We start from the raw sequence: 230686 nt of genomic DNA, 5'->3' as shown, positions 1-230686 counted from the left end.
GCGGTTAACCTTCACAGGAAATACGGCGGAATTGTCCAAGCCGGTCTGTGTAATGCCTGCAGTATTTGCCGGATAATTATTTCGGACCGGTTACTAACTGCAAAGTGTAATGCTTGTCCTGCCAGGCAACAATGGCAAAAGGAACACCGGAATGGCTTGCTCCGGTGTTCCTTTTGAATTCGGGACGGTTAATTTGTAGGTGTTAGGCCCAGAGATGCGCCGGGCGGGACTGCTTATTTGAGTGAGACGGGCTTCAGCGGCACTACCGTGGAGACTGCCGATTTGAAGAGTACGTTCTGTCTGCCGTCACCTTGACCCTGCAAGGTGATAGTATAAGCGTCATAAGAGGTTACGAGTCCCTGCATTTTGACTCCGTTAGTTGTAAAAATGGTCACGGGCACTTTTGTTGAGATACACTGGTTCAACAATCGTTCCTGTAATTTTAGACTTTCCACTTTGGCAGCACTCCATCTTTAGTATGAATTAACTTCTTAGGCAATTATAACACGGGAGAGACTCTTCCAGGAAATCTGTCATCAGGCGCGGAAATAGACAAGGGGGTAGTTATGCTTTATTATCATTACTGGTCCGGCGGATTTCGCCGTTTTATATGGTTTTTGCTGGGATTTATCCTGATCGCTGTATTGGTGAAGCAGGGCGGAGCTGCAGGCTTTGACCGTGCCGTTATACATATCGTGCAATCTGTGGAATCGCCGCCGCTCACTGCGCTGGCCAAAAGCTTATCGCTCGTCGGCTCCTCGAGGCTGGCTATCGGGATTTCGCTGCTGACTATGACTATATTATTCTTCGCCTTGAAGCACCGGATGGAGCTGGCTTTGTTTCTGTGGGTAGGCTTAGGCTCGCAATTGCTGAATACACTGCTGAAGCTGTGGTTCCACCGCGAACGTCCCACTATACACAGACTCATTGAACAGGCCGGGTACAGCTTTCCGAGCGGACATTCTATGGCTGCCTTCTCTTTATACGGAGTGATTGCCTATCTTCTCTGGAGGCATATGCACAACAGACGTGAGCGGTTCATCCTGATTCTGTTCACCGTGCTGATGACCGGCGGGATCGGCTGGAGCCGGATTTATCTGGGCGTGCATTATCCCAGTGATGTGATCGGCGGCTACGCAGCCAGCGGCGCATGGCTCATGCTGTCTGCCGCCTGCTTCGAGGCTTACCGGAACTCCAGGGAGCGCAAAGGGGGAGGCCCGCACGGCAAAAAGGATGCCCGCAAATAATCTGCAGGGCATCCGCATCATTGACTGGTGCTTTAGCGTGTCTTCGGCGCAGCAGGCTGCTGTGAAGGCTTGGCCTGATGAAACTGAGCCGCACGGCTAAGGCTCAGCTTGATCATTACGGGCAGCCCGGCCTTCAGCTTGTCGGCGTCCTCTTTCGTAATCCGGCCGTCCTTGACCGACTCGTCGACCTTGAGGCTGGCTGCTTCACTCAGCTTCTGGATGTACTGATCTTCGCTCCAGCCCTTTTTCTCCTGGGCGAGGGCAGAGAGTGTCTTGCCTGCCTTCAGGCTGTCAATGAGCTCTGAACGGTCCATCTCAAGCAGCTTAGCCGTTTCATTGATGATGAAATGGCCTCCGGCCCGGAAGTTCTTGTTCCCGCCGTGAGGATGCCCATGCTCCCTGCCGGCGTGTATGGAATCCGGTGCGGAAGTGGCTGTGCCGGCAGACGGATTCTCCGCAAAAGCGGCAGCCGGTGCCATAGTGAGCATTACGGCTGCAGTGAATGCAGTAATTCTTTGGATAGGGTTGTTCATGATTCACCTCTTCTGAGTTGTATGTTGGCTGACATGTACCCAGTATTCCCCGAAAGCTGAAAGAATCCTTAAACCCGGCTTAAGCCATACTAAAATTCGCCAGCGTGCTTCATGGGTAATAATGTGTGTGCAATTATTAGAGATTTACCGAATACCTTCAGGATATACATAAATTTTTATTCACAGCATCTATATTGAAATAGATCAAGCTCTTTAGGAGGGATGGATTTGGCTTTTGGTGCCCGCATACTCAAAACAGGAATGGCAGTCACGCTCGCACTTTATCTGTCCGTTCTATTTAATTTCGCCTCCCCTGTCGGTGCGGCTATAGCGGCTATTTTTGCCATGCAGCCATCCATATACAGATCATGGAGGTATTTCCTCGATCAGATTCAGACCAGCACCATGGGAGCTGTGATAGCCCTGCTGGGCGGAATGCTGCTGTCCAATGAACCGATTGCGGTCGGGCTGGTATGTATTCTGGTGATTATGATCAGCATGAAAATGAACCGCGCCGATACGATCGGCCTGACACTGGTTACCGTGATCTCCGTAATGGAGGCTTCCGGGCAGTGGCAATTTGCGCTCACCCGTTTTCTGCTGACGCTGACCGGTATTCTGTCGGCATTCATTATTAATATCGCTGTCTTTCCGCCGAAGCCGCGCAAGCAGTACATCCAGCAGATTGAGAATGTATTCACCAGCCTGTCACTGCTGCTAAGGACTGCGGTATCGCATGAAATGAAGGAAAGTGTATTCCGGGATGAGAAGAACGCTCTGGAAGGTTCCATTAAGGCATTGGCTGACAAGTATGCATTGTTCGAAGAGGAGCAGAAGCAGCTAAGAAGGGCGAAATACAGTCAGACCAGACAAATGGTGGTGTATAAGAATCTGCTCAATTCTCTGCAGAAGGGGTTTCAGGTGCTGGAGGCTATAGACCGGCATTACTTCCAGGCCGAGCGGACAGAACGTACCGATGAGCTGTTTGACCGGCATCTGGAGCAGCTGATTAAATATCATGAGTACATCCTGCTGAAATTCGAGGATAAGCTGAAGCCGGGTGCGAATGATTCTGAACTTCTGGCAGAGGACAACGACCGTTTTCTGGAGGCGGCCATCCACGGATATGATCCTGAGAAATCCGGGCAGCTGCGGTTGTCCGTGGTGGCAGCGGCAATATATGATTACGGCTATCAGCTGGATCGTCTGGATAGGGTGGCTGATCAGATTAACCGGATGAACACGGACGAGAAGGACACTGCCGATATGACGGGAAAAATATAAAGAACAAAAAAATCCGGTCCCAGAGGGACCGGATGAATATATACATCATAGGGTTATGTATTGCGTGAAGCAATTCTTATCTTAGAAATAAATTGTGCCGGAAACTTGTAAAAGCGCTAAAGAGTTGGTAATATAAAAAGATATCAAATAAAGCCTAATTCAAAAAAACATAGTTATTCAATTTAATTATAACATGTAGAATTATGAATGTCAACCTTCTGAAGGGGATGAAATGCATTGGATAAACATGATCACGAGTGGCAAGAGGAGCAGGAGCGGGTAACCGGAATTACCAGGCAGTTATCTACCCACATCCGGCTGCTGTCGGAGGAGCTTGGACTCCACCGTACGGATGTCGTGGATATGCGTAAGGACTTCTGGGAAGAAGTTACCGTGAACTTCAGCAGTCCTGACGATCTGGGCGAGACCTCAACAAGCCTGCGGCAGCAGGCGCAGATCCTGAACGAACGCGAACGCCATCATCTGCAGTCCAGTAAAGCACTCAAAAAATATAAAAAGCTGGTCGTATCCCCCTACTTTGGCCGGATTGATTTCTCGGAATCAGCTGATGCTGCGGCAGATAAAATCTATCTGGGCATCGGTTCACTGATGGAGGATAACGGAACCTTCCTGATCTACGACTGGCGGGCCCCGATATCGAGCCTGTATTATGACGGTGCGCCGGGTCCGGCGTCCTATGACACGCCGGGCGGACTAATTACGGGGAACATGGAGCTCAAACGCCAGTTTGTAATCGATAATGGAGAGATCGAAGTGATGTTCGATACCGGCGTAACGATCGGCGATGAGCTGCTTCAGCAGGTGCTGAGCCACAGCGCCGATGACCGGATGAAGAGCATTGTTGCGACCATCCAGAAGGAGCAGAATGCGGTGATCCGCAACGACAGAAGCCGGATGCTGGTTGTGCAGGGTGCGGCCGGAAGCGGCAAGACCTCAGCGGCGCTGCAGCGGGTAGCTTACCTGCTCTACAAATACCGCGAGGTATTGCAGGCAGACCAGATGCTGCTCTTTTCACCAAACCCGCTGTTTAACAGCTATGTATCCACCGTTCTGCCTGAACTCGGTGAAGAGAATATGCAGCAGACCACCTTCCAGATGTATCTGGAGCACCGGCTCGGACAAGAGTTTCAGCTGGAGGATGTGTTCAATCAGACGGAGAGCCTGCTGAACGCGCCGGATGGGCCGGAAGCCTCCATACGCAGAGCAGGGATCACCTATAAATCCTCCGTATCGTTCCTGGATGTTATCAGGCGCTATGTAAACCTGCTGGAGCACGAAGGCATGATGTTCAAGCCGCTGATGTTCCAGGGGCGTGCGGTTGTCGGCAAGGAAGAGATGGAGCGCCAGTTCTATAGCTATGACCCGGGTATCAAGCTGGCTAACCGGATCGAACTGATGACCGGCTGGCTGCTCAAAAGAATAGCAGCATTTAGCATTGAGGAACGCAGTGCATCATGGGTCGATGACCAGATTGAGCTTATGGACAACAGCGACTATCAGCGTGCTTATAATATGATGCGCCGCAAGGGCGGAGGGCATAATGATAGCTTTGATGATTTTGAAACGGAGAAAATCATGCTCGCCCGTTATATCGTCAGCCAGCGCCTCAAGCCGCTGCGCGGCTGGACCAAACGCGGACGGTTCGTTGATGTGAAGGGGCTGTACAGCCGGCTGTTTACCGACCGGGAGTTAATGGACAGCCTGAACAGCAGCCAGGTTCTGCCTGATGTATGGGATGACATCTGCAGCTTCACGCTGGCTACCATTGCCGGGAACGAACTGGCCTACGAAGACGCGACACCATTTCTGTATTTGAAGGAGCTCAGTCAGGGCTTCCGCACCAATACACTGATCCGTCATGTGATCGTCGATGAAGTGCAGGATTATTCGCCGTTCCAGCTGGAATTCATGCGCCGGCTCTTTCCGCGGGCCAAAATGACTGTGCTGGGCGATCTCAACCAGGCCATCTATGCGCAAGGTGAGGTGCTGGGGGATTTGGCCGGGCTGGTCAGCATCTATGGCGAAGAGAACACGGAAGTGATCTCATTGACCCGCAGCTACCGCTCTACCTATGAGATTGTCGAGTTTACACGGGCGATGATTCCCGGAGGGGAGAAAATCGTACCGTTTAACCGGCGCGGCGAGGAGCCTTTGCTGACAGTCGTGGACAGTGAAGACGACCTGCTGGCCTCGGTGGAGCAGGATGTGCTGAGTCTGCATGCACAGGGCTATCATTATGTAGCTGTTATCTGCAAAACAGCGGAAGAAAGTGCACGGGTGCATAATGAACTGCAGAGCAGGCTGCCGGTTAGGCTGGTTACCAAGGAAACGCCTAATTTTCAAAAGGGCACTCTGGTGCTGCCCGCCTATCTGGCTAAAGGCGTGGAGTTCGATGCCGTAATTATCTACGATGGCTCCGCAGAGAAATATGGCCGTGAGCATGAACGCAAGCTTTTCTATACCGCCTGTACCCGGGCGATGCATCTGCTTCATATCTACAGCCTGGGTCAGCCTAATCCGTTCCTTCCGGCTGCGGTGCGCGAGACTGTATCGGCAGGAGCTTTACAGGACTGAGAGCAATGGATTGTCTGCAGAACCGTCTACGCGTGTAAACGCCGGGCGGTTTTTTTGACGCTGGCGAATATCAGACTCCAGAAAAAACCACAATAAAAGGTGTTGTGAACGATGAGTGCCGCCCTGTACAGCAGCATTGGATTCACCGGAGTGGCACTTGGACCGCCGCTGGTTCGCTGCTGCTGATGTCATGGGGGCATTGGAAGGTATTTGAACTATAGCGTGGGTTACGTGTGGCTGATCACTTCCTGTGCAGGGGAGTGGCGTCTTCTGCTGCGCTGTGATGCATAGACGAAGAGGTAGATTACGAGCAGCAGGACAGGTGCGATTATAGAATATCTGTACATAACCGTATAGCTTGTATATAAGGCAATTGCACCAAGCAGCAAGGTGCCGATGGCGACTCCGAGATCAAGGGAGTTAAAGAACATGCCGTTAGCCAGCCCGCGCTGGCGCGGTTCTACGGATTGGATCATCCAGGTCTGGAGTGCAGGCTGCATCGACCCGAAGCCGAAGCCGTAACATAGGGCGGCTGGGAACAGGGCAGCTGTCGTTGATGCAAAAGAGAGCAGCAGCAAACCGCCGGCGATAAACAGGCTTCCCGGGATAAGCAGTGCTGCCGGGCCAAAGCGGTCATAAATCTTGCCGGACAGCGGACGGATAATCACAATCGACACGGCATTGAACAGGAAGAAGTAGGCTACGTGGGGCAGGCTCTTCTCAGCTCCGAAGAGCGCCAGGAAGCCAATCAGTCCGCCATAGGAGATGGATAACAGGAAGTTAAGCAGGCAGGGAAGAAACAGCCTGCGGTACGCCCCGCCCCCGGAGGCAGCAACGGGTACTCCTGCGGGCTCTTTGTGCTGCGGGGGCAAGGTCTTGGCCAGGCGGTAGCCCAGCGGGAAGATAATGGCCAGCGCAGCTCCTGCGCCGAGGAGCAGGGAGCCAAAGCCGGGTCCCTGCAGCAGGCTGAGCCCGATCAGCGGACCGGCGGACATTGCCAGACTGGTGGACAGCCCGAAATAGCCCATGCCTTCACCCATCCGGCGGACAGGAATTACGTCGGATGCCATAGTCGGAAAGGCAGTGCTGGCCATTCCGAAGCCAACGCCGAATAACATCCGGAGCAGCAGCAGGGCAGCGATACTGCCTGCAAAGTAATAGCCGGCTACGGCCGCGAGTGAAACGGACAGTCCGAGGAAGATCAGCAGATTACGGCCGCCCTTCTCCATGGCTTTGGCCGAGAATAGACGGGAAGCGATAGCGCTGAGTGCGAACAGGCTGGTTACGAGGCTGACCTGCACGGAAGTTGCATGCAGTGTGCCTTCCGCATACGCCGGAAGGGTGGATAAGGTCATCTGCAGGCCGGTGAACAGCAGCAGATTGCATAGGGTGAGAGTAATGAAGGACTTGGTCCATAGACGTTCTGTTGAATTGCTCAAAGGTGTGTGCTCCTATTCTTGATGGTTAGTGTTGTGGTAGATCAGCTCCAGCATGCTGCGGAGCTCTTCAAGCTGCTGCGGATTCAGCCCGGCCACAGCAGTATTAATGGTCTGCTGCTCCAGCCCGAGCGTATTTCCGATTAGCGACTGCCCTTCTTCTGTGGCGTAGAGCTGAAAAGCCCTGCGGTCACCGGGATTCATGGACTTGCTGATGAATCCTTTCTTGAGCAGGAGCTCAACGATCCGTGCAGTGGTCGGCTGGTCCTTGGCGGCAGCAGCGGCTACCTCCTTCTGGCTGATCCCGCTGCGGTCACAGATCATGAGCAGGACCGACCATTGCTCGGGAGTAATATCATAAGGCTTCAGAGCCCTGGCAAAGCCGGTGGTAATCCTGCGGTGGGTGGAGCCCAGCAGGAAACCGAGAAATTGCTGCGGAGAAGAATGCGGCATAAAAAAATGCTCCTTCGAAAAATTAGTTGTTATGACAATTATAATTACAACAAGCAAATTGGTCAAGGCATTTGCGGGACGCCAAATAACAAAAAGCCCCGCTCCGCGTTTCGCGGAAGGGGGCTTAAACTAATAAACCTTTATGATTTTAAACTTGCGGCACTTTCTCCCAATCCTTCAGGAAACGCTCAATACCGCTGTCTGTCAGCGGGTGCTTCCAGAGGGAAGGCAAGAGTGAACCCGGGATGGTAGCAATATGAGCGCCGGCAATAGCTGCTTGCTCTACGTGGGCGATATTGCGGATGCTGGCTGCAATGATTTCGGATTTCAGGCCATAGTTAGTGAGAATGGTCTTCAGATCCTTGATCAGCTTCATGCCGTCAACACCAATATCGTCCAGACGTCCGACGAACGGGCTGATATAAGTAGCTCCCGCTTTGGCTGCCATGAGGCCTTGAGCAGCGGAGAATACGAGCGTAACGTTAGTTTTGATGCCTTTCTTGGTCAGTTCATAACAAGCTTCAAGACCATCTTCAGTCATTGGCAGCTTGATTACGACGTTCGGAGCCCATTCAGCGATTTCGTAAGCTTCCTTAAGCATTTCTTCCGCTGTGAGACCGATAACTTCGGCGCTGACCGGACCGGGTACAATCGCCACGATCTCTTGGATAACATCTTTAAACAATCTGCCTTCCTTGGCGATCAGCGACGGGTTCGTCGTTACGCCATCCACTAATCCGAGGCGGGTAATACGTTTGATTTCCTCAATATTTCCGGTATCCAAGAAAAATTTCATTTCCAGGTATCCTCCCTTGATTTCGTATGGATTGACAAATCAGTTTGCTCCACTTCATTATGAGACATGCCACGGGAAGTTTCAACTGTTAATTTGAATATCTCAAAATAACTTTATAGATGAAACGCTTAAATAAACATTTCTTGCCTCCGGGCCATTCACGGCAGACTTCTCTACATGATAATATAGAAACGGTATTGTCCATTTCATGCGATTGGCGGTGAAGGGAATATTTACTTTGATTGGAAGTGTGGTGCTGTTTCTGCTGTTCGCCGCCGGAATTATTGCCTTTCAGAACAGCAGAATGCTTGCTGAACGGGAGAATGATTCATCCAGAGCCTATACCGGCCATTTGATGTATTCTGTATATCATCAGACTTTCTCTCCGAATGAGGAGTTGCCGGAAGCAGTCCCTTTGTTTCAATTCACGCTGTTTGACGGGGCGGACAGAGAGTCCTTCATCACGCATGCGCTGTGCAGGGTTGCTGCCGGACGGGGCGAGATGGTGTTGTCCGACGCGCAGAATTATATGCTCAGCAATCTCCGCCAGGCCGCGATGCAGGGAGTCCGGTTTGAACATTTATCTTTTCCGGGCAAGGCTGTCCGCAGGGGGGAGAAGGAATTGATTAAAGCGCTGGAGACTGCGGCGAAACAGGAGGCCGAACATGCAAATCACAGTTAACAATGTAGTGATTTCAGTAAGTGAAGGCGATATTACCGCCTGGCAGGGTGAGATGATTGTGAACGCATCCAACTCAGGCCTCTACGGGGGCGGGGGAGTGGACGGTGCGATTCACCGGGCAGGCGGCCCCCGGATTGCGGAAGAATGCGCTGTAATCCGGCAGAAGCAAGGCGGGATACTCCCGGGACAAGCCGCGGTAACCACAGCAGGTCTTCTCCCGTTCCGGGGAGTCATTCATACCGTAGGACCGATTTGGAAAGGGGGCGCTGCAGGCGAGACGGCTATTTTATCCCAATGTTACAGCAGCAGCCTCAGTCTGGCATGCTCTTACGGGGCACGGAGTGTCGCCTTTCCGAACATCAGTACAGGAATCTATAACTTCCCCAAAGAGCTGGCCTGCAAGACGGCGCTGGATTCAGTCGTGACTTATGTGCGTGAACGGACATCAGCGGAGCTCCCGCTGCAGCGGATTGAATTTATCTGCTTTGAACATGACAATGCCATACTATATGAGGCCATGCTCAAAGATTATAGCTGAGCTGAAAGTGTAGGCCTGCCTGCTGATCTGTTCGGGCTTACATATTGTCCTTAACTACCCGTTAGGCGTGATATTTACCGGTGGGTGCGTTCAGTACCCATTCGAGCATCATCATCATATCTTCCAGCCGGGTCAGCTGGGCATTCAGCGCTGCCCGCTGCGGATCTTCGGCAGACAAGGGTGCCAGACGCGACTCCAGAGATCTGCGCTGAAGCGTCAATTCGTTGATTTTGGATTGAATCTGATTTTCGGTTCTCATCCGGAATCCTCCTGGTGTGCATTATTGTACTTGGTTCATTATAACGGATAACATGGGGGTAATAAAATGAGTATCAATGTTAAGCAGCTGGCAGCAGAGAAAGCCGTCGAGTACGTACAGGACGGAATGAAGGTAGGACTGGGTACAGGTTCTACGGCTTACTGGGCCATCCGCAAGCTGGGTGAACGTGTTAGTGAAGGGTTGAAGATCACGGCAGTGGCTACCTCGCAGGCTTCGGAGGATCAGGCCCGTGAGCTGGGAATTCCGCTGGTTGCCTTTGGCGAGGTGGATTCTCTGGATCTGACCATTGACGGTGCGGATGAGCTTGATGGTGCACTGCAGCTGATCAAAGGGGGCGGCGGCGCGCTTCTCCGCGAGAAGATTGTTGCGATGGGCAGCACCCGTATGATTGTGGTCGCAGATGAGAGCAAGGCCGTGACCACACTTGGCAAATTCCCTTTGCCGGTTGAGATCGTGCCGTTTGCCTGGGAGTGGACTGTCGCTGACCTGGCCAAGCTTGGCTGTAAGCCGGAGCTGCGCCGCAGCGGCGGTGAGCTGTATAAGACGGATAACGGCAACTATATTGCCGACTGCCGCTTCGAGGCTATTGACTCGGCTGCTGATCTGGCGCTTGCCCTCCAGCGTATTCCGGGAGTCGTGGAGCACGGGCTGTTCATCGGCATTGCCGATATGGCAGTGATCGGCAAGAATGACGGCACCATTGAAATCATTGAAGGTGAGAGCAATCTCTAACACGCGTAAACACCGCCGGAAAGGAAAACCGGCGGCAAATAGACAGAAGCTGCCCCCGGGGCGGCGGATACTGGCCTGGCTGCTGCTACTCATATACAGTGCAGTGCTGATCTACTGGATGTTTCTCGGCTTTGGACGGACGCTTCAGACAGAGGGGCCGCTGCGCTACAATCTGGAGCCGCTGCGCACCATGCGTCTGTATTTTGATATGAGTAACGGAGTGTCTTACTCGGGGCGGCTGGTTAACCTGCTGGGTAATGTTGCCGTGTTTGTGCCTTTTGGCATCCTGCTGCCTCTGGTTAGCACCGCTTACCGCTCATTGCTGCGGTTAACGCTAGTATCCGTTCTATGTATAATAGTGCTTGAGCTGATGCAAATGCTGCTGCGGGCGGGCAGCCTGGATATTGATGATCTGCTGCTTAACCTGCTGGGGGTATGGGCGGGATATGCACTGCTGCGGCTGGTGCGGGGATAGGCGGAGGCTGCTCTGAACCTTTGGTCTCACCGGCAACAGGAGAACATTCCCCACTTAAGCATGTGCTTTCGAAGCAGGCTTGCAGGAAGCCGCTTAATGGTGGGAAGTGCTAAACAAACTTTTAGGAGGTCAAATAATGTTGATTGATTTGAAGCCGCTTGTCGGAACCCCTGAGGTGAACGAACTGCTGGCTTATGCGGTTATAGATGATCCGGATGCGCTGGAGCGCACTTCGGCAGAATACCGGGAGCAAGCGGCACTGCAGCTATGCGGCTGGGAGGAGGAAGGGCTGCTGCTCGGCCTCACCGGCTTTGAAGAGACTGAGGACGGATCGCTGGATATCCGCCATATTGCAGTGCTGCCGGAGAACCGGGGCAAGGGCTATGCGCGGGGGATGATTCTGGAGCTGGTGACGACCCGTCAGCCGCGTTATCTGGTGGCGGAGACCGAAGATGAGATTGCCGCGGATTTCTACCGCAGCCTTGGATTTATGGTATACAGCCTGGGCGAGAACGCAGCCGGAATCGAAATGTTCCGCTGTGTGTACGAGGTTGAAGAGACCGAGGACGAGGAGTAAAGCGGAAGGCTGGCCTCAACGTAACAGAACATTACTGACAGATTATAGGGGAAGAGATCAGCCATTCAGCACTTTACGGTGCAGGGTGGCTGTTTTTACGCTGGAATGTAAAATTCATGATCAGCGGTTGACTTTTTAAGAATAGGACAATATAGTTTTACTGTGAAACTGTTCTACACGTGAACTATTATTTCGTAAAGGAGGAACCCGCATGAAAAAGGATGCAGAGGAATGGATCAACCGTTACGTGGACGCTTATATGGTTGTGACCAGGCAGATTAATGCCAGACTCAGGGATATTTTTGGCGAAGGGCTGACGAATGACCAGTTCCTGATTCTCCGGCTGATTGCCGGACAGGAGAAGTGTACCTCCACCTATTTGGCTGAGGCAGTGGCGGTGGGCAAGAGCTCAATTACGGCTATTATCAACCGGCTGGACGAAGCGGGAATGATTGAGCGGACCCGTGATGAGAATGACCGCCGGCAGGTGTATCTGACGATGACGGAGCATGGCAAAAGTGTCTACAGCACTTCCGAGAAGCAGATGCAGGAGGTTATCTCCCCCTACTTGTTCCACTTCGAGGATCACGATATCGAGCGGTTCATTACGATGTTTGAGAAGCTGGCATTTCTGATGCAGGAACCAGGAGGTAGAAACAATTGAGAACCATTTTAAAATCAAGATGGGCAATTATCGCTATATGGCTGGCGGTGGCAGTAGTGTTATTCCTGACCGCCCCGGCTATGTCCGATCTGGTACGGGAGAAGGGGCAGATCTCGGTCCCGGCAGGATACACTTCGTCAAAGGCCGCCGAGATCATGAAGGAAGTGGCAGAAGCCAAAGGCGGGGAAACGGTACATCAGGTTGCGCTTGTGTTCAACAAGCCGGAGGGCCTGCAGGCTGCGGACACCGAGAGTATTAAGCAAGGCGCTGAGAAGCTGGCCGCGAATAAGGATTCCCTGAATCTCAGTGCGATTACCGATCCTTTTACACAGCCTGAACTTAAGGATACCCTTATTGCCAAAGACGGCAATACGATCATGGTTGCTTTGTCGGTGCAGGGCGGAGAGGAAGAGGTTAAAGAGCTGCCGGCCAAGGCCGGGGCATTGCTGGGTGACGTCACTGCTGATCATTATATGACCAGTGAAGGGCTGATTACAGAAGATACGATTGCCAGCTCGGAAGCCGGGCTGAAGAAGTCGGAATACATTACAGTTGTCTTTATTCTGCTCATTCTGTTCGTTGTGTTCCGCTCATTCGTAGCGCCGTTTGTGCCGCTGCTTACCGTGGGGCTGAGTTATATTGTGTCACAGTCGGTTGTGGCTTTTCTGGTGGACCGGTTTGATTTTCCCCTGTCCACGTTCACACAGATATTCATGGTCGCAGTTATGTTCGGGATCGGGACGGATTACTGCATCCTGCTGATCAGCCGGTTCAAGGAAGAGCTTGCCCATTCCGAGGATACACAAAGTGCTATTATCTCAACTTACCGTAAAGCGGGCGGTACCGTATTCTATTCAGGGCTGGCGGTGTTCGTCGGATTCCTGGCGATCGGCCTGTCCAAATTCATGCTATACCGTTCAGCCGTCGCGGTGGCTGTCGGGATTGCCGTGATGCTGCTGGCGCTCGTGACGATTGTACCGTTCTTCATGGCGGTGCTGGGCCAAAAGCTGTTCTGGCCGTCACGCGGCAAGCTGGAGCACAGCGAGAGCCGGATTTGGGGGGCGGCAGGCTCCTTCTCCCTGAAGAGACCCTGGGCTGCGCTGCTGATTGTGGCAGTCATCGTTGTACCGTTCCTGCTTACATACAGCGGGAAGCTGAGCTTCAACAGCATGGATGAAATCGGCTCGGATTACGCGTCGGTCAAAGGCTTCAACATTATCTCGGAGAGCTTCGGTCCGGGTGAGTCGATGCCGGGCAAGATTGTCATTAAGAATGATGACCGGATGGATACGGCTGAATATATGGGCCTGGCCGAGAAAATCAGCCGTGAGCTGGAAAAGGTGGACGGAGTCAAGGCTGTGCGCAGCATGTCCCGTCCGACCGGGGAGCAAATTAATGACTTCCTGATCCCTACTCAGGTCGCTACGCTCGCCGACGGGCTGGATCAGAGCAATGAAGGCTTAAGCAAAATTCAGAGCGGGCTTGCAGAAGCAAGCGAGCAGCTGAAAGAGAATGGGCCGAAACTTACAGAGGCCGCATCCGGGAGCGCCAAGCTGACGGAAGGTACAGCTGAGCTCAAGGAAGGCATCGTTGCGCTGGGTGACGGCCTGTCGCGTATTGAGAACGGCATCCGCAGCGGATCAGCCGGAGCCGGAGAGATTAAGGCCGGCCTCTCGCAGGCGGCGGCAAGCGCGAAACAGCTGGCAGCGGCCAATACGGCGCTGCTCGAAGGCTACAAGAAGATCGGCAGCGGCCTGACGGCGCTGGATGGAGGGCTTGCCGGCCTGCAGACACAGCTTCAGGGTGTTGCAGATGCTCTGACAGGTCTGGAAGGCTCCTTCGCAGGACTTGAGACTGCACATCCGGAGCTGCTGCAGGATATCAATTACCAGACGATCAAAGGTACAGTGACGCAGAGCGGCGCTGGAGCTGCAGGGCTGGCCGGAGGGCTGGGCCAGATATCGGCCCAGCTCAAAGGTGCGGCAGCGGGCCTGAGCGAAGCCAATGCCGGTTATGCCAAAGCGGCAGCAGGCCAATCCGCGCTGGCGAAGGGGCTGGATCAGCTGGTGGCCGGTATCGGCCAGCTGCAATCCGGCCTGAATCAGGCGGCAGACGGACAGGGGCAGATTGTCGGCAAGCTTCCGTCCATCACCAGCGGGCTGGATCAGCTGCAGGGCGGACAGCAGCAGCTCGCGGACGGTTTCGGTGAGCTTACAGGCCAGCTCGGCCAGCTGACAGATGGTCTTACACAAAGTGCGGATGGCCTGGGACAAATCACAGGCGGCCTGAGTTCCGCACAGGATTACCTTAAGCAGATTCAGGATGCCAAGGATGACGAGCTGAGCGGGTTCTTCGTACCGGCAGAGGCGCTTGAAGCTGACGGCATTCAGCAGGTATTTGATACCTATCTGTCCGGAGACCGGAAGGTCATGACACTGGATGTTGTATTCGCTGAGAATCCATACAGTGCTGAAGCCATTGACAGTGTCGGGGATATCCAGGCGGCGGTGGACCGCGCCGTGGCCGGTACGAAGCTGGAGAATGCGGAGACAGCCATGAGCGGCGTGACCAGCACCTACAGCGATTTGCAGAAAATCTCTAATGAGGATTACACGCGGACGGTGATTCTGATGCTGGGCGGTATTTTCATCATATTGGTGCTGCTGCTCCGGTCAATCATTATGCCGCTGTATCTGATTATCTCCCTGCTGATTACCTACTTTACAGCACTGGGCGTAACGGAGGCGATCTTCGTCCATCTGCTGAACTATTCCGGGATCACCTGGACGACTCCGTTCTTCAGCTTCGTCATGCTGATTGCCCTCGGGGTAGATTATAGTATCTTCCTGATGGCCCGGTTCAATGAGAATAAAACATGGGATGTGCGTGAAGCCATTCTGCATGCCATGCGGAATATGGGAACGGTAATTCTGTCAGCCGTTGTTATCCTGGGCGGTACATTCGCCTCGATGTATCCTTCAGGGGTGCTGTCGATGATGCAGATTGCCACCGTGGTGCTCTCGGGTCTGGCCCTGTACGCATTGCTGTTCCTTCCGTTCTTCGTGCCGGTAATGGTGCGGCTGTTCGGGCGGGCCAACTGGTGGCCGTTCAGTACGGCAGCTGCAGAGGAAAAGCCGAAAACCCTGAATCTCTAAGGTTCAGTATTATCTGATAGGATACAATAAAGAGCAGGCTTCCAGTTTAATGGAGCCTGTTCTTTGCTGTTTACATAAGAAAAGAAAATAATGTTCGTACTGAGGTAACCTTATGCGCCTGTGCTTCAACTAAACAGATATATACAAACTAACAAGCGGGAAGCAGCAGCATCCCGAAGGAAGGGAGGAGATCTACCCTGGATACCGTACAAGAGGATCTGGTCCGGCGTGCACAGGCAGGCGACAGTGAGGTCTTCATCCAACTGGTGAAGAGTCTGGATAGGCGGATGTACAGTATGGCGAAGTCCATGGTCAGGAATGACGAGGATTGTGCGGACGCCATGCAGGAGACTGTGCTGAAGGCATTTAGAACAATCTCCGGATTGAAAGAGGCGGCCTATTTCAACACTTGGCTGTTTCGTATTCTGATTAATGAATGCAACATGATCCTGCGCAGACGGGACAAGGTGGTAGTTATGTCCGATCCGCCGGAGAGCATAGAGTCCTCTTCTTCATCCGCCGAAGATATAGATCTGCGTCAGGCGATCAGCGGGCTGGAAGAGGTATCGCGGACGATTGTTAAGCCGCATTATTATAGGGATTGAGGCTACAGGAGATTGCAGAGCTGCTTGAGCTGTCAGAGAGCGCAGTCAAAACCAGACTGCACAGGTCCAGAAAAACCTTATATCAAGCTCTCGCGCAACCCGTAGAAAGGAAGGTGAACGAATGAGTCAGCAGCCATTGGAGAGCAGGCTGGAAGGCCTCAAGGAAGAGCGTCTTCCTGAACTGCCGGAAGTTGTGCACACACGTATGGAGAAAACTTACCGGATGATCGTTGAACGGGATGAGGCAAGCTTGGAGGAGACTCCAGACAAGGACATCTCCAAACACAGGAGCAAACGTAGCTGTCTGTCCCGGCTGATGATTAGTGCCGCATCTGCGGCCGCCGGGCTGGTGATCATTGTTAGTCTGGGGTTCATCTCTCCGGCAATGGCAGAGACCCTGAAGCAGCTGCCCTTCATGGAAAGTGTATTCAGACTTGTAGGGGATGCCGGGCTTCAAAAAGCAAATAAAGCAGGTCTAACCACAAATATTCAGCAGAGCGTTACTCAGGACGGGACGACGATCAGTGTGTCGGAACAAATGTATGACGGAAGCCGCTTGTCAGTGGTGCTTACCCGTGCTCAAGCAGACGGTGGTGACAAGGGGAAATGGTTAGATTTGACCCGTATGGGTGAGGAAGCGGGAGGAATCAATAATATTGAGTTTCGGGTGAACGGAAAATCGGTGAATACGGGAAATGCCATGGCTTCGGGAGGGACGGGTGCACCTGACTCTGTCATCGTTACAGCACTGAGTGGAGTTAATCTGCAACTCCCTGAGCAATTTGATCTCACCATGTTGGTCTCTATTAATGGAATTGATCAGCCATTCCGCTTTGAGTTTCCGGTGAGCAAGAATACATTGGGCGATCTTGTGATTGTTCCCGGAGAGGTCAAGGTACATGACCATATTCATTTGCGGGTCACGCGGCTGGAACTAAGCCAAACATCGACCCGGCTGCTAACTGAAGTTACGGGAGACCCCGGAGCGGATATCAAGGCTATAGAGGAAGCCATTCCAGATAAAATACAAGCAACAGGGGAGTTTCATTTTTTGGTTCGAGCTGTGGGATGGGCAAGGGCAAGAGGCCGTTATGGTAGATGGCAGCAGTAGCGGTAACGGGCATACGATATCACAGAGCAGTGTCTTTGAACCTTTTGAGAAGAGGCCGGAGAGTATCATAATCAAACCTTACGTCTGGAAAGACGGGCATAAGCTATATATTCCTGAACTTGAAATAACGGTTCCTGTAAAATAACCCAAACAACCTCCGGGGCACGGTAACGTGCAGCGGCCGGAGGTTGTTTGCGGTAAAGGTCCTGTATCATTAATAATATGCCGCTCAGCGCAGCTTGGCGAAATAACTGCGCAGCGCCCAGCCGCGTTCCTGTCGTTTCTTGTATTTGGGTAATGAACGGTAAATGGCAAGCGATTCGGCAAAAGCACGCTTGGCATCTTCCTCGCGCCCCAAAGCCTTGTACATGGAACCCGCCAGATAATAAGCTTCGCTGGAGGAGGTCTGAATCTCCTGGAATTGGCTCACATAGTAGAGGGCCTTATCGTGGTCCGTATGCCGGAAGGTTTCGGCGAGCCGAAGGTAGGGCTGCCCGTATTGCGCCCTGCGGTTGATCTCCAGTCCCTTGAGCATCTGGGACTCTCCTTCGGGAAGCTGGCCAAGCTTGAGGTTGGCGTACCCCAGTTCTACCCAGTATTCAGCGGAGGTCTCATAACGGTCGGCGATGGCCATCAGCAGTTCCTTGGACTCGCTGTAGCGTTTGCGCTCTGTCAGCAGCCGGGCAAGGTCGAATTTGGCGGTTACATCATTCGGGTTCTGTGCAATGGTCAAGCGCAGTTTGGAAATCTGGCGGCTGCGGCGGAAAGGCTTGGAGAAGCTGGGCAGAATGCCCACATAACGGCGGTCTACGAAATATAGAACGACGAGCAGAATGATCAGAGCCAGAAATGGATTGCCGAGCAGACGGTACAGCAGCAGGAAACCTAGAATTTTAATCATGGATAATGAATTCCCTCCGTTATAGTTGTGTTTATGTAAGCTTCCTGCAAAAATTAGAGCAGTATGGCAGGGCAATTATACCATATCCTCCTTTTTTAAGGCCATGGCCTTATTATGCAGTGTTTAATGGCACTACAATTGACAGCCTGTAGGGTAAGACTTAAGCTTTGTGTACAGTTATATTGTCTCATAGCTATATAAGCTCTTACATATTGTATTCAATTAATTCTCTGAGAGAAGGATGAAATATGGAGACACTCGCAAGCAAGGTCAATTTACGCCCGCTGGGACAGTCAGATTTATCCGTATCGCCGCTTGGACTCGGCTGCTGGCAGTTCAGCCGGGGAAGCGGCATTGTAGGCCGCTACTGGAGCAATCTTACCGATACGGATATTCTAGAGATCGTGAAGATCAGCCTGGAAGGCGGTATGAACTGGGTTGATACAGCAGAAATCTATGGAGGGGGCAAATCGGAAGAGGCGCTGGCTCATGTGCTGGATCAGCTCCGGAAGGAGGGCAGTCCGCATGCCGCACCGCTGATCGCTACCAAGTGGTGGCCGCTGCTGCGGACAGCCGGCTCCATTACCGCAACGATTGACCAGCGTATCGCCTGTCTGGGAGGAAGAGGAATTGATCTGTATCAGATACACCAGCCGTTCTCCTTATCCTCCATTGCCAGCGAGATGAAGGCCATGGCAGGACTTGTGCGGGCAGGCAAAATCCGTTATGTAGGCGTAAGCAACTATTCGGCCAAGCAGATGGTTGAGGCACACCGGCTGTTGAAAACCTACGGGCTTCCGCTTGTTTCCAATCAGGTCAAATACAATCTGCTGCACCGCAATATCGATCAGAACGGGACTCTGGCCGCTGCCAAGGAGCTGGGGATTTCCATTATTGCCTACTCTCCATTGCAGCAGGGCATCCTGACCGGACGCTTCCACAAGGATCCGTCGCAGATTGCTGCAGTCTCCCGGATCCGGCGGATGCAATCGGGTCTGGACGATGCCAGTCTGACCCGCAGTAAGCCGCTGATTGATTCTCTGGGTAAGCTGGCAGAGAAATATGAGGTGACACCGGGCCAGGTTGCCCTTAACTGGCTGATTCACTATCATGGCGACACCGTAGTTGCCATCCCGGGAGCATCCAAAGCCCGCCATGCCCGGGAGAATATCGGAGCCATGGCCTTCCGGCTAAACCCGGAGGAGCTGGAACTGCTGGATGAAGCGTCCTGGGCAGCAGTGAAGAAATAATGCGGAATTAGGGGCGTTTTAGCTGCATTTCGTACAATTAAATCAACTGATTATCGAATGACTGGGGGGTTAACTGTATTTCATACAGCTAAAACCCCTTCTTTCGTTAAATATGGACTTTCGGCCATTTTTAATTGTACAGAATACAGCTAATCCGGCACATTCCGTTTATTGCTACCTTTTAATTGTATGAAATACAATTATCCGCCGTTTGGGACTTCTGAGAGTTCACATACATAATCAGGCAGGTGCGGGTGCTGGCTCTTTCTGCGTAGGACATATTGAGGGCTAATCAGACCGAGGGAGTGAACTGGAATGAATGAGAAATGCTGGGTAGTCGTACAATATCCCTTGAATAGCATTAAGGGGAGCCAGCGCGATGAATGGTTGAGGGATAAAGTAACGGAATATCTGAATAAATACTTGGCTGATGCTGAACTCGGCTATGTGGATGGTTATGAGTTGGGCAAAACGGTGTCAGACCCGCATCAATTTGCGCTTAACATCTTTTGTGTCGTTACAAATGAACAACGGGGTATGGCTCTGATCAAAAAGGTATTAAGAGAGCATAGGCTTGATTATACCCGGATAAAAATGGCCATGATGCCCTTTGAGGGCGGAGGAACCTATACGCTGAAATATGCCTCTAAGAAAGGCGTGACTGATTTTTCGTTATAATGTCTTCACCCTATCATTCAGGGCTTGTGTATCACGTAACGTGATGGAATAAGATTGGTTCATGAGGTGAAGATCATTACAGGTCGTTCGCAGCTCTCCTCCATTAATGATGTTAATACAAAGATAAGCTTCAGCGGCGGACCCGGACTTTATTTTTCAAGTCTGGGTCCGCTATTTCCATTTTTCTGAGATAAAACTGTTTAGGAATTGAAAGAGCAGGTTATATAAGGGATAAGATATTTCGCACTCACGCAAACTAAGGTGAAGATTACAGAAGGAGGTTGAACTTCAATGAGTATGAGCGTACATAATCTTATGGCTTTTAATCATCAGTTTTTTAGACCTCAGCCCGTTCTCAATCCTAAGCCGCAGAGATCAGAAGACAAAGTCCAGAGCTTTCAGGAAGTTCTCAATGAGAAGCTCAGTGCCTATGGCGATAGGAAGAAATGAATCTTTACTAGGAACCACCAGATGCAGAATATATCGCAGCAAACTATAGAACCAGCAGAAGCAGGTGCCTTCCATCATAGGAAGGCACCTGCTTTTTTTGCAATATTTATCTGTTAACTCTTCTTGCTTGTGTTGGTTAAACCTTCAATTTCTATTCTCTTATATTGGCGGCTGACTGCAGACGTGCTGCAATAGCCAGAAATTCCTCTTCGGAGAATCCCGGTGCGAATTCTTCCGGTACTTCAGGTGCATCGGGAACCGGAAATCCCTTAGGCGAGCCTTCGATGACTTCAAGCGGCTGGCCATCCTCCGGATGCGGTCCCTTCCAGATCTGCTTAATCGCCGTGAAATCACCTTCACTGTTCGTGTACAGCTTCGTGTGCAGTCCGCGTGATTCGTATTTGCGTGTCTCGTTGAAGGCTTTGTTGCTGAGGGAAGGGATGGGGACGAGTTTGCTTACATCAACTCCCGTAGCCATCTCCAGCGCTTTGGCATAAGCCACGACATGGACTCCGCCGCGGACGAGCAGATAGCCTACTACTTCACGTGCTGCCGGATGATCCGTTAATTCGTACACCTTCATTTTGTGCGCACGGGCTCCGCATTCCAGGAAGAAGTTGTGCAGCAGATCGAGAATCAGGTTCCCGCTGTTGAACACATATTCCCCGCTCCAGGGACGGCCCATCGAGTCAAAAGGCATAGACGACTGCGCACCGCTGAGCGCAAAATAAGTGTTTCGCGCATCTTTGAAAGGTTCAAGCGGAGTCTGATCCGGGTCCTTGTACGATGTCGATCCGAACAGGCATTTATTGACCGCATGTGACACCAGCTCTACATGCCCCAGCTCTTCGGCAGTGATGCTCGTAACGAGGTCATAGAAGGGCTTGAGCTTTTTTTTGCCGCGGAAATTGAAGGACTGGAACAGATAGTTGTTCAGCGTCGACATCTCGCCGAATTTACCGCCCATCAGCTCTTGAACTGCAGCCGCGGCATTCGGGTCTGGACGCTCTACTTCGGGAATCTCAATGGCAATTTCGTCAAAGCGCTTGAACATAAATGCACCTGCCTAACTATAGATTATGGTTAGCCTGTCGGCCATTCTCCGCTCTATAGTGTCTCTATAACAGGCAATCTATTCATGCCTAATGCGAGGCGGCCTAACGCCCGCCCCGCACATGCTTGGATTTGCGGAGCCTGGGCTCGGAACCTGGCGGCTGCCTGGTAATCCATTTGAGATAAGCGGCAATCTGTGAATCACGCCTCAGGTTGTCCAGCGTGGTCAGGTTAAGAACAACCAGATCGCTGTTGGTATACAGGGCATGAATCTGCCGGTGGCAAGCCTTGCAGAGAAGTGTGGTAGGCAGCAGCGCTCCGCCTTTCTCCCGGGGAGTCAGATGATGGACGGTGGTTGCGAGAGGGGAACGGCCGCATAGCTCACACTTGCCCAAGGCTTGTTCTTTCATGGGCTACGGCCGGACTTCGAAGAATTCGCAGCGGCTGCGCGAATAATAGGTTAAATCGCTGACCCGGGACTGGATAACAACATCCGAGTCAGTGAAACGGACCACCGTCGCACCTGAATTCACCAGATGGTCATCCTGGAATACACGGACGGGCAGCTTGCGGTCAATCGCTTCCTGCAGATCGCTGTCGGTCAGCAAAGGACGGTTGATGGGCATGGGGTAATTCTCCTTTATATCGGGATAACTGCTGTACAGCAAATACAATTAGTATAACTGGGTCCAGGCTTCAAATCCACTTCGGCAGCTTTAGTCACCGGATCTCCACCGCGAACAGCAGATGAGATGAAGAAATCTGGGGGCGGGCAGCGGCCGGAAGTCCAAAGGTTCACCGCAGTGACGATGAAGCTTCAAGTTCAAACTTAAGTGCGTCTTATATGAATCATAAATATTTCCACCATAAACCGGGAGTTTGCCTCCTCAAAAAAAACATCTGCCTACTGTACACTAAATCTTGTAAGAGAAACCTTTGAGAGGGGTACAGAGGAATGAAAAAAGTAAAAAACCTGGCGCTGACGCTGGTTTCCATCATGCTCATGAGTTCGCTTGCGGCATGCGGAGGAAACAACAACGGCGGCAACAAGGCTGCAGAAGGAAATACAGGCGGCAACGCAGCAAGCACTAATGCACCGGCAACTGAAGGGGCTAATACAGAGCCAGCAGAGAAGGTAGAGCTGTCCTTCTGGACACTGGGTAACGTGAACTATGAAGAGCTGGCTACTGAATACACTAAGGAACATCCGAATGTAACCATCAAGGTACAGAACACCGGTGACCAGACGGCCCACCACAACAACCTGACCACAGCGTTGTCGGCCGGTTCGGGCGCACCTGATATTTTCCAGCTTGAAATCGGTTTCATGGAACGCTTCCTGGGCGCACAGGACAAATTCTACAACCTGAACGATCTGGGTGCCAAAGACATCCAAGCCAACTATCTGGACTGGAAATGGAAACAGGCATCTTCTATTGACGGCAGCTTCCAGCTTGGACTTCCGACAGATATCGGACCAACTGTAGTCTATTACCGTACCGATCTGGCTGAAGCAGCCGGCCTGCCAAGCGATCCTGAAGGATTCAGCGCAGCGATCGATACCTGGGATAAATTCGCTACTGTAGCCAAAGCCTTCAAAGATAAAACCGGTAAATACTTCTCCGATCTGACGGATCTTACGTACAACGCGTTGCGTGACCAGTCTGCTGACGAAATCTACTTCAGCAAAGCGGACGGAACCTTCATCGGCGACACCAATCCGCAAGTGAAGAAAGCCTATGATTTTACTGTAAAAGGCATTCAAGAAGGCTGGATCAGCAATGTTATGCTCTGGTCGCCTGAATGGGGCCAAGGCATGAACGACGGTTCGTTCGCAGTGGTAATGGGCCCGGCATGGATGGCTGGTAACATCAAGAGCAACGCACCTGATTCCTCCGGCAAATGGAAAATTGCCCAGCTTCCTGAAGGAGCCGGCAACTGGGGCGGTTCATTCATCACCCTTCCTAAGGAAGGCAAGCATTCGAAAGAGGCATATGATTTCATCCAATGGCTTGTTAACAAAGACAACCAGCTGGAATCCTTCAAGACCAAAGGTCTGATGCCTTCTATCCCTGCACTGTATGAAGATCCTGCATTCGTAGACTTCAAGGATGAGTTCTTCGGCGGTCAGCAGACAGCTGTTGAATTCGGTAAAGCGGCTAACCGCGTTAAACCGGTATACTACGGACCGCTGCATGACCAGACGGATACCTTCTTCAAGAATGCGCTCAAGAACGTACTTGAGAAGAAAGCTGATCCGGCAAAAGAGTGGGAAGATGCTGTAAAGCAGTCGAAAACTCTGGCAGAGCGCGGCTAAATTCCTGGTGACGCTAATCTTAGTCTATTGAGGAAGACGATTCCTCAAATGTCCGGATTCACGGAGAGCTTCATCCTCTGTGAGTCCGGATTTATATTTACGAATTCACTGGAGGTGTGACATGGCTGAGCCCGTATTAGCGAGTCCGCATGCCGAGAGCAAACGTCCTTTTTTGACCGAACAAAGACGGAGCCGCTTCACTGCGTATACATTTATTTCACCGTTCTTTATTCTGTTCTCGATATTCGGACTGTATCCGATCTTCTTCACATTCTATTTATCGTTCTTCAAGTGGGATGCACTGGGTCCCATGAAATACGTGGGCTTCAAAAACTACGATCTGATCACCAGCGATCCGACCTTCTGGATCTCATTCAGCAACACGCTGATCATGGGCCTGATGGGTACTGTGCCGCAGGTGTTCCTGGCGCTGCTTCTGGCTGTGCTGCTCCACTCGGGCATGACCCGGTTCAAAAAGACTTTCCGCATTCTCTATTTCATGCCGAATATCACTTCCATCGTTGCCGTTACGCTCGTATTCAGCACCTTGTTCGGTAACAACGGAATGATCAACTGGCTGCTTAACGGAATCGGTGTAGAGAGCATGGCGTTCAACTCCGGCTGGTGGGGAGTCAAAATCGCCATTTCAACGATGGTGATGTGGCGCTGGACGGGCTATAACGCGATTCTGTTCCTCTCCGGACTGCAGAGTATTCCGATGGATCTGTATGAATCTGCCCGGATCGACGGGGCTAACCGCAGACAGCAGCTGTTCTCCATCACCTTGCCGCTGCTTAAGCCGTTTATTATTTTCGTAACCCTGCAATCGACAATTGGTGCCCTGCAGCTCTTCACAGAGCCGTATGTTTTCCTCGGCCAATCCGGAACCGGATCTACCCGGCAGGAAGGTATCACGATGGTTACCTATTTGTATAGCGAAGCATTCCGCAACGGATTCTTCGGTACTGCGGCGGCTACAGCAGTTCTGCTGTTCCTCGTTACGATACTGTTCTCTGTCCTGAATATGCTGATTTCCAGAAGCGGCAGCAGAGAGACTGGAGGGAAAAAAGCGTGAGCACACTTCGTATGTTCAGAAAAAAACCGGATGATCTCGGCTTTTTCGGCAAGCTGGGCTTCTATTGTCTGCTGATCCTCGGGGCACTGGTCTCTATCTTCCCGTTCTATTGGATGTTCGTCGTTGGTACGAATGACAAGGGAGCCGTGTTCCATGTACCGCCGCTATTGACAGTTGGAGACCAGTTCTTCGACAACTTCAAGCGTGTGCTGGAAAAATCGGACTTCTTCCAGGCGCTCGGCAACTCGCTGTTCGTATCGTCCATGGTGACGATCTCGGTCGTGTTCTTCTGTACACTGGCCGGTTATGCGTTCGCCAAATATGAATTCCCGGGTAAAAATATGCTGTTTGTATTCGTAATCGCTACACTGATTGTTCCGCAGCAGCTCGGGGTATTGCCGACCTATGTTATTATGGCTAAGCTGCACTGGATTGACAGCTTCAAGGCGCTGATTGTGCCGGCGATGGTTAATGCATTTGGGATTTTCTGGATGCGCCAGTACATATCCGCTGCGGTTCCAACCGAGCTGATTGAAGCCGGACGGATCGACGGAGGCGGGCACTTCAGAATTTTCTGGAAGATTGCGGTGCCGGTAATTACACCTGCAATGGCTACACTGGGTATTCTCAACTTCATGACCGTATGGAATGATTTCTTCTGGCCGCTGGTGGTGCTGAAGAACAAGGAGCATTATACAATACAGATTGCTCTGCAGCAGCTGTTCACTACCCGTGACGGTCTGGATTATGGAATGATTATGTCCGCAACCTTCACGGCAACCTTGCCGCTGCTGGTCGTATTCCTGCTGTTCAGCCGCTGGGTTATTGCCGGTCTGACCTCAGGCGCTATCAAGAGCTGATGAACTGTTATTGGCTGTAACAGGAAATATAGAATGCTGTGAAGAATAATAATAAACAGAGTCAGCAGGAGGAAGGGACCATACATGAAGCTCCGCCGCAAGATCTTGTTCGCTATTATTCTTCTCGTATTCATTCCCGTGATCGTTATGGGGATTGTTACGTATGTCAATTTCTCCAATGCCATGGAGAAGAAATCAAGCAATTTCTACTGGATTTCATTGCTGGAGACGGACCGCAAGCTCAAGTTCGCGCTCAGCGAGATTTCATCGATTACCAATTCTGCGATCACGCAGCCGGCGATTCAGCAATCGCTCAAGCAGCAGAACTTTGTGCTTACCTATGACCGCAAGCAGGAGATTAACAATCTGCTGATCAATCATCCGATGGTCACTTCCTTCAGTCTGTACGGTAAAGACCGGCTGCTGTATCAATACAATGCGCCGATGTCTTTTGCCGATATGCACAAACAGGTCTGGTTCGGAGCGATGGAGAGCGCTGAAGGGCGTCCCGTCTGGTCCGGTCCCGGAGAGAACGGCTCGGCAAGCGCGGGCAAACCGGTGCTGGTACAGGCCAGAGTCATTAAAGATTATTATTCACTGGAGGATATCGGCTATCTGGTTGTGTATGTCAAGCCGGATTTGCTCGATCAGATCTTCTGGGAAGCGGCGACCCTGAAAAAAGGGGATATTCTGCTGGTGAACAAGCAGGGCAATATCGTCTTCAACAAGTCCGGAGAGTATATTGGACAAAGGACGGATTTTCCTTTTTTGCAGGAGAATTATACCCAGGAGCAGGACTATTACATTGACAATTATCAAGGAGAGCGGTCTCTGATCACTTTCCTGCCTTCACATAATACAGACTGGTATCTGGCCGCGATTACCCCGATGAATCTGATTTCATCGGAATCGGTGTCCATCCGCAATATCGCCATTATTCTTGGGATGGTATCGCTGCTGTCTGCTTTTCTGTTCGACCATTATTTCATCCGCAGGCTCGTCCGCAGCATTAACAGTGCGGTGAACGGGATGAAGCGGGTCAAGCAGGGGATATTCATGCCGATCACGGTGCCGCTCCGTGCCAATGATGAGAGCGATTCGCTGATCGACGGCTTCAACCGGATGAGCTCGCAGATCAATGAGCTGATCGAGCAGGTACAGACCGAGCAGGGGCGCAAGAAGGAAGCGGAGATGCAGGCGCTGATGGCGCAGATTAACCCGCATTTCATCTATAATTCACTGGAATCCATTAACTCGATGGCGGTGCTGGCCGGCAACAGGGATATCAGCAAAATGGTCATCTCGCTCGGCAGGCTGCTGCGCATCAGCATCAGCCAGAATCAGGAGCTGATTCCGCTGCAAATGGAGTTCGAGCATGTCCGCCACTATCTTGATATTCAGAAGTTCCGTTTCGAAGAGAAATTCTCGTATGAGCTGGACCTGCCCGATTCCCTGAAGATGGTGATGACCCAGAAGCTGATTGTCCAGCCAATCGTAGAAAACGCTTTATATCATGCCATTGAGCAGATGGAGGAGCATGGCACCATTACGGTCAAAGCCCAGGAGAACGGCAAGGATATCATTATAATCGTCAAGGATAACGGGCCGGGCTTTGACCTTGCGGTGCTGATGAGCCAGTGGAACAAGGAACGGGCCAATCTGAGAAAATACAGCGACAGCGGGGTAGGGCTGAAGAATGTACATGAGCGCTTGAACATCCGGTTCGGCAATCCTTATGGCATTCTGGTCTGCTCATCCCCCGGCTTCGGATCAGCGGTTTGTATCCGCATTCCGAAGATTCAGCCATCATGAGAAGGAGAAACGGAATGAAGGACCAGCGGAACGTTGCGAGATGGTTGACCAACTGGGGGTGGATTCTGCTCTACATCGTGCTGATGTCCGGTGCGGTCTGGTTCATTATGCAGGAGGACCGGGAGCCGATTGAAGATAACTCTCCCGAGAAAATCACCTTAACCTTCCGGCACTTCTGGAACAAAGAGCATGACCGGCCGCTGCTGGCCATCTTCGAGGAGGTTGTGCGGAGCTACCAGGAGAGCCATCCGAACGTGAAGGTGAACTTCGAAGGACTGGACCAGAACATTCACCGGGAACAGAAGCTTAAGAGCGAGATGGTGACGGGTACGCCGCCGGATATGTTCGTTTTGTTCGGCGGGGCGGAGATTGAGCCCTATGTCCGCTCGAACCGGCTGATGGATCTGACCGAGTTCACGGACCAGAACGGACTAAGCAATCAGTTTAAGGACCTGCATCTGTGGACCTTTAACAAACATATTTATGGCCTGCCCATTGAAGGCAATGCAGAGCCGCTCTATTACAACAAAACTATTTTTCATAAGCTTGGCCTGGAAATTCCGGAAACAGTGGCGGAACTGGACGAGACGATTGTGAAGCTGAAGCAGGCGGGCTATATCCCGTTCGCCCTGGGGAATGAGGACCGCTGGCCTGCCGGGATATTCGCCCATTACTTAATGGACCGCTATGCCGGGCCGGAGCTGATTCAGGAGCTGGTGACAGGCGAGAGTGAAGCCGGATTTCAGAACAGCGGCTATATGAAGGCCTTCCAGCATCTGAACCGGTGGATCGGCGAGGGCGCTTTTAGCAGCGAATCCAACGATACGTCAACCGAGAATGCAGTGCGTCTGTTCACTGACGGGAAGGCGGCGATGTATCTTAACGGTAACTGGGACATCAACCTTTTCTCAGGCCAGACAGCCCCGGCGGAATTCCAGAATCAGGTGGGTGTGATTCCGTTTCCGGCAATGGTCAAAGGGGCGGAGCCGTCGATTGCCGGCGGCTACACCATGGGGATCGGGCTGTCATCGAGCCTCACCGGTGCGAAACGGGAAGCTGCGCTGGAGCTGATGAAAGGCTTTTATACCAAGGAAATCCAGACGCGTATTGTGTATGAAGGCCTAAGAATACCTTCAATGCGGATTGCCTTCGATCCGGATAAGACCGGACCGGTATTCGCCCAGGTGATGGAGCTGATGGAAGAGAGCCACCAGAGCTTCGTACCCTACGATAATCTGTTGTCTCCTGAAGTGAAGAAGACATTCTTAAGTGTGATTGAAGAGATGATCGGTGGAGGAATGCAGGCCGGTCAGGCTCTGCAGGAGCTGCAAGACGCGTCCAAGCAATACTGGAATCTGATCCGGAGCTCGGACGTTCAATAAAGCCTGGGGGGGTGCAATAAAATGAGTGAGCATCAGGAGAAATATAAAGTATTGCTCGTGGATGATGAGCCGATTATTCTGCGCAGCCTGAAGGTTGCGATTCCTTGGGAAGAGCTGGGTTTGACTATTGCTGGTGAAGCGAAGAACGGGGAGGCCGCTCTGCAGCTGATTCAGGAGACCTCACCGCAGATCATCATCAGTGATATCCGCATGCCGGTCATAGACGGGATTGCTCTGATGAAAGAGGTGCTGCCGCGCAGCTCCAAGCTGATCTTCATCTTCATCAGCGGCTACGGTGAGTTCGAGTATGCCAGGGAAGCCTTAAGGCTTGGCGCGTTTGATTACCTGCTGAAGCCGATTGATCATGAGGAGCTGGCGGTGATGCTCACCCGGGCCAGAGAACGGCTCGACCGCCAGAAGGAGAATGAGCAGCTTATGCTCTCCGTCCAGACCTTGTCGCTGCTTGCCCGCGAGCGGATGCTGGCCGAGTTCACGCTCGGCAATCCGCGCCCGCTGCAGCATCTGAAGTGGCTGGAGAACAGTGAGCTTGAGGAAGAATATTTCATGGCCGTTGTCCGTCTGGACGACTATGCCGGCCTCACGGCCAAGTGGAGTGCAGAAGAAAAGCATCTCTGGCTGTTCGCGGTCCGCAATATCCTGGAGGAATGGTCGCTGGAGAACGGGGCGCTGTCGATCTTCCCGTTCTATAACGGGGAGTGGATTCTGCTCTTCCCTGCCGCCATCAGCACCGGCAAAAGAGCGCTAGGTGAACAGCTGATCAACGGTATCAAGCGTTACTCTAAGCTGAACTGCTCTGTGGGCATCAGCCGCACCACCCGGGGGATAGATCAGTTAAGCACGGTGTATCCCTTGGCCGCACAAGCCTTGTATCAGCGTTTCTATTCCGGCCAGGCGGGCGTGTTCATCGAAGAGGAGACTGCGGCAGCCGGCAGCCGTGAGGTGAAATATCCCAAGGAGCTGGAGCTCTCGCTGATTGAGAGCATCCGCACACTGAACCTGGAGCGTATGCTTGCCCTCTTTGATGAGATGTCTGTCTTCATAGAATCCCAGGCCCTGCCGCAGCAGCTGGCGGAACGCCTGATTATTGAGATGAGTGTGGTGCTGTACCGGCAGTTCGAGCATCTGAACACGCATAATGAATGGTCGGTAGAGGGTCTCTTAAGTAAGCTTAACGGCTTGGGAACACTGTCGGATATGATTGAAGCGCTCAAGACGGAATTCCGCGAATGGCTGCAGCAGAGTCACAGTACGGCAGCCCGCGAAGACGGGCGCAGCATCATTGAGAAAGTCAAACGGTACATTGAATCCAATTACCACAAGGATCTCAGCATCGAGGAAGTGTCCGAGGTGGCCGATCTCAGCATCAGCCATTTCTGCACCCTGTTCAAACAAATCTCGGGCTATACCTTCCTGGAATTCGTCACCCACTGCCGGATGGAGAACGCCAAGTACATTCTGCAGAACAGTACGGTGAAGGTCTATCAGGTGGCTCCAATGGTCGGTTATCAGGACCCGCGGTATTTCACGCAAGTGTTCAAGAAGGCTACGGGCAAGACGCCGACGGAGTATCGTGAGGAGCATGTGAAGCAGGCATGATGCAGCGGGGCGGCTCTAACCGTAAAGAGCAGATAAGGAAAATAGGAAGTTGGAACATTGGAACGTAGGAACATAGGAACGTAGGAATATAGGAACATAGGAATATAAGCATAAGAATATAAGAATATAAGCATAAGGACGAGCACAAGCACATTGAGCACCTTCGGGTGCTTTTTTTTATGGGTATATAACTGAAGATAATTGCAGTATCCCCTCTGGTTTCACCGGACGCGATCCAAGGGAGTGCCAATGTATGCGAAAAATCGAATACAATGTGCATCCGCGAAGGTAGACGAGCCAAATGTATGCGAAAAACCGAATACAATGTGCTTCCGCGAAGGTTATCGGGTCAAATGTATGCGAAAAACCGAATACAATGTGCCTCCGCGAGGGTGTTAGGGCCAAATACATGCGAAAAATCGAACACAATGTGCCTCCACGGAAAAATGAGGAGGATAAGGGGAGTTTGTTTGCTGGAGGCAGCCCAAAAGTAATCTAAATGAAGTAATGTGCGGTGGTCTTCTTAATATCTTATAAGCTGAACAAGCCGCACAAGCTCTACAAGCTCCAGGATCTTTCACTTGATCGGAGCTTTTTTATGGAACAGTGTCCGTCTGTGACGTTATAGGATTCGAGCTACATTCACAGTTTTGAATTAGATCAATGAAATAATAATCTATTTTATAACTAGACAAAATAACTTAATATCTATATATTAATAAACAGATTAGATATATATCTATTTAGTCTATATTAATGTATGGGGGATAGAATCGTGTTAAGGAACAAATATGTAAGAACGATTATTATGTCAAGGGTATTGCTGCAGCTCGGAGTATGGGTGAGGAACTTTGCGATTCTGCTGTATGTGACGGATATTACGCATAATGATCCCTTCTATGTCTCGCTCATTTCGGTGGCCGAATATGCTCCGATCTTTCTGTTTGCCATTATAGGCGGTACCTTCGCGGACAGGTGGCTGCCCAAACGGACGATGATGATCAGTGATGCGTTATCGGCATGTTCCGTCTTTGTAGTGCTGGTAGTTGTCATATCCGGATCGTGGAGAGCACTGCTGCTGGCCACCCTGGTATCAGCTATATTGTCACAGTTCTCGCAGCCTTCTGCGATGAAGCTGTTCAAACAGCATGTGCCTGAAAATCAGCTGCAGAGTGTGATGGCCATGTTCCAGTCGCTGTCTGCTTTCTTTATGGTAATTGGTCCGGTAATCGGCGCTTTCATCTATAATCATTACGGGATTGAGGTATCGCTGGCTGTAATGGGCGGTATGTTCATTGGCTCTGCGCTCATACTGGGCCTGCTGCCCAAAGACGCGCCGCAGCAGGCCGGAAAGACACGGAACGGGATCATGGCTGAAATGAAATCCGGACTGGATTATGTGCGTTCGAGCCGGGTGCTGAGGAATCTGGGCGCGGCTTTTGCGTTTGCGGGGCTTGCCGCAGGGCTGATTCAGCCGCTGGGGGTATTCGTAATCATTGAGAATCTGGGCAGGGACAGAGGGTTCCTGCAATGGATCATGATGGCGAACGGGGCATCGATGCTGCTCGGCGGAATGCTTATTATGAGCAAAGGCAAAGCCGTGAAACCACAGACAATGCTGGCCTTCGGCCTCCTGGTCAGTGCGGCTGGAACGGTCGGCGTGGGGTGGTCGCATCATACAGCATTTACGATCACACTGCAGACGCTGACCGGATTCTTTTACCCGTGTATCCATATCGGCATCAACACACTGATTCTGCGGAATACCGAGGCCGGCTTTATGGGCAGGGTTGGCGGTATTATGGGGCCGATGTTCATGGGCTTTATGGTGATCGGAATGTCTGCGGCAGGTTATTTGAAGGAAGCCTTCTCGCTGTTCACGGTATTCACCGGAAGCGGCATACTGTTCCTGATCGCGATGCTGATTCTGCTGCCGATGGTCAGGGCGAAGGAGTCCGGACGGCAATCTCTTCAGGGGTGACTATGACATATGTCATACACCGGGGTTGATGTTTGTGACTTACAGGGGTGACACTTTCTTCTCTATAATGTAGAGAGATAAGTATCCTTGAATGGATGCATCCGAGGAGGAAACGATCCCGATGACTACAAACCAGACATCCCAGCTCTCCAGCTTGAAGAAAAGCGTAGCCCCTTACGAAAAAACAGACCGTAAAGCGAGCATCTACCAGCTTATTAATACACTTGGGCCACTAGTGCTCCTATGGACTGCTGCTTATTTCAGCTTATCCGTTTCCTACTGGCTGACGCTGCTGTTCGCCGTTCCGGCTGCAGGCTTTGTCATCCGCACCTTTATTATTTGTCATGACTGCTGTCACGGCTCATTCTTCAAGAACCGCAAAGCGAACGATATTTTCGGAACAATAACCGGTGTGCTCACTCTGGTCCCTTACCGCCAGTGGAAGCATAGCCATTCGATACATCATGCCGGAAGCAGCAACCTCGACAAAAGAGGCACCGGCGACATCTGGATTATGACCGTGGATGAATATGCAGCCGCGAAACCGCTGCAGCGACTATACTACCGGATCTATCGTAACCCTCTGGTTTTGTTTGTACTCGGACCCATTGCCGTCTTCGTGATCCAGTACCGTTTCAACGCCAAAGGTGCCAGACGCAAGGAACGCATGAATACGTATTTGACGAATGTCTCGATAGTGGCTCTGTACGGTACGATGATTATGCTTGTCGGTTGGCAGGCATTCCTGCTGGTGCAGCTGCCGGTTGTGTTCGTCTCCGGTTTTCTCGGCATTTGGCTGTTCTATGTGCAGCATCAGTTTGAAGATACCTACTTCGCGCATGATGAGGAATGGAGCTATGTCAACGCCGCAGTAGAAGGAAGCTCCTATTATAAGCTGCCGAAGCTGCTGCAATGGATTACCGGTAACATCGGTTTTCACCATGTGCATCATTTGAGCCCGAAGGTGCCCAATTATAATCTGGAGCTGGCCCATAATGCCACCCCGCCGCTGCAAAAAGCGACAACCATTACGCTCAGCACCAGTCTGCAGGCCTTGAAGTACCGTCTGTGGGATGAGGAGCACAAAACGTTCGTCAGCTTCAAGGAAATGAAGCAGCGGCTGCAGCAGAAGAAGCCTGCGGCAGCAGAGGTGCTGAAGGTAATCAAACCGGGATTCCAGAGTAAATAGTAGCCGCCACAGAAGAGGAAGGCAGGACCGGGAGCGCAGTTGCCGGGCCTGTTCTTTCTTTTTGTCCGAAACATTGCGTGGAATTGCCGGTTGCAGGTTCGTTTATGCTAAAATGGGGGTATAATCTTGCTGGCAAAAAGGATGGCTAACATGCAGAAGTGGCATCATATTTTTCATAAAAGCACGGGACTGAGCCCCTATGTATGGGTCGTTTTTTACATTCTTCCGTTCTATTCGATCTTTCGCTCGGCCTCGGCAGGCCGCTGGGTATACGGAATTCTGATGATTATCGTCTTCTTCGCCTGCTATGTGCTGGCGTTTAAATCGAAAGGATGGGTAGTCTATTTCTGGACCAGTGTGCAGATTGTTGTCTCGATAACGATGACGCTGCTCTTCGGGTATATGTACTTTGCGCTGTTCCTGGCTTTTTTCATCGGAAATATCCAGAAAAGGGCCGCGTTCTTCACCCTGTACTCGATTCATCTGCTGACAACGATCGTGGCCATCAACTATGAGCTGATTACGCGTAATCCCGTGTTCCTCTCGCAGCTGCCGTTCGTGCTGGTCAGTATCATTGCCGTGGTGCTGCTGCCGGTCACGACCTATAACCGCAACAATCAGGATAAGCTGCAGGGACAGCTGGAGGATGCCAACAAACGGATCTCCGAGCTGGTCATTATGGAGGAGCGCCAGCGGATCTCCCGTGATCTGCATGATACGCTGGGGCAGCGGCTGTCGCTGATTGGCCTTAAGAGTGACCTGGCAGGCAAGCTGATCACCAAGAATCCGGCGCAGGCCCAGATCGAAATTAATGATGTCCGGATGACGGCCCGCAGCGCCCTCAAGGAAGTCCGGGAAATGATTACCCAGATGCGGGGCATCCGGCTTGAAGATGAGTTGATCCGTATCCGGCAATTACTCCAGGCGGCAGAGATTGGCTACATGCTGGAGGGTGACCCTAACCTGACCAACACTTCCCTGATTACCGAGAATGTGCTGAGCATGTGTATGAAGGAGGCCGTGAACAATGTGGTCAAACATAGCGGTGCCTCGCTGTGCCTGATTCAGATTGAACCTTCCCGGACCGACCTGATCATCAAGGTGAAGGATAACGGCGCGGGAATTGAAGGGACTAATCACTACCATAAAGGTCATGGACTGCAGGGGATGAGGGAACGGCTTGAATTCGTCAACGGCAGTATGGAAGTGGTGCGTGACGAAGGAACAACGATTGTCATTAAGGTGCCAAATGTTGCACAGCGGCCGGAAATGGAGGTAAACGTGTAATGATTACGATAGTGATTGCCGAAGATCAGCGCATGCTGCTGGGGGCGCTCGCTGCCCTCCTGGATCTGGAGGAGGATATGAAGGTTGTGGGCCGGGCAGGCAACGGGGAAGAGGCCGTGAAGCTGGTGAAGCAGCATCAGCCGGATATTTGCATCATGGATATTGAAATGCCGGCCATGACGGGTCTCGAAGCGGCGGAAGCACTGAAGGGATCGGGCTGCAAAATCATGATTCTGACCACGTTTGCCCGGACCGGTTATTTCGAACGTGCGGTTAAGGCCGGAGTTGATGCCTATCTGCTCAAAGACAGTCCAAGCGAAGAGTTGGCCTTGTCGATCCGCAATGTGATGGACGGCAGACGGATATACGCGCCGGAGCTGATGGATGAGGCTTACAGCAGCGAAGCTAATCCGCTGACGCAGCGTGAGAAGGAAGTGCTGGGGCTGATCGCGGACGGCAAGAATACGAAGGAGATCGCCAGCCAGCTGTATATTACGACCGGAACGGTCCGCAACTATATCTCTGTGATCCTGGACAAGCTGGATGTCGGCAACCGGATTGAAGCGATCACGCGCTTTAAGGAAAAAGGCTGGTTTAAATAAAATAACTTGCTTGGAATATTGAAACGGCAGCTGTCTTCTGTGACAGCGGGCCGTTTCTTTTTTTTGCAGACAGAGACAAGGCTTATTCTAGTGGTAGGGCAGACGGGCAGACGTAAGGAGTGGAGCAGACCCGGACTTTGCTTGAAGCAGAGAAACCAGCCTGGCTCTAACTGCATTTAGTGCAACTAAAATCGCCTGAAAGTACGAGTTAAGCAGGATAACTGTATTTTATACACTTATATAGACTGCCTTTCGTTGAATGATCACTTTTCGTAATTTTTAGTTGTACAGAATACAATTAACGGAACAAATCCGCTGGAAAGCCTGTTTTTAACTGTACGAAATACACTTATTCCCTGCCTGCGCTAACTGGATAAGTAAGCTAGGTCATATTAACTATTTTAACCCTGTGACAGTCTTCTGGATTGGATCGGTGGAATATTTTTGCTAAGATAAATGCAAACATGTGATCTTATCCGTTGAAGTTGGGTAATAACTTGCATGTGTCATAACCGCACTCCTATTTATGCCGCGTATATCCTATTTCAGCCGGGAGGAATCTGATTTGCCTGAACTTACTTCATCATACGTTGATTCACTTGCACCCAATGCTGCAGCCATCAAGAACGGTCAAGGTCTGGTCCGCAAAAAAAGCTTCATAGAGCTCCATCAGTCGGAGGACGGAGAGCTGCTGTTTGGAAAATGTGCAGGGAGCGGCAAGACTCCCTATGAGTGTTCTGTGGATTTCATCGTGCCGGACAATCCGGTATTCCGCTGCAGCTGCCCCAGCCGCCAGTTTCCCTGTAAGCATGCGTTAGGGCTGCTCTATGCCAAGGCCGAAGGTCAGACGTTCAGCCCCGCCCCCGTTCCTGAAGACATAGCCTCCAAGCGTGAGAAGGCCGAGAAGCGGGAAGAGAATAAGGTGAAGCAGGCGGCCGAAGGGGCAGATTCTAAGCCAAAGAAGGTTAACAAATCCGCGCTTAAGAAAAAAATTACCGCCCAGCTTGAAGGGCTTGATATGCTTGAGAAGCTGGAGCTGGGGTTCGTCCGCGGCGGACTGTCCACCATTGACCGTTCGAGCATGAAGACGATTCAGGAGCAGGTGAAGCAGCTTGGCAACTATTATCTGTCAGGAGCACAGATTGAGCTGCGCCGGTTCACGATTCTCATGTTCGGCGGCAAGGACCAGGAACAGAACTATACATATGCGATGGAGCAGCTGTCACGGCTTCATGCATTTATTAAGAAGGGGCGGGCGTACCTGTTGGCACGGAGCGAGGACCCGGAGCTTGCACTTGATCATGAATCGACCATCGATGAGTGGCTGGGGCATGCCTGGCAGCTGAGTGAACTGAAGGAATACGGGCTGGTGAAGGAAGGGGCAGAGCTGCTACAGCTCGCCTTTTACAGCTTCAATGATATGGCCCGGCTGGAATATGTGGATCTCGGGTATTGGGTGGACCTCACTGCGGAAGGCGGGAAGATCCACCGGACGCTTAATTACCGACCGTATAAGGCCGCTAAGCTGATGCGGGAGGAAGACAGCTTCTTCGAGATTGCTGTTGTCCCTCAGCTATATACTTATCCGGGAGATATGAATGCCCGGGTCCGTTTTGAAGCCATGTCTCCAAGAACAGTGCAAGGCCCGGATATAGAACGGGCTACTGCCCAGGCTCACCGCTCCTACGCGGAAGCTGTCAAGATAGTGAAGAATCAGATTAAGAATCCTCTCAGCGACAAGCTGCCGGTGATGCTGCTGCATGCCGCCAGTCTGGGCATTACGGAGAGCGGCCAATATGTCATAACGGATGAATCCGGCAGCAGGCTGGCGCTGGAGGATATTCCGTCCCTGCCGCAGGGAACCGTGCATATGCTGCCGTTTGTGCCGGCTGCCGCGCATACGGATTGCTACCTGCTGGTGATGTTCGAGCATAACCTGGACAAGGGAAGGCTGACTGCCCAGCCGCTGACAGTCATTAAGGGTGAAGAAATCATCCGGTTGCTGTATTAGAAGTTCAAGGAAGGACAGCGGCGAGCATCTGAATTCTAATTAAACTCAAGTTCATTCATATAGGAGGACAGTCCATGAGCACAGCGTTATTACAGGAGCTGCATCAGGAGATTAGAAGACTGTATATTGCCGGAAGCGGGTTAGCGGCTGGAGACTTCCGCCTGAAACGACTGCTTCCGCAGTTTCAGCAGCTGGGGGAACGCGCACCGGTCTTTAAGAAGCTGGGCGAGGGCGTGGCTTCATTGCTGGAGCCTGACGGTGCTGAAGAGGCCGCTCCCGGTGTTCAACTGCAGGAGCTTACGCTGCTGCTGGAGTCGGTGCTGTATACCCAGGGGACAACAGCAGTTGACGGAACCCCTGGACCTTTGCCGGCCTTGAGCTTTGAACTTAAGACGAATCAGCCCTACCGCAAGATTGGTGCCGTTCAGCAGGCGCTCAGCACAACGGGAAGCGGAAGATATGAAATTGTAATTGATGCTTTCAAGGAAGGTGTTTTTCAGGATTTGCGGCTGCTGCCGCCGGCAGTCTCGGCGCTGAACGATCCTTATTCGGAACTTGCAGACTTTGCGATGACCGATATTCTTCCGTCCTATGGACCGGACATTGCCGGATTCCTGTTCGAAAGCTTGGATCCAGCCGGCGGCAGGAGCGAGGTCCGCAAGCTTGAGGTGATCGGCAAGGTGGGAGGAGACCGGTATCTGGAGGAGATGTTCCGCATCGCCGGAAGCGGCAGTGAAGACATCCGGGTAGCCGCTATGAAATGGCTCGCCGGTCATGAGCAGTATGTGGATGCACTCTTGGAGTGGACAACAGATAAGAAGAAGGCCATCCGTGAAGCTGCCTTCTCGGCGCTGGCTGCAGGCGGTTCGCAGCAGGGCGGTGAACGGCTTGTGGAGGCTTTCACGGCGAAAAAGGACCGTGAGATGGTTGCCGGTGTACTGGCGGGCAGAGCTTCCGCAGAGGTGTCTGATAAGCTGGCGGCATTGTTCATGGAAGAACTGCAGAAGGCGCCGCAGAATAATGCAGACAAGAAGCTCACAGAGGACGCATGGAATAGCCTTCTTCCATTCTTGACCGCTCTTCGCCATGAGTGTAGCCCGCAGCTGGATGAAATCTACAGCTATATCCTTCAGGAATATGCCAGGTTTTCCCCGCTCGGCTGGATTCCGCTCATTGACCAGGCAGCCTGGTATAAAGAGAATACTCCGGGCGGAGCTGCACTGGCAGAGCTGGAGGCGCTGGAGAAGCGGAGTGTGCGTTTCCTGCCGAATTACTTCCACGCCGCCCAGCGGGTGATGACGCCCAAGGAGCTGTATAGCCGGTTCGGCGGAACCTTTATGGACAAATTGAAAGCGCTGGTGGGCAAGGATGCCAAAGATGCGGCTCAGCGCGCCCAGCTGCTGATTAATACGATAGAGGAGCAGGTCGTGGATATCCGCCGGAGGGCGTATGAGGTAGAGTGGGATGCTGCAGGAATCAGGCAGCCTTACAGCAGGGAGATGCTGTCAGCCGAGGAAATTGCGGCAGCCTGGGATTCCCGCTGGCTGGACTGGTTCATTCAGCATGATGCGGTGAACCTGGCAAGCGCTTTTGCCCGGCCGGGTCATAAGGGCGTGCGGGACTACCTGCTTGGCAAGCTGCAGGAGCCATTTAAACGCACGACGTATGATCTCCTTTCGAATATTTTCAAGGGTCTGGAGAGGGCCGGGGTGCCGGAGCCGGAGCGTCTTGAGCTGCTGATGACCGCCCTTGAGAATAAAAATGTTCATACAGCTTACACATTTGAGCTCTACTTATTTAAACTGATGGAGCGCTTCCCGGCCAGCTATGCTGGACGTCTGGAAGCGATTGTCCCTAAATATAGATATGAATGCAAGCAGCAGCTGGAGTATGTGCTGAACAGCTTGAAGAGTGCGCAATAATCCTGGGCGGATGTAGCTTGAGAAATCTAATTGAAGAGTTCTTATAAAGGAGAGGTGTTCATGTCGACGGAACAAAGTCAGCTTCAGGATTACATGCGTCTGCCAGCCGAGGTTCTATACCGTGAGGAACTGGAGGCCTTACGCAGGGAAGATACAGGCCGTATCCCTGCCGGGTGGCAGATGTCGCCGCGTTCGGTGTTAACGTTCATTGCCGGAGGCAAGGCGGGCAAGACCGTGATTACCCCGAAATATATCGGTAACACGCGGCTAATCGAGATGGCGGTCGCCACGCTGGTAACAGACCGGGCGCTGCTTCTGATCGGTGAGCCGGGAACGGCAAAGTCCTGGCTGTCCGAGAATCTGGCGGCTGCGATCTACGGCAACTCGGGCCTGGTTGTGCAAGGGACTGCCGGAACCAGTGAGGAGCATGTACGTTATTCCTGGAACTATGCCATGCTCCTGGCGAACGGGCCAACGCTGGAGGCGCTGGTCAAGAGTCCGATTATGCGGGCAATGGAGGACGGCGGGCTAGCCCGGTTTGAGGAGATCTCCCGCTGCGCTTCCGAGGTGCAGGATGCGCTGATCTCCATCCTCTCGGAGAAGACGATCTCCGTGCCGGAGCTGGGCAAGGAGACCAGTGCCCGCAAAGGCTTCTCCATTATTGCCACCGCCAACACGCGCGACCGCGGCGTGAACGAAATGTCAGCGGCGCTCAAGCGCCGGTTCAACATCATCGTGCTGCCGGCACCGTCTGATCTGGAGACCGAGCTGTCGATCGTGAAGAAGCGGGTTGCAGAGATTGCTTCTTCGTATGAGCTTCAGGCTTCTGTTCCGGCGGATGAAGCACTGTTCAAGGTAGTGACGATCTTCCGCGAGCTGCGCAGCGGCATGACGCTCGACAAGAAGGAGAAGGTGAAGACACCAGCCGGTGTAATCTCCACAGCGGAAGCCATCTCCCTGCTGACGAACAGCATGGCCCTGGCAGCCAGCTTCGGCAGCGGAGAATTGACCGACGGGGATCTGGCTGCCGGCCTGCAGGGGGCTATCGTCAAGGATGATGACAAGGATAAGCTGGTCTGGAAGGAATACCTCGATAATGTAATGAAGAAAAAAGGAGCGGATTGGCGCGGATTGTATCAAGCCTGCAAGGAGATGAACGAGTGAGTGGGGCGGCTGTTGCTGCCGGTGTGAATATTTTCGGGGTGCGCCATCTGTCTCCGGGCGGTGCGAAGCATCTGCTGGAATACTTGAATGAGCTTCAGCCGACCGCTGTCCTGATCGAAGGACCCGGCGATGCGACTGACGAGATCCGTCATTTGACTCACATCGTCACGAAACCTCCGGTTGCAATTCTGGCCTTTACTGAGGATTTGCCTGTGCGGACGGTGCTGTGGCCGTTTGCTGTCTACTCCCCGGAATACCAGGGGATGCGATGGGCGAAGGAGCATGGGGCAGAAGCGGAATTCATCGATCTTCCCTCATCCGTAACCCTGGGTCTGCAGGATGCCCTGCGGCTTGAATCCGGGAGCAGGCCGGTGCTTAAGCCTGCGGCGGATGAACAAGGTGAGCCTACGGATGATGAGCTGCAGGAGCAGGAATCGGTGTACAGCCGGATTGCCCGGCTCGCCGGTGAATCTGATTATGATATGTATTGGGAACGCAACTACGAGCATAACGCCAGCAGCGGAGCGTACCGTGCGGCGATACTGGCGTTCTCAGCCCGGATGCGTGAGCTGTCAGAGTCCCGGGAGCTGGTAGAGCAGCCCCGCGAATATGCTTATAACGCGCTGCGCGAAGCTTATATGCGGCGCCAGATCCGGAAGAAGATTGAAGCCGGCCATCAGCCGGAGAAGATAGTAGTGATCTGCGGCGCTTACCATGCTGCTGCACTGGCAGACCTTGCAGACGGGATGACCGACAGCGAGCTGGCGTCACTGCCTGCACGCAGCACGAAGCTGACACTGATGCCGTATTCGTATTACAAGCTCTCTACAATGTCCGGCTATGGTGCAGGCAACGGGGCTCCGCATTACTTCGAGCTGATGTGGGAGCTGATGGAGTCCGGCAGGGCTGAGGAGCTGCCGCATCTCTACCTGTCCTCCGTGGCTAGGCAGGTACGCAGATCCGGGACGCACCGCTCCACGGCTGAAGTCATTGAAGCGGTCCGGCTGGCAGAGTCGCTGGCAGCACTGCACGGCGGGAGCGCGCCTACACTGCGTGATCTGCGCGATGCCGCCCAGACACTGCTCGGCCATGGCGACCTCTCGGTTGTTGCCGAATCGCTGGCCCGGGTAGATGTCGGTACGGCGATTGGCAGCCTGGCCGAAGGTGTCAGCCAGACACCGATCCAGGATGACCTGAACCGGCTGCTGAAACGGTATAAGCTGGAGAAATATAAGTCCACTGTAGCCAGTGACCTGGCGCTCGATCTGCGTGAGAACCGCCGGGTGTCCAGCGCTGAAGCGGCCTACCTGGATCTGCACCGTTCCGTGCTGTTTCACAGGCTGGAGCTGCTGGGCATATCCTTCGTGCGGAATATGCCAAGCGGACAGTCCGGGGCAACCTGGGCAGAGCACTGGATTATCCAGTGGTCACCGGAGGTGGAGATTCAGGTGGTTGAATCGACGCTCCTGGGCGAGACCATTGAAGTCGCTTCAGCTTATGTGCTGAAGGAGAAGCTGCTGGAGTGCCGCTCCATTACTGATGCGTCTGCGCTGATCCGCATCGCCTGCCAGTGTGCGATGACCTCGCAGATGGAGGAGAGCAGCCGGGTGCTGCAGAGCCTGGCGGTGGACAGCCGCGATGTAGTTGCTATTGCCGCCGCTGCCCGGGAGCTGGCGACAATTATCGGCTTCAGCGATATCCGCAAGGTGGATACCGCTCCGCTCGTGCCGCTGCTGGAGGAGCTGTTCCGGCGCGGCTGCCTGTTCCTGCTGGATGCGAGCGGCTGTAACGACGAAGCTGCGGCGCTGATGATCAGCGCCATGAATGAGCTGAACGGCATCTCGCTGGAACATAGCGGGACTCTGGATACTGCCCTGTGGCTGCAGGAGCTGCAGCAGCTGTCACAGCGGGATGACCGTAACCCCCGGCTGTCCGGCTTCGCCTGCGCGATCCTGATGGAGCGGGCTGCGGTCTCTGCGGAAGATGTGGCCGCAGAGGTGTCACGCCGGCTGTCTCCGGGTATCCCCGCTGATCTGGGGGCGGGCTGGTTCGAAGGGCTGTCTATGCGTAACCGCTATGGGCTGTTGTCGCGGATGAGCCTGTGGGAGCAGCTGAATGATTATATTAATGCTCTGGACGATGAGGAATTCAAACGTGCCCTGGTCTTTCTGCGCCGGGCATTCAGCACCTTCTCTCCCCGGGAGAAGACGATGATCTCCGAGCTTCTGGGTGAGCTGTGGGGTGTGAACACAGAACAGGCTGCTGAGATTCTTACAGGCGAGCTGAAGGAGGAGGAAGCCAAAATGCTGGATGAGCTGAACGATTTTGACTTCGGTGACCTATAGATGGCGGAGGATATTAAGGATAACGGGCGGAACGGGGCTGTGTCGCGCTGGAGGCTGATATTGGGCCAGGAAGCGGAGGAAGCCTTATCCGGTTACGGGGCAGGCGGCGGGCCTACGCTGACCGAGGAAGAGCGGATTATGGATGCGGCGCTGGCAGCCATCTATAATGAGGCAGGTGCTGGCGGAGCTGACGGGACCTCTCAAGCGGGTTCAAAGGGCAGAGGGGCGGGATCAGCGCATGCCGCTATTAACCTGTCCAAATGGCTTGGGGACGTGCGCACCTTCTTCCCGGAGGATGTTGTCTCGATTATCCAGAGTGATGCCATGGAGCGCAAAGGCTGGAAGCAGCTGCTGTTCGAGCCGGAGCTGCTGGCGGCAGTGAAGCCGGATATCCAGCTGGTCGGTACGCTTCTGGCACTCAAAGGCAAAATTCCTGAGAAAACAAAGGACACCGCAAGAATGCTAGTCCAGGCACTGGTTGATGAGCTGGTCAAGCTGCTGGAGACGGATATCCGCCGTGCCGTCACCGGCGCGCTGAACAAGCGGCAGCATTCTCCGCTGCCGTCCCTGAGCGGGCTGGACTGGAAGCGGACCATTGAGCGCAATCTGAAGCATTACGATGCAGGGCGGCGGATGATTATCCCCGAGCGGTTCTTTTATTTCGACCGGGCACGCCGCAGCAAGGAATGGACCGTGATCGTGGACATTGACCAGAGCGGATCGATGGCCAGCTCTGTCATCTGGGCTTCGGTCATCGGCTCGATCTTCGCCAGCATTCCGGCGCTTAGCACGCGTGTGGTCGCTTTTGACACTGAGGTCGTAGATTTGACTGAGCAATGTGCCAATGATCCTGTAGACATGCTCTTCGGCATTCAGCTTGGCGGGGGCACGGATATCCATAAGTCCGTGAAGTATTGTGAGCAGTTCATTGAGGAGCCGAAGAAGACGCTGTTCATCATTGTTTCCGATCTGTATGAGAACGGCAACCAGGCCGGACTGGTCCGGCGGATGCGTGAGCTGCGCGAATCCGGTGTGCGGACGATGACACTGCTGGCCCTGTCGGATGAAGGGAAGCCTTCCTACGACGAGCGTCTGGCCGCCCAGCTCACCCGTGACGGAACCCCTTGCTTTGCCTGTACTCCGGCGTTACTTCCTGTTTTGGTCGAGGGAGCGCTCAAGGGCCAGGATCTCGGTGAATTGTCCAAGCGTCTGGGGATGGCGCGATAATTTTTAGGAACAGGAAACACTTACTTTATAATCACATATTGTGTAACATGCATATATGATTTATAATCGGTTATTAAAAAGCACCTATCGCTAGGCGCTGCTTGAAAGGAAATGAATTTCTTATGTCAAGTAAGTTGAGAGCGGGTATTGTTGGCGGTACCGGAATGGTCGGCCAGCGTTTCATTGCACTTCTTGAGAATCATCCCTGGTTTCAGGTAACGGCTATTGCCGCGAGCGCGAATTCGGCCGGCAAGACGTACGAAGAGTCCGTCAAAGGCAGATGGAAGCTGTCCACACCCATGCCGGAGGCCGTTAAGAGCATTATGGTTCAGGACGCCTCCAAGGTGGAGGAAGTGTCTGCGGATGTGGATCTGATCTTCTGCGCTGTAGATATGAAGAAAGAAGAAATCAAGGCACTGGAAGAAGCCTACGCACGCACCGGTACTCCGGTTATTTCCAACAATTCCGCGCACCGCTGGACGCCGGATGTTCCGATGGTGATTCCTGAGATCAACCCTGAGCATCTTGAGGTGATTGCCCAGCAGCGCAAACGTCTGGGTACCGAAACCGGATTTATCGCTGTCAAGCCTAACTGTTCCATTCAGAGCTACATGCCTACACTGCATGCGCTTCATGATTTCAAGCCTTCGAAGGTTGTTGTGACAACGTATCAGGCAATTTCCGGAGCCGGTAAAACCTTTGCCGACTGGCCGGACATGGTGGACAACGTGATTCCATTCATCGGCGGTGAAGAAGAGAAGAGTGAGCAGGAGCCTTTGCGGATCTGGGGGAAGGTAACCGAAGAGGGGATTGTCAAAAGCGAACAGCCAGTAATCACCACACAGTGTATTCGTGTACCGGTTGCTGATGGCCATATGGCTGCGGTATTCGCCTCCTTTGAGCAGAAGCCTAGCAGGGAAGAGATTCTGGAACGCTGGAACAGCTTCCAGGGACGTCCGCAGCAGCTGGGACTGCCAAGCGCACCTAAACAGTTCATTACCTATTTCGAAGAAGAGAACCGTCCGCAGACCCGTCTGGACCGTGATATTGAGAACGGAATGGGAATTTCGGCCGGCAGACTCCGTGAGGATTCACTCTATGACTACAAATTTGTCAGCCTGTCCCACAACACTGTAAGAGGTGCTGCCGGCGGTGCTGTCCTGATCGCTGAGCTTCTGAAGGCTGAAGGTTATATTCAGCCGAAATAAGCAGCAGCAACAGCTTCATTTCAGTTCGTAATGCAGCCTGCCGGAGCCTCTCCGCGCAGGTTGTTTGCGGTTTTACCTGACATTACCCCCGGAATAATGGTAAGATAGAGGAATGCATGACGAAAACTGAATACCGACGGAGTGATATTGTGGCAAAAAGTAAAGGCGGCGGCACAGGCAGAGGGACAGGGAGCAAGGGCTGGACCCGCTGGAATAAGACGGCGAAACCCGTGAAGCCGGCAAAAAGCGGACCTCCCGGAAGCCCGGGTACCAAACCGGGAACTAAGGGAGCAGGCGCAGCCAAGGGCGGCGGCGGAGGCAACAAAACCGGAGGCAGTAAATAAGGCGGCCATGTGCCCATATGCAACATCTGATTTGTAAGTGAATCAGGTGTTCTTTAATATGTAGGGCAGGAAAGCGGGTACTGGAGTGAGAATTAATAAATATATAAGTGAGACAGGCGTATATCCGCGCAGAGAGACGGACCGGCTGATTGCGGCGGGACGGATAACCATTAAGGGTATAGCCTGTGCAGCGGGGGCCAGTGTTGAGCCTGGAGATACGGTGGCCGTTGACGGCGTTACGCTGAGCCCGGACCGGGAAGAACGGGTCTATCTGGCTCTTAACAAGCCAGTTGGGATTACCTGTACAGCTGCCCGGCAGGTGGAAGGGAATATCATTGATTATGTCGGTTATCCTTCCCGGATCTTTGCCGTCGGCAGGCTGGACAAACAGTCCGAAGGGCTGATACTCATGACCAATGACGGAGCCGTGGTTAACCGGATGATGCGCTCCGAGCATGGGCATGAGAAGGAATATAACGTTACGGTGGACAAGCCGGTGACTGAAGCATTCCTTCAGGAGATGTCAGCCGGTGTGGATATTCTCGGGACCCGGACCAAGCCTTGCCTCACCCGCAGGATCACGGACAACGAGTTCGCGATTGTTTTAACCCAGGGACTGAATCTGCAGATCCGCCGGATGTGCAAAGAACTGGGTTACCGGGTGCTCCGCCTGGAGCGCATCCGGATCATGCACATTACGCTCAGCGGCCTTGAGCGGGGGCAGTGGAGGCATCTGACCGCAGAAGAGCTGGCTGAACTCCACTCCAGACTGGACGCAGAGAAATAGGGATTCACAGCATTTAAGCGTTTGCTGACATACTGACAAACCATCAGGAGGATCAAATGAGAATAATAAGTTTGCTATTAGCGCTAATGGTTATAGCCGGTTGCTCGGGAACCGGCAGTAATGAATCTGCGGAGCCGCCGGAAGCATCTGTGACTTCAGAAGCAGCAGCACAGTCAACTGCACCACAAGCCTCTCCGGCGGATGCAACCGCTGATTTTACGGGGGAAGTACCGGAAGTCTCCCCGGAGATTTCGGATAAATATTCAGGCTTCTTACATATGGATGCCGTTCAGCTGAACGGGCAGATCTACGAGGTGTATTACTGGAACAAAGGGGAGTTTACGTATACGCAGTTTGCGGTTGTGAAGGACGGGAAGATTGTCTTTGACAGCAAGCAAGCCGGAATTAAGATTGAAGGCGGCAATATCTGGAGTGAGGAAGATGATCTCTGGGCGGAAGCGCTTGTGCAGAATAACCATGCCACCTTTTTGTTCAGTCTGATGGATAACCGTCCTGAATCATCCTATATTGTCGTTGAGGAAATCGACGGAGTCATGCAGGTAACTGTTAACGATAATGTATCAGTGAACTATGAGGATACGGATCAGGACGGAGATGAGGATTTGCTGGCAAGTCCCTTTTCCGGGCAATTGCCGCTTGGTCCAGCGCTGGTAGGCGTGTATGAGCTTCAGGGAACACGGTATGTACCGGATAAGACCCTCACCAAGCAATATGCGGAAGACCAGCTGCGGCTAAGTGAGCAGGAGTACAAAAATAACCCCACAGACCTGACATTGGACAGCCTGCTCAGTGCTTATCTGATTCTGGAGAAGCGTAGTTTTGCGTTGACGCGGTTTGAAGAATTCTATGAGTGGGCAGGACAGCGTGCCGGAGACGGCGGTTTTGTGGACGAATATTATGACCGCTTGAAGAAGAACGAGACGCCGGAATACTTCAGCGGATGGATGGACAAGCTGGAGCCATTGCGTACAGAGAGATAAACCTGGACTTGTCTGTTCAATTATAAAAAGGGATTCCGGAGGCAGCGGTTAATGGCCTCCGTGAATCCCTTTTTCAATTCCGTACAATATCAAGTGGCGGACTCTGACGCCTGAAACTGCTTGTTATACAAATCCCTGTAGACCCCGTTGTCCGCCAGCAGAGAAGCATGTTGTCCAGACTCCACAATAGCGCCGTCCTGAACGACAAGAATGGTATCGGCAGCCATAATGGTGGAAAGCCTGTGGGCGATAACGATGCTGGTCTTGCCCAGCAGCAGCTGATGCATCGCCTGTTGGATATAGAACTCCGACACTGTATCCAGTGACGAGGTGGCTTCATCCATGATGATAATAGGCGGATTCTTGAGCAGCACGCGGGCGATCGAGATCCGCTGCTTCTCTCCGCCGGACAGCTTGATTCCCCGGTTACCGACTACCGTATTGTAGCCTTCAGGCAGCTTCATAATGAAATCATGAATATAAGCGGCTTCACAGGCGGCAATCATCTCGGACTCCGTGGCACCGGCGCTTGCATAGAACAGATTCTCTTGGATGGTCCCGTTGAACAGATATGTGTCCTGGGTAACCAGCCCGATCTGAGAGCGTAGGGAGTGCAGTGTGAACTCACGGATATCCTTGCCGCCGATGCGGATCACACCCGAATCCAGTTCATAGAGTCTGGGGATGAGGTTGGTAATGGTTGTTTTACCCGCTCCGCTGGGGCCGACCAGCGCAGTCAGTGATCCGGCGGCAGCCGTGAAGGAAATTTCCCGCAGGGCCGGTTTGCCCGGCTGATAGGCGAAATTCACCTTGTCGAAGACGATATCCTGGCCGTCAGCACTGCTTGGCAGGGCCAGCGGCGAATCCACAATCAGCGGGTCCATATCGAAATAGTCAAAAATCCGTTCAAACAGCGCCACCGACCGGTTCACATCCACATACAGATTGGTCATTTGCATGACCGGCCCGTATAATCTGCCCAGCAGCGCCACAAAGGTGATAATCGCACCAACCGTCAGCTCTCCCTGGATAAATAAATAACCCCCGTACAGATAAATCAGCATGGGCCCGATACTGGTGAAGGTGGTGAGGACCAGCATAAACCAGCGTCCGGCCATCGATTCCCGGATCTGCAGGCGTGTCGCCTGGGCATTAACGGTTCTGAAGCTCGCCAGCTCGTTGTCTTCCTTGGTGAACAGCTTCATGAGCATATATCCGCTGAGACTGAGCGTTTCCTGGATGATCTGGTTTTGCTCGGAGATCTTCTCCTGGGTTTCCTTGGCCAGCTTCCAGCGCACATTGCCCATTTTGCGGGTTGGCATAATGAACAGGGGGACAACCAGTATGCCCAGTAGCGCCAGCTTCCAGTTCATGATAAACAGAGTTGCCGCTGTCGTAGTCAGAATGAACAGATTGCTGGCAAAATTGACGATGGTGCTGTTGAACACGCCCTGTATCCCGGCAATATCACTGGTCATCCGGGTGATGACTTCCCCTTGCTTGACCCCTGAGAAGAACTGCAGCGGCATGCCCTGCAGATGGCGGTACATCTGATTTTTCATATCGTGGACAATATTTTGTGAGATAAAGGAATTCAGGTAATTCTGCAGCACGCCCAGCAGACCGGACACTACAGTTGTACCGAGCGAGGCGAGGACGAGCAGAACCAGCAGCCTCAGGTTTTTATCAGGGAGCGCGCGGTCAATAATATGCTGAATCAGGATCGGAGGAAGCAGCCCTAGCACTGCAGTAATGCACAGCACAATCATCACCAGAAGGGTCTGCTTCCAGTAAGGAAGGAAATATTTCACGATGCGGAGCAGCAGCGTCTTGGATATATCCGGCTTCGCCTCATCATCATCGAACTTTAATTTGCCATGCCCGGGTCCGCCGAATCCCATTGGACCGAAACCTCTGCCCATTATTCATCACCAGCTTTGTGTGTTATTTAAGTTATCCTGATTCCGGGTCAGCTGTTCAAGCAGCTGTGAGTGCATTTGAATGAGCGACTGGACTTCTTCTCCGGAGAAATGATCCAGTGCCGCTCCCAGCATTTGGTATGAGTAGGCGTCTTCGTTATATTGCCTGCACAGCGCTTCACCTGCCGGTGTGAGATTCAGCCTCGTTTCCCTGCGGTCTGCCTCGGAGGTGGTCCGGGTCACCAGTTCCTTCTCGGCCAATGCATCAATATGCAGGCTTACGCGGCTCTTGGCAAATACCAGACGCTCCGTTATTTCCTTCTGCGATTGACCGGGATGCTTGAGGAGAGAATTCAGTATACCGATCTGATGCACGGTTAATCCGAGATCCGCAGCGCTCTGATGGGCCAGCTTACGGAGCTGGCGGGCAACGGCGAGCAAGGAATGATACACCTCTATCGTTTGCGCCGGATCTGTCATGGGGCAACCTCCTCTGACCTGATAATAGTTTCTTTTGTTAACAGTTAACAATGTAAACTGATTATACGCCTGAATATTCCAAAAGTAAATGTTACGCTGAAATAGCGGTAAACAGGTTATGCCGGAATGCACAATAAACACCCGCAGCGCCTGTGTGAAGGCAGCTGCGGGTGTTTTTGGAATTGAAATACACTCATTTATTTAAGCTCATTCCGGAAGCATTCCGCTTTGTATAATCCGCCCGAACGCCCTCGCGGTCTCACGGATATCCTCCGCTCCGGCAATGGCCGAGATTACGGAGATTCCGTCTGCACCGGCCCGGATCACCGGCAGGGCGTTATCCAGGGTTATACCGCCTATCCCTACCAGGGGGATATTAAGCCCGCTGCGGCGGAGCGTATCAATGACAGCCGTCCCTTGAACGGCTTCGGCATCGTCTTTGGAGGAGGTGGGGTAGACCGGACCGACCCCGAGATAATCGGCTCCGTCCGCAATCGCCTGCTGCGCTTCCGCGAGATTATGGGCGGAAACGCCGATGATCTTGTGCTCACCGAGCCGCTGGCGGATCGTCCGGGCCGGCAGATCATCCTGGCCGGCATGGACCCCGTCTGCATCAAGTGCGACCGCCAGCTCCAGGTCGTCATTGACGATGAACGGAATCCGCCGGTCCCGGCAGATTGCCCGGAGCTGCTGTCCAAGCTCAAGCAGAGCGGCGCCGGTCAGAGCACCGGGACCCTTTTCACGGAACTGGAATAAGGTGATTCCCCCGTCTGCTGCGGCAGATAAAATCTCGGCTGGAGAGAGGCGGCAGTTCACGCTGCCCATAATGAAATATACCTTAAGGAGCTTGCGCATATCCTCACTGTCAATCCGTTTCATAGCTGCTGCCCCCCTGATCTGATACGGTTCCCGTAAGCAAAATGATTGGTCGGCCCTTGTCCTGCCCCGATGTTCAGACTGTCCTCAATGGCTGCCTGAATGAAGGCTTTGGCTGTATGCACCGCTTCATTTATAGAGTGGCCGAGCGCAAGTCCTGCCGCCACCGCCGCCGAGAAAGTACAGCCGGTCCCATGCGTATGCCTGGTCTCAATCCGCGGACTGGTCAGATATTGGAATTCCCGGCCGTCATAGAGCAGGTCCACCAGCTGATCGCCTGCCGGATCATGTCCGCCCTTAAGAACAATGTACTGCGGACCCATCTGATGAAGGAGTCGTGCAGCCTGTTCTCTGTCTGACATTCCATTGATCTTCATCCCCGTGAGAATCTCTGCCTCGGGAAGATTGGGGATAACCACAAGAGCCAACGGCAGCAGTCCGGTAATCAGTGCCTGCACGGCTTCCTGCAGCAGCAGAGCGGACCCGCCCTTGGCAATCATTACCGGGTCGATCACAAGCCGCTGCTGCCAGCCGTACGCTGTCACCTTATCCGCTACAACACCGATAATCTCACTGCTGAACAGCATACCGGTCTTAATGGCATCTGGCGCCAAGTCGCTGCCAATAGAATCCAGCTGCGCAGCAACGGCTTCCGGCTCCAGCGGATATACACCTTGAACACCTAAGGTATTCTGTGCCGTGACCGCTGTGAGCGCGGACATTCCGTAGACTCCAAGCTCCTGGAAGGTCTTCAGATCAGCCTGGATACCGGCACCGCCGCCGCTGTCAGAGCCGGCAATCGTTAACGCTTTACGTATACGGGTCATCGGGTATTCTCCTTTAAGAGGTGCGTTTTATTGTTCAAGCAGCTGCAGGCGTGACCGGCTGCTGTAGATATCTGGTGTCACCAGGGACAATTGATTCAGGAACTCCATCTGGAAGCTGCCGGGTCCTTGTCCTTCCGCGGCTTCTGCGGCAATCTCGGCTGCCACGCCGTAGAATGAGAGTGCTTCGGCAGCTGCCTCAAGCGCATTCCCGCCGCTTACTGCAAGAAATGCGCCTACTACGGCACTGAGCAGACAGCCGGTTCCCGTCACTTGGGTCAGGATGGAATGGCCGTTGCTGGCGATGTAGGTGCGCGTGCCGTCGCTAATGATATCCTCCTTGCCGGTGATGATCACCACGCAGTTCAGCTTCCGCGCAGCCTTGTTCGCCAAGGCGATCACATCGCCTTCACCTGCTCCGGCATCGACGCCTTTGCTCGCCCAGCGCTCTCCGGCGACATTGGCTACTTCGGCCACATTGCCGCGCAGAGCGGTCAGCTGCAGCTCACCCAGCAGCTTCGCGGTAACGTCAGTGCGGTACGGTGTAGCACCTGCTCCAACGGGATCAAGCACGAGCGGGACACCATGCCGGTTCGCGGCTTGCCCGGCCTTCACCATTGAAGTGATGATAGCTTCATTCAGTGTACCGATGTTCAGCACGACCGCCCCGGACATCGCGGCAACATCCGCCACCTCTTCCAGTGCGTCGGCCATGAACGGGGAAGCCCCCAGCGCCAGCAGTCCGTTAGCGGTGAAATTAGCCACTACAATATTGGTAATGTTATGTACGAGCGGATTTGCCTGCCGTACCTTGGATAGAAAAGACATGATTATTCCTCCTGAAAGTTTTGATAGCATACGCATCCTTGAGATCATTTCGCAAAACTAACTTCGAAAGCATGTTCTATAAATTAATAAAAGCATCCGCACTGTCAACTTCCTCAGCCAGCAGACCGCCCTCGCTCAGCCATTTGCGCACATTCTCCCAGGAGGCGGTATCCTGATAACCGAAGGGCTGTGACCCGGCGTCCATCAGCGGCAGCAGAATCTCCAGGCTGCGCTTCTCGATGGCTTCATCAAGCGGTGCAGTGGCATCCTGATGCTTCAGCAGAAGCTTCAGCGCCTGCTCCGGCTGCTTAGTGACGAATTGCTGACCCTTGCGCGCAGCATTCATGAACTTTTGGAAATATTCCGAGGAATTCTGCAGACCCTGGTCACTTGCAACCAGCACCAGCTCATAATAATCAGGAACCCCGTAGTCTACCGGATTGAACGAACGCACAGGATGGCCCTCCTGCTCTAATATCAGCTGCTCATGGTTGATGAAGCCGCCCATAATTCCATCCACACGCCCGGTGGATAGGGCAGGGATAAGCTCAAAGCCAACGTCAATCAGCTTCAGGGAGGCGGGATCGCCGCCATCGGATTGGATCATAGTGTGCAGCATGGCTTCATACAGCGGAATGGAGGAGTAACCGGCTTGCTTGCCTGAGAGCTCCCCGGGGCGGGTTATTCCGCTGTCTGCGGAAACCATGAGATGGTTCAGGGGATGCCGTACCAGAGCGGCAACGGATTTGACCGGAATCTGCTCTCCCCGGGCCATCAGCACCTGCGGCTGGTAGCTGAGGGCCAGATCGACTTGTCCGGCAGCTACCAGTTTCAGCGCGTCGTTGCTGTCGGCAGGCATCTGTATCTCAACATCAAGCCCCTCTTCGGCAAAATACCCCTCACTCTGTGCCGCGTACAAAAAGGAATGAACGGCGTTCGGATACCAGTCGAGCATGATCGTCAGCTTATGGGCTGTACCGTCTGCGGCTGCCGCCGGAGCGGATGATGCCGATGATGAGCCGGAGCCAGCCGGTCCGTTATTGCCAGCCGACCCGTTATTGCCGGCGCAGCCTGGCAGAACCAAGAGAACAGACAGGAGCAAAACATAAGGCAGCAACTTATAAGGTTGAGCACTACGGGTGTAGAGATAACGGTTATAGCGGATTGGAGTCATGAATAACGTCCTCTTTTCTTCAGAAATAACTTCTCGAGCGTAGCAATACACAGAAACAAAGTGATCCCAAGGGCGGACAGCAGCACAACAGCGGCAAACATCTCGGCACTTTGCAGATTGCCGGCCATTCTCCGGCTGAAATAACCAAGCCCCCGGCTGCCTCCAAGCCATTCGCCGATGGTAGCGCCAATGACGCAGTACACCACCGACAGCTTCAGTCCGGAGAAAAAGGACGGCAGGGCCAGCGGAACAGCAGCCTTGCGGAGAATCTGCCAGCGGTTCGCGCCAAGCGTCAACAACAGCTCGCGGTACTGCTCCGTATTCTTGCCCAGCCCATCGTAGATGCCGACAACCACCGGGAAGAAGGCGGTCAGGAACACTACGGCAACCTTGCTCCACAAGGTATAGCCGAACCACATGATAAACAGGGGAGAGAGGGCAACCAGCGGAATCGTCTGGCTGATAATCAGCAGCGGATACAGCGCTTTGGCCAGCGGCCTGAACAGATGCATGCCCGTTCCCAGCAGACTGCCGCAGAAGACGGACAGAGCGAAGCCTGTTAGTACCTCAAGCAGCGTTGCAGGCAGGTGAACGCCGAAGAGTAAATGCCTGTCTTCCATCAGAGCAATCCAGATGGCAGTGGGAGCCGGCAGGATGAACGGAGGAATCAGCCCCAGCCGGGACACCGTTTCCCAGACCGCAAGAATCAGCAGCACAAGCAGAATAGCCGGGCTGTACTCCCGCAGCAATCTTCTATAGAAGACGGTTGTCATACAGCTTCAGCTCCAAATCCTGCCGCAGGGCAACAAACTGCGGTTCGTAATTCTGACTATGATGTCTGGGGCGGGAAAGACCGGTGATGAACTCCTGCATACCGCCCCCGGCACTGCCGGTCATCAGATAGATGCGGTCACTAAGCAGAAGCGCTTCTTCAAGGTCATGGGTAATGAACAGCACAGTCTTGTCCAGTCCTGACCATAATTCCAGCAGCCAGCGGTGAAGCTCCCGCTTGGTTATGGCGTCCAGTGCCCCGAACGGCTCGTCCAGCAGGAGCAGCTCATTCCCGGCGGCAATGGTGCGGAGTACCGCAACCCGCTGGCGCATGCCGCCCGACAGCTCATGCGGATACGCAGCCCCCGTATCACCAAGACCGAACTGCTGCAGCATGCTGCGGATCTGAATAACGGCTTCCTCTTTGGAGCCGTTCCGCTTCAGTTCCCAGGGCAGCAGGCAATTGTCCAGTACGGTTCTCCAGGGCAGCAGGAGATCCCGCTGCGGCATATAGCCGACCTGGCCGAGCCGCTCCGAGGCGTTATTAGGCGGTTGCCCATGCAGGGCAACCTCGCCGCTGCCGGGTTCCAGCAGGCCGGCGATAATCTTGAACAGCGTACTTTTGCCGCAGCCGCTGGCACCCACGACGGAGATGAACTCGCCGCGGCGGACCTTCATGGAGATTCCGGAGAAGACCGGAGCCCTTGAAGCTGCGCCGAAAGAATAGGACAGGTTAGCGATGTTGATCATAGGATGGGGAAGCAAGCCTCCTTAGGGAAAAGTGTTTACGCTACGAAAACAAGAAAGACCCATCCATTTCCGGAGGAAATGAATGGGCCTGAAGGTACAGTCAGTTTGCAAAGACGCGGAACCGCTGATACATTCTGCTCCACTTCCCTCCGCTGGTATGATCCAGATCAGGTTCCAAGGGTCCGGAGCTTAAGCTCCGTCTCAGTCGGCCGACTCCCCTAGTGAAATAACAGGTGCTATTGAATTCGTAATTGCTACTTAATATACCATAATTTCCCCGGTTGTAAAGAGCCTGTGCTCAGCGCTTGGAGAGGCCGGTGATGAACAACGCAACAATTCCCCGCGAGATTTCCTCTTTGGAGGAGCCGTTCCGTTTCTGTTCATACAGGTAAAGATCGGGACTAAGTACAGAGATCAGCGCTGTGGCAGCGAAGCGGGGATCGATCCCGATAATCTCTCCATTCGCGGATGCGCGGTGCAGAAGTTCACCCATAATCACTCCGAGCCGCTGGAAAAAAGGATGTTCGAACTGGGTAAGCTGCTTCTTGCCGGTGAATTCGGATTTGATCATGTTCAAGAGCTCCGCATATTGCTCAATGAAACCAACGACCTGCTCAATGCTGCTCTGCAGATGCGCGAGGGCAGCCGTTTCACCAGCGCTGGCAGCAAGCTGCTGTTCCATCCCCGACAGAAACTGCTCGGTGCTGTCCAGCAGCAGGGCCGAACAGATTTCGCCCTTATCAGTGAAGCGGCGGTAGAGCGATCCCTGCCCTATACCAGCCCGTTTGGCGATGCCGTACATACTGACAGCTTCGAGGCCGCTCTCGGTGAACAGCTGGCGGGCCGCCTCGAGTATCCGCTGCATATAAGGATCTGCGGGTTCTTTTGCAGCGATGTCTGTGTTCACTGTGTTATCTTTGTTCTCTATGATCCCCGGAGCTGATGTTACAGGTTCAACTTCTGTCTCTGTTTTTTTCATGATGTCCCCTTTCATATAAAGTAAATCCTGCCCATAATACAACATTTCCCTCATTCGATCGGCCTAAATCCCAAATTGTTGTATAAAATGCATTATTTCAGCTTGTTCAAGCAGTTTAACAGAACTATTCTTGCATTTCATACAACAATCCATCCGGAAACCCGGCTATCCATGAATCAAAGCTGCAAAATATACAACATTTATGCCTACAGTGCGTCCTAAGAAATCTCTATTCTGCCGGTAAACGAATCAAGTGTGGGGAATTGGCGTATTCCGCTTGACACATCGGACAATTGTCCGTAGACTATGAAATGCGAACGCGGACAATTGTCCGTTCACTAATTATATAGACAAACCTGCCCGCAGGTCAACGTAGTTGAAGCGGACACTTCAGGAGGAGAAGGAGTATGGATCAGACCTTGAAGCAGGATGCCGATTTCCGGTTATCCGGCATTCTAGTTCCGCTGCTGGCGATTATTGCCGGCGTATTTATGGTCGTGCTGGATAGTACGGCAATGAATGTGGCATTGTCCAGACTGGTAGTGGATTTCAATACAGACCTGCATACGCTGCAGTGGGTCGTAACCGGGTATATGCTGGCGCAGGCTTCGGTCATTCCGCTGTCAGGCTGGCTGTCTGACCGGTTCGGGGCTAAGAACGTCTTTTTGACAGCTGTTATTGTGTTTACGATCGGCTCCATTCTGTGTGCAACGCCAAGCAGTGCAGAATGGCTGGTCGTTTTCCGGGTATTGCAGGGTCTTGGAGGGGGCTGTGTGCTCCCGGTCGGGATGGCTTATGTGTACAGACTGGCTCCGAAGAGTAAAGTCGGCGTTGTTATGGGGATTATGGGAATTCCCGTTTCCCGTGCTGTTCGCTCCGGCGATTGGTCCTGTATTGTCAGGCTGGCTGGTGGAATACCACTCCTGGCGCTGGATCTTCCTGATTAATATCCCCATCGGTATTATCTGTGTGCTGATCGGGCTGCGAAAGCTGCCGAATGCGGCGAAGAACACCGTTCCCGGCATGGATAAATTCGGAATGGTGCTCGGACCGCTGGCTTTTGCTTCACTCACTTACGGTGTAAGTCAGGGTGCGCAGAGCTGGACCTCGGACAAAACGCTAATCGGGTTATCTCTGGGAGCTGTTGCACTGATTGCCTTTGTCATTGCCGAGCTGCGTTCCAGGACCCCTTTACTGGAGCTGCGGATTCTGAAATCCGTGGATTTCACCACCGGAATTATCGTGCAGTGGATCGCCCAGTTCGGCTTATATGGTGCTTTATTTCTACTGCCGCAGTTTCTGCAGCAGGCCCGCGGCTTCGGCGCATTTGATACCGGATTGACCCTGCTGCCGCAGGCCATTGCTTCCGGGCTGATGATGCCAATTGCCGGAATTCTGTTCGACCGGATCGGGGTGCGCTGGCTGGTGGTTTGCGGACTCAGTCTGGTCTCTGGCGCATTGTTTCAGTATTCCCATGTCGATCTGACCACCCAGAGCCGTGATCTCATTCTTCCGCTAATCATGTGCGGTGCAGGGATGGGGATGATGATGATGCCGATGAATACGCATCTGCTGAACAAGGCGCCAGGCAATCTGGTCAACCGGGTAACCTCACTCACCAACTCCATGCAGCAGGTCATTAACTCACTTGCAGTGTCAACACTGGTTACGATTCTGACGGCCAGAACCTCCGCGCGTGGTCTTGAAATGCAGGAGGCGGCAGCCGCTGCCGGGCAGACGGTGGACGGAGTCTCGAAGGAAGCCCTGCAGCTGGCCAAGCAGACTGTATTGGCCCAAGGCTTTGCCGACACCTTCCACATTATGATTTTTGTAGCTTTAGGCGGCGCCGTCCTTGGACTGCTGCTGCGCAGGGGCCGCAAACCAGAAAGCGGAGGCTCCAGGGAGAAAGCGTTGCCTGAAATCATGCACGGTTAATAGGTGCATTCACATTCATAAGAAGTAAGGCGGCGATTCTCCGTTACTGGAGGGTCGCTGTTTTGCGTTGTGGATCATTTAGTTTGTCTTCCACTGATGTAGAAATGCAATTTCGGGGCAAGCTAAACTATCAAAAACCTATATAACATAAATCCGATGTTTATTATCGGAAAAAGTTATTGACGGATGTAACAGCTCAGTGTTACGATTCATTTTGCCGGCAAGTCCGGAACATAAAGAGAGATGAGAGGGGATTAATCTTATGAAAAAACTTAGTCTGACAATTATGCTGCTCCTGACCATGGCCGTGGTTGCGGCATGCGGCAACAACAATAACAATAATTCAGCAACAGGCGGCAATGCGGCGGCTGAACCGACTGCGGCGGCTACTGATAGTGCAGCACCTGCTGAGCAGAATAGTCTGGAAGCTGTCAAAGCCAGCGGCAAGCTGCGTATCGGAACAGAAGGCACCTATGCCCCGTTCACATATCATGATGCCGACGGCAAGCTGACCGGTTTCGATGTGGAAATTGCTGAAGAAGTAACTAAACGTCTGGGCGTGGAAGCCGAGTTTATCGAGACTCAGTGGGACGGTATTTTTGCCGGCATGGATGCCAAGCGGTTCGATACGATCTTCAACGAAGTTTCCATTACGGATGAGCGCAAAGTGAAATATGATTTCTCCGACCCGTATATCGTATCCAAGGCTGTGCTGATCGTCAGTGAAGATAATGAAGATATCAAATCATTCGCGGACCTCAAGGGCAAGAAAGCCGGCCAGTCCCTGACAAGTAACCTCGGACAGATTGCAACGGATAACGGTGCAGAGATTGTATCCACCGAAGGCTTCAATCAGGCAATTGATCTGCTGACCTCCGGCCGGATTGATGCAACCGTCAATGACGGCTTGTCCTTCCTGGATCTGAAGAAGCAGAAGCCTGATATCAAGATCAAGAAGGTTGATGAGATTGCAGAAGGCTCGTATAGTGCAGCGGTCTTCCTGAAGGGTAACGATGAGCTTGTGCAGGCAGTGAATGAAGCGCTGACTGCCATGCATGATGATGGCACATATCTGAAGATTTCCGAGAAGTACTTCGGAGCTGATGTATCGAAATAAGCTTGCCTGCTTGACGGCAGTCTCAAATAACTTATGGACACAGGGCGGAGCTGGTTGCTTCCGCCTTGCCGTTCCAAGAAGGATGTCAGAACGATGGATGACCGCAAAATACAAATATTTCTCGATTCACTGCTGCCTCTGTTCAAAGCCGGGGTGGCTTTTACCATTCCGCTGACCTTGGTCTCCTTTGCACTTGGGCTTACACTTGCTGTAATTACTGCGCTTGTGCGGCTCTCTTCCTGGAGAATTCCGAAGCTGATTGCCGGCTTCTACGTCTGGGTCATCCGCGGAACACCGCTGCTGCTTCAGCTGTTTATTATTTTCTACGGGCTGCCTACGGTAGGTATTGTGCTTGATCCGTTCATCGCAGCTGTGATTGGCTTCACCCTTAGTGTCGGGGCATACTCCTCGGAAATTGTCCGGGCGGCTATTCTCTCCATACATAAAGGGCAATGGGAGGCTGCCTTCTCCGTCGGTATGAGCCGTGGACAGGCTTTGCGGCGGGTGATTCTGCCTCAAGCTGCCCGGGTATCGGTTCCGCCATTATCCAATTCATTTATTAGTCTGGTGAAGGATACATCACTTGCAGCAAGCATCACATATGTAGAAATGTTCAGAAAAGCTCAGCAAATTACAGCCACCACCTATGAACCGCTGCTGTTGTATTGCGAAGCGGGTTTATTCTATCTGTTATTTTGCTCAGTATTATCGGTGCTGCAGAAATACCTGGAGAAGCGGCTGGACCGGTATTCGGCCAGTTAAGGAGGCATACCCATGATTGAAATACGTGATTTACATAAATCCTTCGGTCCGCTGCAGGTCTTGAAGGGGGTTGATCTTACCGTTGAGCATGGCCAGGTGATGGTCATTATCGGACCTTCCGGATCCGGCAAAACCACCCTGCTGCGCTGCTTCAACCTGCTGGAGACTCCCGACAAGGGCAGCCTGGCTCTGAATAATATTAAGCTGGATTTCACTCCCGGCGGCAAAATTCCACAGCGTACCGTGCTGTCTCTTCGCCAGCAGACGGGAATGGTCTTCCAGTCCTACAATCTGTTCCCGCATATGACGGCACTCGGTAATGTAATGGAGGGCCAGGTGACCGTTCAGAAGCGTTCCAGGGAGGAAGCCAGAACGAAGGCGCTTGCCCTGCTGGACAAGGTAGGGCTGGCCGACAAGGCGGATACCTATCCGCATCAGCTGTCCGGCGGCCAGCAGCAGCGCGTGGCGATTGCCCGGGCGATGGCGGTCGAGCCGGAGGTGCTGCTGTTCGATGAGCCAACTTCGGCGCTCGATCCGGAGCTGGTCGGTGAGGTGCTGAAGGTCATCAAGCAGCTGGCCCGGGAAGGAATGACGATGGTTATTGTTACCCATGAGATGAAATTCGCGGCCGATGTGGCCGACCGGATCATCTTAATGGATAACGGGGTCATTCTGGAGCAGGGAACTCCGCAGCAGGTGCTGGAGCAGACGAAGAATCCGCGCGCCCTGCAGTTCCTGAACCGGCTCAGCGGAGAAGACTAAACGAATGTGGGCATTAATGCAAAAAGGCAGTCCGGGAGGGGAATCCCGGACTGCCTTTTCTGCTTGTGAATTCATCATGCACGGGGGAGTGCACGAAGGATTACTCAGCCATTAGTTAGTTCTGTGTTGCTCCATCACTGCGTGAGTTCAAATAGTCCAGTGCGTTGTAGAGCATAATTGCCGCTTCGGCGCGGGTGAGCTGGCTCTTCGGGTTGAACTTGCCGTTAGCATCCAGTGTATTGATGTTGTATTTCAGGGACCGCTGGATAGTGCCCTGGTAGGATGGCTCAAGCGCATCTGCATCGGCGATGTCCACCGGCACGATGTTGATCATCGGCAGGTTGCCTGCCTTCTCAACGCCCTGAATCAGCAGGCTGGTGAACAGCTCTTTGGTAATCGGTTTGGATGGATCAATATCAGCGGGAATATCCACGTCATTATAGTGTGCATTGATGAAGGCTTCTGCGTACCAGGCGTTGTCTTTTACTTTGGAGAAGATCGCACTGGCTACGGGAGCCTTGTTGAAACTGATTGCGGCCAGGCTAAGCTGGAGTCCGCCCGTGATAAACTGAACGCCTTGTGCTGTAGTTACAGTGGATGCGGGCAGAAACTGGGTATCCGATATCCCTTTGATCAGGCCCTGCTGCTTCAGAGAGTTGATTTTGTCCTTACCGGTTACACTGTCAATATCCTTAAAGCTGCTGCCGGCTGCAAAAATTTGTCCGCCGAAAGAGAAGGTAAGAAGCGTTACGGCTGTAAAAGCTGCGATCGTGTTTTTTTTGATACTCATCTGAATTCCACCTCTATTGTAGGTTGTACCACTAGATTTCACGCTGATCCGGTGATTGTCCGTTACAGCACGGCGTAACCGTTTCAACTTGACTCTAATGACGCAATGACAATAAAAAAGGTTGCAGACGTTTTACATCATTTCCTGGAACAGCAGGTTGCGGTAAGGGTATTTACTGAACCGGGTTCTGAACAGCAGCGCGATCCCACTGTCTTCAATGGTTACGGATTTCAGCGAATCTGCTGTGACGAGGCTGCGTACCATCGCTGTTACCGCACCGCGGTCTCTGCGCCGGATGGCTGCAGCCAGACTCTCCGCGAAGCAGTTATTTACAGAGAGCTCCCGGTAGAGCGGAATAACGGCCCGTGCGATGCTCCGGTGGGCTGCTGTACTGAAGGTGAACTGGACCGTGCCCGGCGGAATCGTTGTTCCATTTGTGTAGAACGCAACCGGCAGCGGAAAAGGAAACGAGATGAAATAGCCGATGCCGTTCGTCCCATAATTCTCTACTCTGGAAAGGGTGGGAATTCTGGCCAGCAGGCTGCCCATCAGATCAAGATCTGCGGAGACAACAGCGGTTGTCCAATCAGCGGCATAACTGCTGTTGCCGGCAATTTTCCGGTAGAACGGCAGCATGGCCGTGGCTACTCTGCGCAGTACACGGGCTGTCACAAGCCGCTGGGTCTGCTTAGGTTTTATTTTCACCATCCGGATCATCCTCACTTATAAGAGATTTAGTCTATATAAGGTATGGAGGGAGGGCGCACTTCGGATTGGGCGTAAGACTAGCCGGCAATAATATAATCATAATCCGCAGAACCTATTTATACGTTTTTGGGGAAAAGTGATGTTATACTGGTGTCAGGCCTTTTCTTTGACGGACAAGTTTGTTATGCTTATATCGTAAAGATTACTAATTATTGTCGGGAATTGTTCAACTTCCGGAAAGGTGGGAACCCGGGTGAACCGAGTAGCAAATATCAGCCAGCAGTTTGCGGCGCAGAATTATAAGCTTACGCCTCAGCGCGAAGCTATAGTAAGAGTATTACTGGACAACGAGAAGGATCACTTAAGTGTGGAAGAGGTCTATATGCTGGTCAAGCGCAGTTATCCGCATTTGGGACTTGCGACCGTATACCGTACCTTAGAGCTGCTGTGTGAACTTCATATTGTAGAAAAGATGAATTTCGGCGATGGCGTTGCCCGCTATGACCTGCGCGGTGACGATCATGTTCATATGCACCACCACCTGATCTGCAGTGTATGCGGCAAGCTGGAGGAGATTAAGGATGACTGGCTGCTGGACCTTGAAGCGCGGCTGGCCCGTGAGTACGGCTTCAGTGTGACCGATCACCGGCTTGATTTCAAAGGCACCTATAATACCTGCAAGGGAAACGGCTGCAAGGGCGATAAAGAATGCCGGGCTGTATCCTGAGCCGCAGCTGGGGCACATTCAAAGACGCATGGCTGATTTAACAGCCGGCGTCTTTTTGTTTGACTGCAGCGGAGAATCAGCGCATTTGCGACTTATGGAGCAGGGATATGACGCTGGTGCACATGCTATAATGACGTTATGCCAAAAAAAGTGGACCATGATGAACGCCGTAATCATCTGGCGGAGGCGGCTTGGCGGATCATCCGGCGTGATGGTCTGGAAGCTGTATCCGTGCGGAATGTTGCCAAGGAGGCAGGCATGTCGCTGGGATCGCTGCGGCATTATTTTGCCAGCCAATCCGAGCTGCTTGCCTTCTCCATGAGACTGGTGAGTGAACGAAGTTATCAGAGAGTTGAGGTCTTTCAATACTCGGGGAATCCCCGGGAGGATGTGGAGAGGCTGATTCATGAATTAATGCCCATTGATGAAGAGAGGAGAGCGGAAGCGGAGGTCTGGTTGGCTTTTGTCGGACGGGCAGCAGCGGACCCCGCCATACAGGCGCTGAAACAGGAAGTACATAACGGGCTGTATAGCGGCTTCTGCCAGATGATGGAGTACCTGGATGCCGTGAATCTGTTAAGACAGGACCTGGATCTGGACCGGGAAATTAAGACGCTGCATGCATTAGTAGACGGATTGGTCGTCCATAGTGTAATCTATCCCGAAATGGTAACACCGGAAGATATGATTATGCTCATTTCCAGTCATTTCGACAAGCTGATGGTTTAAGTACCCGGTCAAACGCGGATGAATTTCCAAAAAAGATTGAACCTGTGATTCTTCTATTAACAGGTTCAATCTTTTTTAAATTTCGGAATCGGCAGCCCGCCGCTGCTACGGCCGGTTCGGCACAAAGGACTTGATCCACGTCCCGAAGCTTCCGGGATTGCGGGTTTGTACCAGAACGACGCCTTCGCCGCGGAACCGGCAGACCAGTGCCTCCCCGCTGGTTAAGCTGTTCAGCCAGCCGGAGGCTGCCTTTTCCACCTTATAATCCATATAATCCGGCCAGGCCACGAGGTGGCCGTTATCAATGATCATTTCCTCGCCAGGGCCGAGGTTAATGGCGTGAATGGCTCCGAAGGAAGAGAGGAAGACCGTACCTCTGCCGCTGATTTCTACAATGAAGAAGCCTTCGCCGGAGAATAAGCCGCGGGTCAGATTCTGCATTTTGGTGTTCACTTGAATACCGTGGGTTCCAGCCAGGAAACCATCCTTCTGCACCATCAGCTTGTACGAGCCGTCCAGCTCAATGGCCTGAATATCCCCGATTGCCCCTGGTGAGAGCAGCACTTCACTCTGTCCGCGGGTGGCGGTCAGCTCCTGGAAGAAGAATTTCTCCCCGCTCAGCATCCGGCCGAGTCCGCGCATGAGCCCGCCGTCTACCGTGCCTCTCAGCTCCACATTCGGCGACATGGCGACCATCGCCCCCATCTCCGCCTTCACACTTTCTCCTGATTCCAGGACTACCTTCAGCATGGCAAAAGCGCCGTCATACAGCACATCGTATTTCATTGATTTCTCCTCCTGATTCTGCCTATTCATTTCTAAGTATGATTGATGACTTTCTTCTGCCAGACGCATGTACCTTGCCCATCAAGAATACTGTAATAAGCTGCACCGCCGCAAGCTGGAGACAAGGCTGTGTAAGCTGACGGCAAGGTAATAGACTATTATAGTTAATTATACCGGGCAGTAATGTGTTGATTATGTTAAAATTAAAATAACAGTACCGCATGTACTGAATAAGCTTATGACAAGGAGTGTGGCCGCATATGGCACGTACACGCACGCAAAAAGCTCTGCTGAAGGCAGAACGCTCCGGCACCTGGTGTGCCGAAAGAAACCGCAGGATGAATCAGGACTACGGCGCCATCTCCCAGCATGTACGGACGACACCCGGCAAGCGCCAGCAATTGAATAAAGTCAAACACAAGGAGCGGATCTATAATGATGGCGCTCCTTTTGCATGCCTACTGGTCTCGTGACCTTACGCCTGCGCCCTGCTATGGATACGGTACTGCTTGGGTGACATTCCGAACCGGCTGCGGAAGACACGGTGGAAGTACGTATAGTTGGCAAACCCGCAAGTTTCAGATACATGCTCCAGCGGCATCGGGCTGAAGGTGATCTTCTCCCTGGCCATATCCAGCCTGACGTCATTTACATATTTCACAATCGTAGTGCCGAACGCTTCTTTGAACAGATGAACCGCGCGGGAGACGGAAATATCGACATGGCCGGCCACATCCTCCAGACGGAAGGCGTACGCGGCATGCTCCTCGACATACTGCTTCATCCGGTAAGCAAGATAGGCCTTGGGTGAAATTGCCGGCTGCTCGGACATCAGCCTGTCAATCTCCATACATAGAATCTGCAGATAACACGCGGAGATATCCGGTGAAGAATCTGATAGACGGCGCTGCTCCAGTACAAGCTGGCGGAACAGGCCAAGAATATGGTCGCTGAGCGGCAGCCGGAGTACAGCCGGGCGATGCTTGCGTCCCCACCATTCTTCAATCCAGGGGCCGCTGCAGAAAATATGATAGTCGCCGCTCTCAATCCGCGGCTTGCCGACAGGGTAGACTTCCTTGTCGATACTTAAGTAGTAGGGATCGGTCGGTGCGAAGAGCATCAGATTGCCGCTCTCGACAGTAGTGATGACTCCGCCTTCCATCGTCCGGCTGCGTCCTTCGGTCTGGAGGCGCAGCAGATAATACTGGACGCCTTCGCTGCGGGACATATGAAACGGCTTGCGGTGGAAGGAGAATCCGGCGGATAGGATGTGGCAGGCTGCGTTAGGTGTCATGAGTCCTCCTGTTGTTAAATGATAAGCAGATTGTTCATGTTTTAATCATATTATTCATTTTATTATATACGCTTTCATATTACCATGTACCTAAGCAAAAAACATACAAATGATGTGGGGGAGGCTGTATTGCGGCTCTGATCGCTACATAGGCAAACACTGGAGGCAGCGGATGACAGATAGACAGCTATATTACATCCTATGTTTACAGCCCGTTTGTTCAGGTGGAATGCCTGGCATAGGTGCGGGGCAAAGGGCGGTGGCGGCAAGATCAGTCGGACTCTCGGATCAAACTTAGGAGTGAGAGCAATAATGTTGAAGGTAGGACTTCAGCTGTATACGCTGAGAGACGAACTGGAACAGGATTTCGAAGGGACAATACGCAAGGTTGCCGAACTGGGCTACAGCGGTGTGGAATTCTTCCACTATTTCGGCCGGACGGCCGGGCAGGTGAAGGCACTGCTTGAGGAAACAGGACTCGTGGCTCTCGGAGCGCATCGCCCGTACGATGTTATGCTGAACGATACGGAACAGGAAATCAGCTTCAATCTGGAGATTGGCAACCGCAATCTGATCGTGCCTTTTCTGACGGAAGAACAGCGTAATTGGCCTGAAGTGGCTAAGAACCTGCGGCTGATCGGCGACAAATGCCGGGCAGGCGGGGCGGTTCTTTCTTATCATAATCATGATTTCGAATTCACGGAGAAGGTGGGCGGCCGCACAGCTTTTGACTACCTGTTCGATGAGGTGCCTGCTGAGCAGCTTCAAGTGGAAATGGATACATGCTGGGTGTATTATGGCGGATATGATCCGGTAGAATACATCAATAAATACGCAGGACGGCTGCCGATCATCCACCTCAAGGACCTGAAAAAACGCGAAGACGGTTCTCCGGAGACTGTGGTCTTGGGTGAAGGCGAAGTCAATCTGGCTGCAATTATTGAAGCAGCCGCGGCGGCTGGTGTGGAATGGGCAGTGGTTGAACAGGATTATTGCAGCCGTTCACCGCTTGCCAGTGTAGCTGACAGTTTGAATTGGATCAAATCATATGGTAATCAAGGAGGAAATATTCATGTCTAACAAACTCAAAATTGCTATTATCGGTTGCGGTGGTATCGCAAACGGCAAACATATGCCAAGTCTTTCCCGTCAGGCGGATGCCGAAATGGTGGCATTCTGTGACATCGTAGAAGAACGTGCTCAAGAGGCTGCCAAGACTTACGGAGCGGAAGGCGCTGCTGTATTCACCGATTTCCGTGAGCTGCTGGCTGCCGGCGGATTCGACATCGTGCATGTATGCACACCAAACGACAGCCACTCCGAGATCACTGTGGCCGCCCTCGAAGCCGGCAATCACGTGCTGTGCGAGAAGCCGATGGCGAAGACCACTGCCCAGGCGAAGGAAATGCTGGATGCCGCCAAGCGCACTGGCAAGAAATTATCCATTGCTTATCAGAACCGTTTCCGTGCAGACAGTGATTATCTGAAGGGGCTGTGCGAGAGCGGAGAACTCGGCGATATCTATTACGGTAAGGCTATTGCGCTTCGCCGCCGTGCCGTTCCGACTTGGGGCGTATTCCTGGATGAAGAGAAACAGGGCGGCGGACCGCTGATCGATATCGGTACACATGCACTGGATCTGACGCTCTGGCTGATGGATAACTACAAACCGCGTATGGTTGTAGGCTCCACCTTCCACAAGCTGGGCCAGAAGAAGAATGCGGCGAATGCCTTCGGTCCATGGGATCCGGAACAATTCAAGGTTGAAGATTCCGCATTCGGCTTCATTACAATGGAGAACGGTGCTACAATTGTGCTTGAAGCCAGCTGGGCGCTGAATGTGTCAGAATTTGGTGAAGCCAAGACAATGCTCGCCGGTACGGAGGGCGGAGCAGACATGAAGGATGGCCTGCGTCTGAACGGCGAACGTGCCGGACGCCTGTACGAAACCAAAGTTGATCTTGGATCAGGCGGAGTAGCCTTCTACTCCGGTGCTGCTGAGACTGAAGCTGACCGTGAAGCGCGTCTGTGGCTGGAAGCGGTAAGAGAAGATAAAGATCCGGTTGTATTGCCGGAGCAGGCTTTTGTTGTTACCCAGATCCTTGAAGCAGTGTATGAATCAGCACGTACCGGACGTGCCGTTTATTTTGACGGAAGTTCTGACAACTAAGAGCATCTCCGGTTCACGCGACTATTAGAGAAAACAGGAGTGGAATCCATGAGTTCAATCAAACATACTGTAGTTATCGTTGGTTACGGCGGAATGGGCAGCTATCACACGCAATTAATTAAAGAAAGCGACCGCGTGATAGTGAGCGGAGCCTTCGATCTGCTGGAAGAGCGGCGCGCGCTGGCTGCCGAAGCAGGTTACACCGCTTATTCCAGCTATGAGGAAGTACTGGCAGATCCGGAGGTGGACATTATTCTGATCGCAACACCGAATGATGTGCACAAGGATATTGCTGTTCGTGCATTTCAGGCGGGCAAGCATGTGGTCTGTGAGAAGCCGGTGGCCATGTCTTCGGCCGAATTCACCGAGATGCAGGCAGCGGCAGATACGGCCGGACGTGTGCTGATGGTGCACCAGAACAGACGCTGGGATGAGGATTTCCGCGTAATCAAGGAGATGTATGAGAAGGAGACGATTGGATCACTCTTCCAGCTTGAGTCCCGGGTGCATGGTGCTAACGGGATTCCCGGCGACTGGCGTCATGTGAAGGCGCAGGGCGGAGGGATGCTGCTGGACTGGGGCGTTCATCTGCTGGATCAGCTGCTGTTCATGATTGACAGCAAAGTCACAAGCGTAAGCAGCAGCCTGAGCTATATTCTCGGCAATGATGTGGATGACGGTTTCGAGGCCAGCCTGCAGTTTGAGAATGGGATCAAAGCCATCGTTGAAGTCGGAACCACCAACTTTATCACGTTGCCAAGATGGTATGTGAAGGGGCTTGAGGGAACGGCTATTATTGAGGACTGGTCTCTGAGAGGAAGAATAGTCACCCGCAATAATGCATCCGAGAAAATAGAACCGACACCGATCCGTGCAGGTGTAGGGTTAACCAAGACGATGGCTCCGCCATCGGAAGGCTCGACAATTGCCGGAGACCTGCCGGCGGCGTCTGAGCTATCCTCCAGCTTCTATGATAATCTGGCTGCTGTAATCGAAGGTACAGCTGAACCGATTGTCAAGAACGCTGAAGTGCTGCGTGTGCTTATTCTGATTGAAGCTATCTTTGAAGCGGCAGAGAAGAATGAGACCATCAAGAATTTCGATATCTACGGTGCATAACAAGATACGAGAACTGATCAGGGAGAGGTGGCAACATCAATGAAACTTGGAGTATTTATGGTATTGTTCGGCGGCCGCAAGCTGGAGGAAGCGCTGGATTACGTAGCATCCAAAGGGCTGAAGGCAGTTGAGATCGGCACCGGAGGTTATCCCGGCAACAGCCATTGCGATCCGAAGCTGCTGCTTGAGAATGAAGCAGCGCTTAAGGAATTCAAGCATGCAGTAGAATCCCGCGGTCTGATTATCAGTGCACTTAGCTGCCACGGCAATCCGCTGCATCCGCAGAAGGAGCTGGCAGCCAAGGACCATGAGGATTTCGTGAACACGGTTAAGCTGGCACAGAAGCTGGGTGTTAAGGTTGTGAATACCTTCTCCGGCTGTCCCGGCGATCATGAAGGCGCGAAATATCCGAACTGGCCGGTTGCGCCATGGCCGAATGATTACCAGGAGATTCTGACCTGGCAGTGGGAGAACAAAGTGATCCCTTATTGGACGGAGCAGGCTGCTTTCGCAACTGAGCATGATGTGAAGATTGGCCTTGAACTGCACGGAGGATTCTCGGTGCATACGCCAGCTACGCTGCTGAGACTAAGAGAAGCTGCAGGGGAAGCCATTGGCGCGAACCTGGACCCGAGCCATATGTGGTGGCAGGGCATTGATCCGGTACAGGCGATTCATATTCTGGGCCGTGAAGGCGCAATTCATCACTTCCATGCGAAGGATACGGTAATCGATCCGGTCAATGTCAACAAGCATGGCCTGACCGATATGCAGTCCTATACGAATATGCTTGACCGCGCCTGGCAGTTCCGTTCCGTAGGCTTCGGACATGATGTCAAGGTGTGGGCGGACATGATGAGTGCGCTCCGCCTTGTAGGATACGACTATGTGGTCAGCATTGAACACGAAGACGGCCTGATGTCTATTGAGGAAGGCTTCTCCAAGGCTGTAGACAATCTCCGCCAGGTACTTATTGAAGAGCCTCTTTCTGAGATGTGGTGGGTCTAACAGATGGAGAGCTTCACCAAGGTCAAGCTGAATGACCGGGAGCTGAGTCTATTAGCAGCAAGCGCCTTCGGTGCAGATGCAGCGGTTGTCGGCAGCAGAGAGCTGACCGGAGGTTTTTTTAATACAGGATATGATCTGGAGCTGAGTGATGGACGGTCGGTCATCCTTAAGGTTGCTCCTGGGCCGGGGACAGCAGTGCTTAGCTATGAGAAGGATATTATGCGTGCTGAAGTCGGAGCGCTCCGCCTGGTCCGTGCTGCAGGCGGGATTCCTGTGCCTGAAGTCTACAGTTATGATGAGAGCCTGCTGCTGATTCCATGCCCTTATTTCTTCATGGAGAAGATTGAAGGTGAGCCGTACAGTGATGTGAAGGAGAGCCTGTCTCCAGAGCAGCGTTCTTCCATTGAGTATGAACTCGGGCGGTACCAGCGTCTGATCAATGAGATTAAAGGGCCAGTTTTTGGATTATTCGGTGCAGATCCTGCCGGAGGCGGAATGTCCTGGAGGGAGACCTTCAAGGCGATGCTGCTGAATGTGCTTCAGGATGCTGTGAGACTGGATGCCGCGTTACCTGCATCGCTGCCGGAAATTGAGCAGGCGCTGGGGCGTTATCTGCCGGCGCTGGATGCAGTGACGCAGCCGCGTCTTGTACACTGGGATTTGTGGAACGGTAATATTTTTGTGCAGGATGGCAGGATCGTATCCATTATTGACTGGGAGCGGGCCATGTGGGGTGATGTGCTGCTGGAGTATTATTTCCGGCATTTCGAGAACTCGGAAGCGTTCTATGAGGGGTACGGGACAGCTTTCAGCAGTCCGGACGAACTACTGCGGAAGCGGCTGTACGACCTGTATCTGGATCTTATTATGGTTATTGAGTGTTATTCGCGCCAGTATAAGGATGAGAATCATGTAAACTGGGCCCACGAGAACCTCGCGGAGTCCTGGAAGCTGTTCTCATCTGTAATCTGACTAGACAAACAGGAGGCCGGTTCTCTTCGGAGATCCGGCCTCCTGGCTGTTGTTGGGTACATCAGAGCAGATGGATGTCAGTCAGCACTCAGTACTCAGTACCTGTTCCTGATGGTTACGACCGGGTTGATGTCTGCTTCGTAATCAACGCCGCCAGTCTCGAAGCCGAACAGCTGGAAGAACTCGCGTCTGTAGCCGTCCAGATCGGAATATTGATAGACATTCTCCGTGCTTAGCTTGGGCCAGATGCGGTCCACTTCTGTCTGCACAGCGGGGCTCATCTCATGATCATCAATCCGGATGCGCCCTTGTCCGTCTACCGGAGTCCCTTCCGGGTTGTACAGGAAACCGGTATACAGCCGGTATGCTTGTTCGATGCAGCCTTCGTGCAGTCCCTGTTCCTTCATAACCTTGTAGAGAACGGAGATGTAGAGCGGAACTACAGGGATCGCCGAGCTGGACTGGGTGACCAGGCCCTTGCTGACTGCTACATAGGCGCGGCCTCCGGTTGGTGATAATTGGGCATTCAGCTCTAAGGCTGTGGCTTCCAGATGATCTTTAGCCCGGCCGATGGTGCCGTCACGGTAGACGGCCTGTGTTAGCTCCGAACCTATATAGGAGAAGGCGAGAGTGACCGCATCTGCCGCCAGAGCACCGGAATTCCGGAGCGCTTCAATCCAGAGCTGCCAGTCTTCTCCGCCCATCACATGAACCGTGTCATCGATTTCAGCTTCGGTGGCCGGTTCAATCTGTACCGTGCTTAGTTCTCCGGTATGGAAATTGACCGTTGTATTGGTATAAGTGCTGCCGATCGGCTTCAATACTGACTGATGAACTTCTCTGGTCTCTGGGTCTGTTCTGCGTGCCGAGGCTACGCTGTAAATGACAAGATCAACCTGTCCGAGCTCCCTGCGGATTAACTCTATGGTCCGTTCTTTCGTTTCAGCGGTGAAAGCGTCCCCGCATACGCTGTAGGAGCGCAGGCCGGCTGTATAGGCCATTTCCTCAAAAGCTGCGGAATTATACCAGCCTGCGGAGGCCGTCCGCGTCTCGCTGGCTGTGCTGGGTCTATAGACACCTACAGTTGCTGCTCCTGCACCGAAGGCTGCAGCAATCCTGACTGCAAGTCCATACCCGGTTGAAGCCCCGATTACGAGTACATTGCGGGGGCCTGTAAATTTTCCCTGATTTTGTACATAGTTCACTTGCTGCTGTACCTGATGCGCACAGCCTGCGGGGTGGGCAGTCGTACAGATGAAACCGCGCGTTCTGGGTTTTATGATCATTATAATATTTACCTCGCTTTCATCGATGGTTGCAGGGATTGTAGAATCGAGAGGAGTTGCCTGATTCGGAGTGAGTATTTTCTCATGGTGAACCTCTCAGGTGATCCTTATAATGAAGTGAAGAAACATCTGAGCTCCCAGATCAGGCTGTATGAATGCTATATTGATCTAATTTACTTCATTGAATGTTATTCCCGCAAGTAAGGCAGGGACGACGGGCAGCAGAGAACATACCGGATGACAACTTTCCCGCGAAAGGAGACGGATGTTATGATGTTGAACTGGCTGCAAATACATATGGACGTAACAAGCTTGCTCTGGCTGCTGCCTGTATTCTTCATGTTTCATGATTTTGAGGAAATTCTTACAGTTGAGGCATGGGGGAACAAACACGGTCCAGCTATAACATCGTCGCTTTCCCCGTCATTGCAGAAGCGCCTGGCGCCTATGATGGGCATGACCACCAGGAATTTTGCTATGGATGTGCTCTTCGTGTATATTCTGATAGTGGGGGTAACCTTCGTTGCGGTGTTTTTAGAGTTCTACTGGCTCTACTTAGCCGTGCTCGCTGTGTTTCTGCTGCATGTCTTCACACATTTGGCACAAAGTATTGTTCTGAGGCTGTATACCCCGGGTGTAGTGACTGCTGTGCTCGTAGCATTGCCGTACTCGATATATGCTTTTTACCGCCTGCTGTATGAGAATGTTGTCAGCGAAGCTGACATAGGGTGGTCGGTGCTGCTCATGCTGATCCTGACACCACTGCTTGTATGGGGCATGATGAAGAACAGGACAAGACATAACCGCAGCTGAGAATGATGATTTGTTACGGTGACGTTTTCAGAAAAATCTTGACGTGACCCCCTAATGATAGATAAAATAATATTATTGCGTGTTTTTTGGCTACTGAGAATTATTATCATAATTTGAAAAGAAGCAGAGAGGGTGACAGGATGGAGCGCCTTTTAGAGGTAAAAGACCTAGCTATATCATTCAGAACACGCGGAGGAGAAGTCCAAGCAATCCGTGGTGTCAGCTTTCATGTAAATAAAGGGGAGACTCTGGCGATTGTAGGCGAATCCGGTTCCGGTAAGAGCGTAACCTCGCAAGCAGTCATGAAGCTGGTTCCTCAGCCTGCGGGCGAATATAAGCGTGGACAGATTCTGTTCGATGGACAAGATCTGATCGGCAAGAATGAGAAGCAAATGCAAAAAATCCGCGGTAAAGAGATCGGTATGATTTTCCAGGATCCGATGACCTCGCTGAATCCGATGATGAAAGTCGGCAGACAGATTACCGAAGTACTGTTCAAGCACGAGAAAATTACAAAAGAAGCTGCTTACAAACGCGGCATCGAGCTGCTTAATCTGGTGGGAATTCCTTCACCTGAACGCCGTTTCCAGCAGTACCCGCATGAGTTCAGCGGCGGGATGCGCCAACGTGTCGTAATCGCTATGGCACTTGCCGCTAACCCTAAGCTCCTGATTGCCGATGAGCCGACAACCGCGCTTGACGTAACCATTCAGGCACAGATCCTGGATCTGATGAAGGACCTGCAGAAGAAGATTGATACAGCGATCATTTTCATCACCCATGACCTTGGGGTTGTGGCGAGAATGGCAGACCGTGTTGCCGTAATGTACGCTGGTCAAATCGTTGAAATGGGCACAGCGGAAGAGATCTTCTATGATCCGAGACATCCGTATACTTGGGGCTTGCTGGCTTCCATGCCTAGCCTTGAGAGCAAGGGTTCCCTGCTTACAGCGATTCCGGGAACACCTCCCGATCTGATCAAGCCGCCTAAGGGTGATGCCTTCGCACTGCGGAGCACATATGCCATGGCGATTGACATGGAGAAAGAACCGCCAATGTACAAGGTTTCCGATACTCATCTTGTGAAGTCCTGGCTGATGCATCCGATGGCACCTGCGGTAGAACCGCCGGATGTCGTGAAGAAGCAGCGCCGCGTTTTGAGCAATGCCTATCCGGAGCCGGTTCTCGTGCAGAACAGCAGCGAGTATTAAGAACCGGGCTATAGCACATACTATTAAGATTAGCGTCAGGCCGATTGCGGCTTGGCGCTTTTTTGACGATTCAGGAAGCAATGAGTTTCTTCGAAGGTGGACGAAGCTTAAAGTTACCGCAAAGAACATGCCCGGCCGATCTGCCTGACTTTAAGTTTATATAAATATAAAATAATACAAATATATATAAATAAAAGTATTGACTAATTTGTCATTGCGCAGCAAAATGTAAGGGTATACATAAGGGGGTTATAACTTGAGAACAAGAACGCTAACCGCTTTAATATCCTTAGCTTTGCTGCCTGCCTGCAGTGGCGGGAATGCTGCAGGCACACCTGAGTTTGAGAATGTATCGGTACACGATCCATCCGTGATCAAGGCTGACGATACTTATTATGTGTTTGGTTCGCATTTGGCTTCGGCCAAATCCAAGGATCTGATGTCGTGGACTCAGATTTCCTCCGGGGTAACGGATGACAACGTGCTTATCCCCAATGTAACGGAGGAACTCAGTGAGACTCTCAGCTGGGCACAATCGGACACCCTGTGGGCGCCTGATGTCATTCAGCTGGCGGACGGGAAGTTCTACATGTACTACGATGCATGCCGGGGAGATTCTCCGCTGTCGGCACTCGGCATCGCAGCCGCTGACAAGGTCGAAGGCCCTTATAAGAATAAAGGAATTATTCTTAAATCTGGTATGGCCGGCACCGGAGATGACGCTGAGGTCTATGATGCTACCGAGAAGCCTAATGTAGTAGATCCTGATGTGTTTTTTGATAAGAACGGCAAGCTGTGGATGGTATACGGTTCGTATTCCGGAGGCATCTTCATTCTGGAGCTGGACCCGGCTACGGGCTTTCCGCTGGCAGACCAAGGGTATGGCAAGAAGCTGCTGGGGGCGGATCATGCCCGGATAGAAGGGCCTTATATGCTGTACAGTCCGGAGACGGATTACTACTACTTGTTCTTGTCTTACGGCGGGCTCGATGCGAATGGCGGCTATAATATCCGTGTTGCACGCTCCAAGAACCCGGACGGACCGTTTGAGGATTCTGAAGGCAAAGCTATGATTGACGCGCGGGGGACGGCTGGTGTTCTGTTTGATGATCCGGCATATGCACCTTACGGAGTGAAGCTGATGGGGAGTTATGAGTTCCTGAACACGGATCAGGAACCTTCAGCCAGCGGTGCAGGGTATGTCTCTCCCGGACATAACTCGGCATATTATGATGAGAAGAGCGGGCAGTATTATCTGATCTTCCATACCCGGTTCCCGAATCTTGGCGAGCAGCATGAAGTGCGGGTACACCAGATGTTCCTGAACGAAGCGGGCTGGCCGGTAGTGGCGCCCCACCGCTACAGCGGGGAGAAGATCGGCAAGTACTCCGGTAGGGATGTGGCCGGCGAGTACAAATATATCAATCACGGCAAAGATATTACTGCAGAGATTGTAGAGTCGCAGCTCCTTAAGCTGAATACAGACGGTACGATAAGCGGCGCAGTAACAGGTACATGGAGCCTGGGTGATGAGCATAGTGCGAAGCTGACTATAGACGGGACGGAGTACAGCGGAGTGTTCCTGCGCGAATGGAATGAAGCCACTGGAAGTAATGTAATGACATTCACGGCATTGTCGGCGGAAGGCATCTCAGTCTGGGGAAGCCAGGTTTCACCGGAGAACAAGTAACGTTACATTCCCCGGTGGCTATGATCATATGAAACAGCGGCAGCAAAGGACGAACTATAGTCCCTGGCTGCCGCTGTTTTTTATTATGGAGAACTTTTTTTGTTCCCTATTGCCAATTGAACGATAATCTGAAGTACGATGATGCCAGCCAAACCATAGAATGCTTGTACGAAGCTGCCCGTAGCATCGTAGTACCAGCCCATGGCCAGCGGCCCAAGCGCTCCGAGAATATAACCGCCGGATTGGGTCATTGCAGACCAGCTACTGGCTTCCTGGGCGTTGCTTGTTTCATCAATGGGCAACATTAATGCAATCGGGAACATTCCGCCCGCACCAATACCGAGCGGGACCGCCGCGAGCCAAGGGCTAACGGATAGGTTCAGCATCAGGACACCGGTCAACTCCATTAACGCACACCCGACAAGCCAGAATACACGTCTTTGGTAGCGGTGTACAAGCATGGGTATGAACAAAGTAGAGGGCAGCGATATCAATGTGAATAAGGTTTGGATGTTTCCGGCCGTCTCCTGGCTGTACCCCTGGCTTTGGATGGCTGGCGCGAGCCAGGCGGTTAAGGAATAGAAGATTGCTGCCATCAGCCCGAAGAATAGGGTCAGCACCCAGGCACGCCTGTTCTTCACCGGAAGAGGTGCATGAAGTACACTCTTAGTTATACCGGATTGCCGGTCTGTGTGCGCAGACCAGGCTAACCGCAACCAGACAGGCAATGCAATGGCTGCGGGGAATGCCCATACAGCCAGTGAGCTCCTCCATGATCCCCCCAGCAGATGCTGAAGCGGAACCGATAGTCCCACACTAATGCTCGCCCCTGCCACCATCGCTGTAGAGTAGATCCCTACCATGGCTGCCACCCGGTCAGGGAAATGCTGTTTGATGAAGCTGGACAACAGCGGTCCTGCCAAGGCGATCCCTACACCCGACATAAAAGAAGTGAACATCATCAATGGAGTTGTGTCCACAAACCAGCGTAATCCCGTACCCAGCCCGATGAGGATTAGAGCCAGAACAATGGCCCCTTCATTTCCCCACCTTCTGCTTAATCTAACGGAGAACGGAGCAAATAGGCCCATGCATAATACCGGAAGTGTGGTTAACAGACTGGCGGGAATCCCACTTATACCCAGATCATTTTGTATGGTGCTCATTAGAGGAGAAATGGATGTAATAGGCGGCCGTAAATTCAGTGAAGCCAGGATAAGCGCCAAGACGATGTAAAAAAGTTTCATTCTGAATCTCCTCGTGGTAGTAGTATTGTGGCTTTCACCCGTGAGCATGAGCCCGTGACAGAGCATTGGGGGATGCACGGTTAAGTATAAAATCATTAGAATGATTGAACAATATTATTGTTTCTATTAAAATGATTGCTAAAACCAATGATTGGAGGTGGCTGATATGGAGATTCGTCAGATGGAAAACTTCATTGCGGTGTGCGAGGCGCTTCATTTCACACGGGCAGCTGAGAAACTTGGCATATCCCAACCTACGCTGAGTCAACAAATACGTGCGCTGGAGGATGAACTCGGCGTTCCCTTATTCGACCGGGTCGGCAAGAGGATTGTGATGACACAGGCAGGAAACCTGTTTCTGGAGCACTGTGTACAGATGATCCGTCATTTACAGAATACCCGGGATGCATTAGCTGAATTCCGCAATGATCAGCGGGGCCGACTGGTAATCGGTGTTCTCCCTTCCGATCTGGACTACCGGATTACTCCTTTGCTGGCAGATTTTCATACCCGGTTCCCCAAGGTGCAGTTGAAGGTTGTCTCTTCGGTCTTCGTCTTGAATCAAGTGCTGGAGAATGAAGTAGACATCGGCATCGACGTCTCGTCTGCTCCTGATGACCGGCTTGTACGCATTTCTTTGTGCAGTGAAGAATATGTGCTCGTCGTTTCCGAGAATCATGATTGGGCGAAGCGAAGCTCAATTGGTATCCGGGAGCTGCGTGATATCCAAACGGTGATGTTCCCCGAAGGATTTACAGGCCGAGAACTGGTGGATAACTATTGCCGTAAATATGGCTTCAGCTTAAATACGATCATGGAGATCAGTTCGGCCACTTCCATTATTAGCCTGGTAAAAGCCAATGTCGGAGGCACCCTGCTGCCGAATCCTCTGATCCAAGCGATGAATGAACCGACACTGCGCTGCATCCGAATTACAGATGATCCGCCATACCGTCACTTTGAGATCATTCACCGGTCAGACCGGTTTCTGACTCAATCGGCCAAGGCATTTATTGAGAAAACTATTGCGTATTTCAATTGATTTGTATGCAAATCCTGATAGGGTAACTTCTTATAAAATCATGCCCATAATACAACATTTCCCTGATCCTAGCGGCAGAAATTCAAGATTGTTGTATAAAATGTAGGATTTCAGCGTTTTCAAGCGGCTTAGCCGGATTATTCTTGTATTTTATACAACAATCCTTCCAACCACCCGGCTCCTTATCGGTCAGAGTTGCAGAACGTACAACATTTAGGTCTAGAGTGCTTTCTAAAAGTCTCCATTCTGCCGGTAACGAATCCAATTGCAGGAATTGTCTCCTGTGTTCCAGTCTCGCTGCGTGACCGGTAACTTGTATGACAAACAGCGGGTCTCCGCCTGGAGATCCGCTGTTAATTGGTAACATACTATTCTTAGGCCATTGAATGCCGCAACTTCATCTTGATTTACTCCTCATACCTGCGCAGCACGATGACCGCATTATGTCCGCCGAAGCCAAAGGAATTGGAGATCCCGATCTTCAGATCAGCCTGACGGGCATGGTTAGGAACATAATCCAGGTCGCACAATTCGTCAGGCTGCTCCAGATTGATTGTCGGCGGAATCAGACCCTCCTGAATGCTTTTGAGCAGGGCGATGGCTTCCAGGCCGCCGGCTGCTCCGAGTGCATGTCCGGTCATCGACTTGTTCGCAGTGACCGGAATCCGGTAGGCGTCCTCACCGAACAGCTTCTTGATCGCCATGGTCTCAGAACGGTCCCCGACGATCGTACTGGTCGCGTGGGCACTAATTACATCCACCTCTGCCGGAGCGATTCCGGCCTCTCTCAGCGCCAGCTTCATCGCCTGATAGGCACCTATGCCCTCGGGATGAGTGGCTACCATATGATAAGCATCGGAGCTGGCCCCATAGCCGGTTACTTCACCATAGATGACAGCATTCCGCTGCAAGGCATGGGAGAGGGACTCCAGGATGACAATGGCGCCGCCTTCCCCGATGACAAAGCCGTCGCGGCGCTGGTCAAAAGGCCGGCTGGCCTTCTGCGGCTCCTCATTGCGGGTGGATAGGGCGGTTGCATTGCCGAAGCTGGCCAGGGCAATTTCGGTCACCGCCGCTTCGGCACCCCCGGCGAGGATCACATCGGCTCCGCCGTAACGGATCAGGCGGAAGGCTTCGCCGATGGCAGTATTACCAATCGAGCAGGCAGTGACCGGCGAGAGGGTCGGCCCTAAGGCTCCCAGCTTAATGCTGATCATTGCTGCTGCCATATTGGAGATCAGCATCGGGATCAGGGTTGGACTTACCCGCTCCGGGCCACGCGAGCGCAGCAGATCACCCTGCTCCATCAGGGTCTGGATGCCGCCTACTCCGGAGCCTACATAGACACCGAGCCGTTCGCGGTCAATCTTGTCCAGCTGCAGGCCGGAATGGGCCCAGGCCTCCTCGGCGGCGGCAAGCGCGAACTGGCTGAACCGGTCCATGCGCCGCGCTTCCTTGCGGCCGAATCTGGCGTCAGGATCGAACTCTTGTACAGAGCCGGCAATTTTGGTCTTGAAATGTGTTGTATCAAAAGTAGTGATCGGCGAAATTCCCGATTCACCAGCAGCCAAGCGGCTCCAGAATTGTTCTACGGTATTGCCAAGCGGCGAAATTACGCCCATCCCTGTGATCACTACGCGTTCCATATGATAATCCTCCTAAAAGTTATGTGAGCATAAACTTAAGTGTTGTAAGTATAACCGGATGCGTTCTAGACCTATTGTTCCACTTAATTTATCCTATTACAAGTTGTAGTTTATACTAGTATAATTACTACTACACTAATAGGCAGACCAACCGGAAGGCAGGGAGATACAATGTCCAATCAGAACAGGCTGCAAGCATTATCCGATTTCCTGAAATCCAGACGAGCGGCCATCTCTCCGGCAGCGGCAGGACTGCCGGAAGGTTCGCGCAGAAGGACGCCGGGGCTAAGACGCGAAGAGGTGGCACAGCTGGCCGGGGTCAGCAATACCTGGTACACGTGGCTTGAGCAGGGGCGTGATATTAAAGTATCTCCATCCGTGCTGGATTGTATTGCCGCAGCACTGCGGCTGACCAAGGATGAGCGGAGCTACTTATTTGCCCTGGCCCTGGATAACGGGCCGGGAAGTATGATTTATCCTCAAGAGGAGAGCTCAGTGATTCATCCGTCCCTGCAGAAGATCCTGCAGGAGCTGAAGAGCTGTCCGACAATCATCTCGGACCGGCACTGCGGCATTGTCGGCTGGAATGAGGCGGCTGCACATGTGTTTCTTGATTTCGCCAAGCTGCCGCCGGAGCAGCGCAATATGATCTCCCTGTTATTTGTACGCAAGGAATTCAGACGGCTGGCCGTGAACTGGGAGCAGTTTGTCCGGGGGTACCTGTCGATTTTCCGCGCCTATTACGGACAATATCTGGAGGACCGCTGGTATGATGAATTCATTGCGGAGATGAAGGAACAGCATCCGGAGTTCAATCAGCTATGGGAAGAGAGCCGGGTAAGCTCCGCTCCGGACGTAGTACTGGAGTTCCGGCATGCCAAAGCCGGCAAAATGTTGTTCCATTTAACCTCGCTTCAGGTGCAGGGCAGCACGGATCTGCGCTGCAGCATCTACACCCCCGCCGGAGATTCCAATACAGAATCCAAGCTGAAGCAGCTGATGGCGCCTGAACCGCAGGCTTGATAGATATTTTTTATGGATTCATAAAAAACTATAAATATACAATATCGAATTTGACGTTTATACTCCTTATATGATGAATCAATTCCTGCGGGATCGTAAAAGGAGCAAAGGTCAATGGCTAAAGTAACCGGATTGGAAGGCGTAGTTGCCGGAGAAACTGAAATCGGATTGGTCGATGGAGAGAAAGGACATTTGGTATACCGCGGATATTGGGCCAAAGAGCTTGCGGTAAGCAAAAGTTATGAGGAAGTGGCTTATTTGCTCTGGAACGGGCATCTGCCGGATGCAGAGGAGCTGGCGCTGCTGAAGGCACAGATGGCAGAGGAGAGAGTCATTCCTGAGTATCTTTGCAGGATGCTGGATCTGTTCCCGGCTTCGGTACCGCTTATGCTGGTGCTGCAGAGTGCAGTTGCCGCACTAGGCGATAAAGAGAATACAACCTGGCCGCCAACGCTGAAGCAAGCGGTACGTCTGACGGCTGTTCTACCAGCAATCATCGCGTACAGAGCCCGCAGCCTGCAGGGCCTGGCACCACTGGATTCGCTTCCTGAGCTTGACCATGCTGCGAATTATCTATATTTGCTGACAGGAAAGCTGCCGGAGGAAGCCCATGTCAAGGCGCTCAGCGCTTATCTGATTCTCTGCATGGAGCATGGCATGAATGCTTCGACTTTTGCCGGGCGGGTAGTGCTCTCGACTGAATCCGATATGTGCGCAGCGGTATGCGGAGCTATCGGAGCGATGAAAGGGCCGCTGCATGGCGGTGCACCTTATGAAGTCATCTCAATGCTGGAGGATATCGGAACGGTAGAGCGGGCAGAGCCTTGGCTGCGCAATACGCTGGATAACGGGACGAAGCTGATGGGCTTTGGACACCGCATCTATAAGACCAAGGACCCCCGTGCAGAAGCACTGCAGATTGCCACGCTGGAGATGATCGGGAAGGATGCATCCTTTGACCTTGCCCTGCATGTAGAAGCCACGGCAATTGCACTGCTGGAGGAATACAAACCGGGCCGGCGGCTGTTCACTAACGTCGAGTTTTATGCCGCAGCGATTCTGAAGGCGCTGCAGCTCTCACCGGAGATATTTACTCCAACGTTTACGGCAGGTAGAATTGTCGGCTGGACGGCCCATATACTGGAGCAAGCGGCCAATAACCGGATTTTCCGCCCGCAATCTACTTATATCGGACCGATGCCTGAATCAGAGGTTGTATCATAACAGCACACAAACATCCCCGGCCGTCAAACAGCCGGAGATGTTGAACAAGGGAATGTTAATGAGAGAGTATGAGGGGGGATACTCTGACATTAGATTTAGAAATCAGAGGTTGCAACTTCGATGGTGCCGAAGACTGCGCCTGCAGCTGTGCTGAGAAGAGCAGCAACAAGCAGCAGGTTTACAGAAACTGTGAGACTGTTCAGCGCAGGAATAGTATAAGTGACGACTGGAGCATTGACTCTGTAAAGAACAAGATCCACAGGGAAACCGGAGTTGTTATTTACAGTTACAGCCGCGTTGATGCCTCCAGCCAGATTCTCATAATAAGATTTACCAACGCCTGCAGCCAGGTTGAAGAATTGTTGCGGTAACAAGATTGCCATGGTAATGACCTCCTTTTTCGTTTGATAGGATATCATATTCGCCGAAACTATGATTGCTGTAACATATGTCTTGGGAGATTAGCACATTTTAATAGGGCGATGAGAGTTAGAATTAAATAGAAGAAGAGCCTCTATCCATGGCGGGCGGGGGCTCTTTGCGGTTCATTTATTCTATGGATTAGAGGTCTATGACCTATGAAGCTGGCGTAATATACGCCTTATCTTTGGACTGTCTGCCGTAGAAGCGGTATAGGATAAGTCCGAAGAGCATTCCGGCAAAAGACATGGCTGCTACGCTCAAATAGAGGACAATATGGTACACTGGAAGTAATTCTAGTGAATGGTAAGGAGAATGACAACGATGAAGCTGGTGTCCTGGAATGTAAATGGTCTGAGAGCTTGTGTAAACAAAGGGTTTAACGAATATTTCCGGGAAAGCGCCGCAGACATCTTCTGCGTGCAGGAAACGAAGCTTCAGGAGGGTCAGATTGTTCTGGACCACGGTGAGGAGTATTCGCAGTACTGGAATTATGCCCTCAAAAAAGGATATTCAGGTACGGCCGTCTTCACCCGGATTAAGCCGCTGTCTGTCAGATATGGTCTCGACAAGGAAACCGAAGACGAGGGAAGAATTATTACCCTGGAATTCACAGACTTCTATCTGGTGAATGTATATACTCCGAATGCCAAACGGGATCTGTCGAGACTGGATTACCGGATGGAATGGGAGGATGAGTTCCGCAATTATCTGCTGAAGCTCGATGCGCATAAGCCGGTTCTAGTCTGCGGGGATTTGAATGTGGCGCATCAGGATATTGATCTCAAGAATGCCAAATCGAACCGCGGGAATTCAGGCTTCACCGATGAAGAACGCGGAAAGATGACAGAGCTGCTGGAGGCCGGGTTCGTTGATACTTTCCGGTATTTCTATCCTGAGCTTGAGGGTGCCTACAGCTGGTGGTCCTATATGCCGAAGGTAAGAGAGAAGAATGTAGGCTGGCGGATCGACTATTTCCTCGCTTCCTCGCGGCTGGCCCCGCGCCTTCTGGATGCAGGGATAGAGTGCAATATTCTCGGCAGTGATCATTGTCCGGTAGTCCTTCATCTTGCTGATGCGGCGGAAGTGTAGATTTATTCGTTGTACAAAAGAACATAAAAGAACAGAGGCGGTATCCCGGGTTGCGGGGTACCGCCTCTGTTTGTGATATCAATCGGATTCCCTGGCCGTGTCAAGAAGCGGCGGACGCCGGTGCTTCGTGGCCTGTTCGAAGCTGTATGCAATGCCGATCAGCACGGCTTCGCTGAAGGCTGAAGCGGAGAAGGTGACCCCCTGCGGACCGTTGGTGATATAGCCTCCCGGTGCAGTTATCCCGGTAGTGGTATATCCGGCCGGGACTGTAATGAGCGGATAGCCGGCTCTGGCTGCCAGGTCAGTGCCGTGAAATCCGGCAAACATGATGGCATCCAGACCGTAATGCTCCAGTGCATAATCGATGCCTTGTCTGCCAGCCATGGACCGGGAGAATTGCAGCTGCTCCAGATATTCCTGCTCCGTAATCTCGTCTCCGGAAGTATCCAGCCATTCAAGCGTTCCCTGACCATATTTCAGCGCCTGTGCGCTGTGCTGGTTGTTGAATTCGATTAACTCCTGCAGGGAATGCACCGGGATAGAAGCAGGCAGGCCGCTTAAATAACGGTTTAAGCCTTTTTTGAATTCATATTGTAGTATAACAGCATTCCACTCGGCATTCTGGCAAGGAAGCTCAATAGGATCAATGACTTCAGCTCCAAGTTCTTTAAGAACAGCTATGGCAGATTCCATCAGGAGCAGTGCCTCCTCATCCAAATCCTTATAATAGAATCTCGGGATACCAATCCGTTTGGATTTCACGTATTCAATATCCAGAGCGGCAGTATAATCCTGTCTGCCTGCTGTCCCAGCGGATGAAGCGCTGTGGGGATGCTCTCCGGTACCGGCAATGACACTGAGGAGCAGTGCGGCATCCGATACGGTTCTGGCCATCGGACCGGCGGTATCCTGACTGCCGATCCCCGGTATAATCCCCGCATTGCTTACCAGCCCCCACGTAGGTTTGATGCCGGCAAGCGAGTTCTGGGCAGCCGGACAAATGATGGAACCCGAAGTTTCCGTGCCGAGAGCGGCAGCTGCCAGGTTACCGGCAACGGCCGCAGCACTTCCCGAGCTGGAGCCGCCAATGAACAGCTCACCGGGCCCGTAAGGATTCAGCACCAGTCCGCCGCGTGAGCTGTATCCCGCCCACATGGTGGGCGACATGAAGTTGGCCCACTCCGTCATATTTGCTTTTCCCAGAATCACTGCACCTGCAGCCCGCAGCTTATTAATGACTACGGCATCTTCAGCAGCCCTGTAATCTGCCAATGCCAGCGCTCCCGCACTGGTGTGCAGCTTGTCCGAAGTAGCGATATTATCCTTAACAAGTACAGGAATCCCGTGCAGCGGACTACGTACTCCCTTGTCCCGGCGTTCCTGATCAAGCATCCGGGCAATCTCCAGTGCATCAGGGTTAATCTCCAGTACAGAGTTCAGCAGGCTGTCATACCGGTCAATCCGCTCTAAGTATAGACGGGTTAGCTGCTCGGAGGTTAAATTGCCCTGCTCCATTTCCTGCTGCATGGCTGTTATATCCGCTTCAATTATCCATTCCTGCCACTCCCGGGCGGGGGATTGAATGTTGCTGAGGGGGCTGCAGCTAAGGTCTGCATCATTATTTTTCATGGCTGTTTTCTTCCCTCTATACATAGTATTTTAGTTGGCCAGCGTCTCAGCGGCAGCTGCCGGCTGCGGGTCCGGCCAGGTAATCACATTGTGTGTCCTGCTCCACTCTTCGTAGAATAGCGGGCGGTCACGCTTAAACATCCGCATCAGCAGATGAATGAAGAAGATCAGATCGGCAAGCGAGGCTGTAATTCGTATAACCGTAGAACCTGCAGTGCCGAAATTAAGCATTAAGGCAGAATCAAGGGACAGGAAGTTTATTCCTCCAAGCAATCCATAGAGTAGTCCATACCTTATCCACACCATCCAGAGTTTGAGCGGACCACCATCCGCACTGCCCAGCCGGATACGCACCACCCATTTGCCGAGCGTCCGCCCTCCGGTTAAGAGAGGAACGATCAGGAAATACACCATACTGACTGACCAGAATGAAATATTCAGAGATAGCAGATTGAGCAGAAGTGCCGCTGCCATCCATAGGACTGCATCCAGCAGGCAAGCGAGGCCTCGGCGTGTGTAGGTAACCTTTTTGGCGGATAAATCCTCCTGGCTGTCCAGCTGTTCAATCCGCGGCAGCAGTCCGGAGATCCATAAGGCAATCCGGAATCCGGCTATTCCGCCGAACGTATTGGTGATCAGGTCATCGACATCAAAGATCCTGTAAGGATGGTCGAAGAAACCGTAAATCCCGGTAATCTGTGTTATCTCAAACATTAGCGATAGCCCGAAAGAAAGCATGATGCACACGACCCAGCGGGTCCGGAAATAGTAGCCCAGAAACAGCCCGAAAGGTAAGGTCAGCACAACATTGAAGGCAGCCAGCAGGAAATCCGTTTCGCGCAGTACGTTAAGATAGCTTGACGGATCATTACGCGAGAGATGCGTATTGCGCAAGATGTCCTGAATGAACTGCAGCGGCACAGGCTGGAGCATATGCCCGGTAGGCGCAGCGTTATGGCGTGAGTCCGGCATGGGCAGCAGCACCAGGAAAAAGGCGTTCAGCAAGTATAGGAGCAGCAAATAGAGGATGAGCGCCCGAATCTTGTTGATATAACCGTGCCGGCGGTATTGAACGATCAGGAACGGCAAAGTGAAGAGCAGCGCCGCTAACGGAAAAGCCATAAATGCATAAGAGATCGGAAAAAGATAGGATTGAAACATGGTTCACCTGCTGTCTTAGTTTTTGTCTGAACGATTTCTCGATAGGATGCTAAGCATTATGTATGAGACCCCGGTTCTTAACGTTGCAGACTATTTCCCCTATTATAACTTGCTTGAACCGACTTCAGTATAGAATTAAACCTGGGCTTAATCCATGGAATTAATCATTCTATCCGTTCTTTCCTGCATACATATGAGGAGAGGAGCGTGAGACAGGATGGAGAAGAAGGTACAGCAGTATTATAAATTGAAGACCAGGCAGAAGGAGCTGGAAAAGGAGCTGGCCGGGCTGAGGCAGGATATTCTGGCCTATTTTGCTGAACAAGGCAAGGCGGAGTCGGTTATCGGCAGCTACAAAGTGAAGCTTGTCACGCAGAACCGGAAGGAATATGATGATGATAAGCTTTACCAGACATTGTCAGATCCGGAACTGTGGAGGCTGCTCTCCAAGGCAGACCCGGCCAAAGTAGCGAGTCTCACGAAATTGAAAGTGATTGACGAAGAGAAGATTTCGCATACGTATGATGTGAAGACAATTACGCTGCTGCAGGTGGATAAACAGTAGATTCTGCGGTACCGGAGGCGGAGGGGGAATGCACTTTCCGTTTCCGGCGCAGCAGGGAGATTAATATGATTGGAGGGGGATGGAAATGAACAGGACAAGGACCGGAATGAAGAAGGCCCGGTTTCGCCTCGTTGCGGGAGTGCTGCTCATTATCGCTCTAGGATTGCTTTCCTTTTTTTACAGGGAGATTTCTTCCGGACCGGAGAAGCTGCAGGCATGGCAGAAGGTATTTAGTCTAACGGTTCATGCTGCAGACGGAACACCGGAGCTGGCGCAGCCGGATCGTGAGGCTTCTTATGGAAGCTACCGCGTCACCGACAGCAAGGCACCCGGCTATACGCTGATTGTTAATGCTGAAGATGCGGATGAGATCAGGCTGAGTGCAAGTACGGGCAGCTTCATACGCTGGAATGCGCCAGACTATAAGGTGAACCAGGCTGGTAAGGAGATTACGATAGCGCCGGGTGAGACGATCTATTGGACTCCGCTAACCGGAGAATCACCGGAGAGAATTACAGAGAGTGAGCTGACAATGTCTGCTTACCGGCATAACTCGGTGTTCAGCGAAGCCCGGTTTATAATCCGGAGTGATGAGAGCGGCGTCTATACAGGAAAATGGGCTGAGGGGGATTAACTGATCGCCACATGCCCTTTTTTGCGTTAAAATAACAAGTGGGTTTGTTCAAAGTAAGGCAAGAATCATTCACAGACGGAATAGATACGGAGGAAGAGAAGACATGAAGGATTTTGATCTGATGCTGGAGAAATATGCAGAGCTTGTGGTAAAGGTTGGCGTGAACGTGCAGCCAGGGCAAGTGCTGATGGTGCATGCACCGCTTGAGACCGTGGAGCTTACCCGGCTGATCGTAGGCAAAGCTTATGAGGCAGGGGCTAAATATGTGCTTGTGGACTGGGATGATGAAGCGGTAACGCGCATCCGTTATGAGAAGGCTTCTGAGGATTCCTTCGGATATTATCCGCAGTGGCATGCGGACATGCTGGAGGGGTTCGCTGAAGAAGGCGGGGCTATATTACATATTAAGGTACCGGACCCTGAGCTGTTCCGCGGAATTGATTCCGCCAAAGTCTCCACAGCGGTTAAGGCTGCTGCTGTAGCCCGTAAGAAATATCAGAACTATACCCGCAACAACCGAATCAGCTGGTCGCTGGTCAAGGCACCTACGCGTGCCTGGGCGGACAAGGTATTCGCTGATCTGCCTGAAGAGGGCCGGATTGAGGCAATGTGGGAAGCGGTATTCCAGATGAACCGTGTGGGCAGCGAGGATCCGGTTGCTGCTTGGCGCAGTCATATCGGTGACCTGAAGCAGAGCCAGGAGCGGATGAATGCCAAACGGTATAAAAGCCTTCATTACCGTGCACCGGGCACGGATCTGCGCGTAGAACTGCCTGAAGGCCATCTGTGGCGCGGCGGCGGCGGCGAGAATGCCGGCGGTGTATATTTTGTAGCGAATATGCCTACGGAAGAGATCTACACGATGCCGCATCGCACCGGAGTCAATGGTACTGTCAAAAGCACCCTTCCGCTTAATCTGAACGGACGGCTGGTGGACGGAATTACGGTTACCTTTACGGACGGCAAGGTTACAGCCTATGATGCCGAATCCGGGCGTGAGCATCTGACCTCGCTGCTGGACACGGATGAAGGGGCCTCTTATCTTGGGGAGGTGGCACTGGTGCCGCATGACTCTCCGATCTCCCGGCTGAACAGAGTGTTCTATAATACCGGGATCGATGAGAATGCATCCTGTCATTTCGCCCTGGGCAGTGCGTATCCGGTTAACATTGAAGGCGGGACTTCCATGACAAGCGAAGAACTGATTGCCAGGGGAGCCAACGTCAGCCTTACGCATGTCGATTTCATGATTGGCTCGGCGGAGCTTGATATTGACGGGGAGCTGGCCGATGGGACCATTGAGCCGGTGTTCCGCCAAGGCAACTGGGTGCTGTAGCCGGAGGATATCCGGCGGCGGCTAATTAGCTGCGTTCCACAAGTAAGGCCGCATTTTTTCCCGGTCAGCGGGGAATGCGGTTTTTTTTGTGATAATAATTGCCGCAGGATAAAACTGTTTGTGATACCTCTCCGTCTAATTCATGAAAAAGTGATGGAGAGGAGAGGGAGAGATGACGATGTCCGGGGCTGAGATGAAGCGGGTTACTGCCGCTGTGCCGCATGAAGAGACGGATTTTGTTAAAGCGGTTATGGAGCACAGTGATCAGCTATATCATATTGCTTACAGTTATCTGGGCAACCGCAACGATGCGCTGGAAGCCTTGCAGGAAGCGACCTGCCGGGCCTGGGTGAAACGAAGAACCCTAAAGGACCCCCAGGCGTTCAAATCCTGGCTGATACGGATATTAATCTATGTCTGCATTGACGAACAGCGGAGAAGGAAGAGGGCAGTCCCGACCGCAGCGGAGAATATGATGGAGCCGGTCATTCATAACAGCACTCATACTATGGAGATGCAGTGGGCGCTCTTGCAGGTGAAGCTGAAATACCGTCATGTGCTGCTGCTCAAATACTACAATGATATGACCTTGGCTGAAATCGCCGTTCTGCTTAAGAAGCCGGAGGGAACAATCAAAACCTGGCAGCACAAAGGACTGAAGCAGCTTAGGATGATTATGAAGAACCGGGGTGAATGGAATGAACAGTAGCAGGGAAGAACAGGCGATGTTGTCTGATGCGGTCCGTATACACGAGGCAGCTGAAGCGGACGCCGGAGGCAATGCGGTCAGAATGGCAGTTCAGGCGGGAATGGAGAGCGGACGCAGGAGAAGCTGGCAGGGCAGATTCACCAAAGGTTCCTTTATCGGCCTGGCTGCCGCTGCGGTTGCCGCAATGATCCTATTTTTCATTCCAGTAATCCACGATTCTGCATCGCATACTGCCACACCTCCTGGAGTAGTGAATTGGGGAGAGCTGGAAAAGTTTAAACGGCTCTATTCTTTTGATATGGAAGCGGCGACTCTGGATTCAGCTATACGGCATGATTATATCCAGATGATTAATCAAAGTGCCGCTAGCGGAGATTATAAGATTACATTAAATGCCGTTACAGCGGATGAGAACCGGATTATCTTTTTGTACACCGCAGAAGTGGCTGAAGGCCAGGAGGTCTATGGTACCAGCAGTGCACGAATGAAGGATATATCAACAGGACAATATTTGGAGAACGGTGGCGGAATCGGGGGCAATGCGACGGCTTCTGGCCTGCTCAATAACCGTATTTACTACGGCCGAAGCATTATCAATCTGGACCGGAACAAGCCGTTCCCGGAGCAGCTTGAAGCAGATTTCCAGATCGCATCTGTGGACACCGGCAAGCTTGGCCAGCCGAAGACAGGGACAATTGTAGCCGACATGCATTATTCTCCCAGACTCAAGGTCAGCTTCAAGCTGGACCCGAAATTCAAAGAGCAGCAAACTGTCATTGTTCAGCCGGATGAAGACTTCGTCCTCGACGGGATCGAAGTGACACTGGAGAAGGTTGAAATCTCACCACTTCTGATCCGGACGATGATTAAAATTAAGAATGAGTCAGATATTACCTGGCAGAACAGGCAAAATATATTTGAGGTTGTATACGGGAATGAAATTCAGTCGATTACAAAATATGGAACTGTTCATCTAGGAATGACGCTGGGTTCCGGAACTTATGAGGGCTTTGAACGGAGCTTCGGCAGCAATCTGCTGGATCAGCCCGAGTCCCTCAATTTGATTCTGAAGACGGGCACAGGTAAGAATGCCAAGGAAATTAACCTGCCCATTCTGCCGTAAAATAGGATGAGAAAAGGCTGACCGCCGGTATCTTTAGCGCGTCAGCCTTTGTGCTGTGTGACTTGTGAAGTGTCAAAGTTAACACTCATTCAATCCGGTTATTAAACCGGAAGACAAGCATATTTCCGTCGAAGGTCTCTCCGGTGCGCTCTGTATATTGACCCTGCGTATAGCGGGAGACCGTCTTCCGCCAGAATTTCTGACCGGTTATATTCCTCGCCGCCGGATTGGTGAACAGCTCCCATTCGCCCCGGAACCGTTCAAATACCTCCACAGCCGCTTGCTCCGCAATACCATTCCCCCTGAAGGGCTGCAGCAGAAAAAAGTCATTCACGAAATAATTAACCTCCTGCCCGCAGTGCGGCGGAGTGGCAATCAGTGCGAACCCGGCCGGCAGTGAATTCACCATGATCAGAAAAGGGTAGAGAATCCCGGGTTTCTCCCACCAGATATTCTGCACTTCATACTGGTCTGCCAGTGTGCGGCATTCGTCATCATCCTCAAATATACCGTGCCGGTTAGGGGTATGTCCTTGCACAAGTCCGTAATGTCCCGACAAATCATGCAGATAGAGCGGATACATATTTTTGATAATATAGGCTTCATTAAGCCCGGTAAGCTTAACTTCGATGTTCATCTGATATTCTGCCTGCTTTCTATGCGTATTGGGTAACAACAACTATTAAAACTTTATACCGGGAGTTCTATTCTTTCTAGTGAGATCTCTGTTATAAAATAAACTTTATCTATTGTGCTGCAGCTTGGCTGGAAATGATAACGATTATCAATTAGAATGAGAGTATTATATTTTAAGCTGACTGCATCAATATTTAAGCCCGGTGCAGCAGCTTCTTCAGGAGGAATAGATCAATATGTACGTGCAAACCAGATCCATCGTTGTAGAAAAAGGCAACAGTAGCACCGTAGTAGAACGCTTCAGCAAACAGGGGGCACTGGAGGAAATGGACGGGCTGATCGATGTCAGCGTGATGGTCAATAAGAAGAGTAAGGAGCATGAAGAGGTTCTCCTGCTGATCCGCTGGGAATCGGAGGAAGCCTGGAAGAACTGGGAGAAGAGTGATGCCCATCTTCAGGGCCACAAGAACAGCAGAGGGCAGGCGAAGCCTGCTTATATCATTAGCACTACAGTAAATATGTATCATGTACAGACGGTAAAAGAGGGCAAGGCCTACGGGAAACGCTCCTAAACCGGGCTAATTCAGAATGCCTTCTCTGGACAGCAAACTTGATATTATGCGGTATGCTGTGCCAATGACCTCGTGCTATGAGGGCAATTATGAATTGGGCCGTAAGGGGATAAAGTTGCCTGACGATCTCCCGGTGATCGGCTATGATAATGCTTTTTTACCGAAAATACGAATGCGCCGCTTATCACCATACGTCACCGGTACGAAGAAATTGGAACGCTTGCCGCTGAATTGCTGATTGAAATTATGAATGGGGGAGCCGGAAGAAGTCTGCGGCTTGCTCCGGAACTTTTCAGACGGGATACGGTTATTTGTGTGAATTGATATTTAAATGAAAAAAAAGGCCATGCAGCTGTTATATCAGTGCATGGTCTTTTCTTCTGAACCAGGGCTTCAAATAGAAGCTCCTTCATAGTCTGGTATTTAATGTGTGGAGAGCAAGCCGATAAAAGTTACCGGGCCAGCCGAAAGCTTGGTTTTGGTTTTACCGTCATTGCTGAACCGGTACAAACAATCGTTGTCTCCAGCGTTAATATAATATATACCCTGGATATCGTTTGTAATTACGGAGTAGTCAGATTCTACACCCGCCATCTTGGTCAGTGTTGAATCGGCATTCAGTACATAAGCATCGGTTTTGGTATAAAAAATGGTAGTAAGCGTGGTTCCATTCTTTACGGTTTGGACATTGATAACATTAGTCAGTGCAAGTGCCTTGGATGAGGCTATTTTGCCATTTGCAAGAGTGCTGATATATGCTTTGCCCTTGGAATCCACATATGCCAGTTTGGTATTGCTTAACTCGCTGATGCTTAGGACACTATTCTGGCTAAGTTGAAGGATCTTTCCGTTTTTGTCGATCAGGAAGCCTTTGCCAGTGCTGAAATTGTTCTCTCCTTTTGCATCAAGTTTAATCCCTTTGTTAAACAGGAAGTAATTATTGGACCAGGTGCCAGCGTACACTTCATTTGAATCCAGCGGACTTTTGGCATTGGCTGCTTTGGGAGCCCCTCCGCTTAAGGGAAGCGTGTAGAGCACCTTAGAATTAAGGGAATATTCTGTTTCACCAGGAATAGTGTCAATCATCAGGTTTAAGCTGGCACCATACGGGTGGATGAAACTGGCATCCTGAATAGCTCCGCTGGCGATCCATTGAATGGTTCCGCTCCCGTCACTAGGCTTAGAAGCTACCCAGGTAGTGGTTGTATCCTTCAAGGCATTATAGTAGATTCGTCCATTCAGGACGTCAAAGCACTGGAAGTTCGCATCTGCATTGTCTGCGACCCGCGTAAGCTGGGTATCATCTTCAGCATTGGCTGAAGTCCGGTAGATGCTGCCCGTGTCATCCATGAAGTACAGGAAGTCACCATCGATCAGGAAATAGACAATATTGCGATCTCCGCTAAAATTGGTGATTAAGGCATCGGGATCAGTTAGTGACAGGCGCTGTATACCCATGATGCTCTCATAGTAAAAATAGAGATATTTACCTGTCGACATTAATCCGTTGCCATCGAAATTCTCGGCGATTTTCTGTGTTTCGCTTCCGTCTGTCGTTACACGGTATAGAACTTCATTGGATACATAATACACATATGCTTTGCCTGCTGTTGCCGCTGAAGCCGTTTGTGTTTGGCTGGCGCCGGCTGTACCGATGGTCACCAGTAACAGTACAAGCAGAATACAACCTAGTTTTCTGGATAATAACTTTAAAGCGTTCATGTGAAGTCTCCTCTTTGGCAGTGTGGTATACAGTAAATACTGTTCTAATAAGATATCGGAGAGATTCACAATATGTAATATAAATCTAAAGAACCAATTATTAACTTTAACATTAAAGTTATCAAGGAAGTTGCTAGGGGATTCTGCGTTCTTATGTATGCTGAAAGGCGGTAAACCTGCGGGGAGGAAAGGAAATATAGTCTGACGAGTGATGGAAAGAGTCCCAAGGCTTGCATGAATGAGAAAATGTAACCGAACGCATTATACGGGAAGTACAAGTGGAAGCATATGATTATCTTGCCAGGGTAGGGGTAAAATCACCATGTAATCATCCGCAGCTCTTCGGTAATTGATAATGCCTGCTGATATAACTACTATACCTGACACTGGAGGAGATTATATGTTTGGCAAAAAAACGATTTTCATAACCGGTGCCGGCAGCGGGCGCTGAATTCGGCATCCAGGTAGCGACCATTAATCCGGGACCCTATAAGACAGGCTTCAATGATATGATGTTTGAAGAGAAAGAGAAATGGTATGACGAGAAAGTCAATTTCACGAAACGCGCGGATATGCTAAAAGGTGCCGCAATGCTTGCATTGCAGCAGGACCCCCAGGAAATGATTGATAAAATGGTGGAGGTCATCGAAGCCAAACATCATCCGTTCCGGACGGTCTACCCCGAGGCGGCTGAGCTGCTGGTGAAGGAGAATGAGCGGAAGATTTGGGATGAGAAAATATAAATTTGTAGTGAATACAGGGAAGCGGGGACCGGCGCATAGGCTGATCCCCGCTTTTATTGCGTGTGGTAGATACGGTATCGAAAATTATGCTAGAGACAGCATGTTATAAGGAATCTGTTCCTATATAGGCCTCCAGCAGTTCCCTTGAGGTTTTGCCTATCAGCAGGTTGCCGTCACTGGTCCATTTCAGCAGACGTCCCCTCTCCAGCTTCACGGCTTGCCGGGTCTTCTGATTAAGCAGCCAGATATCCGAATTCATGCCTTGAACCGCATAATACACAGGCTGGTCTCCAGGCTCGGGGAGGAAGTGCAGCTCCTCCGGGAATTTCACCTTTCCGGCGGATTCCTCAAATAGCAGAAGCAGGTCAGCGGGAAGGGAAGGCTTCTCCAAGAACTCGGTTACCCCAGTATCCGTATGAACCAGATTCACGCCACCGTTGCCATATTGCTCATATCCGCTGACCGGAACTGTGAGGATACCGGGATCTTTCCAGGCCATCGGATAAATAAACAGAAATCCGTCACTGTGGCTTTGGACGCTGGCCCTCGGTTTGGTGAATACTTCTTCTCCCTTACGGTTCAGAACAATCAAATCGGCGTCAGGACCTATATACGGCTCAGAGGCAACAAGCAGGGCAGCCTGGCTGTTATCCGGGGATGCGGTGAGTCCATAGACCGCCCGCTCGGCAGAATACAGCTTTTTGGCTTCTCCGGTTGTAATATTCACCAGGTATAAAGTGCGGTTTCCTTTGACGGCAAAAATCTCATCATTCAGCAGCCGGTCGGCATAGAGCACATCATTGCCGTAGTCATTACCGTAGGGAGGTTCCTCACCGGACCATTGCGGCGCCGGCCAGGATGTTATGCTTCCGTCCTCCGCCAGAAGCTCAGGCTGCTCACTGCCGATGTGGTAGATAAGCAGCTGCTGCTGTTCGTTCAGGCCGGTCCTTACCGGTTGGAACAAGTTAATGGCTGCTGAAGCCCATTCTCTTATAACCTCTCCCTGTTTGCTGACAAGCCGGACACCCCGGAAGGAATCTGCCGGATCCGGCACAGCCGCCGCAGCAGGGGCTACGCTAACTCCAGGCGCAGACGGAGAAACGGCAGGTTCAGGTGTGCTTGTGGGCACCGTTCCCGTGAATCCGGGAGCAGCGGATGAGGAAGAAGGCTTAGGGGAACCAGCCTGCTCTGAACTGCAGCCGCCGAGTGCGGCAATGGATACAAGCAATAGCAAGAATAGCCTAATACTGCGGTTCATAGATTCACATCCATTTCCTATTATTGGGATGAGGAATCCCTATTATTAGGAATAGACGCGGAAATTATTGTGAAGTTGCTGCCGAGCGAGGCAATTCGAAGCTCCAGTCGGCGTCATTGAAGAGTTTGTCTGTGACTGTGCGGATTAGCGTCAGCTCCTTCGGGATGGATTTCATACCGTCAACAATCAGATACACAAGATCGGAGTTCCCACTGCTCTGGCCAAAGGTAACGAGATCCCCCTCCCGGTAGGAACCCCAGCGGATTACATCATACTCAGTGCCATTGCCGTCCCGGGCCATCCATTTGTCCATATCGAATTCATTGCTGAATTTGCCGCTGACAGCCATCCAGGCTGACAGCCCAGGCAAGGTCTGAGTCTCAGTGATCTTTATATTATTTACATTCAAAATATCACCCTCTGCTGCAAAGACAGCAGGCTTTGTCTTCAGAAGCGCCGGATTGAACGTTAATGAATCATCCGATTCAACAGGGATGGAGAAGCCGTCGAGTACGAAATAAATAGGCTCGCTGAGATATGGAAGTTCCGTTAAGTAATAACTCCAGTTCAATTGGAGATCATGACCGACTCTGTTTATCTCAGACATTCCGCCATATTTACTATTAATGAGTGAGCCCACAATTTGACCTTTGGCATTCTCGAAATGATACCTGACACCCAGATTAACCCTGCGGTTCTCCGGAACTTGGGAGGCCAGCTCATCCTTTAGCAGGGTACTGAATTCAATTTTGGCACCGGCAGGAGAATGCGTGATGCCTTTCATCAGAATTTCCAGCCCTTGAGGTGTGGTGTAGCTGTATTTACTCAAATCAGTGTTCACTGTCAGAGCATTGGCGGTTGTCATGTCTGCAGCATAACTGAAGCTCCAATTCCCCGAAATCCTATCATTGGTCTTGTATTTCAGCATCAGCTCGTGAACCTTCCCTTCAATGAACACGGTATCCCCGGGCTGTTCTCCTTTGAAATAATAGGTTAATAACAGATATTCAATCCTGAACTTATCGGGGCCGAGCTTAGTACTCATATGATTGATACCCTGCAGGTCTCCAATTTCTAGCCCTTCCTCGTTACGGAGCTGCAGCTGGGTGATATCAAACATACTCATCATTTCTTCATCTGGCTGCCCTTTGGCATCGGTAATTCTGAGATTCAGAATCATCCGGTTCGGGTCGGCAACAACCTCTTGCAGCGTCAGCGTATAGCCCTGATCCGTGACCTCAATATCAGGCAGCTTCACTACCCCGGCTTTCTTGGCTTCCAGCAGGTGATGGTCACTCCACTCGGAAGGCAGTATGAGCAGCCGCTGGGATTTGGAGGATTGGATCTGCTGTAGAGCAGATAAGTCCGGGAGCAGGAACAGCAGGACCGCCAGCGCAATGGCAGCTGTACCCAAGCCTGCCCATAGTACATTACGCCGGAACCTTCTGCGGCCGGGATTGCTGGTATAGCCAGCCATGGACCCGTTTGATGCGGGCAAAATCTCCGTCTGGCGGATTTGCTCCATAACACGCCCCGTGAAATCCTCATCCATCTGATGATCATCATAACCGGACAGAGACATTAGCATTTCCTCATCTGCCACATTATCGTGTGTGCGGTAATCCGATTTTTTCATTGGAATCCTCCTTCGGTTTCGGCCATTGTTTTTTGAGCTTCAAGCGGGCGCGGTGCAGACGGTTCTTCACCTGATGCAAAGTAATTCCCGTGATGGCGGCAATCTCCTCATAAGTCAATTCATTGGTATAACGCAACAGCAGCACGATCCGGTAGCGTTCCGGAAGCCGGGCCAGCTTTTTTTGCAGCTCCAGCTTGTTTTCCTTGATCATATACCGCTCTTCAGGTGTCGGGGCCTGATCCATCTCCTCCAGAATGGAGCCTCCCGAGAAAGAGAATGCCTTGCGCCGCTTCTGTGATTTGAACCGGTTGATGGCAATGGCGTAGAGCCAGGCTGCGAAGCTGGACTGTTCATTATGGCTGCGCAGCTTCTGATAGGCCTGAATGAAAGTATCCTGCGCCAGATCCTGCGCATCCTGATGGCTCGCACCGAGGCCCAGCAGCAGAAGGTATAAACCGGATTTATACTGGTCTACCAGTATAGCAAAGGCCTCACGATTTCCGGCCAGCACCTCGGCAATTATGATTTCGGCATTGTCTTGTTCCTTCATCTATTGCCTCCAAATGGACGTATTTACTTATAAGACGCGCGGACGGCCTGCGGTTTCTCACTTTTTTTGCCAAAAAACAAAAGATATCTTCTCACACCGCAGCCGGTATGTAAATATTATCCGCCTGGAGCGATGCGGCCGGTTTCTGCAAACAGCTCAAATTCTGCCATCCGGAGGCATCTTATCCGGTAATCGGGTAATAAGAGAATAGCTAAACTTAAGTTCAGCTATCAGACAGACATCTATTCTTCGGGAGGTTAGCAGATGAGAAGATTACATTTCAATTTGCCGGTATGGTGTAAAGGAGCTTTACTAGGCCTAGTTCTGATCTTTAGCAGCATTGTTACAGGAAATTCTACACCTCAGGCCACTGCGGCAGCATTCTCACAGAAGGAGGCCGTGTATAAAGCAAGTAATTGATAGAGCTGCAGCCAAGAGCGGGCTAACATACAGCGGATTGTTGAGCTCGGTTCAGGAGGCCAATATCCGGAAGTTGTTAATAGAATTGAGAGATACGGGTTATAAAATCGAGACCAGTGAGGGGATGTATTATCCTATTATGCATTATGAGGGCTTCAAAGCGTTTAAACCGTATATTGCAAAAGATATTGCAGCTTATATGGATCTCATGGCCACAGAGAGCAACCGCCCGGCAACCTACGATGCCGGTATCGTCATTACGTGGGATGAGATTATAGCCAAGGCGGTAATTATGGAGGATTTTGTCCAGAACTATCCGAAGTCCAACCGGGTCAGCGTTGTCCAAACAGAGCTGGGATACGCAGTGTCGAGAACGTTCTATGGGACGGACAACACTCCGGCTTATGATTATGAGGATGAAGCTGTTGACCCTGCACTTAAAAAAGCATATGAGAATGTGCTGCTGGAGGGGCCCGGGGATAGCCGTTATTCTGCAAATAATCCAGAAGCTGCTGTCTATGCTTGATGCCTCGGATGACCGCTTCACACCTCAAATTGAAAGCTACCTGAAGACTGCTCTGCAGTTAGTGGGATAAACAATAGATAAGGATGGCCTGCTGTAGATAGATCAGGCTTTTCTTGAATCCGAACCCGGCAAAATAAGGCGAAGCAATCGCATCTTCACTTACTTCCTCATTGCGGAAGAATGGGGGGCAAGGATTTAAGATGGCATCCGGTTTGGCAGACTTCATCCGCTCAAGGGTAATTTGATAGGCGCCAAGATACTCCTGGGTCAGGCATGTCACTGGCAAAGAATCGGTAAGAATAACGTCGCTCTCCGGCAGAATGCTGTCCAGACTGGTGTGAAACGCATAATTAGGGTTCTCTGTCCCCATCTCTTTGCCTGCCGTGCATACATGATTGAAAGAGAGGTCAAGAGCCTTGGCGGCTTCCATCCAGCTTCTGGATATATTGCCTGCCGGACCTACGAAGGTGTAGGTCAGTTCCCGGTAGTTATCTCTGATGGAGCGCAGGGCGTACAGGTCAGCCAGAATCTCACAGGGGTGATTGTGCGCTGTCATGGCATTAATGACTGGAATCGAGGCGTGCGCCGACAGCTCTTCCAGCTTGGACAACTCGGGATATCTGGCGATAATCCCGTCACCCCAGTTCTCCAGATAGCGGATCATATCGCCGGGAGATTCTTTCTTGTCCAGGGCTTCCGGCGGAAATGTAATATAGGCTCCGCCGAGGTCCCTGATGCCTTTCTCGAAGCTGATCCGGGTCCGCAGACTGGTATCGGGGAAGAAGAGAATCATCGTTTTTCCTGCAAGTAAAGGCTCCGGGCTTCTGTAACGAAGCTGATCGGTTAATTCAAATATTTCAAGGATCTGCTCAGCGGTGAGCTGGCTTATATCCAGAAAATGCATCGTGGTATCCCTCCTTGGCACAGGTATATTCATTACAGTAACTGTATAAATATACATTAGTGCGGAAGGATATACAAACCAATATTTGTTAAAAAAGTTGCCGGATTTGTATCAGCCGGATATGCCAATAGCACTGGCCGGAGAAAGTTCAGGGTCAAGCAGCCTCATCAGCTGAAGGAGATTAGACTCCGACATGGCAATGCAGCCGGCAGTAGGCTTGCCAGCGGCTCTCCAGATATGCAGGAAGATAGCGCTGCCTTTGCCGGACATAACCGGATCATCGTTGTATTTCAGAATGATAGCGTATTTATATAGGGGCTGCTGGAGCCGCTCATAAGACCGCCAGCGCTGATCCGGATTGCCGGCATAATTCACCCATTGATTGTACTGGCTGGATAACGGATCATCGACCCAGTAATCCTGATTAGACGTTCTTGTATAGAAGATACGAAGTCCGCCGGGATTCATTGCTGATCCGAAACCTGAGCCGAGGCGGTAGATACCGGAGGGGGTCCGCCCGTCACCTTCCTTGATTTTGCCGATGCCCTTGCTGCCCAAGGTGACGGGTATTCCTGAGAGGACGGATTGCCATTGCCCGCCGATGTTCTGCTGAAGCGACAGCTGGCCGGTCTGGGAATGGATGGACTTCGCTTCGACAACAACCATCTGCTGGCTATGTATAACATCTGCCTTGTAGGGCCAGGAAGCGGCGAAGCCGGCTGCAGAGGACCGGGGAGACCAGGTGGCGCAGCTTAAGAACAGGAAGAAGAGAGACAATAATCAGATGGCTGGTTGTACGGAAATCCGCGGTTTCATATTATGGCAACGCATAGCTCAGCCCCCTTTGTCTTCTTATTTACCTCTGGAGGACTGAGGGGAATCGGCTGGATAATGGAATGTTTTATAGAATAATATGTAATCGAAGAGCAGTCTGTACAAATGACACATTACAATATTGACTATCAATAGAAAAAATGACATTAGATAACATTCTTGATTATTTGTCTCTTGGTTGGCTGTTCCATCCCGGTGCTCCATAAGTTAATAATCACATTTTCAAACGAATGAAAGTTGTAGGGCGATTCTTAGGATTTCCTCAATCTGTTCTCACGGCTTTGACCAAGCGCCCGATAAACTGAATGGGGAGGAGGGTATCCTGGGGATTCTTGGAGAAAGCCGAGTTTACGACAATTACTAGATCAAGGTCGGGTACGAGTGTCAAATATTGGCCGGCATAACCCATACCGAAAATGGCCTTATGTCCGCTGTACTGATTTATCCACCAATGTAAACCATAATTACCAAAATTAATATTTCCCTCCGAATGCGGAGTGGTCGTATCCTGGATCCATGCCTCCGATACAATGCGTTTACCATTCCATATGCCATGGTTAAGCACCAATTGGCCAATCTTCGCTAGATCCCTTGGCTTCATCTTCAGTCCGAAACCACCTGAATTCGAATCATCCGGTGAACTAGGCCACTCTACGCTATTAATGTCGAGAGGACCTAACAGATGCTCTTTGGCAAAATCGAGTTCGGATTTTCCAGTCGTTTTTCTGATAATCGCCGCCAGCAATTGGGAACCGCCCGTATTATAATTCCAAATAATACCTGGGGCGTCATCCATTGATTGGCTAAGTATAAATTGGTTCCAATCCTTGGTCTCTGTCATAGGTTTGAGCATATAGTTCCACTCAGTCCATTCCGGGAAATGCAAGCCACTTGTCATACTGAGCAGATGCTCCATGGTAATGGATTTCTTAGCTGATGAATCGAACGAATCTTTATATTCGGGAAAAAATGCCTCGATCGGCTCATTAATTCCTTTCAGATAGCCTTTATCGATAGCTATCCCGATTAAGAGCGAAGTCACGCTCTTAGTGATGGAGTTTACAGCCAGCATAGAATCCGGCATGCCATCCTTATAATACTCGGAGACGATTGTGCCGTCTCTAACAACCAGCATGGAAAGAACCGCCGATTTCTTGGCAAGTTGCATCACTGCCTCGATTTCCTTGGAATCCATCTCAACCTGCTCTGGAGTGCCGATCTGCCACTCCCCATTAGGCAAGCTAATCACCTTGGAGCTGTTGAGGGATGGCACGGAGGTTGAGGACTTTTCGGAAGAGCAAGCGGAAGTGGCAAGGATCAGACAAAATGCCCCAGCCACCATGGCCAGCTTAGCAAAGCTGAATAATTTGTTCATAGAGTAACACACCCCTTAAATTTATAATTCGAACTCCCTTATGGTAGTGTAATGGGCGTGTATCGTCTTCCAATTTCTTGCTAACGAATTAACAATTCTTGCTATAATAAAAAAAGACTGAATCTATGAATAGGAAAAAGGAAAGGAGGGAAACGGATTGTGGCAGCAAAAGCCTTGGAATTGGAATACCGGTACCGGATCAACCATGTCGTCAACTACATGGAAGAGCATCTTACGGAGCCATTAACCCTTGAAGAAGTATCGGACGTGAGTGCCTACTCACCCTATCACTTTCATCGGGTGTTTAAAACGGTGATGGATGAGAATGTGCACGGGTTTATCCAGCGGATCCGCATTGAGAAGGCAATTAAGCTGTTATTGTTTCATCCAGGTAGAAGTATAACTGATATCGCCTTGGATTGCGGTCTGCAAACTCAGGCCCACTTTTGCAGAGTATTCCGCAAGCATACCGGTCTGAGCGCTTCTGAATACCGGGACAGATTTCGTCTGCGGACGATCGCAGAACGGTTTAGGGCTAAAGTCACCTTAGAGAAGTCCACCGAACTGTCCGGCAAGCTGGCAGAGCTTCCGATCGAGATTCGGAGCCTTGCTCCGATGAATACGATCTATGCCCGATATAGGGGGACTATCAATGAAGGAAGGATTAATTCGGATATTACAGGGCTCTTTGAGCATGTAGCCTCATGGTTGGTCGCGAGAGAAGCCTTGAATAAAGACAGCTTAACTGTCGGACTCATCTTAGACGACCCTTACATCACGCCGGATGGCAGACACAGGTACGATGCTTGTATTACAACGGAGCACCGGATGACACCGACTGGCGATCTGGGTGTCCGGACGATTCCCGGAGGCAAGTACGCCCTTGTGCAGTTGAAAGACAGACCGGATACGGTGAGAGATCTGCTCCACTTAGTCTCCACCGAGTGGCTTCCTCTAAGCCCGTATGTATGGGACGTCACGAGACCAGCCCTGGAAATTTTCTTCCCCAACTCGCTTGACCATACGGCAGGACAGTGGGAAATGGAATTTGGCATCCCTGTTAAACTAAATGAAGCCGGCTTCTGAGGTATCACGTACTGACGGTATTCCGTTGTGGCGGTAACGCCTGCCTATACTCCAGCTGTTTCGGGCAGGAGGTGATTATAGTCTAGCGCTGAAGAGCGACGGTACCGTTTAGTTACTCAGATTCCTGGTATTTCGTGCGCGATTTCCAATTCTTGCGGTGAATGCAACAGTTTGCACTTTTGGGGTACAGACAAGTCCAATCTTGGGGGGGAATGCTTACAGGATTACAATTATTATATAGTTCGCTAAACGTTATCTATCAAAACAGCGACAGCTAAGGACAGGAAATAGCGTCCTTGACTGTCGCTGTTTTGATTTCGGAGCTCAGTCCAATCCTTTATTTTAAGCTGACAACAGTAGTGCTATAACCCCAGCGTACTGCCTTTTTCCAGCCGCCGGATCTGCTGTTCGCCGCTATCCGCCAGTTCCCGGAACTGGTTGATCGTCTCCCGCATCTTGGGGAGGGCTTCCTGCTTATAGGTGCTGATAGAATCAAGCGCAGACAGGACATCTGTGAACGCCTGCTTCAAGGTGTCAGCGGAAATACTGGTTTCGAGCGATTGCTTGTGAATGGCCGCGCCCTGGTCTTTCAACATTTTGGAGGTGCCGCTGATCAGGTTGTTGGTGGTCTGGTTCAGCAGCTCGATCTTTTTGAGTACGATCCTCTGATTGTATAAGGCACTTGCGACCGTAACCGAAATTTTGAGCGCAGATACCGTGACGTTCCGTGCTCTGTCCACACCGCGGATCAGCTCTTTGTTGTTGCGTATTACGACTTCAATGGCCATGATCCCCTGCTGATTGACCACCAGCATCTGCTGCAGATCCATTACCCTCTGACGTAACGGGAATAGGACTTCTTCGGTGATGAACCGGATTTTATCCTCGTCTTCACTGCGCTGCTTAGCCGCCTCAATCTGCGTCTCGATCTCCTGATCCATCAGGATGCCGAGCTGAATTTCCTTTTTCAGCCGTTTAGTCAGCTCCCGCAGAGTCTGTTGCTCAATCTCTAAGGTGATATTGTCATTTTTCAGCACGCTTTTGCCTTTATCCAGAGACAGAATGATATCGGAGATGACACTATCCGCCTTCTGGTATTTGGCGAAGTAATTACGCAAGGGATGGAAGAACTTGCCCAGGAAGCCGCTTTTGGCGAAATCAACTGCACTCGGATCCAGATCCTTCAGCTGGAGATGCAGCTCTGTTAATCCCTTGGCGACCTGGCCGCCTTCATCACCGGTCTTGGAGAGATTACCTACAGATACCTGCAGGAGCGAATTCTTCTCCGAAGAGGAGCGCATGGTGCCCATCCCGAAGCTGTCAATCGACTGCAGCACTGATTTGCGTTTCTCCAGTGAATCGAAATCCAGGGCAAGAATATTGGATACATTATTGACCGCCTGTTCCTTCAGCTGCGTAACTTCCTCCGGCTCCGTCTGCACCTGCTCTTCGACGGCCTCTTTCAGCTTCTCAGGGCTGGGAATTTCCATTGAGAATGACATGGGAACCCTCCTTCGGGATTATGGGACTTACATTTGCACATTGAGCAGATTGCCGATTTTGTAGACCACATCTTCAGTATCTGCATTGATATTAGCCGCCTCGTTGATGCTTGAAATGCTCTCCAGCGCCTTGATGTTGGCGTTATATCCAATTGTATATACGGGGATTTTGTAGCTCTCAATCAATCCTCTGATCTCATCCAATGAATGTCCTTCGTTCGTCTCCCCGTCGCTAAGCACGAAGATCAGCGGTTTCATCTCCGGATGCAGCGCGAGCTCCTCCTTCAGCATCTTCATGGCCACGACCATTCCGTCAAAAGTAGCCGTCCCGCCGGCAGCCTGCAGGCTATTGATCGCCCCAACGAACATGGACTGATGATTGGTGTCGTATTTGCCGATCGGCAGATTAATCGTTACATCACTGGAGTAGGAGACAAACCCGATGCTGTTGTCCTTGCCCAGAAACTTCTGGCCCTTCAGCAGCGATTCCTTGAGCCGGTTCAGCGGTTCCCCGGCCATGCTGCCCGATACATCAGCAACAAATACTGCGGCAATCTGTTTGCTGCCGTCTTTTTTCTCCTTCCATAGCTTCTGGGCTGAGGAGAGGAGGGAGCCGTCCACCGGAGCCAGCTCGGACTTGTAATCATTCAGACCGTTAAAGCCTCTGTCTGAGGCTGCTGTCTGGTATTTGTCCTGCACGGCAAATTCGGCGAACTTGCGGATGATCTCCAGCTTCTCTTTTGGCAAATCACCCAGTGCATAGAGTGGACTGTCATGCCGTACCCCGAAGGGGGTAAACACATAACCGCTTGTCAGATCTGCCGCATTGACATACGTCTGATATTCCAGCACAAAAGCATCCAGCATGCCCGACTTCGCTGCGTCCCGCATCTGCAGGGTAGTGGAGGCAATGAAAGGCACATTCGCCTGGAACTTCTCAAAGCCTTGAACCGCCTTGTCCCCAAGCAGATCCGTACTGTCGAACGTGCCCAGTGCAGTCACGAGGAAATTCAATCCCGTGGAGCTGGCAAAAGGATCAGTGTAGCCCATCGCGAGCTCATTCGCTGCAATGGCATCGGTGATCGTCTTCACATTAATCGAGCCGTATTTGCCGACCAGCTGATCATATTTCTGCTTGCTCATGACCACCCCGGCCACATTGCCGGCCAGCCGCTCAGATACAAGTTCCGCTGAGATGCCGCTTGCCTTGACCATTTCACCCCATAGCTCATTGGACGAAGTGTAGGCGTCTGGCACATATTTGCCGGACCGGATATAATCTGCGGCTGTGCCTGATGCAATATTACGAATGCTGACCGAGACGGGCTTGCCGTCCACGAGGATACCCGCAGAGTTGAAGTCATTGGCCACTTCATTCAGCCAGCCGTCGTTGCCGGTGCCGGATTTCTCGGTCGAGGAGAAAATTTCGGCATAGCTGTCCGTTGTGCTGTTCACAGAAAGCGGGAATTTGGAGATATCGGGCAATGAATCGCCGACTGCTGCCGGATCAAGATCAATTTGCCCTTTTACAGGTGCGGTACTGCTCACGTTAATATCTTTATAGATCCTGTTCAGCCTTTTATCCGCATCTTCTGCAGAGATCTCTGTCTTGGATTTGCCCAAGTTCGCGGTCAGGCTGATTCCGAAGTAGACAAGCGCAAAGACGGACACGGCGATGAGGCCAAGTACGATGAATGTTTTGCCTTTCCCGGCCATAATCATCTTCCTTTCGTTACTGATAGAGTTTCGTCTGCCCGATCAGGGCGGTCAGCTCCTGCATGCAGGGCATTTCCAGAGCGGCGTCATAATCAGCACTTCCGAGCCGGGAGATCTCCAGCAGCAGCTGGTCCAGCTTCAGCAGAATCTCTTCGTTTGCTGCCAGACAGCCTTTGACATGGGTGAAATATTCGTTGAACAAGGCGTTTTTCTTCTGGATGAATGTACTTGTGAATCTGCCGGAGTTAATTGTACCCGTAAATTGCGAGAATTCGGCGGCATCGAATACGCTTAGTTTGTTCAGAATACTGCGGATATTCAGATACAGGAGCTTCTCCACTTCTTGAATCACTGTATGGAACTTCCGGAAACTGAGCTCCTCCCGCCCGAAACGCCCGGCAAGAACATTCAGCAGCGTCAGCTTTTTTTTATCCATCCGCTCCAGCTGATCCAGGGCCAGGGCGACATCCTCTTTCAGTACCCTCACATTACGGTAGCGGTAAAGTTCAGCTATATAGTCTTCCCGTGAATCGAGAGGAGGGACAGCGGGAACAATTGCCCGTTTGAAGAGCAGGGTATAACTCCCGTAAAGCACAATCAGCAGGCTGACAACGAGCAGGGTTACCCCTGTTGCAGTTTCAAGAGCACTGGACCCGCCGATAGCTATTCCCAGCAGTCCTGGCGATAAGATAGCAATGTTCAGAATGACGACTCCGGCAATTACGCCCAGCAGCTTCACAGGTCCGGAACTATTCAGGATTAACACCCCCTCCAAGAGTATATTTAGCTACTGCGCCTTTTGATTCGTAAATGGAGAGAAATACTGTGCATGTAACGTTTAGCATGTTGGGATTTTACATTTCCCCGCTGTGCTGTACTAATAATTGGAAGTATACTAGTCTAGTGGATAGGATAATTATGGGGAAAAGAAGAGTGCAAGGGGGAAAAGACTTTGCTTTTACGTAAAACAGTAATTCAGCTCATAGTATGTATACTGGTGGTGTCCGTATTCCTGCCTTCCGGCAAGGAAGCAGCTGCGGCGCCTGCGTTAAAAGTGGTAAGTGCATCCGGCGGTTCTGCGCATGGAATTGCGGCCTGGAGCGACGGGACAGTGACCGGCTGGGGATACAACAAACAAGGCCAGGTCGGCGACGGTACCAGCATTAATCAGTACGTTCCCAGAAGAGTGGAGGGTCTAAGCGGTATCGTGCAGGTGGCGGCAGGCGGGAATACATCCTTCGCGCTCAGCGGGGGCGGTGAGGTATGGGGCTGGGGTCAAGCCTACAGCAGCTTCATTCCGAATGACCCCATTCTGCCCGATCAAAGAAGGGAAGGTCCGGTTAAGCTCGAAGGTCTTCAGGACGTTTCATTCCTGACTACGGACGGCTCCAAGGGAATTGCTGTGAAAAAAGACGGGACCGCAATGCTATGGTATCCGTCCTATGATCAGGCTGACAGCAGGCTGGTTCAGATCCGGTATCAAGCGCTTGAAGGCGTTTCAGGAATTAAATCCGCTGTGATTAATGGTAACGATGCGTTGTTTCTTACCGGGGCTGGCAGTGTGAAGCAGATAAGCATCTATAACAGTGTCCTGAAACGGATGCGCCTTGGGAGTGATCCGGTCAGTGTAGGTACGCTGGCTTCATCTTCTATAACAAGTATGGCAGCATCGCAAGGTGAGGTGTTCCTGCTCCGAAGCGACGGCCAGATCCTGCGCTGGAACAAGGGGCTTCAAGCGACGTTACCCGTTGCCAATCTTAACGGCGTCTATCAGCTGCAGGCGGGATTCTACCGGCTCTATGTACTGAAGAAGAATGGGACAGTCTGGCAATGGAATTACAACTCAGGAGCGCAGGTTAAACCGTTTCAGGTAAAAGACGGAGACGGCATCACTAATATATGGGGAAGCAGCGGGAACTTCGGATTTGCCCAGAGCAAAGAGGGTGCTTTTCTCGGTTGGGGGGACGGTTTTGACTCGGGACTTGCGACTGGCAGCGGTACGACAACCAGGGATGAAGAGGGTTATGTCCTTGCACCGGTCCAGCATCCGCTAACTTTCGCCGTGAACGGGAAGCCGTTATATTTCTATGGAACCGCAGCAGTGATTGACGGCAAACTGTATGTTCCGTTGACCAGTGTATTCAAGGCGCTTGGTGTACAGGTCAGCAGGGGGATATCCAATCCGGATCCGAAGCTCGGCAATTATCATTTCACTGTCTGGTCCATTGTTTACGGGAATTCGACGATTCAGGTTAAGGTCAGCGATCCGCTCGAATTGTATATCAATGGCAAGAAATCAGGCCGTGAGTTTAAAATAGGCAGCTTGCCCGATAGCACAATATTCCCGCTGGAGGATATCTGCGGGATTCTGGGTATAGGCCTGCAATGGAATAAAGTCACAGGTGAAGTGAAGCTGGGGACTGCAGCAGCCCAATAAGATGAGTGCTGCTGGCACGTTGAACGGGCTGGGTTTCAGTTCTGGACATTCCGGTCTACAAGTTGTAAACTGAACTCAGTTGAGTCTACAACTTGTAGACCGAAAGGGCGTAATAACTTGAGCAGAAATGCATTAACCGAAATGGAGTCCAAATTTGCAGAACTGATCTGGAGCCATGAGCCGGTTCCTTCAGGCGAACTCGTGAAGCTGTGCGAGGCTGAACTGAACTGGAAGAAATCAACAACGTATACGATGTTGAAGCGTTTGGAGAGCAAAGGCATATGTGAGAACCGGAATGGCATAGTTACGGCAATTCTGAATAAAGAGGATTTCTACGCAGAACAGAGCAAGCAGTTCGTGGAGGAGACCTTCGAGGGTTCCTTGCCCAGGTTTCTGGCGGCGTTCACCAGGAGCCGGAAGCTTAGTGACAGCGAAGTAGATGCCTTTGTGAAGCTAATCAAGGAGCATAAGGAGGAATAGCCGTGGATCAGCTGTTGGAACACCTGATGAAGATGACTATTACAGGCAGCTACTGTATTGTAATTGTAATCCTTATGCGGCTGCTGCTCCGCAGGGTTCCCAAGATCTATTCCTATGCATTATGGTCCATAGTCTTGTTTCGGCTGATCTGCCCGTTCTCTTTCGAGAGTGCCATCAGTCTAATACCGGCGGAGGCGCAACAGATTTCAGTGAAATTGACGGCTTCACAAGCTGCTGCAGGGGCAGTCCTGCCGGATTCCCGGTCCGCTCAAGTCCTGCAGATACCGGAGGAGAGCCAAGGTGCTGCAAGCCTGCAGCCAGTGAATGCTGTATCACAGTCAGTGACTGCTACAGCTCAATCTGCAGACAGCCCGGCTTCCGGTAATCCGTGGGCCCAGACTGCGCTGTATATTTGGCTTACCGGGATTGGCATTATGCTTGTACACAGCCTGACTGCCACAATCCGCCTGAGACGCAGGCTGGAGAACGCTCGGCTCATATCCGGGAACATCTATGAAACCAGGCGGATCTCAACCCCGTTTGTCTCAGGTATGCTGAGACCGCGGATTTATCTTCCCCCGGGTCTGCAGGATCAGGAGCGGGCTTATATCATCAAGCATGAGCAGGTGCATATCCGCAGATTTGACCATATCATCAAGCCTCTAGCCTATGCAGTACTCTGTATCCACTGGTTCAATCCGCTGGTCTGGCTCGCATTCTTCCTGATGAGCGAGGATATGGAGAAATCCTGCGATGAGAGTGTAATCCGGCAGCTGGGCAGCGGAATCAAGCAGGATTATTCGCTTTCGCTGTTAGCTTTGTCAACCGGGAGACGTTTTACCTACGGCTCGCCGCTTGCTTTTGGAGAGAGTGGTACGAAAGGACGGATCCGCAATATTTTACATTACCGCAAACCCGCATTCTGGGTAGTCCTGCTCTGTATTGCCGGAACCGCCGGCATTAGCGTGGGACTGCTTGGCAACCCCAGACAGCAGGCAGAATTCACTGAAAGGGATTACGCAGAACAATACATTAAGGCGAATATTGCCTCCTATCAAAGAGCGGTGCCGGATCTAACTTTTGAGAATAGCACCATCACTACATTTGAGCGCATCGGTGAATTCGATCACCTGCTGGATACGCCTGTGCAGCTTTGGGCTTTGGAATACAGGCTGAAGCCGGATGATGCAGACAAATTAATGCAGCTGGGAAATATAAATATAGAAGACGGAATGCTTACCGAAGACGGGAGTATGGGCAAGCCGATACTTGTATTCTCCTATCAGGATTCTATACCGGAGTATCTGGGGGAGATCAGGAGCGGGGAGAACGACATGTCCCGGCCGGCCGGTCAGGAAACAGCTCTCCGCAAGTTCTTCGAAGGGAAAGGCATACTTCCGCATGAAACATTCAGCGGCAATCATATCCTGGTCAAATTTATTTTGACCGCTGGTGAGACCAGCCAGCTGTTATTATCCCAGCCTGTGAAGCAGGGAGAGCAAGGTATCTGGACCGTCGAACGCTGGATGGATACGCGCGGCAATGAGTATTACGAAACACCGGAGACGGAAGAGACTCTGGCTGCATACTATGCCGGCCTGCAGGCGGGAGCTGATGCGGGGACGGAACAGGCATGGCTTGACCCGCTTCAGGTGGCGGTTCAATATATCAGAACTGAACTGGGCCAGCCGGTATCCAGAGACAATCTTGTAGTAGATTATGAGGCAACTGCCGCAGATTTTGCAATTGCACCTGTGAGCAGCTTCCTTGGTTACGTTACAGGTCTTGCCATGGACAGCGACACATTGAATTTGGATCAGGTGGAGTGGCTGACGCTTGAAGATTCTGAACGTTTTGCCGCCCTGGGTATCACGGAGGAGGATCTGCCGGGAGGATTCTATATCCTCAACAAATATAAGATTAACGATCTCTACACTGTCACGGCGGAAACGGAGTATAAGCTGATAGACCGTGTGAATCCCGGATCGCTCCAAAGCGTCAGCAAAGCGGAGTTTATTGCGTATTATGAGCAGTTTACCGGCTTCGCCCCTCCATGTATGATTACGGTAAGCAATAACACGGTTAATACCGTCACAGAGGTTTATGTTCCGTATCACCACAAATTTTAAGAATTAAGGGTTGACGCCAGCTCACTTGACGTGTAACATATGAACAGTCGTCAACCCGATAATTACATATTGTTCTCGTATAACCTCGCAGCCATCAGGTACATCAGGGCGAGGGTTTCTACAGGAAGCCTACTCTTCCTAACTACGATGATAAGGACTTTGTTACACAGGTCCCTATCCCGGAGTTAGGATTATTTGCGTGTTGCGGCCGACACAACAGAGATTCAGGAGGCATAATTGAAATGAAAGATATGAAATACTTAATCTCCGTGCTCATAGGTGCTATGAGCTACGGCATTTTATCCACAATCGTCGTATTAGCATACGGAGAAGGCTATAAGCTGGGCGAAGTTGTTGGTACCCAGCTGCTGACCGGCTGCATTCTCGCCTGGCTGCTGGCCTTATATACCAAGGTTAGAGAGAACCGCAAACAGCGCAGCCGTACCAATACTGCGGCCACGGCTGCTGTCAGCAAGGCTCCGGCCATGAAGCTGGCCTGGAAACACAGATTGCTGCTAATGCTCGCCGGCGCGCCAACAGTGGTTACCGGTCTGCTGTACTACCAGTCCCTCCGGTATATTCCGGCGTCGCTCGCCATTATTCTCCTGTTCCAGTTCACCTGGATCAGCGTGCTGATCCAGGCTGTAAGCAAACGTCAGCGCCCCGATAAGATCACTGTGCTAACCTTGATCCTGCTGTTCGGGGGAACGCTGCTGGCAGCCGGAATTCTGAATCAGGGAGCTGCCGAGTTTAACGCACTCGGGCTTATGCTCGGGCTGTTATCTGCAGTAAGCTATTCCATGTTCATTATCTTCAGCGGCAAAGCCGTTCCGGCTGCGCATCCGGCTTACCGTAGCGCCTGGATGGTTACCGGCGGCCTGCTGCTGCTGTTCATCCTGTTCCCGCCATACTTCCTGTTTAACGGTTTGCTGTGGAGTCAGCTGCTGCTGTTCGGCTTCCTGCTTGGATTGTTCGGCGCCTTTATCCCGCCAGTCCTGTTCGCCATCGGTGTTCCGCATATTGGCGGAGGCATGGCTGGTATTCTGGGTGCTGCTGAACTGCCGGTTGCCGTGCTGCTGTCCTCGTTCGTACTGCATGAGCATGTGAGCGGCCTGCAGTGGACCGGAGTGGTTCTGGTGCTGATCGGAGTCGTACTGCCGGAGCTGTATAAGCTGCGCTGGAGAAATTCCCGGTCTGTCACTTCATCATCCGTTTAAGTTCTTATTCAACCGTAACATGAAGCAGAGGATTAATTTCCGTATTACCCGGAAATCAATCCTCTGCTTATTTACATACGAAGAATGTTCCAATCATCCGGGCGGAACAATCGTTCATTGAAAGCGCAAACATTTTTGTTGCCAAAAGTGAAATAGAGTGCTATTCTGAATTTGGGATTGTTACTGAAAAGGCAAAACCCAAAACATGGTCACGTGTTTTGGGTTTTGCCTTTCTTTATGTTAAGGCCTGCGGGACGCCGCGGGAATCCTTGATTAATCCGTCTACATCCTGTATTGATGAATGAAATTCGGGATAAAGGAGGGCAGAGGGTTGATTATCGAAAAAATTTTCAATAATAATGCCATTATTGCCAAGGATTCAGGCAAAGATGAGCTGGTGGTCATGGGACGCGGCATCGGATTCAAGAAGAACGCCGGCGATCCGGTGGATATATCCCTGATTGAGAAGACGTTTGTACTGAAGCAGAATGATGCTTCGGAGAAATTCAAAGCATTAATGGCAGATGCGCCCGCCGAATATGTAGCTTTAAGCTACGATATTATCGAATATGCCAAGCATTCCCTGAAGGTGCGCCTAAGCGATTATATCTATGTTACATTAACGGATCATTTGACCCATGCACTTAGGCTCTGGGACCAGGGGATCCGCAATACCAATCCGCTCATCTGGGAGATACAGCGCTGTTATCCCAAGGAATATGGTATCGCACTTCAAGCCTTGCAGATCATTGAGGGTTATACCCGCATCCGCCTGCCGGAGGATGAAGCCGGCAATATTGCCCTGCATCTGATCAATGCGCAAATAAACAGCTCCGGTCATAGAATTGCTGATGTCACCAGACAGACGCAACAGATCGATGACATTCTCAATATTGTTAAGTATTCCTATAACAACGAGATTGATGAGAGTTCGGTCAGCTATGAACGGTTCATTACGCATCTGCGGTATTTTTTTCAGCGGTCACGCAAGAAGGAAGCGGTGGAGTCGGTTGATGATTTTCTGCTTAAGCAGGTACGGACCAAATACAAAAAGGCGCATAGCTGTGTACTCAAAATTGAGCAGTACCTGGACACCCGGCTTCTGGATGAGGAAAGACTGTACTTGACGATTCACATTCAGCGGGTAACACAAAGACAAACTGAATAAAACCTTTGGATTGTTACTGGTCATGCAGGCGAAACCAAATCGGCAGAATATTGCCGTGTGGTTTCGTTTTTTGTTTTTTAATCGGGAATGGGAGGGTTTAGGATGAAATATGATGCACTCGCGAATGAAATTATCAGGAATGTCGGCGGCAAAGAAAATGTTAACGGATTAACCCACTGTGTGACCCGTCTGCGCTTCAAACTTAAGAACGACACACTGGCGAACACAGATGTGCTGAAAAATATGGATGGAATCGTTACAGTCATCCAGAGCGGCGGCCAATATCAGGTTGTCATCGGCAATCATGTATCTGAGGTCTATGCCCAGGTTATGGCTGCTGGCGGATTCCAGGAAGACGGGTCAGAGGCAGCCACGGCCGGTAAAACAAGCCTGTTCAACAGGTTTATCGATACGATCTCCGGGGTATTCTCTCCGACGCTTGGTGTGCTGTGCGCAACAGGAATGATTAAGGGGTTCACTGCCCTGTTTGTGACGCTGGGACTGATTACGAATACTTCGGGTACCTACCAGATTCTTAATGCGCTTGGGGACTGCCTGTTCTATTTCTTCCCGATTTTCCTCGGGTATACGTCGGCGAAGAAGTTTGGCGCCAACATCTTTATCGGAATGGCTATTGGTGCTACATTGGTGTATCCGACATTTAGCAGCACCATGGCAACCGGCGAGCCGCTCTATACGCTGTTTAGCGGAACGCTGTTTGAATCCCCGGTGTACATTACGTTCCTGGGAATCCCGGTAATCCTGATGTCGTATACCTCCAGCGTTATTCCGATCATCATCTCAACCTTTGTAGGCTCTAAGCTGGAAAGCTTCTTCAAGAAAGTGATTCCGAGTGTGGTGCGCACCTTCCTGGTTCCGTTCTTCACCCTGCTCGTCACCGTTCCGCTGGCACTGATTGCGATTGGTCCAATCTCCACGTGGGCAGGACAACTGCTGGGAGAGGGAACCTTGTTCCTCTACAATCTCAGTCCGGTTATTGAAGGCTTGCTGGTTGGCGCGTTCTGGCAGGTATTCGTCATCTTCGGCCTGCACTGGGGTCTGGTTCCGATTGCGCTCAACAACATGGCTGTGCTGAAATCCGATCCGATTCTGGCAGCTTCCTTCGGGGCTTCCTTTGCCCAGACCGGTGCCGTGCTGGCCATTCTGCTGCGGACTAAGAACGTCAAGCTCAAGTCATTGTCTATTCCGGCAATCATCTCAGGCATCTTCGGTGTCACTGAACCTGCTATATACGGGATTACGCTGCCGCGCAAGAAGCCGTTTGTCTTAAGCTGTGTCGCTGCGGCAGTCGGGGGCGGTATTGTCGGTCTGATGGGCACCAAGGGCTATATTCTCGGCGGTCTGGGCATCTTCGGCATCCCAAGCTATATCAGTCCGGACGGTATGGATAAAGGCTTCTACGGGGCAATTGCGGCGATTGTAATCAGCTTCATTCTAGGTTTTATTCTGGTATTCTTCTCCGGATTTAAGGATGAAGAGGCTGCAGAGAGCAAGAGCACAGGCACCCCGCGCAATACGCTGGTGAAGCAGGAGACTGTGGGAAGTCCGCTGAAGGGCCAGGTCCGAGCGCTGTCCGAGCTGACAGACGAAGCTTTCTCTACAGGAGCCATGGGTAAGGGCATCGCGATTGAGCCGCTGGAAGGCAAAGTATACTCACCGGTAGACGGGGTACTGACCACATTGTTTGCATCCGGGCATGCCATAGGGATCACCAGTGATAACGGGGTCGATATTCTGATTCATGTGGGCAAGGATACCGTCAAATTAAAGGGCAAATACTTCACCCCAAAGGCCAAGCAAGGAGATCTGGTCAAAAAAGGCCAGCTGCTGATGGAGTTTGATGTAGCGGCGATCAGAGAGGCCGGCTATACCCTGACCACGCCGGTCATTATTTCGAATTCCGCCGAGTATCTCGATGTGATTGAGACGGACCTGAAGAGCATTGATTACAGGGAGAATCTGCTGACTGTCATGATCTGATCTGTTCAATGAAACCCCAAACGAGGAGGAACTATAATGAGCACAATGTACAAAAGTTTTCCGGAGGATTTCCTGTGGGGCGGCGCAACCGCTGCCAATCAGCTGGAGGGCGGATTCGATGCTGGAGGCAAGGGATTAAGCACTGCCGATGTGATTACCGCCGGAACGCATACAGTATCCAGAAGAATCACCCCGGTATTGGAAGCCGGTTCTAATTATCCGAGCCATGAGGCAGTGGATTTCTATCACCGCTACAAGGAGGATATCGCTTTGTTTGCCGAAATGGGCTTCAAAGTATTCCGCTTGTCCATCGCCTGGTCACGGATTTTCCCGAATGGGGATGATGCGCAGCCGAATGAGGAGGGTCTTCAATTCTACGATCAGGTCTTTACCGAACTCAAAAAGCATCAGATCGAACCGCTGGTAACGATCTCCCATTATGAAGCCCCTTTCCACCTGGCTGAAGCCTATAACGGGTGGGCCGACCGCAGAACGATTGACTTCTATGTCCGTTATTGTGAAGTGATCTTCAACAGATACAGGGACAGTGTGAAATACTGGCTGACCTTCAACGAAATCAATATTCTGACGATGCCGTTCGGAACATTCATGGCAGGAGCGATCATGCCGCAGGGCAATGCAGAGCTCGGCACTTCGGCAATCGGCGACAATGAGCAACTGCGTTATCAGGCGCTGCATCACCAGTTCCTCGCGAGCGCCAAAGCCGTGAAGCTGGGGCATGAGATCAATGAGAAGTTCCAGATCGGCTGCATGATTGCCTACATGTGTTCTTACCCGCTGACCTGTAATCCGGAAGACGTTCTGCTGGCGCAGCAAAAGGATAATCTGAGCAATTTCCTCTGCTCGGATGTACAGGTCAGAGGTGCATATCCGGGCTTCGCCACAAGATATTTCAAGGAGAAGAATATTAAGCTTCAGCAGGAGGAGGATGACGAGCAGACGCTGCGGGAAGGCTGTGTAGATTTCTACACCTTCAGCTACTATTCATCCACCTGCGTGAGCGCAGCGCCGGATCAGGAGGCTATCGGCGGCAATCTGTCGATGGGGCTGAAGAATCCATATCTGCAGGCGAGCGCATGGGAATGGCAGATTGACCCTCAAGGGCTCAGATGGTCCCTGAACCATATTTACAACCGGTATGGTATTCCTATGATGGTAGTGGAGAATGGACTTGGCGCTGTAGATACCGTTGAAGCGGACGGTTCAATCCAAGACGGTTACCGGATCGATTATTTGCGGGAACATGTCAAGACCATGGGTGAAGCGCTGGAGGACGGGGTAGAATTGATCGGCTACACTCCGTGGGGCTGCATTGATCTGGTCAGTGCAGGAACAGGCGAAATGAAGAAGCGCTACGGATTCATCTACGTCGACAAGGACAATGAAGGGAACGGCACACTGGCCAGATCCCGCAAAGACAGCTTTTACTGGTACAAGAATGTAATCGCCAGCAGCGGAACACAGCTGGATTAATCAGGCTATCAGCAATGAGTTCATAAGCATAGCAGCCAAACAAGTGCTTCTGCACTGCTTGGCTGCTATTTGATTTTGTAACGAGCATGCTTGCACAAGATGAAGATTCGGACTCGGCCCATTCTTGATGAAAACGATCATTATCGCCCTGATCGGGCTGCCTTCAGCTATTCCGGTGATTCAGTTCGGACTCCCAAGCAGCCAGTTCATGGCTTTTGGGACAGCTCCTTTTTGTTGTGTATGAGCTCTTTAGTCCAGGCGGCACGGGATTTTTCATCAGTCCTTGCTGCTGCACACGGCGATATAATTCAGGTCCTTGCCGGTTGTATTGAAGAAGGTATACATCTTCTTGAACTGGGCGCGGTTTTCTTTTTTGAGTGCATTCTTGAAAATACGCAGTGTACCGGGGACGCCTTCATCACGAATCATGCCTTTAACACTCATCAGCGACATGGTGCCTGTAGAATGTTCGATCTTCTTGAATCCGGTGGAGTTGAACAGTCCTTCCCACTCTGCCACAGGCAGCGGCTCTACATTAATATGAATTGTCCGGCGCAGCTCCGCCAGCTCCCCGGCCATGTTATTCTTCGCAAAAGTGATGTCATGCGTAAGCAGAACCCCGCCCGGCTTCAGCACACGGAAATATTCAGCTACAGCCTTCTGCTTCGCCGCCTGATTCAGCATGGTCAGCATCGCTTCGTTAATGACGACGTCGAAGCTGTTATCCTCAAAAGGCAGCTTCATCGCATTGGCCTGTCTGACCTGAATGTACCCCTCCAGATTGGCATCTCTAATATTCTTCTCAGCCTTCTCAAGTGCCCTGGGGTCCATATCAATCCCGGTAATCTGGCACTTATACTCCCGCGCAAGCTGGATAGAGGTGGTACACATGTTGCAGGCCACTTCCAGCACACGGCTGTCTTTAGTCAGCTTCGCATGCCGGATCAACCAGTTCGTAGCAGCGACACCGCCGGGACGCAGCCGCTTTTTACCCAGTTTGGCCAGGAAATTATGCCCTACTTCCTTTTTCAACATGTCTCAGCTCCTTCTTCTCCGGTTTGACCACAATCAGCAGCATTTGGAAGGCTTCGGTAGCATACAGCGCATGGGGAATATTAGCCGGCAAAATGATCGTTTCTCCTGCCAGCACCGTGTAGGGTTTATCCGCAATGGTGATCTGAGCCTCGCCCGACAGAATATTCACCATGGCATCGCCCGGGGAGGAGTGGCCGCCAATCGATGAGCCTTTATCCAGGGAGATCAGTGTCATGGCGAGACTGGAGCGCTGTACCAGGGTCAGGCTCGATACCTGCTGCTCCTCCACCGTAATGATCTTCCGTAAATCCATAACTTCAGCTTGCGGCAATCTTTTAATATAGTGTTCTTGCTCCATATGATCTACCTCCAGGTTATATGCTGATTTGCAGAAATTTGCAGCTGCTCTGCGCAGCGAATTCATGCCAGGTACCGGCTTGGACGATTACCGCTGCCCCGGCGGTTAATGGACAGGGCTGCTCTCCTATGAGCATGTGAAGCTCTCCCTCCAGTACGTGAATGAGCTTGGATCTGGGCGAGGTCTCCGAGCTGATGGTCTCATCCTTATCCATGCCGTATAGTACCCATTCAGGTGCTTCAGCGGCTTGGCCCGAACCTTCTGTGATATTCAGTGTTCTGCTCGATATCTGATAGGGCCGGATGCTAATCATGTCATTGAAATAAAATACTGTGCCTGCAGTCATTCCGCTCATGCCGTCCTCCTGTATATATTGAATGATTCTTAACATTTGGTATAATGAGATGAGGTGAGAATCGTTCTCATTTATTAAATTGTAGCAGAGTTTGTACAATGACTCTGTTGCCATGGCAACAGGAGGCGGATAAATGTGCAGCAATATATGAACAAAATCCAAAGCACGGTCTTATTTAAAGGATTTATGATCAGTGAGGTGCAGCAGGCACTGGGCTGTCTTCAGGGTACCATCAAGGATTTCGCCAAGAAGGATGTCATCTTCAAACAGGAGGAATATCTGGTTTCGGCGGGTATTATTCTCCAGGGAAATGTATTGCTGTGCAAAGAGAATAGTTCGGGCATGCGCTTCATATTCTCGGAGCTTGAGAGCGGGGAGATTATCGGGGAGACCGCCCTTCGTCTGGAGCAGGAGCCCAGCGGCTACGAAGCGGTTGCAGGCTCGGCGTGCCGGGTGCTGTTCATCAAGATTAACAAAATTGTACGTCCGGGCCAGGCGACCTGCCATTTGAGAAGCCGGATTATTGAGAATATGCTGACCTTGCTGCTTGAGAATAACCGGTCGATGTATCAGAAGCTTGACCTGGTCTCACACAAATCACTGCGGGAACGGATTATCCACTACTTCAGCCTGCAGGCCCAAAAAAATAATTCGCCCGTCTTTGAAATTCCATTCAGCCGGAATGATCTGGCGGATTACCTGACTGTGGACCGGAGTGCCTTATCCAGAGAGTTGCAGCGGATGGCACAGGATGGACTGATCCGGTTTACACGGAACCAGTTTGAATTGCTGAAGGCAGATTATGAGAAGCAGTGGTGGAAGAATCAGTGGTAAAAGCATGCGGACTCCTGTAAGTACAGATTGACAATCTGTACTTTTGGATATATTGTAGATACATTAAGTCTTTGATTTAAGGTGTTTACTTCCGGTCCAATTAACCAGAACAATCTGTAGAAGTTAAAGTGGAGGGCGTAGTCCGCTTTTATTAAGGACTTAATATATCTTTAATATATTTTATAACAAGAGAGACAGGTGGAGACGGAATGAAAAGCAGACCCGGATTAATTATATCTTCGCTGGTCATCGCGAATTTCCTCGGGCAGCTGATGCAGACGATGCTGAATACGGCATTGCCCAGAATGATGCTGGATTTGGGGATTAATGAAGGCAGGGCCCAGTGGCTGATTACAGTATACTATCTGACTGCAGGCATAACGGTGCCTGTTGCCGGATTTTTAATCGGAAGATTCACGACAAGAGGTTTATTCTTCACTTCGGCAAGTGTCTTTGCAGCAGGCACACTGATCGCGGGAATATCCCCGGACTTTATCCTTATTCTGGGCGGGCGTATTATTCAGGGTTTGGGCGCAGGACTGCTGATGCCTCTGTTCCAGACAACGATTCTAAGGGTGTTCCCGAAGGGGAAGATAGGCTCGGCTATGGGGTTAATCGGACTGGTAATGGGCCTGGCTCCGGCGCTGGGTCCGACCCTGTCAGGATTAGTCGTTCAGGATCACTCCTGGCGGATTCTCTTCTATGCATTGCTGCCTGTAGTGATAGCCAATCTGCTGCTCGCTGCGTTCAGTCTGCAGAATGTGGGGGAGAGACACCGGGAGAAGCTGGACTACATATCTATTCTATTATCAACAACCGGATTTGCCGGTCTGTTATATGGTGTTAATCTGGCAGGGGATCAAAGTGCCCCGCGGGTATGGGCAGGGGCCGTTATCCTAAGCGGGATATTGTTCATAATTCTATTTATCAGGCGTCAGCTGAAGCTTACCGTTCCATTGCTGGATTTCAGGCTGTTCAAGAGCAGGAGCTTTAGCCTTGCCTCAATCATTGGAGTGCTGATGTTCATTGTAATGGTGGGTGCTGAGCTGCTGATTCCGTTATATGTGCAGAATGTCCGGGGGCTGACGCCAAGTGAGTCAGGTCTGATGCTGCTGCCGGGTGCGCTGCTGCTGGGGTGTACCAGTGTAATCTCCGGAAAAATATATGACCGCTATGGAGTGAAGATAGTGCTTCGCGGCGGGTTTACCCTCATTGCCGGGGTATCTTTGCTAATCTCGCTTATGTTATCCCAGGATTCATCCATACTTATACTCGCTGTGCTCTATGTATTTCTAATGGTGGGAATCGGGTTTATTATGACCCCTGTTACCGCCTATGCGATGGCAAGTGTACCTCCTCAGATGATTGCACATGCCTCTCCAATGACGATTTCGATCCGCTCGTTAGCCAGCTCTATGGGAGGGGTTCTGCTGATAGCCATAATGACGATTACGATGAATTACAGTTCTTTCACATTCCCGGTGAATATGATGCAGGGATTCCATGCCGCTTTTTGGTGCCTGACCGTAGTAGCCATAGCCGGATTAGGTTTATCGTTTAATCTGAAGGGGCTGACTCATTCGTAAAGAATAGTTAAGGGGATATTCACTTTACGCAGATCGTCCATGGTTTTAACGACAATAATCCATGTTCAAAATGGGGAGATGAATCTATTATATTAGTAATGGTGATAATGATTATCATTATTAATAAATGATGGAGAGTGGTAGCAGGCTATGATTAAGAGAATAACAGGTTTGGTACTTGCTGGTGTTATGGCGCTGGGTATCGTTTCTGCCGCAGGTGTAAATGTCGCACCTGTGGGCGTTGCGGAAGCCGCACAGGCAACGCAAAAGATTACCTATAAAGGCAAGGTATACACCGTTCCGGCCAAAACCAATAATATTGTCATTACCGGTGCAGTAGAGGCGCTGGAAGACGCACTGGTACTCAATTTCAAACCCAAGGGAGCATTGACTGTCGGCGGTGAGTTCCCTTCAATCTTTTCCAAAATAACAAGCGGCGTAACAGCGATCGGGGAAAAGGCAGAACCTGACCTGGAAGCGATCCTGAAGCTCAAACCGGATATTATCCTCAGCAGCACGAAGTTCCCGGCGGAGACCAATGAGAAGCTGGCGAAGATCGCGACTACGATTCCAGTATCGCATATCGCGACCGATTGGATGGACAACCTGAAGCTGCTCGCAGCACTTACGGGCAAACAGAAGGAAGCGACCACTGCGATTCTGAAATACCAGAAGGAACTGAAGGAAGCCAAAGTGAAGCTTGCGCCGAAGCTCAAGGACAAGAAGGTCATTGCTCTGCGCATCCGTTCAGGCAGCCTGTTCCTCTATCCGCAGGACGTATTCTTTAACCGCTCCCTGTATGCCGACCTGGGTGCAACCGTGCCGAAGGAAGTGCAGCAGGTCAAAGCCCAGCAGAATATTTCCCTTGAATCCTTTGCGGCAATCAATCCGGATTACATCTTTGTACAGTTCTCGGCGGATGAGAACAAAGACAATCCTAAGGCACTGGAAGAGCTGCAGAAGAACGCCATCTGGAAGAGCCTGAAAGCTGTGAAGGGCGGCAATGTATTTGTCAATCTGGTTGATCCGCTGGCACAAGGCGGAACTGCATTCAGCAAGTTCTCCTTCCTTGAAGCCCTGATGAAGACCAAACTGTACACAGGGAAGTAAGATTAATTCCAGCCAGTATATGCAAATGGAAGAAAACAGGAGAGAGCCCAGGCCGGCTCTCTTTTTGCTGCACCAAAAGCGGGTGCAATTTATTGCTGAATTATATATAGCACCTTATATTATGTTATAATGGATTTCTTATTGTAAATTACAAAGAATAGAGGTCGCTAGAGGATGAAAGTTAAAGTTAACCGCAATGCTGCAAAGGTTCTGAAGGATATGCTGAACACTCCTGAAGCGGAGGGCAAGAAGATCCGCGTCATTATTACTCAGGATCACGGCAATCACGGGCACTATGATGTTGCTCTTGATACACCGACCGAGCATGATGAAGTGGTTGCCACGGATAAAGGTATCGAGATTGTGCTGGATACACGTCAACCGCTGCTGGACGGTGTCTGGATTCAGTATTTCTATGTTCCCCAAGAAGGCTTCTTCATTACGAATCCCTCTACAGGATTTCTTGAGAAATAAGCAGCTGAACCTGATATAGAACCATATGGTTTGAGACGGCATTGTCTTAACAGCCTTATAAGGGCTGCTAAAGATAATGCCGTTTCTTTGGGTTGTTTAAATAAACAGAGCGGCAAAATTCATCATTTATTGTACTTCCGCCCAAAAAGTCGTTGCAAAAGTATGTATAATCGTTGACTGCCTACATTAGACGGACTTGGATTTTTTATTATACTGTAATTGTAAGCGATTACACATACGCTGGGGGGAAATTCAATTGAACAAGAAAAAAAGATTAACACTGCTGTCCGGTATACTGATGATCTCTCTGCTTGCTGCATGCGGCAATAACAACGGTAATGCCGTAGGAAGCACGGCGGAGCCGCAGGCTTCGGCAGCCGCGACAGAAGCTGCCGGGACGAATGCCAGCCCAGCCGGAGATTCCGGCACAGTGGATACGTCCCAGCCCGTAACACTGAAGATGATTTTTGTAGGACCTAAGCCGGTCGACTATGACCTGGTATTTGGAGAGATCAACAAGAAGCTGAAGGAGAAAGTTAACGCTACGCTGGAAGCCGAGTTCCTGGACTGGTCGGATTGGGCGCAGAAATATCCGCTCAAGCTGGCGGCGAATGAGAATTTTGACCTCATCTACTCTGCCAACTGGGCAGGCTATAATGATCAGGCCCTCAAAGGCGGGTTTCTTGAGCTGACCGACGAATTGCTGCAGAAGTACGCGCCGATGACCTGGGAAGCGATGCCGGAGGTGGGCTGGGGTCAGGCGAAGGTGAACGGCAAGCTCTATATGGTGCCTCAGAACCGCGGGGAAACGATTGAGAAGCTGATTCTGTACCGGGAGGACCTGCGCAAGAAATATAACCTGCCGGAGATCAACAGCCCGGAGGCGTATGCTACTTATCTCAAGACGGTCTCCGAGAAGGAGCAGGGTGTCACTCCGTTCGTACCGGAGACAGGGGACTGGAAGCTGCACAATCTGGACCGGGTCCTGCTGAAGCAGCAGAATGAATGGAACATGTTCGACTTCGATCTGCCGATTGGCTTCAAGCTGACAGATCCTGCCGGTAAGGTATTCAATGTATACGAAACTCCGGAATTCAAAGAGCTTGTCTACTATTATAAAGATCTTGCGGATCACAACGCCTGGTCGAAGAGCGCACTGAACAGCAAGCTGGATCACCAGCAGGAGTTCCGTGCAGGCAAGACAGCATCAATCACACACAATCTTGGTACGCTAGGCGCTTTAATGACGGATATGCGCGAGAAAAATTCACCGTATGAGCTGGCTCTGGCTGATATTACACCGGACAAGAAGAAGTCTGTTGCTGTCTCCACGCAGAACGGGGTCTCTATTCACGCTACGACCAAGAACCCGGAACGTTCACTGATGGTGATTGATCTTCTGCAGAATGACAAGGAACTGCATGATCTGATGATGAACGGCATTACGGCTGTGCATTATAATCCGGTTGGCGACGATAAATATACGAATGCAGAGAAAAATGCTAACTATACCGGATTCTCCAACTGGGGCTTTAACTCTCCATTGAACCGGGACAACGCCTCTTTCCCTGACGAAGGCAATGCGCTGACTGACAAATGGGAAGCTGAGGTTTACCACTATCCGCTGGAGACCTTTGTCTTCGATAACAGCAAAGTGAAGACGGAGGTAGCTAATGTCGGTAATGTGATGCTGCAATATGGCATTCCGCTGGAATACGGTTCAGTGAAGGATGTGGACGGCGGACTGGCCAAGCTTCAGGCACAGGTGAAGGAAGCTGGAATTGATACCATCATCGCAGAAGTTCAGCGGCAGATTGATGAATTCCTGGCTAATTCCGGACAGTAAAAGGCTGCAACCATAAGAAGGAAGCCCGCGTGGATACATGCGGGCCTCTTTATGTTCAGTTTAATCTTATTCTTATACCTTGCGGGCCGGAGGAATGCTTTGCGGATTGTTGAATACATTTCCGGGATCATATTTGGCTTTGACTCTCCGTAACCGGGGATAGTTCGCTCCATAATAGACCGGGCCGGAATGTTTGATCCCCTGGTCCGGAACATTAATATAGCTTCCCACGATGAACGGCTGCAGCTTCCGGCGTGTATTCCGCACTATGGCAATATTTTTGGCAGCATCCGATTTCTTGACCCATGAACTGTTCCACTCTACATAGAATTTCGCTTTACGCCAGTAGAAGGCGGTAGATCTGGGTGATTTACGGCTTACAGCCCCGCCCCAGTTGAGGAAATAGAACCCTGCGAACTCGCCCTCCACGTTCTCAAGGAACTCACGCATAGACTTAAACGCTTTGTCCGGGAAAGGTTTTCTTCCGAAACCGCTGGAGAACTGGTTGCTGAATCTTTGGGTCTCCACCGGATCGGGAGCCAGCAGGAAACTCACTACTTTGGGATAAGGTAATGAGCGGATCAATTGATTCGTGGGCGTCCCTACGTCCGTAATGGGCTTTAAGAGGCGGACCGCCTCCGCTTTTGATCCGAGGAACAGGCCTAGCATGCTGACATTCCCGCCCTTTTTGGGACCAATGGATAACTCGCTGCCCAGTCTGGTGTTAACGGAAGGAGCCCAGCGCTGCCAGGCTTTGAGTACCTTCTCGAACTGGTTCCAGGGCCAGGTGATGCGGAATACGGTCGCCGTGGCCGGCGCGGGACGCACTTTGAACTTATAACGGGTGCAGACTCCAAAATTACCTCCGCCACCCCCGCGGGAAGCCCAGAGGAGATCGGCGTTCTTGTTCTTCTTGGCGACAATAATTCTGCCTTTGGCATCCACCATTTCGAGCTCAATCAGATTATCACTGACCAGACCTACGGTCCGCTGAAGCGGCCCTATTCCCCCGCCTAGTGTAATGCCCCCGATTCCGACAGTGGGACTATCCCCAAAAGGGGCCATGTATCCCTGCCGCGCAAGCGTATGGGCAATTCTTCCCACCGTATTTCCGGTCCCCACTACTGCAGTTCCCGATTTTTTATTGAGCTTGATGCTTCTCAGTTCACTTACATCGATGACAATGCCTCCGTTGACCTGGGACAGATTGACCTCCAGCGAGTGCCGGCCGCTTCTTGGCCGGATAGGGATGTTATTCTCGTTGGCCCAGCGGATGGCGTTGGCTACATCCTGCGTTTTCTGTGCAAAGACAAATACCTTCGGGAATCTGTCCGTATGCGGATCCCAATTTTTGCGTGCCGTTTCATAGCCCGGATCACCTTTATAGATAACCCGCCCGGTAAGTCTCGTTCCTGATTTCACTGATTCCAGCTCCTTTTGAGCTAACAATTTAACTGCATGTATGCAGTCAGGTCCCAATATAGTATGTAGGGCGTTAGTCTATGGAGTGGGCTTACGCGGAGAGTTTGCGTCAGTACTACCCTTCTTTCTTCAATAGAAGATACAGGAAATAAGGAGCGCCGATAAATGCAACCATGATCCCGGCAGCGATACCGTCAGGCTGGGTCAGGTTACGGCCAATCGTATCCGCCAGCAGCAGCAGCCAGCCGCCGATTAATATGGATACCGGCACGAATTGCTGATGCCGTGCTCCTACCAGGGCTCTGGCAATATGCGGAGCCATCAGGCCGACAAAGGCGATGCCGCCGGTCATCGAAACAGCCGATGCCGCCAGTGCAACCGCCGCCAGCATAAGGAGGACCCGGTCTCTGGAGACCGCCACACCTGCCCCGATAGCAGTAGGCTCGTTCAAAGCAAGCAAATTCAGTGTTCTGGATTTGTACAGCACATAAGGGACCAGAATGATCAGCCAAGGCAGCAGGGCGAGAACGAAAGGCCAGTCTGTACCCCACACATTACCGGCCAGCCATTTGGAGATGAAGTCCACCTTGGTCCGGTCCACCGAAGAGATGAGTACGATCATCACGCCGGAGAGCGCCATGGAGAACCCGACTCCGGTGATGACCAGCCTGATCGGCTGAACGCCATCGGTGCGGGTGTAGGAGAAGGCATAGATGAGTACAGCGGTTACCAGGGCTCCGGCGAATGCCGCAAGCGGAATCATATATATGAAGGACCCGGCGTCAATAGATGCAAAAATGAAAAAGACGGTAACCCCGACCCCGGCCCCGGCATTAATGCCTATAATTCCCGGATCAGCCAGCTCATTGCGGGTAATGCCCTGCAGAATAGCACCGGATAAAGCAAGCGCCATACCTGCGAGCAGCGTAATCAGTATCCGGGGGAGCCGGATGGAGAACAGTACAAAATTATCCTCGAAAGAACCGTGCCCGAGGATTGTCGGAATCAGTCTCCCGTATGACACCGGGGAAGATCCGATCCCTATTCCGATAACGATGGTAGCCAGGATAAGAAGCATAAGCAGCGATACGACAAGCGGTTGATTACGATACAGCCGGGCTGGTTTCATGAGAAGGATCGCACTCCTTTACGGACAATGAACAGGAAGAACGGCAGGCCCAGCACAGCCACGATCGCGGCGACAGGCGTCTCGAACGGGACGTCAATCATCCGTCCGAGTGTGTCGGCGAACACCATAAAGGTGGCGCCGGCAATGGCGGACAGCGGCAGAATGGCGCGGTAATCTGTCCCGGCAAATACCCGCACGAGGTGGGGGATCATCAGGCCCACAAAAGCGATGTTACCGACAAGCGCAACAGCAGCGCCTGCGAGCAGCGTGATTAATACGTACAATGCAATCTTAACCTGAGTCGTCTTGAGCCCAAGACTTACAGCCGTTCCTTCGTTCAGACTAAGGATTGTCAGCTGACGGGACAACAGAATGGAAACGATGAGGCAAATGATAATAATAGGGGCAATTGCTGTAATCTGGCCCCAGGTGGTGCCAATCAGCCCGCCGGATGTCCACATCGATACATTTTTAGAGATCTTGAATTGAAGGCTGATTCCTTCGGCTACAGCGGTCAGCAGAGCGGATACGGCAGAACCGGCCAGCACCATCCGCAGTGGCGACATATTCTGCCTCCGGAGTGCAGCGATGCCGAACACCAGCATCACGCCACAGGCTGCGCCGATGAAACAGGCGATCATGATTCCGTAGTATCCGATGGAGGGGATGAAGGCAAAGGATACCGCAAGTGCAGCATTGGCACCTGCCGTCAAACCAAGCAGCCCCGGGTCGGCAAGCGGATTTCGGGTTAGTCCCTGCATGATTGCCCCGGCAACAGCGAGGGCGGCACCTACCAGAATGCCGCCGACTTCGCGGGGGAGCCGCAGTTCACGGATGATAGAGATATCACCACCCGTAGCCTTCGGATTGCTGATGGCGCTCCAAATATCCGCCAGTGAAACATTTTTGGCACCGAGCCTGACCGCCAGGGCAAATACAATCACAAATAAAATCATGCTGACGAGCAGCTTAAGCACAAAAGTAGAGTTTATCGGCTTTTGCGGAGACTGTTTCTCCATTTCGACCATCCGTTCCTTATCAATTTGCGAAAAAAAAGAACGCGATTTGCGCTCCTTTTTTCGGTTTCAACCTGGCTGGATGCTTAAATAATAATTAATTTCCCAGCAATGACTTGGAAATAAAATCAAGCTGATAGTCAAGCGACAGAGCATCATTGAAATAGAAAGATGTAGCATCTATTTCGTAGACATGATTATTTTTGACGGCCGGGATATCCTTATAAGTGGAAGTCTCCTGGAAGGAAGCATCACCTGCAGGATCTTTGCTGTAGATCACGTAATCTCCCATATAATCCGGCAGGATTTCCAGTGATAAATTGAAGTATCCGTCTTTGGCTGTCATTTCTTTCACTTTATCCGGCATTTTCAGACCCATAGCCTGATAGATGATTTCTGTACCGCGTCCCCAGGCGCTGCCGAAAGTGTACAGATTCTTGGAATCCCCTTCAATAACCGAGATCGTGCTATCAGCTCCGATTTTAGCTTTGATTTCTTCACCGGCGGCCTGGGCACGTGCCTTGAAATCAGCAATCCAGTCAGCGGCTTTCTGCTCCTGGTTAACCGCTTTGCCGATCTCCAGGATCTGGGTCAGATAATCCACTTTGTTGTATGTATAGGTAACCACCGGTGCGATTTGTTTCATCTTGTCCAGATTCTTGGTGTCTGACGAAGCAATGATTAAGTCTGGCTTGAGATTCAGAATACTCTCCACATTCTCCTCGGAGACTTCGGCGACATCCTTCAATTGAACCTGGAAATTAGGATTTGCTTTGATATAGGAATCCACTCCGGCGAGGGGGACATCCAGAGCGAGCAGGTTACCTGCGTACCCGGCAAGAACTACAACACGCTGGGGATTGGCGGGAACTTCGACAGGTCCGGTTTCGGTCTCATATGTAATGGTATCTGTGCTGCTGTTGTCAGCACTTGCAGTTGCGCTGGCTTCGGGTGCCGGTGTAGCTGTGGCATCAGCCGTGCTGTTGCTTGCACTGTTGCTTGCATTATTGCCGCAGGCACTTAGTAGCAGGAGGGTAAGGATGAGTAGAGGTAACAACAATTTCTTCATTTCTGATAATCTCCCTTTCAATGATAAATTTATGAAATTGATAATCATTATCAATGATGTAACTGTTAAAACTTTAATTGTTTATTGCCCGTTTGTCAATCCTTAACTTGATTTCGTAACCATGCAGCCACTTGTTCGTATAAGGATAAAAAGCAGGATCCCCTTTTGTTCAAAGACCCCCATACAGCTTGATAAACCAATATGAAGCTAAGGTTGTGCATCCAATGAATGAAACTGTCAGAGATCATCCCCATACGGGTTATCAATTGGCTGAGAAGAAGGCCGCCCGGTACTTAAGCTCACTCCATGATCAGCTGAAGAGCCAATCTTATGTGACGGCGTTGACGGCGGATATCCGTGAGTGGAAAAAGAAGCATATCCGGCGGTTCTCCGTGTTGTCCTTGTGGTCACCGGGGAAGAAAAAGCCGGACACCCAAGATTATTACCGCTACATCCAATGGCTGAATTACACGAAGAAGCTGGATGATTATCTGGACCGGAGCGTCTCGTACATTTATATGAGGGATCTGGGTAAGGCACCGGATTCTCCAGATACACAGAAACGGATCAGGAGAACCATAGCTGATCTGAACCAGCATCTGCTGAAGTCAGCCCGCTCAGGCAGCGGAGAAGTGCCGGATTTCATGAATCTGGACGGGGTATACCGCTGGGCCCAGAAGGAAGGGATAGAAGCTGCAGTGATCTGGGTTTTTGCCAAATTAAGATCTGTAGCAGCCCATATACCGGAGGGAATGAACGCGGAGCATGCCCAGCGCAAGCTAATCAAGATTATCGTTGGCGTTATACTGCATGTTATAGAAGAGATGGACGGTGATACTGCGCCTGTGGAACGGTCCCGGAGATTGGATGAAGCGATCAGGCTTGGCTATTCCTATGGACTGACGTATCCTTTCGTTGACGATCTGCTGGATTCTCGGATACTGACGGTTCAAGAGAAAGTGCAATACTCTGAGCTGATTCGTTCAGCGCTGCTCACAGGAGTTGTGCCGGTACTTGGGGATTGGTCCGGAGAGAACATGGAACTGATCAAGTATATTCATTCGGAGCTTTCTGAGGCATTCGAGTATATTAAGCAGCAACAGCGGCCGGAGACGCAGCATATCTTTTTCGGCCAGTCCTATGTTTTTTTTCAGGCTCAGGATAAGGACCGTGTCAAGGTACTCACCAGGGGAGATTACACTAACGATGATTTGTACATCCCCGTTATCTTGAAGTCATCGTCATCCCGGCTCATTGCGCGTTCGGTGATTAGTGCGCCTGCGGATGAGGGATTTGAAGAGCGGACCTTCTTTTTTGGCCTCTACAATCAGCTTGCTGATGATTTCGCGGATATGACCGAGGATATGAGTGACGGAGCCGTAACACCGTATACCTATTATTTGAAATATCATAAGCAAAGGCCTGATCTGATTAATCCTTTTGAGTTATACTGGGCGGTCATCTCCAATCTGATCCACAGTGTATATCACTCCGATGCCAAGGCCCGCGAGGTTATTCTTGACCGGGCAATTAACGGGCTGAAACGTTATAAAGAACGTGTGGGATCTGATAAGTATAATGAGACGATGAGGATTTTTGCAGCAGGCAACCCGGAGTTTAACAGGCTCATTCAGATCCTGGTAGACAAAGCGGATGATGTGGACTTTTTTGATAAGCTGCTGCGGGACCGGATGATTGAGCACTTGAAGAAGGATGCCAGGGAGCAGAAGGAATTCTTCGCTACGTTTAAAAGTGTCCGCAGTCTGATCAATGAAGAACTGCTCTTCGCTAAGCCGCAGGAGCTTCCGGCCATGAAGGAGCAGCTGATCGATGCGGCCAATTACAGCCTGGCGGGGGACGGCAAGCGGGTGCGACCGATTCTAACCTGGGTGATGGGTGTGAAGGAATACGGCTTGGAGCCGGCAGCCATAGTTCCGCTTCTCCGCTCGCTTGAATACATGCATACCGCCTCCCTGATCTTCGATGATCTGCCTTCCCAGGATAATGCCTCTACCCGCAGAGGGCGCACGACCCTGCATGAGATTCACAGCAGTGCAGTTGCGGAGTTAACCGGTCTGTATCTGATCCAGAAGGCCATCGGGGAGCAAGCCTCGCTTGACCGCTTTAAGGCGGAAACAGTGCTTGCCTTGATCCGTTATTCGGCCCGGAAGGCAGAGGATATGTGTATGGGCCAGGCGATGGATTTGGATGCAAAAGGCAGAACATTGACGCTGGAGCAGCTGAATAATGTGTGCTTTTACAAAACAGGAGTGGCCTTTGAGGCGTGCCTGGTCATGCCGGCCATGCTGGCTGAGGTTAGCGAAGCGGAGATTGCTGCACTCAAAAAAATCGCTTACCATATGGGAATTGCTTTTCAGATTAAGGATGATTTGCTTGATGTGGAAGGGGATATGCATGTACTTGGTAAGCCTGTCGGCAACGATGTTGTTAACAATAATTCGAATTTTGTCTCGATTCTTGGTCAAGAAGGGGCCAGTAAAGAGATGTGGGATCACTATTGCAAGGCCAATGAGGCTCTGCGCGGGATCCCGCGTAATATCACCTTCCTGAAGCATTTAATGAATTATGTGGTGAACAGGGAGCGGTAAGCCCGGACTAATCGATCATCCGTCTGACCTCATCTGCGATCAGTCCGGGCTCGCTGTACATGATCATATGACCGGATTGCCGGGCTTCGACCAGGCGGCCGTCTGCCAATCCTGCTGCCGTCTGCTTGTGCGCTGCATGAAGCGCAGGCCGGAAATTCCGTTCCATCCGCGTGATTAGTGTTCCTGAGAGCACGGATACCTCAATACCCTCCAGCTTCAGCGGATGCTCCAGAAGTGCCCGTAAATCCTCCAGGAAGGTTGCTCCCTCAGCAACCATGGTATGAGCTGCCCGCATAGTGAAATCCTCCTGCCGCTGTTCCTTGTAGACATCCGCTGGCAGAACCTTGCCCGGCTTGCTTCCCATCAGCTTGTATAAACCGGTTCCCGCAAGCAGCGGAAGGAGAGTATTCATCTTCGCAAAATGCTTCACGGAAGCTTCTTCGAAATAGAGCCCGCAATGCTCGTCTGTCGGATCGACCAGAACGAGTCCCCGTATGATGTCAGGGTTCCGGGAAGCTGCTGTGCGGACAACGGGGCCGCCCCAGCTGTGTCCGACGAGAATGAAGGGGCCCGCTCCCAAGTGGCTCAATAAGCACATGAGATCATCGGCCATTCTGCTCAGGGTCCTTGGTGCCCGGTCCGCACCGCTTTTCCCGCTGCCCGCCCTGTCGTAGACGACAGCCCGCGCGTATCTGGCGACTACCGGCTGCACCAGCCCCCAGGCAGAGCGGGACATGCCCATGCCCGATTCGAATACCACAGTTACCGGCCCGGCTCCGTTCTCCATGTAATGGAGCTGACGCCCGTCCGGTGTTTGTATGTAATGGCTGTCTCCATACGTATGAGAGATCACAGCTGGAATCTTCATTTTTCACCCCATCCATTAAGAATGATTATCAATTGGACTCATTGTAAGTGAAGAACGGGGAAAGGACAAGTCCGGGAAAATTCAATTTATATACTCTTAAATGTTTACATTTCGTGTAATGTATATATACTTATAATTTAAAGGATTCATATCTCCGGGATAACCGGCAAGGGAGGACTATATTAAACATGACTTCAAACATCAGAGTTGGGATTGTCGGATACGGGAATTTGGGCAAAGGGGTACAGCAGGCGATTGAACAAAATCCGGATATGGAGCTTGCCGCTATTTTTACCCGCAGAGACCCGCAGCAGCTGGCGGAGATCACAGGAGCAGTCACAGAGCATATTTCCGCAGCCGAGCAATACATAGGCAAAATCGACGTAATGATTCTGTGCGGCGGATCAGCAACAGACCTGCCGGAGCAGACTCCGCAGCTGGCCAGATTGTTTAATACAGTGGACAGCTTTGACACCCATGCCAAAATTCCTGACTTCTTCACTGAAGTGGATAAGGCAGCCCAAGGCGGCGGGACAGTCAGTGTGATCTCAACGGGTTGGGACCCGGGAATGTTCTCCATGAACCGTCTGCTGATGCAGTCCATCCTGCCGGAAGGTGAGGATTATACCTTCTGGGGCACCGGAGTCAGCCAAGGGCATTCGGATGCGATCCGCCGGGTTCCCGGTGTGAAGGCAGGCGTGCAATATACCGTTCCTGTCCAGGAGGTAATTGACAGTATCCGGGGCGGCGAGACCCCGCAGCTGACTACCCGCGAGAAGCACCGCCGGGAATGTTTCGTGGTGGCGGAAGAAGGGGCGGACCATGAGGCTATCACCCGGAGCATTGTGGGGATGCCGAATTATTTCGCCGATTATGATACAACGGTGAACTTCATTTCGGAGGATGAGCTTGCTGCGAAGCATTCCGGCATGCCGCATGGCGGCTTCGTTATCCGTAGTGGTATAACCGGCGGAGGAAGCAAGCAGATTGCTGAATTCGGGCTGAAGCTGGACAGTAATCCTGAATTTACAGCCAGCGTGCTGGTAGCCTATGCCCGCGCAGCTGTCCGCCTGAAGCATGAAGGCCATAAGGGTGCCAAGACGGTATTCGATATTCCGCTCGGCCATCTGTCCCCTAAATCGGCAGAGACGCTGCGGCGCGAGCTGCTGTAGGCTGGCGAAGAGTGAGCAAGGGGCATGCAGGTGGGAGCAGCCGGCTGCTGTGAGGACCATGATCTGGCCGGGGCTCGCCCGGGGGAAACCCTGATCCTGCTTAAAGAGCACAGCATTTAGAACAACGGTCCGTTCGCGGAGCGTTCTCACCACGAGTTTAAGTATCGCATACTCCAAAAACGAGGGGTGTCTCAATAGCCATTGCATGGCTATTGAGACACCCCTTCTGCAGGTTCTGATGGAATCAAAAAAAATCAGAGGTAGAAATACCTCTGATTCATAGTGAGTGGAAGTAACCGGACAAATGCGGTCACTAAATAAGCTGGACTTAATAGTCATACTGAAATCCTGCACGAAATACAACATTTCCTTCATAATATCGGGTCTATTCAAGAATTGTTGTATAAAAAGCAGCATTTCCCACGTATTCAAGCGGCGAACGGGACAATTGTTGTATTTCATACAACAATCCTTATGAAAACCCCATTATCAGTGAATCTATGTTGCACTACGTACAACAATATGTACAACGATAGATTCAGGCCTAGCTCTACAAATAAGCTTTATACATATAGCAACAGCATCTTTTCGGGCAGTAAAAGCTACTCGCTCGTAATAACCAAAGCTCGTTCCGCCCGCCATTAATCTGCAGCTTATTTAGTTACACAATCCCCTGCGCCAGCATAGTGTCGGCAACCTTCAGGAAACCGGCGATGTTAGCTCCAGCCACCAGGTTACCGGCCACTCCGTATTCCTCTGCCGCCTGCACCGTTCTACGGTAGATATTCTTCATAATCTCCTGCAGCTTGGCATCGACTTCTTCAAAGCTCCAGGCCAGCCGCATGCTGTTCTGGCTCATTTCCAGGCCCGAGACGGCTACACCGCCCGCATTAGCCGCTTTGGCCGGAGCGAACAACACATTATTCTCAAGGAACAATTCTACCGCTTCAATCGTCGTCGGCATATTAGCCCCTTCACCGATGGCTTGGACTCCATTCAGAATCAGCGTACGGGCGGATGTCAGATCAATCTCATTTTGGGTGGCACAAGGCAGGGCGATATCGCATGGCAGACTCCAGATTCCGCTGCAGCCGTCAATGTACTGTGCGTGCGGATGCTCCTTCACGTATTCGCTGATGCGCAGGCGTTCGGTTTCCTTCAGTCTTTTGACAGTAGCGAGGTTGATGCCTTGCGGATCATGAATGTATCCGTTCGAATCACTGCACGCGATAACAAGAGCTCCCAGCTGCTGAGCCTTCTCGATAGCATAAATAGAGACGTTTCCTGATCCCGAGATAACTACCCGGCTGCCCTCGAAGCTGGTTCCCAGCGTGGACGACAGCATTTCCTGCACGAAGTATACACAGCCGTAGCCGGTAGCCTCCTTGCGTGCCAGACTGCCGCCGTACAACAGCCCCTTTCCGGTGAGAACCCCGGCCGCATGTCCTCCGTGAATCCGTTTATATTGTCCGAACATATAGCCGATCTCGCGTGCGCCGACACCAATATCCCCTGCGGGAACATCCGTATCCTGGCCGATGTGGCGGTACAGTTCCGTCATGAAGCTTTGGGTGAAGCGCATAACTTCCTGATCGGATTTATCCTTGGGATCGAAATCACTGCCGCCTTTGCCGCCGCCCATGGGCAGGCCGGTCAGGGCATTTTTGAAAATCTGCTCGAAGCCCAGGAACTTGATAATGCCAAGATAAACGGATGGATGGAAGCGGAGTCCGCCTTTGTAAGGGCCGATGGCGCTGCTGTATTGAACGCGGAAACCGCGGTTGACCCGGACCTTGCCGGCATCATCGACCCAGGGCACGCGGAAGGATATGCTGCGCTCGGGTTCAACCAGCCGTTCGAGAATCCCTTGCTTCATATATTGCGGATGACGGGCCAGGACAGGCACGAGACAATCCAGGAACTCCTTGACCGCCTGATGAAATTCGGGCTCTTGCGGGTCGCGCTGCTGGACCTCCGCGTAGATCTGATGAACATATTGTACAGCCTGGTTAGTAATTTCTGAAGTAACGGAATGAACGGTGGACACTTTAGCTAGCACTCCCTGTCTGATAGTGGATTCGGGCAGCCCCGGATTTATTTTTAATTTAAAAGAATTCTATAAAACCTTACATCAATTTACCAATCAATTATTTTTGGTGTGGTCATTAAGAAATTCTATGAACCTTACATGCGATGCCAGATATAGCTTGTGAAAGGACTGATTTGGGCTTCAATATAATGGTAATTATGTTTCAATGTTGTCATATCCTTGTCCGTAAACTTTACAAACAGTATCGGAATAGATATAATTTAAGTATAATTTTTAGGGTTTGAAACAACAGAAAGGGGCCTAACGCCAGTAGGCTCCTTTTGTATTTCTTGCCCATGTTACAGGAGGGCGAAGGTCATTCACAAGGAAAAAATTATGGTATGCGTTCATTATGGTCCGCACGGGGAGCGTTTGATCCGGCGTGGAGTCGAGCTGTCTGAGATGCTGGGGGCACCGCTTTATGTGCTCAATGTGGATAGCTCGGATAGTGATGAATACAATCAGAGCAAAGAAATGTTCATGGCGGTCTGGAAGCGTCTCGCCGAGGAGGCCGGAGCAGAGTTTATGGTCCGCAAACGCCGGGGCCGCAAGACAACGGATGTAATCGTTGAAGCGGCAGAAGAGAAGGATGTCACGCAGATTATTATCGGACAATCCGCCCAGACACTGTGGCAGGAGCTGACCAAGCGCAATTTTGTCAATGAGCTGATCAGTAAAATGAAGATGATGGATCTGCATGTTGTGGCAGTACAGCGGATGCGCGCCGGTCTTGAAGAGACGCATGAAGAAGGTGTAATCTCCTATCTGGTGAAGAATGAGGGCGTTTATCAGCTCAGCGATGAGCCGGAAGGTCAGGATTTCATCAAAGGGAAATTTTTTCACGAATTGCACACGGAATTTGAGAATGGCTTATTCAGAATTGAGCAAGATGGTAAAGCGAGATATTTGCATATCTGCGAGGGGACACTTAGCGATCCCTTATAATCGTTTTTACTTCCAGTAGTATGTACTATTGTTCACAACTTAATTTGTAGAGTGGAAAAGGAGGCTTGCCTTTGCTGCATATAACCGTACTTGTTCCGTTTCTGCTGGCCCTAATGATAGCGCTTCTACGCGGGCGGATGGCCTGGCTCCACCGGGGTTGGCTTGTACTTGCCGGACCGCTGGCGTTGTTCATTTATTTCTTGACCCGGATTCCTGTCATTAAGGGAGGGGACTCCGGATATGAGACTGTATCCTGGATTCCGTCCCTTGGCATTAATCTGGTATTTCATCTGGATGGATTAAGTTTGCTGTTTGCATTGTTAATTACGGGAATGGGGATGCTGGTCATCTTCTACTCGATTTATTATCTGGACAAACGCAAAGAAGAACTGACCCCGTTTTATGTATATCTCCTAATCTTTATGGGCGCGATGCTCGGGGTGGTAATGTCCGATAACCTGATGGTTCTGTACGGCTTCTGGGAGCTGACAAGTGTATCCTCCTTCCTCCTGATTGCCTATTGGCACCGTAGACAGAAGTCACGCTACGGCGCACTGAAGTCGATGCTGATCACGGTCTTCGGCGGTCTGGCAATGTTCGCCGGCTTCCTGATGCTGTATGGCATGACAGGGACCTTCAGTATCCGTGAAATCTGGAGCCAGGCCGGGGACATCAGCGGACAAACGCTGTTCATACCGTCGATGATCCTGATTCTGCTGGGGGCTTTCACCAAATCGGCCCAGTTTCCGTTTCATATCTGGCTGCCGGATGCGATGGAAGCACCGACCCCGGTCAGCGCATATCTGCACTCGGCAACGATGGTCAAAGCAGGACTGTATCTGGTCGCGCGTTTCAGCCCGGTGTTTGCGGGGCAACATGAGTGGTTTTGGATTGTGTCGGGCGTCGGCCTGATCACCTTGATCTATGGATCGATCCAGGCGATGAAGCAGACGGACCTGAAGGCTCTGTTAGCCTATTCTACAATCAGCCAGCTGGGACTGATTATGGGATTACTGGGAATGGGATCGGCAGCTTCATTCTATACGGGTGAAGAGGCTGTGTTCTTTACCGCCGCAACAACGGCTGCCCTTTTTCATTTGATTAATCATGCCATATTCAAGGGTTCGCTGTTCATGGTGGTCGGGATTGTCGACCATGAGACGAACACCCGTGATCTGCGCAAGCTGGGGGGACTGGTGTCGCTGATGCCGGTGACCTTCACGGTAGCACTGATCGGCAGCTTCTCCATGGCAGGGCTCCCGCCGTTTGCGGGATTCCTGAGTAAGGAAATGTTCTTCACGGCTGTACTGAATATCAGACAGCTGGATATCCTCAGCCCGCAATCCTTCTTCACGATCTTTCCGGTGCTGGCCTGGATTGCAAGCATATTTACCTTTGCATACAGCATGATTATGGTTTTCCATACCTTTTTCGGCAAATACCAGCCTGAGAAGCTGGATAAGGAGCCGCATGAAGCGCCGTTTGGGCTGCTGCTTCCTCCTGTTCTCCTGGCGCTGCTGGCCGTTATCACCGGACTGTTTCCGAACATCCTGTCCAAGACACTGATTGTACCGGGAATAAATGCTATTCATCCGCAGCTGGCGGCAAGCTCGCCTTTTTATGTGAACATCTATTTCTGGCATGGCTTCACAGCTGAAGTGTGGATGACTCTGGGTGTGATCCTGCTGGGAATTGTCGTATACCGTGTGTATGGCCGGTTAAGTCTGGTTGATAAGGAATGGCGCAGCGGGTATACGCTGAATCAGGTCTACGACGGCAGTATCCGGCTGGTGGAGCGGATATCCCGTTCGGTAACAGGGCTATATATGACGGGCTCCATGCGCCATTATCTGATGTATATTTTCACCTTGATTATTGTTATAGTTGGCGGTTCATTGCTGTACGCAGACGGAATAACGTTTGGCCAAGGGCAGTATGCTCCGGTCACCTTCTTTGAAGTCGTGGCAGTGCTGGTCCTGCTGACAGGTGCGCTCGCGATACCATTCGCCAGGTCCAGGATTGCGGCAATTCTGTTAACGGGAATGGTAGGGTATATGGTGACATTGCTCTTCATCCTGTTCCGTGCACCTGATCTGGCGCTTACGCAGATGATCGTCGAAGTCGTGTCGGTGACGCTGTTCCTGCTCTGCTTCCGGCATATGCCCAGACTGAAGCGGGAGAAGGTCAAATTCCGGGTGAAAATCCCGAAGCTGATTATCGCCGTAGGATTCGGGGCAACGATGACACTTGTCGCACTGGCAGCGCTTGGGAGCAGTCCGTTCGAGTCCATCTCAAGCTACTACGTGGAGAACAGCTATACCCTCGGCGGCGGCAAAAATATAGTCAACGTGCTGCTGGTGGATTTCCGCGGCTTTGATACCATGTTTGAGATTACGGTGCTTGGTCTGGCCTCGCTGGCTATCTATTCAATGATTAAGCTGCAGCTTGAACCGGGTAGTAAGCCTGATCTGGTCAGAGATGTGCCGGACGATAACAAGCCGCGTTATGCGCGCAGTAACGATGTGCTGCTGCAGTCTGTGGCCAAAGTGGCCTTCGTGATTATTATTACCTTCTCGCTGTATTTGTTCTTTGCCGGTCATAACCATCCGGGCGGCGGATTTATCGGCGCATTGATGGCTGCAGCCGGGCTCGTGCTGCTCTCGATTGCGTTCGGTACAGAGTTTGTAGAGAAGGTGCTGCCTGTCGATTACCGTAAGTTAATTGCGGCCGGAATTTCTATAGCTTTTCTCACAGGGATAGGTTCCTTTGTATTCGATGTTCCGTTCCTGACCCAGACCTTCGGCTATTTCGAGCTGCCGGTGATGGGCAAGACTGAACTTACTACAGCAACACTGTTCGATCTGGGCGTATACCTGTCAGTGATCGGTGTTACCATGAATATCATCTTTACGATCGGGAGGGATAACTGATGGAGATCCTTATTGCCCTGGCGATCGGCGTCTTGTTTACCGTAGGTGTATATCTGGTCTTATCCAAAAGCCTGCTCCGCATCCTTCTGGGGACAACACTGCTGACTCACGGTGTTCATCTGCTGCTGCTGACCATGGCGGGACTTAAGACTGGCGCTTCACCGCTGCTTGGCGAGAAAGCGGACAGTTATGTCGATCCGCTGCCGCAGGCGCTTATCCTTACTTCGATTGTAATCAGCTTTGGGGTATCCGCGTTCTTCATCGTGCTGGCTTACCGGGCATACCGCTCGGCAGGCATGGATGATGTGGAAGGAAGCAAGGGGGAGAGACCATGAACAATCTGCTGGTACTGCCTTTGCTGATTCCGGCCTTTACGGCGGTCATCCTGATATTTCTGAAGGAAAGAATTAACCTGCAGCGTATAATCAGTGCAATCAGTGTATTTGTCAATATTGCTGTTGCGATAATTATTGTGTGTCAGGTGAATACAAACGGGATTCAAACGCTGTACATGGGAGGGTGGCTGCCGCCCTACGGCATCGTCTTTGTTGCTGATATGTTTGCGGCATTGCTGGTATTAACCACGGCGGTTGTAGGCGCGGCCTGCCTGTTCTTTTCCTTCGCAAGCATTGGGGAACAGCGGGAGCGGTTCTACTACTATACCTTCTTCCACTTCCTGCTGACCGGTGTGTTCGGCTCCTTCCTTACGGGAGACCTGTTTAACCTGTTCGTATGCTTCGAGGTATTGCTGGTTGCCTCCTATGCGATGATTGTACTGGGCGGAACCCGGGTTCAGCTGCGGGAGACACTGAAATATATTCTTGTCAATGTGATCTCCTCCAGCTTGTTCGTAGCGGCAATTGCTTATCTGTACGCTGCGACAGGTACGCTTAACATGGCGCATCTGGCGGTCCGTGTAGCGGAGGCGGGGCAGGGCGGTGTCATGAATGTAATTGCTGTACTGCTGCTGCTGGTCTTCTCGCTCAAAGCCGGTCTGCTGCTGTTCTTCTGGCTGCCGGATTCATACAGTGCTCCTCCCCTGGCTGTAAGGGCGCTGTTCGGTGCCTTATTGACCAAAGTTGGTCTGTATGCCATCACACGTACATTCTCCCTGATTTTTGTTCATGATCCGGGGCTGACACATACGCTGATCGGCTGGATGGCCGGGGCAACAATGATTCTTGGAGCTGTCGGCGCGCTGGCTTACAATGATCTGAGCCGGATTTTTAATTACAATATTGTGATTAGCGTAGGCTTTATTGCCTTTGGCATATCGGTGGCAACCCAGGATTCATTAAACGGGGTAGTGTTCTATCTGATGCACGACATGATTGCCAAGGCGCTGCTGTTCTTCCTGGGCGGTATGATTATTGCAGCGTCAGGAACGGAGCAGCTACGGCAAATGGGCGGCCTGATCCGCCGGTATCCATGGACGGGCTGGATGTTTTTCATCCTGACTCTGGCGCTGGTGGGCGTTCCGCCGCTTAGCGGTTTCGCGGGGAAAGTGATGATGGTCCGCAGCGGCTTCGGGGAGCAGCACGTCGCTCTTGCACTTATTGCACTGGCGTCAAGTTTCGTTGTGCTCTATTCGCTGATCAAAGTGTTCCAGGAAGTGTTCTGGGGTGGTGAACGAAGCGAGGAAGAAGTCCACCCGCTGCGCTACAAAGCAATGATGGCACCGGCTGCCATGCTGTTTGTCCTCATCATCCTGATGGGGGTCGGCGCCGAAATGGTGAACGGGCTTGTGGCCCAAGCCGGGGCCGTGCTGGCTGATCCGGCAGAGTACATTAACGCTGTGTACATTAACGCTGTCATGAAGGAGTAGATGAAGATGGCCTTTCAAATATTATTAAATCTCATGATAGCGTTCTTGTGGATGTTCCTGAATAATGACTGGACGGCCTCCGGCTTCATTGTCGGGTATGTGCTGGGTATTGCCGTTCTTCTGGCTATGCGGCGTTTCTTCGACGGGCGGCTGTATCTGGGCAAGGTATGGGCTATTGTGAAGCTGGCTGGCCTGCTGCTGCGGGAACTGGTTGTATCCAGCTATATCGTGGTCAAGGCGGTGCTTCGGCCGAACCTCAACATCCGCCCGGCCATCCTAATGTACCACACTGAGCTGGAGTCGGACTGGGAGGTTGCCGTGCTGATTACACTGCTCTGCTTGACTCCGGGGTCCGTGGTGCTGGAAGTATCCAAAGATAACCGGACGTTATACATTCATGCGATGGATATACAGGATGTGGAACAGTTCGGCGCGAATATCCGCAATACGTTCGAACGAGCGATTCTGGAGGTGACCCGTTCATGATTCATTTTATACTCATGCTGTCGCTTTCGATCATGGTCATTTCGATTGCAATTTGCGCCTGGAGGCTGGTCAAAGGACCCTCGCTGCCTGACCGGGTCGCAGCACTCGATACAATCGGAATCAACCTGCTGGCGATGGTGGCGGTTCTCTCGATCCTGTTCAAGACTGAGGCCTTCATTGAATACATTCTGCTGATCGGCATTCTCTCTTTCATCGGAACTATGGCGCTGGCCAGATATATCGAAAGGGGAGTGGTGTTTGAATATGGAAATGATCAAGACGGCCGTTGAATTGCTGTTCGTATTGCTTATCCTGACAGGTGCACTCCTCAGTGCTGTCAGCTCTGTGGGGCTGATCCGTCTGCCGGATGTCTACTTAAGATCACATGCTGCTGCCAAAAGCGCTACGCTTGGTGTATTGTGTGTGCTCAGCGGGGCGTTTCTCTACTTTGCTTTTTTTCTCGATTACGTCAGTGCAAAGCTGCTGCTGGGGATTGTCTTCGTATTTATGACTTCACCGTTGTCAGCCCACCTGACCGGCCGGGCGGCCTACCGCTCCGGTGTTCCGCTGTGGAACCGCCGTATCCAGGATGACCTCAAAGAGGTGCTGGAGAAGGAACGGATCAAGTCGGATTCTTCAACGTCATAGCCGTAAGGTGTAAACAGGGATGTCCTCCAGGCCATAAATGGTCTGAGGGACATCCCTGCCCTGGTTTATTGTGAAAGCTGCTGCGGAGAATTGTGATTCTGTGCAGTCCGTCTGCGGTACAGATGCAGCAGTGCGTATGAGAGGACGAACGCAGCTGTAACCAGCCATAGAGGGATTCGCGGATCGAGCTTGTACGCCCAGCCGCCGATGATGCCCGCAGGTGCAGTGAACAGCAGGATCAGCACGGACAGTGTGGAAAAGACTTTGGCCCGTTTATCGTCATCGATGGCGTTCTGTACGGCAGCCTCCAGATAAGGTGAACTGATCATCAGTCCCACGGCTGCCAGTATGGTGCTGAGTCCGATCCACAAGAGGCTGGACGAAGGATATAACACCAGCATAGCATTGGACAGCGCAGATAGTCCGAAGCCGGCCATCATGGAGCGGTTGGCGCTCTGGTCCGGGATTTTGGGCATAAGAAGCCATAAGGTCAGCAGCATGATTATAGAGGAGACTGCGGGAAACAGGGAGAGGATACCGCTATCCATATGCAGATAATCAGCCAGGTACAGTGACAGATAGGTGCTCTTCAGCGTGGCCTGGAAATTGAACAGGATGTATACGCCGAAGATCAGCAGCAGATTGCGTTCCACCCACAGCTCACGGAATGCTCCGCCATATTCGACCATAATTTCCCGCAGTCCAAGTTCACGTGTTTCCTGACGTTTCCTTATTCCGGCTTCGGTTTCACGGGTCGTTAGCTGACGGCCGACGAACTGGAAGGTCATGAACAGAAACGCGAGCACATACATCATCCGCATCCCCTGAATCATGCCGTACTGGTGTACAAGCAGACCGCCCAGCGGTGCAAACAGCCCTCCGATGACACCGATAATCTGCAGCAGCGTGAAGACATACGTCCGGTCAGAGGGCCGGGTGTCCTCGACAATCAGGCAGTAAAAGGCAATATGCGGGACACGCTGGAAGCCGTTTATGACCGCAGCAGCTACAAAAAACCACAGATTGTGTGAAAACGCCCATAATAGAGTTGCCAGGCTCCAGCTAAGCAGGTCAAAGTATAAAATAGCCCGCTTGCGTCCCAGACGGTCCGTCAAATATCCGCTGATTAATGAAGAGAATACCTGTACGATCAGTCCGATCGTGGTAATCCAGCCGATGTTCAGCTCCGACAGTCCCAGCTCGTACATATAAAGCGTGGCATAGGTGGAGAACATGCTGTAGGGAATCAGGAAAAAAGGTTCAAAGGTTAAGCAGCCCCGGCTGTTTCCCTGCAGCCGCGGAAATAAAGGTTTGGCCATGATTAAATCCTCCAGGGTTGTCTGTAAAGTAAGGAAAGGTCCAAACCATTAAATGATAATTACAGGACAATGTCAACAACAAAACACAGCTTAGTTGCAGTAGTGCCTGAAGTTACTGTAGACTGGTTAGAAAAGATTTTGTGCTCGGGATGAAATTTACATAAGGTGGTTAACATGTATATCCTTATCGGAATCGTATTTATCATTGTATATGCCTTAATTGTATTCTACATCGGCTGGAGCGGCTGGGGCTGGATCAAGCCGGTAGTGTCTGGTAGGTTCCAGCTATTCTATATCCTTGCGCTTGTTTTTCTGGCCAGCTCGCTGATCCTGTCCAGAGTGGTCGCAGGATCGGCCATTTTAAGTGTTATCGGCAGCTACTGGCTGGCATTGTTCAGCTTATTGATTATGCTGCTGCCGCTTGTTCATCTATCGGTCTGGTTAACGAAGCTGAGCAGGCTGCCGCGTCATGCCGTTCAGAAGTGGTCGGGGATTCTTACTATGCTGCTGCTGGCCGGTCTGCTTGGATTCGGGAGCTTCAACGCTTACAGTCCGGTTGTCCGTTCGTATGACATACAGATCGACAAGGCAGGTCCGGCGCAAGGTGAACTTCATATTGTGATGGCCTCTGATATGCATTTTGGCTATTTGTCGGGTAAAAGCCATGCGCTGCGGATGGTAAAGGAGATCAATGCGCTGAAGCCGGATATTGTCTTATTCCCCGGTGATATTGTAGATGATGATATTGTGCAGTATAAGGACAAGGGCATCGGTGCGATTTTAGCGGAGATTGAAGCGCCGCTCGGCGTGTATGCTTCTCTGGGCAATCATGACCGCTTCAAAGGCGGGACGGAGGAGATCATCAGTCTTCTGGAGGAGAGCGGGATTCAGGTCCTCTATGATGAAGCCATTGAGGTGGGAGACTGGCTGACGCTGATCGGGCGGAAGGATTATAGTGATAAGGATAGAGCGGAGCTGTCTGTTCTGATGGAGAATATAGATGGCTCGAAGCCGGTAGTTATGCTGGAGCATCAACCGGTCGGCTTCGACACAGCAGAGGAGCAGGGAATTGATCTGATGGTATCCGGTCATACCCACCGCGGGCAGATTGCGCCTGCCAATATATTGACTGACAGATTGTTTGAGAATGACTGGGGATATCTGCAGAAAGGGCAGCTCCATTCCATAGTATCTTCCGGATATGGATTCTGGGGTCCGCCGATCCGTATCGGATCGCGGTCGGAGGTAGTGTCCATTCATGTGAATTTTAATCATTCAGAGCGATAGTGCAAGAAGGGTCCATCCGGATATTCGGATGGACTCTTCTTGTTATAAGCCAATCTGATGGATACTTACCGGAGGAATTTCAGTCCGCTATGCTCAAGATAACGTTCATTCCGTAACAAAAAAGGCTCCAGAATAATGAACAGAATCATAGCTGAAATTCCTTTGGTTCATACAACCGGGTTAAGGCCTGCATATGCTGATCGTTCATGGGAGCTACTCTCGAAAAATAAGGCAGCTGCCATTTCTGCGCAGCAGAAGCCTGCTTATTAGTCACGGTATCCCAGTCCGGATACACGCGCATTGCCATTTTTCCTGGTGTATCCTTGTCCGCCAGCACCCCGTGCATTCTCAGCAAGTCTTTGGGAAAGACGAACTGTCCACACTCCCCGCTGAAGGGATGGAAGGTATGGATTACCAATATATCGGGAGCGTCCGTATAGGCAAATGCCCGGTTTTTGCGCTCCGCATCCTTTTCCCAGAAGACGACAAACTGCCCTGTCTTCGTTGGGGTGATTTTTGCAACACGAAACCGAACGGACCGGGTATTCAGCTGGAACCGCCCTGCGCCGTATTCGGCATTCTGCGGTTCTTCCCGCACTGAATCAACAGTGAAGCGGGCCGGTGCATAAAATGTATCAGTTATATAAGCTAACGTATTATAAAAGTTATTCATGAGATGCCTTCTTCCTGAGTGGTTATCATGCTGTCTCCAAATTAAGATAATACCAGTCCATCCCGCATAAATGTAAGCTGTTTGTAATGTTATGGAGGATGATATTTGTTAGAATGGGGGAACTGCAGGAATTTACTCGACTAAAGGAGAGGTTTAATTGTTAAGAAAAGGATTTACCGTTATGTTCTCAATACTATTGCTATTATCCGGCAGTATCACGGCATTTGCTGCCGGGAAAGGCAGCGGGGGAGCAGAGGGAGTAACCCCATCAGGCATTCCGCTGACCGGTTTGGAAGCTTTTGTCGACGATTATGTAAAAGAGTACATAGGACAACAATCCGTAGGTGCGTCTGTTGTTATGGTAAAGGATGGCCGGGTGGTACTGTCCAAGGGTTACGGATACGCTGACTTGGAGCAGCAGATCCCTGTTTCAAAGGATACGGTAATGGAATGGGGCTCAATCAGCAAGCTTACCGTATGGACTTCCGTAATGCAGCTGGTTGAGCAAGGAAAGCTCGATCTGAATGAAGATATCCGCAAGCTTTTGCCGGACAATTTCCTGACCAGACTGAAATATGATGATCCCATAACGATGCTTCATCTGATGAACCACAATGCCGGATTCGAGGAGTATATGTTCGACATGGCTTATCAGTCCCCTGAGGAAGTACGTTCTTTGGAAGAGGGGCTGCTGCTGGCCCAGCCGGCACAGATTTACAGACCGGGTGAGGTTGTAGCCTACTCTAACTACGGCAACTCACTGGCTGCCTTCATTGTAGAGAGAATCAGCGGCCAGCCTTATCATGAATACGTTCAGCAGCATATTTTTGATCCCCTCGGGATGAAGGATTCAATTGCCTATTCTGTTGTAGAGGACCGTCCGGAGCTGTTGAAGCATAAAGCTAAAGGTTATTTCTTCGAGGGAGAAGGGACCTTTACGCAAGGATCATGGAATTATATGTCCATGTACCCTAACGGAGGCAATAACGGCACTGCAGAGGACCTGGCTAAGTTTGCGGTGGCGTTCATGCCTGCAGCCGGAGAAGCCTCCCCTCTGTTTGAGAAGCCGGAGACACTGGGCACGATGCTGACTCAGAGTTATACATCAGCTGAAGGAATGCCGGGTATTGCCCATGGGTTCTGGGAATATCCCGGAATGAAGCGTACGCTTGGACATGGCGGAAATACGATTGCATTTGCCACCAATCTTCAGATTGTGCCTGAAGACCGGTTCGCGATTATAATTATGACCAATCAGGCCAGCGAATCCAATATTGTACATGGTCTGACCAAAGCAATACTGGGCATGCGTGAGCAGGCAGATGCCGTTGATCTGCCGGATTCGTCAGAGATTCAAGGCGAGTTCATGGCTGCGCGGCGCCCCGGACACGGCTTCATGAATCTATTCCCCTATCTTACGCTGATGAAGCTTGAGCCGCAGGGGGAAGATCAACTCGGGGTATCACTTGCCGGGATGACCGGAAGCTATAAACAGGTTCAGCCCTATCTCTATGAGAAAGTAAGCGGAGACTCGGCGCTGGATGCCTGGCCAATGCTGCATGCCACAGTCAGTGAGGGTAAGGTGAAGGCCATCTCGGTATATACGACAGATTATTTGCCGCTGCCTGCTGGTAAGTCAATGCCGGTGCTGCTCATGAATGCCGTGCTTGCGGCACTGGCCATCCTCTATTTCGTTATCGCCCCGTTTGTATTGCTGATACAGGCAATATTGAACAAGCGAAGAGCCGGAACACGCCCTGCACCTCGTGCCGTCAGCCGTATGCTGGCAGCTGGCCTCACCTTGACAGGTACCGGCATTGTGGTGAACAACCTGATTCTGGCCTTGAGGATGCTAAGCAACAATGAACGAGCTTATGCAGAAGTGTATCCGCAGATTTTGGTTAACTATGGTCTGACTGGACTGGCGGTGTTGTTCTTGGCCGCGCTGCTGCTATCCTGGAGGAAGAACCGCTCTGCTTCAACTGCCCGTGGCAAGTGGTCTGCTATTCTTCCTATAGTCATGATGGCTGTTCTGGTGGGGTTGCTTGTATTCTGGAAGTTCTACAGTTAAGCAGGGGGATTACACTGTAAATTACGCCTGACGAATTGAATTTTCCTAAGCTGATTTCCAATTGTTCGTCATTACTGAATACATCGCCAAGTGCAGTATACGCACCGGCGATGTATTTTTGTGTGTTCCTGATTAATCAGCTGCGCTGCAATAATTAATATTTAGGCAGCTTGAGTACCGGCCATAATAGCTTCCTCAATACCGGACGAAGCCAATAAGCCAATACAGTCGTTCCGGTCCATGAGCTGCGCTTATTCTGCAGGTATTGATCGTTGATAATATAAGTCCGGGTGGAAGGGGGACTCTTGAGACCGAACTCATCCCATTTTGCCGGATCATTCGAGCCATTGAGTCTTTTAAGCATATTTGCTGTTTCATGGTCTATTTTAGCGGGGATCTGTTCGTAGGCCTGGGAAATTTGCATATGAAATTCATCGATCGGACTGCGGCTGGCCAGGCTCTCCAGGTGGATGCTTTCACGAAGGTAAGAGACGTATGCCAGATGATCCGCCCAGAACGCGTCGATATAAAAAAGCCGTACCCGCTGCTCCGCAGGGCTCATCGGTTTCGTGCCATGCAGAATTCCGAGCCGCTCCGCGTATAGAATCCGCCTCTGATCCTCCACCATATCCGAATAACCGTTCAGTTCCTGGTGGATATCGAAGTTTTGGCTCATAATAACGCGCTGGGTATGCGCGATTTTGCTGCGGAGCAACGGATCATCAAGAGCCTCATCCTGCCGGGGAACGCGAACCGCTTTATCGAATCCGAACCGCAGCATCAGCTCGTCCTCTAAGCTTACGTAGAATACGGAAGCTCCCGGGTCGCCTTGGCGGCCGGAACGCCCGCGCAGCTGGTCGTCGATCCGTACGCTTTCATTCACATGAGTGCCAATCACGTACAACCCGCCCAGCTTGGTTACTACCTCTGTCTGCGCGGGGTCACCTCCACCGAGCCGGATGTCCACGCCCCGTCCCGCCATATTCGTAGACACCGTGACGGCGCCGAATGCTCCGGCTTTGGCGATGATCCCGGCTTCTTCTGCATCGTTTTTTGCATTCAGAACCTGACAGGGTACACCCGCAGCCGCTAATGCCTCCGCCAGCATATCAGACTCCTGGACACTGGACGTTCCAATGAGAATAGGACGTCCCGCCTTATGAACGGACGAAATTTCTTGTACAAGCGCTTTAAATTTGGCTTCTTTATGGGTAAAAATCATGTGCGGATGGTCGATCCGTATGTTTGTCCGGTTCGGAGGAATTTGCACGACCTGCAGCATATAAACCGCTTTGAATTCCATTGCGGAAGCGTGCGCGGTCGCCGTCATTCCGCAAATTCCCGGATACAGGCTAATGAAATGCTGGAGGGTAATTGTGCCGAGAATTCTCCCTCCAACGCTCCACTGCAGCCCTTCTTTGACCGCAAGCGCGGCTTGCAGCCCGTCCGGTAAATACCTGTTCTCGGCCACGCGGCCGGTATATTCCTCGATCTGCTCGATTCTACCGTCCCGGACGATATAATCAATGTCTTTGTTTAATAACGATTCCACATGCAGCGCGCAATTTAATGAGGTTAACAAGTGAGAATTATGGCTATCGTACAAATTACCGCATCCCAGCAGGGATTCCGCTTTCGCGGCGCCGGCTTCATTCAAGTAAACATTCCGCTGGAACTCATCGAAGTCGTAATGCTCCGCAGGCTGTAGCTGCTGGGCCACTTCTGCGAACAGAAAGCCGTCACTGATGGAAGAGTCCGACTCCCCGCTGATGACCAGCGGCACCCGCGCTTCGTCAAGAAGCAGCGAATCTGCTTCATCGACGATGACATAGTGGAACGGACGATGTACGGTATCGGCTTCGCTTAGTGCGATCGTGTCGCGCAAGTAATCGAAGCCAGCCTCTTTGGCCGTAACGTAGGTTATATCGGCGGCGTATGCTTCCCGTTTCCGGGACAGGCTCATGCCAGCCTGCACCGGCTGAACCGTTAATCCGAGGAAACGATACACCGGACCCATCCACCCGGCATCGCGTTTGGCCAAATAATCGTTAAAGGTCAGCACATGAACCCCTTCGCCGGTCAGTGCATTTAGATATGCAGGCATAACCGCAGATAGTGTTTTTCCTTCACCGGTATGCTGCTCGATTAAGAATCTCTTATGCAGTGCGATCGCAGCCATGATCTGGACATCGTAGGGCTGTAGTCCGAGCGTTCTTTTCGCTGCCTCACAGACAAGCGCATAAGCATCAACAAGCAGCTCGTCCAATGGCGTACCTGACCGTGCTTCTTTTTGCAGCCGGTGGGATTCCGCTTGAAGCTGGCCATCCTCCCATGCTTGCAGATTCCGGCTCCTGATGAGCTCCGTTTGGTCCTGATAGATCTTCAGCTTACTCCGGTTATCGTAGTCTTTGAATCGATGCATCAGCTTGACGGCTATATTCATAGGAATATGATCTCCCCTCGGTAGTAGAATGAAGTCCAATCGCTCCACAACATGGAATGCTTTGCCGGGCTTCAAGCTCATAAACTTCGTATTACTACGTAAAAGCCTGCCCAAAGTTTCTATTTATTTCCTCCCGGGCAAAATTGCCCGAAAGACGCGGTCTTACATACAAAAGCAGCAGTAACCTCCGGTCTACGGGGCTGCTGCTGCTTTTTCATAGGGTGCAATTGTCCTAAATAGTGGTATGCAGATAACAGATAGGTTTCTAGTAAAAGGGGGTCTGTGCTAACCGGAGTTCATGGGCTGTTGTCAAATTATACGAAAGCGCATTGTGGCGCAACTCCAGGTACAGCTCGGCCTTCGTGGCGTTGATATAGGGCTGGACAAATAAGACGCCGATTCCGAGTGCCAGCAGGCCCAGTAGAATCCACCCTATGAAGCTCAAATCAAGCACAAACATGCTGAATTTATGACCGCGTGTCATTTGCTTGCTTAATTCTACTGCGCGGTTATACCCGATGTGCGGATTGTCCGCAAGGATGTAAGGCACCTGGCTGTATGCATAGGATTTTACAATGCCAGGAATGATCAGCAGCAGGAACCATAAGAAATTCAAAAAACCTCTCCAGAGCATAGTTAGAACTATAGCCCAATACCGGTCCCTGTTAAACGCATACCCGACATTGCCCATCCGGACTTCTCCCTCGGCAGATCGTTTGAAGTAACGCAGTGAACCTACAGTAAGGGGGGAGGCGATCAGAATATAAAACGCTATTCCAATTACTGCGAAGATGCCAATTAGTAAAAATGCGAATGCAAGAAAAGATCCTAACACGCTCCAATCTAATTCCACACCGGAGCTGGAAATTTTAGAACGTGCCGATGATCCCCAGTTCCGATCAAAGCTTGGAATACCTGAGCCTTCTCCGAGCAAAACCAGCAGTAAACTTACTACAAAAGCCTTCCAATACGAGGTGCGGAGGACATTCTTAGCCCTTCCCTTTATTTCTTTACGATCCCACATCAAAAAACCTCTTTCCTTTTGCATTTTGTTCTTCGTCTTACAATTGATACCATAGATTATGTCATTAGACAATCAATTAATTACTATAACCTTTGACTGAATACTGAAGATTGCAGGGAGGATGCGAATAACCGAATACAAAGTGCGGCTACGAAGATGGATTTCTCCTCTAATTGGCTAGAAAGTAACAAAAGCCCGTGCCAGGCACGGGCTCTTCATGGTAACTATTCGCCAGCGGTTATACCGGAGCAGGGTTGAACGCTCAGCATGCATAAGTCACCAAAATAAAGGGGAAATTAGAAATCAAATTTAACAGTGAAGCGGAGGCATTTTGTAGTGGTAATTGTCATATTCCTCATACTCGCATGGTTCTCTATTGGGGTCATGGCCAGTCTGCCCAATAAACTGCCGCTGGCAGCCAACTTCCTTTTGGTTATGGTCATTGAAATTTTACTTACTAATAAATTGACCCTCTTATCTTTCAATTTTAAGCTGTTCGAAATAAATACAAGCAGTATCCCCCACTTTCTATCCATGATTCTGCAAAATGATATCACTGTCACTTTCATTCTCCTGACCTATGTGAATGTGTTTCTAACTGCCTCCAAAGCCAGCACGCGCTGGGGAATATCTGCCTATGGGTTTCTGTTCCAAATGTTCATTGGAGTAATGCTTCGCTGGTACTCCGTACTTACTTATACCGGATGGAATTTCTTAATGGAGGCGGTGATGATCATTGCTTTAATGAGCTGTACTTTGCTGACGGGGCGTTTCTTTCAACGAATGATTACTAAGGAAGGATGGATTCGGTGATGGAAAAAATCGTTTATGACAATCAATTTAACGGGAATGAGTGGTTTGTCATTGGGATGGCTGTCATTGGTTTGACGGCAGTCTGGTTGCTTCCCCGGCGCTTTTCACCTGCCCAAGCAACCTTTAATCTGCTTATTGGCGTCACTTTTGGACTTATGTTTGACCATGCGATCGCGATCCCGCCGTTTGATCTATATGATGCGGGGGACAACTCAACATACGAGTGGATTGACTTATTCTCTTATTTCATGTATGCGCCGTTTGGATACTTGTTTATTTATGGGTATGAGCGGCTGCGGATGTCCGAAATCATGACGGTTGTATATATTTTCTTTTGGGCGCTGGTGTCTATCGGGTTTGAATGGATGGCCATAAAGGCTGGCGTGTTCCATTACAAGCATGGCTACCACATAAATTACTCGTTCCCCATTTACTTATTCCTGATGAGTATTCATCTAAGCTTGTACCGGATGGCATTCTCACGGGTTCGTTGGCAGAGTAAGCGTAGTAAAGAAGTATAAGAAGATTATAAGCGGGGGCAATCCAGATGGAGCAGAAGAAGGAAGCAAAGCGCATCCGCAGATATAACAGCTATATGGCGGTGTTCAATACTAACCAAATTTATTTAAGGAACCCTTGGGTTATCGCATGGTGGTCAGCGGCTTTTCCAGGTTTTGGTCATCTGAATCTCGGGCTTTATTTGAAGGGGTTTATGCTGATTATTTGGGAAATCGTCATAAATAACGGTGCCGGGATCAATAAAGCGATGGTCTATTCCTTTAACGGAAGGTTTGATGTTGCCAAAGACGTACTGAACCCGAGGTGGGTGCTACTTTATATTCCAGTCTATATCTATTGCATATGGGACAGCTATCACAAAACAATCGATCTGAACAAGCATTTCCTGTTAGCCCAAAATGAGAATTCACCCGTCACAGTTTTCAATATGAAGGGTGTGAGCCTGAATATGCTGGATAAACGGCAGCCACAGTATGCTCTGGTATGGTCCTTATTATTTCCGGGATTGGGTCATCTCTATTTACATAAATTAATGAGCGGTTCATTTCTCTTCGTGAGTTGTATTGTTATTGGTTACTATTCACATCTCGTTGAAGCCTGTATCTATACCATTAACGGTTCCTTTGAATTAGCACGGGCTGTACTAGATCCGGAATGGTTCTGTTACTATCCGTCGATGTTTTGTTTTGCAGCTTATGAAGCTTACATAATAGCGGTTGAGCAAAATAAATTATTCGAGCTAGAGCAGTTTCAATTTCTCCGGGAAAATGTACAGCCACGGAGCTTTGAGCTGCTTGGCTCGAAAGGAAATGAGGAAACTTAATTGCATGTACTCTCTTGTTTTGAGTCTTCTGTGTATCTGGAATTGGTAATTCTGGCTTTAGAGCAGAATGGTTTCGGTAAAGAAAACATTGCTGCTGTTCCAATGGAACCAACAACCCAAAGAACGAAGCTGTCCGATTCCATTCATCGGGCCGAGGGAATTGCCGCAATTGATCCAGCAGCAATCCTGGGCACCATCTTTGCGGTCCTGGGCGCCTCTTTCGGATTTGAATTAAGGTGGGGACCCGTTCTTTGGGGGCTTATCGGACTAGCGGCAGGAGTGTTCACCGGTTGGATCCTCTTCCTTATAGCCGGAAATAGAGTGAAGAATAGGCCGCCTGGTACAAATGCATTAGTCATGTTGATTATTCATTGCGAAGAAGCAGAGTCAATTAAGGCGATCCATATTTTGAAGCAGTTCTCTGCGATAAACATTGGAAATTTAAACTAGGAATTTCTTGAAAGGATGGAGGGGAACTATGCGGTATACAGAATTAAGCACTGAACTCGCGATTAATGAGAAGATGCTGAGAGAAATTTTCCAGGACTGCTCTGATATCGTATTTCGGACCATCAGCATCAGCCCCAAAATACTGCTTATTTATTTAGATGGATTAACCGATACCAAAATCCTGGATCAAGTTGTGCTACAACCAATCATTTATGATGAAAATCCGGACGGGTTGAATAGCGTTACCAAGCTACGGGGAATCATCCAACAGCAGCTTGTAGCCATCTCACAGGTCCAGACGGTTTCTAAAGTAAAAGATGTGGCTGATGGCGTATTAAAGGCGAATATCACCATACTGGTTGAGGGAGAGGACAAAGCTTTAGTTGCAGATCTGAAAGGATTTGAGAAACGGGGTATTGAAGAACCAGCAGCTGAAGTCTCTGTCCGTGGACCCAGAGATGGCTTCACTGAAACATTACGAATTAATACAAGCCTGATCCGCAGACGCATCCGCAGTGCAGAGCTCAAAATGGAATCCATTACAGTGGGGCAATATTCTCAGACGGATATCGTCATTGCATATATTCATGGCGTTGTCTCGAATACTGTCCTTGAGGAAGTCCGTAACCGAATCAAGCAAATCCAGATTGACGGGGTCATGGAATCGGGTTTCATTGAAGAGTTTATCGAAGATGTTCCTTGGTCTCCATTTCCGCAAATTCAAAATACCGAACGTCCTGACGTTGTTAGCGCAAGTCTGTTAGAGGGCAAAGTTGCCATTATCGTTGATAATACTCCATTCGTGCTGATCGTTCCGATGAATTTTTGGACAGGATTACAGGCGGTTGAAGACTATTACGAACGTTCTATTTATACGACCTTCATTCGGTTCATCCGCTATTCGCTGGTAAATATGTCACTATTGCTTCCGTCCTTATATGTTGCACTTACAACGTTTCATCAGCAGCTTATTCCAACCAACCTGCTCATTAGTATTGCCAATTCCAGAGAGGGCGTCCCTTTCCCAACCTTTGTCGAAACATTATTGATGGAATTTATGTTTGAGGGACTACGTGAAGCGGGCATTCGTATGCCAAAGGCCGTTGGTTCGGCGGTAAGCATTGTGGGGGCACTTGTCATTGGACAAGCTGCTGTGCAAGCAGGCATTGTATCAGCCCCTGTTGTGATTGTGGTAGCTACGACAGGAATTGCCTCGTTTGCCATTCCCCGGTACAATTTTGGAACTGCATACCGGATGCTTCGGTTTCCTATGTTGATTTTTGCGGGATTGCTGGGTTTATACGGGATAATCAGCGGATTATTTATTTTGATCATCCATCTTCTAAGTCTGCGTTCATTTGGTGTTCCGTATATGAGTCCGGTCGCTCCACAAACTCTCCGGAGCTTGAAGGATGTAATCATCCGCGCACCCAGATGGAGTATGAACCGGCGTCCGGCATATCTCTCCGGGCCTAATAGAACCCGCATTCCCGAAGGCCAGCAACCCCATCCAAAACGAAAGAGGGGAGACAAATGAATAGAAAACGGATAGTTTCTTCCTGTCTGCTCATCTCTCTTCTATTTACTTCAGGTTGTTGGGACAGTACAGAGGTAAACGATCTTGCGATAGAACTCGCCTGGGGGATTGATAAAGGGCAAAATAATGACGTAGTGATCAGTGCTCAGGCCATCGTTCCGTCGAAAATTAGCAGTGGACAAAGTGGAGGTAAAGATGGAGGAAGTCAGAATAATCCCTTTTTTGTCGTAACCAGCTCTGGCATGAACACGCTTGATGCCGTGCAGCAGATGCAGACCAAGCTGTCCCGGCAGGTATTCCGCGGTCACCGGCGGGTCATTGTGATTGGAGAGTCAATGGCCAGACACGGGATTAAGGATGTACTGGATACGTATACCCGGGATCCGAACCTCAAGCTGCGGACCGATCTGTTTGTGGTCAAGGGAGGCACTGCACGGGATTTTTTAAACATATCATATCCGCTAGAAACAATACCCGGTCTCGGAGCCTTAGGAGAATTTGACCAGATGGGTACGCTTATGGAAATGGGGTTTTTACATTTTTTAATATCCGCAAGCAGCAAAGGAACCAGTCCGACTGTTCCATTAATTAAAGCGGGCTTGAACAATGGCGCGCAAGAAGAAGGCGAGCATCAGGATCAATCCGGCAGGAATGATGTGGAGGGGTTTCACCTGGCAGGAACCGCAATTTTTAGTCAAGAGCTGAAATTGGTAGGATTCTTGGATATCACAGAAGGACGAATTATGCGATGGGTAACCGGGAATTTACAGAAGCTTACTATTTCGGCCCAAATACCCGAAGAAAACGGAAACGCTAGTCTGGAGGTAAATAAGTTAGGGAGCAAGATTCAGCCTGTTATCCAAGGTGATCATATAAAATTCCTTGTTACGTTAACAGGGCAAGGAGCCATACGGGAAAACAACACGAGACTGGATCTGACAAAAATGGACAATATAAATCTTATGCAAGACACATTTAACAAGCATGTTGAAGAATCGGTGCTGCGGACCATTACCAAAGTGCAAAAAAAGTATGGAACTGATATCTTTGGATTCGGGGATTCCATTCACAATGAAAATTCATCATTATGGAAATCCTTGAAAAATAACTGGGATATGGAGTTTTCAAAGGCGGAGGTATCAGTAAAAGCAAATTTGACGGTTCGGCGGATAGGTGTAACAGGACCATCGGTACATTTGATGGATGACGAAATAAAACGATGAAGTTTGTCATTTCTTGAATTGCCGAAACCAAGTAACGGTGAGCAGGATCGCTGGCAAGACTAAATGCAAGGGTACCGACACATAAGGAAGCAATATTTTAAAATGATGATAATAAATATGCTCAGTGATGTTCTTGGACATGGTCATTCCCAGAATTAATGAGAGGAGGCATGACGGAATGATCAGTGAACGATAACTCTTCATCTTGGTCAATTGCTGAATCCCTTTTAGCGCACCGAACATATATATGACACTTTTTAATAATGCTGTCATTAAAAAATACAGAACACCAAACATCTGCAGGTTTTCAATGAATTTTCCGATACTGATTAAACTCAATAAGGTGTAGAGGGGATATAGAAACCGCGAAAACACTCCCCCAAAAACGGAAATCGCAAACAAGTCCAAACAGGCAATCATGATTCCTGACAGTACTGTGGAAATAACTGTAATCTTCATTACTTTTGAAGGGGTTTTGACTTCAGGCCAGAACATGGCAAGAACAATGGCTTCCCCAAAGGATTGAGTGACACCGCCTGGGTAAACAACGTTCCAGATGGGTCCCCACCCGTTTTCCAAAACAGGTTGTATATTCTTGATATGCATGACACCGGAGCCAAATAGAAGGATAATCTCAATACTGAAAATGATGATAACAATGGGAAGGAATAATTCTCCCAGTCGTGCAATGATCTGAGCGCCACCATATAAGCAAAAGGCGATGATGAGGGCAAATAACCCTGTAATCAGTATAAGCGGTGTATTATTTAAGAGGGTTGTTGAAACCATATCCCTAATATCCGCAATAATACGTCCCACAAAATACAGAAACACAAGAGGGTATACAAATGCTATAGGTGTCCCGATCCAGCGTCCAAATTGTGCGGGAAACCACTGGACTAGAGAGAGCCCCGGGTTCATCCCCATTAAGGTGGTGTAGACGAGAATAATAACTACTCCCAGAGCACTGGAAATCAGTTCACCAATCCATGCATCCCGGCCAGCCGTACCTCCAAAGCCAAAGATAATGGTCGTTCCGAGCTGGAAAATAAAAGTGATTGTGAATAATTGATAGCTAGTAATTTTATTCAAAGTATCCGCTCCATCTCATCTGATTCACATCTCATCAGTATGATTATTTCCATAGGAGGGACGCGGCAAACATGAGAAGGTCAGAGGGAGACAGACTATTATTCAAAATGGAGACAAACTTCTTGACGCTACCGATAAGCTATCATTTGATTATTACATTACCTGAAGATATTGCCTCGCTTGACAATGAGATTAAAAGAGCTGCTTACGAGATCCAAAATGTTGATAATGCACATAAGTATGTTGACGATATCATTGCTAGAATTGGAGATGAAGATACAACAATTGGTCTTCATATGATTGTAGACTTAGCATCTAAAGCTGAGGCATGGATTGAATATATACAAGTCCTCTCAGAGAGTGGTTACTAGCCAGGAAGTCGTTTATTATTGAAAAAGAAGAAAGTTATGTTGCTTCATGAGTTAAGTTAAATTTATCGAATTGTTTATTGGAAGTTTATTAGGGGCATAAACATACTAGCACGTTTCTTGCACTTACGCCGTTGAGTATAATGGGTCCAAGAGTTAGCAATAGCCATTGGACAGGCGGTATGTTTGGTTCTCTTCCGCTCCTCCGTCTCAGGAATCGCCAAAGCGAAAATTGCGTTCTTACATCTGATAGTTGGCAGCCGTAATGCCTCCACGATGTAAAGTCCGGCGGAGTATCGCCGTTACCACGCTGTAAATGCTTTCTCCAGCTTGTGGTTGACTCCTTGTTGACTTGAGATACCTCCTAGTACTTTGTACGAACCCTGCATCGCCATAACTCTAGCACAAAGAGCCCGCGCTTAGCGCGGGCTCGTCGTATTTATTATTCCCCAGTAGCCACCGGATTCTCCTCATAACTAATCCAGTCGCTCCAGCTTCCCGCATACAGCCGCACCTTCTTGAATCCGGCCTTCTCCAGCGCGAGCACATTCGGGCAGGCGGTTACGCCGGACCCGCAGTAGACGATAATCTCCGCGTTCTTGTCCATTCCGGCAAAATGCTCCGCAAGCTCATCGGCGCTCTTGAAGCTGCCGCCCGCGTTTTGCGTTTCTTTCCAGAAGTAGTTGACCGCACCGGGGATATGCCCCCCGACCGGGTCCAGGGTTTCATTCATACCCTGATAACGGTCATTCGCGCGGGAATCAATCAGGATAGGGAGAGCCGAGAGCGAAGCGGCAACGCCAGCAGTATTCCCGGTATCGGCCCCATCTTGAGTCCCGAAACCAGCCGTCTTCACCGACACGCGGCGAACCTCTTCAACATCCACCAGCATATGAGGCTGCAGATTTGCCGTAAAAGTACTCGGCACCCGCACCGGCTGATGATCCGTCACCGGATATTTCTCAGCCTTCCAGGCACTGAAGCCGCCTTCCAGAATGAAAACCTGTTCATGCCCGAGGTAGCGCAGCAGCCACCACAGCCGGGCAGCGTTCATGCCGCTCTCATCGTCATAGGCAACGATACGGGAATCGTTCCCGATTCCGAGCTTCGCGAGCCGTGCCGCCAGCACCTCCGGATCGGGAAGCGGGTGGCGTCCGCCGTGTTCGGTAACCGGACTGGACAGATCCAGCTTCAGATCGAGATAGACCGCGCCTGGAATATGCTCTTGTTCGTAGCTCTCCCGGCCTGCTTCGGGTTTGCCCAGGGTGAAGCGGCAGTCGATGATGGTCTGCTCCGGCTCATAGAGCCTTGCCAGCAGCCAGCGTTTGGTAACAGTTGCGTCCATAAGTATCCCATCCTTTGCATATTTCAATATGAATTTCATTATAGCGGAAAAACCACAGCTTGGCAGAATATGCTCACTAACAGTTAATTCTGTTCTGCGAATTGGGCTTCAACGGCTGCAGTTGCGGGAGGCAGATCCATGCCCTGCTTCCAGATCAGGATCGGATTATTATCCTTGGGGCCATAATAGATGGCTTTGATTTGAGTGGAGGGGTTGGTCCGGTTAGCGTTTAATAATTCGAGATCTATGGTGTCATATCTGTTGCCAAGCCCGAGCTCTGCGAATTTTCGCGATTTAATTACCTGCAGCTTTTCCTGTGGCTCAGCGGGATCCCGGCGTTTTTCCTTCTCCATATAAGTGAAGTAGGTATTTTTAGCGATTTGACAGAGCCAGACACTGATTTTACAATTGCCTTTGAACTGGTTAATATTTTTCACTGCTTTGACAAACGTTTCTTGCGTAATTTCCTCGGTTCACCATCTTACATAGATAAGACCCGGCTGCGGAAGATTCGTTACATATCAGCACAAAAAAAGAGAAAGGGGCACAAGCCTATGAATAACATTGTAAGCCAGGCCTGGCCGGAGTGGAATGGAACGTTAAGGAAGCGGAGCGGAGGCTGGAATAACACCACCTACTTCGTGGACAAGGACGCCCGCCGCGCTGTACTAAGAATCTATGATACACATAGGGACCGGAATAAAATAGAGTTCGAGCATGCCGTGCTGCAGAAGCTGGCTATACTGGATTTGCCGTTTAAAACCCCCGTTCCCATTCTTACCTCCACAGGGGAAACGATGTTCCAGCTTGAAGAGGGGGAAGGAAAGTTCGCTTGCTTATTCGGCTATATTGATGGTGAATCTCCCGCTGAACAGGATTCCGGCTTCTATGAGTCGTTCGGTGAGGCTGCCGGGACATTATCTGCTGTGCTCGCTGATGTGAAGCCGGAGACCCCTCCTGTATACAGGCCCTACTATGAGCTGGGGCGTTCGTACCCGCTGTGCACCCGGGAAGCGCTCCGCGACCTGTTGTTGAATCCGCCTGAACCTCTCCATGGTTTGCTGCCCGAACTGAAAGTGCTGGTTGAGGCTTATGAAGGTGTGGCAGACTCACTGGAGCAACTGGAGGAGTTACCCCACCAGCTGGTGCATGGCGATCTTAATGCCTCTAACCTGCTGGTTGATACGGAGGATGCTGCGCAGGTGACGGCGCTGCTTGATTTTGAGTTCTGTACCTGGGATGTACGGGCCATGGAGGCTGCGGTCATCTTGTCCGGAATGCTGTGCCATGAAGAGGAAGAGCGGATTATCCGTGATTTCTGGCGGGGCTTCAGCCGCAAGATCATGCTTACTGCAGAAGAATTCACAGCGATTCCGACGCTGATCCTGCTGCGTAAGGTCGACGTCTTTCTTCATTTTGTCACCCGTTACTGGAAAGGCATTGATGAAGTGAATGTGCTGCAGGAGCAGATACCTGTGCTCGCGGCAGAGGTGCTTCAGATGTCGGGCGGGAAGCTGTAGCCGGAATTCTATTTGCTTATAAGCGAGCGCATAAAAAATAAGACCTGTAAGAAAGACACTAAGCTGAGAGAGCTTCTTACGGGTCTTTATGGCTGCGTTCAATCTTATAATAAATTATTATCATAAATTCTATGTAAAAGCTCCCTGCCATAATAGATGACGTTCGGCTGTTTGTTGAGGGTGCCCCAATATATATCGCCAATTGCCATCTTAATGCAGCAGATTTGCACTTCTATATTCCTCTCCTTAAGTATCTCGGCTCCATAGCCTTCAAAATATGCTTTCATAGCACGTTTATTATCTTTGAAATACCGCCCGAATAGAATGGAGAAGTTATCCACATCAATACCCCATAACATATTTTCAAAATCAATCATTCCGGTGAAAATACCGTTATTATCAACCAGCCAATTCCCTGGTGTAGAATCCCAGCTTATGGGGACTGGTTTAGCAGGCTCAAAAATTTGAGTGTTCTGAAGAGCCCAATGGGTTAACTCGATCTCTGAAGATTGCAGCAACCCTTCCTGAGTACACCGCTTACAAATATCAATAATTGAATTGGATATATATTGAACCGGGTCTGCATTATGGTATAACTCAATTGGATTTCCATTCTTATCGGGGCGGCCAAACCAACGGCCATTCTCTGAATGATGTAAGACTCTTGTAAGTTCACCAGCCTTAAGGTAAGCAGCTTCATTAGCTGCGGAACTTAGTTCCGCCTCTCTCAGGATTGTCCCATTAATCGAAGTTATCAATATCGCTTGCCATTCATCGCCCTCAAAGGAACTGATCAGCTCTGGTACATACGGCTTCAAGTAACCTGTCCAATGAGTATAAGCAAAAACTTCCGGATGCCATCTTTGTTTTCTGGTATAGGTTTTTAAGTAATAACATTTGTTGCCGGTGTCTGAACTAAGCTTCCAGACTCCTGTCCTTACGCTATTTAATCTTAAATTAGCTATGACTTGAAAGGGGCCAATGGCGGATAGAACCAATCCGTTTAATTCAGGTGGATATATTTCTAGATTGAGCAGCATGCTTATCCTAATCCTCCTCAAGCGTTGCCGGATACTATTGACATTTCTAACATATCATATTGTTCAGTCCGCGGATATTTTTCTTTACTGCCTGCCGCCCTTGAATTTGTCTCTTACCTAATAGTGATGCCGTACAGTTTGAATGTTAATAACAGTCCGGCTGACAGCCTTGAACAACCAAATAGGGCACCCTCCGGTTGGGTGATACCGGAGGGTGCCCTATTTGTCTTGCGGATGCTACTAGATCAGCCGGTAACCCGAAGGCAGATTTCCGCTGCTGCGGATGCTGCGGATTTGTGCCAGGGTCAGCCTTTGGTTAGTTGAGATAATCGACTCTACATCGTTGCCGGAGATAAAGTCATCCAGATCACGGATGCTGTGGTTCCCGCGAAGTACACGGAAGCTGCCTCTGAACCGGGTTCTGCTGAACAGGACGAGCGTAGCATTGCTGCTGGTGGAGAAGAAACGGAGACTTTCGATTCCGTCCAGAATATTGTCTGTATTACGGATACCCAGATTGCCCCTGTAAATTCTGCTTCTTCCCCGGTAATTTTCTTCGCTGTACACCGTCAGCCGTGGATAAGTCTGTGAGATATGAACCTCTTTGTCCATGCGAACTCCTCCTCGAAGCTGGAATGGCAAATGCAGTGCGATACTGTCAGTTGCAATACTATTCTATGATTGCTTTGGAAGACTGGTATGGTTAAACCCCCCGCGTGAATAGCCTGTTTCCGGAGAGGATAAGGAAAAAATTCACAAACGGGCTTTACAGATTGAAATGTCTAGTGTACTATTAAACTAATACACCGATACAATAATTTAAATGCGCAGTTGGAAACAATAACAATCCCGTACTACACAAGGAGGCTGTCATGAATTCGTCCACTCGTAATCAAGGGCTGTCAGGCCCCATGAAGGAAGAAACCGTATTGGAAATGCAAGGCGTCAGCAAGGTGATAAAAGGGAAGGCAATAGTAGATAACCTTAGCTTCGATATCCGCAGAGGGGAGATTATCGGACTGCTGGGTCCGAACGGGGCGGGTAAAACGACCACCATCCGCATGATGACCGGACTTATCCGAATGAGCGGAGGAGATGTCCTTATTCATGGGCACAGCATACGCAAGGATTTCAAGCGGGCCATCTCGCAGATCGGAGCGATCATCGAGAACCCGGAGTTTTATCCCCATATGACCGGTTATGACAATCTGAAGCAGTATCTGCGGATGAGTGACGGGGCCGGAGAATCGCGGATTGATGAAGTTGTGGCGCTGGTTGGACTGCAGGAAGCGATGGATAAGAAAGTAAAAGCGTATTCGCTGGGTATGCGCCAGCGTCTTGGCATCGCCCAGGCCCTGCTGCATTCGCCGAAGCTGCTCATTCTGGATGAACCGACCAACGGGCTGGACCCCGCCGGAATCCGGGAAATGCGCGATTATATGCGCACGATTGCCGAGGTGGAGGGCATTGCAATACTGATCTCCAGCCATATGCTGGCCGAGATTGAACAGATCTGCCACCGCGCGGTTGTAATTCAGAACGGGAAGCTTGTAACGGTTACGCAGCTTGCTGAGGCGCCGGAAGCGCGCAGTGAAGTAGCCCTTACCATCCGGGTGGATAATGCCGGGAACGCGCGTACTGTTGCCGAAGCATTGCAGGGTGTGGAGGTTACCGGGACAGATGAAGCTCACTCCGAGCTGCATGTAAGCCTGCCCGACGGGAATGTTCCGGAGCTTGTGGCTGCACTCAGTGAAGCCAAGGTTGGGGTATACCGGATTACCGAGAATAAACAGAGCCTGGAAGATGATTTCCTGAAATGGACAGGGGGTAACCGCATTGCGTAAATTTAATCAGCTCGTACTGAATGAATGGCTCAAAATATCGAAGAAACGCAGCTTTACTGTTCCATATGCCCTTCTGGTGCTGATGGTATTTGTGATAGGTTATATTGTGCACACGGTGGCAGGGGCGGATACGTATGCCTCCGCGGCGGAATTCACAGCAGACTCACTGCTGCCTACAGGAATCGGCCAGGTGCTGGTGATCCTCGTCATTGTAGGGATAGCTGGGATAGTGTCCAAAGAATACAGCCAGGGGACCATCAAGTTTCTGCTGATCCGGGCCCGCAGCCGGACTGCGATACTGGCCTCTAAATATGTAACCGTACTGCTCTATTCATTGAGTATGCTTCTGATTGCGACAATCGCGCTGTTTGTCTCAGGAATGATCTTCTTTGGACTCAGCGGAGGGGATTCAGGACTCAGCGATATCCTTATCTCACTGTTGTACTCATCCGTATACTGCATCGTGTATGCCACGATCGGATTTATGCTTGGAATACTGACCCGATCAACAGGAGTAACGATCGGTGCGACTATCTTTGCCACTACCATAGATAAAATCATCATCTACCGTGATTTCTATAAATACTTCCTTTTCCCGAACCTCAATCTCGCAGCTTATAAAGATGGCGGTGCGCCGATGCCGGGAATGACGTTGAACTTCTCCATTGTGCTGCTGTGCATATATATGGCGTTGTTCCTGCTCGCGGGATTTGCGGTCTTCAGACGCAGGGATGTTGCTTGATGGTTATCGAATTTGATAACAACCAGCCGATTTATCTTCAGATCATGAATTACATCAAAGGGGAGATCATCACAGGCAAGCTGAAGCCCGGTGACAAAATCCCCTCAGTACGTGAATTGGCCGCAGAACTGCAGATTAATCCGAATACGGTACAAAGAACCTTTCAGGAACTGGAGCGTGAGACAATCGTGGAGACCCGCCGCGGCATGGGCAGATATGTTACCGGAAGAGAAGAGACGATTCTGACCATCAAGAAGGAAATGGCACAGGATGTGCTGGACCGTTTTATCCGCGGCATGCAGGAGCTCGGCTTCCAGGGTGAAGATATTCTGGCGGCCGTAGCGGAGAATATACATCAGCGTGGCCAAGAATAGGGGGATTACCAAGAGTGGATGAGTTACTTGAAGTACAGGGCGTGACCAAGAAGTTCGGCTCCAAACAAGCGCTGGGCAATGTCTCCTTTACACTGGGCGCAGGCAGAATTACCGGACTGCTCGGCAGCAACGGCAGCGGCAAAAGCACCCTCATGAAGCTGATCGCAGGATTGGCACAGCCGGGCTCAGGCCGGATTTCAGTCCTCGGTGTTCCCATTGGGGTGGAGAGCCGGAAGCTTGTATCCTTCATGCCTGATGTTCCCGTTACGGAGTCTTGGATGAATGTGGGGGATGCGTTGAAGTTCCAGCGGGATTTCTACCCGGACTTCGATCAGGCCAAAGCACAGCGGATGCTCGATTTCATGAATCTCAGAGTACAGGATAAGGTCCGGACGTTATCCAAAGGGATGAACGAACGTCTCCAGCTCACCCTTGCGCTGTCGCGCCGGGCCAGACTCTACATGCTGGATGAGCCAATCGGCGGTGTCGACCCTGTAGCACGGACCAAAATTCTCAATGCGCTGATGGAGTTCTATGAGGAAGACAGCAGTATTCTGATCTCTACACACCTGGTGAACGATATCGAACGGATTTTTGACGAGGTTATTTTCTTGAAAAACGGGGAGATCGTTCTCCAGCGCGAAGTGGAAGAGCTCAGACTCGAGCGCGGAAAAAGTATAGATGAGCTGTTCAGAGAGGTGTTTGCCGAATGCTGAAGCTGTTAAAATATGACCTGAGACGCAGAAGGGAACGGATCCTCGTCTTTATTGTTATTGCTCTGCTGGTTCAGCCTGCGATTTGGATATCCAGCACTAAGGTCAATGAACAACTAATTTCGCTGAATCTGGTTATCTACTTTATACTTACATTGGCGCTTGTATTTATAGCTGTATTCAGTTATTTCCGGAATCTGAAGTCTTACCAGCGGCGGCTTATCCCGGTTACTGCCCTGCAGACGGTCATGTCACCGTTGCTGTTTGCGCTACTGCTAATCTTGACGGTGATTGCTCTCGGTCTGGTGCATTTTGGCATTTACCAGCTGATCTACCCGCTGGATTTCCTGCCGGATAATATAGTGTCAGTTGGCTTAAGATGTTTATTGCAGTTTATGTGGTCAGTTGGTTTCATGATGATTATGGTTATGTTCTCTATTACTGTAGCATTAAGCTTTCGCTTCAAGGGGAGAGTATGGATAGGGATTGTGATCCTCACACTTCTGCAGAATGGTATAGCCTATCTTGAAAAGTTTATGTTCGACAGCTATTTCATTGGTCTGGACAATACCTTTAATTTTGAGATTTACGAGAATAATCTGCGGCCAGACAGCGGAGTAACGATCAGATACCTCTCTACGAATCAATGGCCGCTTCTGTTCGAATTTGTAGTTGCTATAATACTGATCTATTCAATGGTTGTAATGGTGAAAAAAAGAATTGAAGTTTGATCGCATAGGGAGCTGCCCTGCGAATATGTCTAATCAACGAGAAAGCAAGGCTGACGATGTCAGCCTTGCTTTCGTTTTTGTGCAAATTACAGCTACAATCCTTGAGCCCTTCTGCCGTGGGTCCAGATCTCCAGCTCCCGCAGCAGCTGTTCTTCCTCGGCTTCCTGCAGATCAAGTCTTACCCCGTACTGGAACTGTCCAAGGCCGAACATCCAGCCCCAGCGGACACTTCCTTCATACTGAAGCTTCTCTTCCGCCAGCTGGAAATGTATAATCAGCTTCGTATCGCCTGCAGTGAAACGGAGGTTCAGAGAAGTACGTACCTTACAGCCGGAACGGCTAAGGTCTAGCAGGATGCCTTCCGTCAATTTTCCGGCTCCGGGCCCGTTATTACTGGCCGGGATTTCAAGCCAGCAATCGATGGGCTGGTTCATAACATAACGGAACGGTTCTTTTCTGCTGGAGTCATCCATCATTTACCTCCGCGAGTTTATTTGCTATTATATCGAAACGGCTACACTTGGACAATCTCCTAAAGTAGTATATTTAAAAATAAATTATAATCCGGTATTCAGAACTTTAGATTCAATACCCATAAGAAGAGGGGTCAAAACATTATGTATCAGTACCACAATGAAACTTTTCAGAATCAAAATTTTGACTATGCCAATATGCAGGATGGAGAGATGAACGGTTGCACCTTTGAACACTGCTCGTTCAGAGGGGCTTCCATGGAAGAAATGACCTCCAGCGGCTGCCGGTTTGTGAATTGTGATTTTACCGGTGCACTGCTGAATGCTTCACTGCATAGAGACGGGGCTTTTACCAATTGCAAGTTTACCGGGGCGAATCTGTTTGTGTCGAAGTTCGAGAATTGTAAGATGATTGGTTCCGATTTCGCGAATGCCTATATGGATGGGATTACTCTCACCGGAGGGGACTGGGCTTATACGAATCTGCGACATCTGAATCTCAGCAGGCAGGATCTGCGGGGCATCCGGTTCGCCGAAGCGGATATGCAGGGCTGCAATTTGCAAAAAGCGGATCTGCGCGGTGCCGACTTAAGCCGTGTACAGCTTGCGCAGTGCCAGCTTGCAGGAGCGGATCTGCAGGGTGCCAAGCTGGAGGGGATTGACCTGAAGAGTCTTGATCTTAAAGGGGTTCGGCTGGATGTGGAGCAGGCTGTGCTGCTGGCCCGCTCGATGGGAGCCAAGGTGGGATAAGCGGAGGGTCTGGACGAATGGTTGCTATATACCTGGTTAAGTGAGCAATAAAGGAACTGCCGCCCCGGAACGGGACGGCAGGGCTGCAGTGTTTGTTGGAGCTGCCTTTATGTAACCTAGAGAAGAATTAGAGGCTATAGAGTGAAGCCATGCAGTCTACGAACATTTTGTTGTACTGGGAACGGGTCAGATCGCTGGAAGAGGCGATATCTCTGCCCAGGAACTCAAACCAGGTAATTTCCGTGCCGTCTTTTTTGTAGAGGAATCTCTGGTGTTCAATGGCAAAAACCTCATTCTCATAAGAAGGAACATGCTCAAATTTCAGTTCGGTCCCCTGTTTCTCCGATATAAGCGTTGCCAGCAGAATAAGCATCTTGAACGGATCATCATACATCTCAAATTGTTCTGTCATCATCAATCACTCCTTAAAGTGGCATGTGTTACAGGGCAGATTATACTATAATGCCAAAATGTAAACACTATCATCCGCGAAACTCAGCACAATATTGATACAACCTATGAGCTAAATTAAGGAAATCCGCAAGTCTGCCGGAAGCTGTATTATATTTCCGCTTATTCCTTCCGATAAATAATTATCGACCCTTTTCGACATAGAGTGAGCTACCAGGCAACCTCGGCGGTCGATGCTATGAAAAGGTCTTCCGAAGAGGAGAATGTGAATGTCTTTAAATCTGCGTACGTTATTTTCAACGGCTTTTGCGGTCATTATCATCCTGTTAACGGCATTGCTCAGCTATGTTATCGGCAACCGGTCTACACAGTCCGTAGAGGTCAGCATTGGCAGCTCTCTGGCGGAAGAAGCCTACCAAATGTCTGAGAAGCTTGATCATTTCATGTGGTCGCGTTCCGGAGAAGTGGAGGTATTGAGCAAGCTTAATGCATTTCAGGAGCCGATTGACTCCTCAGAGGTCAGCGGATTGCTTAATCAGCTGAAGAAGAGTCTGCCGGTGTTCACCTGGGTGGGTTTCCTCGATAATAAAGGGAATGTCCTTTCTTCCACAGATCATATACTCCAGGGTACGAATATTAGCCAGCGGCCGGTGTTTCAGGAAGGCCTGAAGGGGACCTTCACCGGTGATGTACATGATGCGGTGCTGCTCTCCAAGCTGCTTCCCAATCCTACCGGCGAAGCCTTGCAGTTTGTGGATGTGAGTGTGCCGGTTACTGACAAGCAAGGCCGGACAAGCGGTGTACTGGCTGCACACCTCAGCTGGGAGTGGTCGCGTGAAGTCGAGGCTTCCATTGTGACTCCGCTCAAGGAGCGCCTGAAGGGCGTGCAAGTGTTTGTAGTCAGCAGGAAAGATGACACGATCCTTCTCGGTCCCGAGGCACTCGTCGGCAAAAGAATGCCGAATGAAGTGCTGCAGAAAGCCCGCAGCGGTAATAGTTCATGGATTATTGAACAGGAGCGGAATCAGGACTCCTATCTGACCGGCTATGCCTACGGGGACGGCTATCTGAATTATCCCGGGCTGGGCTGGTCGGTCATTATCCGCCAGCCAGCGGATATTGCCTTTGCCTCGGTGCATCAGCTTGAGCGCTTTATTCTGATCAGCGGACTGGTTACCGCAGCTGTCTTCGCGGTTATCGGCTGGCTGCTGGCCGGATGGATCAGCCGTCCGCTGAGGAACATTACCCGTACAGCCGATCTGCTCAGCTCCGGTGCTGATGTGGAGATTCCATCCTCGACCCGGTTCAAGGATGTGGCGATTCTATCTGCGTCACTGCGCAACCTGGTGAATAATCTGACCAAGACAGAGAACAAGCTGAGCTACATGTCGGACATGGCGCTGCATGACAAGCTTACGGGCTTGCCCAACCGGGCAGCGCTGGATGAATTTCTGGCCCATGCGGTCAGCAAAGCCAAGCAGAACCGCACAACGCTTAGTTTCTTATACCTTGATCTGGACGGCTTCAAAAAAGTAAATGATACCTTCGGCCATGCAATCGGCGACGCCTTGCTGCAGGAGGTAGCCTTCAGACTGATGGACTGTACACGTGATAATGAAATCGTAGCCCGGCTGGGCGGGGATGAGTTCGTTATTATTCTTAATACTTCTGCCGGCAAACCTATGAAGGAGGCAGAAATTGTGGCTTCACGGATTATCAGTAAAATCAATCTGCCCATTGTGATCAGAGGCGAGAATCTGCATGTCGGCTGTAGTGTAGGCGCGGCAGTATGGACACCGGACGGGGGCAGCGACACTGTTGAAACCCTGCGGCTGGCGGATGAAGCATTATACATTTCCAAGCGGAGCGGAAAGAACCGGATTACTTTTGAGGCGGCTTCTTAAGTTCTCCAACGCATATTCATCACAGCAAATAACCTTTCTCCGTCAAATGACAGAGAGAGGTTATTTGGCATTCTGGTTATAGAGAACTATATGCAGATATGTATCTAACGAAGTCAGCGTAATCTCTTGCGTGGCTTAGACCACCATTTAATCCAAAGAAATCCTTCGTCATCCCGGAAAAACTTAATACCTATCCAACTCAGCGGTGTCCAGAACTCCTTAAAATAATATGAAGGCATAGTAAATTAGTCCCTCCGATATAGTTAATTATTACTAGTTTACGCTACGGTGGAAGAATTCACAATACTTTTTTTGCTTATAATTACCATATTGTGCATCAGCCCAGTTTTTTCAGGACCTCAGGCATATGATGCTAAGGAAAGACAAATACGACGGCACAGGCTGAGGGAGGAATTGTAATGGGAGAGAATGTGGCTGGTTACGGCTATTGCGGTATTGGAACATCTGCTGCTACCATTTTGGTACTGTTTATCTTGCTGGTTATTATCCTCAGCGTATTTTAGCTGAAGCTAACCGGACGAATAACTTAAAGAAGCGCCGGAGCGGGAGCTCCGGCGCTTCTTGCATAAATGACCTTGAAGTATCAGGGATAAGCACAGGCAGCATAACTGAACGAGCATTTAATATAGTAGGAAGGGATGTGATGAAATGACGGATTCTGAGTTTATCTCCCGAATGGTCTCCTTTGCCGTGGCTGATATGCAGCGCAGTCATATTGCGGCTTCCCTGACAATTGCCCAGGCCGCGCTGGAATCCGGCTGGGGGAACAGCAGCCTGACCGTGAAGGCTAATAATCTGTTTGGCATCAAAGGCAGCGGACCCGCCGGAATCTTATCAATCCGGACTACGGAATATAGGAACGGCCAAGCTGTGCAGGTATCTGCGCTTTTCAGAGCCTACAATAACTGGGGTGAGTCTGTGGCCGACCATTCTGCGCTGATTGCCCAGGGCGTATCCTGGAACCGGGACTTATACAGCAAGGTGATTGGAGCGGACGGCAGAACGGCTGCCAGGGAGATTGCCGCTGCAGGGTATGCGACCGATCCGAACTACGCGTCAAAGCTGATTCAGATTATGGATGCTTATAACTTGTATCAATACGATGAGCTGAAGGAGGATGAGGAGATGTCGGCTGAAGATAAACAAAGGCTTGCGACTCTGGAAACGGAGCTTCAGGAGATGCGGGTATTGCTGGCAGGACTTACAGTGAGCCGGGATACACTCAAAACAGGTGTTCTGGAACAGGGACAGGCAATTAAAGGAGTAGCAGAAAGGGTTACCGCAATAGAAGGCCGTGCTGCAGTCAGTATACCTGCCTGGGCAGAGCCGGCGGTTCAGGCAGCGGTGGCAGCGGGATTACTCGATACCCCTACGGGAGGAAGCTATGATTTCTACCGGATATTGACGGTGCTGAACAGGGCCGGACTGCTGGTTACCAGGAAGGAGGTGTAGAACTTATGTACAACGATGCGCTTAACAATGTGCTGGCGTTTGCTTCGCTGTTGGCCGTCTTTGTGATGGCACTGGTTCAACTGGTGAAGAACAGTGTGAATCTTCCGCGCAACGTTGTTCCCGCAGTGGGACTGGGTATTGGTCTGCTGGTCGGAGCTGTAGCCTATCCTTTTACAGACATGAACCTTATTCTGCGTTTATGGGCAGGCGGGCTTGCGGGATTGTCGGCGACAGGATTGTTTGAACTGGCGTTTAACAAGCGTGGTGGGACTACCAAGGAAGACTAAGCAGGCTGCTCTTGATATGGGGAGATGTGCATTGGCGATATATCCAAGCATTCCCGGGGACTTGTTAATACACTGTATATGAAGAAAGGAGGTGCTTGATATGGGAACTTATATTGATGGAAGAACTTCGCAGAATGCCAGTACTGCCAACTCTATTGCAATACCGATTCTGGTTATCAATGCTCCCCAGCTATTTGGGCAGATTGGTCTTATCACTCAAGGTGTAACGACGAATCCGCGTGTAATTCTTAAAGGTACGGTATCTGTGTCGCTTCCGCTTGCACTGGTTGGTGTCACTATTAGTATTGTAAGAGGAACTTTGCCCACGGATCCGCTTGTGTATTCTGCCACCTCAACTTTCAGCCTTAGTGTGTTGGCTCCACAGGTTATTACGTTCTCTGCGGATGATTTCAATCCTCCAGTTACTCCGCAACTGACTTATACGGCATTCATCACCTCTAACCTTCTCGGTACGGTCCGTGTAGGTCCTGAGAGCTTTGACGGAATTCTTGTTTCCGATTAATCTGCTGATTCATGCATCCTGTCCGGCCCAGCTGACCGGGCGGGCAGGATGCCCTTGTACATACCCCCAAATTTTGACCGTTTCGCCCAATCTGTTAAGGCATTCTGCTCATATTCTGTTCTGTAGTCATCATTTTGAAGGAGGTAATCTCATGGGTGCAGATTGCGGATACGGTGGTAATGTAGGCGGCGTTAATGTGGTTCCGGTAAGTCCTTGGACTTCAACCGGTGCGATTCTGGTACTTTATATCCTGCTGGTTATTATTCTGAGTGCCTGCTTCTACTAGACCTTAACGTCAATCAGCGCAGTCCCGGGCAAAGGCCTTGGGACTGCGCTTTTTTTTCTGATTAGCTATGTCTGGCAGAAATATGCGATAATAGTAGTCATTGTCTTCATGGCAATCAGTGCAGTTATGAAAGAGGTGCTTCATGGAAGAGAAGGAATTGGTCTATGCCATACTTAAGCGGATTGAACTGGACAAGCCGGTCGGTCAGGATGAAATGGGGCTGGAGGCCGGGGCGTATGCCGATATTATGGAGGAGCTTGTGGACAGCCGGATGGTGGAGAATGTGAGCTTCCTGAGAGCTGGCAATGGCACTGTAACCGTCCGGACTGCCGGAATGAAGATGACCCGGCGCGGCCATGATTTTATTTTATTGAAAGAATCGGGCAGAATTTGAATTTACGCTGGTTGAGATACAGGATTTGATGTTTCAGAACAAGGAGGCATGTATGGATATCAGGAAATTGCTGCCCGGCGAATTGCCGCCGATGGATTTGCTGCTGTCCGCCGATCCGTCCGTATCATTGGTGAAGAACTACCTCACTAGTGGAGACTGCTATATTGCTGTCCAGGATGAGGAGGTATTGGGTGTGTATGTGCTGCTGCCTACCCGGCCGGATACAGCCGAGCTGGTGAATGTGGCGGTTGCTGAAGAGCATCAGGGCAAAGGGATCGGCAAGATGCTGGTGCAGCAGGCTATTGAGACGGCGAAGCAAACGGGCTATACAACTATTGAACTGGGGACGGGGAATTCAAGTGTGGGGCAGCTGGCGTTTATATCAAAAATGCGGCTTTCGGATCGTTGGCATAGATTTTGATTTTTTCACCAGACACTACGCGGAGATCATATATGAAAATGGCATACATTGCAGGGATATGGTGCGCTTATCACAGGACTTGAATGGCGGAAAATAAGTTTGTGAATTATGTAACTATCTGCCAAACGCCCCGTATAAACAAAAGGATGTGATTATTGAAGGGAGTTGTAATCAATGAGAAGACCAAGACGATTCTTGTTGTCCATGCTGGCCTGCTCTCTGCTGTTATCTGCGGGCTTTGTCACACCGCGGGTAGCGCAGGCAGCGGATAACAAAGTAACTCTGAGTGTGAACGGTGAAGTATTGAAGTTCCCTGTAGCCGAGGCGCCATATCTGGAGGGTACAATGATCATGGTGCCTGTCCGTAAGGCGGGGGAAGCTTTGGGGTTTCAGACGGCTTACATAAAAGAGAGCTCCAGTCTGCAAATCAAGCTCAGCGGTATAGAGCTCTTGATGAAGCTGGGAGGCGGTCAGTTTATCCTAAATGGAAAGGATACACTTACCATTGAAGGTGCAGCTGTTCTGAAGAACAATCGTATCTATGTGCCGTTGCCGCTGCTGGATGAGATCGGCTATATCACCAAGCCCGGTCCGGGCTCCGCCCAGGCAGAAGTAAGCACACCGCAGAATTATACCGAGTCAGTAATGAAGCTGCTTGCCTCCGGCCAGTATGAAGCATTATCAGACCGGTTCTTCAGTACAGAGGTGCGGAATAACTTGTCGAGTCTCAAACTTCAGCAGGTCTGGGAGGGCTTTACTGCTGCTTATGGAGAGTATGGTAAGGTCGGTTCACTGAAAAGCAGCCGTGACAATGGGCGGTATTCTCTGTCCGGTACCGCTGTATTTGCACATGGAAAGCTCACGGTGACGCTTACAGTTAACAGCAGTGGCCAGATTCAGGGACTATTGTTTGCTCCGTACGAAGATCCGCAAGCAGCGCCGGAGCTGGCTCTGCCGGCAGGTGTTACCGAAGAAGCGGTTACAGTAGGAGCAGGCACCTCACATCCGCTTAAGGGCATTCTGACACTCCCCAAAGCTACCGGCAAGCCTTTGCCTTCTATAGTACTGGTGCACGGATCGGGTATCTCTGATCTTAATGAAGCGGCATATGCGTACAAGCCCTTCCGTGACATCGCATATGGCCTTGCAGAGCAGGGAATTGCAGTTCTGCGTTATGACAAGCGGGGCTACAGCTATCCGCAGGAATTCATGGGTAGTGCTGCCGCATCGGTTACCGTTAAGGAAGAAACGGTTGAAGATGCCATTGCAGCGGCAGCTCTGCTTAAGAAGGACAAGCGTCTGGATGCTGCGCAGGTATATCTTGCCGGGCACAGCCTGGGCGGGATGCTGGGCCCGAGAATCGATGCGGATGGCGGTAACTTCGCCGGGTTAATCCTGCTTGCTGGCTCACCGCGAAGCTTGTGGGAGATTATCTACGACCAGAATATGAGAGTGATCTCCAGGCTGGATGATGCTATCCCGGCTAAGGCAGAGGCCGCTTCCAGCGTGAATGCGGAGCTGGCCAAAGCCAAGGCGCTGCCGGCACTGACAGACGAGCAGGCCAAAGCAGCTCCGGCTGTGTTTGGTGCAGCTGCCTATTACTTTAAGGAAATGGATCAGCACAGTACCGCCGAGCTGGGCCGGAAACTGACCAAACCTGTGCTTGTTATGCAGGGAAGCGATGATTTCCAGGTCTATGCGGACGTGGATTATCCGCTCTGGAAGGATGTTCTGAAGAATAATAGCTTGGCAGAGTTCAAGCTGTATCCGGGCCTGAATCATTTCTTCGTAGGTTATGAAGGAGCGGGGGCAGGAACACCGGATGAATATAATGTCCCGGGTATGGTCGATGAGCAGGTGATTAAAGATATGGGGCAGTGGATTTTGAAGCAGAGCAGGTAGAATAAGAAGCTTGGTTCTGGTACAATCTATTTATTAAGTTTTAAGGAGCGGGCGCATGGATAATGATCTGGCAAAGTTGTTAAGATCCGTCATTCGTGAAGAATTAGAGCCTGTGAATGAGCGCTTGGAACGGATTGAGACTGAACAGACCGGCTTGAAGCAAGAAGTGCAAATAGTGAAGCAGGATCAGGAATTGATTAAACGTGCGGTATTGGATACCAATGAACGGGTAATCCGGATGGAGTCCATTCTGGAGAATCAGCATCGGATTATCGAACTCCTCTCGGCACGCTCGATTGAGCAAGAGGCGCTCATTAAAAGAATTAAATAAATTTTCTTAGTCCGGCACTGCATGGTGCCGGGCTTTTCTTTTTGTATAGGTTTCCCATCACACAAAAAATCGAGGCTCCCTTTCGGGAGCCTCTTTCATGGGAGAGGAGAAACCGGACGAAGAGCTTATGGGGAAACGTAAGCCTGCTCCGCGGTTGTCTACGACATTTTGCGATGTCGATAGTTACAGGATGGCCCGGTTGCCGGACTTTTATACATCCGTTCTCCAAAACTTCTGAACAGCGCATTGTGACAAAGTCGGACAATCTTTTTATTTCACGGAATAATTGTGGTACTATAGGCTTGGACTTATGCCCTGAAACGGCATAATAAATAGAGACATAAAAGCAGGTGGATGATCGTTGAGAGTAATATCGGGCACTGCAAAGGGCAGGCCGCTTAAGAGTGTTCCAGGCAAGGGCACCCGGCCTACAACCGATAAAGTGAAGGAAGCCTTATTCAGTATGATCGGTCCTTATTTTGAAGGCGGAACGGCGTTGGATCTGTATGCCGGTACCGGGGGACTTGGGATTGAGGCCTTGAGCAGAGGGATGGAAGCAGCCGTATTTGTGGATATGGAGCAGAAGGCGCTCGACACTGTGCGGGCGAATCTCAAGGCAGCCAAGGTGGAGGCGCAGGCCGAAGTCTACCGCAATGATGCCGGAAGAGCACTGGCTGCGCTGGAGAAGCGGGGGAGAGCGTTTGACCTTGTATTTCTGGACCCTCCGTATCGTCTGAAGCACGGGGATGAGCTTATGATGACGATGGCAGCCAAGAATCTGCTGAAGCCTGATGCCGTAATTGTGCTTGAGCATGAATCGGGTTATGAATATCCGGAGAATATACCGGGATTCAGCAGGACACGGCAATCCGTATATGGGGAGACTACGATCTCAATCTATCAGTATGAAGCTGCTCTGCAGGAAGTTGCCGTCAGTGGCGAGGAGGTTAATGATGAGTCTGCAAATTAGAAAAGAGCGTGTGGCAATCTATCCCGGAACCTTTGATCCGGTAACCCTGGGGCATATGGATATTATTCATCGTGCAGCGAAACAGTTCGACAGGCTGATTGTGGCGGTGCTGAACAATTTAAGTAAGAATCCGTTATTTTCAGTCGAGGAGCGCACAGAGCTTCTGCGCCAGGCTACAGCGGACATCCCGAATGTAGAGGTCGACAGCTTCCGTGATCTGCTCGTTAATTATGTCCGGCAAAAGGATGCACAGGTGATTGTCCGGGGAATCCGTACGGTCACGGACTTTGAGTATGAGCTGCAGAATGCATCCATTAATCATAATCTGGATCCCGAAGCGGAAACGATATTTATGATGACCAATCCGAGATATTCCTATCTTAGCTCAAGTGTGGTTAAGGAAATTGCCCACTTTGGCGGGAATGTCTCGGATTTTGTAACGCCTGAAGTGGAACAGGCTATGAAGCTTAAGTTCAAGCGGATGGATGGCGGCGCCAAGTAAAAAGCTTTAGAGCCACTGATAAGCTTAACAGGAGCAGGAGTATTAGTCCCTGCAGACTAAGGATCTGAGGGAACAAGCTCCATATTCTGGTTGCAGTGCCCAAGCCGGGTTCCAGACTGCCTGAACCGGTACCGGTGAAGACCGGAAGTACAGCGGCGCGGATACTTACGAGCGGCTTCCATAGCAGGAAGGTTAGTGCAAAGGCGGTTAGTCCATGCAATAACCGGACTGCAGCAAACGGGAGAAAGCGGACATTAGCCGGTTTAAGCACCGTCAGCGCCTGAAGCTGTGCGCAGATTCCGCTCCAGGCAAGCAGAGCTGACAGCAAAGCGGGACCGAGAAGACTGCCGGACAAGAACCCTCCAGGGCTGGCAGAATCCGAGGTTAACGCATGGGCGCCGAGGTGAATCTCAAACACTCCGGAAGCCAGCGGGGACGGGAGCTGCGGCAGCAGCCTGGTGATGATGTTAATAACTACAGCGAACATGATCATATAGCCGCCTACGATCATCAGATTCTGGACGGCGGCGGATACAGATTCGCCGAGCACCTTGCCGAAGCCCCGTCCGTCTCTGGCACGGGCATCCAGTGCCGCCTGATGGATTCGCCCGGGCAAGGATGCTTTTTTGGCGTGCGGGCCTCTGCCGGGCAGTCTGCTGACAGTGGCGGCGGCCCCGCTATTCTTCCGCGTTCCGCTGAAGAGAGCGGATAGCCATCCGGCGGCAAGGCCTGACAGCCAGTGAATGGCAAGCAGGGCATATCCGGCTGCCGGACTGTGGAGAAAAGCGGTGCCGACGACAATAAGCAGTGTAACCGGGCTGGCATAATGGACCATGGAGGCCAGACGTCCGGCATCCTTGTCCGTGATGTCCCCCTGCTTATGCAGCTGCATTACCGCTCCGGCTCCGGCCGGGAAGCCGGCGGTGATTCCGAGCACAAGCGTCCAGCCGCCTGCTCCGGGAAGCCGGAACAGGCGTTTCATCAGCGGCTCCAGCAGGACGCCGATGCCATGCACGAACCCTGAAGCGGTCAGCATCTCTGACAGGATCAGGAATGGCAGCAGTGCCGGGAAGACAAGGGTCCACCAGAGCTTCAGTCCCGCAAGGGAAGCCTTGAATGACGATTCCGGTGCCAGGACGATCGCTATAGCGAGCAGGATCGCAGCCGCCCCTGATAGGAATGGAGCTGAACCCCGGAAGAACCGCCGTATTGTAAAGTTAATCATTAGTAGCATCACCTCTTCATAGCTTAGGACATGGGCAGAGCTTGTTATCAATTTATGCAGGGGAGACAACCATCATGCCACAGCCGGAGAGAAGCTCCCGGCTCCTGGCAGCACATTCCAATGCCGGGGCTGCATGCCGCGGGAAAGAAGGGGAAGAGACTTGAGGCAACAGAAACGCCGTGTGGGTATCCGCGCCACAGCCTACTTATTTACATTTGTGGTCATTCTCTATGTTGCTGTCTTTATGAATACTCCGTATATTGTGTATCAGCCGGGAAGCGCCTCCGAGGTAGCCCCGATGATCAAGGTGGAGAATGCTGATCCCGAGGAGCAGGGCACGTTCATGATGACTACCGTATCTGCCAGTTATGCCAATGTGGCTCTTCTGGTCGCCTCCGTATTTAACTCGAATGCAGAGGTTGTCCTGAAAGAGACCCGCCTGCAGGATAAGACGGAGCAGGAATACGCGGCTGAGCAGGTCTTTTATATGAACAGTTCACAGTCGTATGCTGTACAGGCCGCTTATCATGCTGCCAAAGTGCCGTATGAGGATATTGTGGATTATTTGTACGTGTTCTCGGTGCCGGACTCAACCAATCAGGGCCAGTTCAAGCCGGGCGACAAGATTATCAGTGTAAAAGGACAGCACGCAGCCGATCCGGCGGCTCTGTCCGCCTTGCTGTCCGCATACAAAATCGGCGATACCGTTGAGGTAGTCCTGCAGCGTGGAGGCAAGGAAATTTCCGAGCAGGTGAAGCTGGTGGAGGTTAAGGATAAAGAAACCTCGGCCGGACGGCCGGGCTTCGGGGTTGTTATCGGAGCCGTTCAGAAGGTGCAGCCTAAGGAAGAGGGGAAAGGCGTCAGTTTTGTGGATACGAATGTAGGAGGACCTTCCGCAGGACTGATGTTCACCATGGAAATCTATAACCGGCTCACTCCGGGGGATTTGACCAAGGGCCACCGGGTAGCAGGTACGGGTACAATAGATGCTGAGGGAAATGTGGGGGCAATCGGCGGAGTGAAGCATAAGATTGTGGCTGCTGACCGCAAAGGTGCCGAATTCTTCTTCGTTCCGGTCAAAAACTATGAAGAAGCCAAGGCGAAAGCTGACCAGATCGGCACCGACATGAAGCTGATTCCGGTATCGACACTGTCAGACGCGCTGAAATATATGGAAGAACAGCCGGTCATCAAATCCTGACCGGCGGCTCCAGGTAATCGCTGTATAGATCATTTCGTACAGGATCGGCATAGGCAGCAGCGAACACAGCTGCCGCCTGCAGATCCCGCTCCAGCATGGGATGGGAGAAGCGCGCAGGGCTTGTCACTACCGGAAGTGCCGCGCGCTGCTTCATCTGCTTCAGCAGCCTGCGGCCGCTCTCCCGGAAGCCGAGAACCCGGATATAACCCGGACCCTGGGCCAGTGCGGCCGGGGTCATTTCTTCTTTGCTGTGATTCAGCAAAGTATGAAGCAGAAGACGCTGCAGCCGTGTATGGGTGTAGCGTCTGCTCTTCAGCTCCTGCAGAAGACCGGCGACCGTGAACCTGCCGAGCTGGGGAAGGATGCGGAGTATCCGGTTCTCCAGCCCTTCATTCATATCCTGCACCGTCCGCAGCTCGGCTGCTGAGTGTGTGGAGAGCACGTGGCGCAGCGGAGCCCGGAAGTCCTCGAGTATAACCGGCCCCCGGCCCGCTGCATGCTCTCTCTCCAGGATGGACACGCTATACTCCGGCATGTATGCCGCCGGAGAGCCGCCTTCCTGCAGCAGCCTGCGGATTGCTGTCGCACTGGCAATGGACGACCCGCCCTGCAGCGGGTCATGGAAGCCCGCGCCGGTCCGCGGCACGGTGAAGGGCCTGATCGCGCTGCCGAGCCGCTGCAGCGCGATCAGGTAGTGCAGGCCGAGGCTGTTGTTGGGCTGCCGCAATAGAATTTCGGCATCTGCCGGTTTCTCCTCTCCCATGAAAGAGACCTTCCAGGCCGCCGCCGCAGCTGCGCTGTATGCGGCGGGGAATCCCGCGCCCTGCGCCATGCGCGCGCGGATCTCGTCCTTAAGCGCGCTGCTCTCCTCGGCCAGGAATCCCGCCAGGGGGAGCAGCGCGCCCAAAGTGCCGGCTTCGGAGCCGAAGCACAGGCTGTCCACGACGCCGGTCGCCTCCAGCAGGAATACCGCTCCGAAGGCGAACCATTCCGCCGGCTGGACGGCATACGCCACCGGCAGCTCAATCACGAGGTCGGCGCCCATATGCAGCGCCATCTCGGTGCGGGCGCGCTTGCTGACCGCCGCCGGCTCGCCGCGCTGGGTGAACGGGCCGCTCATGATGACGATGGAGCTTTCGGCTCCGGAGATTCTTTTGGCCTCGCTGAAATGATGGACATGCCCGTTATGTAAAGGGTTATATTCGGCTATAATGCCTACAGTTGTCACGTTTGCTTCACGCCCTATTCTGGGATATCTGACGATTCGGGTTCCGGAATCAGGTTCATTCCTTCCCGTTTTTTGCAGATTTCTTGTATTTAACTTATGTATATCATAAATTGTCTCTGTCCCTGAAACAATATAAAGGAAAAATGGTTGACAAAGTCCGGTAATAATAGGTATAATAAATTTTGTTTGTTTGGAGTGATAACTATGAACATTCACTTTCGCAAATTAGCGAATGCCGACGAGCCCCTGGTCCTCCACGATGTTGTGGATGTCAGTGAGGTTGTCAAAGGGCGCAAGGATATTCTTGCTGTTGCACCACTCTCAGTAGACCTTAAAGCGCTGCCCGCGGGAACCGATAGTGTGAACGTGGTGGGAACACTGAGTGGAGAAGTGGACATGTTATGTTCACGTTGTCTCACGGAGGTTAACAGTAAGCTGAACATTCCTTTCGCTGAGACTTTCAAGTGGCTTAAACAGCCAATTCTTCCGGAAGATGAAGGTGAGGAACTCATTTACATCAAGGATGAGATTGTGGATCTTATCCCCTATGTGGAAGAAAATTTCGTACTGCACTTACCGGATTCGGTATTGTGCAAGGCAGACTGTCTTGGTCTTTGTCAGAAATGCGGACAGAACTTGAACGAAGGCACCTGCAGTTGCGACAACACAGTGATCGATCCAAGACTCGCTGGGTTGAAAGGATTCTTTACCAAGCAAGATAACTAAGAACAAATCCCGGGTTATAACGGGTCAAAACCAAAATCAGGAGGTTGATTAACATGGCAGTACCACAACGCAGAACGTCCAAGACACGCCGTGACAAGCGTCGTACTCACTTTAAACTGGTAGTTCCAGGTATGGTGAAATGTGAACAATGCGGAGAGCTGAAACTGGCTCACCACGTATGCAAAGTTTGCGGAACCTACAAAGCAAGAGAGATCATCAAACAATAGTTTGCAAATTTGCATATAAGAGTAGCACTTCATCTGCCGGTGAAGTGCTATTTTTTTGGGGATATATGAATTTATATGCTTTACATGATAGTTTCCTTCAGATTCTTGCACCGTTTCCCCAAGCCCGCCGCGGGTTTGCGCGGGTTTTCAAGTCAAAGCTTTATTTTTGCGGCGTCATGCTTTATACTACATATTAGTACCTGGTTCTAATTGTTAATTAAGAACAGAGAGTTATAACTACAAGCGGCCACTCTTGCGGCCGGATGCTTTTCATTAGAGGCATGTGCCAGGAGGTGAGTCGCCATCGAACGGTTGTCCAAGAAAGAACGGCAGCAGCAGCTGCTCTCAATCATTGAAGGTAATCCTTTTGTAACGGACCGGGAATTGACCCGCCAGCTGAAGGTGAGCATTCAGACGATCCGGCTGGACCGGATGGAGCTGGGGATTCCCGAGCTGCGTGAACGGATGAAGCAAATGGCAGAGCACTCCTATGATCAGGTCCGCTCGCTGCCTGTCGACGAAGTGGTTGGTGATATAGTCGATTTGCAGCTGGACCGGAGCGGGATTTCTATTTTTGAGATCCGTGAAGAGCATGTCTTCTCCAGAAACGGGATTGCCCGCGGCCACTATGTCTTCGGCCAGGCGAATTCGCTGGCAGTTGCTGTTATCAATGATGAAATTGCCCTGACAGCTTCAGCCGATATCCGGTTCGTGCGCATGGTCCGGCTGGGTGAGAAATGTATCGCCAAAGCGCAGGTACGCTCGCTTGCGGGCCGGAACGGCAAAGCTGAGGTGGACGTGTTTACATATGTTGGAGAAGAACTGGTATTTCAAGGCCATTTTGTAGTGTACCGTTCTGCAATTGAAGAGTACAGCGAAGGGGGAAACCGGAGTGCTGATCGCCATTGATGCCATGGGCGGGGATAATGCTCCTGAGTGTAATGTAGAAGGGGCCCTGGCTGCAGCTGCGGAGTGGAGTGATACGCAGATCGTGCTGGTCGGTGATGAAGCCAGACTTGCGCCGCTGCTGAAGAACAAGCCGTCTAATGTGACGGTGCGTCATGCGGGAGATGTGATCGGTTCCGATGAGGAGCCGGTGAAGGCGGTCCGCCGTAAAAAGGATTCGTCCATGGTAGTCGCCGGACGGATGGTGCGCGAAGGTGAAGCCGATGCCATGATCTCGTCAGGCAATACCGGAGCACTTATGACTACGGGGCTGCTGGTTGTGGGAAGAATGCAGGGTATAGAACGTCCTGCCCTGGTGGCGATGATACCGACGCTGGATGATGTCGGCGTATTAGCCCTGGACCTTGGTGCCAATATGGATGCCAAGCCGCAGCATCTGGCCCAATATGCCCTGATGGGCAGCATATACCGCAATAAGGTCCATGGCATTGCGAAGCCCCGGGTAGGCCTGCTGAACGTAGGGACTGAGCCGGGCAAGGGGAATGAGCTGACCAAAGAAGCTTATCCGCTGCTTGAAGCTTTGACAGGAATTCATTTTGTTGGCAATGTGGAGGCGCGGGATGTGCTCACCGGAGCCTGCGATGTGCTGGTCTGTGACGGGTTTGCCGGCAATATCCTTCTGAAGACGCTGGAAGGAACGGCAGGGGCCATGTTCGCTCTGCTCAAAGAGCAATTCAGCAAGTCGCTTAAGACTAAGCTGGGCGCAGCCATACTGATGCCGGAGCTTAGAAGTCTTAAGGGCAAAATGGATTATAAGGAGCACGGCGGAGCGCCGCTGCTCGGTCTTAGCGGTCTCGTAGTGAAGGGGCATGGTTCCTCCGACGGCAACGCGGTGAAGAATGCGGTAAGGCAGGCCCGGATTGCGCTGCAGGCGGATCTGGTAGCCAGTATATCCAGAGAAATTAGCGGGAAGTGAGTGACGATATGAAACAATTACGTCCGGTAGGAATCATTGGTACAGGTAAATATGTACCCGAAAGAATATTGACCAACAGCGATCTGGAGAAGATCGTCGACACAAACGATGAATGGATTGTCAGCCGTACAGGTATCCGGGAACGGCATATTGCCGCTCCGGAGCAAGCCACCTCCGATCTTGCTTATGAAGCAGCGCTGAAGGCACTGGAATCCGCCGGCATGAAGGCGGAAGAGCTTGATCTTATTATTGTGGCCACAGTTACACCGGACAGCACTTTCCCATCCACAGCCTGTATTCTTCAGGACAAGCTGGGCGCTAAGGGGGCTGCGGCCTTTGACCTGTCGGCAGCCTGCTCCGGGTTTGTCTACAGTCTGGCTACGGCAACCGGCTTTATCCAGAACGGCATGTATAACAATGCGCTTGTTATCGGTGCGGACACATTGTCGCGCATCACGGATTATACAGACCGCAACACCTGTGTACTGTTCGGTGATGGTGCCGGCGCAGTTATCGTAGGTGAAGTTCCGGAAGGCCGCGGCTTCCAGTCCTTCGATCTTGGCGCTGAAGGTTCCGGCGGCAGCCTGCTCAAGATGGAAGCAGGCGGTTCACGTATGCCGGCTTCCCAGCAGACGGTAGAAGACAAGAAGCATTTTATCTATATGAACGGCCGTGAAGTATTTAAGTTCGCAGTGCGCGTGATGGGTACGGCTACGGAACGTGTGCTTACCAAAGCGGGATTGACCAAGGAGAATATCGACTTGTTCGTGCCTCACCAGGCCAACATCCGGATTATTCAATCGGCGATGCAGCGTCTGGATCTGCCGCCTGAGAAATGTGTCATCAACGTTGATAAATATGCGAATACTTCAGCGGCATCCATTCCGCTGGCACTTGTGGAAGCAGCAGAGGAAGGCCGGATGAAGGAAGGCGACACTGTGCTTATGGTCGGCTTCGGCGGCGGACTCACCTGGGGAGCTTCCGTACTGATCTGGTAAAGAACAGGGCATTACTAACAGAACGAAGCGGTTCTACCCGGGCATAAGGCGGGAGGAGCCGCTGTTAACGGGAAGGGAGCTTTTAGCATCATGGGTAAAATCGCATTTGTCTTTCCCGGTCAGGGTGCACAGGCAGTTGGTATGGGTAAGGATGTATATGAAGCCCTGCCGCAGAGCCGTGCAGTATTTGAAAAGGGTGACGAAGTACTTGGATTTCCGCTAAGCAAGCTTATATTTGAAGGGCCTGAGAGCGAGCTTAAGCAGACTGTCAATACACAGCCGGCATTAGTTACAGCCAGTGTGGCTTATCTGGAAGCTCTGCAGCATTTAGGGGTAACGCCTGATTATGTAGCAGGTCACAGTCTTGGTGAATACAGCGCTCTTGTAGCCGCCGGGGTCCTCTCTTATGAGGATGCAGTGCGGCTGGTACGTCTGCGCGGACAATTCATGGAAGAAGCTGTACCAGGAGGACAAGGGGCTATGGCTGCTACACTTGGCGCAGACCGTGCAGCCCTCACGGAACTTTGCCGCAGTATTTCAGAGGCTGGCAATTCCGTTGAGCTGGCTAACGTCAACTGCCCGGGACAGATCGTGGTTTCCGGCACCGTGGCTGGCGTGAATGAAGTGGTGCAGCGCGTTAAGGAAGCAGGCGGCAAACGGGCAATTCCGCTGGAGGTCAGCGGCCCGTTCCACTCCTCATTAATGAAGGAAGCCGCTGAACAGCTGGCTGCAGAGCTGCAGAAAGTAACCTTTAATGCTCCTCTTATACCGGTAATCGTCAATGTCACAGCTGCCCCGGTTACGGATCCGGAAGAGATTCGTAATCTGCTGGTAGCGCAGGTATTCTCTCCTGTACTCTGGCAGGACAGCGTGGAATGGCTCATTGCAGACGGCGTGGACACTTTTGTAGAGATCGGCTCCGGCAGCGTGCTGGCAGGCCTGATCCGCAAAATTGACAAGAATGTTAAGCTCGTGAATATCAACAGTCTCGAGAACGCTCAGACTGGCTGGTAATCCGCTTGGCATGAGAATAGCGGCATGATTATTGAAGGGGGACAACTGGAAATGTTTGCAGCACTCAAAGGTCAGACCGCCCTTGTTACCGGCGGTTCCCGGGGGATTGGCCGCGCAATTGCACTGGCACTGGCGGAGCAGGGCGTGAAGGTTGCCGTGAACTACTCGGGCAGCCTTCAGGCGGCAGAGGAAACTGTAGCCCGGATTCAGGAGCTGGGCTCGGAAGGAATTGCTCTGCAAGGGAATGTCGGTAACAGCGAACAGGCGGAGAACCTCGTGAAAGAGGTTATTAACACTTGGGGAAAAATCGATATTCTTGTGAATAATGCCGGCATTACCCGGGATAATCTGATTATGCGCATGAAAGAGGAAGAATTCGACCAGGTCATCGAGACGAATCTGAAGGGTGTGTTCAATTGCCTGAAGGCAGCGACACGTCCGATGATGAAGCAGCGTTACGGCCGGATCATCAATATTTCCTCTGTCGTGGGTGTGACGGGTAATCCCGGTCAGGTGAACTATACGGCTGCCAAAGCTGGGGTTATCGGGATGACGAAATCCGCGGCACGCGAGCTGGCTTCACGGGGAATTACCGTGAACTGCATTGCGCCGGGGTTCATCGATACCGATATGACCCGTGAGCTGTCCGATGAAGTCCGCAGTGAGCTGGTTAAGGGGATTCCCCTTGCTAAGCTTGGGCGGGCGGAGGACATTGCTAATACGGCGGTATTCCTGGCCTCGGAAGGGGCAGCCTACATGACAGGCCAGACACTTCATGTGGATGGCGGAATGTACATGTAAGGTAACGCCAGCGTTAGATCATTACGGGGGAAGAGAGCAGAGGCGGCCAGAAAGCGTTTTTTGTGCTCTATGGTATTTTGACTTCATATCTCGTATAATACCAAAAGAGGAGGTGAACCGGATGTCCGATGTATTGGAGCGTGTAAAACGCATTGTCATCGACCGCTTAGGTGCCGATGAAGCTGAGGTAACATTAGAAGCGTCTTTCAAAGATGATTTAGGTGCTGATTCTCTTGATGTAGTAGAATTGGTTATGGAATTGGAAGATGAATTCGATATGGAAATCTCTGATGAAGATGCAGAGAGTATTACGACCGTGGGTGAAGTTGTGAAGTACATACAATCTCATACCTAGAGTCATATGATTGAGGGTCCCGTTCCTGCCAGGGCGGGACTTCTCCTCATTTTAAGGTAATTTAAGGGCAGCAGCAAAGGGTGCATGAGCATCTTTATGGGGAAAATAACAGAACCGCAGATTGGTTAATTTTGCGGCGACTGCAGTTTATATAGACTTCTGGCCGGAATACATTTACATGTTGTAGAAGTATATACAGCCTACAGATGGGGTGAACGCGTTTGAGTCAAAGAGTGGTTGTTACAGGTATGGGAGTGATGACATCGCTGGGCAAGGATCTGGAAACGTTCTGGGACAGTCTGATGAGCGGTACATCCGGAGTATCTCTTGTTGAGGCTTTTGATGTCAGTGAATATACTACGCGAATCGCAGCTTCGGTCAAGGATTTCAATGCTGAGGAACGTTTCGGCCGTAAGGAAGCCCGCAAGATGGACCGTTTCGTGCAATTTGCGGTTGCTGCCGGCGAAGAAGCCCTGAAGGACAGCGGACTGAAGATTGGTGAAGATATCGATGCTGAGCGTATCGGTGTTTCTGTCGGCTCCGGTATCGGCGGTCTGGGTACTTGGGAAGACAATCACAATCTGCTGCTGGAAAAAGGCCCGAAACGGGTCAGCCCGTTCTTCATTCCAATGATGATTGCCAACATGGGCTCCGGCCAGCTGTCGATCAATCTCGGTGCCAAAGGGCCGAATACAACAACGGTAACCGCTTGCGCCACAGGTAGCCATTCCATTGGTGAATCCTTCCGCCTGATCCAGCGCGGTGATGCGGATGCGATGATCTGCGGCGGTGCAGAAGCAACCATCCGACCTACAGGTATGGCAGGCTTTTGTGCAATGAGAGCCATGTCCACCCGCAATGACGAGCCGCAGAAGGCAAGCCGCCCGTTCGATGTTGACCGTGACGGTTTTGTTATGGGTGAAGGCGCAGGAATCCTGATTCTCGAATCTCTGGAACATGCAGAGAAACGCGGAGCCAAGATTTACGCCGAAGTGATTGGTTATGGCCTGAGTGCCGATGCCCATCATATGACGGAGCCTGATCCTGACGGTGCAGCACGCTGCATGAAGATGGCGATCCGCGATGCCGGAATTAATCCGGAGGATATCGATTACATCAATGCGCATGGTACATCTACACCGGTAGGCGACAAGTCGGAAACCGCGGCTGTGAAGAAAGCTCTGGGTGAGCACGCGTACAAGGTAGCAATCAGTTCCACCAAATCAATGACAGGCCACTTGCTTGGCGCTGCCGGCGGCGTGGAAGCGATTATCTGCGGTCTTTCGCTGCAGAAGGGCATGATTGCTCCTACGATTAATTTGGACAACCCTGATCCGGATTGTGATCTGGATTATGTTCCGAATGTGCCCCGCAAAGCGGATCTAAATATCGCGATGTCGAATTCATTCGGATTCGGAGGCCATAACGCGACTGTTATACTCAAAAAATATAATAAGTAGGGGGACAGTGCAGTGAAAGGAGACCTGAAGCAGTTACAAAGCCAACTTCAAATCCAATTTCACGATCCTGTACTTCTGAAGCAGGCTTTTACCCATGCATCTTATGTGAACGAACACCGTTTCAATCAGCATCAGGACAACGAGCGCCTGGAATTTCTGGGTGACGCTGTGCTGGAGCTTACGGTGTCCGAATACTTGTACAATCTGCTCCCGGACAGGCCTGAAGGGGAACTGACCAAGCTGCGTGCCGCTATTGTATGCGAGCCGTCGCTGGTCCGGTTTGCCGAGACGCTCGGTTTCGGACGGTTTGTGCTGCTGGGTAAAGGGGAAGAACTTACGGGCGGGCGTACCCGCCCGGCTCTGCTGGCCGATGTGTTTGAAGCCTTCGTGGGAGCGCTTTATCTCGATCAGGGACTGGAAACGGCCCGGAAGTTTCTGGATAATCACGTTTTCCCGCTGGTCGAAACCGATGGTAAGCTGCAAATGCAGATGAGCGATTTCAAAACAGAGCTTCAGGAACTGATACAGCATCATGGCATGGGTACGCTGGAATATCGGATTATTGAAGAACGCGGACCGGCGCACGAGCGCGAATTCGTATCTGAAGTGTTCATGGCCAGCCGATCGCTGGGCAGCGGCAGCGGCCGTTCCAAGAAGGAAGCGGAACAGCAGGCAGCGGCAGCGGCGTTATTGCGTCTGAAGGAAGACGGTGCCTGAGGTAGACTTGAACAGCAAAGCTGAGCAAGCGGAGTAGAGCAGCAATGGTCTGAATGCCGGCGTTTAGGCGGAAGTCAGACTTTTGCTGCTCTTTTTCGAGATATCAGAAATTAAATGTTTTGGGGTCCCCGCAAAGTACTTGAGTAAACATCGAAGCGAGTGCACCACTTTGTGGGGGTGTTTAGGCAAGGAAACGCTATGGTATAATGGGTTAGAGGTGATAGGCGAGTTATGTTTCTGAAACGGATTGAATTAGCGGGCTTCAAATCATTTGCCGACAAAACGGAAATGGAATTTGTGCGCGGAATTACGGCCGTAGTCGGCCCGAACGGAAGCGGCAAAAGTAATATTTCTGACGGCATACGCTGGGTGCTTGGCGAGCAGAGTGCCAAATCACTGCGCGGCGGTAAAATGGAGGATATTATCTTTGCCGGAAGTGACGCCCGCAAAGCGGTCAATTACGGCGAGGTCTCCCTTACGCTGGATAATGAGGATCATGTACTGCCGCTGGATTTCAGCGAGGTTACGGTTACCCGCCGTGTGCACCGCAGCGGAGAAAGTGAATATTTAATCAATAAGCAAGCCTGCCGGCTGAAGGATATCACAGAGCTGTTTATGGATACCGGGATCGGCCGCGAGGCTTATTCGATTATTGGACAAGGCCGGATTGAAGAGATACTCAGTACCCGTTCTGAAGACCGGAGGGGGATATTTGAAGAAGCTTCGGGGATTGTTAAATATAAATCACGCAAAAAAGACGCCGGGCGCAAATTGGACGAGACCGAGCAGAATTTGCTGCGGATTCATGACCTGATCAGTGAGCTTGAGGATCAGGTGGGGCCGCTGAAGGATCAGTCTGAGAAGGCTATCCGTTACAAGGAACTGCGTGAGCAGCTGAAGCATCTCGAGATCTCGGTGTATGTGCATCAGATTGAAGGCATACATACGGCCTGGCAGGAAGGCAATACACGGCTTGAGCTGCTGAAGAATGAACAACTTGAGCTGTCAACGGTAGTCTCCGCCCATGACGCCAAGCTGGAGAGCGGCCGAGCCGAGCTGCGGAGCCTGGAGCAGGAAGTGGAGAAGCTGCAGGAGCAGCTGCTGCACTACAGCGAAGCGAACGAGAAGAGCGAAGGCTACGGAGAGCTCCTCAAGGAACGCCGCCGCAACCTGGAGAACAACCGCGAACAGCTGATGCAGACCCTGGGTTCTGTAGGGGAGCGTTCGGAGGGACGGCAGCGTGAGCTGGCGGAGCTTGAGCATAAGCTGAAGCAGTCCCGGCAGGCGCTGGAGGAACTGCGTCTGCAGCTGGCTGATGAAGAATCCCGGCTGCAGGGTGTTGCCGGGGGCATCAGCCAGAGCAAGGAAGAGAAGCTGAAGAGTGCGCTGCTCGAGCTGATGAACCTGATGGCTCAGGCGCGCAATGAAATCCGCTATGCGGATCAGCAGAAGGAGAGCCTGGAGAAGCGGATGAGCCGCAGCCAGGAAGAGAGCGGCAAATGGACAGCCCGGCTGGAGGAGCTGACCTCTGCCCAGAGCGGGCTTAAGGATAAGATTGCCGGACTCGGCAAGGAAATCGGCCTTTTGCGCGGTGCGTACATTACGGAGAGCGAGCAGACCGGTAAGCGGCAGAAGCTGCTGGAGGAAACGCAAAGCGGCCTGCGTAAATGGGAGCAGAAACGCGAAGCCCAGGTCTCCCGGCATGAGACGATGAAGGAAATGCAGGATGATTTTGACGGATTCATGCTTGGGGTTAAGGAAGTGCTGAAAGGTGCCCGCAAAGGACAGTTAACCGGTGTACACGGCGCGGTTGCTGAACTAATCTCCGTTCCAGAGAAGCTCGAAATGGCTATCGAGACGGCCATGGGCGCTTCACTGCAGCATGTTGTTATGGAGAACGAAGCCGTGTCCCGGCAAGCGATTGCTTTCCTGAAGCAGCGCCAGCTGGGACGGGCGACCTTTCTGCCGCTGGATGTAATCCGGCCCCGGCAGATTACCGGCAGTGACCGCAGTATGGTGGAAGGTGCCGAGGGGTTTGTCGGGATCGGTTCTGAGCTGGTTGGTTTCGAAGAGAAGTATTCTAGCATTGTAGGGAGTTTACTGGGGAATGTGGTTATCGCTGAGAGCCTGGAGCAGGCGAACCGCATTGCGGCCAAATGCCAATACCGGTACAGAGTCGTAACGCTTGAAGGAGATGTTGTCAATGCCGGCGGTTCGATGACCGGGGGCAGCCAGCATAAGAAGAACAATAGTCTGCTCAGCCGCAAACGGCAGCTGGACCAATTGTTCGGCGAGATTGAAGAGAGCGAGCAGCAGATCGCCAAGCTGAAGCAGGGAATCCTCCGTCTGCGCGCCGAGCAGGACAAAGCGGCACAGAAGCTGGAAGAGCTGCGGCATGACGGTGACGAGAAACGTCTGGAAGAGCAGCGGGTATCCGGTGATCTGAAGCAGCTGGAGCAGGAGCTTCGCCACGTCAAGGAGCAGGTAGAGGGTGCTGGCGCAGAGCGCAGCGGATTCGAGAATGAGGTCCGCGGCTTCGAAGAGACCCGCAAGCAGGCGGAGGCGGAGCTTGCCCGGCTGGAGAAGGAAGAGAAGGAAGCCCACGAGGCTATCCGGAATGCCGAATCTGACCGTAAGGCAAATGAAACCGCCAAGGAAGAGCTGCAGGGTAAGCTGACAGGCATGAAGGTTACGGAAGGGAAGCTGGACCAGGAGATTTTCTCCCTGGAGGAACAGCTGCGGCGTATGAGACAGGATGCCGGCTCGCAGGAGAAAGAGCTGCGGCAGAGCCGCAGCCTGCTGATGACCATTGAGCAGGATCTCGAAGAGAATACACGCGAAGCTGTGAAGCAGAAGGAAGATGTGAACAGCCTACGGCTAAAGAAGGAAGATACCTCAGCGAAGCTCGACCTGGCCCGTGCCGACCGTACCGCGATCTCTCGCAAGCTGGAGCTGGCCGAAGGAGAGACCAAAGACCAGCGGCAGGCGCTTAAAGGGGTTGAAGACAAGCTCCGTTCAACGGAGGTTGCCGTCGGGCGGCTGGATGTGGAGCTGGATAATATACTGCGCAAGCTGAGCGATGATTATGAACTAAGCTATGAGCTGGCTAAGCAGCGTTATCCGGTTCCCGAGGATGTGCCTGCAGCGCAGATGGAAGTACAGCGTCTGAAGCGCAGCATCTCCGGACTGGGTGAGGTGAACCTGGGCGCCATTGAAGAGTATCAGCGGGTGCATGAACGCTATACCTTCCTCAGCGGACAGAAAGATGATCTGGTCGAAGCCAAAACTACGCTGTATCATGTCATTCATGAGATGGAAGAGGAAATGTCCAAACGCTTCAAGCAGACCTTTGATGCTATCCGCCGTGAATTCGGCACGGTATTCTCAAAGCTGTTCGGGGGTGGACGGGCAGACCTGATGCTGCTTGATCCGGAGCATATGCTGGATACGGGGATTGATATTGTTGCTCAGCCTCCGGGCAAAAAACTGCAGAACCTGCAGCTTCTGTCCGGCGGGGAACGCGCATTGACCGCTATGGCGCTGCTGTTCGCGATCCTTCAGGTTAAGCCGGTGCCGTTCTGCGTACTGGATGAAGTGGAAGCGGCGCTGGATGAAGCCAATGTCGTGCGCTTCGCCCAATATCTGCGCGAGTTCTCGGAGCAGACACAGTTTATCGTAGTCACCCACCGCAAAGGAACGATGGAGGAAGCCGATGTTCTCTATGGCGTGACCATGGAAGAAGGCGGCGTATCCAAGCTCGTATCGGTGCGGCTGGAGGATGAAGAGGCGGAAATTGCCTAATAGGCAGATGCTTACGAAGCGGGTTTTAATGCGGAGTAATTCTAAGCAGTATCGCTTCATAAAACTTAAGCTTAGGCTTACGAAGTTATTTTTGTACGAAGCGAAATCTATGGAGTTGATCCTTACAAAAATCTAGGAGGAACACTATGAGCTTTTTTAAGAAACTGAAAGAAAGCATCTCCGGCAAAACGGAAAGCGTAACGAAACAATTCCGCGACGGCCTGGAGAAGACCCGCAAGGGCTTCGTTGAGAAGGTCTCTGATCTGATCATCCGCCGCAAAAAGATAGATGAAGAATTCTATGAAGAGCTGGAAGAGATTCTGATCGGTGCCGATGTCGGCGTTAATACAGTAATGAATCTGGTGGAAGAGCTGCGCATCGAAGTGAAGCAGAAGCGGATCGAGGATGCTGCAGAGCTGCAGCCGATTCTCTCCCGCAAGCTGATGGAGCTGCTGCGCGGCGATGACGATAACAGTCTGAACGAGAACCCGGATGGCATTACAGTCATTCTGTTCGTAGGCGTGAACGGGGTCGGTAAGACTACAACGATCGGCAAGCTGGCGCACCGTTATAAGCAGGAAGGCAAGAAGGTGCTGCTGGCGGCAGGCGATACTTTCCGTGCGGGAGCAATTGAACAGCTTGAGGTCTGGGGCCAGCGTGCCGGCGTGGATGTGATCAAGCAGCAGGCAGGTTCTGACCCGGCAGCTGTTATGTTCGATGCGGTACAGGCTGCCAAGCAGCGTAACGTAGACGTACTGATCTGTGATACCGCAGGCAGACTGCAGAACAAGAGCAATCTGATGGAAGAGCTGAACAAAATCTTCCGGGTCATTCAGCGCGAAATACCGAGTGCCCCGCATGAGGTACTAATGGTGCTGGATGCAACGACCGGCCAGAATGCACTGAGTCAGGCCAAGCTGTTCGGAGAGAAGAGCGGCGTGACCGGGCTGGTGCTGACCAAGCTGGACGGCACCGCGAAGGGCGGGATTGTAGTAGCCATCCGCCAGGAGATGAATCTGCCGGTGAAGCTGGTGGGTCTGGGCGAGAAGATGGAAGACCTCCAGCCGTTTGATTCCGACCAGTTCGTGCATGCCCTGTTCGCAGGCATGATCTCCGAAGAGGAAGAGACCGAAGGACAAGCGTAATATCCGGGTCTCAACTGCTACTGCATCAATATGAACGTAATCTATAAGGCCTCCAGGGAGCGAAAATGCCCTGGGGGCTTTTTTGTGTGGGAAAGCAAGGGGAAGCTGCAGCCAGTATGGGGAGCGGCCTGAGAGGAGCTTATTTCCTGAAACAACCGCTTTTTGATAGTGAAGCGGACTGAGATTCCGTTATCCTGTTCATTTGAGCTGACAATGAGGCGTTAGAAGTCATATAAGGGATTCTCAGTCCGAATGCTCCGCAAATCGCCGGAATTTGCAAGAATAGCTGAATTTCAGTCCGCATCTAGGTGATGGGCATGAAGCAGCCCACTCACTTCTTTAAGGCATGAAGTGATCGAACCCACTTTTTTAAGGCAGGAAGCAGCCCGCCCACATTTAAATAGAAGGAACGGCTGTTGTTTTACCAAAAACACTATAAAATAACATCATATGAAAATTTCATAATAGTACTGCTTGTCAGCGCTCCTGCATACAATTTGATGTATGATTCCCATTAGCACGCCTCCAAAGCATCTTTAAGAGAAAGGAAGCGATTCCATTCATGCGGGATGGTTCATAAACTCCATTTTGCTGTTATATATATTGACATGAACATTATCATTTACGTATTATGAAGTTAGTATTTAATATTTTCATGAAAAAATCCTAAAAATTAAGCTAATTTGTCAACAAACTTTACACACCACACTGATCCGAGAGGAGTCGGGCTCATGTCCAAACTAGATCCTTTGCCCGGTGTAGCTCCGTATCCATTGCAGCATTTTTACGACGAAATGTATGCCGATGAACGGAGTATCCGGCCTCATTACAAGCATGTGAACCGCATGTTTTCCGGGATGAGCCCCGAAGAGCTGCAAGGCAAGCAGAAGCTGATGCAGCGTCGGATGATGGAAGAAGGCATTACTTTTACACTCTACAACCCGGCACAGGATCAACCGATGGAGCGGACAATTCCCTTCGACATGATTCCACGGATCATTCCTAAGGCAGAATGGGAGCGGCTTGAAGCTGGCATTGTGCAGCGGATTACAGCACTTAACCTGTTCATTCATGATATTTACCATGAGCAATATATCGTGAAGGACGGGATTGTACCCCGGCGGATGATTATATCCAACTGCTATTTCCGGCCGGAAATGACTGGACTTCGGGTCCCTGGCGGTGCGTACGTTACTACCTCGGGGATCGACCTGATCCGCCATCATGACGGTGAGTATTATGTGCTTGAAGATAACTTGCGTACGCCTTCCGGATTCTCCTATTTATTCAAAGGCAGATCCCTTATGAACCAGCTCTTTCCCGAATTATCGTTCGCCAGCTCTATCCGCGATGTGGATCACAGCCTGAACCGGTTCCTGTCGGTACTTCGCAGCCTTTCCCCTTCGCGCACCAAAGATCCGGTGATCGCTTTGCTGACCCCTGGCGAGTATAACTCCGCGTATTACGAGCATGCTTTTCTCGCTCAGCAAATGGGGATCCACCTGGTAGAAGGACGGGATCTGGTAGCCCAGGACCACAAGATCTACCTGAAAGAAATGAATGGCCTTCGCCGCGTGGATGTACTGTACCGCCGTTTAGATGATGATTTCATCGATCCTTTGGCTTTTCAGCCCAGCTCACTGCTTGGGGTTGCCGGCTTAATGAATGCCTACCGTGCCGGGAATATCGCAATTGCCAATGCACCAGGAACCGGCGTCGCAGATGACAAGGCCATGTATGTGTATGTGCCGGATATGATCCGTTATTATCTCAATGAAGAACCGATTCTGGGCAATGTTCCAACGTACCTGTTATCCCGGCCGCAGGAGCGGCAGTACGTGCTGGATAATCTGTCCGAAATGGTGGTGAAGGAGACTTCGCTCTCCGGCGGATACGGCATGCTGATCGGAAGCGAGGCAACCAAGCAGGATCTGGTGGATTTCCGGCTCAAGATTCTGGCGGAACCGGAGCGGTATATCGCCCAGCCCATAATGTCGCTGTCCCGTGCACCGGTATTGTCGGGAGCGTCCATGGCGCCGCGCCATATTGATCTTAGAGCATTCGTGCTGATGGGGGCTGACCGCAAGCCCCATGTGATTCCCGGCGGTCTTACCCGGGTGGCGATGCGCGAAGGCTCGCTGGTCGTGAACTCATCACAAGGCGGCGGAGTGAAGGACACTTGGGTAATGGCCTAACGTGATATGGATTCACCAATAATGCAGCATCAATATGTAAGGTGAAGGGGTGGCTACGATGCTGAATCGCAATGCGGAGGCTTTATTCTGGATTGGCCGGTATATAGAACGGGCTGAGAATCATGCAAGGCTGATCGATGTGCATTATCATATTCAACAGGAAGAGGATTTCCAGGCGGAGGGCCATAAGTGGTCGAGACTGATTGATGCGCTTGGTGTCCGGAATGAATATCTGCAGCAATTCGAGAGCTTCGCCGAGCAGGATGTGCTGTCCTTCATCACACTGGATCTCGGTAATACGAATTCATTATTCTCCTGCGTGCATCAGGCCAGGAACAATCTGCGCACCCTGCGCCAGCATTTGCCTAGTGAGCTGTGGGATATAGCCAACAGCTTCAATCTATGGCTTGGTGAGCAGTCGGTAGCGGATATTATGAGCAGCCCCCACCAGTTCTATCAGCAGATCAAAGAACGCGCCGCCATGTTCCTCGGAGCAGAACAATCGGTGATGCTTCGCGGCAACGAATGGCATTTCATTGAAAGCGGCCGGTTCCTGGAACGGGCGGAGAATACAACGCGTATTCTTCAGGCAGTAACGGTATCCTGCAAATCGAAGGATATCAATTCAATCTATACGCAATTGCAAGCGGTGCTGAAATCGGTGAGCGGATATCAGTCATTCCGCCGTTATTACGCGGATGATATGTCGCCGGAATGCATTTTGGAATTCCTGATTGTGAATCCGCATTTCCCGCGTTCCATAAGATTCTCCTTCCATAAGCTGGAGGAGCATCTGGCTAAGCTGGAGCTGGATAGCTCCGAGAAGGGCTCGGGGCATGAGAAGGTCATCCGCCAGGCGGGGAAGATCAAAGCCGAGCTTGACTATATGGAGAAGGAAGAAATGTCCGGTGACTTAGTCGAGGATGTTCTGCAGGCTCTGATGTTATCCTGCCAGAAGCTCGGCAAAACGATGGAGGGTGCATTTTTTCGCCGTGAAGGAGTCTCGGTATGAAGATCCAAATCAATCACACGACAACCTACACTTATTCGGAGCCGGTGACGGACAGTGTCAATGAGGTCAGGCTGACGCCGCGCACCAACTACCGCCAATCCTGTTACCATCATGAGGTGGAGGTGCATCCGCCGGCCAATCTGTTGACCTATGAAGATTTCTTCGGCAACCGCGTCCATGCCTATTCAGTGAACAAGCCTCATACGGAGATGGTGATTCATACCAAAGCGACGGTGGTGACGCTCGATAAAGCCCAGGGTGCGGACCTGCCGCATATCCCGCTGGAGGAACAGGTAAAGCTGCTTAATGACGAGAAGTTCCAGAATCGCTATGTGGAGTTTATTCTGCCGACAAGGTATACCGAGGTGACGCCTGAGCTGGTGGAGTTTGCATCACAGCATCCTTTTGAGGAAGCCGAGGATATGTATGAGTGGACCAAGAAGCTCTCCTCAACGATCTATGAACAGTTCACGTATGACCCTGAAGCGACCAGCGTAAACACAACAGTCAAAAAAGCGCTGAAGCTCAAACGCGGGGTCTGTCAGGATTATGCGCATCTGATGATTGCTGTCTGCCGCAGTGTAGGGCTGCCGTCGCGTTATGTGAGCGGGTATCATTTTGTCGGCGATCTGCAGGGGGGCAATGCCAATTTCGAACAGGCCTCGCATGCCTGGGTAGAGACCCATATTCCGGGAACGGGCTGGCTGGGCTTCGATCCGACTAATAATGTTGAAGTCAGCTGGCGGTATATCAAGCTTGGACATGGACGGGATTACAAGGATATTGTTCCGGTCAAAGGCGTCTACCGCGGGGTAGCGGGCACCCTTACTGTTAAAGTGGATGTCCGGCGGCTGGATAATTAAAGACAACAGGAGGGGCCTCACAATGGTGGGGTCCTTTCTTATTGTAATTGTGTGATTAACCTGTGCAAGTTGCACAAGTTTTGTGCAATTTTTTGCATAAAATGATTATAATCCAGGCTCAAATGGGTAATCTTGAAACAGAGCCATTCACATGAAGATGGACGATACGGAAGGAGAGTGTACATATGAGCCCAAATATAGCTAAAAAACAGCGTTTTCTCGGGAAAACAGCCATAATTACAGGTGCGGGCTCGGGGATCGGCAGAGCGGCTGCGATTCAGATGGCACGCGAAGGTGCGAATGTGGCTTTATTCGATCTGGTGAATGAACGTACCTCGATCCTGGAGCAGAAGCTGAACAAGCTGCGCAAAGACTGCGCATTAGCCATTGATGTGGATACTTCGGATGCCGTCCGGATGGAAGAAGCGGTGCACAGGACAGTGGAGCATTTCGGAGGGCTTGATATTGTCTTCGCGAATGCCGGCATTAACGGAGCGGTCGGTCCGATTGAGGAGCTGAGCCTGAGTGATTGGGAGAAAACCATATCAGTCAATCTGACCGGTACCTTCCTGACACTGAAATACAGCATTCCCCACCTGAAGGAGAAAGGCAAAGGCAGCATCATTATCACCAGCTCCATTAACGGCAACAGCAGGTTCGCCAGCTTCGGCTGGTCACCATACAGTACTACCAAGGCAGGCCAAGTGGCGTTTGCGAAGATGGCCGCACTGGAGCTGGCCAAGTTCAAAATCCGCGTGAATGTCATTTGCCCGGGAGCAATATCCACGAATATCGATGAAAGCACAGAGTTCAATGAGGATGTGGAATCGATTGTGATTCCGATTGAATTCCCCGAAGGTGCACAGCCGCTCGCAGACGGTCCGGGTAAACCTGAGAACGTGGCTGATCTGGTGGCTTTCCTGGCCTCGGATGAGTCGATCCATATTACCGGTGCACAGATTGTTATTGATGGAGCGGAGTCATTGTTATCTTGAGTAGCTTGTATTAATAGCTTGTATAAATAGGTTGTAAAAAATAACCTTGTCCGAAGATCCGCGTGATCTGGACAGGGTTGTTTTTTATGTGACTGCTTTATTATAATTGAATGGCCTAACCGCGATGATGATACTAAACGGAAAGAAACTGAGCGGGCTGATATAGCATTGAAGTCAGTTGTGCAGGTTGTTACACAGAAAGCAGGCGAATATATGAGATCATCCCAACCTATAACAGCAGGAGGCAAAATCCGTGCAATCATTACCGGTTCTACCGGTATGGTGGGTGAAGGCGTGCTGCATGAATGCCTTACGCATCCTCAGGTGGAACAGATACTGCTGATCAACCGCCGTCCCTCCGGCATTTCGCATCCCAAAGTAACCGAAATAATCCATGAGAATTTCTATGATCTCAGCAGCATCAGCGGCAAGCTTGCGGGCTATAATGCCTGTTACTTCTGTCTTGGGGTATCATCGGTCGGGTTGAAGGAAGAGGAATACCGCAGGCTGACCTATGATCTTACGATGCATGTGGCCCGGCAGCTGTCTGCCGTGAATCCGGAAATGGTCTTCTGCTATGTAACCGGATCGGGAACGGATAGTACAGAACAAGGGCGCAGTATGTGGGCCAGAGTGAAGGGCAAGACAGAGAATGATCTGCGCAAGCTGCCGTTCCGGGGAACCTACTTCTTTCGTCCGGGATTTATCCGGCCTACTCCGGGCTTGACCCGCACACATAAATATTATTATGCTATTGGATGGATGTACCCCGTGCTTCGCGCCTTATTTCCGGGGTATGCCGTAACTCTGCAGGAATTGGGACTGGCCATGATTCATATTGTGAGCCGGGGCCATGACCGTGATATTGTGGAGAACCGGGATATTGCTGCTATAGCCATACCGTAAGAGCCTGCATCACATCCTCCAGAAAAAGGTGATTCCATGAACGAAGAGGTTACAAATTTCATTGCTCAAATCAAAGCACCCTGGCAAGCGGAGATATGCTCTAAATTGCGTCAAGTGATTCAAGAAACTATCCCTGACGTGACGGAACGGATTCAGTATGGCAAACCGCATTTTCTCAAAAACGGGAAATATGCAGCTGTAATCTCCACCGCCAAAGGCTGGGTGAGCTTCTCCATATTCAATGCAGCAGCGCTGGAGGTACCTGAAGGCCAATTCGAAGCGGGAAGCGGGGACCGTCTGACAACCAAGCTGCCGGAGGGCAAGACTGTCGATTATGAACTGCTGTCCTCCTTGCTGAAACAAGCCTCGGATTCATTATAGAACGAATAATCAAATAACCACAGCCGGGATACAGAGACACTGCCATGATTGGCGGTGTTTTTTTTAACAAACAATCTAATTAGATAGTTGTAAAATAACAAACGTAATGATATTATGTCTATATAAAAACAAACAAAGAATGTGGTGATCCAGTTGTCAGAAGGAAATGAAGCGATCCGGATTTCGGAGAAATTCTGGAATGCTTCCATTGCAGAATTGAAGCAGGGCTATACCTGTGAAGGTGACGGACACCTGGCTGTGTTCCATTGTCTGGTCTGCGGTGAGCAGTTCGAGAAGGGTATTATTTATAAGGATGGGGACCGATTCTATGAAGCTGAGAGGTTCGCAGGCCTGCATGTAAAGAGCACGCATGGGGGGATGTTCACTTGGCTGCTTACGCTGGATAAGAAGCTGACCGGATTAACGGAGCTGCAGAAGGGTCTGCTGCAGGCCTTCCGTCAAAGCCTCAGTGACGCTGAAGCTGCCAAAGAGCTGGGAATCGGCAGCACGTCCACCGTCCGCAATCACCGGTTCACCCTTAGGGAGAAGGTGAAGCAGGCCAGGCTGTTCCTGGCTGTAATGGAGCTGGCCGAAGAGAAGCCGGGGGCTTCATCCCCTTTTGTCAGTATTCCGCGTACGGCTGTGATGGTTGATGAACGGTTCGCCATTACTGAACAGGAGAATACCGAGATATTGGGTGCATATTTCAAACAGGGCCTGGACGGCCCCTTGTCAGAGTTCCCGAAGAAACAGAAACGCAAAGCGGCAATTCTGCGGCATTTGATCCAGCGTTTTGAGACGGGACGCGAGTACAGTGAGAAAGAAATTAACGCCGTGCTGGAATCGGCTTATCCCGATTATGTGACGCTGCGGCGCTACCTGATCGATTACGGACTGCTGGACCGCGAAGATGACGGAAGCAGCTACTGGGTGAAATTATAGCAGAAGCTTATGGAAGAATAGATAAGCTAACGCAGATGAGAAGGAGAGACAAGAGAATGGATAAATCAAGACGCAAAGAGCTGGGATATAATTATGCGCACACGCACAGGCCGATGGGGGTATACAGAATTGTAAATACCGGCAACGACAAAGCGTATGTAGGAAGCAGCCTGAATCTCGACGGGGTCTGGAACAAGCATAAGTTCATGCTGGATATCAACAACCATGACAACAAGGAGCTGCAGGCCGATTGGAATAAATATGGTGAGGCCGGATTCTGTTTTGAGGTATTGGAGCAGATTAAGCCTGAAGAAGATTTCGTGGCAGATGTACAGGAATTGAAGAAATACCGCAAAATGCTGCCGGAGCTGGAGACCAAATGGCTGGAGCAGCTGTCTCCTTACGGGGAGCGGGGTTATCATAAGGAGAAGGTAAACCGGGAATGAATTTCATCAGCGCCTGTGCTAAAATAAGGGCAAACAGCAGGTGCTGGCGAATGGAGCGGGGTGTATGGCTATATTATCTTGGCTTGCAGAACAGAGAATTCAGGAGGCCATGCGCAGCGGAGAGTTTGCCAATCTGCCGGGGCATGGCAAGCCGCTGGAACTGGAGGATCTCTCGGGAGTGCCTGAGGATCTGAGGGTGTCCTACAAGATCATGAAGAATGCAGGGCTGCTCCCGGAGGAAGTCTCTCTGCGTGCGGAGTGTGTAACCCTGGAAGAATTGCTGGCCGCCTGCCATCGCAGCGGGAACAGCGATAGCGGCGAACGCAAGGAGCTGGAATCCAGGCTGTCCCTCAAGCGCCTGCGTCTTCAGGTCCTGCTGCAGGAACGCGGACTGGACGGCAGTGCGGCTTATATGGATTACGGCGATAAGATCCGGCAGCGCCTTGAAGGAATGGACGAGTAAGGAATATGTAGGAGCAGCCTCCAGTTCGAAGAACTGGGGGCTGTTATCTATATTACATTGAAGAGTTTTACGGCAGAGGAGTATAGATATAGAAACCGCGCTCTTCGTGAATGATGCCTTGCTCAGCGAGTGCCAGGACTGCCTCGACCAACTGATTCGTATTAAGAGTAGAAGCTTGGGCTAAGGCAGAATGGAGTTCTGCGGAGTCTGACGGAAGGTGGAGCTTGTCTATCAGTATGCGGTCAAGGACAACTCCTTCTGCCAGATTGGCATAACTGGAGAGGAATGCCCGGCTCACGCTGGCAGACCCGCCCTTCAACTCAAACTCAGTATATAGATTCCCAACTATAAAAGGCGCGGATTCGAGATTGACCAGTCTCTTAACAATCCATGATGAGGAAGGATCTGTTCCGTTCTCTTGCAGGCTGTAAGCAGTAGGTGTACCTATATCTATCAGATCAGACTGGCTGAGCGGATTCGGCAGAGAAGAATTGCTCTTCAAACGGAGGATATCTTCATCCAGCAATCGTAGATTCTGCGTCAGTCCGTATTTTGCCAGCTTGACTTGCAGCGTGTACGCGTCAATCTGTGTGGCCGCCGCAGCGGGCTGCTCATCTGCCAATGACCACAGCAGGGTGAAGCCTCTCCCGGGTTCATAACTATACAGCCATTGCTCCAAAGTACTGCCGATACTGTTAGTGGGCCAAACGATGCTTGCGAGAAGGAATGACTGCGTGCCTGTATCCGCGGTAGAAGCGTAGAGTCTCTCAAGCTTCAATTCCGTATGAGGGGACAGTTCAGTATCCGCGGAGCTATAATTAGAAGGAATCTGTGTCTCCAGGCTGCCGTCTCGCAGAAGAAAACCATGATGAAAGATGAATTGCAGCTGCTGCTTAACTTTGTCCCCTGAAGAGACTGACATTGCATAAGGCTGGGCTTCCGGCGAAAAAACGGGCGTGGGCTCCGGGACGGGATGCACGGCAGGAATAAAGGTCTGGCTGCTGGCGTAAACGGGGGAGTTGGCGGTATCTTTTGGCGTACACCCGCTTAGTGCATTTAACGCCAAAACTGACATAGAAATGAATCTGATCACTTTTATAATCTTCATATGGCTGAACTCCTTGATATCCGGGCCGGTTTCGACCAAGATAATGAAATGGATATAGCTGATTAAAGGTGTTAATTCCAATTATACCTAATTTGTAGCGGATGATGGAGAGATGAAATGAAGCAGCTTCCAATTATGCAGGTGCTCCCTGACCTGAAAAGAATACTTACAGATACTACTGCAGCAATACTGATCGCCGAGCCGGGAGCGGGTAAGACCACAGGGACCCCTCCGGCTTTTTTGGACGAGCCTTGGCTGGCCGGCAAAACCATTCTCATGCTGGAGCCCAGACGTCTGGCAGCCCGTTCGGCGGCGGCTTATATGGCTTCCTGTCTCGGGGAAAGTGTCGGTCAGACGGTCGGATACCGGATGCGGATGGATACCAAGGTGGGCAGGAATACGCGTATTGTTGTGGTTACAGAAGGTGTATTAACGAGAATGCTGCAAAGCGATCCTTCGCTAGGTGATGTCGGACTCGTGATTTTCGATGAATTTCATGAGCGGAGCCTGCATGCTGATCTGGGGCTGGCGCTGACGCTCGAAGCGCAGAGTGTATTGAGGGAGGATCTGCGCATTCTGGTGATGTCGGCGACACTGGATGGTGAGCGGGTATCGGCTCTGCTTGGCGGGGCGCCGGTAGTCAACTGTCCGGGACGGACGTATCCGGTTGAAACGGTGTATGTACCGGGCCCCGACAAGATCTATCCCGAGCTAGCGGCGGCCGCAGCCGTGCGCCGGGCACTTACCGAGCAGCCGGGGGATGTACTGGTCTTCCTGCCGGGCGAACGGGAGATCCGCCGGACGGAGCAGGAGCTGGCCTCCGGAGGTCTTCCGGAGGGAACTGTGCTGCGTCCGCTCTACGGCCAGCTGCCGCAGCAGATGCAGGAAGCAGCGGTCGCAGCGGCTGTACCGGGAGAACGCAAGGTCGTTCTGGCGACATCCATCGCCGAGACCAGTCTGACGATTGAAGGTGTGCGCACGGTGATTGACACGGGTCTTAGACGGACCCAGGTGTTCTCTCCGCGCACCGGCATGCCGCGCCTGACCACGGTGCCGGTCTCGAAGGCCTCGGCGGATCAGCGGCGCGGCCGGGCCGGCCGCACGGCGCCGGGTGTGTGCTACCGGCTGTGGAGCCGGGAGGAGCATGACCGCCTTCCGGACGATAACGTGCCGGAGATTATGGAGACCGACCTGGCGCAGCTTGCCCTGGAGCTGGCGCTGTGGTGCGTGCCGGAGCCCGGAGCGCTCGCCTGGCTCGATGCGCCGCCTGCCGCGCCTTACGCGCAGGCCACGGCGCTGCTGCGCCAGCTCGGCGCGCTGGACGCCGGCGGCGCCATTACGCCGCACGGCCGCAGCATGGCCGCGCTCGGCGCGCACCCGCGCATCGCGCACATGCTGCTGCGCGCGGCAGACCTTGCAGCGGCGCCGCTCGCGGCACTGCTCGCGGCGCTGCTGCAGGAGCGGGACCTTTTCAAGGGTCCCGCGGCACTAAGCAGCGACCTCACGCTGCGCGTGGAGGCGCTGCTCGGGTCCGGGCGCTCCGCTGCCGGCGGCGGAGCGGACCCGGCGGCCCTTCGCGCGGTGCAGCGCGAGAGCCGGAACTTCCTGGCGCAGCTGCAGGCAGCGCCGGGCGGACCGCCTGACAACATCAGCCTCAGCGGGCTGCTGTTGTCGTTCGCCTATCCCGACCGCATCGGGCAGAAACGCGGCGATGGCGCGTTTCTCCTCTCCGGTGGCCGGGGGGCGGCGATGCGCGAGGGCCAGCCGCTGGCGCGCTCGCCCTATATTGTGGCGCCCGGCGTGGATGACCGTGCCGGGCAGAGCCGGATCATGCTTGCCGCAGAGCTCTCCGAGCAGGATCTGCTGAAGCATCATGCGGACAGCCTTCTTGAAGAGCGCGAAGTCTACTGGGACAACGAGAGCGGAAGCGTGAAGGCGCGCAGAGTAACCCGGCTGGGCGCGCTCATCCTGAAGGAGACGACGCATGAACGCGCAACCGCAGAAGAGACGGAACACGTACTGCTGAAAGTGATTGCTGCAGAAGGGCTGGAACGGCTGCCGTGGGACAAGGGAACCCTCCAGCTGCGCCAGCGGATGGGCTTCCTTCATACCTTGCGGGCGGACTTTCCGGATATGTCCGATGCTGCGCTGTGCGATACCCTGGACGAGTGGCTGGCCCCGTATATCCACGGAATGCGCAATTTGCGCGATCTGCAGCGTGTGAATCTGACGCAGGCTTTGGAGAGTATGCTGGACTGGAACAGCAGGCAGACGCTGAATAGAGAAGCGCCCACACATATTACCGTGCCTAGCGGTTCGCGTATTCCACTGGATTACAGCAATCCGGGATCTCCGGTATTGGCCGTCAGGCTGCAGGAAATGTTCGGGCAGACCGATACGCCGAGGATTGGCGGAGGGAAGATTCCGGTGCTGCTGCATCTGTTGTCTCCGGCCAGAAGGCCGATGCAGGTGACCTCAGACCTGGCCAGCTTCTGGCAGGGCACTTATTTTGAGGTCAAAAAAGATTTGAAAGGCCGCTATCCCAAGCACTACTGGCCGGATGATCCGCTGCAGGCTATTCCAACCAACCGCACCCGTCCGTCAAAATAAACATTCTTGCATATTAACGCAAATTAACCCGCAAAGAATTGGAATCGCTGTTTGGCACACCTGTGAATGGGTAATACAATAGCGAACGACAATTTCGAAGGAGGGCTTCAAGTGACAGATAAAATCGTAGGTGTATTCGACACAGAACAAGAAGCGACCAGAGCAATTGAAAGTTTGCAGAGCCAAGGGTTCACTAACGACGATATTTCAGTAATTACACGGGATCGTGATGATTTAAAAAGCATTTCCGAGGATACAGGAACGATGGCGCCGGAAGGGGTAGCAACAGGAGCGGCAACCGGGGGCGTAGTCGGCGGAATCACAGGATTACTTGCAGGAATCGGCGCACTCGCTATCCCGGGGATAGGACCGATTCTCGCAGCAGGTCCCATTGTAGCCACTTTAACAGGTGCTGCAATCGGCGCAGGTGCAGGCGGACTCGTGGGCGGATTAATCGGACTCGGCATTCCGGAGGATGAAGCGCGTGATTACGAAGGATACGTGGACAGCGGCAAAATCCTCGTCCTCGTTGACGACAACGGCCGGGGCAGGGATATCCATAATGTTTTCCGTGGCAACAGTTCCCTTAACGCAAGCCGTTATGACAGCCTTTATGCCGACGATACCGTAAACAGCACATTGGCAGACCGTGGACCTACGAATCCCGATATTATTCCTGAGGATACAAGGGTCGGCAACACGCTGGGCAACAGAGGCGCGATGAACGCCGACAGCGATCCGGATCTCTATAACCGCGATAAATTCTAAATGAGCAAATTGGCTCAACATGATTATAAATAATAACAAGGACTGCCTTACAGGAGCATTTGGCCTGGGGCAGTCTTTGCTTTGGGGAGGGATATAAAGCAGATATCGTCTAAGAGTCCGTAGGGTCTATGAATTTCCCGGCTTATCTGAAGTGATTTTTGTACCGTCTGCTGCGGTGCTGTTAAGCGTTTTGGTCATTATATAATCAGTCTGTTCCTCATCACCCATATAGAAACAATGCGTACCGGTCTGGACAAACCCCATTTTTGTATAAAAAGCAATCGCACCCCCGTTTCGTTCCCACACGCCCAGCCAAATTTTATCGATATTCCGCTCAACCGCAATTGCTATGGCTTTATCAATCAGATATTTTCCAAGTCCCTGATTGTGAAAAGGCCTCCTGATATAGATCCGCTCGATTTCAAGCGAATGGTTACCCATATTTTCAGATTGGGCCTCATTCGTGTTTACCTTCAAATACCCGGCAAGCTCGCCTTTGGAGTAGATGAAATAGAATTCAGAAGCGCTATTAGATAACTCAGTATTTAATTGCTCCAGGTTAAAGGCTTTCTCTAAATAGGCTTGCATAACTTCCGCTGAATTTTGATGCTCAAATGTATCCCTGAAGGTCTCAACACTAATGTCTTGAAGCAAGCCCAAATCGCCGGCCGAGCACTTTGTTATAGTTATACTCATTTATGATTCCTCCTTATCTCAAACATTCTTCCGTTATTACAACTACCCTGTATAGGCTGAACTTCAGAGACTAACGACACTAACTGAAATCCTGCACGAAATACATCATTCCCGGCAGAATATAGAGTATATTCGAAAATTGTTGTAGAAAAAGCAGCATTTCCCTGTGTTTGAGCGGCTATGCGTGGTCGATTCTTGTATTTCATACAACAATCTTTACGAATCACCTTGGATCAAAACATACAAGTTGCAATTTGTACAACATTTAGGACTGTTCGCTCGTGTAATCTTGCCGTGTCTGCTGCAGCCCGCAATATTATTTTGACAGGGTGGTAAAAAAATAGTACATGATTTATGTTGCATTTACAACAATAAATCTGTGAAGTGAAGTGAAATTTCAATACATGAAAAATTCACATTAGAAACTCCAGCATTAAAAAAAAGCAAAGTACCAAACAAAGAACACAAACAGACAAGGGAAGCAGACGAGAAAAACATACAAAGAAAAACATACAAAGAAAAACAGATGGAGAAAAACAGACGAGAAAGACACACAAACAAAAACAGACCAAGAACACACACAAACTAAACCCGGCTAATTAAAATAAAAAAGAAGGACGAAATCAAATGGATAAAATAACTCAATGTAGAGCAGCAGTAGACCAGTAGTGGATTGACAGAAGAACAACAGAACACCAGCAGAACACCAGCAGAAAACCAACAGAAGATCAATAAAAGAACAACAGAACACCAGCAGAAGACCAACAGAAGACCAAAGAAAAAAACCAAAAAACTTGTTGATATAATATCACTATGTGAAAAATTCATAATAGTTTGATTAGATTGAAAATCTCACCATCTATATTTACTTTAAATAACTTCTCAATAAATAGATCCCTATAAATAAACTCCCAAATTAAAAATTCATAATGAATAAGTCCAGTCAGTACAGGTATCCAGATGCAAGAAACATGAAATACCCGACCTCTTAGGGTGATCAAGATGGAACTGACCAATTCTATATTTCGTCACCCTTAACTTTGCGGGCTCTTCATGACTAATCAACTGTAATGCGGACTGAGATTCCGCTGTTAATTCTGGCTAAATACAGGGGCATGCGGACTGAGTGATTCCGTTAAACATTCTGAAATGCCCCGATTTTTACTCAAATGAACAAGATAACGGAATGTCAGTCCGCTTGAGCAAGCAAGGCCACTTTGCTAACTTAATCGCTATAATTCTGCAAATTCATCATATGAAAAATTCACAATAGAAATACTAAAAATGCCACCACATACCTATCCACTCACACTCCTTAGACCAAACTAGCCACGTACCTATCAAACTTTTCGAACCGGAAAAAGGAACCTTTAATTCAAACCCTTCCGATATCCTGAATTTTTACTTGGGCATTACTTGTTGTGAATGATGGGAAATAGGGTTTATACTAGGGATACAAGTAAGTCATAACAAACTGTAAACAACCCTATCAAACAATTCATATCAAAGAATCCATATCAAAAAAACACCCAGGAGGTGTCCTATGGCGTTTATGATTGCCCAGCGGGCGTTTATAAAGGTATATCTGATTACTATGGTGGAACAGCACAAAGGATACGGTTATCAGATGCTGGAGGATCTGCGGAGAGATTTCAAAGCGTATGGGTATTCTCCTCCCCAAAGTGAAATTTACCGTGCGCTGCATGAATTAGTGCAGCAGGGGATACTTTACCGCACGAAGCAGCTAAAGGGCAGTGATCCCAAAGTTGATTTCCAGGAAATTGTTCTATACCATTTCACTGCCGACGGGGAGGAGAAGGCCAAGCTGTACAAAAAACAGGTAAAGACTGATCTGGACCGCTGTCTGGGGATACTGAATAAGGCGGTAGCAGACAACTTCTGAAGCTGATCTATTGGATCGCTATTCCGCCCGTAACTCAGGAATCCTCTTCTTCGGTATCCTGGCCCGGAGTGGTGACAGGTGAGCTTGCACTGCCGTAATCCTCGACAGCTTCCCAGGCTCCGGCATCATCGAATCTCCCGCTATGCTCCTGCCGTCCCTGGCCCGCGCCGGAAGGCGGCGGAGTCATGACTTCTTCTTCCACGGGACGCACGTCCGAATTCCGGCTGGACGGGGCATATTCAACGGCGTAACGGGTGTAGGGGATGGCTTCAAGACGTTCATAAGGAATTTCTTGTTTGCTGATTTCGCAGATTCCATAAGTACCGTCTTCGATCCGCTGAAGGGCAGCTTCGATATCGGTTAATTCTTCAGAAAGTGAAGTGTTGATGGACAGGTCACGGCTGCGTTCAAACGTTTCGGTTCCTGTATCGGCAGGGTGGTTATCGACTGAAGAGAGTTCTCCCGTAGAGAGTGTGAGTGAATCACCCAGCAGGCTGTCTTCAGCCCCGTTGCTGGAGAAATGCTGTTCCAGTTCTGTTTTGCGCTCCTCAAGTAGCTGCCGGAGCTTAGTCAACTCTGATTTTGATAAGTGGCTCATCGGGTCATCTTCCTTTCGGGTGTGTGTAGTAGTTATACTGTTGTAATCTTTCCTTACCCTATTGTCCCGGAGTGCAATCAGCAGGCTCCGTTCTGCTGAAATGCAACTTTAGTGATGTTTTCAGGTTGCTTTCACCCTGTTATAATAATTACTGCCGGATGAATGCAGCATAACTTTGGAGGTTACTTAAATGGACGAACATATGAAACGCCGGTTGGACAAGCAAAGAAAGCTGTTCAGCCAGCTCGGAATTACCCTGGATGCACTTACTATTCATGAGAAGGAATTCAGCATGAAGCTTCGCGGTTACGATGCCGAGGAAGTGGATACGTTTCTGGATAGTGTAATTAAGGATTATGAGCGGTTCTATGCTACCATTGCCGATCTGATGGATAAGTGGCAGGAGCAGCAGATTGAAATGAAGGAGTTGAAGGCCGAGACCAAGGCAGCAACAGCACCTGCTCCGGTTATCAAAGGGATCGATCCGCTGGATTTGGAAGAAATTATTATTAAACTGGAAGCCAATGTACGGCAGCTCAAGGACAGATTGCCGCGCACAGAAGGATATTTGTAGGGCTGCACACCTGGAAACCGGTCTGCTTGTTAACCTTTGCTCCAGCCTTTACAATTATAGGGAATGCAGTATATTATAACGCAAGATGGGGGTTGGACCATTGCCGGAGAAGCATGCGTGGAGCTTGAAGATCCGTGGCAAAATCGCACTTGGATATGTCATCATTTTATTAATGCTGGGGCTGTTTCTGGTTATCGTCTCCAACAGGATTACCAGCCTGGAGAAAGAAACCGTGTTTCTGAGTGACCATGATATCGAGGTTCATGAACTTACATATCAAATTGAAAAAAATGTACTGGATATGGAGACCGGGCAAAGGGGATACGCCCTTACCGGGGACGAGTCTTACCTGGAGCCATATAACAACGGTCTTGTAGAATGGCGGATTAATTTCGCGAAGCTAAACGGTCTGATTATAGATAATCCGGAGCAAGTGGGGAACCTGAATAACATATCAGATAATATTGAGAAATGGATCGATGAGGCCGGCCAATATGTAGTTGATCTGAAGCGGAATGGCCAGGATGAGACTGTAAGTGCTTTTTTTCGCAATGATGCAGGTAAAATTGTGATCGATGCGATTCGCTCGCAATCCGATTACTTCCGCGATATTGAACGCACGCTTACCAATGAGCGTATTAACAATCTAAAGGACAGCAACCATAAGCTACTCATTACGATGTACATTCTTTGGGGCCTCGTAGCCCTATTAGCCTCACTCATTACCTATCTGCTCTCAGCCAGCATTGTGAATCCTTTGCACAGTGTGATCCGGGCCATAAACGAAATAGCCGGCGGAGGGAATAAGTCAGAGCGCATCAAAGTGAAGACGTTTGATGAGATCTATGAATTGGGAGAAGCGACCAATGGCCTGCTGGACACTGTGCAGCGGGATCAGTGGAACAGCGAACAGCTTACTTCGATGTCTATTGCACTGCAGGAAACGACGGATATGGCTGCTTTGTGCCGGATCTTTATCAACCGCCTGTCGCTGATGCTGGAAATGCAGTACGCCACTATATTTGTGCTTAACCGGGATGAGCTTTTTGAGCGGAGGTACTCCTATGCGGGAGCCGAGAACAAGGAAGCCCGTTTAAGCGGAGATCTCGTTCAGCCTGGAGCGGGTTTGATCGGTCAGTGCGCATTGGATCAGCGGGTTAACATTATCGAGCATCTGCCGGAGGATTATGTTTATATCTCTTCCGGGCTGGGCAGGACGGCTCCGCGGTTTGCGGTCATCGCTCCGATTGTTTTTGAGAACAAGACGGTGGCGGTGCTGGAGGTTGCTGCGCTTACACGGTGGGCTCCTTATCACTTCGAGCTGCTGGATGAATTGCTCCAAATGATGGGCGTGACCGTCAATTCCGTAATGACACGGATGGAGATTCAGAAGCTGCTGCATGATTCACAGGTTATGAATGAAGAGCTGCAGGTGCAATCCGAAGAGCTGCAGGTACAGTCGGAGGAGCTTCAGGTACAGACTGAGGAGCTGCAGAACCAGACCAGTGAATTGCTGACAGTGAACAAGGAGCTTGAGGATCAGAAGTCTGTGGCAGAGAACGCAGCAATAGAGCTGGAGCGGTACAATGAACAGCTTGAGCTAAGCTCCCGCTATAAATCGGAGTTTCTGGCCAATATGTCACATGAACTGCGCACACCGCTCAATAGCATGCTGATTCTCTCACAGCTGCTTACGGAGAACCGCAATCATACATTGACAGAAGAAGAACAGGGGTATGCCTCAGTAATTTACAATTCCGGCAGTGATCTGCTGAGTATGATTAATGATATTCTTGATCTCTCCAAGGTGGAAGCCGGCAAAATGCTGGTGGAAATGGATGCCGTTAATCTTACTGAGCTGCCGTCCCTGCTGCAGGGTTATTTCGGTAAGCTCGCTGAGGGAAGGAATTTAGAATTTAAGGTGACCATCGGCGCGGAGGTTCCCGATCTGTTCTTCACCGATGAAATGAGGATGCATCAGATCCTGCGTAATCTGCTGTCCAATGCGTTCAAATTCACACAGCATGGCTCAGTCTCTGTGGATGTCCATAAGCTGGATTCCTACTCGTATATGAATTACGCCATGAATGAATCCTTACTGTCCTTTGCTGTAAAAGATACGGGTATCGGCATTTCGGCGGAGAACCGCGAACTGATCTTTGAGGCCTTCCGTCAGGCTGACGGGACGACTGCGCGCAGATTCGGAGGAACCGGATTAGGGCTATCCATCTCGCTACAGTTAGCCAAGCTGCTGGGCGGACATATCAGCCTGGAGAGTGAAGAGGGTGCAGGCAGCACGTTCACGCTCTATCTTCCATGCCGTGAGCTGGACAGCGGGGAAGAGCCTGATAGCCTCACGGGGCAGACCCAGGCTGCAGCAGCGTCTGAACAGGCAGAGTCTGTCCGGTGGGAGACGCAGGTCAACAGCAAGGATTTACTGTTTGAAAAGGAGTTCCAGAAGCTTCAGGGCAGAACTGTGCTGATTGTAGATGATGATGCACGTAATATTTTTGCACTGCAGAAGGGCCTGGAGCCTTATGAAATGAATATCCTCACTGCCCAGACAGGTTACGAGTGTCTGCAGATGGTCAGAGAACAGCCTGACTTGGATATTGTATTGCTTGACATCATGATGCCGAATCTCGATGGCTACGATACCTTGTCGATTATCCGGGAAGAACTATTACTCACAGAGCTTCCGATCATTGCGATTTCAGCCAAGACTATGAAGGAAGACCGTGAACGCTGTCTGACTGCAGGAGCAACAGATTTCATAAGCAAGCCTGTAGTAATGAAAGATGTAGTCAGCCGGATGTGCCGGTGGATCCAGGATGGCGTATAGAAGTTGATTTTGCATACTAAAGAGCCGTGAAGTAAACCATTTATTGGTTTCTTCCCGGCTCTTTTAATTAGAGTTATTTATGTTTGTTTTTCTTCACAAGATAAATAAAGAAATAAGACGATACTAAAGAAAGCAAGAAGTGCAAGAGTGGGAATTGATATAAAACCGAATATATTTAAGTATTCTTCATTGCATGCAGATTTCCCAATTACACATTGAGACGGTATACTGCTCATTTTTTGCTTTACTATATGATAGATTGAGAAGATTACACCAGTCGATGATACAGCTATACTATAGATTCTACACTGCTGAGGTTTGTATTTATACTTAAGTCCGAGTGAAAACATTACTGATATCATTAGTACAATCTGAATCCAGCATAAGATGCCAGGTTTAAAACCCATGACAGCTATAAAGTAAATAGTACTGATTACACTGATTATAGAGACCGTTATGGCTAGAAAATAGCCTTCTGTTTTGATTAGCTTCATCTGCGGTTCCTTTCATACAATGAGTCTGCCAATGAAAGCTATTTAGTCATTTGAGCGATTTTTTCGCTGAGATCATCTGTTTTGACTAAAGTGCCATTGACTATAAATGAAGGGGTTCCATATACTCCATTGGCAGCTGATTTTTTAAAATCCTCTTTAACATTTAGAAGATAAGTGTGATTCTCTAAATCTGCTGCAAATTTCTTCTGATCAATTCCGTTAATATTTTCACTGACAATTTTTTTTAGGAGTTTTTCAGTAGCCCACACGTTTTTTTCCTTTCCTTGATAGCTGTACAATTGCACTTTGAACTCCCAAAATTTATTGGAATCTTGTTGGAAAATGGACTCTGCAGCCATTGCGGCTTCAATGGAATCAGGCCCTAGAAAGGGGAAGTTTATGACGAAAAATTGCACCTTACCTGTATCAATAAACTCTTGCTTGAATTTTGGAAAGCTTTCCGCATCCCATTTCTTGCAAGAAGGACATTTATAATCAATGAATTCTATAACCTTTACTGGAGCACTGGGATCACCCATCGAAGGCTGCTTATCGAGTTTGAAATCTCCTGGAGTTAATGTGATTTGTCCTACTGCGTCCATCAAGGACGGGATTTTCTCAAGTTCACTTCTTTGTGAGCTTTTTGCGGCTCCCATAACCGAGAAGAAGACAGCCAGCACAACAACAACAGTAACTAGCAACGTATTTTTTTTCAAATGAAAACACCCCTTTTAATATATCTGCGATAATTTATGTTTCATCCTGTCCAATAGATTCAAAGAGGAAGCGATTTCTTCATGTATAATTGGGATTTCATTTAAACTGTTCTCATTAGACGTGAGAAAATCGGTAATTTTGTTGAAATCAGCCATATGAAAACTATACAGCCCCGCTATATTCTTTAGGTGTTCATTTCTGGAATGAATCAAGCTATTATTAATTCCACCTATCAGTTTCTCTGCTTCATTTCGTATAGTGTTCATTCTGGTAAGTACGAGCATGAGGTTCAAAGCCATTTCCAGATACATAAGATCAACCTGAGGAACGAATGTATTAGATTCCTTAATTAAAGCGATGATCTTTTTTAGATTCATGATATCAGCGCGTTTGCAGTAGAGCTGACCCAGTAATATAAGAGATCTTGAAGTGTATTTATTCACTGTCACTGATACTCTTAGCAGTTCTTGTTCTGCTTCATATTCTTCCGGTGCTTGTTGATATCTGAGAAGCGCTCTAGCGTGATAATAATTCCATTTAAGATTATTTGGTTCTTCATTCAGCATTAATTTAATCATATTCATGTTTCGTTCAGCCTTTCTCTTGTTGAGATAAATATTTTGCTCATAACCGTCATGAAAAATAGTTAGTGAAAGGCCAATATCAAAAACCTTATTGAATCGATGAGATTTAGGTTCTTCATGTACTCTACCAGTGTAGTAAAAATCAAATTTCTTGTTCAAAATTCTTTGCGTATTGGTATATCGGTTGCCATTTAAATCAAGAATGGACGGACTGAGACAATAGCATTGGTCCTCTATCATTTCTGCCAGCTTCAGAGTATCCTTCAGGGTATCTAGACTCTCTGGTTTCATGTACTCATCAGCATCGAGAAAAAAAACCCATGTATACGTCGCTAGATTTAAGGCGTAGTTGCGAATATCCGAAAAATCGTTAGTCCATTCCTTATTATAGATGCGGATCCCTTCAAATTCGGATCTAATTACTTCTAAGGTGTTATCCGTTGAGCCTGTATCAATTACTATAATCTCGTCGGCATGATTGTAAATGCTCTGAATACATCTCTGAATACATCTCTCTTCATTTTTCGTTAGTACACAAAAAGTAAGGAGCGGGGAAGGTTCATTCTTAAACGATAAAGGGAATTCGTGAATGATTTCTGTCTTTTCATTGTTTTGCGGATGGGGATTAATATATGTAATGCACTCAATTATCTGGGCCAAATCGTTATCTATGCAAAGAGGATTTTCCTTACGAATATGTTGAAAGATATCTGCGAGTAGCATACGGTACTCCCTTCTTACACTAATTAAGATTTAAAAAGTTTTTTAGTTCAGTTTCAGATAGAACGCCTTCTTTTTTGGCGATCTCTTTACCTTTTTCGTAGTTTACCATCGTAGGGGTTAGTGAGATATTTTGTTCTTTTAAAAAGGATAGATCTCTATTTTGGTTTTTATCAAGATTTAGAGCATAGACTACATTTGGTTTGTTTTTAAGCACTTCGTTAACAATGGGTTTAAAAGTCTGACACGCTCGGCAGGATGTAGCATAGATATAAATCGAGAAATTTTCAAGATCACTAATTTTCTTTTGATATTCTGAGAGGGTGATATTTGTATACAGGGGTTTTTCAGCTCCAATGGAGTGGAATACATTCAATAACAAAATAATTACTGCTGCTACTGAAACTGTTAAGAGAATAAGCTTTTTGATCACACCGAAACCTCCTCGCGAATCTTAATTAACATGTTTTTATCAAGGTCAAAGATTTTATCTACATAAGGGATATCCTCAGGCTTATGAGTAATATATAATCTTGTAAGCTGGATATTTTGTAGATTATTGTAGATTATACGGCACTTCTCCACATCAACATTGCTCATGATCTCATCACAAATCACTACTTCAGGCTTATTAAGAAGAGCACGTGCTAATGAGAGTCTTTGCTTTTGTCCTAATGAAAAATTGCTCCCGCTCTCTAATACGGCATAGCCAAGTTGCCCAGGCATCCGCTGAATTTCTTCCCAGATACAGGCAGCTTCACAAGCAATTTTAAGCTCTTTCTCCGTAAAATCGGTACCCATACACAAGTTCTCCCGTAAGCTTCCGGCAAAAAAGAAAGGGTTTTGTGATAGATAAATGATTTTCTGACGGACAGAATATATATCAAGGTTATTGATATCCGTATGATTTATCATTAATTTGCCTTCATTTGAATCCAGAATACGAACAATCAATTTGGCCAAAGTAGTTTTACCCGAACCACTCTGTCCAACAATTGCGATACTTTCGTTACGTGATATCACGAGAGATAAATTCTCCAGCACCTTGCTGTTGGTGTACGAGTAGGAAAGCTTATCAAAAATAATGGAATCAATTCTGCAGAGGATTCCGGAAACACTGTTCTCAGGGGTCGGATAATCCAAATATTCGTAATATCGGTTAATGGCAACATAAGCTTTAATGATGTCAGGCTGAGCATTTACCAATCGTTCCACCGAAAGAATGAAGTAGCTGGCAAGTGCCGTAAAGGTCATTAATTGTCCAATGCTGGACTGATCATTAATAATCTGTTTGATGCCGACCCATAAGACAACCAGGCTAAAAAATGATTGGATAGTTCGAGTGAGTGAAATGTTGATATTGGAAAGCAGGTTGAATAGAAAATTCCGCTTAAGAACTCCCTTCAATTTATTAATGAGATTCTGATGGACATAAGGCTGTTTATTAAGGGCATGTATGGATTCCATGCCTTCAAGTACTTGAATCATATGACTGGTCAAATAAGATTGATCTTCTATACTTTTTTTGCTGGATTTATGTAATTGATTGAAGAACAAGCTGTTGATGCACAGATAAATTAGCACCGGCGAGAGCGATATTAAAAACAGCTGTTGATTCTCCTTATACAAGATGAAAGAGGTTATGCAGATAGTCATCAGGTCAATGGCACTCAAAATTAAAGTGTTACTGATTAAATTTCTAACACTAGAAATGTCGTGAAAACGTGCAAGAGTATCTCCGTTTTCTCTGCTAGTAAAAAAATTTAAGGGTAATTTAAGTATTTTTGTAAAAAAATGATTAGCCAAACGATCATCAATTCTTCTACTAAGCATAGAGATGAACATTCCTCTCAGAAATTCAAACAAACCCTTAACGAGAATAATTAGCAAGAAAGCTCCTATGATCTGGTTCAGTAAATCTTCGTTTTTCTCAGGAACAACAAAGTCAAATGCTGCTCGGTAAATATAAGAAAATACGACAGCAGATATAGCAGCAACCAAAGCAAAAAAAGCAGAGAGAAGAATATAGGGCAGGTTATGCTTGCAAATCCGCCATATTTTTTGACCTGCACTATTTTTTTTCTTTTGCATGGGCGAGATTAATGAAGTGCTTAATGAAGGATATGCCAGGATTATTACTCCTGTAAAAGAAGAAATAAATTCATCGAAGCTTACTAGACATATTTTTTCCTTTTGGGGGTCACTAACGATCAATCTATTCTTCTTAAGACCATAAAGAACGATGTAGTGTTCAAGACCGGCAACGAATGTATGTGCAATGCACGGATATACAATTTTTTGCATGGAGACCACATTTAACTGTTTTAATCGGACCAGTTTTGCCTCAAACCCAAGATTTTGCAAAGAATGGATCATACTGCTTGACCTTGTTCCCGTAGTATCAGTTTTTAGTATATCTCTAAGATATTGATAATTAAGATAGTTATCATAAAAATTTAACAGGCTCATAACACATGCTGTGCCGCAATCTGCAGAGTCTTGTTGTTTTGTATGAATATGAATTTTTTTAAGCATCGTATGCATCCCCCTTGAGATAAAGGCCCCTTCCGGGGCCTTTATAACCAATACTTAAGAACAGCCTTGGTAAAAGAGTACGCAAGGGCTTGTACAACCTTGCGGGTATATGAGGCACATCGACCATAAGTAAGCGCATTCTGCAGCGCTAAAGCCAGCCCCATTCAAATCAAATTCATCTGCATTAAGTTCTTCAAAAATGTCCGAAATCGAGGTTTTATTCATCTTCTCTTCTCCTTTAGTAATTTTTTCCATGGAATATTGTCATAATAGTCCAACCTTACATGATACGCAATATTTTTAATTAAAAGTAATAATAAGTCAAAAAAATGATTAGAATGTAAATTAATAACTGTGAAGGAATCGCATGAATCATTAGAAAGTGTTTATAACAAGTATGAATATCGCATTTTGTAGAGTGTATAAATAATGTATATAGGTATAGAATAGATCTTGAAATCATGACTGTCGGGGTAAAACTTGACTTTTCGAAAAACTCATTGACGGAACACAAGGTATGATTTATTATGAGATCATAAATGATCATTTATATGCAAGTGGCGTGTTACCTTAATAGGGCATGAGCCAAGATCTGATCTCATTCGTTTGAGTCAGTCTTGGCTCTTTTTTGTGCGAAAAATCAGGCAATGGGCGGAAAGGAGGGAGAACTTGGCGAGGGAAAATGAACAATTTCAGGTTTTGCGGGTGATTGGAAATAATGTCGTGATGGTCCAAGGAGGCAAGAAAAGCAAGGAATATGTGATTATCGGCAAGGGCATCGGTTTTGCGCTTAAAGACGCAGGTGTGATTGATGCGGATGATCCCCGGATTGAGAAGCTGTTTCGGCTGGAGGACCGGGAGGAATGGAGCCAGTATCAGATTCTGCTGGAAGACATAGATCCCAAGGTCATGAGGATTACGGATGAGATTATTTCGGATATCGCCCGTGAGTTTCCCGGCAAGTTAAACGACAAGATCTATTTGGCGCTCCCCAGCCATATCCAGTTCACCATATTCCGCTTGCGGAGCGGTATGGACATTGTCAATCCGTTCCTTGAGGAAACGCGGATGACCTTTCCCAGGGAATTTGAGATCGCTTACAAGGCAGCGGAGAAGATCAGCGTGGAATTCGAGGTGCGGATTCCTGAAGATGAAGTCGGATTCCTCACCTATCACGTATATTCTGCGGTCAGCAATGTGCCGGTTGGCCAGCTGGTCAAAGCCTCTAACATCGTCAGTGATCTGATGGATATGATCCGCAACGAACGCAATATTATTTTTGAACAGGGCAGTATGAATCATGTCCGGCTGATGGTACACCTGAGATTCTCTATTGAACGGATTCTGCAGGGTTCGCTCATTGATAATCCATTCGTGAAGCATATCAAGAAAGAATACAAGGATGAATACAAGCTGGCTCTCAAAATGGGAAAGATCATGCAGGGCAAGCTCGGCGTAGACGTACCGGAAGAAGAAATATGCTTCCTTGCCATGCATCTGCACCGGTTATTCCAGACCTTAGAGAAAAATAAATAACAGCAGCAAGGAGTGACATTTATGTTTTCCAGATGGAAATCCAAAAAAGAAGAGAAACATGCTGAAGCAAGTATTGAGATACCCGCTCCGGTCAGCGGGCAAGCCGTTCCGTTATCTGAAGTACCGGATGAGACGTTTGCCGGCGGGCATATGGGTAAGGGAATTGCCATAGAACCGACCGAGGGCAGATTAATCGCTCCCTTTGACGGAACAATCGCCCATGTGGTCAAAACCAATCACGCACTTATCCTGGAGCATTCCTCCGGTCTGCAGCTCCTGATGCATATTGGGATCGATACGGTCAGCCTGAAGGGAAACGGCTTCATCAGCAGTATTGCTACCGGAGATGAAGTGAAAGCAGGCCAGACGCTGATTGAGTTCGATCTCGAGGCGATACGGACAGCGGGGTACCGAACCATTACACCAGTCATTGTGACCAGCAGCGAGGAGTACACCCCGGAAGTCAAATGCCATTACGGCGCAGTATTTGCGGGACAGAACAGTATTCTTACAGTGGTTTCAAAGCTATAAAAACATATACGTACTAATATGAAACCGGGAGATGATTTCATTATGTTAGCTTTTTTACAGAAGTTAGGGAAGTCTCTGATGCTACCAGTCGCTACATTGCCGGCGGCAGCGATTCTGCAAGGGCTTGGACTTCTCGATTATGAAAAGGATTTGCATCTGGGTAGCACAATAGGTGGATTCTTGAACCAATACGTTGCTCCATTCTTAAACGCAGGTGCTGGTGCGGTATTCGGCAATCTGGCCTTAATTTTTGCAATTGGTGTCGCCATTGGATTCGCCGGGGATGCCGTAGCTGCTTTATCCGCACTGATTGCTTATATGGTTCTTACCAAAATATTGTTGATCGTTCCGGGAACCTTTGGTTTCATTAGCGATGATGTTGTGTTGGATATGGGTGTGCTTGGCGGTATCTTTGCCGGAGCCTGGGCAGCATTCCTGTACAAGAAATATCATAATATCAAAATGCCGGATTGGCTGGGCTTCTTCGCAGGTAAACGTTTTGTTCCGATAATTACTGCGGCTTCGACTATGGTGCTGGCTGTTTTCATTGGTATGATCTGGAGTCCGGTACAGGATGTCATCAGTGAATTCGGAAATTGGGTAGTAGGCCTTGGTGCAATTGGCGCATTTGTATTCGGAACCGCAAACCGTCTGCTTGTTCCGATTGGCCTTCATCATGTCATTAACACTATTGCATGGTTCCAGCTCGGTGATTATACGAACGCAGCCGGCGAGGTCGTCCATGGAGATGTTTGGCGCTTCCTGGCTGGGGATAAAAGTGCAGGGATGTTCACCACCGGTTTCTTCCCGATTATGATGTTCGCTTTGCCGGGTGCGGCGCTTGCCTTCATCCATACTGCAAAACCGGAAAAGAAAAAAATGGTGGCATCGATTTTCATTGGTTCTGCTATTGCCTCAATACTTACAGGTATCACTGAACCGCTTGAATTCTCGTTCATGTTTGTGGCACCACTTCTGTACCTCGTGCATGCGCTTCTCACCGGTGTGTCTATGGCTGTGATGTACATCCTGGATGTACGGTTGGGCTTCAGCTTCTCCGCAGGTCTAATTGATTATCTGACCAATTTGAAGATTTCAACGAATGCATGGGTTCTGTTCCCTGTAGGGCTGGCATTCTTCTTACTATATTATGTATTGTTCCGCTTTGTCATCGTGAAATTCAATCTCAAAACACCAGGCCGTGAAGATGATACAGATGATGAAATGATTGACCTAGGCAAAGGTACAACAACCGCATCAGCTTCTTCCCGGGCTGCTAAGATTCTGGAGAATATCGGCGGTCCTGCGAACATCCGCAGCATCGATGCCTGTATTACCCGTCTGCGACTTAACGTTAACGATGACAAGGCGGTTAAGGACTCTGCACTTAAACAGCTTGGCGCTTCCGGTGTAATGAGACTGGGGCAAGGGGCTGTACAGATTGTATTCGGACCGCAGTCCGAGCAGATTAAGGATGATATTAAAAAGCTGATGTAACTCTGCAGCGTAATAGTTATTCCGAAGCGGACATCTTGGATGTCTGCTTTTTTTTATGCAAACTATTGCAATATACATAATACCGAGTATAATACTTGGTATAAAGAAATTAAGGAGTCGGTACACATGTCAATCGATGATTATCTGGATCTTCTAAATTACGCCATAGCAATTAACGATGAACAGTGGCAGGCTGATCTCCTGGATCGCTTGAAGAACTATAAAGAGCTTGCGGAAGCACAGAAACAAGTGGATAGCGTAAGAGAGCTTTGGTCGCGGTTCGATCACATTAACTTCATGCTGCTGCAGTTATTCAATAAGCTGAGAGATCATGAGGATGATGAGGGTAGCGACCGGTGGAAAGAGCAGATTTGGGAGCTGAAGATGGAGCGGATTACCGTAGCCAAACAGATTCAGGATCGGTATATCAAGATCAGATAGGCCAGGCAAGGGATATTCGGAGATATAATAAGGTAGAAGATACAGAAATATAAATAAAAAATAGACATAAAAAATGGCATGCAGTTAGTCTGCTCTGCCATGATATGCGAATATACTGTTAGAGTGAATTTAGCGGATTCACTTCAACAACTTGCGGTCACTTACTTGGACATTTGCATTCCTTCACGCATCATGGTCATACACATGGTCATCATTTCATCGCATTCCTGCATTTTCTTCATCATCATGTCCATATCCATGTCCATCATGCCCATTTCGGTCATTTTTTCCATGCACATCTTCATGTTCTTCATCTTGCACATCATGTCCTCCATACACATGTTCATCATCATTTCCATACACATCTTTTCCATCGTTAGCTCCACCTCTCAATTTATAATAGCTTACACTTTTAAAATTACTATATTTTACCGTTCAGAGCAACCTGTCTATACTAAATTGGTACGTTTTTTCTTTGATTTTTGTCACATTTATGGATATTCTGACCTTGCGGATGGTAATTATCTGAATACTTAACATGGACATGTAGGGTACGGGTAGTGCCTATTTAATTGAATATACATCGAACTTAAGGCCCCACTTTGTGGGGTTATTTTGCGTATCGGCAGCTCTTATGGTAAGAATGGGATGAATATTTGAAACGGGAATGATACAAATATGCTTCAGCCTTCGTCTTACTTATAGCTGCAGCGGATAAGGAGGATTACCTGATGGACATTCCGGAATCAGACAACTTTAAATCGATTTTTTATACACATTATCCAATCGTGCGCCGAAAGCTGTCCGCGCTTGTAAGGGATGAGAGTGCAGCCGATGATTTGGCGCAGGAGGTATTTCTGAGACTGTACAGAAATCCGCCGGATGATCCCGAAGCTCTGGGAGCCTGGCTGCATAGAGTGCTTACACGGATCGGATACGATTACCTGAACAAGCAAGTGCGGGAGCGAAGACTGATTAATAAACAGGAGTTAATGTACGATACAGATGCCTCAGCCCCTACGGGGGAAGAAGTAGTGTTGGGCAAGCTGGACCAGGAAGATGTGCGGAGCTGGCTGGACGGGCTTCCCGAGCGGGACCGGCAGGCTCTGCTGCTTAAGTATTCGGGTTACAGCTATGCAGAGATCGCCGGAGAGCTCGGAGTGAAACCGCCGGTAGTAGGCACGCTGTTAAGCAGGGCTACCGCCAAATTGAAACAGCATGCGGTGAAGTCGCTTCCGCAAGAATAAGATCATCCGGGAGGAATGAAGCAATGAACAATAGAGCAAACGGGAATTCTCAGCCCGTGGGAACAGACGAGGCATGGGCTAAATTGCAGGAGAAGCTCGGACAAGAACCGGTAAATCCGGTTTGGGCCGAATGGGGCAAGCAGGAGGCAGCATTAGCGGCTCAAACAGAGGAAACTGTTATAACGGATTCTGCGGCAAGCGGAATCAATTCTATATCTTCAGTAAGAGCAAGAGAAAATACAGGTTCAGAGCTTCCGCAGAATTCCATCAGCAAATCACGCAGACCAGTGCTGAGCCGCAGCCGTAAGTGGGCTGCTGCCGCTGCAGGGGTTGCCATCTTCGCCGCTATTCTGGCTACTCCAGTAGGCAATACCGCCATGGCTGCTATCCTCAACCAGTTCCGGATGCAGGATGTAGCTGTAGTGGAAGAGAGCGATCTGCGCGATATGTTCTATCAGGTGAGCGGGGAAGGGAATTTCCACAAGACGATGAATTCCTTTGGCACTTTCACATTCGCTAACGGATCTGTCGAGGGCAAGCTCCCGGTTGGGGAAATACAAGGAGTGCTGGGATATGAACCTCTGAAGGGCCAAGATATGACTGGCATGAAGACTGTAGAGGTGAGTCCGTCCCGTGATATTACTCTTACGCTGAACGTGGATGAAGTGAATCAGGCGTTGAAGCGTGTAGGCTCGAACGATCTGTTGCCGGAGTCTGTGGACGGAAAACCGCTTACACTGCATTTGCCCGAAATTGTGAATTATGACCTGTCTCCAGATCCGGAGCATTGGGCTACTCTGTCACAGATGAATACACCTGTAGTTACTGTTGATCCTTCTATAGATATAGATGAAGCGTTGGATGCCGTAGTTAACTTTCCGCTAATTCCCGATTATCTGAGAAGTGACCTGCAGAAGAGCCGGATTCTGTCAGGCGATATTCCGATGCCGCTGATAAAGGGCAGCAATGATGAACAGATTACGGTGGCCGACACCCCTGTTATTCTAACCGAAATGAAGTTCAGCAGAGGCTATAGCTATTCTGCAGTCTGGGTACAGGATGGTCAGATGCTCCAGCTTACTGGCGGAGATGTCTATCCAGACAGGGATCAATTCATTCAGAAAGTACAGGAGTTGATCACACAATGAGCAGCGTACCTGCAATTGATGCTAACGCCCTGACCAAAGAGTATACTAATGGACGCGGTTGCCGGGATGTTACCATCACTGTGGGGAAAGGGGAAGCCTTCGGCTTCCTCGGCCCCAACGGTGCAGGCAAGAGCACCTTCGTCAAAATGCTGGTGGGACTCATCTCGCCAACAGGCGGGAATGCTTCCATCCTGGGTCACCCGCTCGGTTCTCTTGAAGCCAAAGCCAAGATTGGATATTTGCCGGAGCTATACCGTTATCAGGAGTGGCTGACCGGAGAAGAGGTAGTCAGACTGCATGCCAAGCTATGCCGGATCGAGAAGACTCTGGCGGATAGAAGGATCCCACAGCTGCTGCAGGAAGTAGGCATTGGTCAGCGCGGGAAGGACAGGGTCAAGCATTATTCCAAGGGAATGCAGCAGCGGCTGGGACTGGCTTGTGCGCTAGTCAATGAGCCGGAAATTATTTTTCTTGATGAACCCTCCTCTGCTCTTGATCCAATCGGGAGAATGGAAGTACGGATGATTCTGGAGCGGCTGAAGGAGAGGGGGATCACGATATTTCTCAACTCCCATTTGCTTGAGGATGTTGAAGTGCTGTGCGACCGGATGGCCCTGCTTAATAACGGGGCGGTCCTGCGGCACGGCAAAGTATCAGAGATCCTGAGCAAGCGGACCAGCTGGCATTTCAAAGTGGGCGGGTATACGCCTTTTTTGCTGTCCTGGCTGAATGAGCATACAGGGCTTACCATCCGGCAGACGGCCGCTGGAGCCGGAAAAACCGGGCAAGAGCCGGAATTAGGCAGCAGTGTCGTATGGCTGGAAGCAGAGCTGGACAACGAGGAGCAGGCGGGCTGGCTGAACGGGCTGATTGTGGAGCAGGGGATGACTCTATATGAGGTAACCCGCAAACAAGAACGGCTGGAAGAGTGGTTCATGGATGCCGTATCCGGACTTAGCCATAGGGGGGAGAGCGAATGAATACCATACTTGAAATGACATGGAAGGAAATGCTGCGCAAAAAGGTGATGCTGCTGACTCTGCTGCTCACGTTTGTCTTTCTGATCGCCTTCTGGTTTGTGGCCGATACGGTTGGAAAGAATGACCCCGGGGCAGGGTCCGTACATAACGGGAGCGAGCTGTTCACACGATTTACGAACGGCGCTTTTATTCTTAGTCTGGGATACTTTTTCGGCGCCTTTGTAATCGCCTTTCTGGCGATCTTCAGCTCGTTCTCGGTAATTGCCGGGGAAGCGGAACAAGGAGTCATGCAGGCATTGCTGCCCCGGCCGCTGCCCCGCTGGAAATGGTATCTTGGCCGCTGGCTCGGTTTCGTGACACTGGGTGCAGTATATGCCTTCATTCTATTTCTGGCTATCCTGCTGATCACAAATGTCCATGCGAGTGTACCCAGAGATCCGGCAGCACTAGTGAAGTCATTTCTGCTGTTTGCTTCTGTGGTTCCATTGTTAATCTCTGTATCCATGCTGGGCTCAGGGATTTTCTCGGCGCTGGGTAACGGTGTGTTCATGACGATGCTCTATGGGGCAGGGTTTCTGGGAGGAATGCTTGATAAGCTAAGCGGTTCGCTGCGGCTGGAGAACGACGCGCTGAATGTGCTCCATAATCTGACCGGAATCATGTCGATGCTGATGCCGGCAGATGCCTTGCAGCGCAGAATGACCGCCGAGCTGTTCAGTCTGAAGGATATCAGCGGCCTGGTTTCCCTAAGTAACGGCGGACTCAGCATCATTAATATCACCGCGTACCCGTCAGTGTCATTCATCGTATATGCTGTGTGTTATACCGTAATTGTATTTGCGATAGGAATTCTGCATTTTCAGCGCAAGGATTTATAAGACAAACAAACAGCGCCCTCAAAGTTTCCTGGTTAAGGAACCTTCAGGGGCGCTGCTTCGCATGCAGGCCGGCAATCATTTGGTCACGCCAATCTCAATCCAATCCGTGGACCAGTTACCGATTTCACCAAGAATGGGAGCCAGTGCCGTGCCTTTGTCGGTTAACGAATATTCAATACGCACAGGCATTTCAGGATATACCGTACGCTGAATGATGCCTTCGTTCTCCATTTCCTTCAGCCGGTCGGATAATACTTTGCCGCTTAGATTGGATAAGCAATGCTCGATTTCCCCGAATCTCCGCGGACCATCCATCAGTACGAATACGATCAGAGCAACCCACCGTTTACTAAGCACATCGACCGCTTTCTCGAAGCGTGGACACATTTCGAAATTGTTCATTAGCATCACCTCAACATTCATTATATCATAAACTTACAATAAGTAATCATTAATATTTAAATATATATTATAACTTGACGAACTTATATTACAATGATAAACTAACTTACAAATAGTTACTAGAGCAAAAAATGAATATTAAAATTTTACGAACCAGGCATAGGCTATTACGCATTTTCGGGAGAAAAGTTGCTTGGGCTATGCTATCAAAACTAAGTGTATGCTTCCGAAGCAAGTTTTGCGAAACGGAAACGAAGAAGCTAATGCTATCAAAACTTTTAGGACGGTGCACTCATGATCAAACCCGATATCCTTTCCATATTACAGAACAAAATCAAACGGATCTCAATGGAAGATTCCACGAATATACTGGTTGGTCCCATTACCTTACCTGTGAACCTGGACGGGGAGACCGTTACCTTCAAATGGTACAGCTGGCTGAAAGTGACGGATGAAGAGCTTCAGCAAGCGGAAGGTAAAGAGGCTACAGAGCTGCTCATCAGCCGGTTGTCTTCGATGAACCTTGCGGATGGACAACAGTCGAGCGTTCTTGTCTATGGGGATTTCGAGAACTCCGACGAAGCGCTGATCCGGATGCACAGCATCTGCCATACCGGCGATATTTTTGGCAGCAAACGCTGCGATTGCGGCTTCCAGCTGCACACATCGATGAAGATGATTGCCCAGCATGGTTCCGGTGCCCTCTTTTACCTGGCTAATCATGAGGGACGAGGCATCGGCCTGTTCAGCAAAGCCATGGCTTATATTTTGCAGGAAGAAGGATATGATACTGTTGAAGCTAATCTGGAGCTGGGTTTTGCCGATGATTCCAGAGATTACAGTGACGCGATCAGCGTGCTTCAGTCCCTGCGCAACAAACCGGTGACCCTTATCACCAATAATCCGAAGAAGATGGAAGCTCTGAGAGCTGCCGGAATGAACACGGTCAAAAGAGTACCGCTATGGGGCGATGTCTCGGTCTTCAACGAAAAGTATCTGCGTACCAAAGTAGCCCGCTCGGGACATCTGGAGGCTGTGCAGAGCGCGGATTTTTTTGAGGGCAGAGTAGCTAAATAAGCCGGCCGTACTCTGGCAGAGCAGAATGGTAAGGGAAATAGGTAGTACTTTTGGATTCATTCTATTATAATGGGGTACTGAACCCAATACTTAGCTTAGTGAGGTAACCTATGAATGCTATTCAAGTGCAGGACTTGCGCAAGACATTTAAAGTCCAAAAAAACCGCGAGGGCCTCAAAGGGGCCTTCGCTGATTTGTTTAAACGGCAATATTCCGAAGTGACCGCAGTGAAGGACATTTCGTTCAGTATTCCGGAAGGCGAAATATGCGGATACATCGGGGAGAACGGGGCCGGCAAATCGACCACGATTAAGATGCTCACCGGGATTCTCGTACCTACCGCCGGCAGTCTGTCTGTAGGCGGCTTCGTGCCGTATGCGGAACGGGAGAAGTTCGTACAGAATATCGGAGTCGTATTCGGACAGCGCAGCCAGCTCTGGTGGGATATCGGTGTCATCGAATCGTTCCAGCTGTTGCGCAAGGTATACCGGGTCTCCGAGCAGGATTTCAAAAAACGGCTGGATGAGCTCGTCGAGCGCCTGGAGCTGCAGGAGCTGCTGAACCGTCCGGTACGCAAGCTCAGTCTCGGACAGCGGATGCGCTGTGAGCTGGTCGCTGCGCTGCTGCACAACCCGTCAATTCTGTTTCTGGATGAGCCGACGATCGGCCTTGATATTGTCGTGAAGTCGGAGATTCGTGAGTTCCTCAAGGATATGAACCGTGAGCATGGTACAACCATTCTGCTGACGACGCATGATCTGCAGGATATTGAAGCTCTCTGCTCGCGGGTAATCATGCTGGATGACGGGCGGATTATCTATGACGGGGGTCTGGAGGATCTCAAGCAGCGGTGGGGAACCGGACGCGAGGTGCAGTTTCAGTTCGGTACTGCGACGAAGCTGCAGCAGCTGGTTCAGTGGACAGAGGGGATGCCGGTTACCTGGACCGCCGAGAATGAGCTGGGTGCCAAGGTATGGATTCCGCTCGAGCTGAATGTATCGGATGTACTGGGCCGGGTGGTTGGACAGGCAGATATTACAGACATCAAAATCATTGAGACGAACACGGACGATATTGTCCGCAGTATTTATCAGTCAGGTTCGGCAGAGAAACCGGAAGAGATGATAGCAGCACTCCGAGATGAGAAAGAGGTCATCCATGTCTGAGCAGCTTAATGGTGCAGTTGCCTCCTCCGGAGGCTCTTCAGGCGGTTCTGGAGAGAACGGACGCAGGCTGCTGCTCGGCGCTTATTTCGATTTCATCCGCATCCGCTTCCTGACGATGCTGGCCTACCGGATCAATTACTATTCAGGAATTCTGATCTACACGCTGAATATCGGGGTTAACTATTTCACCTGGAAAGCTATATATGGCAACGGGGAGTCGCTAGGCGGCTTTACCGGAGCGCAGATGACTACGTATGTGGCCGTCTCATGGATGGCCCGGGCGTTCTATTTCAATAACCTGGACAGGGAGATTTCTACCGATATCCGTGACGGCAGCATCGCGATTCAGTTCATCCGCCCTTATAACTATGTTCTGGTCAAAATGATGCAGGGACTTGGCGAAGGCCTGTTCCGCTTCATGATGCTGATGATTCCGGGCATGGTGATTGCCATTCTGCTGTTTCCGGTGCAGTTGCCGACAGAACCATCCGCCTGGATCGGTTTCCTGGTGATGCTCTTCTTCAGCTTCCTGATCAGCTCACAGATTAATATCATAACGGGGCTCTCTGCATTCTTCGTCGAGAATAATGAGGGGATGATGCGCATGAAGCGTGTTATCGTTGACCTGTTTTCCGGCCTGATCGTCCCGATTACGCTGTTTCCGGGCTGGTTATCGTCCATTCTCAAGGTTCTGCCCTTTCAGGCCATCACGTATCTGCCGGGTTCCGTATTCACGGGCCGTGTGCAGGGAGTGGGCATTTGGAATGTGCTGGGCATCCAGGTGATCTGGTTCCTGGTCCTGCTGGTTCCGATTGTCTGGCTATATCACGCAGCGCGCCAGCGGCTGTTCGTGCAGGGAGGTTGAGCCGGAATGTACTATTTGGGCTTGTTAATTGAATATCTG

The 230686-nt window shown here is 50.7% G+C and carries 225 protein-coding genes, 1 pseudogene and 2 riboswitches (2 of these 228 running past the window's edge); of the genes and pseudogenes, 153 read left to right on the top strand and 73 right to left on the bottom strand.

What is annotated here, in order from left to right:
* Nucleotides 1-76 carry the end of a lactonase family protein gene (locus NYE33_RS25550; protein WP_042136662.1) on the top strand. The gene continues 1031 nt to the left of window position 1, outside the view, so the window shows 76 of its 1107 coding nt (coding positions 1032-1107); the start codon falls outside the window, past its left edge; it ends in the stop codon at nucleotides 74-76.
* Between the two features lie 157 nt (nucleotides 77-233).
* On the opposite strand, the gene hfq is transcribed toward NYE33_RS25550, so the two are convergent.
* Nucleotides 234-455 carry an RNA chaperone Hfq gene (hfq, locus tag NYE33_RS25545; protein ID WP_039298097.1) on the bottom strand — a complete coding sequence of 74 codons (222 nt, stop codon included), beginning with the start codon at nucleotides 453-455 and terminating at the stop codon, nucleotides 234-236.
* A gap of 111 nt (nucleotides 456-566) precedes the next feature.
* On the opposite strand from hfq, the gene NYE33_RS25540 reads away from it, so the two are divergent.
* Complete coding sequence (locus NYE33_RS25540) at nucleotides 567-1247, top strand: phosphatase PAP2 family protein (RefSeq protein ID WP_336102825.1); 681 nt, start codon at nucleotides 567-569, stop codon at nucleotides 1245-1247.
* A 32-nt stretch (nucleotides 1248-1279) separates the two neighbouring features.
* Here the strand turns inward: NYE33_RS25540 and NYE33_RS25535 are convergent, their stop codons facing one another.
* The gene (locus NYE33_RS25535; protein WP_042136667.1) at nucleotides 1280-1780 is read right to left on the bottom strand and encodes a hypothetical protein; all 501 of its coding nucleotides are present in this window, start codon (nucleotides 1778-1780) and stop codon (nucleotides 1280-1282) included.
* A gap of 228 nt (nucleotides 1781-2008) precedes the next feature.
* Between NYE33_RS25535 and NYE33_RS25530 the strand changes: the two genes are divergently transcribed.
* Nucleotides 2009-3064: an FUSC family protein gene (locus NYE33_RS25530; RefSeq protein ID WP_042136669.1), complete on the top strand. Its 1056-nt coding sequence runs from the start codon at nucleotides 2009-2011 to the stop codon at nucleotides 3062-3064.
* Nucleotides 3065-3301: 237 nt separating this feature from the next.
* Complete coding sequence (gene helD / locus NYE33_RS25525) at nucleotides 3302-5659, top strand: RNA polymerase recycling motor HelD (RefSeq protein ID WP_042136671.1); 2358 nt, start codon at nucleotides 3302-3304, stop codon at nucleotides 5657-5659.
* Nucleotides 5660-5886: 227 nt separating this feature from the next.
* Here helD and NYE33_RS25520 read toward each other — a convergent pair whose 3' ends face one another.
* The 3 genes from NYE33_RS25520 to fsa form a co-directional block, all read right to left on the bottom strand.
* Nucleotides 5887-7098, bottom strand: a complete 1212-nt coding sequence (locus tag NYE33_RS25520; protein ID WP_341068163.1) for an MFS transporter — start codon at nucleotides 7096-7098, stop codon at nucleotides 5887-5889.
* 12 nt (nucleotides 7099-7110) lie between these two features.
* Nucleotides 7111-7548, bottom strand: a complete 438-nt coding sequence (locus NYE33_RS25515) for a MarR family winged helix-turn-helix transcriptional regulator (RefSeq protein ID WP_042136675.1) — start codon at nucleotides 7546-7548, stop codon at nucleotides 7111-7113.
* A gap of 148 nt (nucleotides 7549-7696) precedes the next feature.
* Complete coding sequence (fsa, locus tag NYE33_RS25510) at nucleotides 7697-8344, bottom strand: fructose-6-phosphate aldolase (protein ID WP_341068161.1); 648 nt, start codon at nucleotides 8342-8344, stop codon at nucleotides 7697-7699.
* A gap of 220 nt (nucleotides 8345-8564) precedes the next feature.
* On the opposite strand from fsa, the gene NYE33_RS25505 reads away from it, so the two are divergent.
* Together NYE33_RS25505 and NYE33_RS25500 are read left to right on the top strand one after the other, a co-directional pair.
* Entirely contained in the window at nucleotides 8565-9026 is a 462-nt protein-coding gene (locus NYE33_RS25505) for a hypothetical protein (protein WP_341068158.1), read from the top strand.
* Entirely contained in the window at nucleotides 9010-9564 is a 555-nt protein-coding gene (locus tag NYE33_RS25500) for a macro domain-containing protein (protein ID WP_336102828.1), read from the top strand. Before NYE33_RS25505 ends, NYE33_RS25500 begins: the two co-directional genes overlap by 17 nt.
* Nucleotides 9565-9625: 61 nt before the next feature.
* Here the strand turns inward: NYE33_RS25500 and NYE33_RS25495 are convergent, their stop codons facing one another.
* Nucleotides 9626-9823 (bottom strand): hypothetical protein, encoded by a 198-nt coding sequence (locus NYE33_RS25495; protein WP_042136681.1) that lies wholly within the window; start codon nucleotides 9821-9823, stop codon nucleotides 9626-9628.
* Nucleotides 9824-9895: 72 nt separating this feature from the next.
* Here NYE33_RS25495 and rpiA point away from each other — a divergent pair, with 72 nt between their 5' ends.
* The 8 genes from rpiA (at nucleotide 9896) to NYE33_RS25460 (ending at nucleotide 17163) form a co-directional block, all read left to right on the top strand.
* Nucleotides 9896-10576: a ribose-5-phosphate isomerase RpiA gene (gene rpiA / locus NYE33_RS25490; RefSeq protein WP_179093556.1), complete on the top strand. Its 681-nt coding sequence runs from the start codon at nucleotides 9896-9898 to the stop codon at nucleotides 10574-10576.
* Nucleotides 10560-11051, top strand: coding sequence for a VanZ family protein (locus NYE33_RS25485; protein WP_256703936.1), 492 nt, complete (start codon nucleotides 10560-10562; stop codon nucleotides 11049-11051). The genes rpiA and NYE33_RS25485 overlap by 17 nt, the downstream gene beginning before the upstream one ends.
* Nucleotides 11052-11187: 136 nt before the next feature.
* On the top strand, nucleotides 11188-11628 hold the full coding sequence (locus NYE33_RS25480) for a GNAT family N-acetyltransferase (RefSeq protein ID WP_039298121.1): 441 nt from the start codon (nucleotides 11188-11190) through the stop codon (nucleotides 11626-11628).
* A gap of 211 nt (nucleotides 11629-11839) precedes the next feature.
* Nucleotides 11840-12292: a MarR family winged helix-turn-helix transcriptional regulator gene (locus NYE33_RS25475; protein WP_042136684.1), complete on the top strand. Its 453-nt coding sequence runs from the start codon at nucleotides 11840-11842 to the stop codon at nucleotides 12290-12292.
* Complete coding sequence (locus NYE33_RS25470; protein ID WP_341068156.1) at nucleotides 12289-15447, top strand: MMPL family transporter; 3159 nt, start codon at nucleotides 12289-12291, stop codon at nucleotides 15445-15447. Before NYE33_RS25475 ends, NYE33_RS25470 begins: the two co-directional genes overlap by 4 nt.
* Before the next feature lie 296 nt (nucleotides 15448-15743).
* Entirely contained in the window at nucleotides 15744-16052 is a 309-nt protein-coding gene (locus tag NYE33_RS25465) for a sigma factor (RefSeq protein ID WP_341068154.1), read from the top strand.
* A complete protein-coding gene (locus NYE33_RS36585; RefSeq protein WP_144026122.1) occupies nucleotides 16049-16177 on the top strand; it encodes a sigma factor-like helix-turn-helix DNA-binding protein in 129 nt (42 codons plus the stop codon). The genes NYE33_RS25465 and NYE33_RS36585 overlap by 4 nt, the downstream gene beginning before the upstream one ends.
* A complete protein-coding gene (locus NYE33_RS25460; RefSeq protein ID WP_341068153.1) occupies nucleotides 16174-17163 on the top strand; it encodes a DUF4179 domain-containing protein in 990 nt (329 codons plus the stop codon). The genes NYE33_RS36585 and NYE33_RS25460 overlap by 4 nt, the downstream gene beginning before the upstream one ends.
* Nucleotides 17164-17392: 229 nt before the next feature.
* Here the strand turns inward: NYE33_RS25460 and NYE33_RS25455 are convergent, their stop codons facing one another.
* On the bottom strand, nucleotides 17393-18064 hold the full coding sequence (locus tag NYE33_RS25455) for a tetratricopeptide repeat protein (RefSeq protein ID WP_042136688.1): 672 nt from the start codon (nucleotides 18062-18064) through the stop codon (nucleotides 17393-17395).
* Nucleotides 18065-18312: 248 nt separating this feature from the next.
* Between NYE33_RS25455 and NYE33_RS25450 the strand changes: the two genes are divergently transcribed.
* The 3 genes from NYE33_RS25450 to NYE33_RS25440 all read left to right on the top strand — a co-directional run bounded on the left by NYE33_RS25450 (nucleotide 18313) and on the right by NYE33_RS25440 (nucleotide 20442).
* Nucleotides 18313-19314 carry an aldo/keto reductase gene (locus NYE33_RS25450; protein WP_042136690.1) on the top strand — a complete coding sequence of 334 codons (1002 nt, stop codon included), beginning with the start codon at nucleotides 18313-18315 and terminating at the stop codon, nucleotides 19312-19314.
* Nucleotides 19315-19629: 315 nt separating this feature from the next.
* Nucleotides 19630-19992, top strand: coding sequence for a hypothetical protein (locus NYE33_RS25445; RefSeq protein ID WP_341068149.1), 363 nt, complete (start codon nucleotides 19630-19632; stop codon nucleotides 19990-19992).
* A 291-nt stretch (nucleotides 19993-20283) separates the two neighbouring features.
* The gene (locus tag NYE33_RS25440) at nucleotides 20284-20442 is read left to right on the top strand and encodes a hypothetical protein (protein WP_179093555.1); all 159 of its coding nucleotides are present in this window, start codon (nucleotides 20284-20286) and stop codon (nucleotides 20440-20442) included.
* Between the two features lie 151 nt (nucleotides 20443-20593).
* Here NYE33_RS25440 and NYE33_RS25435 read toward each other — a convergent pair whose 3' ends face one another.
* The 3 genes from NYE33_RS25435 to NYE33_RS25425 all read right to left on the bottom strand — a co-directional run bounded on the left by NYE33_RS25435 (nucleotide 20594) and on the right by NYE33_RS25425 (nucleotide 22121).
* Entirely contained in the window at nucleotides 20594-21496 is a 903-nt protein-coding gene (locus NYE33_RS25435; protein ID WP_042136694.1) for a manganese catalase family protein, read from the bottom strand.
* Nucleotides 21497-21599: 103 nt separating this feature from the next.
* Nucleotides 21600-21905, bottom strand: a complete 306-nt coding sequence (locus NYE33_RS25430; RefSeq protein ID WP_042136695.1) for an HNH endonuclease — start codon at nucleotides 21903-21905, stop codon at nucleotides 21600-21602.
* A gap of 3 nt (nucleotides 21906-21908) precedes the next feature.
* Nucleotides 21909-22121, bottom strand: coding sequence for a hypothetical protein (locus NYE33_RS25425; RefSeq protein ID WP_039298136.1), 213 nt, complete (start codon nucleotides 22119-22121; stop codon nucleotides 21909-21911).
* A 329-nt stretch (nucleotides 22122-22450) separates the two neighbouring features.
* On the opposite strand from NYE33_RS25425, the gene NYE33_RS25420 reads away from it, so the two are divergent.
* The 19 genes from NYE33_RS25420 to NYE33_RS25330 all read left to right on the top strand — a co-directional run bounded on the left by NYE33_RS25420 (nucleotide 22451) and on the right by NYE33_RS25330 (nucleotide 47626).
* Nucleotides 22451-23812: an ABC transporter substrate-binding protein gene (locus tag NYE33_RS25420; RefSeq protein WP_042136697.1), complete on the top strand. Its 1362-nt coding sequence runs from the start codon at nucleotides 22451-22453 to the stop codon at nucleotides 23810-23812.
* Between the two features lie 121 nt (nucleotides 23813-23933).
* Nucleotides 23934-24887, top strand: coding sequence for a carbohydrate ABC transporter permease (locus tag NYE33_RS25415; RefSeq protein ID WP_039298140.1), 954 nt, complete (start codon nucleotides 23934-23936; stop codon nucleotides 24885-24887).
* A complete protein-coding gene (locus NYE33_RS25410) occupies nucleotides 24884-25747 on the top strand; it encodes a carbohydrate ABC transporter permease (protein WP_039298142.1) in 864 nt (287 codons plus the stop codon). The genes NYE33_RS25415 and NYE33_RS25410 overlap by 4 nt, the downstream gene beginning before the upstream one ends.
* Before the next feature lie 84 nt (nucleotides 25748-25831).
* Nucleotides 25832-27559: a cache domain-containing sensor histidine kinase gene (locus NYE33_RS25405; protein ID WP_039298143.1), complete on the top strand. Its 1728-nt coding sequence runs from the start codon at nucleotides 25832-25834 to the stop codon at nucleotides 27557-27559.
* A gap of 14 nt (nucleotides 27560-27573) precedes the next feature.
* The gene (locus NYE33_RS25400; RefSeq protein WP_340946267.1) at nucleotides 27574-28941 is read left to right on the top strand and encodes an ABC transporter substrate-binding protein; all 1368 of its coding nucleotides are present in this window, start codon (nucleotides 27574-27576) and stop codon (nucleotides 28939-28941) included.
* A gap of 21 nt (nucleotides 28942-28962) precedes the next feature.
* Nucleotides 28963-30558 carry a response regulator gene (locus tag NYE33_RS25395; protein ID WP_341068146.1) on the top strand — a complete coding sequence of 532 codons (1596 nt, stop codon included), beginning with the start codon at nucleotides 28963-28965 and terminating at the stop codon, nucleotides 30556-30558.
* A 775-nt stretch (nucleotides 30559-31333) separates the two neighbouring features.
* On the top strand, nucleotides 31334-32539 hold the full coding sequence (locus NYE33_RS25390) for an MFS transporter (protein ID WP_341068144.1): 1206 nt from the start codon (nucleotides 31334-31336) through the stop codon (nucleotides 32537-32539).
* A gap of 121 nt (nucleotides 32540-32660) precedes the next feature.
* Nucleotides 32661-33728 (top strand): fatty acid desaturase, encoded by a 1068-nt coding sequence (locus tag NYE33_RS25385; RefSeq protein ID WP_340946262.1) that lies wholly within the window; start codon nucleotides 32661-32663, stop codon nucleotides 33726-33728.
* A gap of 150 nt (nucleotides 33729-33878) precedes the next feature.
* On the top strand, nucleotides 33879-35015 hold the full coding sequence (locus NYE33_RS25380; protein ID WP_042136703.1) for a sensor histidine kinase: 1137 nt from the start codon (nucleotides 33879-33881) through the stop codon (nucleotides 35013-35015).
* Nucleotides 35015-35617 carry a response regulator transcription factor gene (locus tag NYE33_RS25375; RefSeq protein WP_042136705.1) on the top strand — a complete coding sequence of 201 codons (603 nt, stop codon included), beginning with the start codon at nucleotides 35015-35017 and terminating at the stop codon, nucleotides 35615-35617. The genes NYE33_RS25380 and NYE33_RS25375 overlap by 1 nt, the downstream gene beginning before the upstream one ends.
* 565 nt (nucleotides 35618-36182) lie before the next feature.
* Nucleotides 36183-37628 (top strand): SWIM zinc finger family protein, encoded by a 1446-nt coding sequence (locus NYE33_RS25370; protein WP_341068142.1) that lies wholly within the window; start codon nucleotides 36183-36185, stop codon nucleotides 37626-37628.
* Between the two features lie 74 nt (nucleotides 37629-37702).
* The gene (locus NYE33_RS25365) at nucleotides 37703-39550 is read left to right on the top strand and encodes a HEAT repeat domain-containing protein (protein ID WP_341068141.1); all 1848 of its coding nucleotides are present in this window, start codon (nucleotides 37703-37705) and stop codon (nucleotides 39548-39550) included.
* Nucleotides 39551-39610: 60 nt separating this feature from the next.
* On the top strand, nucleotides 39611-40714 hold the full coding sequence (locus NYE33_RS25360; protein ID WP_341068139.1) for an AAA family ATPase: 1104 nt from the start codon (nucleotides 39611-39613) through the stop codon (nucleotides 40712-40714).
* Complete coding sequence (locus NYE33_RS25355; RefSeq protein WP_341068136.1) at nucleotides 40711-43059, top strand: DUF5682 family protein; 2349 nt, start codon at nucleotides 40711-40713, stop codon at nucleotides 43057-43059. Before NYE33_RS25360 ends, NYE33_RS25355 begins: the two co-directional genes overlap by 4 nt.
* Complete coding sequence (locus NYE33_RS25350; RefSeq protein WP_341068134.1) at nucleotides 43060-44286, top strand: VWA domain-containing protein; 1227 nt, start codon at nucleotides 43060-43062, stop codon at nucleotides 44284-44286.
* A 122-nt stretch (nucleotides 44287-44408) separates the two neighbouring features.
* Entirely contained in the window at nucleotides 44409-45494 is a 1086-nt protein-coding gene (gene asd / locus NYE33_RS25345) for an aspartate-semialdehyde dehydrogenase (RefSeq protein WP_340946254.1), read from the top strand.
* Between the two features lie 146 nt (nucleotides 45495-45640).
* Entirely contained in the window at nucleotides 45641-45838 is a 198-nt protein-coding gene (locus NYE33_RS25340) for a DUF3934 family protein (RefSeq protein ID WP_340948955.1), read from the top strand.
* Between the two features lie 85 nt (nucleotides 45839-45923).
* The gene (locus NYE33_RS25335; protein WP_341068131.1) at nucleotides 45924-46625 is read left to right on the top strand and encodes a pseudouridine synthase; all 702 of its coding nucleotides are present in this window, start codon (nucleotides 45924-45926) and stop codon (nucleotides 46623-46625) included.
* A 56-nt stretch (nucleotides 46626-46681) separates the two neighbouring features.
* The gene (locus NYE33_RS25330) at nucleotides 46682-47626 is read left to right on the top strand and encodes a hypothetical protein (RefSeq protein ID WP_340987469.1); all 945 of its coding nucleotides are present in this window, start codon (nucleotides 46682-46684) and stop codon (nucleotides 47624-47626) included.
* Nucleotides 47627-47715: 89 nt separating this feature from the next.
* Here NYE33_RS25330 and NYE33_RS25325 read toward each other — a convergent pair whose 3' ends face one another.
* The 9 genes from NYE33_RS25325 to NYE33_RS25285 form a co-directional block, all read right to left on the bottom strand.
* The gene (locus NYE33_RS25325; RefSeq protein WP_341068128.1) at nucleotides 47716-49548 is read right to left on the bottom strand and encodes an ABC transporter ATP-binding protein; all 1833 of its coding nucleotides are present in this window, start codon (nucleotides 49546-49548) and stop codon (nucleotides 47716-47718) included.
* A 6-nt stretch (nucleotides 49549-49554) separates the two neighbouring features.
* Complete coding sequence (locus NYE33_RS25320; protein WP_076244724.1) at nucleotides 49555-50025, bottom strand: MarR family winged helix-turn-helix transcriptional regulator; 471 nt, start codon at nucleotides 50023-50025, stop codon at nucleotides 49555-49557.
* Between the two features lie 207 nt (nucleotides 50026-50232).
* A complete protein-coding gene (gene thiE, locus NYE33_RS25315) occupies nucleotides 50233-50904 on the bottom strand; it encodes a thiamine phosphate synthase (protein WP_341068124.1) in 672 nt (223 codons plus the stop codon).
* Nucleotides 50901-51728, bottom strand: a complete 828-nt coding sequence (gene thiD / locus NYE33_RS25310; RefSeq protein ID WP_341068121.1) for a bifunctional hydroxymethylpyrimidine kinase/phosphomethylpyrimidine kinase — start codon at nucleotides 51726-51728, stop codon at nucleotides 50901-50903. Before thiD ends, thiE begins: the two co-directional genes overlap by 4 nt.
* A gap of 27 nt (nucleotides 51729-51755) precedes the next feature.
* Nucleotides 51756-52553, bottom strand: coding sequence for a hydroxyethylthiazole kinase (thiM, locus tag NYE33_RS25305; protein ID WP_231575364.1), 798 nt, complete (start codon nucleotides 52551-52553; stop codon nucleotides 51756-51758).
* 76 nt (nucleotides 52554-52629) lie between these two features.
* Nucleotides 52630-53727 carry an ABC transporter substrate-binding protein gene (locus NYE33_RS25300; protein WP_341068116.1) on the bottom strand — a complete coding sequence of 366 codons (1098 nt, stop codon included), beginning with the start codon at nucleotides 53725-53727 and terminating at the stop codon, nucleotides 52630-52632.
* Nucleotides 53724-54500 (bottom strand): ABC transporter permease, encoded by a 777-nt coding sequence (locus tag NYE33_RS25295; protein ID WP_042136737.1) that lies wholly within the window; start codon nucleotides 54498-54500, stop codon nucleotides 53724-53726. Before NYE33_RS25295 ends, NYE33_RS25300 begins: the two co-directional genes overlap by 4 nt.
* Nucleotides 54481-55248 carry an ABC transporter ATP-binding protein gene (locus NYE33_RS25290; RefSeq protein ID WP_341068112.1) on the bottom strand — a complete coding sequence of 256 codons (768 nt, stop codon included), beginning with the start codon at nucleotides 55246-55248 and terminating at the stop codon, nucleotides 54481-54483. Before NYE33_RS25290 ends, NYE33_RS25295 begins: the two co-directional genes overlap by 20 nt.
* Before the next feature lie 127 nt (nucleotides 55249-55375).
* A riboswitch (TPP riboswitch) is annotated at nucleotides 55376-55478 on the bottom strand.
* Between the two features lie 68 nt (nucleotides 55479-55546).
* Nucleotides 55547-56227, bottom strand: coding sequence for a TetR/AcrR family transcriptional regulator (locus tag NYE33_RS25285; protein ID WP_341068109.1), 681 nt, complete (start codon nucleotides 56225-56227; stop codon nucleotides 55547-55549).
* A gap of 407 nt (nucleotides 56228-56634) precedes the next feature.
* Between NYE33_RS25285 and NYE33_RS25280 the strand changes: the two genes are divergently transcribed.
* From NYE33_RS25280 to NYE33_RS25260, 5 genes are all read left to right on the top strand, one after another.
* Nucleotides 56635-57174, top strand: a complete 540-nt coding sequence (locus NYE33_RS25280; RefSeq protein WP_341068107.1) for an MFS transporter — start codon at nucleotides 56635-56637, stop codon at nucleotides 57172-57174.
* On the top strand, nucleotides 57092-58162 hold the full coding sequence (locus tag NYE33_RS25275) for a DHA2 family efflux MFS transporter permease subunit (RefSeq protein ID WP_445669792.1): 1071 nt from the start codon (nucleotides 57092-57094) through the stop codon (nucleotides 58160-58162). Before NYE33_RS25280 ends, NYE33_RS25275 begins: the two co-directional genes overlap by 83 nt.
* A 262-nt stretch (nucleotides 58163-58424) precedes the next feature.
* Nucleotides 58425-59279, top strand: coding sequence for an amino acid ABC transporter substrate-binding protein (locus NYE33_RS25270; protein ID WP_042136744.1), 855 nt, complete (start codon nucleotides 58425-58427; stop codon nucleotides 59277-59279).
* Nucleotides 59280-59372: 93 nt separating this feature from the next.
* On the top strand, nucleotides 59373-60041 hold the full coding sequence (locus NYE33_RS25265; RefSeq protein ID WP_042136746.1) for an amino acid ABC transporter permease: 669 nt from the start codon (nucleotides 59373-59375) through the stop codon (nucleotides 60039-60041).
* 12 nt (nucleotides 60042-60053) lie between these two features.
* Entirely contained in the window at nucleotides 60054-60803 is a 750-nt protein-coding gene (locus tag NYE33_RS25260; protein WP_042136749.1) for an amino acid ABC transporter ATP-binding protein, read from the top strand.
* 115 nt (nucleotides 60804-60918) lie between these two features.
* Here NYE33_RS25260 and NYE33_RS25255 read toward each other — a convergent pair whose 3' ends face one another.
* Nucleotides 60919-61593, bottom strand: coding sequence for an S-layer homology domain-containing protein (locus NYE33_RS25255; protein ID WP_042136751.1), 675 nt, complete (start codon nucleotides 61591-61593; stop codon nucleotides 60919-60921).
* Nucleotides 61594-61725: 132 nt separating this feature from the next.
* A complete protein-coding gene (locus NYE33_RS25250) occupies nucleotides 61726-62301 on the bottom strand; it encodes a hypothetical protein (protein WP_042136753.1) in 576 nt (191 codons plus the stop codon).
* 253 nt (nucleotides 62302-62554) lie between these two features.
* On the opposite strand from NYE33_RS25250, the gene fur reads away from it, so the two are divergent.
* Both fur and NYE33_RS25240 read left to right on the top strand, forming a co-directional pair.
* On the top strand, nucleotides 62555-63028 hold the full coding sequence (fur, locus tag NYE33_RS25245; RefSeq protein ID WP_042136755.1) for a ferric iron uptake transcriptional regulator: 474 nt from the start codon (nucleotides 62555-62557) through the stop codon (nucleotides 63026-63028).
* A 138-nt stretch (nucleotides 63029-63166) separates the two neighbouring features.
* A complete protein-coding gene (locus NYE33_RS25240) occupies nucleotides 63167-63757 on the top strand; it encodes a TetR/AcrR family transcriptional regulator (RefSeq protein WP_341068099.1) in 591 nt (196 codons plus the stop codon).
* Between the two features lie 105 nt (nucleotides 63758-63862).
* Here NYE33_RS25240 and NYE33_RS25235 read toward each other — a convergent pair whose 3' ends face one another.
* A complete protein-coding gene (locus NYE33_RS25235; protein ID WP_076244752.1) occupies nucleotides 63863-64543 on the bottom strand; it encodes a TIGR00266 family protein in 681 nt (226 codons plus the stop codon).
* Nucleotides 64544-64803: 260 nt separating this feature from the next.
* Between NYE33_RS25235 and NYE33_RS25230 the strand changes: the two genes are divergently transcribed.
* A complete protein-coding gene (locus NYE33_RS25230) occupies nucleotides 64804-65016 on the top strand; it encodes a hypothetical protein (protein ID WP_076244754.1) in 213 nt (70 codons plus the stop codon).
* Between the two features lie 2 nt (nucleotides 65017-65018).
* Here NYE33_RS25230 and NYE33_RS25225 read toward each other — a convergent pair whose 3' ends face one another.
* Nucleotides 65019-65837 carry a helix-turn-helix domain-containing protein gene (locus tag NYE33_RS25225; RefSeq protein WP_039303582.1) on the bottom strand — a complete coding sequence of 273 codons (819 nt, stop codon included), beginning with the start codon at nucleotides 65835-65837 and terminating at the stop codon, nucleotides 65019-65021.
* A gap of 312 nt (nucleotides 65838-66149) precedes the next feature.
* Between NYE33_RS25225 and NYE33_RS25220 the strand changes: the two genes are divergently transcribed.
* Genes NYE33_RS25220 through NYE33_RS25200 form a run of 5 tightly spaced genes read left to right on the top strand, consistent with a single transcriptional unit; the run spans nucleotide 66150 to nucleotide 71106 of the window.
* On the top strand, nucleotides 66150-66917 hold the full coding sequence (locus NYE33_RS25220; protein WP_042136762.1) for a sugar phosphate isomerase/epimerase family protein: 768 nt from the start codon (nucleotides 66150-66152) through the stop codon (nucleotides 66915-66917).
* Nucleotides 66910-68007, top strand: coding sequence for a Gfo/Idh/MocA family protein (locus NYE33_RS25215; RefSeq protein WP_039303577.1), 1098 nt, complete (start codon nucleotides 66910-66912; stop codon nucleotides 68005-68007). The genes NYE33_RS25220 and NYE33_RS25215 overlap by 8 nt, the downstream gene beginning before the upstream one ends.
* Nucleotides 68008-68055: 48 nt before the next feature.
* Nucleotides 68056-69126 (top strand): Gfo/Idh/MocA family protein, encoded by a 1071-nt coding sequence (locus tag NYE33_RS25210; protein ID WP_042136765.1) that lies wholly within the window; start codon nucleotides 68056-68058, stop codon nucleotides 69124-69126.
* A gap of 39 nt (nucleotides 69127-69165) precedes the next feature.
* Nucleotides 69166-70134, top strand: a complete 969-nt coding sequence (locus tag NYE33_RS25205) for a sugar phosphate isomerase/epimerase family protein (protein WP_341068093.1) — start codon at nucleotides 69166-69168, stop codon at nucleotides 70132-70134.
* Nucleotides 70135-70137: 3 nt separating this feature from the next.
* On the top strand, nucleotides 70138-71106 hold the full coding sequence (locus NYE33_RS25200) for a phosphotransferase family protein (protein ID WP_336103418.1): 969 nt from the start codon (nucleotides 70138-70140) through the stop codon (nucleotides 71104-71106).
* 95 nt (nucleotides 71107-71201) lie between these two features.
* Here the strand turns inward: NYE33_RS25200 and fabV are convergent, their stop codons facing one another.
* On the bottom strand, nucleotides 71202-72392 hold the full coding sequence (gene fabV, locus NYE33_RS25195; protein ID WP_341068090.1) for an enoyl-ACP reductase FabV: 1191 nt from the start codon (nucleotides 72390-72392) through the stop codon (nucleotides 71202-71204).
* Between the two features lie 270 nt (nucleotides 72393-72662).
* Between fabV and NYE33_RS25190 the strand changes: the two genes are divergently transcribed.
* The 3 genes from NYE33_RS25190 to NYE33_RS25180 all read left to right on the top strand — a co-directional run bounded on the left by NYE33_RS25190 (nucleotide 72663) and on the right by NYE33_RS25180 (nucleotide 76106).
* Nucleotides 72663-73205 carry an HXXEE domain-containing protein gene (locus tag NYE33_RS25190; protein WP_042136773.1) on the top strand — a complete coding sequence of 181 codons (543 nt, stop codon included), beginning with the start codon at nucleotides 72663-72665 and terminating at the stop codon, nucleotides 73203-73205.
* Between the two features lie 140 nt (nucleotides 73206-73345).
* Nucleotides 73346-74416, top strand: a complete 1071-nt coding sequence (locus NYE33_RS25185) for an ABC transporter ATP-binding protein (RefSeq protein WP_042213143.1) — start codon at nucleotides 73346-73348, stop codon at nucleotides 74414-74416.
* A 256-nt stretch (nucleotides 74417-74672) separates the two neighbouring features.
* Nucleotides 74673-76106 (top strand): glycoside hydrolase family 43 protein, encoded by a 1434-nt coding sequence (locus NYE33_RS25180; protein WP_083705568.1) that lies wholly within the window; start codon nucleotides 74673-74675, stop codon nucleotides 76104-76106.
* Between the two features lie 83 nt (nucleotides 76107-76189).
* Here the strand turns inward: NYE33_RS25180 and NYE33_RS25175 are convergent, their stop codons facing one another.
* On the bottom strand, nucleotides 76190-77353 hold the full coding sequence (locus tag NYE33_RS25175) for an MFS transporter (RefSeq protein WP_341068087.1): 1164 nt from the start codon (nucleotides 77351-77353) through the stop codon (nucleotides 76190-76192).
* Between the two features lie 166 nt (nucleotides 77354-77519).
* On the opposite strand from NYE33_RS25175, the gene NYE33_RS25170 reads away from it, so the two are divergent.
* Nucleotides 77520-78395, top strand: coding sequence for a LysR family transcriptional regulator (locus NYE33_RS25170; RefSeq protein ID WP_341068085.1), 876 nt, complete (start codon nucleotides 77520-77522; stop codon nucleotides 78393-78395).
* A 407-nt stretch (nucleotides 78396-78802) separates the two neighbouring features.
* On the opposite strand, the gene fabF (NYE33_RS25165) is transcribed toward NYE33_RS25170, so the two are convergent.
* Nucleotides 78803-80041 carry a beta-ketoacyl-ACP synthase II gene (gene fabF, locus NYE33_RS25165; RefSeq protein WP_341068082.1) on the bottom strand — a complete coding sequence of 413 codons (1239 nt, stop codon included), beginning with the start codon at nucleotides 80039-80041 and terminating at the stop codon, nucleotides 78803-78805.
* A 171-nt stretch (nucleotides 80042-80212) separates the two neighbouring features.
* Here fabF (NYE33_RS25165) and NYE33_RS25160 point away from each other — a divergent pair, with 171 nt between their 5' ends.
* Nucleotides 80213-81064, top strand: a complete 852-nt coding sequence (locus tag NYE33_RS25160) for a helix-turn-helix transcriptional regulator (protein ID WP_076244768.1) — start codon at nucleotides 80213-80215, stop codon at nucleotides 81062-81064.
* Between the two features lie 114 nt (nucleotides 81065-81178).
* The gene (locus NYE33_RS25155) at nucleotides 81179-82288 is read left to right on the top strand and encodes a citrate synthase/methylcitrate synthase (RefSeq protein ID WP_341068079.1); all 1110 of its coding nucleotides are present in this window, start codon (nucleotides 81179-81181) and stop codon (nucleotides 82286-82288) included.
* 95 nt (nucleotides 82289-82383) lie between these two features.
* On the opposite strand, the gene NYE33_RS25150 is transcribed toward NYE33_RS25155, so the two are convergent.
* Complete coding sequence (locus tag NYE33_RS25150; protein ID WP_039303550.1) at nucleotides 82384-82671, bottom strand: hypothetical protein; 288 nt, start codon at nucleotides 82669-82671, stop codon at nucleotides 82384-82386.
* Nucleotides 82672-82864: 193 nt separating this feature from the next.
* Nucleotides 82865-82993: a hypothetical protein gene (locus NYE33_RS25145; RefSeq protein WP_341068077.1), complete on the bottom strand. Its 129-nt coding sequence runs from the start codon at nucleotides 82991-82993 to the stop codon at nucleotides 82865-82867.
* 39 nt (nucleotides 82994-83032) lie between these two features.
* On the opposite strand from NYE33_RS25145, the gene NYE33_RS25140 reads away from it, so the two are divergent.
* Complete coding sequence (locus NYE33_RS25140; RefSeq protein ID WP_336100829.1) at nucleotides 83033-83800, top strand: exodeoxyribonuclease III; 768 nt, start codon at nucleotides 83033-83035, stop codon at nucleotides 83798-83800.
* A 78-nt stretch (nucleotides 83801-83878) separates the two neighbouring features.
* Here the strand turns inward: NYE33_RS25140 and NYE33_RS25135 are convergent, their stop codons facing one another.
* On the bottom strand, nucleotides 83879-85429 hold the full coding sequence (locus NYE33_RS25135; protein ID WP_336100827.1) for an amidase family protein: 1551 nt from the start codon (nucleotides 85427-85429) through the stop codon (nucleotides 83879-83881).
* Nucleotides 85430-85459: 30 nt separating this feature from the next.
* A complete protein-coding gene (locus NYE33_RS25130) occupies nucleotides 85460-86590 on the bottom strand; it encodes a VanZ family protein (protein WP_336100825.1) in 1131 nt (376 codons plus the stop codon).
* 217 nt (nucleotides 86591-86807) lie between these two features.
* On the opposite strand from NYE33_RS25130, the gene NYE33_RS25125 reads away from it, so the two are divergent.
* From NYE33_RS25125 to NYE33_RS25105, 5 genes are all read left to right on the top strand, one after another.
* Nucleotides 86808-87155, top strand: a complete 348-nt coding sequence (locus tag NYE33_RS25125; RefSeq protein WP_039303540.1) for a hypothetical protein — start codon at nucleotides 86808-86810, stop codon at nucleotides 87153-87155.
* An 85-nt stretch (nucleotides 87156-87240) separates the two neighbouring features.
* Entirely contained in the window at nucleotides 87241-87789 is a 549-nt protein-coding gene (locus NYE33_RS25120; RefSeq protein ID WP_336100823.1) for a hypothetical protein, read from the top strand.
* A gap of 103 nt (nucleotides 87790-87892) precedes the next feature.
* Complete coding sequence (locus NYE33_RS25115) at nucleotides 87893-89125, top strand: aminopeptidase (protein WP_039303534.1); 1233 nt, start codon at nucleotides 87893-87895, stop codon at nucleotides 89123-89125.
* A gap of 172 nt (nucleotides 89126-89297) precedes the next feature.
* Nucleotides 89298-89834 carry a sigma-70 family RNA polymerase sigma factor gene (locus tag NYE33_RS25110; RefSeq protein ID WP_042136796.1) on the top strand — a complete coding sequence of 179 codons (537 nt, stop codon included), beginning with the start codon at nucleotides 89298-89300 and terminating at the stop codon, nucleotides 89832-89834.
* Complete coding sequence (locus NYE33_RS25105) at nucleotides 89824-90957, top strand: DUF4179 domain-containing protein (RefSeq protein ID WP_081969979.1); 1134 nt, start codon at nucleotides 89824-89826, stop codon at nucleotides 90955-90957. The genes NYE33_RS25110 and NYE33_RS25105 overlap by 11 nt, the downstream gene beginning before the upstream one ends.
* Before the next feature lie 85 nt (nucleotides 90958-91042).
* Here the strand turns inward: NYE33_RS25105 and NYE33_RS25100 are convergent, their stop codons facing one another.
* Nucleotides 91043-91594: a hypothetical protein gene (locus tag NYE33_RS25100; protein ID WP_042136800.1), complete on the bottom strand. Its 552-nt coding sequence runs from the start codon at nucleotides 91592-91594 to the stop codon at nucleotides 91043-91045.
* A 235-nt stretch (nucleotides 91595-91829) separates the two neighbouring features.
* On the opposite strand from NYE33_RS25100, the gene NYE33_RS25095 reads away from it, so the two are divergent.
* On the top strand, nucleotides 91830-92165 hold the full coding sequence (locus tag NYE33_RS25095) for an antibiotic biosynthesis monooxygenase (protein ID WP_042136801.1): 336 nt from the start codon (nucleotides 91830-91832) through the stop codon (nucleotides 92163-92165).
* 423 nt (nucleotides 92166-92588) lie between these two features.
* On the opposite strand, the gene NYE33_RS25090 is transcribed toward NYE33_RS25095, so the two are convergent.
* The gene (locus tag NYE33_RS25090) at nucleotides 92589-93887 is read right to left on the bottom strand and encodes a DUF5050 domain-containing protein (RefSeq protein WP_042136803.1); all 1299 of its coding nucleotides are present in this window, start codon (nucleotides 93885-93887) and stop codon (nucleotides 92589-92591) included.
* A gap of 431 nt (nucleotides 93888-94318) precedes the next feature.
* On the opposite strand from NYE33_RS25090, the gene NYE33_RS25085 reads away from it, so the two are divergent.
* Complete coding sequence (locus NYE33_RS25085; protein WP_231575366.1) at nucleotides 94319-94630, top strand: hypothetical protein; 312 nt, start codon at nucleotides 94319-94321, stop codon at nucleotides 94628-94630.
* 103 nt (nucleotides 94631-94733) lie between these two features.
* Here the strand turns inward: NYE33_RS25085 and NYE33_RS25080 are convergent, their stop codons facing one another.
* The 3 genes from NYE33_RS25080 to NYE33_RS25070 form a co-directional block, all read right to left on the bottom strand.
* Nucleotides 94734-95888 carry a hypothetical protein gene (locus NYE33_RS25080; RefSeq protein ID WP_042136804.1) on the bottom strand — a complete coding sequence of 385 codons (1155 nt, stop codon included), beginning with the start codon at nucleotides 95886-95888 and terminating at the stop codon, nucleotides 94734-94736.
* Nucleotides 95889-95952: 64 nt separating this feature from the next.
* Nucleotides 95953-97524: a DUF4179 domain-containing protein gene (locus NYE33_RS25075; RefSeq protein WP_076244787.1), complete on the bottom strand. Its 1572-nt coding sequence runs from the start codon at nucleotides 97522-97524 to the stop codon at nucleotides 95953-95955.
* The gene (locus NYE33_RS25070) at nucleotides 97493-98074 is read right to left on the bottom strand and encodes an RNA polymerase sigma factor (RefSeq protein ID WP_076244790.1); all 582 of its coding nucleotides are present in this window, start codon (nucleotides 98072-98074) and stop codon (nucleotides 97493-97495) included. Before NYE33_RS25070 ends, NYE33_RS25075 begins: the two co-directional genes overlap by 32 nt.
* Nucleotides 98075-98567: 493 nt before the next feature.
* On the opposite strand from NYE33_RS25070, the gene NYE33_RS25065 reads away from it, so the two are divergent.
* Nucleotides 98568-99020, top strand: coding sequence for a hypothetical protein (locus tag NYE33_RS25065; RefSeq protein ID WP_144026100.1), 453 nt, complete (start codon nucleotides 98568-98570; stop codon nucleotides 99018-99020).
* Nucleotides 99021-99078: 58 nt separating this feature from the next.
* Here the strand turns inward: NYE33_RS25065 and NYE33_RS25060 are convergent, their stop codons facing one another.
* The 3 genes from NYE33_RS25060 to NYE33_RS25050 all read right to left on the bottom strand — a co-directional run bounded on the left by NYE33_RS25060 (nucleotide 99079) and on the right by NYE33_RS25050 (nucleotide 102133).
* Nucleotides 99079-99924, bottom strand: a complete 846-nt coding sequence (locus tag NYE33_RS25060) for an ornithine carbamoyltransferase (protein ID WP_341068069.1) — start codon at nucleotides 99922-99924, stop codon at nucleotides 99079-99081.
* 111 nt (nucleotides 99925-100035) lie between these two features.
* Nucleotides 100036-100701: a L,D-transpeptidase family protein gene (locus NYE33_RS25055; protein WP_256703902.1), complete on the bottom strand. Its 666-nt coding sequence runs from the start codon at nucleotides 100699-100701 to the stop codon at nucleotides 100036-100038.
* 319 nt (nucleotides 100702-101020) lie between these two features.
* Complete coding sequence (locus NYE33_RS25050; protein WP_083705571.1) at nucleotides 101021-102133, bottom strand: serine hydrolase domain-containing protein; 1113 nt, start codon at nucleotides 102131-102133, stop codon at nucleotides 101021-101023.
* Nucleotides 102134-102292: 159 nt separating this feature from the next.
* Here NYE33_RS25050 and NYE33_RS25045 point away from each other — a divergent pair, with 159 nt between their 5' ends.
* Nucleotides 102293-103219: an AraC family transcriptional regulator gene (locus NYE33_RS25045; RefSeq protein WP_083705572.1), complete on the top strand. Its 927-nt coding sequence runs from the start codon at nucleotides 102293-102295 to the stop codon at nucleotides 103217-103219.
* Nucleotides 103220-103581: 362 nt separating this feature from the next.
* Here the strand turns inward: NYE33_RS25045 and NYE33_RS25040 are convergent, their stop codons facing one another.
* The 3 genes from NYE33_RS25040 to NYE33_RS25030 are packed head-to-tail and all read right to left on the bottom strand — an operon-like array spanning nucleotide 103582 to nucleotide 107176.
* Nucleotides 103582-104721, bottom strand: coding sequence for a toxic anion resistance protein (locus NYE33_RS25040; RefSeq protein WP_042136815.1), 1140 nt, complete (start codon nucleotides 104719-104721; stop codon nucleotides 103582-103584).
* Nucleotides 104722-104748: 27 nt separating this feature from the next.
* Nucleotides 104749-106437: a vWA domain-containing protein gene (locus tag NYE33_RS25035; RefSeq protein ID WP_076244798.1), complete on the bottom strand. Its 1689-nt coding sequence runs from the start codon at nucleotides 106435-106437 to the stop codon at nucleotides 104749-104751.
* A 16-nt stretch (nucleotides 106438-106453) separates the two neighbouring features.
* On the bottom strand, nucleotides 106454-107176 hold the full coding sequence (locus NYE33_RS25030; RefSeq protein ID WP_340946185.1) for a hypothetical protein: 723 nt from the start codon (nucleotides 107174-107176) through the stop codon (nucleotides 106454-106456).
* A 213-nt stretch (nucleotides 107177-107389) separates the two neighbouring features.
* Between NYE33_RS25030 and NYE33_RS25025 the strand changes: the two genes are divergently transcribed.
* The 7 genes from NYE33_RS25025 (at nucleotide 107390) to NYE33_RS24995 (ending at nucleotide 117363) form a co-directional block, all read left to right on the top strand.
* Nucleotides 107390-108874: a stalk domain-containing protein gene (locus NYE33_RS25025; protein ID WP_076244800.1), complete on the top strand. Its 1485-nt coding sequence runs from the start codon at nucleotides 107390-107392 to the stop codon at nucleotides 108872-108874.
* Between the two features lie 141 nt (nucleotides 108875-109015).
* A complete protein-coding gene (locus NYE33_RS25020) occupies nucleotides 109016-109354 on the top strand; it encodes a BlaI/MecI/CopY family transcriptional regulator (RefSeq protein WP_218639456.1) in 339 nt (112 codons plus the stop codon).
* A 2-nt stretch (nucleotides 109355-109356) separates the two neighbouring features.
* Nucleotides 109357-111483 carry a M56 family metallopeptidase gene (locus NYE33_RS25015; RefSeq protein ID WP_341068067.1) on the top strand — a complete coding sequence of 709 codons (2127 nt, stop codon included), beginning with the start codon at nucleotides 109357-109359 and terminating at the stop codon, nucleotides 111481-111483.
* A 55-nt stretch (nucleotides 111484-111538) separates the two neighbouring features.
* Nucleotides 111539-111648: riboswitch (purine riboswitch) on the top strand.
* Nucleotides 111649-111734: 86 nt separating this feature from the next.
* Complete coding sequence (locus NYE33_RS25010; protein ID WP_076244989.1) at nucleotides 111735-112700, top strand: EamA family transporter; 966 nt, start codon at nucleotides 111735-111737, stop codon at nucleotides 112698-112700.
* Between the two features lie 331 nt (nucleotides 112701-113031).
* Entirely contained in the window at nucleotides 113032-113868 is an 837-nt protein-coding gene (licT, locus tag NYE33_RS25005; RefSeq protein ID WP_076244808.1) for a BglG family transcription antiterminator LicT, read from the top strand.
* A gap of 102 nt (nucleotides 113869-113970) precedes the next feature.
* Entirely contained in the window at nucleotides 113971-115869 is a 1899-nt protein-coding gene (locus NYE33_RS25000) for a beta-glucoside-specific PTS transporter subunit IIABC (RefSeq protein WP_341068065.1), read from the top strand.
* Nucleotides 115870-115914: 45 nt separating this feature from the next.
* Complete coding sequence (locus NYE33_RS24995; protein WP_445669823.1) at nucleotides 115915-117363, top strand: 6-phospho-beta-glucosidase; 1449 nt, start codon at nucleotides 115915-115917, stop codon at nucleotides 117361-117363.
* Between the two features lie 276 nt (nucleotides 117364-117639).
* Here NYE33_RS24995 and NYE33_RS24990 read toward each other — a convergent pair whose 3' ends face one another.
* From NYE33_RS24990 to NYE33_RS24980, 3 genes are read right to left on the bottom strand one after another with little or no spacing between them, the layout of a single operon-like run.
* Nucleotides 117640-118395: a methyltransferase domain-containing protein gene (locus NYE33_RS24990; protein WP_197074394.1), complete on the bottom strand. Its 756-nt coding sequence runs from the start codon at nucleotides 118393-118395 to the stop codon at nucleotides 117640-117642.
* Nucleotides 118373-118756 (bottom strand): cupin domain-containing protein, encoded by a 384-nt coding sequence (locus NYE33_RS24985; RefSeq protein WP_042136830.1) that lies wholly within the window; start codon nucleotides 118754-118756, stop codon nucleotides 118373-118375. The genes NYE33_RS24990 and NYE33_RS24985 overlap by 23 nt, the downstream gene beginning before the upstream one ends.
* 16 nt (nucleotides 118757-118772) lie before the next feature.
* Nucleotides 118773-119147, bottom strand: coding sequence for a cupin domain-containing protein (locus tag NYE33_RS24980; protein WP_340946173.1), 375 nt, complete (start codon nucleotides 119145-119147; stop codon nucleotides 118773-118775).
* Nucleotides 119148-119258: 111 nt separating this feature from the next.
* Between NYE33_RS24980 and NYE33_RS24975 the strand changes: the two genes are divergently transcribed.
* The 5 genes from NYE33_RS24975 (at nucleotide 119259) to NYE33_RS24955 (ending at nucleotide 124961) form a co-directional block, all read left to right on the top strand.
* On the top strand, nucleotides 119259-119945 hold the full coding sequence (locus NYE33_RS24975) for a Crp/Fnr family transcriptional regulator (protein ID WP_256703905.1): 687 nt from the start codon (nucleotides 119259-119261) through the stop codon (nucleotides 119943-119945).
* Between the two features lie 209 nt (nucleotides 119946-120154).
* Nucleotides 120155-121531, top strand: coding sequence for a DHA2 family efflux MFS transporter permease subunit (locus tag NYE33_RS24970; RefSeq protein WP_042136835.1), 1377 nt, complete (start codon nucleotides 120155-120157; stop codon nucleotides 121529-121531).
* A gap of 150 nt (nucleotides 121532-121681) precedes the next feature.
* Complete coding sequence (locus NYE33_RS24965) at nucleotides 121682-122641, top strand: ABC transporter substrate-binding protein (RefSeq protein WP_039303485.1); 960 nt, start codon at nucleotides 121682-121684, stop codon at nucleotides 122639-122641.
* 174 nt (nucleotides 122642-122815) lie between these two features.
* On the top strand, nucleotides 122816-123115 hold the full coding sequence (locus NYE33_RS24960; protein WP_042136836.1) for a heme biosynthesis protein HemY: 300 nt from the start codon (nucleotides 122816-122818) through the stop codon (nucleotides 123113-123115).
* A gap of 256 nt (nucleotides 123116-123371) precedes the next feature.
* Nucleotides 123372-124961, top strand: coding sequence for an ABC transporter substrate-binding protein (locus NYE33_RS24955; RefSeq protein ID WP_341068063.1), 1590 nt, complete (start codon nucleotides 123372-123374; stop codon nucleotides 124959-124961).
* Nucleotides 124962-125033: 72 nt separating this feature from the next.
* On the opposite strand, the gene NYE33_RS24950 is transcribed toward NYE33_RS24955, so the two are convergent.
* The 4 genes from NYE33_RS24950 to NYE33_RS24935 form a co-directional block, all read right to left on the bottom strand.
* Complete coding sequence (locus NYE33_RS24950; protein ID WP_341068061.1) at nucleotides 125034-126383, bottom strand: FAD-binding oxidoreductase; 1350 nt, start codon at nucleotides 126381-126383, stop codon at nucleotides 125034-125036.
* A gap of 115 nt (nucleotides 126384-126498) precedes the next feature.
* Entirely contained in the window at nucleotides 126499-127512 is a 1014-nt protein-coding gene (locus NYE33_RS24945; RefSeq protein ID WP_042136839.1) for a FecCD family ABC transporter permease, read from the bottom strand.
* On the bottom strand, nucleotides 127509-128531 hold the full coding sequence (locus NYE33_RS24940; protein WP_341068058.1) for a FecCD family ABC transporter permease: 1023 nt from the start codon (nucleotides 128529-128531) through the stop codon (nucleotides 127509-127511). Before NYE33_RS24940 ends, NYE33_RS24945 begins: the two co-directional genes overlap by 4 nt.
* A 94-nt stretch (nucleotides 128532-128625) precedes the next feature.
* Nucleotides 128626-129597, bottom strand: a complete 972-nt coding sequence (locus NYE33_RS24935) for an iron-hydroxamate ABC transporter substrate-binding protein (RefSeq protein WP_341068055.1) — start codon at nucleotides 129595-129597, stop codon at nucleotides 128626-128628.
* A gap of 215 nt (nucleotides 129598-129812) precedes the next feature.
* Between NYE33_RS24935 and NYE33_RS24930 the strand changes: the two genes are divergently transcribed.
* The gene (locus tag NYE33_RS24930; RefSeq protein WP_445669822.1) at nucleotides 129813-132206 is read left to right on the top strand and encodes a polyprenyl synthetase family protein; all 2394 of its coding nucleotides are present in this window, start codon (nucleotides 129813-129815) and stop codon (nucleotides 132204-132206) included.
* A 7-nt stretch (nucleotides 132207-132213) separates the two neighbouring features.
* Here NYE33_RS24930 and NYE33_RS24925 read toward each other — a convergent pair whose 3' ends face one another.
* Nucleotides 132214-133074: an alpha/beta fold hydrolase gene (locus NYE33_RS24925; protein ID WP_052421852.1), complete on the bottom strand. Its 861-nt coding sequence runs from the start codon at nucleotides 133072-133074 to the stop codon at nucleotides 132214-132216.
* 188 nt (nucleotides 133075-133262) lie between these two features.
* Here NYE33_RS24925 and NYE33_RS24920 point away from each other — a divergent pair, with 188 nt between their 5' ends.
* Nucleotides 133263-134246 (top strand): diaminopimelate dehydrogenase, encoded by a 984-nt coding sequence (locus NYE33_RS24920; RefSeq protein WP_042136843.1) that lies wholly within the window; start codon nucleotides 133263-133265, stop codon nucleotides 134244-134246.
* Nucleotides 134247-134907: 661 nt separating this feature from the next.
* On the opposite strand, the gene gdhA is transcribed toward NYE33_RS24920, so the two are convergent.
* Nucleotides 134908-136263, bottom strand: a complete 1356-nt coding sequence (gene gdhA, locus NYE33_RS24915) for an NADP-specific glutamate dehydrogenase (protein WP_445669821.1) — start codon at nucleotides 136261-136263, stop codon at nucleotides 134908-134910.
* Between the two features lie 408 nt (nucleotides 136264-136671).
* On the opposite strand from gdhA, the gene NYE33_RS24910 reads away from it, so the two are divergent.
* From NYE33_RS24910 to mnhG, 7 genes are all read left to right on the top strand, one after another.
* Complete coding sequence (locus NYE33_RS24910; RefSeq protein WP_042136847.1) at nucleotides 136672-137280, top strand: universal stress protein; 609 nt, start codon at nucleotides 136672-136674, stop codon at nucleotides 137278-137280.
* A gap of 65 nt (nucleotides 137281-137345) precedes the next feature.
* Entirely contained in the window at nucleotides 137346-140210 is a 2865-nt protein-coding gene (locus tag NYE33_RS24905) for a Na+/H+ antiporter subunit A (protein ID WP_341068049.1), read from the top strand.
* The gene (locus NYE33_RS24900) at nucleotides 140210-140545 is read left to right on the top strand and encodes a Na(+)/H(+) antiporter subunit C (protein ID WP_039306114.1); all 336 of its coding nucleotides are present in this window, start codon (nucleotides 140210-140212) and stop codon (nucleotides 140543-140545) included. The genes NYE33_RS24905 and NYE33_RS24900 overlap by 1 nt, the downstream gene beginning before the upstream one ends.
* Nucleotides 140542-142035, top strand: coding sequence for a Na+/H+ antiporter subunit D (locus NYE33_RS24895; RefSeq protein WP_341068047.1), 1494 nt, complete (start codon nucleotides 140542-140544; stop codon nucleotides 142033-142035). Before NYE33_RS24900 ends, NYE33_RS24895 begins: the two co-directional genes overlap by 4 nt.
* A gap of 6 nt (nucleotides 142036-142041) precedes the next feature.
* Nucleotides 142042-142521, top strand: a complete 480-nt coding sequence (locus tag NYE33_RS24890) for a Na+/H+ antiporter subunit E (RefSeq protein WP_341068044.1) — start codon at nucleotides 142042-142044, stop codon at nucleotides 142519-142521.
* A complete protein-coding gene (locus NYE33_RS24885; RefSeq protein ID WP_039306104.1) occupies nucleotides 142518-142811 on the top strand; it encodes a Na(+)/H(+) antiporter subunit F1 in 294 nt (97 codons plus the stop codon). The genes NYE33_RS24890 and NYE33_RS24885 overlap by 4 nt, the downstream gene beginning before the upstream one ends.
* Nucleotides 142786-143169 carry a monovalent cation/H(+) antiporter subunit G gene (gene mnhG, locus NYE33_RS24880; protein ID WP_039306101.1) on the top strand — a complete coding sequence of 128 codons (384 nt, stop codon included), beginning with the start codon at nucleotides 142786-142788 and terminating at the stop codon, nucleotides 143167-143169. The genes NYE33_RS24885 and mnhG overlap by 26 nt, the downstream gene beginning before the upstream one ends.
* Before the next feature lie 65 nt (nucleotides 143170-143234).
* Here mnhG and NYE33_RS24875 read toward each other — a convergent pair whose 3' ends face one another.
* Complete coding sequence (locus NYE33_RS24875) at nucleotides 143235-144488, bottom strand: MFS transporter (protein ID WP_042236056.1); 1254 nt, start codon at nucleotides 144486-144488, stop codon at nucleotides 143235-143237.
* Nucleotides 144489-144662: 174 nt separating this feature from the next.
* On the opposite strand from NYE33_RS24875, the gene NYE33_RS24870 reads away from it, so the two are divergent.
* Nucleotides 144663-145775: a metallophosphoesterase gene (locus tag NYE33_RS24870; RefSeq protein ID WP_341068041.1), complete on the top strand. Its 1113-nt coding sequence runs from the start codon at nucleotides 144663-144665 to the stop codon at nucleotides 145773-145775.
* Between the two features lie 145 nt (nucleotides 145776-145920).
* Here the strand turns inward: NYE33_RS24870 and NYE33_RS24865 are convergent, their stop codons facing one another.
* Nucleotides 145921-146448 (bottom strand): MepB family protein, encoded by a 528-nt coding sequence (locus NYE33_RS24865; RefSeq protein ID WP_042136863.1) that lies wholly within the window; start codon nucleotides 146446-146448, stop codon nucleotides 145921-145923.
* A gap of 157 nt (nucleotides 146449-146605) precedes the next feature.
* Between NYE33_RS24865 and NYE33_RS24860 the strand changes: the two genes are divergently transcribed.
* Nucleotides 146606-148519 (top strand): serine hydrolase domain-containing protein, encoded by a 1914-nt coding sequence (locus NYE33_RS24860; protein ID WP_144026101.1) that lies wholly within the window; start codon nucleotides 146606-146608, stop codon nucleotides 148517-148519.
* Nucleotides 148520-148673: 154 nt separating this feature from the next.
* On the opposite strand, the gene NYE33_RS24855 is transcribed toward NYE33_RS24860, so the two are convergent.
* Nucleotides 148674-150962, bottom strand: a complete 2289-nt coding sequence (locus NYE33_RS24855; RefSeq protein WP_341068038.1) for a preprotein translocase subunit SecA — start codon at nucleotides 150960-150962, stop codon at nucleotides 148674-148676.
* A 265-nt stretch (nucleotides 150963-151227) separates the two neighbouring features.
* A complete protein-coding gene (locus NYE33_RS24850; protein WP_197074366.1) occupies nucleotides 151228-152010 on the bottom strand; it encodes a DUF975 family protein in 783 nt (260 codons plus the stop codon).
* A 312-nt stretch (nucleotides 152011-152322) separates the two neighbouring features.
* Between NYE33_RS24850 and NYE33_RS24845 the strand changes: the two genes are divergently transcribed.
* The 6 genes from NYE33_RS24845 to NYE33_RS24820 are packed head-to-tail and all read left to right on the top strand — an operon-like array spanning nucleotide 152323 to nucleotide 157351.
* Nucleotides 152323-152799 (top strand): hypothetical protein, encoded by a 477-nt coding sequence (locus NYE33_RS24845; protein ID WP_341068036.1) that lies wholly within the window; start codon nucleotides 152323-152325, stop codon nucleotides 152797-152799.
* The gene (locus tag NYE33_RS24840; protein WP_341068034.1) at nucleotides 152799-153320 is read left to right on the top strand and encodes a hypothetical protein; all 522 of its coding nucleotides are present in this window, start codon (nucleotides 152799-152801) and stop codon (nucleotides 153318-153320) included. Before NYE33_RS24845 ends, NYE33_RS24840 begins: the two co-directional genes overlap by 1 nt.
* Before the next feature lie 26 nt (nucleotides 153321-153346).
* On the top strand, nucleotides 153347-154141 hold the full coding sequence (locus NYE33_RS24835; RefSeq protein ID WP_341068031.1) for a hypothetical protein: 795 nt from the start codon (nucleotides 153347-153349) through the stop codon (nucleotides 154139-154141).
* A gap of 30 nt (nucleotides 154142-154171) precedes the next feature.
* Nucleotides 154172-154591: a hypothetical protein gene (locus tag NYE33_RS24830; protein ID WP_341068028.1), complete on the top strand. Its 420-nt coding sequence runs from the start codon at nucleotides 154172-154174 to the stop codon at nucleotides 154589-154591.
* A gap of 28 nt (nucleotides 154592-154619) precedes the next feature.
* The gene (locus NYE33_RS24825; RefSeq protein ID WP_336100529.1) at nucleotides 154620-156128 is read left to right on the top strand and encodes a spore germination protein; all 1509 of its coding nucleotides are present in this window, start codon (nucleotides 154620-154622) and stop codon (nucleotides 156126-156128) included.
* Entirely contained in the window at nucleotides 156125-157351 is a 1227-nt protein-coding gene (locus tag NYE33_RS24820) for a Ger(x)C family spore germination protein (RefSeq protein ID WP_341068025.1), read from the top strand. Before NYE33_RS24825 ends, NYE33_RS24820 begins: the two co-directional genes overlap by 4 nt.
* 6 nt (nucleotides 157352-157357) lie before the next feature.
* Here NYE33_RS24820 and NYE33_RS24815 read toward each other — a convergent pair whose 3' ends face one another.
* Complete coding sequence (locus NYE33_RS24815; RefSeq protein WP_076244855.1) at nucleotides 157358-158443, bottom strand: GerAB/ArcD/ProY family transporter; 1086 nt, start codon at nucleotides 158441-158443, stop codon at nucleotides 157358-157360.
* A 71-nt stretch (nucleotides 158444-158514) separates the two neighbouring features.
* On the opposite strand from NYE33_RS24815, the gene NYE33_RS24810 reads away from it, so the two are divergent.
* Nucleotides 158515-158814 carry a hypothetical protein gene (locus tag NYE33_RS24810; RefSeq protein ID WP_076244857.1) on the top strand — a complete coding sequence of 100 codons (300 nt, stop codon included), beginning with the start codon at nucleotides 158515-158517 and terminating at the stop codon, nucleotides 158812-158814.
* Between the two features lie 439 nt (nucleotides 158815-159253).
* On the opposite strand, the gene NYE33_RS24805 is transcribed toward NYE33_RS24810, so the two are convergent.
* Together NYE33_RS24805 and NYE33_RS24800 are read right to left on the bottom strand one after the other, a co-directional pair.
* Nucleotides 159254-160156, bottom strand: coding sequence for a sulfurtransferase (locus NYE33_RS24805; protein WP_340946130.1), 903 nt, complete (start codon nucleotides 160154-160156; stop codon nucleotides 159254-159256).
* Nucleotides 160157-160239: 83 nt separating this feature from the next.
* Entirely contained in the window at nucleotides 160240-160620 is a 381-nt protein-coding gene (locus NYE33_RS24800; RefSeq protein ID WP_081969983.1) for a sigma factor, read from the bottom strand.
* Nucleotides 160621-160710: 90 nt separating this feature from the next.
* On the opposite strand from NYE33_RS24800, the gene NYE33_RS24795 reads away from it, so the two are divergent.
* The gene (locus NYE33_RS24795) at nucleotides 160711-161676 is read left to right on the top strand and encodes a phosphotransferase enzyme family protein (RefSeq protein WP_341068022.1); all 966 of its coding nucleotides are present in this window, start codon (nucleotides 160711-160713) and stop codon (nucleotides 161674-161676) included.
* 104 nt (nucleotides 161677-161780) lie between these two features.
* Here the strand turns inward: NYE33_RS24795 and NYE33_RS24790 are convergent, their stop codons facing one another.
* Together NYE33_RS24790 and NYE33_RS24785 are read right to left on the bottom strand one after the other, a co-directional pair.
* Complete coding sequence (locus NYE33_RS24790) at nucleotides 161781-162716, bottom strand: aminoglycoside phosphotransferase family protein (RefSeq protein ID WP_341068019.1); 936 nt, start codon at nucleotides 162714-162716, stop codon at nucleotides 161781-161783.
* Between the two features lie 240 nt (nucleotides 162717-162956).
* The gene (locus tag NYE33_RS24785) at nucleotides 162957-163328 is read right to left on the bottom strand and encodes a hypothetical protein (protein ID WP_042136889.1); all 372 of its coding nucleotides are present in this window, start codon (nucleotides 163326-163328) and stop codon (nucleotides 162957-162959) included.
* A gap of 260 nt (nucleotides 163329-163588) precedes the next feature.
* Between NYE33_RS24785 and NYE33_RS24780 the strand changes: the two genes are divergently transcribed.
* From NYE33_RS24780 to NYE33_RS24760, 5 genes are read left to right on the top strand one after another with little or no spacing between them, the layout of a single operon-like run.
* Nucleotides 163589-164560, top strand: a complete 972-nt coding sequence (locus tag NYE33_RS24780) for an ABC transporter ATP-binding protein (RefSeq protein ID WP_336100538.1) — start codon at nucleotides 163589-163591, stop codon at nucleotides 164558-164560.
* The gene (locus NYE33_RS24775) at nucleotides 164553-165302 is read left to right on the top strand and encodes an ABC transporter permease (RefSeq protein ID WP_336100539.1); all 750 of its coding nucleotides are present in this window, start codon (nucleotides 164553-164555) and stop codon (nucleotides 165300-165302) included. The genes NYE33_RS24780 and NYE33_RS24775 overlap by 8 nt, the downstream gene beginning before the upstream one ends.
* Nucleotides 165302-165676, top strand: coding sequence for a GntR family transcriptional regulator (locus tag NYE33_RS24770; protein ID WP_039306026.1), 375 nt, complete (start codon nucleotides 165302-165304; stop codon nucleotides 165674-165676). The genes NYE33_RS24775 and NYE33_RS24770 overlap by 1 nt, the downstream gene beginning before the upstream one ends.
* Nucleotides 165677-165690: 14 nt before the next feature.
* On the top strand, nucleotides 165691-166392 hold the full coding sequence (locus tag NYE33_RS24765) for an ABC transporter ATP-binding protein (protein ID WP_042136895.1): 702 nt from the start codon (nucleotides 165691-165693) through the stop codon (nucleotides 166390-166392).
* The gene (locus NYE33_RS24760) at nucleotides 166386-167120 is read left to right on the top strand and encodes a hypothetical protein (protein WP_042136896.1); all 735 of its coding nucleotides are present in this window, start codon (nucleotides 166386-166388) and stop codon (nucleotides 167118-167120) included. Before NYE33_RS24765 ends, NYE33_RS24760 begins: the two co-directional genes overlap by 7 nt.
* A gap of 92 nt (nucleotides 167121-167212) precedes the next feature.
* On the opposite strand, the gene NYE33_RS24755 is transcribed toward NYE33_RS24760, so the two are convergent.
* Complete coding sequence (locus NYE33_RS24755; RefSeq protein ID WP_231575371.1) at nucleotides 167213-167596, bottom strand: PilZ domain-containing protein; 384 nt, start codon at nucleotides 167594-167596, stop codon at nucleotides 167213-167215.
* 141 nt (nucleotides 167597-167737) lie between these two features.
* On the opposite strand from NYE33_RS24755, the gene NYE33_RS24750 reads away from it, so the two are divergent.
* Nucleotides 167738-168343, top strand: a complete 606-nt coding sequence (locus tag NYE33_RS24750) for a pentapeptide repeat-containing protein (protein ID WP_042136898.1) — start codon at nucleotides 167738-167740, stop codon at nucleotides 168341-168343.
* A 127-nt stretch (nucleotides 168344-168470) separates the two neighbouring features.
* On the opposite strand, the gene NYE33_RS24745 is transcribed toward NYE33_RS24750, so the two are convergent.
* Nucleotides 168471-168758 (bottom strand): hypothetical protein, encoded by a 288-nt coding sequence (locus NYE33_RS24745; RefSeq protein WP_231637862.1) that lies wholly within the window; start codon nucleotides 168756-168758, stop codon nucleotides 168471-168473.
* 265 nt (nucleotides 168759-169023) lie between these two features.
* Between NYE33_RS24745 and NYE33_RS24740 the strand changes: the two genes are divergently transcribed.
* The 12 genes and pseudogenes from NYE33_RS24740 to coaD all read left to right on the top strand — a co-directional run bounded on the left by NYE33_RS24740 (nucleotide 169024) and on the right by coaD (nucleotide 177747).
* Complete coding sequence (locus NYE33_RS24740; RefSeq protein ID WP_341068016.1) at nucleotides 169024-170658, top strand: sensor domain-containing diguanylate cyclase; 1635 nt, start codon at nucleotides 169024-169026, stop codon at nucleotides 170656-170658.
* Between the two features lie 419 nt (nucleotides 170659-171077).
* Complete coding sequence (locus NYE33_RS24735; protein WP_200905976.1) at nucleotides 171078-171182, top strand: sporulation protein YjcZ; 105 nt, start codon at nucleotides 171078-171080, stop codon at nucleotides 171180-171182.
* 145 nt (nucleotides 171183-171327) lie between these two features.
* Nucleotides 171328-172131, top strand: coding sequence for a glycoside hydrolase family 73 protein (locus tag NYE33_RS24730; RefSeq protein WP_341068014.1), 804 nt, complete (start codon nucleotides 171328-171330; stop codon nucleotides 172129-172131).
* Between the two features lie 5 nt (nucleotides 172132-172136).
* Nucleotides 172137-172418 carry a holin gene (locus tag NYE33_RS24725; RefSeq protein ID WP_039305999.1) on the top strand — a complete coding sequence of 94 codons (282 nt, stop codon included), beginning with the start codon at nucleotides 172137-172139 and terminating at the stop codon, nucleotides 172416-172418.
* Between the two features lie 100 nt (nucleotides 172419-172518).
* A complete protein-coding gene (locus tag NYE33_RS24720) occupies nucleotides 172519-172941 on the top strand; it encodes a hypothetical protein (protein ID WP_340946106.1) in 423 nt (140 codons plus the stop codon).
* Between the two features lie 151 nt (nucleotides 172942-173092).
* The gene (locus NYE33_RS24715) at nucleotides 173093-173227 is read left to right on the top strand and encodes a sporulation protein YjcZ (RefSeq protein ID WP_099052468.1); all 135 of its coding nucleotides are present in this window, start codon (nucleotides 173093-173095) and stop codon (nucleotides 173225-173227) included.
* 142 nt (nucleotides 173228-173369) lie between these two features.
* Nucleotides 173370-173621 (top strand): hypothetical protein, encoded by a 252-nt coding sequence (locus NYE33_RS24710; RefSeq protein WP_042136908.1) that lies wholly within the window; start codon nucleotides 173370-173372, stop codon nucleotides 173619-173621.
* A gap of 52 nt (nucleotides 173622-173673) precedes the next feature.
* Nucleotides 173674-174139, top strand: a pseudogene (locus tag NYE33_RS24705) (GNAT family N-acetyltransferase).
* 77 nt (nucleotides 174140-174216) lie between these two features.
* Nucleotides 174217-175944 (top strand): alpha/beta fold hydrolase, encoded by a 1728-nt coding sequence (locus NYE33_RS24700; RefSeq protein ID WP_341068012.1) that lies wholly within the window; start codon nucleotides 174217-174219, stop codon nucleotides 175942-175944.
* Nucleotides 175945-175999: 55 nt separating this feature from the next.
* Complete coding sequence (locus tag NYE33_RS24695; RefSeq protein WP_076244880.1) at nucleotides 176000-176275, top strand: hypothetical protein; 276 nt, start codon at nucleotides 176000-176002, stop codon at nucleotides 176273-176275.
* Nucleotides 176276-176636: 361 nt separating this feature from the next.
* The gene (rsmD, locus tag NYE33_RS24690; RefSeq protein WP_042136912.1) at nucleotides 176637-177245 is read left to right on the top strand and encodes a 16S rRNA (guanine(966)-N(2))-methyltransferase RsmD; all 609 of its coding nucleotides are present in this window, start codon (nucleotides 176637-176639) and stop codon (nucleotides 177243-177245) included.
* Nucleotides 177229-177747, top strand: a complete 519-nt coding sequence (coaD, locus tag NYE33_RS24685) for a pantetheine-phosphate adenylyltransferase (protein WP_144026102.1) — start codon at nucleotides 177229-177231, stop codon at nucleotides 177745-177747. Before rsmD ends, coaD begins: the two co-directional genes overlap by 17 nt.
* On the opposite strand, the gene NYE33_RS24680 is transcribed toward coaD, so the two are convergent.
* The gene (locus tag NYE33_RS24680; RefSeq protein WP_340946094.1) at nucleotides 177719-178972 is read right to left on the bottom strand and encodes a nucleoside recognition domain-containing protein; all 1254 of its coding nucleotides are present in this window, start codon (nucleotides 178970-178972) and stop codon (nucleotides 177719-177721) included. The two genes, coaD and NYE33_RS24680, sit on opposite strands and share 29 nt — an antisense overlap.
* Before the next feature lie 160 nt (nucleotides 178973-179132).
* On the opposite strand from NYE33_RS24680, the gene NYE33_RS24675 reads away from it, so the two are divergent.
* On the top strand, nucleotides 179133-180173 hold the full coding sequence (locus NYE33_RS24675; protein ID WP_341068010.1) for a SepM family pheromone-processing serine protease: 1041 nt from the start codon (nucleotides 179133-179135) through the stop codon (nucleotides 180171-180173).
* On the opposite strand, the gene NYE33_RS24670 is transcribed toward NYE33_RS24675, so the two are convergent.
* On the bottom strand, nucleotides 180163-181401 hold the full coding sequence (locus NYE33_RS24670) for a nucleotidyltransferase (RefSeq protein WP_341068009.1): 1239 nt from the start codon (nucleotides 181399-181401) through the stop codon (nucleotides 180163-180165). The genes NYE33_RS24675 and NYE33_RS24670 overlap by 11 nt on opposite strands.
* A 204-nt stretch (nucleotides 181402-181605) precedes the next feature.
* Here NYE33_RS24670 and NYE33_RS24665 point away from each other — a divergent pair, with 204 nt between their 5' ends.
* From NYE33_RS24665 to NYE33_RS24565, 21 genes are all read left to right on the top strand, one after another.
* Nucleotides 181606-182127, top strand: coding sequence for a YceD family protein (locus NYE33_RS24665; protein WP_039307410.1), 522 nt, complete (start codon nucleotides 181606-181608; stop codon nucleotides 182125-182127).
* 53 nt (nucleotides 182128-182180) lie between these two features.
* Nucleotides 182181-182354, top strand: coding sequence for a 50S ribosomal protein L32 (rpmF, locus tag NYE33_RS24660; protein WP_019911234.1), 174 nt, complete (start codon nucleotides 182181-182183; stop codon nucleotides 182352-182354).
* 312 nt (nucleotides 182355-182666) lie between these two features.
* Nucleotides 182667-183263: a transcription factor FapR gene (gene fapR / locus NYE33_RS24655; protein ID WP_039307413.1), complete on the top strand. Its 597-nt coding sequence runs from the start codon at nucleotides 182667-182669 to the stop codon at nucleotides 183261-183263.
* Complete coding sequence (gene plsX, locus NYE33_RS24650; RefSeq protein ID WP_042136916.1) at nucleotides 183247-184236, top strand: phosphate acyltransferase PlsX; 990 nt, start codon at nucleotides 183247-183249, stop codon at nucleotides 184234-184236. Before fapR ends, plsX begins: the two co-directional genes overlap by 17 nt.
* Before the next feature lie 8 nt (nucleotides 184237-184244).
* Nucleotides 184245-185234 (top strand): beta-ketoacyl-ACP synthase III, encoded by a 990-nt coding sequence (locus tag NYE33_RS24645; protein ID WP_341068008.1) that lies wholly within the window; start codon nucleotides 184245-184247, stop codon nucleotides 185232-185234.
* Nucleotides 185235-185324: 90 nt separating this feature from the next.
* Complete coding sequence (fabD, locus tag NYE33_RS24640; protein ID WP_341068007.1) at nucleotides 185325-186248, top strand: ACP S-malonyltransferase; 924 nt, start codon at nucleotides 185325-185327, stop codon at nucleotides 186246-186248.
* Nucleotides 186249-186299: 51 nt separating this feature from the next.
* Entirely contained in the window at nucleotides 186300-187049 is a 750-nt protein-coding gene (gene fabG, locus NYE33_RS24635; protein WP_039307455.1) for a 3-oxoacyl-[acyl-carrier-protein] reductase, read from the top strand.
* Nucleotides 187050-187170: 121 nt separating this feature from the next.
* Complete coding sequence (locus NYE33_RS24630) at nucleotides 187171-187404, top strand: acyl carrier protein (protein ID WP_039307421.1); 234 nt, start codon at nucleotides 187171-187173, stop codon at nucleotides 187402-187404.
* Between the two features lie 221 nt (nucleotides 187405-187625).
* A complete protein-coding gene (gene fabF / locus NYE33_RS24625) occupies nucleotides 187626-188864 on the top strand; it encodes a beta-ketoacyl-ACP synthase II (protein ID WP_083442770.1) in 1239 nt (412 codons plus the stop codon).
* Between the two features lie 12 nt (nucleotides 188865-188876).
* Complete coding sequence (gene rnc, locus NYE33_RS24620; protein ID WP_039307426.1) at nucleotides 188877-189581, top strand: ribonuclease III; 705 nt, start codon at nucleotides 188877-188879, stop codon at nucleotides 189579-189581.
* Nucleotides 189582-189812: 231 nt separating this feature from the next.
* Complete coding sequence (gene smc / locus NYE33_RS24615; protein ID WP_042136922.1) at nucleotides 189813-193382, top strand: chromosome segregation protein SMC; 3570 nt, start codon at nucleotides 189813-189815, stop codon at nucleotides 193380-193382.
* 146 nt (nucleotides 193383-193528) lie between these two features.
* Nucleotides 193529-194527, top strand: a complete 999-nt coding sequence (gene ftsY / locus NYE33_RS24610) for a signal recognition particle-docking protein FtsY (RefSeq protein ID WP_042136924.1) — start codon at nucleotides 193529-193531, stop codon at nucleotides 194525-194527.
* 731 nt (nucleotides 194528-195258) lie between these two features.
* Complete coding sequence (locus NYE33_RS24605; RefSeq protein WP_042136925.1) at nucleotides 195259-196722, top strand: circularly permuted type 2 ATP-grasp protein; 1464 nt, start codon at nucleotides 195259-195261, stop codon at nucleotides 196720-196722.
* A gap of 58 nt (nucleotides 196723-196780) precedes the next feature.
* Complete coding sequence (locus NYE33_RS24600; RefSeq protein WP_076244892.1) at nucleotides 196781-197734, top strand: alpha-E domain-containing protein; 954 nt, start codon at nucleotides 196781-196783, stop codon at nucleotides 197732-197734.
* Nucleotides 197731-198597: a transglutaminase family protein gene (locus NYE33_RS24595; protein ID WP_039307438.1), complete on the top strand. Its 867-nt coding sequence runs from the start codon at nucleotides 197731-197733 to the stop codon at nucleotides 198595-198597. The genes NYE33_RS24600 and NYE33_RS24595 overlap by 4 nt, the downstream gene beginning before the upstream one ends.
* A 185-nt stretch (nucleotides 198598-198782) precedes the next feature.
* Nucleotides 198783-199592, top strand: coding sequence for an SDR family oxidoreductase (locus NYE33_RS24590; protein ID WP_341068005.1), 810 nt, complete (start codon nucleotides 198783-198785; stop codon nucleotides 199590-199592).
* A 213-nt stretch (nucleotides 199593-199805) separates the two neighbouring features.
* A complete protein-coding gene (locus NYE33_RS24585) occupies nucleotides 199806-200498 on the top strand; it encodes an epimerase (protein WP_341068003.1) in 693 nt (230 codons plus the stop codon).
* Nucleotides 200499-200534: 36 nt separating this feature from the next.
* Nucleotides 200535-200879, top strand: a complete 345-nt coding sequence (locus NYE33_RS24580; protein WP_042136929.1) for a DUF1801 domain-containing protein — start codon at nucleotides 200535-200537, stop codon at nucleotides 200877-200879.
* Nucleotides 200880-201026: 147 nt separating this feature from the next.
* Nucleotides 201027-201821, top strand: coding sequence for a DUF2087 domain-containing protein (locus NYE33_RS24575; RefSeq protein WP_341068746.1), 795 nt, complete (start codon nucleotides 201027-201029; stop codon nucleotides 201819-201821).
* Between the two features lie 56 nt (nucleotides 201822-201877).
* Nucleotides 201878-202267: a GIY-YIG nuclease family protein gene (locus tag NYE33_RS24570; RefSeq protein ID WP_042136930.1), complete on the top strand. Its 390-nt coding sequence runs from the start codon at nucleotides 201878-201880 to the stop codon at nucleotides 202265-202267.
* A 64-nt stretch (nucleotides 202268-202331) separates the two neighbouring features.
* On the top strand, nucleotides 202332-202730 hold the full coding sequence (locus tag NYE33_RS24565) for a DnaJ family domain-containing protein (protein ID WP_341068001.1): 399 nt from the start codon (nucleotides 202332-202334) through the stop codon (nucleotides 202728-202730).
* A 67-nt stretch (nucleotides 202731-202797) separates the two neighbouring features.
* Here NYE33_RS24565 and NYE33_RS24560 read toward each other — a convergent pair whose 3' ends face one another.
* The gene (locus tag NYE33_RS24560) at nucleotides 202798-203838 is read right to left on the bottom strand and encodes a hypothetical protein (protein WP_341067998.1); all 1041 of its coding nucleotides are present in this window, start codon (nucleotides 203836-203838) and stop codon (nucleotides 202798-202800) included.
* Nucleotides 203839-203955: 117 nt separating this feature from the next.
* Between NYE33_RS24560 and hrpB the strand changes: the two genes are divergently transcribed.
* Together hrpB and NYE33_RS24550 are read left to right on the top strand one after the other, a co-directional pair.
* Nucleotides 203956-206448, top strand: coding sequence for an ATP-dependent helicase HrpB (gene hrpB, locus NYE33_RS24555; protein WP_341067996.1), 2493 nt, complete (start codon nucleotides 203956-203958; stop codon nucleotides 206446-206448).
* Between the two features lie 111 nt (nucleotides 206449-206559).
* Nucleotides 206560-207216 carry a general stress protein gene (locus NYE33_RS24550; RefSeq protein ID WP_341067994.1) on the top strand — a complete coding sequence of 219 codons (657 nt, stop codon included), beginning with the start codon at nucleotides 206560-206562 and terminating at the stop codon, nucleotides 207214-207216.
* Between the two features lie 126 nt (nucleotides 207217-207342).
* Here the strand turns inward: NYE33_RS24550 and NYE33_RS24545 are convergent, their stop codons facing one another.
* Nucleotides 207343-207912 (bottom strand): GNAT family N-acetyltransferase, encoded by a 570-nt coding sequence (locus NYE33_RS24545; RefSeq protein WP_341067990.1) that lies wholly within the window; start codon nucleotides 207910-207912, stop codon nucleotides 207343-207345.
* Between the two features lie 1543 nt (nucleotides 207913-209455).
* On the opposite strand from NYE33_RS24545, the gene NYE33_RS24540 reads away from it, so the two are divergent.
* Complete coding sequence (locus NYE33_RS24540) at nucleotides 209456-209815, top strand: helix-turn-helix transcriptional regulator (protein WP_039292873.1); 360 nt, start codon at nucleotides 209456-209458, stop codon at nucleotides 209813-209815.
* 34 nt (nucleotides 209816-209849) lie between these two features.
* Here NYE33_RS24540 and NYE33_RS24535 read toward each other — a convergent pair whose 3' ends face one another.
* Entirely contained in the window at nucleotides 209850-210413 is a 564-nt protein-coding gene (locus NYE33_RS24535) for a TraR/DksA C4-type zinc finger protein (protein ID WP_042136935.1), read from the bottom strand.
* A gap of 190 nt (nucleotides 210414-210603) precedes the next feature.
* Between NYE33_RS24535 and NYE33_RS24530 the strand changes: the two genes are divergently transcribed.
* Together NYE33_RS24530 and NYE33_RS24525 are read left to right on the top strand one after the other, a co-directional pair.
* On the top strand, nucleotides 210604-210987 hold the full coding sequence (locus NYE33_RS24530; protein WP_042136936.1) for a DivIVA domain-containing protein: 384 nt from the start codon (nucleotides 210604-210606) through the stop codon (nucleotides 210985-210987).
* 85 nt (nucleotides 210988-211072) lie between these two features.
* Nucleotides 211073-213829 (top strand): CHASE3 domain-containing protein, encoded by a 2757-nt coding sequence (locus NYE33_RS24525; protein ID WP_341067989.1) that lies wholly within the window; start codon nucleotides 211073-211075, stop codon nucleotides 213827-213829.
* 77 nt (nucleotides 213830-213906) lie between these two features.
* On the opposite strand, the gene NYE33_RS36580 is transcribed toward NYE33_RS24525, so the two are convergent.
* Genes NYE33_RS36580 through NYE33_RS24505 form a run of 5 tightly spaced genes read right to left on the bottom strand, consistent with a single transcriptional unit; the run spans nucleotide 213907 to nucleotide 218879 of the window.
* A complete protein-coding gene (locus tag NYE33_RS36580) occupies nucleotides 213907-214323 on the bottom strand; it encodes a disulfide bond formation protein B (RefSeq protein WP_042136938.1) in 417 nt (138 codons plus the stop codon).
* A 38-nt stretch (nucleotides 214324-214361) separates the two neighbouring features.
* Entirely contained in the window at nucleotides 214362-215039 is a 678-nt protein-coding gene (locus tag NYE33_RS24520; protein WP_341067987.1) for a DsbA family protein, read from the bottom strand.
* Between the two features lie 15 nt (nucleotides 215040-215054).
* Complete coding sequence (locus tag NYE33_RS24515) at nucleotides 215055-216347, bottom strand: glycosyltransferase (protein ID WP_042136939.1); 1293 nt, start codon at nucleotides 216345-216347, stop codon at nucleotides 215055-215057.
* 19 nt (nucleotides 216348-216366) lie between these two features.
* The gene (locus NYE33_RS24510; RefSeq protein WP_083705577.1) at nucleotides 216367-216777 is read right to left on the bottom strand and encodes a thioredoxin family protein; all 411 of its coding nucleotides are present in this window, start codon (nucleotides 216775-216777) and stop codon (nucleotides 216367-216369) included.
* Nucleotides 216774-218879: a peptidase domain-containing ABC transporter gene (locus NYE33_RS24505; RefSeq protein ID WP_076244914.1), complete on the bottom strand. Its 2106-nt coding sequence runs from the start codon at nucleotides 218877-218879 to the stop codon at nucleotides 216774-216776. The genes NYE33_RS24510 and NYE33_RS24505 overlap by 4 nt, the downstream gene beginning before the upstream one ends.
* Before the next feature lie 669 nt (nucleotides 218880-219548).
* On the opposite strand from NYE33_RS24505, the gene NYE33_RS24500 reads away from it, so the two are divergent.
* The 4 genes from NYE33_RS24500 to NYE33_RS24485 all read left to right on the top strand — a co-directional run bounded on the left by NYE33_RS24500 (nucleotide 219549) and on the right by NYE33_RS24485 (nucleotide 222884).
* Entirely contained in the window at nucleotides 219549-220415 is an 867-nt protein-coding gene (locus tag NYE33_RS24500) for a PRD domain-containing protein (protein ID WP_076244917.1), read from the top strand.
* Between the two features lie 21 nt (nucleotides 220416-220436).
* Complete coding sequence (locus NYE33_RS24495; protein ID WP_042136942.1) at nucleotides 220437-220946, top strand: PTS sugar transporter subunit IIA; 510 nt, start codon at nucleotides 220437-220439, stop codon at nucleotides 220944-220946.
* Nucleotides 220947-220988: 42 nt separating this feature from the next.
* Nucleotides 220989-222443: a PTS transporter subunit EIIC gene (locus NYE33_RS24490; RefSeq protein WP_336100589.1), complete on the top strand. Its 1455-nt coding sequence runs from the start codon at nucleotides 220989-220991 to the stop codon at nucleotides 222441-222443.
* A 126-nt stretch (nucleotides 222444-222569) separates the two neighbouring features.
* Nucleotides 222570-222884, top strand: coding sequence for a hypothetical protein (locus NYE33_RS24485; RefSeq protein ID WP_341067985.1), 315 nt, complete (start codon nucleotides 222570-222572; stop codon nucleotides 222882-222884).
* Nucleotides 222885-223045: 161 nt separating this feature from the next.
* Here NYE33_RS24485 and NYE33_RS24480 read toward each other — a convergent pair whose 3' ends face one another.
* On the bottom strand, nucleotides 223046-223258 hold the full coding sequence (locus NYE33_RS24480) for a hypothetical protein (protein WP_039292850.1): 213 nt from the start codon (nucleotides 223256-223258) through the stop codon (nucleotides 223046-223048).
* A gap of 357 nt (nucleotides 223259-223615) precedes the next feature.
* On the opposite strand from NYE33_RS24480, the gene NYE33_RS24475 reads away from it, so the two are divergent.
* Genes NYE33_RS24475 through NYE33_RS24460 form a run of 4 tightly spaced genes read left to right on the top strand, consistent with a single transcriptional unit; the run spans nucleotide 223616 to nucleotide 227137 of the window.
* Nucleotides 223616-224131 (top strand): sigma-70 family RNA polymerase sigma factor, encoded by a 516-nt coding sequence (locus tag NYE33_RS24475; RefSeq protein WP_042136946.1) that lies wholly within the window; start codon nucleotides 223616-223618, stop codon nucleotides 224129-224131.
* Between the two features lie 23 nt (nucleotides 224132-224154).
* Nucleotides 224155-225279: a hypothetical protein gene (locus NYE33_RS24470; RefSeq protein WP_341067983.1), complete on the top strand. Its 1125-nt coding sequence runs from the start codon at nucleotides 224155-224157 to the stop codon at nucleotides 225277-225279.
* The gene (locus NYE33_RS24465) at nucleotides 225276-226259 is read left to right on the top strand and encodes an ABC transporter ATP-binding protein (protein WP_076244925.1); all 984 of its coding nucleotides are present in this window, start codon (nucleotides 225276-225278) and stop codon (nucleotides 226257-226259) included. Before NYE33_RS24470 ends, NYE33_RS24465 begins: the two co-directional genes overlap by 4 nt.
* Complete coding sequence (locus tag NYE33_RS24460) at nucleotides 226256-227137, top strand: ABC transporter permease (protein WP_042136952.1); 882 nt, start codon at nucleotides 226256-226258, stop codon at nucleotides 227135-227137. Before NYE33_RS24465 ends, NYE33_RS24460 begins: the two co-directional genes overlap by 4 nt.
* A 75-nt stretch (nucleotides 227138-227212) precedes the next feature.
* Here the strand turns inward: NYE33_RS24460 and NYE33_RS24455 are convergent, their stop codons facing one another.
* Nucleotides 227213-227539 (bottom strand): winged helix-turn-helix transcriptional regulator, encoded by a 327-nt coding sequence (locus tag NYE33_RS24455; RefSeq protein ID WP_039292833.1) that lies wholly within the window; start codon nucleotides 227537-227539, stop codon nucleotides 227213-227215.
* Between the two features lie 294 nt (nucleotides 227540-227833).
* Between NYE33_RS24455 and NYE33_RS24450 the strand changes: the two genes are divergently transcribed.
* The 4 genes from NYE33_RS24450 to NYE33_RS24435 form a co-directional block, all read left to right on the top strand.
* Entirely contained in the window at nucleotides 227834-228616 is a 783-nt protein-coding gene (locus tag NYE33_RS24450; protein ID WP_042136953.1) for a GTP cyclohydrolase II, read from the top strand.
* 110 nt (nucleotides 228617-228726) lie between these two features.
* The gene (locus NYE33_RS24445) at nucleotides 228727-229782 is read left to right on the top strand and encodes an ABC transporter ATP-binding protein (protein WP_042136955.1); all 1056 of its coding nucleotides are present in this window, start codon (nucleotides 228727-228729) and stop codon (nucleotides 229780-229782) included.
* 70 nt (nucleotides 229783-229852) lie between these two features.
* Nucleotides 229853-230647, top strand: coding sequence for an ABC transporter permease (locus NYE33_RS24440; protein ID WP_039292934.1), 795 nt, complete (start codon nucleotides 229853-229855; stop codon nucleotides 230645-230647).
* 6 nt (nucleotides 230648-230653) lie between these two features.
* Nucleotides 230654-230686 carry the 5' portion of an ABC transporter permease gene (locus NYE33_RS24435; RefSeq protein WP_039292825.1) on the top strand. The gene runs 753 nt beyond the window's last position, so the window shows 33 of its 786 coding nt (coding positions 1-33); the start codon lies at nucleotides 230654-230656; its stop codon lies off the right edge, out of view.

Source organism: Paenibacillus sp. FSL R10-2199 (assembly GCF_038000235.1).
Taxonomy (GTDB): Bacteria; Bacillota; Bacilli; order Paenibacillales; family Paenibacillaceae; genus Paenibacillus_AQ; species Paenibacillus_AQ phytohabitans.
Note: the sequence above shows the minus strand (reverse complement) of the source record. Positions and strands in the feature narration are given on the sequence as shown.

Coding starts and splice junctions, on each gene's coding strand:
- NYE33_RS25540 (WP_336102825.1), top strand. CDS start 567: ATGCTTTATTATCATTACTGGTCCGGCGGATTTCGCCGTTTTATATGG.
- NYE33_RS25535 (WP_042136667.1), bottom strand. CDS start 1,780: ATGAACAACCCTATCCAAAGAATTACTGCATTCACTGCAGCCGTAATG.
- NYE33_RS25515 (WP_042136675.1), bottom strand. CDS start 7,548: ATGCCGCATTCTTCTCCGCAGCAATTTCTCGGTTTCCTGCTGGGCTCC.
- fsa (WP_341068161.1), bottom strand. CDS start 8,344: ATGAAATTTTTCTTGGATACCGGAAATATTGAGGAAATCAAACGTATT.
- NYE33_RS25500 (WP_336102828.1), top strand. CDS start 9,010: ATGCAAATCACAGTTAACAATGTAGTGATTTCAGTAAGTGAAGGCGAT.
- NYE33_RS25495 (WP_042136681.1), bottom strand. CDS start 9,823: ATGAGAACCGAAAATCAGATTCAATCCAAAATCAACGAATTGACGCTT.
- NYE33_RS25480 (WP_039298121.1), top strand. CDS start 11,188: ATGTTGATTGATTTGAAGCCGCTTGTCGGAACCCCTGAGGTGAACGAA.
- NYE33_RS25475 (WP_042136684.1), top strand. CDS start 11,840: ATGAAAAAGGATGCAGAGGAATGGATCAACCGTTACGTGGACGCTTAT.
- NYE33_RS25465 (WP_341068154.1), top strand. CDS start 15,744: ATGGCGAAGTCCATGGTCAGGAATGACGAGGATTGTGCGGACGCCATG.
- NYE33_RS25460 (WP_341068153.1), top strand. CDS start 16,174: ATGAGTCAGCAGCCATTGGAGAGCAGGCTGGAAGGCCTCAAGGAAGAG.
- NYE33_RS25455 (WP_042136688.1), bottom strand. CDS start 18,064: ATGATTAAAATTCTAGGTTTCCTGCTGCTGTACCGTCTGCTCGGCAAT.
- NYE33_RS25450 (WP_042136690.1), top strand. CDS start 18,313: ATGGAGACACTCGCAAGCAAGGTCAATTTACGCCCGCTGGGACAGTCA.
- NYE33_RS25445 (WP_341068149.1), top strand. CDS start 19,630: ATGAATGAGAAATGCTGGGTAGTCGTACAATATCCCTTGAATAGCATT.
- NYE33_RS25440 (WP_179093555.1), top strand. CDS start 20,284: ATGAGTATGAGCGTACATAATCTTATGGCTTTTAATCATCAGTTTTTT.
- NYE33_RS25435 (WP_042136694.1), bottom strand. CDS start 21,496: ATGTTCAAGCGCTTTGACGAAATTGCCATTGAGATTCCCGAAGTAGAG.
- NYE33_RS25430 (WP_042136695.1), bottom strand. CDS start 21,905: ATGAAAGAACAAGCCTTGGGCAAGTGTGAGCTATGCGGCCGTTCCCCT.
- NYE33_RS25425 (WP_039298136.1), bottom strand. CDS start 22,121: ATGCCCATCAACCGTCCTTTGCTGACCGACAGCGATCTGCAGGAAGCG.
- NYE33_RS25420 (WP_042136697.1), top strand. CDS start 22,451: ATGAAAAAAGTAAAAAACCTGGCGCTGACGCTGGTTTCCATCATGCTC.
- NYE33_RS25415 (WP_039298140.1), top strand. CDS start 23,934: ATGGCTGAGCCCGTATTAGCGAGTCCGCATGCCGAGAGCAAACGTCCT.
- NYE33_RS25405 (WP_039298143.1), top strand. CDS start 25,832: ATGAAGCTCCGCCGCAAGATCTTGTTCGCTATTATTCTTCTCGTATTC.
- NYE33_RS25400 (WP_340946267.1), top strand. CDS start 27,574: ATGAAGGACCAGCGGAACGTTGCGAGATGGTTGACCAACTGGGGGTGG.
- NYE33_RS25395 (WP_341068146.1), top strand. CDS start 28,963: ATGAGTGAGCATCAGGAGAAATATAAAGTATTGCTCGTGGATGATGAG.
- NYE33_RS25385 (WP_340946262.1), top strand. CDS start 32,661: ATGACTACAAACCAGACATCCCAGCTCTCCAGCTTGAAGAAAAGCGTA.
- NYE33_RS25380 (WP_042136703.1), top strand. CDS start 33,879: ATGCAGAAGTGGCATCATATTTTTCATAAAAGCACGGGACTGAGCCCC.
- NYE33_RS25375 (WP_042136705.1), top strand. CDS start 35,015: ATGATTACGATAGTGATTGCCGAAGATCAGCGCATGCTGCTGGGGGCG.
- NYE33_RS25365 (WP_341068141.1), top strand. CDS start 37,703: ATGAGCACAGCGTTATTACAGGAGCTGCATCAGGAGATTAGAAGACTG.
- NYE33_RS25360 (WP_341068139.1), top strand. CDS start 39,611: ATGTCGACGGAACAAAGTCAGCTTCAGGATTACATGCGTCTGCCAGCC.
- NYE33_RS25350 (WP_341068134.1), top strand. CDS start 43,060: ATGGCGGAGGATATTAAGGATAACGGGCGGAACGGGGCTGTGTCGCGC.
- asd (WP_340946254.1), top strand. CDS start 44,409: ATGTCAAGTAAGTTGAGAGCGGGTATTGTTGGCGGTACCGGAATGGTC.
- NYE33_RS25330 (WP_340987469.1), top strand. CDS start 46,682: ATGAGAATAATAAGTTTGCTATTAGCGCTAATGGTTATAGCCGGTTGC.
- NYE33_RS25325 (WP_341068128.1), bottom strand. CDS start 49,548: ATGGGCAGAGGTTTCGGTCCAATGGGATTCGGCGGACCCGGGCATGGC.
- NYE33_RS25320 (WP_076244724.1), bottom strand. CDS start 50,025: ATGACAGATCCGGCGCAAACGATAGAGGTGTATCATTCCTTGCTCGCC.
- thiE (WP_341068124.1), bottom strand. CDS start 50,904: ATGAAACGGATTGACAGTGAGGATATGCGCAAGCTCCTTAAGGTATAT.
- thiD (WP_341068121.1), bottom strand. CDS start 51,728: ATGACCCGTATACGTAAAGCGTTAACGATTGCCGGCTCTGACAGCGGC.
- thiM (WP_231575364.1), bottom strand. CDS start 52,553: ATGTCTTTTCTATCCAAGGTACGGCAGGCAAATCCGCTCGTACATAAC.
- NYE33_RS25300 (WP_341068116.1), bottom strand. CDS start 53,727: ATGACTCCAATCCGCTATAACCGTTATCTCTACACCCGTAGTGCTCAA.
- NYE33_RS25295 (WP_042136737.1), bottom strand. CDS start 54,500: ATGACAACCGTCTTCTATAGAAGATTGCTGCGGGAGTACAGCCCGGCT.
- NYE33_RS25290 (WP_341068112.1), bottom strand. CDS start 55,248: ATGATCAACATCGCTAACCTGTCCTATTCTTTCGGCGCAGCTTCAAGG.
- NYE33_RS25285 (WP_341068109.1), bottom strand. CDS start 56,227: ATGAAAAAAACAGAGACAGAAGTTGAACCTGTAACATCAGCTCCGGGG.
- NYE33_RS25280 (WP_341068107.1), top strand. CDS start 56,635: ATGGATCAGACCTTGAAGCAGGATGCCGATTTCCGGTTATCCGGCATT.
- NYE33_RS25270 (WP_042136744.1), top strand. CDS start 58,425: ATGAAAAAACTTAGTCTGACAATTATGCTGCTCCTGACCATGGCCGTG.
- NYE33_RS25265 (WP_042136746.1), top strand. CDS start 59,373: ATGGATGACCGCAAAATACAAATATTTCTCGATTCACTGCTGCCTCTG.
- NYE33_RS25260 (WP_042136749.1), top strand. CDS start 60,054: ATGATTGAAATACGTGATTTACATAAATCCTTCGGTCCGCTGCAGGTC.
- NYE33_RS25255 (WP_042136751.1), bottom strand. CDS start 61,593: ATGAGTATCAAAAAAAACACGATCGCAGCTTTTACAGCCGTAACGCTT.
- NYE33_RS25250 (WP_042136753.1), bottom strand. CDS start 62,301: ATGGTGAAAATAAAACCTAAGCAGACCCAGCGGCTTGTGACAGCCCGT.
- NYE33_RS25240 (WP_341068099.1), top strand. CDS start 63,167: ATGCCAAAAAAAGTGGACCATGATGAACGCCGTAATCATCTGGCGGAG.
- NYE33_RS25235 (WP_076244752.1), bottom strand. CDS start 64,543: ATGAAATACGATGTGCTGTATGACGGCGCTTTTGCCATGCTGAAGGTA.
- NYE33_RS25230 (WP_076244754.1), top strand. CDS start 64,804: ATGGCACGTACACGCACGCAAAAAGCTCTGCTGAAGGCAGAACGCTCC.
- NYE33_RS25225 (WP_039303582.1), bottom strand. CDS start 65,837: ATGACACCTAACGCAGCCTGCCACATCCTATCCGCCGGATTCTCCTTC.
- NYE33_RS25220 (WP_042136762.1), top strand. CDS start 66,150: ATGTTGAAGGTAGGACTTCAGCTGTATACGCTGAGAGACGAACTGGAA.
- NYE33_RS25215 (WP_039303577.1), top strand. CDS start 66,910: ATGTCTAACAAACTCAAAATTGCTATTATCGGTTGCGGTGGTATCGCA.
- NYE33_RS25210 (WP_042136765.1), top strand. CDS start 68,056: ATGAGTTCAATCAAACATACTGTAGTTATCGTTGGTTACGGCGGAATG.
- NYE33_RS25205 (WP_341068093.1), top strand. CDS start 69,166: ATGAAACTTGGAGTATTTATGGTATTGTTCGGCGGCCGCAAGCTGGAG.
- NYE33_RS25200 (WP_336103418.1), top strand. CDS start 70,138: ATGGAGAGCTTCACCAAGGTCAAGCTGAATGACCGGGAGCTGAGTCTA.
- fabV (WP_341068090.1), bottom strand. CDS start 72,392: ATGATCATAAAACCCAGAACGCGCGGTTTCATCTGTACGACTGCCCAC.
- NYE33_RS25190 (WP_042136773.1), top strand. CDS start 72,663: ATGATGTTGAACTGGCTGCAAATACATATGGACGTAACAAGCTTGCTC.
- NYE33_RS25185 (WP_042213143.1), top strand. CDS start 73,346: ATGGAGCGCCTTTTAGAGGTAAAAGACCTAGCTATATCATTCAGAACA.
- NYE33_RS25175 (WP_341068087.1), bottom strand. CDS start 77,353: ATGAAACTTTTTTACATCGTCTTGGCGCTTATCCTGGCTTCACTGAAT.
- NYE33_RS25170 (WP_341068085.1), top strand. CDS start 77,520: ATGGAGATTCGTCAGATGGAAAACTTCATTGCGGTGTGCGAGGCGCTT.
- fabF (WP_341068082.1), bottom strand. CDS start 80,041: ATGGAACGCGTAGTGATCACAGGGATGGGCGTAATTTCGCCGCTTGGC.
- NYE33_RS25160 (WP_076244768.1), top strand. CDS start 80,213: ATGTCCAATCAGAACAGGCTGCAAGCATTATCCGATTTCCTGAAATCC.
- NYE33_RS25155 (WP_341068079.1), top strand. CDS start 81,179: ATGGCTAAAGTAACCGGATTGGAAGGCGTAGTTGCCGGAGAAACTGAA.
- NYE33_RS25150 (WP_039303550.1), bottom strand. CDS start 82,671: ATGGCAATCTTGTTACCGCAACAATTCTTCAACCTGGCTGCAGGCGTT.
- NYE33_RS25140 (WP_336100829.1), top strand. CDS start 83,033: ATGAAGCTGGTGTCCTGGAATGTAAATGGTCTGAGAGCTTGTGTAAAC.
- NYE33_RS25135 (WP_336100827.1), bottom strand. CDS start 85,429: ATGAAAAATAATGATGCAGACCTTAGCTGCAGCCCCCTCAGCAACATT.
- NYE33_RS25130 (WP_336100825.1), bottom strand. CDS start 86,590: ATGTTTCAATCCTATCTTTTTCCGATCTCTTATGCATTTATGGCTTTT.
- NYE33_RS25125 (WP_039303540.1), top strand. CDS start 86,808: ATGGAGAAGAAGGTACAGCAGTATTATAAATTGAAGACCAGGCAGAAG.
- NYE33_RS25120 (WP_336100823.1), top strand. CDS start 87,241: ATGAACAGGACAAGGACCGGAATGAAGAAGGCCCGGTTTCGCCTCGTT.
- NYE33_RS25115 (WP_039303534.1), top strand. CDS start 87,893: ATGAAGGATTTTGATCTGATGCTGGAGAAATATGCAGAGCTTGTGGTA.
- NYE33_RS25110 (WP_042136796.1), top strand. CDS start 89,298: ATGACGATGTCCGGGGCTGAGATGAAGCGGGTTACTGCCGCTGTGCCG.
- NYE33_RS25105 (WP_081969979.1), top strand. CDS start 89,824: ATGAACAGTAGCAGGGAAGAACAGGCGATGTTGTCTGATGCGGTCCGT.
- NYE33_RS25100 (WP_042136800.1), bottom strand. CDS start 91,594: ATGAACATCGAAGTTAAGCTTACCGGGCTTAATGAAGCCTATATTATC.
- NYE33_RS25095 (WP_042136801.1), top strand. CDS start 91,830: ATGTACGTGCAAACCAGATCCATCGTTGTAGAAAAAGGCAACAGTAGC.
- NYE33_RS25090 (WP_042136803.1), bottom strand. CDS start 93,887: ATGAACGCTTTAAAGTTATTATCCAGAAAACTAGGTTGTATTCTGCTT.
- NYE33_RS25080 (WP_042136804.1), bottom strand. CDS start 95,888: ATGAACCGCAGTATTAGGCTATTCTTGCTATTGCTTGTATCCATTGCC.
- NYE33_RS25075 (WP_076244787.1), bottom strand. CDS start 97,524: ATGAAAAAATCGGATTACCGCACACACGATAATGTGGCAGATGAGGAA.
- NYE33_RS25070 (WP_076244790.1), bottom strand. CDS start 98,074: ATGAAGGAACAAGACAATGCCGAAATCATAATTGCCGAGGTGCTGGCC.
- NYE33_RS25060 (WP_341068069.1), bottom strand. CDS start 99,924: ATGCATTTTCTGGATATAAGCCAGCTCACCGCTGAGCAGATCCTTGAA.
- NYE33_RS25050 (WP_083705571.1), bottom strand. CDS start 102,133: ATGAACAAATTATTCAGCTTTGCTAAGCTGGCCATGGTGGCTGGGGCA.
- NYE33_RS25040 (WP_042136815.1), bottom strand. CDS start 104,721: ATGTCATTCTCAATGGAAATTCCCAGCCCTGAGAAGCTGAAAGAGGCC.
- NYE33_RS25035 (WP_076244798.1), bottom strand. CDS start 106,437: ATGGCCGGGAAAGGCAAAACATTCATCGTACTTGGCCTCATCGCCGTG.
- NYE33_RS25020 (WP_218639456.1), top strand. CDS start 109,016: ATGGAGTCCAAATTTGCAGAACTGATCTGGAGCCATGAGCCGGTTCCT.
- NYE33_RS25010 (WP_076244989.1), top strand. CDS start 111,735: ATGAAATACTTAATCTCCGTGCTCATAGGTGCTATGAGCTACGGCATT.
- NYE33_RS25000 (WP_341068065.1), top strand. CDS start 113,971: ATGAAATATGATGCACTCGCGAATGAAATTATCAGGAATGTCGGCGGC.
- NYE33_RS24995 (WP_445669823.1), top strand. CDS start 115,915: ATGTACAAAAGTTTTCCGGAGGATTTCCTGTGGGGCGGCGCAACCGCT.
- NYE33_RS24985 (WP_042136830.1), bottom strand. CDS start 118,756: ATGGAGCAAGAACACTATATTAAAAGATTGCCGCAAGCTGAAGTTATG.
- NYE33_RS24980 (WP_340946173.1), bottom strand. CDS start 119,147: ATGTTAAGAATCATTCAATATATACAGGAGGACGGCATGAGCGGAATG.
- NYE33_RS24975 (WP_256703905.1), top strand. CDS start 119,259: ATGAACAAAATCCAAAGCACGGTCTTATTTAAAGGATTTATGATCAGT.
- NYE33_RS24970 (WP_042136835.1), top strand. CDS start 120,155: ATGAAAAGCAGACCCGGATTAATTATATCTTCGCTGGTCATCGCGAAT.
- NYE33_RS24965 (WP_039303485.1), top strand. CDS start 121,682: ATGATTAAGAGAATAACAGGTTTGGTACTTGCTGGTGTTATGGCGCTG.
- NYE33_RS24960 (WP_042136836.1), top strand. CDS start 122,816: ATGAAAGTTAAAGTTAACCGCAATGCTGCAAAGGTTCTGAAGGATATG.
- NYE33_RS24945 (WP_042136839.1), bottom strand. CDS start 127,512: ATGAAACCAGCCCGGCTGTATCGTAATCAACCGCTTGTCGTATCGCTG.
- NYE33_RS24940 (WP_341068058.1), bottom strand. CDS start 128,531: ATGGAGAAACAGTCTCCGCAAAAGCCGATAAACTCTACTTTTGTGCTT.
- NYE33_RS24935 (WP_341068055.1), bottom strand. CDS start 129,597: ATGAAGAAATTGTTGTTACCTCTACTCATCCTTACCCTCCTGCTACTA.
- NYE33_RS24925 (WP_052421852.1), bottom strand. CDS start 133,074: ATGAAGATTCCAGCTGTGATCTCTCATACGTATGGAGACAGCCATTAC.
- NYE33_RS24920 (WP_042136843.1), top strand. CDS start 133,263: ATGACTTCAAACATCAGAGTTGGGATTGTCGGATACGGGAATTTGGGC.
- NYE33_RS24910 (WP_042136847.1), top strand. CDS start 136,672: ATGGTATGCGTTCATTATGGTCCGCACGGGGAGCGTTTGATCCGGCGT.
- NYE33_RS24900 (WP_039306114.1), top strand. CDS start 140,210: ATGGAGATCCTTATTGCCCTGGCGATCGGCGTCTTGTTTACCGTAGGT.
- NYE33_RS24895 (WP_341068047.1), top strand. CDS start 140,542: ATGAACAATCTGCTGGTACTGCCTTTGCTGATTCCGGCCTTTACGGCG.
- NYE33_RS24890 (WP_341068044.1), top strand. CDS start 142,042: ATGGCCTTTCAAATATTATTAAATCTCATGATAGCGTTCTTGTGGATG.
- NYE33_RS24885 (WP_039306104.1), top strand. CDS start 142,518: ATGATTCATTTTATACTCATGCTGTCGCTTTCGATCATGGTCATTTCG.
- mnhG (WP_039306101.1), top strand. CDS start 142,786: ATGGAAATGATCAAGACGGCCGTTGAATTGCTGTTCGTATTGCTTATC.
- NYE33_RS24875 (WP_042236056.1), bottom strand. CDS start 144,488: ATGGCCAAACCTTTATTTCCGCGGCTGCAGGGAAACAGCCGGGGCTGC.
- NYE33_RS24870 (WP_341068041.1), top strand. CDS start 144,663: ATGTATATCCTTATCGGAATCGTATTTATCATTGTATATGCCTTAATT.
- NYE33_RS24865 (WP_042136863.1), bottom strand. CDS start 146,448: ATGAATAACTTTTATAATACGTTAGCTTATATAACTGATACATTTTAT.
- NYE33_RS24855 (WP_341068038.1), bottom strand. CDS start 150,962: ATGAATATAGCCGTCAAGCTGATGCATCGATTCAAAGACTACGATAAC.
- NYE33_RS24850 (WP_197074366.1), bottom strand. CDS start 152,010: ATGCAAAAGGAAAGAGGTTTTTTGATGTGGGATCGTAAAGAAATAAAG.
- NYE33_RS24840 (WP_341068034.1), top strand. CDS start 152,799: ATGGAAAAAATCGTTTATGACAATCAATTTAACGGGAATGAGTGGTTT.
- NYE33_RS24835 (WP_341068031.1), top strand. CDS start 153,347: ATGGAGCAGAAGAAGGAAGCAAAGCGCATCCGCAGATATAACAGCTAT.
- NYE33_RS24825 (WP_336100529.1), top strand. CDS start 154,620: ATGCGGTATACAGAATTAAGCACTGAACTCGCGATTAATGAGAAGATG.
- NYE33_RS24820 (WP_341068025.1), top strand. CDS start 156,125: ATGAATAGAAAACGGATAGTTTCTTCCTGTCTGCTCATCTCTCTTCTA.
- NYE33_RS24810 (WP_076244857.1), top strand. CDS start 158,515: ATGAGAAGGTCAGAGGGAGACAGACTATTATTCAAAATGGAGACAAAC.
- NYE33_RS24805 (WP_340946130.1), bottom strand. CDS start 160,156: ATGGACGCAACTGTTACCAAACGCTGGCTGCTGGCAAGGCTCTATGAG.
- NYE33_RS24795 (WP_341068022.1), top strand. CDS start 160,711: ATGAATAACATTGTAAGCCAGGCCTGGCCGGAGTGGAATGGAACGTTA.
- NYE33_RS24790 (WP_341068019.1), bottom strand. CDS start 162,716: ATGCTGCTCAATCTAGAAATATATCCACCTGAATTAAACGGATTGGTT.
- NYE33_RS24785 (WP_042136889.1), bottom strand. CDS start 163,328: ATGGACAAAGAGGTTCATATCTCACAGACTTATCCACGGCTGACGGTG.
- NYE33_RS24780 (WP_336100538.1), top strand. CDS start 163,589: ATGAATTCGTCCACTCGTAATCAAGGGCTGTCAGGCCCCATGAAGGAA.
- NYE33_RS24770 (WP_039306026.1), top strand. CDS start 165,302: ATGGTTATCGAATTTGATAACAACCAGCCGATTTATCTTCAGATCATG.
- NYE33_RS24760 (WP_042136896.1), top strand. CDS start 166,386: ATGCTGAAGCTGTTAAAATATGACCTGAGACGCAGAAGGGAACGGATC.
- NYE33_RS24755 (WP_231575371.1), bottom strand. CDS start 167,596: ATGATGGATGACTCCAGCAGAAAAGAACCGTTCCGTTATGTTATGAAC.
- NYE33_RS24750 (WP_042136898.1), top strand. CDS start 167,738: ATGTATCAGTACCACAATGAAACTTTTCAGAATCAAAATTTTGACTAT.
- NYE33_RS24745 (WP_231637862.1), bottom strand. CDS start 168,758: ATGATGACAGAACAATTTGAGATGTATGATGATCCGTTCAAGATGCTT.
- NYE33_RS24740 (WP_341068016.1), top strand. CDS start 169,024: ATGTCTTTAAATCTGCGTACGTTATTTTCAACGGCTTTTGCGGTCATT.
- NYE33_RS24735 (WP_200905976.1), top strand. CDS start 171,078: ATGGGAGAGAATGTGGCTGGTTACGGCTATTGCGGTATTGGAACATCT.
- NYE33_RS24730 (WP_341068014.1), top strand. CDS start 171,328: ATGACGGATTCTGAGTTTATCTCCCGAATGGTCTCCTTTGCCGTGGCT.
- NYE33_RS24725 (WP_039305999.1), top strand. CDS start 172,137: ATGTACAACGATGCGCTTAACAATGTGCTGGCGTTTGCTTCGCTGTTG.
- NYE33_RS24720 (WP_340946106.1), top strand. CDS start 172,519: ATGGGAACTTATATTGATGGAAGAACTTCGCAGAATGCCAGTACTGCC.
- NYE33_RS24715 (WP_099052468.1), top strand. CDS start 173,093: ATGGGTGCAGATTGCGGATACGGTGGTAATGTAGGCGGCGTTAATGTG.
- NYE33_RS24710 (WP_042136908.1), top strand. CDS start 173,370: ATGGAAGAGAAGGAATTGGTCTATGCCATACTTAAGCGGATTGAACTG.
- NYE33_RS24700 (WP_341068012.1), top strand. CDS start 174,217: ATGAGAAGACCAAGACGATTCTTGTTGTCCATGCTGGCCTGCTCTCTG.
- NYE33_RS24695 (WP_076244880.1), top strand. CDS start 176,000: ATGGATAATGATCTGGCAAAGTTGTTAAGATCCGTCATTCGTGAAGAA.
- coaD (WP_144026102.1), top strand. CDS start 177,229: ATGAGTCTGCAAATTAGAAAAGAGCGTGTGGCAATCTATCCCGGAACC.
- NYE33_RS24680 (WP_340946094.1), bottom strand. CDS start 178,972: ATGATTAACTTTACAATACGGCGGTTCTTCCGGGGTTCAGCTCCATTC.
- NYE33_RS24665 (WP_039307410.1), top strand. CDS start 181,606: ATGAACATTCACTTTCGCAAATTAGCGAATGCCGACGAGCCCCTGGTC.
- rpmF (WP_019911234.1), top strand. CDS start 182,181: ATGGCAGTACCACAACGCAGAACGTCCAAGACACGCCGTGACAAGCGT.
- NYE33_RS24645 (WP_341068008.1), top strand. CDS start 184,245: ATGAAACAATTACGTCCGGTAGGAATCATTGGTACAGGTAAATATGTA.
- fabD (WP_341068007.1), top strand. CDS start 185,325: ATGGGTAAAATCGCATTTGTCTTTCCCGGTCAGGGTGCACAGGCAGTT.
- fabG (WP_039307455.1), top strand. CDS start 186,300: ATGTTTGCAGCACTCAAAGGTCAGACCGCCCTTGTTACCGGCGGTTCC.
- NYE33_RS24630 (WP_039307421.1), top strand. CDS start 187,171: ATGTCCGATGTATTGGAGCGTGTAAAACGCATTGTCATCGACCGCTTA.
- smc (WP_042136922.1), top strand. CDS start 189,813: ATGTTTCTGAAACGGATTGAATTAGCGGGCTTCAAATCATTTGCCGAC.
- ftsY (WP_042136924.1), top strand. CDS start 193,529: ATGAGCTTTTTTAAGAAACTGAAAGAAAGCATCTCCGGCAAAACGGAA.
- NYE33_RS24605 (WP_042136925.1), top strand. CDS start 195,259: ATGTCCAAACTAGATCCTTTGCCCGGTGTAGCTCCGTATCCATTGCAG.
- NYE33_RS24600 (WP_076244892.1), top strand. CDS start 196,781: ATGCTGAATCGCAATGCGGAGGCTTTATTCTGGATTGGCCGGTATATA.
- NYE33_RS24595 (WP_039307438.1), top strand. CDS start 197,731: ATGAAGATCCAAATCAATCACACGACAACCTACACTTATTCGGAGCCG.
- NYE33_RS24590 (WP_341068005.1), top strand. CDS start 198,783: ATGAGCCCAAATATAGCTAAAAAACAGCGTTTTCTCGGGAAAACAGCC.
- NYE33_RS24585 (WP_341068003.1), top strand. CDS start 199,806: ATGAGATCATCCCAACCTATAACAGCAGGAGGCAAAATCCGTGCAATC.
- NYE33_RS24580 (WP_042136929.1), top strand. CDS start 200,535: ATGAACGAAGAGGTTACAAATTTCATTGCTCAAATCAAAGCACCCTGG.
- NYE33_RS24570 (WP_042136930.1), top strand. CDS start 201,878: ATGGATAAATCAAGACGCAAAGAGCTGGGATATAATTATGCGCACACG.
- NYE33_RS24565 (WP_341068001.1), top strand. CDS start 202,332: ATGGCTATATTATCTTGGCTTGCAGAACAGAGAATTCAGGAGGCCATG.
- NYE33_RS24560 (WP_341067998.1), bottom strand. CDS start 203,838: ATGAAGATTATAAAAGTGATCAGATTCATTTCTATGTCAGTTTTGGCG.
- hrpB (WP_341067996.1), top strand. CDS start 203,956: ATGAAGCAGCTTCCAATTATGCAGGTGCTCCCTGACCTGAAAAGAATA.
- NYE33_RS24545 (WP_341067990.1), bottom strand. CDS start 207,912: ATGAGTATAACTATAACAAAGTGCTCGGCCGGCGATTTGGGCTTGCTT.
- NYE33_RS24540 (WP_039292873.1), top strand. CDS start 209,456: ATGGCGTTTATGATTGCCCAGCGGGCGTTTATAAAGGTATATCTGATT.
- NYE33_RS24535 (WP_042136935.1), bottom strand. CDS start 210,413: ATGAGCCACTTATCAAAATCAGAGTTGACTAAGCTCCGGCAGCTACTT.
- NYE33_RS24530 (WP_042136936.1), top strand. CDS start 210,604: ATGGACGAACATATGAAACGCCGGTTGGACAAGCAAAGAAAGCTGTTC.
- NYE33_RS24525 (WP_341067989.1), top strand. CDS start 211,073: ATGGGGGTTGGACCATTGCCGGAGAAGCATGCGTGGAGCTTGAAGATC.
- NYE33_RS36580 (WP_042136938.1), bottom strand. CDS start 214,323: ATGAAGCTAATCAAAACAGAAGGCTATTTTCTAGCCATAACGGTCTCT.
- NYE33_RS24515 (WP_042136939.1), bottom strand. CDS start 216,347: ATGCTACTCGCAGATATCTTTCAACATATTCGTAAGGAAAATCCTCTT.
- NYE33_RS24505 (WP_076244914.1), bottom strand. CDS start 218,879: ATGCTTAAAAAAATTCATATTCATACAAAACAACAAGACTCTGCAGAT.
- NYE33_RS24495 (WP_042136942.1), top strand. CDS start 220,437: ATGTTTTCCAGATGGAAATCCAAAAAAGAAGAGAAACATGCTGAAGCA.
- NYE33_RS24490 (WP_336100589.1), top strand. CDS start 220,989: ATGTTAGCTTTTTTACAGAAGTTAGGGAAGTCTCTGATGCTACCAGTC.
- NYE33_RS24485 (WP_341067985.1), top strand. CDS start 222,570: ATGTCAATCGATGATTATCTGGATCTTCTAAATTACGCCATAGCAATT.
- NYE33_RS24480 (WP_039292850.1), bottom strand. CDS start 223,258: ATGGAAAAGATGTGTATGGAAATGATGATGAACATGTGTATGGAGGAC.
- NYE33_RS24475 (WP_042136946.1), top strand. CDS start 223,616: ATGGACATTCCGGAATCAGACAACTTTAAATCGATTTTTTATACACAT.
- NYE33_RS24470 (WP_341067983.1), top strand. CDS start 224,155: ATGAACAATAGAGCAAACGGGAATTCTCAGCCCGTGGGAACAGACGAG.
- NYE33_RS24465 (WP_076244925.1), top strand. CDS start 225,276: ATGAGCAGCGTACCTGCAATTGATGCTAACGCCCTGACCAAAGAGTAT.
- NYE33_RS24460 (WP_042136952.1), top strand. CDS start 226,256: ATGAATACCATACTTGAAATGACATGGAAGGAAATGCTGCGCAAAAAG.
- NYE33_RS24455 (WP_039292833.1), bottom strand. CDS start 227,539: ATGAACAATTTCGAAATGTGTCCACGCTTCGAGAAAGCGGTCGATGTG.
- NYE33_RS24450 (WP_042136953.1), top strand. CDS start 227,834: ATGATCAAACCCGATATCCTTTCCATATTACAGAACAAAATCAAACGG.
- NYE33_RS24445 (WP_042136955.1), top strand. CDS start 228,727: ATGAATGCTATTCAAGTGCAGGACTTGCGCAAGACATTTAAAGTCCAA.